Here is a 223396-nt window from a genome sequence, read left to right as displayed (position 1 = left end):
CGTGGTCGGGCCGGCCGGGCGTGGGCTGGAGGGGGATGGTCAGCGCCAGGACCACGCCGGCCAGCGTGGCATGGACGCCCGAGCGCAGGATCAGCAGCCAGAGCAGCAGGCCGAGCAGCAGGTAGGGCGTCAGGCTGCGCACGCCGCCGCGGTTCATCGCGAACAGCACGCCCACCACCACGGCGGCGCCCGCGAGATCCGGCAGCGACAGGCCGGCGGTGTAGAACAGCGCGATGATGATGACGGCGCCGAGGTCGTCGATGATGGCGAGCGCCGTGAGGAAGACGCGCAGCGAGACCGGCACGCGGGGGCCGAGTAGCGAGAGGATGCCGAGCGCGAAGGCGATGTCGGTGGCGGCCGGGATGGCCCAGCCCTGTGGCGCCGGCTCCGCGGCGAAGGCGAGGTAGACCAGCGCCGGGACCGCCATGCCGCCGGCGGCGGCGATGCCCGGCAGGGCGCGGCGCGACCAGGTCGAGAGCTGGCCGTCCAGGGTCTCGCGCTTGATCTCGAGGCCGACGAGCAGGAAGAACACCGCCATCAGCCCGTCGTTGATCCAGTGCCCGACCGACAGCGGGCCCAGGTAGGTGCGCAGCAGCGCATCGTAGCCCGCCTGCAGCGGCGAATTGGCGATGACGAGGGCGAGCGCGGCCGCGCCCATCAGCATCAGGCCGGCGGAGGACTGGCCGTCGAGGAAGCGGCGGAGCGCGCTGGGGGCAGCATGATGGGCGTGGGCCATGGGTCGCCTTCGGGCGTGGATACGCTTCGCTGGCGGCCCGACCAGCGCTGAACCCTGACCGGACCCCATCGAGGACCGGCCACCCGAAAGCCCTATACGATGCAGCGCGGTGGATGACAGCCCCCTGCGCGCATGTGGCGCCCGGTGGCGGGGGGCAAACGCGGATCGCGCAGCGATCCCGGAGCGCACGGCGCGACCGCGCCCAGGGTGTCAGCCGTGCCGGGCGCGCCAATGCGTGGCGCGAAGGCAAGCCGGCGGACGCCGGCGCCCGCCGTCTGAGGGCCGGGAGAAGCGCATCGCTGCGCGATCCGGGAGCGCACGGCGCGACCGCGCGCGGACCGTCAGCGGCGTTCAGCGCACCCGTGCACGGCGCGAAGGCAAGGGCCGCGGATGCGGCCCGCCCGCCCTCTGAGGGCAAACAAACTACGCAATGATATCCGGCACCAGCCGGCCTTCGAGCCAGGCGATCTCGTCCTTCAGCTTCAGCTTGCGCTTCTTCAGGCGCTGCAGCTGCAACTGGTCCACCGCCGAGCCGTCCAGCCGGGCGATGACGGTGTCGAGGTCGCGGTGCTCGCTGCGCAATTCGTGCAGGCGGCGCAGCATGGCGTCACGGTCGGCGATCATGGCCGGCGGCCCCGGAGATGAGGTGAAGGGTTCGGCAAGGAAGATTGCGAAATCGTGGGGTGCATTCCTGTCCGCATGGCCCTTAACATGCCAGGGCCGGGGCGTGACAGCCATTCCGGTTGTCGCACCCGCGGTTGAACGGGGGCCGGGACACCGGCTCCGAACCACGGCCTCGGCCCCGCGGTGGCGGTGCCGGGCCCGAACCCGGAGATGCGCATCGAATGTCGCTTGACGCCCGGATCGCCTCCCTCGAGGACCGCCACGCTGCCCTCGAGCGCCGAATCCTGGACGAGGACCGCCGCCCGCTGCCCGATGGGCAAGCGTTGGCCCGGCTGAAGCGAGAGAAGTTGAAACTCAAGGAGGAGATGGAGCGCCTCAAGGCCGCCACGCGGCACTGAGGGAGGCTGCCGCCGGGGTGGTCGCGGCGCGCTGCGGCGGCGCCGGCCAGCCCCGGATGCCGCGCCTGCGTGGTCGGTCGAGCGATGCCTGACGGAAGGGCGGGTTCGCGGCGGGCCATGACGCTTAGCCATCTGACCTGGCCCGGTGGGACGGCTGTGGGGCGGCTGCGACGGGCCTGCCGTCGCGTGGCGCGGAGATACCTGCGAGGACGCCCGACCGAGCCGCCCTGGCGATGGGCGCGACCGCAGCCTCAGGCCGCGTCGTCGGCCGGCTGCACGTCGAGTGGCGCGGGCCCGCCGATGGACGCCACCGCCGCGTTCAGGTCCCCCTGGCTGCACAGGCCCAGGATGACAGGGTCGCGCGGCTTGATGTTGGCGCTGTTCCAGTGGGTCTTGTCGCGCACCTTGGCGATGGTGTCCTTGGTGGTGCCGAGCAGCTTGGCGATGGTCGCGTCCGGCAGCGTCGGGTAGTTGCGCAGCAGGAAGGCGATGCCGTCCGGGCGGTCGTTGCGCTTGGACACCGGCGTGTAGCGGCCGCCCTTGGCGCGCTGCTTGGGCAGCACGATGGTGCTTTCCTGCAGGACCAGGCGGGCGGCGGGGTCGGCCTCGCAGCGGGCGATTTCCTCGCGCGTGAGCTGGCCGGTTGCGATCGGGTCGTAGCCGACGATGCCCTGCGCCACCTCTCCATCGGCAATGGCCTGGATCTCGAGCGGATGCATGCCGACGAAATCGGCGATCTGGTCGAAGGACAGGGACGTCTTGTCGATCAGCCACACGGCGGTGGCCTTGGGCATTAGGGGCTGTGGCATGGGCGGACCTCGGGTGGCCGGGGGGCAGCAGCGAACCCCCGCGACAATGTGACGCCCCCTATACTGACGCGCCGGGGCAGGGTCAAAGCCCTGGTCGGAGACGGAGGAACACATATGGGTGGCCCAGACCAGGACGACATGCCGCGCCGGCGGCAGGTGCTCGAGAAGCCGCGCTTCGACGGCTGGGATGTCGGGCAGTTGCGCGAGTATATCGCGGAGCTGCAGGCCGAGATCGCGCGGGCGGAGGCCGGCATCGAGGCGCGCGAGGGGCATCGGGCGGCGGCGGAGGCGTTCTTCCGGAAGGGGTGAGGGAGTCGCGATCCGTTCCGTGCTGCTCCCGCGACGTTGGGGCAGCGGACGTCCAGCCCCCCGCGTGCGGGGATCGTCAGTTGCGGGCCGGCTGGATCTCGGTTGCGGCCCGTCGCCAGGCCTCGATCTGGGCCGAGACCCTGCCAAGGATGCTCCGGCATTCGTGACGTCGTCACTGCGGATCGCGACGGCGAAGGCCACGTCATCGGCGAAGCCGTGGAGCCTGCAAGTCGCACCCATCGGGCAAGGCTTGCGGGGCCGTTGGCGCCGATACGCACGAAATGAGCAGGGTGGAAGGCCTCCGGATGCCCGCGACGGCGCATGCCGATCGACAGGTGCAGCCACCGTCCCCGCTGGGACCGCCGTGCTGGAGATCATTGGCCGGTAATGCAGCAGCATGTCGAGGTTAGGGTCGGACGTGAGGGAGCATGCTGGTTGGCTCATGCCGCCAAGATGCCTGAGCGTTTGGTCCGGTAGCGTCTCCGACGAGGGGCGATACTGCAGGACGATTTCCATGCCGCATTCGCCATTGGCCCTGCGCCGTTCGTTCTCGCGTCGCCCGCCTTGCGCCACGCACGCGCTTCCCGGCGCCTGATCCGTGCAGTCCGGGACGTGAGATCCGCCCAATCGTTCGGGATCCACGGATCGGTTCCGGAGACTGGCCAAGACACGCGTGCTGCCGGAGGCCGATCCGATGAGGCTCTCCACGGCAATAGCCGGGATGTGCAGATGGAACGGCGGATCGCTGCGCGCCTCGGGTGCCGCATCCGGGTCGATCACGGGGATGGTGACGAGTCTCGGGCTTGCCTGCTCGAGGAGGTCTCGCGTCTCGGCATCCATCCCCTGCGACTGGACCGCCCCGATCGTCACGACGAGGACGGCGGCCTCCGCGAGACCGACCAGGAGGTGCATCGGCGCACCTTCAGCAAACGAGGGCATTGTTTGTTGCCTCGAGCGGCATCGGAAGCGAAAACCGTCGGGGTGGCGCCGAGACGAGGGCCGGTCGTTTCAGGGCCTTGTCCCGCGCCTTCGCCCGCGCGATGTGCCATCCATGCCCGACACGCCGATCCCCGCCGCCCTGCCCGAGACCAGCACGCGCCCGGTCTTCGACAATTCCTACGCACGCCTGCCGGAGGCGCTGTTCAAGCGGCTGCCGCCGACGCCCGTTTCCGCGCCGCGGCTGCTGAAGCTGAATAGCGGACTGGCGCGGGACCTCGGGCTCGATCCCGCCTGGCTGGCCTCGCTCGCGGGTGTCGCGATGCTGGCGGGCAACCATGTCCCGCCCGGCGCGGAGCCGATCGCGCAGGCCTATTCGGGGCATCAGTTCGGGCATTTCTCGCCGAGCCTCGGCGATGGTCGCGCCATCCTGCTGGGGGAGGTGGTCACACCGGCGGGGCTGCGGCGCGACATCCAGCTGAAGGGGTCGGGGCCGACGCCGTTCTCGCGGCGCGGCGACGGTCGGGCCGCACTCGGGCCGGTGCTGCGCGAATACATCGTGGCGGAGGCGATGGCGGCGCTGGGCATTCCCACCACGCGCGCGCTGGCGGCGGTGGCGACGGGCGAGCACGTGTTCCGCGAGGACGCGCTGCCCGGCGCGGTGCTGACGCGCATCGCGGCCAGCCATATCCGTGTGGGCACCTTCCAGTATTTCGCCGCACGCAGGGACATGGACAGCCTGCGCGCGCTGCTGGACCACGCCATCGCGCGGCATGATCCGGATGCGGCGCGCGCCGAGAACCCGGCGCTGGCGTTCTTCGAGGGCGTGGTGGCGCGGCAGGCGTCGCTCATCGCGCGCTGGATGCTGGTCGGCTTCATCCATGGCGTGATGAACACCGACAATTGCGCCGTCAGCGGCGAGACGATCGACTACGGCCCCTGCGCGTTCCTGGACCACTACCATCCGGAGACGGTGTTTTCATCCATCGACCACCAGGGCCGCTACGCCTTCGCCAACCAGCCGGCGATCGCGCATTGGAATCTGGCGCGCCTGGCCGAGGCGCTGCTGCCGCTGATCGGCGAGGACGAGGCCGCGTCCGTGGACCAGGCAAAGGGCGTGCTGGCGGGGTTTTCGCCCGCCTTCGGCGCGGCCTGGCGGATGGGGCTGCTGGCCAAGATCGGGCTGCGCGAGGAAGCGCCGGGCGACGAGGCACTGATCCAGGACCTGCTGGCGCGCATGGCGGAAAACGAGGCCGACTTCACGCTGGCGTTCCGCCGCCTGGCGGATGCGGCGGAGGGAAAGGGCGAGGCTTTCTGCTCACTGTTTGCCGACCCGGCGGCGGGTCGCGAGTGGCTCGCGCGCTGGCGCGAGCGCGTGGCGGGGGAGGGCGTCACGCCGGAGGCGCGCGCGGCAGCGATGCGCGCGGTGAACCCGGCCTTCATCCCGCGCAATCACCTGGTCGAGGAAGCGATCGCGGCTGCCGTGGAACGCGATGACCTGGCGCCGTTCGAGGCGCTGGTCGAGGTGCTGGCGCGGCCGTTCGAGAACCAGCCGGTACACGAGCGCTACGCGCTGCCGCCGCGGCCCGATCAGCGCGTGCAGGCGACCTTCTGCGGGACGTAGCGTGCGGGGCGACGTTCGGCTTCGCCGCGGCAGCCGCGTGGCGGCGCGCCGCCGCTGTGCCCGGGGCAACGACCGGTCGCGGCGCCCTGCGGCAGGTGGGCCGTAGCGGCGGAGTTCGGCGCGGGAAGGGCGTGGCGGGACCCGCCTGACCGCGCCCCGCGGACGGGCGCTCATGACCAGGGTGGCGGGCGCCTGGCTGCTCCTGGCAAGGCGCCGGTTCGCCATGCGAAAGGGCCCGCGGGCGGTTGCCCACGGGCCCCTGTCGGTTCATGGATGCCCCGGCGCGCGGCCGGGGGGCGGTCAGGCCGCCTGTGCGGTGGCCTGGGCCTCGCCGGCGATCGCCGGACGGGATCCCTGCACCGGGATGCGGCGCGGCTTCAGCGCCTCGGGCACCACGCGCTTCAGCGCCACGTGCAGCAGGCCGTTGGCCAGGTCCGCGCCCTCGACCACGATGTGGTCGGCGAGGACGAAGCGGCGCTCGAAGGCGCGCCCGGCGATGCCGCGGTGCAGGAAGCGGCGGCCATCCTCGGGCTGCGGCTGGGGCCGGCCGGTAATGGTCAGGGTGTTGTCCTGCGCGGTGATGTCGATGTCGGCTTCAGAGAAGCCGGCCACGGCCATGGTCAGGACGTAGCTTTCTTCACCGGTCTTTTCGATGTTGTAGGGGGGGTAGCCGTTCGCCTCGGGCACCGCGCGGGCGTTGTCCATGAGGCGCGCCAGGCGATCGAAGCCGATGGCGGTACGGAACAGGGGGGAGAAGTCGATGGCGTTCACGATGAACCTCCTGCGATAGCAAGGTCCGATGTTGCGGATCCGGTCTCGCGGGCCCCCGATCGGGCGACCCTGCCGTTCCGCGCCGGCGGCCCCGAGGGCACCGCTGGCACCCTTGAGGTGGGTGACGGCGACGGGTGGTTCAAGAGGGGCTGGAATGCGCCTGCTGCGCGGTCGTCAGGCGCGGCGATGTCGAGCGTCTGCACGGGGGGCGGAAGCGGCGTTTGCCGCGGTCGTGGCTGTCGCGGCAGGGTGCCGCGCAGGAGGCCTGCGGGCGCGACCAACGCTAGCCCGCCCGGCGCTGCCGGAGCGGATCCCGATGCGGCGGGAATCGCCGGGTTGGGGGAAGGTGATCGTGAGAACCGAAGGCCAGGGGCGTCGCAGCGCCCCAACGCGGCTTTAGAACACCAGCGGGCGGCTCGTCGCGAAGGGTCTGCGCACCGCCCGGGCGGGCCGGAAGGCGAACGCGAGGGCCTTCACATAGGCGTCCTCGTCCTGCGCCGCGGCCATCAGGAGTTTGGCGCCGCCGCGCCCGATTCGGCCATCGCGGTCGAACAGCGCGACCGCGCGGAAGTCGGAATGCTCCCTCAGGAAGTCGATCGCCGCCGTGGTCACGTCCGGGCACACGACGCTCAGGATGTCGTCGACCAGGATCGCGCCGCCGGGCGCAAGATGGCTCGCTGCCAACTTCAGGTCGTGCAGGGCCGGCGCATATTGGTGGCTGCCATCTACGTGCACCAGGCGTGCCGGCGGGCCGAGCAATTCCCGCCATTCCGGAATACCGAGGTCGGTCGAGGGGCCGCGATGCAGGCGGAACCGGTCCGGATCGACGCCAAAGGTGGCGCAGTTCCGACGCAGGATGGGTTCGAAATCCGTGCCCAGGTGAACAAAGAGATCGACGCCGACCAGCGTCTCCTGCGGGCGCACCGCGAGACCGAGCCCGACGAAGGTCTTGCCGTGGAACGTGCCGATCTCGGCGATCGTACCGGTGACCCCGCGCCGCTCCTGGAACGTCAGCACCGCCTTGAGGCCGGCGGCGCCGCGGCTGGCGAGCCATCCCCTGACCTTGGTGTACCCGCCCGCGAAATATTCGGCATAGCCGCCGTCGGGCTGGACCTCGGGCGGCGTCGCGTCGCTGGGCAAGGTCGCCATCCTTCGCAGTGGGGCACGCGCCGGGACCACGATACGGGACCAGACCGGCGCCGCGTCAGGGAGCCATCGACGACGTGATCCCTGGGCCGGAACCCGAGCACGCCGTCAGCGGTGCCGCGCGCGTGCTGCGGTGCGAACGCATCACCGGCGCACGGCCCTGGCCGATCGGTCGCGCCGCCGGGGCCGGCGCCCGTGGGTCAGGCCTTCTTCTGGCGCGCCCCGATGCCGGCGAACTTCTTGTTGAACTTCGCGATCTGGCCGCCGGTGTCCATCACGCGCTGCTGGCCGGTCCAGGCCGGGTGCGACTTGGGGTCGATGTCCAGGCGGATGGTGTCGCCCGGCTTGCCGTAGCAGGACCGCGTGGTGAACTCGGTCCCGTCGGTCATGATGACCTTGATCTCGTGATAGTCGGGATGGATGTCGGACTTCATGGGGCGGTGCTCATGCGGATGCGCCCGACGATACCGACCGGCGGGCAGGAAGCGGGCCGTATAGGGGACCGGGACGGGCGGTGCAACCGGCGCGGGGCCTGAGCGCGGGGACCAGGCCCATCGCGAGCCGGACCCGCCTGGAATCGCTGGCCTTGACGATCATGGGGGGCGTCACGCGGGCGCGATCTCGCCACGCTCGATCACGTAGGTCTGTTCGACCAGCGGGCGGAGCAGTTCCGGGTTGGATTCGGTGATCAGGATGGCGACGTCGGGCAGGGCGGCGCGCAGGCGCTTCAGCGCCTCGGCGTAGCGTAGCGCCAGGGCTGGGGCGAGGCCCTGGAAGGGTTCGTCGAGCAGCACGGCGCGCGTGCCCACCATCAGCGCGCGGCCGAGTGCCACCATCTTGCCCTGGCCGCCCGACAGGCCGGCGGCCTTGCGCGGGGCGAGGTCGCGCAGTTCCGGCAGCAGGGAATAGACTCTGGCGAGGCGGGCGCGCATCTCGTCGGCCGGCAGCTTCAGGACCTGCGCGGGCAGCAGCATGTTGTCCTCGACCGTGAAGGACCCGAACAGGCGGCGGTCTTCCGGCGCATAGCCGATGCCGTGGCGGGGGCGGTGGTGCGGGGGCAGGGCGGTCTCGTCTTCGCCATCGATCATCACGCGGCCGCTGGACGCCGGCACCAGGCCCATCAGGGCGCGCAGCGTGGTGGTCTTGCCCGCACCGTTGCGGCCAATCAGGGCCACGCGTGCGCCGGCGGGGACGTTGAGCGAGACCTGGCGCAGCACCGGCACGCCGGCGATCGAGACCGAGACGGAAGCGAGTTCAAGCATGGGGCGCGCCCCCGGGCGTCACGGTGGGCGGTGTCGCATGGCGCTCGATGCCGATGACCTCGCGCTGCACGGCGGGGTCGGACAGGACCTCGTCGGGGGGGCCGAGGGCGACAATGCGCCCCTGCGACCAGACGGCGACGCGGTCGGCGAAGCGTTCCACCACGTCCATGTCGTGCTCGACGAACACGGCGGTGACGCGGGCGTCGCGCAGCACGGCGACCAGCGTCTCGACGATGTGCATCTTCTCCGAAGCCGCGACGCCGGAGGTCGGTTCGTCCATCAGCAGCAGGCGCGGCTTGAGCGCGACCGCCATGGCGATGTCGGCCAGCTTGCGCGCCCCCTCGTTCAGCGCATCGGCGCGCGCATCGGCGATGGCGGACAGGCCGAAGCGGTCGAGCAGGTCGCGCGCCTCGTCGCGGTAGCCCGGCCGCAGCAGCGGTGCGAGCGGCGACCAGATGCCGTGGCGGGAGGCGACGGCCAGCGCGATGTTCTGTTCGACCGTGTGTTCGAGGAACAGCTGCGGCAGCTGGAAGGACCGCGCGATGCCGAGCTTGACGATGGCGCGCGGCGACATGCCGGTGATGGTGCGGCCGTCATAGCTGATGGTGCCGGCATTGGGCTTCAGGTAGCCCGTGGTCATGTTGATGAAGGTGGTCTTGCCCGCCCCGTTCGGGCCGATGATGGCGAGGAATTCGCCAGCCATGACATCGAGGTCGATGCCGTCCGCCGCCTTCACGCCGCCGAAGGCGAGGCGCAGGCCCGAGGCGCGCAGCAGCGCGGTCATCGCCGGCGCTCCCCGACCAGGCGCGACGCGAGGCCCCACAGCCCGCCCGGCGCGAACAGGATCACCAGCAGCAGCACCAGGCCCAGGATCATCTGCCAGGCATCGGCGAAGGAGGCCGCGGCGTAGACGCGCACCAGTTCGTAGGTGGCCGCGCCCAGGAACGGCCCGAGCACGCCGCCCGGCCCGCCGAGGATCGCGATGAAGACCAGCTCGCCCGAGGCGGTCCAATAGGACAGCAGCGGTGTGACATGGCGCGACGTCATGGCGATCAGCGCGCCGCCGATGCCCCCCAGCATCGCCGAAGCAACATAGGCCGCGAGCAGGATGCCGCGCGCCGGTACGCCCATGAATTCGAGCCGCGTCTCCCGCGTCTTGATGCCGGCCAGCGCCTCGCCCATCGGGGAGGCGAGATACAGGCGGATGATGAAGCCGACCACGAAGGCGAGGCCCATGGCGATGCCGAAGACCGTCCATTCGTAGCTGACGCGGTCGAGCACCTGGCCGGCGATGGGCATGATCTCGACGCGGATGCCGTCGGTGCCGTGGGTGATGTGATAGAGCTTTTCGAGCAGCGAGTAGAACACCATGCACATGGCCAGGTTCAGCATGCCGAAGAAGATCTGCCGGTAGCGCGTGACGAACAGCCCGACCACCAGGCCGAGCAGCCCCGCACCGGCCGCCGAGGCGGCGATGATGAGCACGCCATCGCCCGCCACGGGTGCGAAGAAGGCGACCACATAGGCGCCGAAGCCGATATACAGCGCGTGTCCGAAGGAGACCTGGCCGGCGCGCAGGAGTAGCAGGATGCCCATCACCGCGATGCCCTTGGCGAGCGCGATGGTGAGCACGAAGCGCAGCCAGGGCGCGGCGATGGCGGCGGCGATCAGGCCGCCGGCGAGCACCAGCGCCAGGAAGGGTTCGTAGCGCTTCATGGCGTGGCGCAGCCGGCTCGGCCGAGCACGCGCATCGTTGCGGTGATCAGCGCGCTGCTCATACCCGCCTCGTCTCGATCACGCCGAACAGGCCCTGCGGGCGTACCAGCAGCACCGCCACCATGATGATGTAGGGCACGACCACTTCGAACTCCGGGGCGAAATACACGGCGATGGACCGGCCGAGGCCCATCATCAGCGAGGTCAGCGCCGCCCCTTCGATCTGCCCAAGGCCGGCGGTGGCAACGACCGCGAAGGACAGCACGATGGTCTGCGCGCCGATGCCCGGGACCAGCGCGGCGGTGGGCGACAGCAGAGCGCCACCGAGCGCCGCCAGCATCGCGCCGAAGGTGAAGGTGAGGAGGAAGATGCGCGCCGCGTCGATGCCCATGGCGGTCGCGGCCTCGCGGTCCGTGGTGACGGCCACGATGACGCGTCCGGTCAACGTGCGGCGCAGGAACAGCGCGAGGCCGACCAGCGTGACGATCGCGAATGTCGGCAGGACAAACAGCTGATAGTTGGTGAAGGGGATGAAGTCGGTCCCGAAGGGCACGTCGATGGTGCCGAGCGCGCGCAGCGCCACGTCGTGATGGATGGGCTGCACGCCCCAGATCAGCTTCTGCACATCCTCCAGGATCATGAAGAGGGCGAAGGTGACCAGCAGCTGGACCACCTCCTCCCCGCCATAGATGCGCCGCAGGATGAAGCGTTCGATCAGCGGGCCGAGGATGGCGCCGACCAGCGCGGCCGAGAGCACCAGAGTCGGGATCGAGGCCCAGGCCGGCAGCCCGAGCCCCGCGAGGAAGATGCCGATCGACGCCGCGCTGTAGGCGCCGATCGCATACAGGGAGCCATGCGCGACATTGACGATGCGCAGCACCCCGAAGACCAGGTTGAGCCCTACCGCCACCAGGAAGATCAGCCCGGCGGAGGACAGCCCATCCAGCAACGCGAGGCCGAGCAGAAGGCCATTGTCCTGGAACCACTCGGCCATGATGCGTGCTGCCTCAGCCGATCGGCCGGCCGGCCTGCTCGATCAGGGCGGGCGTCAGCGTCTTGAGCCAGTCGGTCGACTTCTGCCCGACCGGGGCCGAGACCTGCGCGCCGGGGAACAGCATCATGTCCTTGGGCACCGCGAAGGGGAACCGGTCGTTGAAGGAGGACAGGCCGACGATCTGGTCCTCGAGCCCCTGGCCGTCCTCGCGCAGCGTGATGGTCGAAGTCGGCGTGGGGAAGGTCAGGCCGCGGAAGGCCGCCGCCAGTTCGGCGTCCGACGGCCAGGCGCCGTTCTTCGCGGCCACCGCCTTCTCGACCGCCGCCTTCAGCGCCCAGACCGCCTGCGCCATGTGGTGGCACGGGTAGATCGGGTATTCGTTGAACTTCTGGCGGTAGGCGTTGACGAAGCCGTTGAACAGCGCGGGGTTGGCCGGCGAGGGGTGGTTGTTCCAGTGGTCGCCGCGGGTGCCGATGATGTGGCCCTCGGGCATCGAGCGACCGAGGATCTGCATCGAGGCTTCCGCCACCGGCAGCACGAAGGTGGAGCGTTCATGCAGGCGGCGTTCGGTCGCCTGGCGGATGAAGGTCACCAGCTCGCCGCCCCAGGAGGTCGAGTAGATCACGTCCGGGCGCAGCGCGAGCAGGCGGGTGATCTCGGTGGAGAAGTCGGTCGAGCCGAAGCGGGGGAACATCTCGGCCACCACGCGCACGCCGGGCTTCAGCGCGTCCATCGCGGTCTTCCACAGCTCCCAGGAATCGCGGCCCCAGGCGTAGTCCTGGTTCACCACGGCCAGCGTGCGGATGTTGGGCTTGGTCTTGAGCAGGTACAGCAGCGGGGCCAGCACTTCCGAGGTGCCGTAGCCCTGGGTGCGGAAGGCGTAGTCGTAGCGGGCTTCCTCGAAGATGCGCTGCGTGCCGCAATCCCACAGCAGCATGACCTTGTTGAGCTCGCGCGACAGCGGCGTGCAGGCGAGGCACGACCCCGACGAGATCGACTGGAAGATGGTGTGCACGCCCTCGCTCTGCACGAGGCGGCGGATCTCGCCGACCAGGTGGTCGGTGCCGGGGCCTTCGTCGACGAAGATCGGGCGGATCGGCACGCCGGCGATCCCACCGGCGGCGTTGATCTGTTCGGCCAGCATTTCGCAGGCGCGGCGCGAGGGCACGCCGAAGACCGAGGCCGGGCCCGACAGGAAGGTGGTGACGCCGATCTTGAACTCTGCGGGCTTGGCGACCGGCTGGGCCGAGAGCGTGGCGGGCAGCAGCACCGTGCCGAAGCCGGCGGCAAGCGTTTCGCGGCGCGTGAGCGTGGTCATGGCGGTCTCTCCCTCGGGGTCTGGCGCTGCTTGTGGCGCTATTGGGCGGGAGGATGGACGCAGCATCGCGCCGGGCGCAAGGGCGCGTGCGGCGATTTCGTTGCGCCATGCACGACGCGCCGAGGCGCCGCCATGCGCGCGGCGCGGCGGGTGCGCGCGGGGGATGAATTCCGTCGGCGCGGCGCAGGCGCTAGCCTCGGGTTGTCCTGCCAGCGCGAGTCGCGATGCCCGCCATCCTGTCCATCCAGTCCTGGGTCGCCTACGGCCATGTCGGCAATGCGAGCGCGATCTTTCCGCTCCAGCGGCTTGGCGCCGAGGTCTGGGGCATCCATACCGTGCAGTTCAGCAACCACACGGGCTATGGCGCCTGGCGCGGGCAGGTGTTCGGGGCGGAGCTGATCGCCGACCTGGTGCAGGGCATCGAGGACCGCGGCGTGATGGCGCGCTGCGATGCGGTGTTGTCGGGCTACATGGGATCGGCCGAGATTGGCGCTGCGATCCGCGATGCCGCGCGTCGCGTGAAGGCCGCGAACCCCGCCGCGCTGTGGTGCTGCGACCCGGTGATCGGCGATGTGGGGCGCGGGGTGTTCGTGCGCGAAGGCATCCCGGAATTCCTGCGCGACCAGGCGCTGCCGGCGGCCGATATCCTCACGCCCAACCAGTTCGAGCTGGAATGGCTGACCGGGCGCGAGGTCCGCACGCTGGCGGATGCGCGTGCGGCGGTGGCGGCGCTGCAGGCGCGCGGGCCGCGCTGCGTGCTGGTGACATCTCTGCGCCTCGATGACACGCCCGAGGGCGAGATCGGGATGCTGGCCGGCGAGGGCGGCGCGTTCTGGCGGCTGTCCACGCCGATGCTGCCGGTGTCTGTGAACGGGGCGGGGGACGCGATTGCCGCGCTGTTCCTGTTCCATCGCCTGCGCAGCGGGTCGGCGCGGGTGGCGCTGGAGGCGGCGGCGTCATCGGTGTTCGGGCTGTTGCGGCGCACGGCCGAGGCGGGGTCGCGCGAGATCCTGACGGTGGCGGCGCAGGAGGAGTTCGTGGCGCCGTCGCGCCGCTTCGCCGCGCTGGCGTGCTGAGCGCGCGGGTCAGCCCGGTGGCGCAATGGCTTCGGGAAAAACCTCGCCGACGAGGATCTCGAGCGCCCGGTCCACATTGGCTGGCGTGATGGACCAGCGCGACCAGTCTTTGAATTCGAACAGCAGCTTCATCTCGCCGTCGTGGCGCAGCACGGCCAGGCACTTGATCCAATGCGCGTCGCCGGGGACGTGCGTCGCCTCGCGCAGGGCCATGAAGCTGTCGAGGATCACGTCCATGTCGTCGAAGGCGAATTCCAGCGACAGCTGGCGGCGGCCGGCGAACTGGAAGTCGGTGCCGCTGCTGCTGCGCCCGTCGCGCGTCTCGAACATCCAGCCGGCGTAGTCCCAGGGCTCGCCTGTGGCGCGGGCGGCGCGCATCAGCGCCTCGCCGATGGCGATGATCAGGTCCTCCGGCGGCGTCATGGCGATGCTTTCCGGGCGTTGCGCGGAACGTCCGCGCCGGTGCGGGCCGCGACCGGCGCGCCGGCGCGACGCGGTCGCGCCGTGCCGGGGCTCAGTGCATGTAGGTGCGCGTGACGTAGGCCTTGAGGCTCTCGACGTCGTGCTGCTGCGTGCTGATGCGGTGCTTCACCAGGTCGCGCACGCTCACGATGCCGAGCAGCGCGCCATTGCCGTCGACAACCGGCAGGTGGCGGAAATAGCCCTGGTCCATGATCTCGAGCGCGGTGTCGACCGGCGTGTCGGGGCTGACCATCACCACCTCGCGCGTCATGATGTCGCGCACGAAGACGCCGTGGGTGGCGTTGGTGCGCTCGGCCACCGCCTTGACGATGTCGCGCTCGCTGAGGATGCCGAGCACCTCGCCGGCGGGCGAGCGCACCAGCACCGCGCCGATGCGCCGGGAGGTGATGAGGCGCGCGACCTCGACGGCGAGTGTCTCGGGCGAGACCGAGATCACGTCATTGCCCTTCTTGCGCAGCACGGAGGCGATGGTCATGGGGTTTTCTCCTTCACGCGGTGGTGGTGGCGGGGCTCGCGCCGCCGAGTGCGAGCCGCAGCAGGTCGACCAGGCCGACCAGGCCGAGCAGCCGGCCCTGGCCGTCGCAGACGGGCATGTGGCGGAAGCGGGCGCGTTCCATCACGTTGAGCGCGGCTTCAAGCGGCGCCTCGGCCGGCACGGTGACGACGTCGCGGGTCATCACGTCCTCGACCGCCAGGCCGCGGATGCCGGAGCGGCGTTCGGCGGCCAGGCGCAGGATGTCGGCTTCCGCCACCAGGCCGACGAGGCGGCCATGGCGGTCGATGACGGGCAGGGTGCCGATGCCGGTGCTGGCCATGACGCGCGCGGCCTCGGCCACCGGGGCTTCGGGGCTGGCACAAGGCGGGCGCGCTGCCTGTTCCGCAAGTACGGACCCTACGTGCAGGACGGAACCGATGACCATTGCGGGGACCTCGCCGTGTGGGGATGGTGCCAGCCGCCTCAACCATCGCGGCGTCTACGCCCGAGTGTCATGGGGCTGCAACGCAATATTGCCTGACGCCCCGGGGCGTTGCCCGCGCGTGACAACCCTGCCCATACTGCGCCGCAGAAGGCAGAGGAGGCCCGCATGTCCCTTTTCATCGGCCGTCGCGCGCTGGCGCGCGGCACGCTCGGCGCCGCATTGGCGGTGCCCGCCATTCGCCAGGGCCATGCCCAGGCGACGCTCGAATGGGTGGCGGGGTCGCTGGGCGGCGGCTGGTACACGATGGCGGCGGGGCTGTCGTCCCTCATCCGAGAGGAGAACCCCGAGATCCAGGTGCGCGTTGTGCCCGGCGGGGGCTTGGCCAACCCGACGCGCATCAACAACAACCAGTCGCAGATCGGCTGGGGCATCGATGCCTTCTCGGCCTCTGCCGTGCAGGGGATCGAACCCTATTCCGCGAAGCACGAGCGCATCCGCTCGCTGGGCACCGGCTATTCGCCGACCGAACACCACTTCCTGCGCCACACGGGCGCCGGGCCGGAAGACATGCGCGCGATCCTGACGCAGCGCGGTCTCAAGATCGCGGCACCGCAGCGCAGCAGCACCGATGAGATGACGCTGCAGCGCATCCTGCGCTTCCTCGGGACCAGCCCGGACAAGATCCGTGCGGAAGGCGGGCGGTATCTGAACGGGTCCTACGCGGACATCGCCGCGGCCTACAATGACGGGCAGGTGGACTACCTGTACGTGGCGCTGGCGCGCCCGGCGGCGATCATGACCGAGATCGGCCAGGGCCGGCGCGGCGGACGCATCGTGTCCTTCCCGACCGACGTCATGAACCACCTGACGCAGCAATACGCCTATGCGCAGGGCGTGCTGCCGGCCGCGACCTATCCGCCGCTGATGTCGGCCGATGCGCCGGTGACGATGATGGACAGCGTCATCCTGGTGCATGAGAGCATCCCGGCCGAGGTGGTGCAGAAGATCACCGCCACGCTGATCAAGAACCAGGGCCAGCGGCTGTCGACCATCCACGCCAGCATGGCGGGATGGACGCCGGCCAAGGCGGTGGAATACCGCGGCGTGGCGTTCCATCCCGGGGCGGCGACGGCGTTCCGCGCCGTCGGCGCCAATCCGCCCGCCGCCTGAGCGCGGCGCTTGCGTGAGCTGACGGGACCACTGCGCGGCGCGATCGTGCTGTGGCTGGCGTTCTGGGCCGCCGTGCATCTGTACTTCGCCGGCGGCCCGTTCTTCGAATGGGCCGCCAGCCTGGTGCATCCGGGCATCGAGCGCGCCATGCCCTTCGGCGGCTTCGGCTTTCCCGAACCGGTCGAGATGCGCTCGCTGCACCTGCTGGTGTTCACGCCGCCGCTGTTCCTGCTGTACCCGGCCTTCGCGAAGCGGTCCCCGCAGACGCGCCCTTCGGTGTTCGACTGGGTCTGGGCGGTGGTGTCCGCAGCGCCGCACCTGTGGGTCTTCGTGAATGCGGCCGCGGTGTCGGACCGCATGGAGTATGTCGACCCCTTCACGCCGACCATGATGGCGATGGGCATCACCTGCATGGTGACGATGCTGGAAGCCATCCGACGCGCGGTGGAACCGGGCCTGGCGTGGATGGTGGCGGGTTGCCTGCTCTACATGGCGACGGGGCATCACTGGCCGGGCGTGCTCAACACGCGCGTCTTCACCGCGCCCGAGATCATCGAGGCGGCCTGGCTGGTGCCGACGGCGGGCGGTGTCTATGGGCCGCTGACAGGCATCGTGGCCACCACCATCGCCGTGTTCATCCTGTTCGGCGCCTTCATGCAGGGCAGCGGGACGGGGCGGCTGTTCAGCAACCTCGGGGCCGCGGTGGCGGGGCGCTACACGGGCGGGCCGGCGAAGGTGTCGGTGGTGACGTCCGGCCTGTTCGGGACCATGAGCGGTAGCTCGGTGTCGAACGTCATCACGACCGGGGCCATGACCATCCCGCTGATGGTGAAGGTGGGCTACCGCCCCGCGGTGGCGGGCGGGATCGAGAGCGCGGCCAGCGTGGGCGGCGCGCTGATGCCCCCCGTCATGGGTGCGGCCGCCTTCGTGATGGCCGAGATCACCAACATCCCGTACGGCGACATCATCGTCGCCGCCGCGATCGGCGCGGTGCTGTACTACTTCGCGATCCTCGCTGCGGTGCATTTCGAAGCGAAGCGCGCGGGCATGGAACCCATGCCGCTCAAGGACATTCCCGCCTGGCGCGAGGTGCTGGCCGATGCGCACCTGGTCATCCCGATCGGGCTGCTGGTCTGGCTGATGACCGAACGCTGGTCAGGCAACTACGCGGCCTTCTGGGCGACGATCGCGATGGTGGGCGTCTCGCTGCTGCGGGCGCGCACGCGCATGGGGTGGCGGGCGATCCTGGACAGCTTCTATAGCGCGGGGCTGACCATGGCGCCGCTGGCGGTGTCGATCGCGGGGGCGGGGGTGGTGGTCTCGGCGCTCACGGCCACCGGCATGGTCGTGGCCTTCGGGGGCATCATCAAGGAGACCGCGGGCGGGTCGCTCGGGCTGCTGCTGGTGCTGGTGGCGCTCACGGTGCTGGTGCTGGGGCTCGGGATACCGACGACGCCGTCCTACATCATCGCCGCCGCGATCGGCGTGCCGACCATCCTGGAACTCGGCCGGCCGCTGGGCGTCGACCTGTTGCAGGCGCACATGTTCACCTTCTACTTCGCGGTGATCGCGGATGCGACGCCACCGGTGGCGGCGGCCGCCTTCGCCGCCGCGGCCATCGCCAAGGCCGGGCCGACCATCACCTCAGTGCACGCGACGCGTTTCGGGATCGCGGGGTTCACTGTCGGCTTCGCCTTCATCTATGACCCGGGGATCATGCTGCGCGGCGGCGTGGTCGCGATCGCGATGGCCACGCTGATCCAGGTGGTGGCACTCACGCTCATCACCTCGGCCTATGCGGGGTTCCTGATGCGGCCGATGGGGGTGGCGCTGCGGGCCGCTCTCGGCGCGGCGGGGCTGTTCGCGGCCTTCGGCCATGTGGCGCCAGACGAGGTGCGCCTGCTGGTCGGCATGGTGGCGCTGGGGGCCACGGCGCTGGTGCAGGGCATGGCGGGGCGCGCGCGCGTGGCGTGAGCCCCGGCTTGGTGCGACCGGCCGGTGCTGTAGGATGCCCGGGCGCGGCGCCAGACGCCGCGCCAATCCCGGAAGGAACGCCATGCGCCTGCCCCTGCTTGCCACCCTCGCCGCCTGCATTGCGGGCACCGCCGTCGCGCAGACCGCGTCCCCGGGACCGACGCTGTCCACCGTGCGATCGCGCGATGCGCTGATCTGCGGCGGGCATCCCGGCGCGCCGGGGTTCAATGTGCTCGACAGCCAGGGCGTTGCGCGCGGGCTCGATGCCGATACCTGCCGCGCGATCGCCGCCGCCGTGCTGGGCGATGCGGCGAAGGCGCGCTTCACCGTGCTGTCGTCCCAGGCGCGGCTGCCCGCGCTGCAATCGGGCCAGGTCGATGTGTTGCCGCGCACCACAACCTGGACGCAGACGCGCGACACCGCGAACGGGTTGAACTTCACCGCGGTGAATTTCTACGACGGGCAGGGCTTCATGGTGCGCCGGTCGGCGGGCGTGCAGCGTGCGGCGCAGCTCGCGGGGGCCACCATCTGCGTGACCTCGGGCACCACCAACGAGCTCAACCTGGCGGACTGGGCACGCGCCAACAACGTGCGCGTGCAGCCGCTGGTGTTCGACCAGAATGAGGAAACCCGCAACGCCTACAATTCGGGTCGCTGCGATGCCTTCACGACCGATGCGTCGCAGCTTGCGGGCATTCGCACCGCGCTGCGCGACCCGAATGAGCACGTCATCCTGCCCGACATCATCAGCAAGGAACCGCTGGCGGTGGCCGTGCGGCACGGCGACGACCAGTGGTTCGACATCGTGCGCTGGACGATCTTCGCGCTGATCGAGGCGGAGGAACTGGGTGTCACGCAGGCCAACGTGGACGAGATGCTGGCCAGCCCGAACCCGTCGATCCGCCGGCTGCTCGGCAATTCGGGCGACCATGGGCCGCTGATGGGGCTGGACCGGCGCTGGGCCTACAACGCCATCAAGGCGGTCGGGAACTACGGCGAGATCTTCGAGCGCAACCTCGGCAGCGGGTCGCCGATCGGGCTGCAGCGCGGCGTCAACGACCTGTGGACGCGCGGCGGGCTGATGTACGCGATGCCCATTCGCTGAAGGCCGCTTGAACGGCGAGGGGGCCGGACCATCTTGGGCGCAACGGTCCGGGCCCCTCTGGCGATGCACGACGCATCGCGATGTCGGACCTCCATCCGGTGCGCTTGGCGCATCGTGGCAGAGGAGGCGTTGCGCCATGACGGAACCACTATCCCTGCGCGTGCCGATGGTGCTGCGCGGCTTCGGCGCCGTGCTGCTGGTGGTGGGTGCGGCGGGCTACCTGCTGCCGGCGCCGCCGGTGCACTGGACGGCGCTGATCCCGGCCGGGCTCGGCGTGGTCGCGCTGCTGGTCTCGCTGGCGGGGCGCTGGCCTGTTGCGGCGGCGATCGGCGGTGCGCTGGTCGCGGTCATCGCGCTGGCGGGTGGCGGGTCGGCGCTGCCGCAACTGCCCGCGCTGCTGGCGGGCGAGGCCAGCGCGGCGGTCGCGTCGCGTTCGGCCACCGCGGTCGCGGCGATCCTGGCGCTGGGCGGCCTGGTCTGGGCGCTGCGCGGCCGGAGCGTGCCGGCATGATCGGCGACATCATCGCCTTCCTGGTCGCGACCTTCCTGGTCGGGCCGCTGCAATCGACGCTGGTGGGGCAGCTCGCCGACGGGCGTGCGCCGGCGGCCGTGGTCCAGCAAGTGGAAGCCTGTGCCAGCGCCGCACTTCCGGCGCTGGTCGAACGCGCCAGCAGCGAGCCCTGGTGGGCGATGCGCACCGCCTTCGGCGCTTGGATCGGCACGACATCGCCGGCCGCGGTGCTGACCGGCGCGGCGCCCTCCTGCGGGCCGGCGATGGCCGCCGCGCGTCCGTTCATCGCCGGGTCTTGAAACCGGCGCGGGGGGCGACAACCTCCCGCGCACCCGGATCCGGGCCCCTCTGGCGGCAGGGAGACATCCTGCCGCGATGTCGGATCCTTCACCTGCCGCATGTGCGCGGCATCTGGAGGAGCTGACGCATGGACGCGCTGCTGTTCGCCGAATGGCTCGGCAAGCCCGCCTGGATGTGGCTCGCCTTCATCGGCATCGTGGTGGTGCTGCTGGTCTTCGACCTCGGCGTGCTGAACCGCCAGGCGCGCGAGATCCCGGTCTCGCAGAGCCTGTGGATGTCGGCCTTCTACATCGCCATCGCCTGCGCTTTCGGCGGCTGGGTGTGGTGGGCGCTGGGCGCCGAGCGCGGGATGGAATACTTCACCGGCTTCGCGGTGGAGAAGACGCTGGCCCTCGACAACGTCTTCGTCATCTCATTGATCTTCACCTATTTCGCGATCCCTGCGCTGTACCAGCACCGCGTGCTGTTCTGGGGGATCCTGGGCGTCATCGTGCTGCGCGCGATCATGATCGGGCTCGGGGCCGCGCTGGTGTCGGATTTCGCCTGGGTCATGTGGATCTTCGGCGCCTTCCTGCTGGCGACCGGCATCAAGATGCTGGTGGTCGCGGACAACATGCCGAAGATCGAGGACAACCCGGTGCTGCGCTTCATGAAGCGCCGCTTCCGCGTGACCAACGAACTGCACGGGCAGAAGTTCCTGGTGCGCCTGCCGGATCCGGCGACCGGCAAGACCGCGCTGTGGCTCACGCCGCTGATGCTCGCCCTGGTGCTGGTCGAGATCGCGGACCTGGTCTTCGCAGTGGATTCCGTGCCGGCGATCTTCGCCATCACGCAGGACCCGTTCATCGTCTACACGAGCAACATCTTCGCGATCCTGGGCCTGCGCGCGCTGTACTTCGCACTCGCCGCCATGGTTCATCGCTTCGCCTACCTGAAGTATGCGCTGGCGCTGGTGCTGATCTTCATCGCGCTGAAGATCTTCTGGAACCAGGTGTTCGGAAAGCTCGACCCGGCGATCGGGCTGGCGGTGACGACGACGCTGATCGCCGGCGGGGTGGTGGTGTCGCTGTTCAAGACGCGGCGGGGGGCGGCGGCGTGACCGCCCCACGCAGGCTTCAGCGACGTTCGTAGACCAGCCGCGCGCGGATGGTGCCCTCGATGGCGCGCAGGTCGGCGAGCAGTTCCTCGGCCTGCACGCGGGCATTGTCGCTGTCGATCACCACGTAGCCGACCTGGCCGAAGGTCTGCAGGAACTGCGCGGAGATGTTCAGCCCCCGCCGCGCGAAGGCCTCGTCGACCTGGCGCAGCACGCCGGGCACGTTGCGATGCACATGCAGGTAGCGCGCGCCCGAGGGCCGCGCGGGCAGTTCCACCTGCGGGAAGTTCACCGCGCCGAAGGTTGCCCCCGTATCGGAGTATTCGATCAGCTTGCGGGAGACTTCCTCGCCGATGCGCCACTGCGCCTCGCCGGTGGAACCGCCGATATGCGGGGTCAGGATCACGTTGGGCAGGCCCTGCAGCGGGGAGACGAACGGCTCGCCGTTGCGTGCGGGTTCGACCGGAAACACATCCACGGCCGCACCCAGCACGTGGCCGCTGCGCAGCGCATCGGCCAGCGCATCGAGGTCCAGGATCGTGCCACGCGCATTGTTGACCAGCACCGCGCCGGGCTTCATCGCGGCGATCTCGGCGCGGCCAAACATGTTCATCGTGTCGGGGGTTTCCGGCACGTGCAGCGTGACGGCATCGGACGCCGCCAGCAGCGCGTGCAGCGACGTCATGGGCTGCGCATTGCCGTGCGGCAGCTTGCCCGTGCGGTCCCAGTAGATCACGCGCATGCCGAAGGCTTCCGCCAGGACGGACAACTGGCTGCCGATATTGCCGTAGCCCACGATGCCGAGCGTCTTGCCGCGCAGCTCCCAGGAGTTCGCTGCCGACTTATCCCATTCGCCTTTGTGCGCGGCGTTCGACTTGGGGAAGATGCCGCGCATCAGCATCACGATCTCGCCCAGCGTAAGTTCCGCCACGGACCGCGTGTTCGAGAAGGGCGCATTGAACACCGGGATGCCGCGCATGGCGGCGTCCTCGAGCGCGACCTGGTTGGTGCCGATGCAGAAGCAGCCGATCGCGAAGAGGCGGTCGGCGGCCTCGAGCACCTCGGCCGTCACTTGCGTGCGGGACCGGATGCCGAGGATATGCACACCCTTCACCGCCTTGATCAGCGCCGCGCCGTCCAGCGCCTTGCTCTCGCGCTTGATGGTCGCGTAGCCGGCATCGGCCAGGCGCTCGACCGCGCTGTCGGAGACACCCTCCAGCAGCAGGATGCGGATCTTGTCCTTGGGCAACGAGAGACGGGCAGGGGACATGGGCAGGGCACTCGACAAACGGGGCGCGCTTCGTGCCCCGGCGCGCAGGCTGGGGCAAGTGGCGAGGGGGCGCTGCCCCCTGGACCCCCGCCGTGAATGGGGAGGGATCAGGGAGGGGCTCACGCGCGCGCCCTCGATGACGGGCACACGCTGCCCCTCCCTCCTCCCACCCCATCAGATCCGCGGGTCTGGGAGGCCGTAGCCTCCCAGCGGGGGGCCGGGGGGCTGGCCCCCCGCCTTCCCCTTGCCTCGCCCCGCGCCCGCGCCCCATGCTGCACTGCAGCGGCGCGGGGGTGCTTTGATGGACGTTGCCTATCTTTCGGAGTGGGCCAACCTGTTGCTGCGGTGGCTGCATGTCATCACCGGCATCGCCTGGATCGGCACGTCGTTCTACTTCATCGGGCTGGACAACCAGCTGGATAAGCCGGCCCCAGGCAATCCGCGCGTCGCCGGCGAGCAATGGTCGATCCACGGCGGCGGCTTCTACCACAAGCAGAAGTACCTGGTGGCCCCCGAGCAACTTCCGGAAAAACTGCATTGGTTCAAGTGGGAGGCCTACTGGACCTGGATCAGCGGCTTTTCGCTGTTCGTGCTGATCTATTGGGTGCAGGCGGGCACCTACCTGGTGGATCCGGCCGTGCTCGCGATGCCGGCGTGGCTGGCGGTGCTGATCAGCGCGGTCATGCTGGTGGGCGGGTGGGTCGGCTACGACCTGCTGTGCAAGTCGAAGCATGGGGAGAACGAGGTGCTGCTGGGCGCGATCGGTGCCGGCGCGCTCGCGGTGGTCGCCTTCGTCGCCTGCCACATCTTCGGCGGCCGAGGCGCCTTCCTCCAGGTGGGCGCGATGACCGGCACCATCATGGTCGCGAACGTTGCGATGGTGATCATCCCGGGGCAGCGGAAGATGGTCGCCGCCATGCAGGCGGGCCAGGCGCCGGACCCGAAATACGGGCGCTGGGGCAAGCAGCGCAGCGTGCACAACACGTATCTGACGCTGCCGGTCATCTTCATCATGATCTCGCCGCACTACCCGATGACCTACCAGTCGCAGTGGAACTGGCTGGTGCTGCTGGCGGTGGGGCTCTCGGGCGCGCTGGTGCGGCAGTATTTCGTGCTGCGGCAGAAGGGGGCGAACCCGGTCTGGCTGCCGGCGGGTGCGGCGGCGGTGGTGGCGCTACTGGTGGTGCTCGGTGCGCCGCAACGCGCGACGGGCGGCGCGGAGGCGCCGGCCTTCGCCGAGGTGCAGAGCATCGTCGCTGCGCGCTGCGTGTCGTGCCATGCGGCGCGGCCGACGCAGGAGGGGATCGCCTCCCCACCCAAGGGCGTGGTCATGGAAACGCCGCAGCAGATCCGCCGCTGGGCGGCCGCGATGCGCCAGCAGGTGCAGACCGAGGCGATGCCGCCGGGCAACCTCACCGAGATCACGGCCGAGGAGCGTGGCAAGCTTCTCGCCTGGGTCGCCGCCGGCGCGCCCGCCGACTGACCCTGGCATGCGCCCCTGCGGGGCGGTAAGGCACCACAGCTTCACGCCGCGACCGCGCGGCCCGGGAGACTGCCCCTGAGACGCCACCTGGCCGCCCTTGCGGCGATGCTGCCACTGCTGGCCGCCTGCGCGTTGCCGCCGAACACGGCGTTGCAGGACTGGGCGCGCACCGCCAGCGTGGCGGTGGACCAGCCGGCGCTGCTGGCCGGCCCCGCGCAGGATGGGCTGCTGGCGCAGCAGCAGGCGCTGGCCGCCTGGCTGTATGCGCTGGGCGTGCTGGCGGGGGAGGAGCAGCCGCTGACCTTCCGCGCTGCCCGCTTCGCGCCCCTGGCCGCGCGCGCCGCGGCCGATCCCACCGCGGCGGAGGCCGTGGCCGCGCTGGGCGCGGTGCTGGAGCGCGCGCAGGCGGGCAACATCCCGCCGGCCGCGCGGGCCTATAGCGCCGGCCAGGCGCAGGTGGTCGAGGATCTGCGCCTGCGGCCGGCCATCCGCGCCGCGAACGGGCCGGTGCAGGTGCTGGCCGCGTCGCTCGGCGCGGCAATGGCGGCGGGCGAAGCGCCCGCGCAGGACCGCACCACCTATCGCCGCGTGCTGGATCGCGTTGCCGAGGGCCATGCCATGATCGACGCCCGCACCCGCCACATCACGCAGGTGGCGGTGGCGCGCGAGATCCGCGACGCCGAGGACACGTTGCTGCGCCTGCAGCGCCTGTTGCCGCCCGACCCGGTGGTGGCAGCGCGCCCGCCCGGCGGCGGTGCGGTGGCCGCGCTGGTGCAGCCATGACGCGCGCGCCGTCCGCGCTGGTGCTGCTGCTGGCAGCCGCGTGCAGCGCGCCCGACTACACGCCGGCGCGCGACTGGGCGCGCACCGCGAGCCTGGTCGTGGCGTATCCCGCCCCGGCCGCGACATCGGAGGATCGGCGCGACGGCATCGCGGCGATGCAGCAGGCGCTGGCGATGTACCTCGCAGCCCTGTCGCTCATGGCCGATGACGGCATTCCGGCCTATCGGGAGGACCCCTTCGCGGAACTCGCGCCACGTGCCGCGCGCGCCGACCCGGCGGGCGGCGCCGCGGTGGCGAGCCTGGGGGCGATGCTGCGCCGCGCGACGCTGGAGAACTGGCAGGCGCCGGACCTGCGCAACACCATCGCGGTGGCGGACCCGGCGCTGCAGGCGCTGGTCACGGCACTGGCGGGCAGCCTGCGCGCGGCCGCGCCCGCGCCGGAGCCGCCGGCGCCTCGTGCCGCGCCGCCGGTGACCGACCCCGCGGCGGCGCGCGCGGACTACATCGCCGTGGTGACGCGCATCGGCACCGGGCATGCGCTGCTGGTGGCGAGCGCGCCGCGGCTGACCGACCCGGAGGTGATGCAGCGCATCCGCGCCGCCGAGGATGATCTGCGCCGCGCCGGTTTCGCGCTGCCGCGCCCGGTCGTGCTGGTGGCCCCGTCGTGATCGGCCGGGTGGGCCTGCTCGCGGCCCTGCTGGCCTGGTCCGCGCCGCAGGCCGCCCGCGCGCAGCTGGTCGATCCCGCCACGCGCGACACGGTGGCGGGGGAGATCGCCGACCGGCTGACGCAATTGCGTTCGACCCTGCAGGCGCGCCCCGGCGGCATCCTCGGGCTGATGGGCTACACCATCGTGCCGGACGGGTCGGCCAATTCGGTCACGCTGAGCCGCGGCACCACCAATTTCGGCACGGCCAATACGACGCTGACGCTGAGCCAGTTCGGCTTCGGCTTCACGCTGTCGGAGTCCTTCCCCCTGTGGCTCGAGGCCTATGCCGGCTATGCGCGCTACGACCCGCGCGCGGTCTTCTCGGGCGGGCAGGACCAGCGGAGCACGCCGGCGCGGTGGAACAACTTCACCACGACGCTGGGCGTGGGCTACGACATCGCGCTGGCGCAATACCTGTGGCTGCGGCCGATCCTGAACGTGGCGGGCGGCTTCGCGGCGGCGGATTCCACGCTGTTCGGCGCCTTCATCGAACGGCGCACCGGGGCGGACCTGTCGGGGCTGACCGACCGGCACGTGAACGTCTGGGGCATCGGCGGGGCGATGATGCTGGCCTACTACGACTACCGGCCCGAGCGGGATATCGATGTCGAGCTGCGCTACACCAACATCCTGCTGCAGACCTTCGGCGACACGCCGCGCGGGGCGCGCCAGCGGTCGGATGCGCAGACGCTGGGGCTGTGGGCCAGGCTGCGCTGGCCGACCGGCTGGGAGGCCTTCGGCCGGCCGGTGCGCTGGGTGCTGGACGGCAATGCCTCGACCTATTTCGGCGACCAGGAACGCGCGCTGGGCTTCGCCTGGGCGGTCAAGATCGGCGGCGGGATCGAGATCGATGTCGGGCGCTACGAGATCGGCGCGGTGGGCATCAGCCTCTCGCGCCTCAGGCTGGTGGGGCGCTACTTCATCGGCGACAACAACGTGACCGGCACGTCCATCGGGATCGGCATGAGTTTCTGACGCGCGCGCGCCGCAAGGGGGCATCGGATGACAGGCAACGGACCAGGCACGCTCTCGACGCATGTGCTGAACACCGCGCAGGGCATCCCGGCGGAGGGCGTGCGCGTGGAATTGTGGCGGATGGAGCCCACGGCCGTGCTGGTGAGCGATACGGTGACCAACGCCGATGGTCGCACCGCCGCGCCGCTGCTGCCCGACGGCGCCTTCCGCGCCGGGCGGCACGAGCTGCGCTTCCACGTCGGCGCGTATTTCACGGCGCGCGGCATCGCGCCGGATCCGCTGTTCCTCGATGTGGTGGCGGTGAATTTCGGGCTGCGCGACGGCGCAGGGCACTACCACGTGCCGCTGCTGTGCACGCCGTGGTCGTACACGACCTATCGCGGGTCGTAGTGGAGGCCTGCGGCGCCAGCGAAGGGGCGAGGATGCGGGGCCCGTCGATGCCTGACCGCCGCTGGCCCGGCTGAACGACACGCCGACCGGGTCAGGCCCGAAGCAACCCGCCCAGGGGTGCGGCGGCGTCGCTGCCGGGGAAGGCGCGCGCCACGGCCTGCGGGGAGAGCTTCAGGTGGTCCCGCAGCAGGCCCTTGGCGATGGTGCGCAGGTCGGTGGTGGGCGCCAGGTCGCGGTCCTGGAACAGGTTGCCCGCCAGGCCCGGCCAGTTGCCCCCCACCTTGCCGCCGGCCACCGCGCCGCCGAGCAGGAAGGCGACGCCGCCGGTGCCGTGGTCGGAGCCCATGGTGCCGTTCACGCGCACGGTGCGGCCGAACTCGGTGACCACCAGCACGGCGGTTCGGCGCCAGTGGTCGCCCAGCGCCTCCTTCAGCGCGCCGAAGCCTTCGTCGAGCTGGAACAGCGGCCCGTTCAGCCGGTTGACCTGCTGCGCATGGGTGTCCCAGCCGCCCAGTTCGAAGGCGGCGACGCGCGGCCCGTCGGGCTGCGACATCAGCCGCCCGGCCGAGAGTGCCAGGGCGCGGAAGGCGCCGCCGGGCTGCGGGCGCATCGCCGCGGCGTCGCCCAGCGTGCTGACGGCATAGCCGCGGATGCGCAGGCCCTCGGCGATGGCGGGGCCGGTCACGGGGTCGGCGGCATTGAGCTCGGCGACGCGCGCCAGGAGGTCGGGCGGGGGCGTGGCGCTGCCGCGCGGGGCGTAATTGGCCACCGCGGTCGGCCCGCGCATCAGCAGCGGCATGTCGGTGCCGACCGCCAGGCCATTGTGCTGCGCGCCGGGCCGTGCCGGCACGGCCGAGAGCGCGCGGTTCAGCCAGCCGCTGGCGAGGCGCTGGTCGGCGCCCGATTCCAGCATGTCCTGCGCGTCGAAATGGCTACGGCTGCGCCAGTTGCCGGCCACCGCATGCACGACCAGCGCCTCGTTCGCGGTGTACATCGCGTGCAGGTTGGTCATGCGCGGATGCAGGCCGAAGCGGCCACCGAGGTCGAGCAACCCGCCCTCCTGCCCTGGCTCGGGCAGCGCCAGCGGGCCGCGCAGGTCGCGCAGCGCCGGGTCGGCGTAGGGCTGCACGGCGAACAGGCCATCGAGGCCGCCGCGCAGCAGCACCACGACGAAGCGCGCCTCGCCGGGCGCATCGGCGAAGGCCACGCGCGCGCGCGGCAGCGTCATCGCGGCAGCAAGCCCGAGCAGCGCGGCGCGGCGGCCGAAGGCGGGCAGGTGGCTCATCGGCGGTGGAACTCCGGGCTGGTGAGCACGATGGTCAGGGCCTCGCGGGCCGACCCGGCCCGCGCCGCCGCACGGAGCGTCTCGGGGCGGACCAGCGGGCCGAGCGTGGCCTCCGCGACGTCGGCCGCGTCGCGCCCGGCGCCGCGGGCGGAGACACCGTTCGCCCATTCGACCCGGCGCAGCATGGTCTCGGGCGCCGCCCAGTCGGCGGCGACATCGGGCCAGCCGATCGGCGCCCGCGCGCCCCAGAGCGGCTGGCCGAGGTAGTTCATGGTGCCGACCGCCATGCGGTCGGCCTGGTCGCCCGGCGCCTCGACCGCGCGCAGCACGGCCACCACGTAGTCGCTGGGCGTGCGCAGCTTGGTCAGCGGGGGCGACCAGGCGGCGGGCAGGCGAATGAGGGCGCGGGTGGCGGCGGCGAGGTCGCCACGTGTGTCGCGCAGCGCGGCAAAGACGGTGCGCACCGCCTCGGGCGGCGGGTCGTCGGCGACGAAGTGGCGCACCAGCTTGGTCGCGAGGTGGCGATGCGTGGCCTCGTGCCGGGCGAGCCAGGTGAGCGCCTGCACGCCGCCCTGTTCGCCTTCCGGCCAGGTGCGGCCGAGCACGGTCTTGTCCCCCGGTTCGTGGGCGCGGGCGCGGAATTCGAAGCCGTGCGGTTCGCGCGCGGCGATGAAGCTCCAGCCGGTCAGCACCTTGGCGAAGTTGGTGACGTCGGCCTGGGTGTAGCGCGCGGCGGGGGTGACGGTGTGCAGTTCGAGGATCTCGCGCGCCAAGTTCTCGTTGAGGCCGCGCCGCGCGCGCTGGCCGGAGGGACTCTCCGGGCCGATCGAGTTCTGGTTGTCGAGGTAGGACAGCATGGCCGGGTGGCGGACCACGGCCAGCAGCATGTCCTCGAACCGGCCGGTGACGTGGGGGCGGATGGCGTCGCGCACATAGACGCCGACCAGCGGGCCCACCTTGGCGCGGGCCACGGTGAAATGGTTGGTCCAGAAGGCGACCAGGCGTTCGCGCAGGCCGTTGGGCGATTCGATCGCGAGGGCGACCGCGGCGGCGGCTTCCTCGGTGGCGATGCGCCGGCCGTTGGGCCGGCCCATGCCGGCGCGGGCGCTGGCGGCATCCTCGACCTGCGCCAGGAAGACGGCGCGCAGCGTGGTGGGCAGGTCGGCGGGCAGGGCTGGGCCGGGCAGGCCGGGGGCGAGTTGCGCCTCGAGCCAGGCGGCAGGGTCGGGGGGCACGGGGTCCGACGGGCGGCGGCCGTGGCCGAAGCGGATCGCGGCGATGACGGCGGGGGCATCCATGGCGGCCCCTGCATAGCCGATAGCGGGCTTCGCCGCACGCAACGAAGCGTGTCCGGCGCGCCGCGCGGGGCGGCCCGGCGCCACGTTGCGCTTGCAAAGCCGGGCGGGACGTCGCAGATAGCCGCCACCGACTGATCGGCGAACCCCTGATCGGCGTATCATCCTGCGGGCGGCGCTGGGCCAAAACCCATGCGTATGCGCCCCTTTTGGCTTATGGAGGCCCATCGTGGCGCGCACACCGCTGGAGCGAATCCGGAACATCGGCATCACGGCGCATATCGACGCCGGCAAGACCACCACCACCGAGCGGATTCTGTATTACACGGGCAAGTCGCACAAGATCGGCGAGGTCCACGAGGGCAACACCACCACCGACTACATGGAGCAGGAGCGCGAGCGGGGGATCACCATCACCTCGGCCGCCGTGACCGCCGTGTGGAACGACCACCGCATCAACGTCATCGACACCCCCGGCCACATCGATTTCAACATCGAGGTGAACCGCTCGCTGCGCGTGCTGGACGGCGCCATCTTCATCATCGAGGGCGTGGCCGGCGTGCAGCCGCAGTCCGAGACCAACTGGCGACTGGCCGACCGCTACAACGTCCCGCGCATCATCTTCATCAACAAGCTGGATCGCACCGGTGCGGACTTCTATCGCGCGGCGGCGACGCTGACCGAGAAGCTCGGCATCAACTGGGTGACGCTGCAGCTGCCGATCGGCATCGAGGACACCTTCCTGGGCGTGGTCGACCTGGTCGAGATGAAGGCGATCATCTGGGAAGGCGACGAGCTGGGCGCGGCGTACCATGACGCGCCGATCCCCGATGATTTGGCCGAGAAGGCCAAGGAATACCGCCAGATCCTGATCGACACCTGCGTCGGTGTGGATGAGACGGCGATGGAAGAGTACTTCGAGAAGGGCGATGTCAGCGTCGAGACGCTGAAGCGCTGCATCAAGAAGGGCACCATCAGCGGCGAATTCCGCCCGGTGCTGTGCGGCACGGCCTTCAAGAACAAGGGCGTGCAGCCGCTGCTGGACGCGGTGATCGACTACCTGCCGTCCCCGGTCGACGTGCCCGGCATCAAGGTCGCGCCGGACGAGGGCTTCGACGAGACGCAGGAGCGCCGCCACATCCCGGCCGACCCGGATGCGCCGTTTGCCGGCCTGGCCTTCAAGATCATCAACGACAAGTACGGCAACCTGACCTTCGTGCGCGTCTATCGCGGCACGCTGCGCCAGGGCGACATGATCCAGAACACCACCAAGGACTCGCGCGAGCGGATCGGGCGGATGTTCCAGATGCACGCCGACAAGCGCGAGGAGATCAAGGAAGTCTCCGCCGGCGACATCGCCGCCTTCGTGGGGCTGAAGGACACCGGCACGGGTGATACGCTGGCGTCGAACGACGACCCCGTGATCCTCGAGCGCATGGCCTTCCCGGTGCCGGTCATCGACATCTCGGTCGAACCGAAGACCAAGGAAGGCGTCGAGAAGATGACGCTCGGCCTGCAGAAGCTGGCTGGCGAGGACCCCTCGCTGCGCCTGCGCACCGACCAGGAGACCGGCCAGACCATCCTGTCCGGCATGGGCGAGCTGCACCTCGAGATCATTATCGACCGGCTGAAGCGCGAATATAACGTCGATGCCAACATCGGCGCGCCGCAGGTGGCGTATCGCGAGACCATCAGCAAGCCGCACACCGAGACCTACACGCACAAGAAGCAGACCGGCGGTTCGGGCCAGTTCGCCGAAGTGAAGATCGTGTTCGAGCCCAAGGAGCGCAACGAGGGCATCGAGTTCGTCAACGGCGTGGTCGGCGGCGCGGTGCCGCGCGAATACATCCCGGCGGTCGAGAAGGGCATCAAGATGCAGGCCGACACCGGCGTGCTGGCCGGCTTCCCGACCGTGGACTTCAAGTACACGCTGGTGGACGGCAAGTACCACGATGTCGACTCGTCGGCCCTGGCCTTCGAAATCGCCGCCAAGGCCTGCTTCCGCGAAGGCATGAAGAAGGCCGGCCCGGTCATCCTCGAACCCATCATGGACGTGGAAGTGACCACGCCGCAGGACCACGTGGGCGACGTGGTGGGCGACTTGAACCGCCGCCGCGGCGTGATCCAGTCGCAGGACATGGCGGGCACGTCGGTGATCGTGCGCGCGCATGTGCCGCTCAAGGAGATGTTCGGCTACATCTCGAACCTGCGCGGCATGACCAAGGGCCGTGCGTCCTTCTCGATGCAGTTCCACCACTACGATCCCGTGCCGCGGAACATCGCGGACGAGATCATGGCGAAGTCTGCCTGAATGGGTCGGCCGCCCCTGGCGGCCGATACCGATCCTGGTGGTCCTCGGGCGCGCCGCGCTCCCGAGGACCCCGGTCTGATGGCTGGGTCGGCGCCGTCCGTCAGCACGCGCGTGCGATGATCTCCACTGGCCCGACGAGGCCCCGTTCCAGTGCCGCCGCCTGGTTGGCGATCTTCCCGGGGTAGTGCTCCTCGCCCATCAACAGCTGCGTCCCGAGCCGTGGCAGCGCCGAGCGCGCCAGCAGGTCGAGCGTCGCGCGCAACCCCTTCAGCCCGAATTCCCGGCGCTCGCGCTCGGCCTCGATCGTGAAGCCCGCCGCCAGGAGTGCCTGCCGGTAGGCCGCCGGCTCCTCGACAAAACTTGCCTCCGCCATCGAGGCCCAGGGCAGCGGGAAGTCGAGTTCGCCCGGCCCGAGGCGCATCACGTCGTAGACGCCGAATACCGCGCCAGGGCGCAGTACGCGGCGCACGCCCTCGAACAGCGCGGCCTTGTCGGAGATGTTCATCCCGACATGCAGCATGTATGCGCCTTCGAATTCGCCATCGGCGAAGGGCAGCGTGAGCGCGGAGCCCTGGCGGAACGACACCGCGGCCTCAAGGCCGACACGTCGGGTCAGCGCCTTGGCGACGGCGACGTATTCCGCGGTCAGGTCGATGCCGGTCACCCGGCAGCCGTGTTCGCGGGCGAGAAAGCGCGCTGCCCCGCCGATTCCGCAGCCGATGTCGAGTAGAGTCAGCCCCGGGCACAGACCCATGCGCGCCGCGAGATCGATCGTGGCTTGCCGTCCGCCGGTGTGGAATTCCTCGAGCGGCGCGAGGTCCTCGGGCGCGAGTCTTTCGGGATCCTTCCCCGCATCCGCCAACGCCTGGAGGATCGCCGCCTCCAGGCCCCCGCCGCGGGCATAGTGGCCTGCCACGCGTGCCTCGGTGTCCATGGCTGCCTCCTCGGTCGTCTCCGACGAGGACGCTACAGCAGCTCTCGGCGTCCCGCTTCACCAACGCATTCCAACGACCCGCAGCGCGTTGAGGAACATCGCGGTCGCGGATCGAAGCCGCAGGGCGGTCCATCGGATGGCGCTGGGCATTCGCGGGCGACCAGGCGGGCCTCGCGCCGGAACGCCTTTCGCGCGTCCATTTCGCAAGGTGGATCACTTGCCGCAGCACGACGCGTCGCCGCATCCTTCCGGGCGGGAAACCTCCCGGAGGAACGCCGCCATGAAAAAGCTGCTCGCCGCCCTCGCCATCGCCGCGGTGCTCTCACCAGCCGCCGCCCATGCCGACTACTACGTCTATTGCGCCAACAACCGGATCGAGGTGGACAGCCGCGACCCCAACCAGATGCGCATCGCGCGCGGGTCGGGCGTGTGCCAGATGGGGCCGAAATTCGGCTTCCTGTCCTCGGCGCAGGATTTCGCGAGGAACAATTTCGGCGGCGCGGGCCGTCCCTGTTCGTGCCGCTGACGGGGGCCGCCATGCGCCGGATTCCCGCCATCCTCCTGGGCCTCGCGCTGCTCGCGCCGACCGCCGCGCTGGCGGACTACTACGCGTATTGCGTGCGCGGGCGCATCCAGGTGGACCAGCGTAGCCCGGACGAGATGCGCAGCCAGCTCGGCGCCTGTGCCATGAGCCAGGGCTTCAATCTGCGCTCGGAGGCCGAAAACTTCGCGCGGCGCAATTTCGGCGGCGTCGGCGGGTCGTGTTCCTGCCGCTGAGCCACCGGCGGTGACCTGGCCGCCGGGGCCGGGCGACGCGTCCGCCCAGCCGGCGCCGGGCCATTCCCGTCGGCGCTCGCTGATGACGGCCGGCATCTATGTCGGGCTGCTGACGACCGCGCTGGTCGGCGGGGCGATGTATGCGGCCTTCGAAGGCACGCCGCCGCAGCGCCTGGGGCCGCGCCGGCTGCTGCCGCCGCCGCTGCGCACCAGCCTGGATGGGCAGGACACGCTGTTCCTCCTGACCCGGCGCAGCGAGCAGGACGCCACCGACGCGCCCGGCCAGCCGGCCCCGCGCGAGCAGGTGGAACTGCACGCCCTGGCGCTGCCCGACCTCGTGACGCGCTTCGTCGCGCACCTCGTGACGGTGGATCGCGGGCGCATCGACAGCCGGGGCAGCCACGACATGCGCGACGGGCTGATCGGCGAACAGGCTGCGACGATCTGGCTGTGGCTGGATGGGCTTGGCGCGGTCTCGGCGCTGGATGGCAAGCTCCTGGCCGACCAGGCCGGCATCGCCGGGCGCAATGCCGCGGTGCCCGGGCTCGCGTCGCCGGTGCGCGGGCAATTGCGGCTGGCGGACGCGCTGGTGTTCGATCCCCGCGGCGGGCCGCCCTGGCGGATCGACCCGCGCGACTTCGTGGCCTCGCCGGCGGCGGCGCCTTCGTCGCGGTCGCTGCCGGCGCTCACTGCGCCGGCCGCCTTCGGGCCCGGCGGGCCGACCGCCTTCCGGGTGCTGGAGGCGCGGTTCGGCGAGGGTTGGCTCGGCCTGCCGTCGTCGGGGCTGAGCCTGGAAGCGCCCGTGCCGGCGCGTGGGCCGGGCACGCGCTTCCTGTCGCCTACCGCGCCCGGTGTGGGCGTGACGCAGCAATTGTGGCGCGGCGCGGTGCGGATGGGGTCGGCCGCGCCGCCGGGCTGGCCGGCGCATTTCCCCGACCGCTTCGGCCAGGCCGAACGGCTGGTCGATGTGGCGCGCCTGCCCGCCGTGGCGGGCCTGACCCTGGCGGGTTTCCTGACCGCGGGGACCGAGGCGCCGATCCTGCTCACCGACCCGCCGGGGGTCCTGGTGCTGGAAGGCATGCCGGGGCGGGGGCTGACGCTGCTGCGCCTCGACGCGGCGGGCGCGCTGCTGTGGCGCGCCGGGCTGCCGGTCGCGCGGGTGACCAGCGTGATGCCGGGGGCGCGGCATCTGGTGCTGGCCGGGCTCGGGCCGCCACCGCATGAGGCCGAGACACTGGTCGTGGTAACGCTGGCCGATGGCGGGGTGACGCTGGCCGGGCTCAACACGCCCGGATGACGGCCGTGGGCGTCAACACGTCCGGGTGACGCCTGTGGGCCTCAACACGTCCTGGTGACGCCTGTCGGCGTCAACACGTCCTGGTGACGCCTGTGGGCGTCAACGCCTCAGGAAATGCGTGCCCACCGCCTCGATCACCACGACGCCGTCGCTGACGCGCGTGCCGGTGTGCCTGAGCTTCGCGATGCCGAGCGGACGGCCGGAGCGCGACGGGCGCAGTTCCAGCACCTCGGTGCGGATTGCGATCTCCTCGTTCGGACGCAGGGGGGCGGGCCATTTCGTGTCGATCTGGTTGCCGCCGAGCGAGACCTGCGCGAGCAGCCCGCTGCCCATGACGCGCCCGAAGACGGCCGAGAGGGTGTGCAGGCCGCTGGCGACCAATTCGCCGAAGATGCTCTGCTTCGCCGCCTCGGCGTCGAGGTGGAAGTATTGCGGGTCGTATTTCGTGGCGAAGTCCACGACCTCATCCTGCGAGAGCGTGAGCGTGCCGAGGTCCCAGGCCATGCCGGGCGCGAGGTCGTCGAGGGAGCGGATCGGATCGGTCATCGGTGCGGACCCTACAGCAAGTTCCAGGCAGCCTGCATCGGCGTGCCCTGACATGGCGGGGACGTGCCGCGCCGCGGTGGGCGGCTTCCCGGCGAAGCGGCCGGTCATGGCGGCGAATTTCCCTGTGACCGTGGCGGGCGAAGGTGTGACACCATCGACCATCGACGACCGGAGGCACGCCATGAGCGACGGTCCGACCCGCACCCCGCGGCCACCCCTGGCGGGCATCGGCAAGCGCAACATCGCCTACCTGCTGTTCGTGGCGGTGCTGGCCGTGCCGAGGGACCGCAGCGGCCTCGACCCGGCCGGGCGCGGCATGGCCGAGGGCTTCATGGTGATCCTGTGGGGCCTGGTGTCGCTGCCCTTCGGCCTGTGGAACCTGTGGGACCTGTTCGGCGCGGGGGGCGAACAGCGGTCGATGCGCAAGCCGGGCGTGGCGTTGCTGCTGGTCGTGACCTGCCTGCTGCTGGGGGTGGTGCTGAACATCTTCTGACCCGATGCGCCGGCCCGCGGTCCGGGCGCAGCCAGCGCGAGGCCCGGATGCGGACGACCGGAGGTTCACCCCAGCCGCTGCTGGTCCCCGTCCACCGACAGCGCCTGGCCGGAGATGGTCGCGCCGAAGGGCGAGCACAGATACAGCGCCATGTTGGAGATGTCGTGCTGCGTGACGTAGCAGCGCAGCGAGACGTCGCGCAGGAGTTCCGCTTCCTTCTCCCGGAAGGGAACGCCCTGGGCCTGGGCCTTGGCTTCGATCACGCGGCGGATGCGGTCGCCCGCCACCAGGCCGGGCAGGATGGCATTGACGCGGATGCGGTCGGGGCCGAGTTCGATCGACAGCGACTTGGTGAAGCCGACCACGCCCCATTTCGCCGCGGCGTAGGGGCTGCGCAGCGGGAAGCCGAAGCGCCCGGCGGCGGAGGACAGGTTGACGATCGCCCCCCCGCCCGCCGCGCGCAGGTGTGGCACGGCGGCGCGGGCGCAGTGGAACATCGCGGCCAGGTCGATGCGCAGGGTGGCTTCCAGCGCCTCGGGCGTCACGTCCTCGACCCGCGCGGTGGGCCCCGCGATGCCGGCGTTGTTGACCAGCACATCGAGGCCGCCGAGGTGTTTCGCGGCGGACTCGACGAAGGCTTCGCACTCCGCCACCTCGCCCATGTCGGCGCGCATCGCGGGGTGCGGGCAGGTGGCCAGTGCCTCGGGATCGAGGTCACAGACGAAGACCTTCGCGCCGCGGGCGGCGAAGCAGTCGGCCATGACGCGCCCGATGCCGCCCGCACCGGCGCTGATCGCCACGCGCAGGCCGGTCAGGTCCACGCTCAGGGGCTGGTTGCTGCCGGACATGGTGTTTCCTTCCCGATCGATGCCGGTGTGCATGGTCCGGCCGCGCGTGCTCGGGGGCAAGGGGCGGCGTGAAGCGCTTCGGGGCAGGCGGGCCACGGCGATACCGCCGGCAGGCGCAACGGGCTATGCTGTCGTGCCATGAACATCATCGATTTCGTCTCCCCCACCACCATCGTGCTGATCGTCGCGCTGCTGCTGGCGGTGCTGGTCGCGACGCGGGGCATCCGCACCGTCCCGCAGGGCGAGGTCTGGACGGTGGAGCGCTTCGGCGCCTTCACCGGCATGCTGAACCCCGGGTTGAATTTTATCGTGCCGTTCATCGACACGATCGGACGGCGGATGAACGTGCAGGAGGTCGTGCTCGACATCCCCGAGCAGTCGGTCATCACGCGCGACAACGCCACCGTCGCGGTGGACGGCATCGTCTACTACCGCGTGATGGACCCGGCGAAGGCGGCCTATGCCGTGCAGTTCCTGGAACAGGCGCTGACCGCGTTGTCCATGACCAACATCCGCGCGGTGATCGGCGAGATGGACCTCGACCAGACGCTGTCCTCGCGCGACCGGATCAATTCGCAGCTGCTGAGCATCCTGGACGGCGCGACCGACCCCTGGGGCGTGAAGATCGCGCGCGTCGAAATCAGGAAGATCGAACCGCCCGAGAACCTGATCCGCGCCATGAACCTGCAGATGACCGCCGAGCGCGAGCGCCGCGCCACGGTCGCCAAGGCCGAGGGCGAGCGCGAGGCCGAGATCAAGCGCGCCGAGGGTGCCAAGCAGGCGCAGATCCTGGAAGCCGAGGGCCGGCTCGAGGCCGCCAAGCGCGACGCCGAGGCGCGCGAGCGCCTGGCCCAGGCCGAGAGCAACGCGACGCGCATGGTGGGTGAGGCCGCCTCCGGCGCCGGCACCGACGCGCTGCGCTACTTCATCGCCGACAAGTACGTGAAGGCGTTCGAGGTACTGGCCGGCAACACCGCGCAGAAGCTGGTGATCGTGCCGATGGAGAGCAGCGCGCTGGCCGGCGGCATCACCCAGGCGATGGAGTTGCTGCGCGGGCCCGACGGGCAGGCGCCGCCGCGTACGCCGCGCCCGCCCGCTTCCCCCGCGCCGGAGGTGCCCTCGCCATGGACCCCGCGCTGATCTGGATCCTCGCCGGGCTGGTGCTGCTCGGCGCGGAGACCATCCTGCCTGGTGTCTTCCTGCTGTGGATCGGGATCGCGGCGGTGGGCACGGGGCTCGTGCTGCTGGTCGGAAGCCCGCCCTTCTGGGTGACCACCAGCGTCTTCGTGGCGCTGCTGGCGGGCGGGATCGCGGTGGCGCTGCGGCTGCGCGCGGGGCGCCACCCGCGGCCGCGGGTGAACACGCCCGACGCCGGGCTGATCGGGCGATTCGGCGTGCTGACCGACCCGGGCAGCGCCGGGCCGCGCGTGCGGGTGGGGGATTCCGACTGGGCGGCGCGGCTGCCGCGCGACGTCGCGGACAGCCCGGCGGGCACGCGCGTGCGGGTGGAAGGCGTGGACGGCACGACGCTGGTGGTGCGGCCGGAATAGACCCGGCGCACCACGGCCCGTGGGTCACAGAATGTGACAGGCCTTGACCCGCACCCCCCGCCTGGCCACGTCATGGCCACCATGGACACGCAACGACGCCCGCCCGTCATCGACATGACCCCGGATGGGGAGTTCCGCGAACCGGCCGCGCCACGCGCCGCCGGGCCGCTCGACCGTGCGCTCGCGCGGATCGGCGCGGCCGGGATGCTGGTCGCGCTGGTCGCGGGCGGGTTGCTGCTCGCGGGGCTGGCGGTGCTCGCCATCAGCATCCTGCTGCCGGTGGCGCTGGTGGCGGGTGCGATCGGCGCCGGGTCGCTGTGGTGGCGGATGCGTCGCGCGCGGCGCGACGGCACGGCGCCGCAGCCCTTCGTCATCATCCGCCGCTGAGGCGGCGCGCGACGGCGGGTCGCCTGCCGCGCGGCCTGGCGCTATAGCCCCCCGGGTTGCGGGAGGTTGGCGCATGACGCTCTGGGTTCGCTTCGCACGGCCGGGTGGCGGTACGGGCTTCGGCACGCTGGACGCGACGGCCGGGACAATCGCCGTGCATGACGGCAAGATGTTCGGCGCCGCGGCGCCGAGCGGCGAGGCGTTGCCGCGCGATGCCGTGCAACTGCTGGCGCCCGTGGTGCCGGGCAAGTTCATTGGGCTGTGGAACAATTTTCGCGAATTGGCGACCAAGACGGGCGCGGCGATTCCCGAGACGCCGTTGTGGTTCCTCAAGGCCAACAGCAGCCTGAACCACCCCGACGGCGTCATTGCGCCGCCCGCCAGCTATACCGGCAAGGTCCTGTACGAGGGCGAACTCGGACTGGTGATCGGGCGCCGCTGCAAGGATGCCGACGAGGCCGAGGCGGCCGACGCGATCTTCGGACTGACGGCGGTGAACGACGTCACCGCGCTCGATCTGCTGCAGGCCGACCCGTCCTTTCCGCAATGGGCGCGGGCCAAGTCCTGCGATGGGTTCGGGCCAGTGGGGCCGACGATCGCGACGGGGCTCGACTGGGCGGCGCTGCGCGTGCAGGTGGCGCTGAACGGGCGGGTGCGGCAGGACTACCCGTGCAGCGACATGATCATCCCGCCCGGGCGGATCGTGAGCCTGCTGTCGCGCGAGATGACGCTGGAGGCAGGCGACGTGATCGCCTGCGGCACCTCGGTGGGCGCGCTGCCGATGCGCCCGGGGATGGTGGTCGAGGTGACGATCGCGGGGATCGGGACGCTGCGCAACGTGATGGCCGGCGGCGGCTGAGTGGCTGCCTGAACAGCGCGGCAGAGGTCCGCACCGACGGGCCGGCTGCCGATGTCAGGCTGGTGACGTCGCGCGAGGAGCGCGCCGGTGGGCGTCGCGCGAACAGCGCGCCGCTGGACGTCGCGCGAACAGCGCGCCGCTGGACGTCGCGCGAACAGCGCGCGGTGGACGTCGCGCGAACAGCGCGCCGGTGGACGTCGCGCGAACAGCGCGCCGGTGGACGTCGCGCGAACAGCGCGCCGGTGGACAATGCGCGAAAGGCTTGGCGCCGTGGCCGCAGCCGTGGCGCGGATCACTCCGCCGCGAGCGGGACGTTGCCGGCCGACAGGCCGAACACCTCAGCCAGCAGCGTGTAGGACCGCCGGCGCGCCTGGGCGTCGTGGCAATGCGTGATGACGGCGAATTCCGAGATGCCGCCATGCGCCGCGGACAGCGCCTCGAGCCGTGCCTTCACCTGTTCGGGGGTGCCGACCATGGCGGCGTCCCGCATCCGCTCCAGCCGGGCGAGTTCGAGGTCGTTGTATATGTGCGCCTCGGCTTCCTCGACGCTGGGCAGCGGCAAATAGAGGCCGCGGTCGCGCTTGAGGCGCCACAATTCGCGGGATCGGAACAGGCGTTTCGCCTCGGCTTCCGTGTCGGCCACCAGGCAATAGACGCCGAGCGCCGGGTAGGGGGCGGCGACGCGGCCGGGCATGCCGGGCTTCGCTTCGAAGGATTCACGGTACACGGCGATGGCCTGTTCGGACCCGCCACCATCGCTGAAGAAATGGGCGAAGCAGTAGGGCAGCGAAAAGTAGCCGGCGACCTGCGCGCCGTAGTCGGAAGACCCCAGGATCCACATCTGCGGCCGCGTCTCGACGGCGGGCTGGGCGATGATGGACCGGAAGGGGTGGTTCTCGGGCAGGCCATCGCCGTGCCAGCCCAGCACTTCCATCACCTGGGAGGGGAAGCGGTCGGCGGCCTGGTTGGCCTGCGGGTTCAGCGCGAAGGCGGTGCGCCCGTCCGACCCGGGCGCGCGGCCCACGCCAAGGTCGATGCGCCCCGGAGCGATGGCCTCCAGCACGCGGAACTGCTCGGCGACCTTCAGGGAGGCGTAGTGCGGCAGCATGATGCCGGCGGAGCCGACGCGGATGCGCTGCGTGGTGGCGGCGATGGCGGCCATCAGCACCTCGGGCGCGGTGCCGGCATGCGAGGCGCTGTTGTGGTGTTCGGCGCACCAGTAGCGGTTGAAGCCGAGTGCGTCGCAATGCCGGGCGAGGGCGAGGGTCTCGCGGATGGCCTCGCCGGGCGTGCGGCCGGCGGCGACGGAGGATTGGTCGAGGACGGAAAGCGCGAAGCCGGTCATGGCCCTGAGTTAAGCACAACGACCCCGCGCGGGGAGGGGGCGGATGGCGGATAGGGGTCTGCGCGGCCTGGTTGCTGGGGCAGGTCGCCGCCGCCGGGCGCGGGCACCGCAGGCGGGCGCGCGGCTTAACTTCTTTCTCTTTGTAAAGAAGACACCGTAATTATCTGGTATATTGTAGGAAATAATGCGCCGGCCGGCGATGATCCCGCTCGGCGCCGATGCCGCGAGCGGTCCCGTCAGGCGATGGCGCGTTCGCCGTGCAGGGCGATGACCTGCGGCCGATGGGCAGGCGGCGGCGCGCGGCGGCGGTCGTGCTCGCCCAGCATGGCGTCGAGGATGGCGCCGATCGGCGGTTCCTCGGAGGTCCGGATGGTGGGTTGTTCCCGGTAGAGGCCCAGCAACTGCCGGATCTCCTCCAGGCGGCGGAAGTGTATCGAACCGCGAAGCTCCGCCACGATCGTGCGTTCCTCGCTGCGGAGTGCGGCAATCAGGGATTCGTCCATTTTGTCCCCCTCGAACTGGCCCTGTGTTCATAAATTAGCGACTCTATTCACATAAAATCAACCCTTTGCCCCGTGATCCGAATTCGGGACGCATCTCACGATATTGTGGTGTAGAGGCGTGTGACTCACCAGATTTAGGTCGCGCAACAGTTGTGTCAAAAGCTCGGCCTGTCGCCAGGGGTGTCCTTCCCGCGATCCATGCTTCTTGCTTGCGACACTGTTGCCGATCGGCCACGGTTGCGTGATCGCCCCGGATCCACCGCTCGGGCGACGGGACACAGGGGGCGGCATGGACGAAACCCACTTCATGCGGCGCGCCATCGCGCTGTCGTGCGAGGGCGTGGCCGCCGGTGGCGGGCCCTTCGGCGCCGTGGTGGTGCGCGACGGGCGCATCCTGGGCGAGGGGCGCAACGCCGTGGTGCCCGCGCGTGACCCCACGGCCCATGCGGAGGTGGTCGCGATCCGCGCCGCCTGTGCCGCGGCCGGCACGCACGACCTGTCGGGCGCGGTGATCTACACGAGTTGCGAACCCTGCCCGATGTGCCTGGGTGCGATCTGGTGGGCGCGCATCGGTGCCATCGTGCATGGCAACGACCGTGCCGATGCCGCGGCGATCGGCTTCGACGATGCCGCGATCTATGACGAAGTGGCGCGCCCCGCGGCCGAGCGCGTGTTGCCCATGCGCCGGCTGCTGGCGGAGGAGGCGATCTCGGCCTTTCGCCTGTGGCAGGCGACGGCGAACAAGGTCCGCTACTGAACCCGGGGGGGTGATCCGCCGGTGCGCGGGGCGGTGATCGCGGCCGGGCGCCGCCGTCGCTCGCCCGGGCTGGCGGCAGCGCCTCAAGGCGCGTGGTGTCGCGAGGACCTTTACCCGATCGGATGATTCCCCCCTGATCGGCATCGGCGGTAACGGGCGGGAGGCGGCGATGGATGCGGCGGGCAGGAATGGCGGGCCGCCTCCCGACATGACCGGCGGGCCGCCGCCCGACATGACCGGCGGGCCGCCGCCCGACATGACCGGCGGGCCGCCGCCCGACGCACGGGTGCTGGAGGTCGCGGGCCTGGACGCGCCGGGGCGCGTGGCGGCGGTGACCGCGGCGGTGCGCCGGCAGGACCTCGCGGCAGGGCTGTGGTTCGACCCGGCACGGGGCCTGGTGGCGGTGACCTCGGCCGCGCCCGAGTCGGTGCTGCACGCCGCCCTGGCCGAGGCCGGCTGTCCGGTTCATCGGCGCCGCGGCGGGCTGGGCGGGGCGCTGCTGTTCGGTGTGTTGTTCGGCATCGCGGGCCTGGTGGGCGGCATCGTGCTGGGCTGGGTGGTCGGGCTTGGCCTCTATGCCGTGAACCCCGAATGCGCACGGCCGGGGTCCTGCACCCTGCTGGCGCCGGTCTTCGCGTTGCTGGGCGGCGTGGTGGGCGGGCCGGCGGGGCTGGTGGCGGGGTTGATGTTCGGGGGGATGCGGCGGCGGGGGTGAGAGGCGGGTGAACGGTTTGGTGGCGTGTTGAAACCGCTTGTCGGAATGCCCGAATTCATCTCAAATATAAAAATTGATGAACGAATGGATACACCGATGACGTCTCTCGCCCGCCGCCTTGGCCTCGCGGCCGTGCTGTCCGTGCTGACCGCAAGCCTGGCGCCTACGCCCGCGGCGGCGCAGGGCTGCAACACCACCGTCCGGTTCCTCAACCAGACCAACAGGACCGTGCAGCAGCTGTTCTACAACCCGTCGAGCACCAGCAACTGGGGCCCGGACCGGCTGGGTGCCAACGTGATGCGACCCGGGCAGGTCTACAGCGTGCGGTTGTCCCAGGCCGCGCCCTACGACTTCCGGTTCGTGCTGGACAATGGCTACGCGGCCGAGGCGCGGCGGGTGAATGTGTGCGCGGTCAGCGAACTGATCGCGACGCCGCAGGGGCTGCGCTACCGCTGAGGCGGCGGCGGCGGGCGCTCAATGCGCCACGCCGCCGAACACCGCGGTCAGCAGCGCGAACAGCGCCCCGCCGGCCAGGAAGCCGACCAGCGTGCCGTTGATGCGCACGTATTGCAGGTCGCGGCCCACGCGAAGTTCGATCTTGTCGGCGACGGTGCGGGCATCCCAGTTGCCGACCACGCCGGCAATGAAATCCGACAGCTGCGTCTGGGCCGAGGGCAGCAGGCGGATCAGCACGCCCTCGACCGCGGCATTCAGGCGCGCGCGGGCGGCGGCGTCCTCGGCCAGCAGGGTGCCGGCGTTGGCGAACAGGCCGGACAGCAGGGCGACGGTGCGGCCATCCTCGCGCGCGGCATCGACCGTCATGGCGGTGCGCAGGCGCGCCCAGACATCGCCCAGCCAGATCGCGACCGAGGGGTGGGAGAGTGCGTCGCGCAGTACGCGGCCGATCGCCTCGGCGCGCTCGGGGTCGGTCTCCAGGCGGTCGATTTCCTGGCGCAGCCATTCGCCGAAGGCGGCGCGCAGGTCGGAATCCTCGGGCTGGACCTTCTCCAGTTCGGCGTTGATGGCGTGCAGGATGCGGTTGGCCATGGTCGCACCCGCCAGCCAGCCGATCAGCGCGCCACCCTCGGCGCGGATGCGGCTGGCGATGGCGGTGCGCAACGCGTCCTCGCGTTCGGTCAGCATGGTCTTGATGCGCCCGACCGCCAGGGAGAAGACCTCCTGGTGGCGGCCCGACGCCACGAAGGCGCGCAGGACGCGGGCCACCAGGCGCGCACCGGCGGGGCCCGAGACGATGCGCGGCAGCAGGCGGACCATGAGGCGCTTGGCGCGCCCGTCCTCGAGGCTGGCCAGGATGCGCGGCAGGCTGCCGGCCATGGCGACGGCGGCGGGCTTCGACGCCGCCGGGTCGGCCAGGAAGCCCTGCAGGATGCGCGCGAGATCGAGCCGCCCGATCACGCGCCGCACCTCGGCTTCCGTGATGACATGCCCGGCCACGAAGCGCCCCAGCGCCCGGCCCAGCCGTTCCTTCTGGTTCGGCACGATGGCGGTATGCGGGATGGGCAGGCCGAGTGGGCGCCGGAACAGCGCCGTCACCGCGAACCAGTCAGCGAGCCCACCGACCACGCCGGCCTTCGCACTGGCCTGGAGCATGTCGGTCCAGTAGCCCGGCGGCATGGAATAGGTGCCGACCAGCAGCCCGCCCATGCCCACCAGCATGCCGGTGGCCAGCGCGCGGTGGCGGGACAGCGCGCGCCGGAGGTCGGCATCGGGGTCGGTCGCGGGGCTGCCCTGCATGGTCCGCGCAGATAGGGCCCCGCGGCGCCCTTGCCCAGTCCGGTGGGGATGTTACATCATATCGTATCATGCCCCACTTCCCCGATCCGCGCTTCAGCGATCCTTTGGCGCTGTCCTCCGGCGCCTCCGCGCGCCTGGCCCTGGCAGCGGGCGTGGGCGCGCTGCTGTGGGCAGCCGTGGCCTGGGCGATGGCGGCATGAGCGCGCGTCGCGCACCGGCCAGCCTGGTGCTGGACAACCTGACCCTGGTGCATGGGCGCCGGGCCGCGGTGCACCACGTGTCGGGTCGTTTCGCGCCGGGCAGCCTGACCGCGGTGGTCGGGCCGAACGGGGCGGGCAAGACCACGCTGCTGCGCGCCCTGGCCGGGCTGCACAAGCCCGAGAGCGGGCGGATCGCGCAGGAGGGCACGGCCCGCATCGCGCTGCTGCCGCAGCTGGCGGCGCTGGACCGGGCGTTTCCGATCGGCTGCCTGGATGTGGTGATGCAGGGGCTGTGGCCGCGCATCGGCGCTTTCCGCGGCGTGCCGGCGGGCGAACGCGACCGCGCGGCGCAGGCGCTGGCCGCTGTGGGGCTTTCGGGCTTCGAGACGCGGCCGGTGGGCTCTCTCTCGGCCGGGCAGACGCAGCGGCTGCTGTTCGCGCGGCTGCTGGTGCAGGATGCCGACATCCTGCTGCTGGACGAACCCTTCAACGCGGTGGATGCGCGCACCTCGGCCGACCTGCTGCGGCTGGTGCGGGACTGGCATGGCGAGGGGCGCACGGTGGTGGCGGTACTGCATGACCTCGACCTGGTCGCGCGGGAATTTCCGGAGACGCTGCTGATCGCGCGGGATGCGATCGCCTGGGGCGAGACGGCGCAGGCGCTGTCCGCGGCCAACCGGCTGCGCGCGCGGATGATGTCCGAGGCCTGGGCGGAAGAGGCGGAACACTGCCACCGCGCTGCGTAAGGCGCACCGGGACGCTGGCGATGAACCCGCCGACCAGAACCACGCTGCGCATCGCGCCACGCGCGATCCGGGAGCGCGCAACGCGACCGCGCCCAGACCAACCGCTGCGCCCGGCGCGACAGTGCATGGCGCGAAAGGCAAGCCGGCGGATGCCGGCGCCCGGCGCCTGAGGGCGAGATAGTGTACGACGTCGTCATTTCGCCCTTCGTCGAATTCGGCTTCCTCCGCCGCGCGCTGGTGGGGTGCCTGGCGCTGTCCGTGAGCGCGCCGGTGCTCGGCGTGTTCCTTGTGCTGCGGCGGATGTCGCTGACGGCCGATGTGCTGGCGCATGGCGCGCTGCCCGGCGTGGCGCTGGGCTTCCTGCTGGCGGGGCTGTCGGCGCCGGCGCTGTGGTTCGGCGGGCTGGTCGCGGGGCTGCTGGTGGCCGTCGGCGCCGGGGCGTTGTCGCGCGCGACGGGCGGGCGGGAGGATGCGACGCTGACGGCGCTCTACCTCGTCGCACTCGGGCTCGGTGTGGCGCTGGTGTCGATGGGGGGCAGCGCGGCCGACCTGTCGCATATCCTGTTCGGCAGCGTGCTGGGCGTGGATGACCCCGCGCTGCTGCTGATGGCGGGGGTGGCGTCGGTCACGCTGGTGGTGCTGGCCTTCGCCTGGCGTCCGCTGGTGCTGGAATGCTTCGACCCGGCCTTCGCGCAGGCGGCGGGCGCGCGCGGCGGGTTGTGGCACCTGGTGTTCCAGGGGCTGGTGGTGGTGAACGTGCTGTCCGCCTTCCAGGCCTTGGGGACGCTGATGGCGGTGGGGCTGATGATGCTGCCGGCGATCGCGTCACGGCACTGGGCGCGCGAAGTCGGCGGCATGGCCTATGCCGCGGTGGGGATCGCGCTGGCGTCGTCGGTCGCAGGCATCCTGGTGTCGTATCACCTGGATGTGCCGACCGGGCCGGCGATCGTGCTGGTGGCGGGGGCCGCCTGGGTGGTCTCGGTGCTGGCGGGGCCGGTGGATGGGCTGTTGGCGCGGGTGATGCGGCGGGGGCATCTGGCGGGGTAGGGGCGGGCCGTATCACTCCACGGCGCGCATCGCCTTGATCACGGCGATCGCCGCGATCACGACTGCGCCGAGCGCGGCCGGCACGGCGGCGATGGCATAGAGCACACGCATCGGGCCGAAGGCTGTCGCGGAGCCTGTTGCGCCATGGGCCAGGACGATCGTTATCGCGAGGCTCGCGGCCAACATCCGAAGGACCGCCCACCAGCCGACGACCACGGTCGCGAGCAGGACCAGGCGCTAGCGCAACGTGGTGCTCTGGCGTTCCGCGATCGGCGCGAGCCAGGTCCGAAGGCGCGGCAACTGCCACCAGGCGGCGATCGCGACAACAGCAACACCGAGAGCCGCTTCGAGCGCAACGGACCACATGCCAAGGTGCGTAGACAAACCGCATCGCCGCGCGCAACCACGACAAGCGCGCGGATGGTTGTCGACGGCTGGTGCGCGCCCCATCCTGCGCGCCGGAAACGCCGAAGGATGCCCCGCATGGGATCGCTGCTGTTCTCGCCGCTGACGCTGCGCGGCCTGACCATCCCCAACCGCGCCGTGGTGCCGCCGCTGTGCCAGTACTCGGCGGTCGAAGGCATGGCGAATGACTGGCACATGGTGCAGCTCGGCCGCTTCGCGGTGGGCGGCTTCGGGTTGGTGTTCTCCGAGGTCGTCTCCGTGCTGCGCGAGGGGCGGATCACCCATGGCGACCTCGGCCTGTGGAACGACGACCAGATCGCGCCGCTCAAGCGCATCACGGATTTCATCAAGGCGCAGGGCAGCGTGCCCGCCGTGCAGCTCGGCCATGCCGGGCGGAAGGGGTCGATGCAGCGGCCATGGGAGGGCAATGGCCCGCTCGGCCCCGACCAGTTCGCGAAGGGCGAGACCACCTGGGACATCGTCTCGGCCGTTGGCGCGCCGATCGGCGAGGGGTTTCTCACGCCATCCGCGCTCGATGCCGGGGGCATGGCGCGGATCCGCGACGCTTTCGCGGCCGCCGCGACGCGCGCCCACGCCGCGGGGTTCGAGGCGGTGGAGGTGCATTGCGCGCATGGCTACCTGCTGCACCAGTTCCTCTCGCCGATTTCCAACACGCGCAATGACGGCTTTGGCGGGGACCTGGCGGGGCGTATGCGCTTCCCGCTCGAGGTGATCCGCGCGGTACGCGAGGCCTGGCCGGAGGATCGCCCGGTCTTCGTGCGGATTTCGGCCGTGGACGGCACCGATGGCGGCTGGACCATCGAGGACAGCGTCGCCTTCGCGCAGGCCATGCGTCCGCTCGGCGTCGATGTGGTGGATTGCAGTTCGGGCGGCATCGGCGGGTCCGCCACGGGCAGCAAGCGCATCCCGCGCGGCTACGGCTTCCAGATCCCGTATGCGGCGCAGATCCGGCGCGGGGCGGGGTTGCAGACCATGGCGGTGGGCCTCATCATCGGCCCGTACCAGGCGGAAGCGGTGCTGGCCGATGGCGAGGCCGACCTGGTCGCGATCGGGCGGGAGGCGATGGCCAACCCGAACTGGGCGCTGATGGCGCGCGGCGTGCTGGAACCGGGTTCGACCGAGGATGTCTTCGCGCCCTGGCCGCCGCAGCATGGCTGGTGGCTCGAGAAGCGCGCGGCGGTGATGGAGGCGCTGGGCGCGCCGCCGGCATGATTCGCGTCGAGGCGCATCCGCCGCGTTGCCCCCAGCCTGACCGTAGGGTCAGGGGATGCGGCGGCATGGCGCCGTGGTGGTGGACGTCGGGGACGGCACTCGGCGGCGGATCGGCCTCGGGCACCTGGCGGCTGCACCTTCGCGGAGCGGCTGTCTCGGATTATGCTCCCGTTCAGCCTGATTGCAGGGAAGCTTGAATGAAATGCCTGACAAGAAATGGTATCCTGACTCGCTGAAGGTCGGAGCTCAGGGAACTTCTTCGACATACCGTTTTCTTGAATCAATATACAAGAAACATGACGAATTCAGCTATGCTGAATTTGGAGTATATCGCGGCGATACTGCGAGGAATGTCGCTGAGCGATTTCCGAATGCAACGTTACACCTATTTGACTATCAAGAGACCATAGATGAAGCAATCATTAAACTGAGTAAGTATCAAAATAAGATTTTTTATTATGGAAATTCGCAAAAATATCACGACTCGTATAACTGGCATCTGGGTAAAATACTAAAGAATAACCCTCATACCACAATATTTGATTACTGCTTCCTCGATGGAGCACATACTTTTTCGATCGATGCGTTGACCTATTTTCTATGTGATATGTTGCTCAAGCGGGGCGGGCACATCGATTTCGATGACTACGCATGGAGGTTGCGCGGATCCTCGCTCGACCCAAGGAAGGTGCCATCCATAGCCGAACAATACACGGACGAGCAGATCGATGCTTATCAGGTCAAGATGATTGTCGACAACATCGTTCGTCCAAGTGGAAAATACAGAGAAGTGGTCAAGAACAAAATATTCCAGAAACTATGACATAAATAAAGGCCGTGATATTCCAAATATTTTGCGACAGTCAGTCACTTATATCTTGCGCGTGCCTTGCGGATTGTCGCGACGACCGCGGATCAGATCCAATTCAACGGATCCAACGTCGTCACGGATGAGCCAGTCCATTCAATACTCCCACTCAAACGAAAGCCCGATGCGGTCGCCGCCGGCGCTGTTGCCGCCGGTCTCGGCCTCGAGCCGCACGCGCGGTGCGATATCCACCTGCACGCCCACGCGTGGCGGCCCGCCCTCGGTGCCCTGGCGCACGCCGAGATAAACGCCGTCCGCGACGTAGCGCCCGGTCTCGAGCGTGGCACCGGTGCTGCGCGTGTTCTCGCGGTTGCGGTCCTCGCCCACGCTGAGCCGGTCGAGCGCGAGGGTGCGACGGATGCGTTCCAGGATGCCGCCCGCGCTCGGCGTGTCGAGGCCGGCCGCGCCAGCCAGGACCTGTGCCAGCTGCGCGAGCTGGAACGGGCTCAGTTCATTGGCGCGGCGGTCGAACAGCAGGCGGGACAGCACCTCGTCCTGCGGCAGTTCGGGCGTCGAGGAGAATTCCAGCTTCGGGTCGTTCGCCGGGCCGGTGACGGTCACGTTGATGGTAGCTTCCCGCGCACGTGACGTGGCCAGGAAGTCGAGCGTGGGGATCAGCGTGCCGGCGTCGAACGACACTTCCCCGCGGCGGAAATCGAGCCTGCGGTCGAAGAAGGACAGCGAGCCGCGCCGCAGGTTCAGCGCGCCACTCACCGCCGGCGCGGCGATGGTACCGGCCACCGCCAGGCTGCCGCCGAATTCCGCATCGATGCCGCGGCCGCGCACGAAGACCGCGCGCGGGGCCTCGACCGTGACCTCGAGCGCGATGGGCGGCAACGTGCTGCTGCCTGGCGGGGCCGGCGGGGCGAGCGGCGGCGTGCCGGTCGGGCGGCGGCCGCGCTCGGTCACGCCGGGGAGGGTCTGCACGCCGGCGGGCAGGCGCTCGGGCACGGTGATGTCCATGCGGGTGACCTGCACGCGCCCGGACAGGCGCGCATCGGCCAGCAGCGCGCCGGCCAGGCGCAGGTCCGCGTCGAACACCGTGCTCACCAGGTCGGATCGCAGCGGGCGGGCGCGGCGCGCGGTGAGGGTGATGTCGGCGGGCAGGCCCGCCGCCGCGGGCGAGACGGTGCCGCCGATGGCGATGGTGCCGCCGCCGGCGGTGCGCGCATCGAAGCGTTCGATCACCACGCGGTCGCCCTCGCCGCGCAGCGTCGCGGTGATGTCGGTGAGGGTGACGCCCTGCGCGAGGTCCCGGAAGGAACCGTTGGCCAGCGTGGCTCGCCCGGACAGCCGCGGCGCGCCGAGCGTGCCGGTGGCTTCCGCGTTCAGCGTGGCGCGCCCGGTCACGCGCTGCGCGCCGGCGGCGAGCAGCGGGCCGGCGATCGCGGCGAGTTCGGCATTCGCGTCAAGGCGCGCGGCCAGAGCGGCATCGGCGCCGAAGCCGCCGCTGACGCGCGCGGTGCCGTTGGCGCGCAGCGCCGCACCCGCGCTGGCATCGAGCCGGATGTCGGCGCTGCGTGCGCCGGCGGTGCCTTCCACCAGCACGCGTGCGGTGGGCAGGCCGCGGAAGGCGGGGTCGGCATTGCGCAGGCCGGTCGCTTCGATCCGCAGCCGGGCGGCGGGGTCGGCGACGGAGCCGGTGATGCGCGCCTCGCCGGCGATGGAGCCCTCGACCGTCGCACCCGGCGCGGCGAGCGCGGCGAGGCCCGCAACGGGAAGGGCGGTAAGCGTGGCGCGGATGTCGGCGGTCTCGGGCCCCCATCGGCCTTCGGCGCGCAGCGTGCCGCCGCGGCTGGTGGTGATGGTCAGCGCCTCGATGGCGACGCTGCCATCCTCGGCGAGCAGGATGCGCGCGGGGGCGGCGAGGCGCAGGCTGTCGGCGCCGCGACGCAGCAGCAACTCCGGCACGGTGATGCGGCGCGCGGTGCCGCCGGGGGCAGGCCCTTCGCGTGCCTCCGGCGTGGTGCCTCCGCGCCCTTCCGGCGCGTTGCTCCCGCGCGCCTCCGGCGTGACGCTCACCCGCGTCGTCAGGCGCGCGTCGTCGGCGCGGGCTTCCAGCGTGGCATCGAACGCCTCCGGCGTGCCCTGCGCAGCCAGGCGCCCGTCCAGCGCCGTGCCGGCGATGCGCGCATCGGCCAGTTCCGCGGTGGCGTCGAAGCCCTGCGCGCCATCCCGAACATCCAGCCGCGCGCGCAGGCTGGCGCGCCCCGCCATCGGCGTGCCGGCCAGCGCGGCGAAGGGCCGCAGGTCTGGCACGTCGAGCGTCACATCGCCCGCGAAGGTCGCCGCGCGTGGGTTGACCACGCCGGTCGCATCGACCCGCGCCGGGCCGAAGGCGAAGGCCAGCCGGTCGAGGCGCAGGTTTTCGCCCTCCGGCACGCCGTGCAGGTCGAGCGTCGCGGGCAGGCCGGCATAGGTGGCGCGCAGCGTGCCCTCGGCGCGCGGGGCGCTGAACGGCGTGGCCAGGCTCAGCGACAACTCGGGTGCCTCCAGCACCTGGCCGTCGCGTTCCAGGCGTTCGCCGCGCGCGGTCAGCGCGACGGAGGGATCGGCCCGCGGGCCGGTCAGGCGCGCCTCGGCCTCCAGCCCTCCGGCCAGGCCCGGGACCAGCGGCGCGAGGTCGGCGGCGACGACGCGCAGCGTCGCGTCGAGGGTTTCGCCGACACTCCCCTCGGCCGTGACGCGCAGGGCAGCGCCGTCGATGGCCAGCGATTCGATGCGGTCGGGCAGCGCGGTGCGCAGCGCGATGCGCGGGGTCTCGCCCAGTGCCGCGGCCAGCGCGGGTGTGTCGCTGCCGAAGCCCTGCACGGCGGCGTCGAGTGCGATGCGCGGCGTGCGCATGGCGCCGCTGGCATGGACCTCGGCGGACAGCGACGCCCAGCGCGCGACAGGCGGCACCAGCGCGCCCAGCACCGCGCTGCCGCCAACGCTGGCGCGAGCAGTGATGTCGAGCGTCTCTGCGGCGAAGTCGGCGCTGCCCGCGGCGGTGACCTCGCCGGCCGGGACGCGCAGCACCAGGCGGCGCAGGGCGACGCGGCGCGCGGCGTCGATGGCGGCGTCCAGCGTGACCGTCGCCGGCATGGCGGCGGGTCGCACCTCCTCGGGCAGCAGCTGCGCGGCGGCGAGGCGAAGTTCGACCTGCGCGGCGGCGGCGCCATCGGGTGCGGCGCTGACCCGGCCCTGCGCGGTGAGCGTGATGTCCTCGCCGAGCGCGACGTCGAGGTCGAGCCGCGCGCCGGTGGCGGGGCCATCGAGCGACAGCCGCGCCCGCGCCGCGCGGTCCGGCAAGCCGAGTGCGGTGGCCAGCAGCCCGCCGGCCGGTTCGCTGGCATCGAGGCGCGCCACCAGGCGGTCGGCGCCCGGCGCGAGGTCGAGCACCAGGCGGGCTTCCGCCGGCACGTCGATGCGCCGCGCGTCGATCCGCGCGGCCAGCGCGCCGGCGTCGAGCGAGGCCGAGCCGTCCAGCGTGAGCACCGCCGCGACACCCATCACCGGCGCGCCGAGTTCGATGCGCTCGATCGCCAGCCGGTCGAGATGCACGGCCACCGGCAGCGAGGGCAGGGCGGGGATCAGCGGCGCATCGGGGTCGGGCGGTGGCGGCGGGTCGGTGGCGGGCGGCAGGCGGTGCAGCGCGACGCGGCGCGCCTGCGCGGAGGTGATGCGCAGGTCCCGGCGTAGCAGCGCCATGAGGTCGAACGCGATCGCGGCATCCTCGACCTCGAGCCAGGCGCCGGAATCGTCGGCCATGGCCAGGCGCGCGACGCCGATGCGCCCGGGCAGCGGGCCGGTCAGGCCCTCGATCGACAGGCCTTGCACGAGCACGCCGGCCTGCCGCGCGACGAAGCCGCGCCCGCCCTCGGTATTGGCCCACAGCAGCGCGCCGCCCAGCAGCAGCAGGACCAGCACGGGCAGACCGACCAGCAGTGCGACCGCAACGCGCAGGATGCGACGCGTCCAGGGCATGGCCAGCCGCCACGACCGCCGCAGCGCCGCGAGCACGGCTTGCAGCGCGCGGCGCATCAGAAGGCCTGCCCGATGCCGACATACAGCCCATAGGCCGGGTCGCCGCGCTGCGGGTTCAGCGGCACGCCGATATCGACGCGGATCGGCCCGATGGCCGTGAGGTAGCGCAGCCCCGCGCCGGCGCCGACGCGAAAGCCGCCGGTGCCGGGCACCGCATCCTCGCCCACCGCGCCGGCATCCACGAACACCACCGCACCCCAGGGCCCGCTGATGCGCTGGCGCCATTCGATCGAGGCCTCCAGCAGGCTCGCCCCGCCCAGCGGCTTGTTGCCGGCGTCGCGCGGCCCGATCGACTGGAACACGTAGCCGCGCACCGAACCGCCACCGCCGGCATAGAAGCGCTTGTCGAGCGTGATCTCGTCGCGCGTCGCGCCCACCGCCGCGCCGACCACGCCGCGCAGCGCCAGCACGCCGCGCTGGTTCCCGGTCACGTCCCAATAGGTGCTGCCGACCGCGAGCAGCCGCGTGTAGGTCACGCGGTTGTCGAAGGACCACCAGGGCGTCGCCGTCACGCTGAGCCGCGCGCCGGAGGTGGGGTCGAGCAGGCTGGTCGTGCCGTCCCAGCGCGCGCCCATCACGAACCCGAACAGGGTGAAGGGCACGAGATCCCCGTAGCGGCCGATCCGCCCCGTTTCGAATTGCGGGCCGGCCTGCAGGGCGGTGCGTTCGGACAGCCGGCGTTCCGCGAGCGCCGAGGCGACGATGGCGTCCCGGTCATAGGCGTCGAGCAATTCGCGCACCGCGCCGGCGCGGGCCGTCAGGCGGATGTCGCGGCGGAACATCTCGGGCAGCGTAAGGGTGGCGAAGGCGCGGTAGGTGGCGTTGGAGAAGTCGCCCTCGGCCAGGCGCGCGACCTCGCCATCCAGGCGCAGGCGTTCGGCGCCGCCGAACAGGTTGCGGTGTTCCCAGAACAGGCTGACGCCGGCGCCGTAGTTGGTCTCGTAGGACAAGGTGCCGCCAAAGGCGCGCAACGGGCGTTCGACGACGCGGAAGGTGACCGGCAGGCGGTCGCCCGGTGAGAGGGACATCGCGGCTTCGATCCGCACGCTTTCGAACACGCCGAGGCCGACCAGGGCGCGCCGCGCGCGTTCCAGCGCGGCGGGGGAATAGGCCTGCCCTTCGATCTGCCGCGCGGCGGTGCGCTCCAGCAGGCCGGTGTTGGTGCGCACCTGGCCGGTCACCTCGGGTGCGGCGAAGGTGGCGCGCGGGCCGGCGGCGACCTGCCAGGTCACGTCCATGGTGCGGCGGTCGTGGTCGACGATGGTCTCGCGCCCCGCCACCGCGGCCAGCGGATGGCCGGCACGGCGCAGCGCGTCGCGCATCGTCGATTCGGCCGACAACACCGCCTCGGGCCGCGCCGGGTCGCCGGCGGACAGGCCCGATTCGGCCGCCGCCGCGCGCACCGGGGCAGGGTCGGCGCCGGCGGCGGGCTGCACGGTGACGGTGCCGATCCGGTAGGGCTCGCGCGGGACCAGGCGGAACACGACCACGGCGGGGGAATCGGGTGTGGCCGCCTGCAGGCGGGCAGGCAGGCCGGGGTCGTCGAGCGGCAGTCCGTCGATGGTGGCCAGTACCTCCCCGCCCCAATAGGCCTGGGCGCGCAGCACGTCCTGCAGCCGCGGGATGTCGGCGCGCACGCGCCCGATCAGGCCAAAGGCGTCGGTGGGGGCGCGTTCGCGCAGCGTGAGGGTCTGCGCGACCCCCGCGGCCAGCGCCTGCAGCCCTGCTTCGTCCGGGGCCACGACCTCGGCGCGGTAGGGGATGCCGGCGGGTTCGGGCGGGTCCTGCGCCGCGGCCGGCCGGGCCAGGGCCAACAGCACGGCCAGCAACACCGTCGCGCCAAGGGCGATGGTGCGGCGCGGCGGGGCGGGATAGGCTTGGCTGGTCATGCACACAGATCTCGCCGCGACCCTTACATCCTGGCGCCGCCATCTGCACGCCAACCCGGGCCTGACCCTTCACGAAGGCGAGACGGCGGCCTTCGTGGCCGCCCGCCTGCGGGAGATGGGCATCACCGACATCGCCGAGAACGTCGGTGGCCACGGGGTGGTTGCCACGATCAGTCGCGGCGGGGGGAATCGCGCCGTCGGGCTGCGCGGGGACATGGATGCGCTGCCCATCCAGGAGCAGACCGACGACCTGCCCTGGAAATCCACCGTGCCCGGCGTGATGCATGCCTGCGGGCATGACGGGCACACCACCGCGCTGCTGGGCGCGGCGAAGCTGCTGCTGGATGATCCGAACTGGACCGGCACGGTGCGGCTGGTGTTCCAGCCGGCGGAGGAAGGCGGCGGCGGCGCGCGCAGCATGATCGCCGACGGGCTGTTCAGCCGATTCCCGATGGAGCGCATCTTCGGCTGGCACAATTGGCCAGGGCTGCCGGTCGGCACCATCGCGGTGCATGACCGTGCCGTGATGGCAGCCGGCGCGCGGTTCGAGATCGTGTTCGACGGCCATGCGGGCCACGCCGCGCTGCCGCACCTCACGCGCGACCCGATGGTGGCGGCCGGGCACGCCATCGTCGCGGTGCAGTCGATCGTGGCGCGCAACCTGGATCCGCTGAATGGCGGGGTGGTGAGCGTGACCGTGGTCGAGGGCGGCGAGGCGCAGAACCAGATCACCGCGCGCGTCACGCTGAAGGGCACCGCGCGCTGGCTGCGCGACGAGGACCAGGTGGTGATCGAATCCGGCCTGCGGCGCATTGCCGACGGCATCGCGGCGACCTTCGATGTCGCGGCGTCCTTTTCCTTCCGCGCGGGCGTGGGCGTCACGGCGAATACGTCGGCGGAACGCGACCTGGCGGCGGCGGCGGCGGCGGCGGTGAGCGAGTGCCGCCGCGACATGCCGCCCGCCATGACCGGCGAGGACTACGCCTGGTTCCTGCGCGAGGTCCCCGGGGCCTTCGTCTGGATCGGCAACGGGCCCGCCGAGGGCGGGCGCGAACTGCACAACCCGCGCTATGACTTCAATGACGATGTGCTGCCGGTGGCCTCGGGCTTCCTGGCGGAAGTGGCGAAGCGGGCGCTGGCGGGGTCGTAGCGCGCGGCGGGCCGGGCGGCCCGCCGCGCGCCGCCGCGCTACAGGATGAGGTGCGCGAAGCCGCCATCCATGCGCAGCTCGATCAGGCCGTTGAGCTGCACCTCCAGGTCCGCGACCGCGTCCCCGTTGAGGTCGGCCTGCACGAAGGTGTTGGTGTCGTCCTGGAAGAAGCGCAGTTCGCCGCCCCGGCCGTTGCCGCTGAACTCGGCGCGGCCGATGAAGCCGAAGGCCTGGTCATCCTGCTGGGCGGCGTTCGCGTCGATCGCCGAAAAGTCCAGCCGGTCCCCGACATAGCCGGTGACGGGCACCACCTGGCCGATCTCGAAGTCGGTCACCACGTCGCGCGTCGCCGCACGTGGGAAGCTGTCGGCCACCGCGGGATCGGCGCTGACGACCGACCAGCGGAAGATGTCGTTGCCGGCGCCGCCGGTCAGCACGTCGCGCCCGCCACCGCCGTCGATCACGTCGTTGTCGTTTCCGCCGGCCAGGCTGTCGCGGCCCAGGCCGCCGCGCAGCGTGTCGGCGCCGTCGCCGCCCAGCAGCGTGTCGTCGCCCGCACCGCCGACCAGCGTGTCGGCGTCGCGGCCGCCATCCAGGCTGTCGTTCCCGTCGCCGCCGTCGAGCGTGTCCCTGCCGACGCCGCCCAGCATCGTGTCGTTGCCGCCGCGGCCGAACATGCGGTCGGCGCCGCCCAACCGGTCGGTCGCCTCGTCGCCCACCATGAGGTTGGCGCCGTCGCTGCCGGTGAGCCTGTCGTTGCCCGTCCCCCCGCGCAGCGTGTCGGCGGTGGTGCCTTCGCCGCCATGCAGCGTGTCGTCGCCGAAGCCGCCGCGCAGGATGTCGGTGCCGCCGCCGCCCGAGATGGAATCATGGCCGTCGCCGCCCAGCAGCCCGTCGTTGAAGGCGGAGCCGGTGATATTCAGCCGCTCGATGTCCATGGCGATCGCCATGTCGTTGGTGCCGCGCAGCATGTCGATGCCATCGAAGGTGGCGCGCAGGAAGGTCGTGCCGCTGGTGGCGTTGGCCAGACTGATCTCGGCGTAGTCGGCATCGGCGCCGCCGAACAGGCTGTCGCCCGCGGCGGTGTCGCCGTGCAGGCCGCTGAACAGGCTGTCGATGCCGGCCCCGCCATCGAGGATGTCGATGCCGCCGTCGGAGGTGTCCTGCGCGGAGCTTCCGCCCGCGTAGAGCCTGTCGTTGCCGACGCCGCCGAACAGGTCGTCGTCGCCGCTGCCGCCGACCAGCGTGTCCCGCCCGTCATCGCCGGACAGGCGGTCGTTGCCGCCGCCGCCGATCAGCCTGTCGTCGTCGTTGCCGCCGCTCAGCGTGTCGTCCTCGGTGCCGCCGTCGAGCCGGTCGACCCCGTCGCCGCCCAGCAGGCTGTCGCGGCCGGTGGCGCCGATGATGGTGTCGTTGCCGCCGAAGCCGTGGATGGTGTCGTGGCCGGGGCCGGCGAGGATTTCCTCGGCGTCCTGCTGGGTCGGCAGGAAGAACGACGTCCGCGCGAGGTCGTAGTCCTCCGTCGTCCATCGGTCGCTGCCACTGCCGAGCACATGCGTGACCGCCATGTCCGTGTCTCCCTTGCTGCTGCCGCAGCCTGTCCGCGGCAGGGAGAACGCTAGGCGCGCGCGCGCTGCGGGCTTGTTCCCTGGGGAACAGGGCGCGGGGGGCGGTGCGTCGCGCGGCGCCGGGTCGCGGCCGCTGCCTCCCGAGCGGGCGATGCGCGGTGTAGTCTTGCTGCATGCCGTTCGATCCGCCCGCTGGACTTCTTGCGCTCGAGGCGCGGCTTGCCGCTGCGCTGGAACGCCTGCAGGAACCCTCGACGCCCTGGGTGCCGCAGACGCGCGCGCCGGATGGGTCGGCGGTGATCGATGTCGCGGTGCTGGGCGCCGGCATGGCGGGGCTGGCGGCGGGCTTCGCGCTGCGGCGCGAGGGGGTGGTGCGCGTCGTGCTGTTCGACCCCGCGGCCGAGGGCGCGGAGGGGCCGTGGGCGACCTATGCGCGGATGCGCACGCTGCGCAGCCCGAAGCAGTTGGCCGGGCCGGCGCTGGGACTGGATGAGCTGACCTTCCGCGCCTGGTTCGAGGCGCAGCACGGCGCCGCCGCGTGGGCGGCGCTGGGGAAGATCCCGACGGGCATGTGGATGGACTACCTGCGCTGGTACCGGCGCGTGGCGGGGCTGGATGTGCGCAACGGCGTGGGCGTGGCGCGGATCGACCCGGAGGGCGCGCTGTTCCGGCTGGCGTTGACCGATGGCGCGGTGGTGTTCGCGCGGCATGTGGTGCTGGCGACGGGGCGCGACGGGCTGGGCGGGCCGCGGCTGCTGCCGGGCTTCCTGCCGGACTGGCGCGGGCGGCTGTGGGCGCATAGCGCGGATGCGATCGACTTCGGCGCGCTGGCCGGGCGCGACGTGGTGGTGGTGGGCGCTGGGGCCTCGGCCTTCGACAATGCGGCCGCGGCGCTGGAGGCGGGCTGCGGGCGGCTGACCATGCTGCTGCGGCGCGCTGCGCTGCCGCGGGTGAATTCGGGCAAGTCCATGGAGGGGCGCGGCTTCTGGCATGGCTGGCACGACCTGCCGGCGGCTTGGCGCTGGCGGCTGGCGCTGTCGGTCGAACGGCGGCAGACGCCGCCGCCGCATGAGAGCGTGCGGCGCGTGGCGGCGCATGCGAATGCCACGCTGCTGACCGGTGCGGGGGTCGAGCGCGTTGCGCGCGATGGCGACGCGCTGGTGCTGGCGACGCCGCGCGGCGATGTGCGGGCGGAGTTCGTGGTGCTCGGCACCGGCTTCCTGCAGGACGCGGCGTTGCGGCCGGAACTGGCGGCGGTGGCGGGCGATATCCGGCTGTGGCGCGATGCCTACACGCCGCCGGAGGAGGAGCGCGATGCGTCGCTGGGGCTGAACCCGTGGCTGGATGAGGGCTTCGCCTTCACTGAGCGGGTGCCGGGGACGGCGCCGCATCTTTCGCGGCTGCACTGCTTCAACTTCGCGGCCACGCTGAGCCACGGGAAGGTGACGGGCGACGTGCCGGCGATCAGCGCGGGGGCGCAGCGGCTTTCGCGGGCGATCTGCGCGCGGCTGCTGGCCGCCGACATCGCGCAGCACGCCGCACGCCACGCGGCGTTCGACGAACCGGAGATCACCGGCGAGGAATGGCCGGGCGTGGCGCTGTAGCGCGCGTTACCGCGCGAAGCCCGGCTGGCGGTCCACGAACTTGTTGGGCTTGAGGAACACCGAGATGAACAGCGCGCCCTCGGGTGCGCGCGCGACATGCGTGTTGCCGGCCGGACGCCAGACGAATTCGCCGGGGCCGCAGCGGCCTTCCTCATCCTCGAGCGCGCCTTCCAGGACGTAGGTCTGCTCGATGTCGGTGTGTTCGTGCAGCGGGACCTCGGCGCCCGGGGCCATGCGGAACAGGATGGTGGACATGCCGCGGGCCTCGTCGCGGCAGAGCAGCTTCATCTCGATGCCCGGGAACTCGGTGGGCTGCCAGGGCATGGTGGCGGGGGTGAGGTAGTGCGAGGCGAGGCGCGGGTCGCCGCGCTGGGCTTCGATGCGGGCACGGGTGGCGGCGTCGGCCATGGTCGGTGTCCTCCGTGTTGTGGTGAAGCGGCACTTCAGGCGAGGCGGCGCGAAAGCCAGGTGCCGGCCTCCGCCACCGCGCGGTCGGCCTGCTTCACATGCCCGATCGACCGCAGGAAGCCGTGCAGCACGCCGGGGAAGGTGGTGGCTTCCACCGCGACACCGGCCGCGCGCAGGCGGGCTTCCATGGCGGCGTTCTCGCCGGACAGCACGTCCAGTTCCGCCACGTGCAGCAGGCAGGGCGGCAGGCCCGTGAGGTCGGCGCGCAAGGGCGCGGCGAGGGGGTGCAGGCGGTCGGCCTCGCGCGGCGCGTAGGCGCGCCAGTAGAAGTCCATCTTCTCGCGCGTCAGCGTGTGGCCGGTGGCGAATTCCAGGTAGGACGGCGTGTCGGTGCGGCTGTCGAAGACGCCGTAGTTGAGCAACAACCCGCGCAGGGTCAGCGACGGATCTGTCTCGCGCAGCAGCAGCGCGGTCGCCATGGCTAGGTTGCCGCCGGCGGAATCGCCGCCGACCACGATGCGCGTGCCGTCCAGGCCCCATTGCGCGCCGTGCTGCGCCACCCAGCGGACCACCGCGGCGCATTCCTCCAAGGCCTGCGGGAAGGGGGCCTCGGGGCTCAGCGCATAGTCCGGGCCGACCACGGCGCAGCCGGCGGCGGCGGCATAGGCGCGCATGATGTGGTCGTGGGTGTCGATGCTGCCCCAGACCCAGCCGCCGCCATGGATGTAGACCATGACGGGAAGGGGCGTGTCGGTGGACGGGCGATGCACCCGGCAGGCGAGGCGCCGGCCGCGGATGGACAGCCAGTCGGTGCGACTTTCGGCCATCGGCGGCCCGCCGGCTTCAGCCAGGGCCAGGCCCGGCCCGTCATTGGACGCGCGCGCCGCATCCATCGGCATGCCCAGCACCACCGGGGGGAAGGCGCGGCCGCGTTCCTCCATCATGGCGGTGAAGGCGCGCATCTCGGGGTCCCAGCGGTCCTGGCTCATGGGGTGGTCTGTCCATGTGTGTGACGGGGCAGTGGAACCGGGGCGGGCCGCGGCGGCAAGGGGGTGGCGTTGCGCGGCGGCGGCAGGATCAAGTCCGACCGCCCCGCCTTGCGGCGCCCGGCGGTATCGGCGAGCCGGCCGTGTCGCCATGGATATCACGCGCCCGGGGCGGGCTGGCCGGCACGCCGCCTGTACGCACGCTGCCGCGGACGCTGCGTCCCCGGCGTTGCCGCGAGGGAGGTCCAGGTCCATGTTGCAACGCACAATGCCCGACGCCTTCTCCTGGCCGCCCCGCAGCGGCGGCTTCCGCGACCGCGCCCTGCTGCGCCCGGACAGCCTGGTGCTGGTGGCGCATCCGGCGAGCCGCGAGGCGCCCGTGCTGGCGCGCAACCTGGCGGCGGGCGGCTTCCGCGGGCGGCTTTTTGCGGTCGGGACGGCCACGGATGGGTTCGAGGCCGCCGCGAGCATCGCCGACCTGCCGGTTGCGCCCGACCTTGCGGTGCTCTGCCTGCCGCCGGAGGCGCTGGGCACTGCCATGGCCGACCTGGCGGCGCGGGGCTGCTTCGCCGCCATCGTGCCCGGCGCGGCGCCGGACCTGGCGGCGATGAGTGCCGCGACCGGCGTGCAGGCGTTGGGGCAGGGGTCGTTCGGCGTGGCGGTGCCGGCGATCGGGCTGAACGCGACGCTGAGCCACATCGCGCCCGCCCGGGGCCGGCTGGCGCTGGTGACGCAATCCTCGGCGATTGCGCGCGCGGTGCTCGACTGGGCGGCGGCCGAGAGTGTCGGCTTCAGCCATGTGGTGGGGATCGGCGGCAACCAGGGCTTCGGCTTCGCCGGCGTGCTGGACTGGCTGGCGCGCGATGCGGCGACCGGGGCGATCTTGCTGGACATCCGGCGGATCAAGAACCGCCGCATGTTCGTCTCGGCCGCGCGGGCGGCGGCGCGCACGCGCCCGGTGGTGGCGATCCGCGCGGGCGGGCGGCTGGTGGATGCGTCGGGCCTGGCGGACGAGGTGATGGCGGCCGCGCTGCGCCGCGCCGGTGTGCTGCGGGTGGCCGGGCTGGAGGATTTCCTGTCGGCCGCCGAGACGCTCGCGCGGGTGCGGCTGTCCCCGCGCGCGAGCGGCCCCGGCGACCGTATCGCGCTGGTCACGAACGGGATCGGCCTTGGCGCGCTGGGGGCGGATGCGGTGCTGGCCGGTGGCGGGCGGCTCGCGGACCCGGGCGAGGCTGGGCTGGAGGCGGTGGCGATGGGCCTGGCGGAGGGCTGGTCGGGGCGCAACCCGCTGGCGTTGGGCCCCGAAGGCGGCGGTCGGCTGGGCGAGGCGGCGGCGATGCTGGCCGGCCTGCCGGACGTGGATGCCGTGGTGGCGCTGCATGCCCCGACCCCCGAGGAGGATGCGGAGGTGGTGCGCGAATCCCTGGCGGCCGCGGTGAAGGCGAGCCGCGGCGCGCCGATCCTGGTCGGCTGGGCTGGCCAGGCGAGTGCGGGTGCGCAGAGGGCACGGCTGGCCGAGGCGGGTGTCGCGGTCTTTGCCACGCCCGAGGCGGCGGTGCGCGGCGCGCTGCACCTGGCACAGGACCGGCGCAACCGGGCCATGGCGGCGGAACTGCCGGCGCGGGACGTGCTCGACCTTGCCCCCGACCGCGCGGCGGTGCGGCGCATCCTGGGCCAGGCGCGGGCCGCGGGGCGGCTTGACTTGACCGAGGCGGAGGCGCTCGCGGTGCTGGCCGCCTATGGCGTGCCGACCGTGCCGGGGCGCGCCGTGGAGGGGCCGGAGGAAGCGGCGGCGGCCGCTGCCATGCTCGGCTTTCCTGTCGTGCTCAAGGTGTTGAGCCCCGACCTTCCACGCAAGACGGAGGTCGGCGGGGTGGTGCTGGGGCTGGCCTCGGCCGCTGCGGTGCGCGATGCGGCGGTGGCCGTGGCGGCGCGGGTGGCGCATGCCCGGCCCGAGGCGCGTATCGGTGGCTTCCTGGTGCAGCGCCAGGCCGGACGCGGGCAGGAACTGCGCCTGCGCCTGGGCGACGATGCCATGTTCGGGCCCTGGATGTCCTTCGGGCGTGGCGGCACGGCGGCGGATATCGACCCGGATGAGGGCTTCGACCTGCCGCCGCTGAACCTGGCCCTGGCGCACGGGCTGGTCCGGCGGACGCGAACGGCGCGGCTGCTCGAGGGCTGGCGCGACCATCCGCCGGCGAACATCGCGGCGGTGGCGGATGCTCTGGTGCGGCTGTCGCAGGTTGCGGTGGATTTTCCAGATATCGAATCCTGTAGAATCAACCCTTTGCTGGCTGATGCTGAGGGCGTGATGGCGTTGGATGCGGCGCTGCGCCTGCGCCCGGCCGGGCAGGTCTCCTTGCTGGCGATCCCGCCCTATCCGGCCGAACTGGCGGTGGCGTGGCGCGGAAAGGACGGCCGGGCGGTGCTGCTGCGCCCGATTCGCCCGGAGGATGCCGCCGCCCATGCCGAGGCCTTCCGGCGGCTATCGGCCGAGGATGTGCGCTACCGGTTCTTCTCGGCGCTGGGCGAACTGAGCGCTGCGCAGATCGCGCGCATGACGCAGATCGACTACGACCGGGAGATGGCCTTCGTGGCGGTGGAGCGCGTGGCGGACGGGCCGGACCGCACGGTCGGCGTCTCCCGCTTGATCCGTGACCCCGGTGGGGCCGAGGCGGAATTCGCGGTGGTGGTGGATCCTGCGTGGAAGGGTCAGGGGCTGGCGCGGGCGCTGATGGAGCGCCTGTTCGACTGGGGCCGGGCCGTGGGCGTGCGGGAGGTGGTCGGCCAGGTGCTGGCGGAGAACGCGGCGATGCTGGCCTTCGTGCGGGCGCTGGGGTTCCGGGTGAAGGGGAGTGCGGAGGACCCGGAGGTGATGGAGGCGCGACGGGCGTTGTGAATACGGGTTCCGATCCGGTGGCTTTGGCTGATGGGGCGAAAGTGACTGGGCGGCCGTTCGGCCCCGGACTATGCGGTACGGCGCTGCTGCTGGCAGACTCGACGATGGACGATTCGCGGTCGGGTCGCGGCCCTGGCCTTCGCAAGCGCGGCAAGACACGCCAGCCCCTGTTGGGCTATCGTTGCGATGTGCAGATGAGTCGCGCTTTGTTCGCTAGGTTCCATTGGAGATGACTGCATGAGTGTGGTGAGTGTATCGCTCGGGGACGTCAACCCGACACCGCAGCCCGGCCAGAACGGGGCGCCGTCTCCGGCGGTCTCGTCGCTGTCGGGCGTGTCGATCAACTATTCGGTGTCCGGGCCGACGCCGGTGACCGGAAGCGCGTCGGTCTACGCGCTGCGCACGGACGGCAGCATCGTGAAACTCGAGCCCAGCGTGCCGCTGCGCTCGGACCTCACCAGTTCGACGCTGAATTTCCCGTCCATTGATCTTGGTCCGGTGGGTGACGCCTCGGGGGTGCGGTTCTTCGCCCGCGTCGAGGAGGGCGGGGGCTTCAAGGATACCGGCCTGTCCGCTGCCTACAACGTCGATGGTGACGACGAGGTCTGCTTCCTCGCCGGCACCCGCATCCGTACGCCCGCGGGCGAGGTCGCGGTCGAGGAGTTGCGCATCGGGGATCGGGTGTTGACCGCCGATGGCCGCGCCGAGCCGATCCTGTTCATCGGGCGCCAGACCTACAGCACCCGTTTCGCCGGGCGCGAGGAGTCCTGGCCGGTGCGCATCCGCGCCGGCGCGTTGGCGCAGGGCGTGCCCTCGGCCGATCTGCATGTCTCGCCGATGCATGCGCTGCACATCGACGGCGTGCTGGTCCTGTCGAAGGCGCTGCAGAACGGGTCCAGCATCGTGCAGGTCGCCCCGTCGGCGGAGACCTTCACCTATTTCAGCCTGGAACTGACGCGGCACGAGGTGATCCTGGCCGAGGGCGCCGAGGTCGAATCCTTCGCCGACCACGTGCCGCGCAGCCGCTTCCACAACTACGCCGAGTTCGTCGCGCTCTACCCGGAGGGCCGGGTGGTGGGCGAGATGGACGCGCCGCATGCGAAGTCGGCGCGGCAGGTGCCGGCGCCGATCCGCGCGCGCATCGCCGAGCGTGCGGCGCTGCTGGACGAGGCGCCCGGGAACCCCCGCGCCGCCTGAGCGTCGCGGCGAGGTCGCGCGGCCTGTACCCGCGGCCATGCTGCGGCGCGCGCTTGCCGCGGCAATCCGCACGGGCGGTGCGGCTTCGCAACGGCGTCGGTGCATGCTGACGCGACGCCGGCGTTGGCGATGGGGGAGGCGGGATCGGGTTCGCCAGCCTGCGCGGGGCGTGGTCCGGGCCGGCGCCGGCGGAACGGCGCTCCTGCGGTCAGGCCGGGAATGCGTCCTTCACCATGGCGCGCACGCGGGCCGCGGCCTCGTGGCCCTTCAGCGCGTCGCGCCAGGCGCCTTCGGCCACGCGCTGGTGGGTGCCGATTGCCTCGTCGGCGCCGGTGATGAAGGCCACGCCGCTGGCGGTGGTGGGGTGGGCGTCCGGGGCGAAGGCGCTGCCGACCACATGGGCCCGTTCGCGCCCGCGCATGACCATGAAGGGACCGGAGGGCTCGGCGCCCGCGATCAGGCCGAGCTGCAGGCCGATGGGCACGGAGTCCAGCGCATCCGCGATGGCTTCTGCCTCGGCCCGGGCGGCCAGGCGGGCGCGCATGCGGGCGCGCTCGGACAGCGCCAGGCCCGGGGCGACGCCGTCGGTCAGCATCCGGCGCATCGACCCCTCGCCGAGGATGGCGGTGATGTTGGGCTTGCGGGACTGGTGCAGTTTCTTGCGGGCGGCGAGCAGGCCCAGCATCTGCTCGACCTGGCTGCGCGCGAGCAGGCGGTCGGGGGAATTGTCGGCGTGTTCGGTCCAGGCTTCCGCCAGGGCGCCGTCGAAGGCCTCGGTCGCGACGGGATACACGACCGCGCCACCGACCTGCAGGACCTGGTCGGATTGTTCCTCGATCTGGCGCAGACGTTCCTGGAAGGCGGCCGGGCGGCCGAAATATTCGACGCCGATGCCCAGCAGCGACAGCGGGGAAATCTTCAGCAGTTCGGCCAGGCGGCGGATGGTGTCGAGCTTGATCACCTCGCCCTTTTCGTAGCGATACAGGGCGGCGCGGGAGACGCCGAGGCGCGCGGCGATCTCTTCCGCACGCAGGCCGGATTCCAGACGATAGGCGCGCAACTGCTGACCGATTTCGGCAAACCGCATTCGACCCTCCCGAGGGCGTGAGTGAAGCAGATTAGCCGGAATTGCCTCGGATTTCGAGACGAAATCTCACGGCGGGCATCCCGGCGCGGTTTCCCGCGCCGGGTGCGGGGTCACGCGTCCTCGGCAACCTTGTGGGCGGCGAGCGTCTCGAGCGCCTTGACCAGGCCGGAATGATCGAGCTCGGCACCGCCGGCCGCGGCCACCGCGGCGAACAGCTGCTGGGTGGAGGCGGTGTTCGGGAGTGCGACGCCGAGGTCCCGCCCGGCCGACAGGGCGAGGTTGAGGTCCTTCTGGTGCAGCCGGATGCGGAAGCCGGGCGCGAAGGTGCGCTTGATCATGCGCTCCCCGTGGAGTTCCAGGATCCGCGAGGTCGCGAGACCGCCCATCAGCGCCTGGCGGACCTTGGCGGGGTCCGCGCCGGCCTTCGAGGCGAAGGTCAGCGCCTCGGCCACCGCCTCGATGGTCAGCGCGACGATGATCTGGTTGGCGACCTTGCAGGTCTGTCCCGCACCGACCGGGCCGACCAGGGTGATGTTCTTGCCCATGGCTTCGAACAGCGGCTTGGCGCGTTCGAAGGCGGCATCCGAGCCACCGCACATGATGGTCAGGCTGGCCTGCTTGGCGCCGACCTCGCCGCCGGAGACCGGCGCATCGACATAGTCGCCGCCCTTGGCCGCGATCTTCTCGGCGAATTTCTTGGTCTCGGTCGGGCTGATCGAGGACATGTCGATCACCAGCGTGCCGGGCTTCAGCCCCTCCGCCACGCCGCCGGCGCCGAACAGCACGGCCTCCACGTCGGGGGTGTCGGGGACCATCAGGATGACCGCCTCGGCGGCCGCGACGGCGGCGGCGATGGTCGGGGCGACGGCATGCGCGGCGCGGTCCTCGGCGGTCAGGCTGGCGCGCTCGACCACGGTGATGTCGTGCCCGGCGGCCTTGAGATGGCCGGCCATGGGGCGGCCCATGATGCCAAGGCCGATGAAGGCGATCTTCATGCGTTTCTCTCCGGGGTGGGGTGATGAGGGCGGCGGTCGCGCCTGCCGGTCACATAGCGCAGGCGCGGCGCAGGGAACATGCGGGAGTAGCGACTCGCCTGCGAAGCGACGGTTAGGACATTTGCAAGGAATTTCTTGATGACGAGTCTCTATCGCAATGGTAGATTAGCTTATTGGTCTGGTCCAAAAAATGATCCAGCATGCCATGCGCCCTCTGTTCTGCCTTCTCGCCGCCCTTGCCGCAGCGCCCGCCGCGCATGCGCAGGACAGTTTCGTGCGCGAGGCCGACTTCCTGACCGGGCGGCCGCTGCTGTCGGTACTGGGGTCCGGGCTCGGGCAGCAGCCGGCGGCGCTGACGCTCGAATTCTCCTGCCCCGGCACGGGCGTCTGGAGCCTCGATCTGCATGGCGCCGACTTCCCCGTGGGGGCGCCGATCACCTTCGACCTCGGCGATGCCGAGCGCGGTTGGCAGGAGGTGCGGCTGCTGGCGGTGCAGCGCCCGGATGCGGACCGGCTGCGGATCGTGGTGGACGAGGCGTCGTTCCGCGCCGCCCTTGCGGGCGTCGCCGGCGTGCCTGAGACGGCGACGACCGCCGCGGTGCTGCAGGTGGGCAGCGAGTTCGGCGTCGCGGTCGGGCTCGAGGCGCTGGCGCGCGAGATCGGCCACCTGGCGCAGGATTGCCAGGCGCCGCGGGCCGCGCGGGTGCGCGACGCCGCGCCGTTGGCGCGCTACGCCCGGTAGGGCGCGAACCAGCCGAGCCCCGCCACCGTCTCGTTCGCCGGGCGGTATTCGCAGCCGATCCAGCCGCGGAAGCCCAGCGCGTCGATGCGCTGGAACACGAAGGGCCAGTTGACCTCGCCGGTACCGGGTTCGTTGCGGCCGGGATTGTCGGCCACCTGCATGTGGGCGATCAGCGGCAGGTGCTTTTCCACGCGCTTGACGATGTCGCCTTCGGTGATCTGGCAGTGATAGAGGTCGAATTGCATGCCGACCTTGTCCGGCCCGACGGCGTTGATGATGGCGGCGGCCTGGTCGGTGGTGTTGAGGAAGAAGCCCGGGATGTCGCGGTGGTTGATCGGTTCGATCACCGGCTTCACGCCGGCCTTGCCGCAGTGTTCCGCCGCCCATGCCAGGTTCGCGCCATAGGTTGCGGTCAGCGTGTCGTGCGGCACGCCCGCCGGCGCCAGGCCTGCCATGACGTGCAGGCGCGGGCAGGACAGCGCGGCGCAGTAGTCGAGTGCCTTGAGAATGGCGTCGCGGAATTCCTGCTGGCGGCCGGGCAGGGCGGCCATGCCGCGTTCGCCATTGGTCCAGTCGCCGGGGGGCGCGTTGAACAGCACCTGCTGCAGCCCGTTGTCCGTGAGGCGGGTGGCGATCTCGGCCGGCGCGAAGTCATAGGGGAACAGGAATTCGACGGCCTTGAAGCCGGCCTTGGCGGCCGCTTCGAAGCGCTCGAGGAAGGGCACCTCGGTGAACATCATCGACAGGTTGGCGGCAAAGCGCGGCATGGTCGGTTCCCCCGGGCGTGTGGGGGGCGAGGGTAGGGCGCCACGCGGCGCGGCGAAAGCGGGGCGCCTCGCGTCGCGGCGGGGCTTGCGGCAGGATGGGACGATGGCGATGCATGCGGCGCGGACGGCGAGGCTGGTCGGAATCGCGGCGCTGGCCGCGCTTGGGATCGCGTGCCTGCTGGTGCTGCGGCCCTTCATCTCGGCGCTGTTCTGGGCGGTGATCATCGTCTTCGCGACCTGGCCGGTCTTCGCCTTCCTGCGCGAGAACGACCGTTTCTCGCCCAGCGGCGCCGCGGCGGTGATGGTGGGGGCGATGTTCCTGCTGGTCGGGCTGCCGATCGCGCTGGCCGCACCCACCAGCCGGGGCGAGGTGGAGGCGCTGTCGGCCTCGATCGAGGCGTTGCTGGTCGGCGGCTTGCCGGGGCTCGGCGCCTGGCTGGGTGGGTTGCCGGTGGTGGGCGGCTGGGTTCGCGGCTGGATGGGCGATGCGGAATTCGACCTGCTGGGCCTGGCGGGCCTGCTGCGGCCCTATGCCGGAACCATCACGCAGCAGAGCGTGACGGTGCTGCTGGCGATCCTGTCGGGGCTGGCGGAACTGCTGCTCGCGATCCTGCTGGCGTTCTTTTTCTACCGCGACGGGCCAGCCATGGCGCGGCGTGCCAGCGCGCTGATGGACCGCCTGGCCGGGGCGACCGGCGTGCGGATGCTGCGCCTGGCCGCCGATGTCACGCGCGGGGTGGTATGGGGGCTGGTCGGCACGGCGGTGGCGCAGGGCGTGCTGACGGCGATCGGCCTGGCGGTGGCCGGCGTGCCGCAGCCGGTGCTGCTGGCGGTGGTGGCGGGGGTGATCTCGATCTTTCCGGTCGGCGCGCCGCTGATCTGGATCCCGGCCAGCCTGTGGCTGTTCACGCAGGGGCAGAACGGCTGGGGCATCTTCATGGCGCTCTACGGCGCGCTGGTGATCAGTTCCGTGGACAATTTCATCCGGCCCTGGGCGATCGCGCGCGGGGCGAACCTGCCGCTGCTGCTGACGCTGCTGGGCGCGCTGGGGGGCGTGTTTGCCTTCGGCTTCCTGGGGCTGTTCCTGGGGCCGGTGGTGCTCGCGGTGGGCTACACGCTGCTGCTGGAATTCGCCGGCGGGGCGGAAACCCCTTCCACGCCGCCGACGGGCGACGTATAGGCGCCGGCTTGCCGGGTCGTCCCTGGCCGCGAAAAAAGGGAGTGCAAAGGGATGCGTAAGCTGCTGATGGCGGCCGCACTGGCCGTGGGCCTGGGCGCGGCGGGACTGGGCGAGGCGCGCACGGTGCGCTGGGCCGCGTCGGGCGATCCGAACACCATGGACCCGCACAGCCAGAACCTCGGCACCGTGACCATGGTGCTGCAGCAGATCTATGACCCGCTGATCCAGCGCACGCAGGAACTCGGCCTGGCGCCGGGCCTGGCGACGCGGTGGGAGCAGGTGGAACCCAACCGCTGGCGCTTCTGGCTGCGCGAGGGCGTGAAGTTCCACGAAGGCCAGGCCTTTACGGCCGATGACGCGGTGTTCTCGATCACCCGCGCGCAGCAGCCGACCTCCAACTACGGCATCTTCGTCGACACCATCGACCGCGCCGTGCAGGTCGAACCCTTCATCGTCGACATCATCACCCGCGTGCCCGACCCGATCCTGCCCAACAAGATCGCGTCACTGATGATCATGTCGCGGTCGTGGTCCGAGCAGCACAATTCCACCCGCCCGCAGAACACGCGCAACCGGGAGGAGATGCACACCACCCGCAACACCAACGGCACCGGCGCCTTCCGCCTGTCCGTGCGCGAGCCCGACGTGCGCACCGTGCTGGTGCGCAACACCGACTGGTGGGGCTGGGCCGAGCCCGGCAGCCGCGAGGGCAACATCACCGAGATCATCTACCGGCCGATCGCGTCCGATGCGACGCGCATCGCGGCCCTGCTGTCGAACGAAGTCGACTTCGTGCTCGACCCGCCGCTGCAGGACCTCAACCGGCTGCGCGCGGCGCCGGGCATCCGCGTGACCGAGGGGCCGGAGGTGCGCACCATCTTCCTGGCCATGGACACGCATCGTGACCGGCTGCTGTACAGCGACGTGACCGACCGCAATCCGCTGAAGGACCTGCGGGTGCGCCAGGCGCTGTACCAGGCGATCGACATCCAGGCGATCCATCGCACCACCATGCGCGGGCAGTCGGTGGTGACAGGCACCTTCTTCCCGCCGCAGGTGAACGGGTACTCGCGCGAGGAAGACGTGCGCCTGCCCTATGACCAGGCGCGCGCGCGCGCCCTGCTGGCCGAGGCGGGGTATCCGAACGGCTTCGGCATCACGCTCGATTGCCCGAACAACCGCTACATCAACGACGAGCAGATCTGCCAGGCGATCGTGGCGATGTGGGCGCGCATCGGCGTGCGCGCGCAGCTGAATGCCATGCCGCTGGGTCCGTTCTTCCAGAAGATCCAGCGCGAGGACACCTCCATCTACCTGCTCGGCTGGGGCGTCCCCACGCTCGATGCGCTGTATTCGTTCCAGTCGCTGCTGCGTTCGCGCGATGGTGGCCAGGGCAACGGGATCTGGAACTACGGGCGGTATTCCAACCCGCGGATGGATGCGCTGATCGACATCATGGTGAACCAGTCGGGCGATGCGCGGAACAACGCGATCCGCGAGGCGCTGCGCATCTACCGCGAGGACGTCCCGCACATCCCGCTGCACCACCAGATGATCCCCTGGGCGATGCGGTCCAACTTCACCATCCCGCACATGGCGAACAACCAGCCCTATTTCCGCTGGGCGCGGATGAACTGACCTGAACCGCGGGCGCGGCGGTGGTTGCCGCCGCGCCCGCGCCGGAGTGACAGAATGTTCGCCTTCATCATCAGCCGCATCCTGCAGGCGCTACCCGTGTTGTTGGCGGTGGCGCTGATTTCGTTCGCGATGTTCGCCTATGTGGGCGACCCGGTCGCGATCATGCTGGGTCAGGACTACACGCAGGCGCAGCGCGATGCGCTGGTGGCCGACCTTGGGCTCGACAAGCCGTTCTGGGTGCAGTTCGGCACCTTCATCGGCAATGCGGTGCAGGGCGAGTTCGGGCTGTCCTACCGGTTGTCGCGCCCTGTCGCGGACCTGATCGCGGAGCGCGCGCCGGCCACGCTGGAACTGGCGTTTACCGCGGCGATCCTGGCGCTGGCCGTGGGCGTGCCGATGGGGGTCTATACCGGCCTGTACCGGCATTCCTGGCTGAGCCGCTTCTTCCTGACCTTCAGCCTGATCGGCGTGTCGCTGCCGACCTTCCTGATCGGCATCCTGCTGATCCTGGTGTTTGCCGTCTCGCTCGGCTGGCTGCCGTCCTTCGGGCGCGGGGATACGGTGAAGCTCGGGTGGTGGACGACCGGCTTCCTGACCTGGACGGGGGTGAAGGCGCTGGTGCTGCCGGCGATCACGCTCGGGCTGTTCCAGTTGACACTGATCATGCGCCTGGTGCGGGCCGAGATGATGGAGGTGCTGCGCACCGACTACATCAAGTTCGCCCGCGCGCGCGGCCTGCCCAACCGCGCGGTGCATTTCGGCCATGCGCTGAAGAACACCATGGTGCCGGTGATCACCATCGTGGGCCTGCAGCTCGGTGCCATCATCGCCTTCGCCATCGTGACCGAGACCGTGTTCCAGTGGCCGGGGATGGGGCTGCTGTTCATCCAGTCGGTCGGTGCGGCGGATATCCCGGTGATGAGCGCGTATCTGCTGCTGATCGCGCTGGTCTTCGTGACCATCAACCTGATCGTGGACCTGCTCTACTACGCCGTCGATCCGCGGCTGCGGATCGGGCGCGGCAAGGGGGGGCACTGAGCGATGGCCGCGGCGGTGAAGCGCTTCCTCGATTCCGACCTGTGGTTTTCCTTCACGCGGTCGCCGGTCACGGTGGTGTCGGCCATCGTGGCGGCGGTGTGCATCCTGGGGGCGGTGTTCGCGCCGTGGATCGCGCCGCACAACCCCTTCGACCTGGCGTCGCTGAACCTGAGTGACGCCTTCAAGCCGCCGGCCTGGACCGAGGAGGGCGCGCGCGACTACGTGCTCGGCACCGACGACCAGGGGCGCGACGTGCTCTCGGCCATCATGTACGGGGCGCGGGTATCGCTGCTGGTGGGCTTGTCCGCGACGATCTTCGCGACGCTGCTGGGGGTCACGCTCGGGCTGCTGGCGGGGTATATCGGCGGGGCGCTGGACAGCCTGTTGATGCGCATCTGCGACATCCAGCTGACCTTCCCGTCGATCCTGGTGGCGCTGCTGGTGGATGGCGTGGTGCGCGCCGCACTACCGCGGGAAGTCCATGCCGAGATCGCGCTGTTCGTGGTGATCTTCGCCATCGGCATCAGCGAATGGCCGAAATTCGCGCGCACCGTGCGCGGGTCGACGCTGGTCGAGCGCAACAAGGAATACGTGCAGGCGGCGCGCGTGATCGGTGTCACGCGCGTGCGGATCATGGTCAGCCACGTGCTGCCCAATGTGCTGGGGCCGGTGCTGGTGGTGGCGACGTTGAACCTGGGCCTCGCGATCCTGTCGGAGGCCACGCTGTCCTTCCTGGGGGTGGGTGTGCCGCCGACGCAGCCATCGCTCGGCACGCTGATCAGGATCGGCAACGATTTCCTGTTCAGTGGCGAGTGGTGGATCACGATCTTCCCGGGGGTCGCGCTGATCGCGATGGTGCTGTCCGTCAACCTGCTGGGCGATTGGTTGCGCGACGCCCTGAACCCGAAGCTGCGCTGATGTCGAACGCTGCTCCCCTGCTGGAAGTGCGCAACCTGCGCGTGGAGTTTCCCACGCGGCGGGGAACGCTGGTCGCGCTCGACGACGTGTCGTTTTCCATCAGCCCCGGCGAGGTGCTGGGCGTGGTTGGTGAATCCGGCGCGGGCAAGTCGATGACGGGCGCGGCCATCATCGGCCTGCTGGAGCCGCCCGGGCGGATCGCGAAGGGGCAGATCCTCCTGAACGGCAAGCGCATCGACAATCTGCGCTACGAGCAGATGCGCCGCATTCGCGGGCGCGAGATCGGCGCGATCTTCCAGGATCCGCTGACCACGCTGAACCCGCTCTATACCGTGGGCCGGCAATTGGCCGAGACGATGACGACGCACCTGCCGATTGGCCCGGCGGAGGCGAAGAAGCGCGCCATCGAATGGCTGGAACTGGTCGGCATCCCGGCCGCCGCGCAGCGGATCGACAGCTACCCGCACGAGTTCTCGGGCGGGATGCGCCAGCGCGTGGTGATCGCCCTGGCACTTTGCGCCGAACCAAAGCTGATCGTGGCGGACGAACCGACCACGGCGCTGGACGTGTCGATCCAGGCGCAGGTGATTGCGCTGCTGAAGACGCTGGCGCGGGAGAAGGGTACGGCGATGATGCTGGTCACGCACGACATGGGCGTGATCGCCGAGACCGCCGACCGCGTCGCCGTCATGTATGCCGGGCGCATCGCCGAGATCGGCCCGGTGCGCGAGGTGGTGAAGCACGCCAACCACCCGTATTCGGCCGGGCTGATGGGCTCGATCCCGCCGCTCGACCGGCGGGTCGAGCGCCTCGCGCAGATCGATGGCGCGATGCCGCGGCTGTCTGCCATTCCGCAGGGCTGTGCGTACAACCCGCGCTGCCCGCAGGTCTTTGGCAAGTGCCGCGAATTGCGGCCCGACCTGCTCGATGCCGGCACAACGCGCGCTGCCTGCTGGCTGTACGATACGGAGGCCGCCCGTGGCTGACGCGCCGCCCATGCTGGAAGTGCGCGACCTCGCGCGGCATTTCGATGTCAGTCGCCCGCTGCTGCAACGCGCCCTCGCGCGCGAGGGGCGGCGCACGCTGCGCGCGGTGGATGGCATCTCCTTCGCCATCCCCAAGGGCACGACGCTGTCGCTGGTGGGGGAATCCGGCTGCGGGAAGTCGACCGTGGCGCGGTTGTGCGTGGGGTTGTACGCGCCCACGCGCGGCGCGGTGGTGTTCGACGGACGGGATCTGGCGCAGGCGCGCGCCCTGGCCGACCAGCGGCGCCGGATGCAGATGATCTTCCAGGACCCCTACGCGTCGTTGAACCCGCGCTGGCGGGTCGGGGATATCATCGCCGAACCCATCCGCGCCTTCGGCCTGGTGGGCACGCGCGCCGAGCAGGACAACCGCGTGGCGGAGCTGCTGACGCAGGTGGGGCTGTCGCCGCTCGATCGCGTGAAGTTCCCCCATGAATTCTCGGGCGGGCAGCGCCAGCGCATCTCCATCGCGCGCGCGCTGTCGTCCAACCCGGAATTCCTGGTCTGCGACGAACCGACCAGCGCGCTGGACGTCAGCGTGCAGGCGCAGATCCTGAACCTGATGAAGGAGCTGCAGCAGCGGCTCAACCTCACCTTCCTGTTCATCAGCCACAACCTGGCCGTGGTGCGGCAGGTGAGCGACCGGATCGGGGTGATGTATCTCGGGCGGCTGGCTGAACTCTCGCCGGCGGAGACGCTGTTCCGCCGCCCGCGCCACCCCTATACACGCGCGCTGATGGAGGCGATCCCGGACCTCGAGATGACGGGGCGGGAACGCATCCCGGTGGGTGGCGAGGTGCCGTCGCCGATCACGCCGCCGTCCGGCTGCGCCTTCCATCCGCGCTGCCCGCTGGCGAATGACCGCTGCAAGCGGGAACGGCCGGACCTCAAGCCGGCCGGCGACGCGATGGTGGCCTGCCACGCGGTCGAGGAAGGGCGCGACGACGCCATGCCGATGCCCGCCATCGCGCGCAGCGCGGCCTGACGCGATCCGCCCGTGGCGGGCCGGGGTTACGCGCCGTTGCACGCCGACACCCCTGCGCAACGGCCACGTCGTTACAATCGGATCCGACGCGGGCCGGCATGGGGCCGGGCCGCGATGGAGGATCTTTGCCCGATGGCCTCGCGCCGTCCTGTCATGGCTTCGCTTGCGCTCGCCGGCCTTCTACTGGCGGGCTGCGACGACGCGATGCTGCCCCCGCCGGTCGACCGCGCCGCAATCGCGGCCGCGACGCGCGACATCGCCGCTGCGCCTGTGCCGCGCGCGACACTGCGCACGCCCGAGCAGGACGCCGCCATGCTGCGCCGCGTGGCCGACCGGACCATCCGCGCCGCGCAGCCCTTCTGCCGGGCGGAACTCGGGCGCGACTGCGACTTCCGCGTCGCGCTGATGCCCGCATCCGTGCCCAACGCCTTCGCGCATGACGCGAACGGCGTGACGGTCACCACCGGGCTGATGCGGCTGGTGTCGAACGACGACGAGCTGGCGGGCGTGGTGGCGCACGAGATCGCGCACCATGTCGCGGGGCACCTGGTCGAGGGCACGCGGCGCATGCGCATCGCGGCGACGGTGGGGGCCGCGGTGGGGCAGGCGGCGCAGGATGTGGTCGGGCTGGATATCGGCCTGGCGCAGCTGGGGGCCGAGACCGGCGCGAAGGCGGCGAGCCTGACCTTCTCGAAGGCGCAGGAGCGCGAGGCGGATTACCTTGGCGCGCATATCGCCGCGCGGGCGGGTTATGACCTCGAGCGGGCGGGCGGGCTGTTCGCCAAGCTGGCGAAGCTGTCGGGCGACAAGGTCACTTCGTGGCTGGATACGCATCCGGCGGGGCCGGAGCGGCTCGCGGCCTGGCGGCGCACCGCGGCAGAGATCGCGCGCGACCCTGGTGCCTCGCCGCGGCGCGGCGGCTGGTTCAGTTGATCGCGGCGCGGCGGCTGGTTCAGTTGATCGCGGCGCGGCGGCTGGTTCAGTTGATCGCGGCACGGCGGCTGGGTCGGTTGATCGCGGCACGGCGGCTAGGTCGGTTGATGCCGGCGAGGGCCGCCGTCGTTGGCCCTGGCGCGCGCGGCCAGGTCGCCGGGCGCTTTTGTCGCGAGCGTGGTCACGCGACCGGATGATGCCATCCGGTCGGTGCCTGCGTCACCGCGTGTAGGGCACGACGGCGACCGCGTTGTAGGGCGACCCGTCGACCAGGCGCGTCGACCAGGCGAGGTAGACGACGGTGCCCGCCGCCTCGTCGATGAAGCGGTGGACGCGGGTTTCCTTGAAGAACAGGGAGGTGTCGCTCTCGTAGACCTGCTCGCCGCGTTCGCCGCGGCGCGCACCGTCCGCCACGCGCACCGGCGCGGTCGCGACGCAGGTGAGGGAGAAGCGGCCGGGGTCCTCCGCCAGGCCCACCATGCCGGTGACGCCGCCGGTACGGGCCTGGCTGATGTAGCAGGATACGCCCGCCACCTCGGGGTCGGAGAAGCGTTCCACGACCACACGATGGCTGCGCGTCAGGCCGAGGTTGGTGATGGCGGTGTTGACGTAGCCGATGCGCGTCGTCTCCTCCTGCGCCACGGCGGGAAAGGCGAGCAGCAGGGCGAGGCAGGCGGCGATGGCGCGGGTCATGGCGTGGCTCCGGTCGTGGGTGCGGCGAGTCAACGCGGCAGGCCGCATCTGGTCACAGGGCGCCGCGCAAAAAAGCCTCCGTCTCCGGCCAGGGGCGCGCGACGAGGTCGCCATCGCCCGGCGAGCCGAGGAAGGCACAGAGATCCATGCCGTCCGTGGTGGTGATCTCGTGGCGCGGCAATGCGTCGCCCTCGGCGGTGAAGCCGAGCAGGACGGCGCCGTCCGTGGTGGTGAACCAGATCCAGGAGGTGCGGTCGATCAGGCCCTTCGCGTACCAGTGGTCGTGGCGCGGGTCGTCGCTGATGCTCGACAGGTCGAGGTAGAGGGTCTGTGCATCGTCCGCGGGGCAGACATGGATCACGCCGTGCTCGTGCGGGACGAAGGCGTGGCGCGCGTCGCGGTGCAGGGTGTGGCGCAGCACGCGGCCGGTGGCGAGGTCCGCGCGCAGGCGTTGGGCGAAGGCAGCCTGGGCGGGCGCGGCGAGGCGCGCGTCGCGAAGGCTGATCAGCAGCAGGGGCAGCACCAGGATGGCCGTGCCGAGCACGAGCACCAGCCAGTGCGCGGCCTCGATGATGCCGAAGGCCAGGTCGAGCAGGCCGATGATGCCGTAGACCACCGCGATCACGAGGCCCATGCCGAGCAGGCCGCCGAGCACGCTGCGGCTGGGTGCCTGCCCGTGCAGGGCCGCAAGGCGTTCGAGTTCGGCGGCCACGGCCGGTGGCGCGGCCAGGGTCTCGTTGCGGTAGGGCGCCTCAGTCACCGAGCGCCACGCCTTCGCGCCGTGGATCGGCGCCGCCGAGCAGGCCGTGCGGCGTGACGCGGATGAGGTTCAGGCCGGAATTCATGTCGCGGATCTGCACGTCGTGGCCGCGCCCGCGCAGGGCAGGGGCGAGGGCTGCTGCCGGCGTATCGGCCTCGAGTTCTACCGCGCCGCCGATGGTGCCGATATGGGGCAGCGCCGCGGCCTCCTGCGGGGCCATGCCCCAGTCGAGCAGCGCGACCAGCGCCTGCGCGACATAGCCGATGATGCGCGCACCGCCGGGCGAACCGGCCACCGCATGCAGGCGCCCGTCGCCATCCAGTACGATGGAGGGCGACATCGACGACCGCGGCCGCTTGCCGGAGTCCGGTCGGTTCGCAACAAGGCGGCCATTCTGCTCGGGCATGAAGGAGAAGTCGGTCAATTCGTTGTTGAGCAGGAAGCCGCGGACCATGATGCGGGCACCGAACAGCGCCTCGATGGTCGTGGTCATCGCCACGGCGTTGCCGGCGCCGTCCACGATCGAGAGGTGGCTGGTGCCGGCTTCGAAATCCTGGGTCTGCGGGGCGAAGCGCGTCTCGCGCCAGGGCGGGTTTCCGGCGCGCGGGGTCGCGATGGCGCGGTCGCGGTCGATCAGCTGCGCGCGGGTGGTGAGGTAGGCGGCATCGACCAGGCCGCGCGTCGGGACCGGGATGAAATCCGGATCGGCCACATAGGCGTTGCGGTCGGCGAAAGCGAGGCGCCCGGCCTCGGCCAGCAGATGCGCCGCGTCGGCGCCGCGCGGGTCGAGCCGCCCGATGTCGAAATGGCCGAGCAGGCCGAGGATCTGCGCCACCGCGATGCCGCCCGACGATGGCGGCGGGAAGCCGCACACGCGATAGCGGCGATAGGCCGTGCAGACGGCGTCGCGCCGGCGCGGGGCGTAGGTGGCGAGGTCGGTCGTGGACATGGCGCCGGGCAGCGCATGGCGCGTGACGGCGGCGACGATGTCCTCGGCGATCGGCCCACGCGCCAGGGCCGCCGCACCGTGTTCGGCGATGGCGCGCAGGGTCGCTGCCAGCGCGGGGTTGCGCAGCCGGTGGCCGGCGGGCAGCGGCAGGCCCTGCGCGTCGAAGAAATACGCCGCGGCACCGGCGTCGCGGCGCAGCAGCAGCATGTCGCCGGCGATGTCGCGCGCCAGGCGGTCGCTGATCGGGAAGCCCTGTTCGGCGAGCGCGATGGCGGGCGCGATCAGGCGCGGCCAGGGCAGGCGGCCGTGGTCGCGATGGGCCGCTTCGAGCATGGCGACGGTGCCGGGCACGCCGACGGCGCGGCCGCTCGCCATGGCGGTCAGGAACGGGATGGGGCGGCCGTCACGCAGCAGCAGGTCGGGGGTGGCGGCAGCGGGGGCGGTCTCCCGCCCGTCCCAGGCGGCGATGCGGCCTGTGGCGCCGTCGAAGTTCAGCAGGAAGGCGCCGCCGCCGATGCCCGAGGATTGCGGTTCGACCAATGTCAGCACCATCTGCACGGCCACGGCGGCATCGACGGCGGACCCGCCTTCGCGCAGCACCTCCAGCCCGGCCTGCGCGGCCAGCGGATGGCCGGCGACGACCATGTGGCGGCGGGCGGGTTCGGCCTGCGCGGGCGCGATCGTGAGCAGCAGAAGAAGGATGGCGCGGCGGAGGATCATCGCGCGAGGATAGCGCAATGCAGGATTTCGGGCAGCGCACGCGCAGGCTGATCCGCGGGCGGCGCGCCGAGGCGTCGGGCCGCGACGCGGAGGGCATCGCCGCCGTCGCCCTGGAACGCGAGGGCTGGGCCGTGCTGGCGCGGCGCGCACGGACGCCGGCGGGCGAGATCGACCTGGTGGCGGAACGCGACGGCTTGCTTGCCTTCATCGAGGTGAAGGCGCGACCGTCCCTGAGCGAGGCGGCTTTCGCGCTGGGTCCGCGCCAGCGCGCGCGGCTGGTCGCGGCGGCGGAATGCTGGGTCGCGGCGAACCCCGGGCGCGGCGCCGCGGGGATGCGCTTCGATGTGGTGATCGTGGCGGCGGACGGGACGGCGCGGCGGATTGCCGATGCGTTCAGGCTGGGGGATTGAGCGGCATCAGAGCAGTTCGATGACGTGGCAGATTCCATCGTACTTGCTTGTCAGGTTGGCGGGCAGGCCGCCGCTGACATCCACGCGGGCGCCCCAGTTCAGGACGATGCCGCCCCGATCCACATAGACCCAGTGGCGCAGGATGCCGCATTCCGGATCGGCGGAGCGCGGGCGCCGCGTATCCGACAGGCCGACCACGCAATTCGTCTGCCCGCTCAGCGTGGCGCCGTTCAGGGCCAGCGGCGTCGCCCGGAGGCTGTGCTTGACCTTGTGCCATTCGAGGTAGGCGCACATGCCGCTGACCGGCATGGCGACCACCGTGTCGCCCCAGGTGTGCGCCCAACTGCCGGCGCTGCCGCTCCCGATCGCGACGCTGGCGGTGATCACCTGGCCCTCGATCTCGCTGACGAGGCCGTTCAGCGTCGTGGCGGTGCCGCCGAGTTCGCGGCTGAAGGCGACGATGCGGTCCGCGAGGCCGGCACGCGAGCCGATGACGCGCGTATCGCCATCGGCGATCGCCTCGTGCGCCGCGACGAACTTCAGGAAGGTGACGACCTCGACGGCGAGGCGCTCGTGGATCTGGTCGATCGACAGGGCGTGGCCGAAGCGCACGAGCGGCCCGGCCTCGTGCAACGCGTTGAGCACGCTGACGAAGCCGCAGATGCCCCATTCGTCCTGGTCGATGACGGGGGCGGGGGTGCTGCCGCTCATGCGCGCCTGCCTTGTTCGGGAGGCGGAATGCTAGCCACGGCGAGGCGGCGGCCGCGATGACAATGCCGTGACGTCGCGGGGGGGTCAGGCCGCGGCGCGACCGGGCATGCGATGGCGGAAGGCCAGGGCTTCCGCCACATGTGCGCGGCGGATGGTGACGCTGCCCGCCAGGTCGGCGATGGAGCGCGCGACACGCAGCGTCCGCACATGTCCGCGGGAGGAGAGGCGCAGTCGCGTGGCGGCCGTCTCCAGCAGCGCCTCGGCCTCGGCGTCGAGCAGCGGCTGCAGGTGGCGCAACTCGGCCTCGGCATTGTTGGGCGGGCCGTCCGCGCCGTAGCGGGCACGCTGGGCGTCGCGCGCGGCCTGCACGCGGGCGGCGACGGTGGCGGAGGTCTCGCCGGCGGGCGCGCGGGTGAGTTCGGCGGCGGGGATGGGCATGACCTCGATGGTGAGGTCCATGCGGTCGATCAGCGGGCCGGAAAGGCGGCCCTGGTAGTCCTCGCCGCAACGTGGGGCGCGGCCGCATTCTCGGCCTGCGTCGCCCAGGTAGCCGCAGCGACAGGGGTTCATCGCCGCGATGCACTGGAAGCGCGCGGGGTAGGTGACGTGCGCATGGACGCGGCTGATGGTGGTGCGGCCGGTTTCCATGGGCTGGCGCAGCGCCTCCAGCGCAGGGCGCGGGAATTCCGGCCATTCGTCGAGGAACAGCACGCCGCGATGGGCCAGGCTGATCTCGCCGGGCTTGGCACGCGCGCCGCCGCCGATCAGCGCGGGCATCGACGCCGAGTGGTGCGGGTCGCGGAAGGGCGGTCGCATCACCAGCCGGCCGCCTTCCAGCATGCCGGCGATGGAGTGGACAAGCGAGACTTCGAGTGCCTCGGCCGGCGAGAGGTCCGGCAGCAGGCCGGGCATGCGCGCGGCGAGCATCGACTTGCCCGCGCCTGGCGGGCCGATCATCAGGAGGTTGTGGCCGCCGGCGGCGGCGATCTCGATGGCGCGCTTGGCGGATTCCTGGCCCTTCACTTCCGACAGGCATGCCGTGCTGCGGGGCTTTGTGTCGGGTGCGGGCGGGGCCGGCGGCGAGAGGTGCTGGACGCCCTTGAAGTGGTTCAGCAGCGAATGGATGTCGGGCGCGGCCAGCACCTCGATCCGCCCGGCCCAGGCGGCCTCGCCGCCTTGTGCTGCGGGGCAGATCAGGCCGAGGTCGCGCGCGCTGGCCCCGAGCGCCGCGGGCAGCACGCCGGCGACCGGAACGATCGAACCGTCCAGCGAGAGTTCACCGAGTGCGGCGTATCCTGCCGCATCTTCCTTCGGGATGATGTCCATGGCGGCGAGCAGCGCCAGCGCGATGGGCAGGTCGAAATGCGAACCTTCCTTGGCGATGTCCGCGGGCGCCAGGTTCACCAGCACACGCTTCGGCGGCAGCGACAGGCCAAGACCGGTGAGTGCGGCGCGCACGCGTTCGCGGCTTTCCGTCACCGCCTTGTCGGGCAGCCCGACCAGCAGGAAGGCCGGCAGGCCAGGGGCGATCTGCACCTGCACCTCGACCGGCACGGGATCGATGCCGGCAAAGGCGAAGGTGGCGATGCGGGCGATGGTCATGGCGTCGCGCCAGGGTGGCGCGGCGCTGGCCAGAAATCAACTTATGCGATGGTCAGCGCCGGACGATTTCCACCCGGCGGTTCTGCGCGCGGCCCTGGTCGTTGTCATTGGCGGCGACCGGTGCGGCCATGCCGGCACCGAAGGCCGTCAGGCGGGCGGCGGGGATGGCGAAGTCGCGCGTGAGCGCCGCCACCACCGCCGCGGCGCGGCGGCGTGACAGGTCCACATTGTGGTCGAAGGCGCCCTGGCTGTCGGTATGGCCGGTGACGACGACGCTGATCCCAGGATTGGCGCGCAGGTATTTCGCGATCTCCTCGATGGTTGGGCGGGAGTCCGGGCGCGGGTCGGCGCGGTCGGTGTCGAAGGAAATGCCATACAGCGCGACGCGGCCGGTGGCGGCGATGGCGCGGTCCATGGCGGCGGCGTCGATGAAGACGATGCGGCCGGTCTCCATCGGCCGCGTCTCGGCGACGTCGATCAGCGTCTGCGGGCGGTCGCGCGGGCCGGTGACCGAGAGCAGCGAGACCCAGACATCGCCCGCCGGGCGTTCAAGGCGCAACACAGCGTAGACAACGCTGCCGTGGTTCGAGGCGATGCCCGCATTGCCCGGCCGCGCCTCCGTCACTGCGGCCCAGAGGTCGACGGCATTGCCGCCGCAGCTTCTTGCCTCGCAGGAAAAGACCGTGCGGAAGCCGCCCTGTTCCATGCGCTGCTGCCAGTTGCGGACCACTTCCAGCGGAGAGCGCCCGTCGGGACCTTCGTAGCGCAAGCGCGTCAGGCGCCCGGCGACGGCGGTGCTGTTCGCCTCGGTCGCGCGGGGCGATCCGGGCGGGCGGCCGCCCGGCGGGATGGGGGCGGTGACGATGCGCATCTCGCCGAAGGCGACCTGTTCGCGCAGGCGCTGCACGGCACCGTCGTAGCGGCCCACCAGCGGATGGTCGGCCGCGCCGGCGATGTCGGCGGGCGGTGGTGCAGGGCGCTGCTGCGCCTGCGCGGGCGGCACGATCAGCAGGAGCGCGGCCGCAAGAACCAGGCGGTGAATTGGCATCACGCGCTCGCGGTGCGTTCGACGCGACGCATCAGGCGGCGAAAATTGCCGGACCACAGCAGGTCGATCTCGCGCGGGCCATAGCCGCGGGCGGCGAGTTCGGCGGTGAGGTTGGCGGTCTCGGAGGCATCCTTCCAGCCGGGGATGCCGCCGCCGCCGTCGAAGTCGGAGGACAGGCCGACATGGTCGATGCCGATGCGGTTCACGGCATAGTCCACGTGGTCGACCATGTCCTTCACCGTGGCGGGCGACTTTCCGCCCGGCGGGGCAGGGCGCAGGAAGGCATCGAGCGCGGTGATCTGCACCAGTCCGCCGGTGGCGCGCAGCATGTCGAGCTGTTCGTCATCCAGGTTGCGCGGATGGTCGCAGAGCGCGCGGCAGCAGGAATGCGTGGCCGCGATCGGCGCGCGCGAGAGTTCGGCGGACTGCATCATGGTGGACTTCGCGCTGTGCGAGACATCGACCAGCAGGCCGATGCGGTTCATCTCGGCAATGGCGTCGCGGCCGAGCGGCGACAGGCCGCCATGTTCCTCCGGCGCGTCGCCGAGGTCGGGCTTCGGGCGGGCGGCATCGGCCAGGTCGTTGTGACCGTCATGCGTGAGGGTCAGGTAGATCGCGCCGAGGTCGCGCCACAGCTTCAGGCGCGAAAGGTCGCGGGCCAGCGCATTGCCGTTCTCGACCGCGGACAGCACGCACAGCGCGCCGGCCGCGTGCGCGGCTTCGAGTTCCGTGGCGGTGGCGCAAAAGCGACGCGTCGTGCCATCGGCGCGGGTGCGGATGTGGCGCAGCATGGCCTCGGCGCGGGCGGCGGCGGCGGTGAGGTTCGCCTCGTCGCGCTTCGTCTGCGGGGTATAGGCGATGAAGACCGCGGCGTTCAGCCCGCCGCGCGCCATCTTGGGGAAGTCGACGCGGCGGTCGGTCTCGGTCGTGGCGTCGGGCGGGTCGGGCCAGCGGATGTCGATATGGGTGTCGAGGGTCAGCAGGGTCATGCCGCGGTCCACCCGTTCAGGAAGCGTTCGAGCAGCGTGCCGATGAGGTCCACGTTGTAGCCGCCTTCCTGCGTGATCGCGGTGGGGAGGTTCAGCGCGCCGATCATCTGCCCGGCGCGGGCGAAGCCGTCCTCGGTGACCGCGAGCGCGCCGAGCGGTTCGTCCTTCGATGCATCGAAGCCGAGTGCGACCACCAGCGCATCCGCCTTGAAGTCGCGGATCGGCGCCAGCGCATAGCGCAGCGCATCGAGCCAGCCTTCGTCGGGCGTGCCGAAGGGCAGGGGCATGTTCATGTTGCGCCCGTCGCCCGCACCGGTGCCGCGTTCATGCGTGCGGCCGACGAACCAGGGGTAGTAGTTGTCCGGGTCGCCGTGGATCGAGATGGTCAGCACGTCGCCGCGATCCCAGAAGATGCCCTGGGTGCCGTTGCCGTGGTGGCTGTCGATGTCCAGCACGGCGACGCGCGCCGCACCCGCATCGCGCAGGTGCTGCGCGGCGAGTGCGGCGTTGTTCACGTAGCAATGGCCGCCGGCGCGCGCGGCATAGGCGTGGTGGCCAGGTGGGCGGCAGAGCGCGTAGGCGGTGTCGCCCTTCGCGGCTTCCGCCGCCGCGGCCAGGGCGCAGGCGGCAGCCCCCTGGATGGCGTCCCAGGATCCGGGGCCGATCGGACAGCCGGCATCGGCGGTGTACCAGCCGGCGCGCGAGAGGATATTGGCGCTGTTGCGCCCGCCTTGCGCGACCATCTCGGGCGCTGGATGGATGTTGGCGACGACCTCCGGCCCTGGTTCAGGCAGCTTCGCCCAGTCCGCCGCGGCGGTGGCGAGGAAGTCGAGGTAGTCTGCGCGATGCACGGCCTCCAGCGCGCCAGGTGCGAGCGGCCCGGGCGTGGCGGGGGCAAGGCCCATGCGGTGCAGTGCGGCTTCGAGGGCCGCGGCGCGTTCCGGGATTTCGAAGTTGCGGCGCACGCGGCCGCGCTGGAGGAAAAACGAGGGCGTGTGCCCTGCCTGATCGGGATGCGCGAAGGTCTTCATCGTGGCGCGAGGCTAGGCAGCAGTGGCGCGCCTGTCCATGTGCGACGCCGGCCTGCACCTTGTATGCGGTGGGCGCGGACGGCTAGCCTCCTGCCACAAAGAAGGGAGACTTCACCGATGGCCGTCTCGCGCCGTGGCTTCGTGGCCGCCGCCGCTTCCGCCCCTGTCCTGATGCGCGCCTCGGACGCGCTGGCGCAGGGCGTGGCGCCGCGCCGTGGCGGGACGCTGCAATCCATCCTGTCGCCCGAACCGCCGGTGCTGCAGATCGGCGTGAACAACCAGGGGCCGACGCTGGTTGCGGCACCCAAGATGTTCCAAGGGCTGATGACCTTCTCGCCGACGCTGGAACCGATCCCGGTGCTGGCGAAGTCCTGGACCATCAGCCCCGATGGCAAGGAATACGTGTTCCGCCTGCAGGAAAACGTGAAGTTCCACGACGGACGGCCGATGACGGCGGATGACGTTGTGTTCTCGATCACCAAGTTCCATATGGAACTCGCGCCGCGCGCGCGGGCGATTTTCTCGCTGATCGACACCTGCGAGGCGACCGACCCGCATACCGTTCGCATCACGCTGAAGCAGGCCTTCCAGCCCTTCCTGCTGATGTTCGACGTCTCGGCCTGCGCGATCGTGCCGAAGCACCTGTTCGACGGGCAGGACTACCGCACGGCGCCGGCGGTGCAGCGGCCAGTCGGGACGGGGCCGTTCAAGTTCACGGAATGGCAGCGCGGCAACTTCATCCGGCTGGATCGCTTCGAGGAGTACTGGAAGCCCGGGCAGCCGTACCTGGACAGCGTGATCTACCGCATCATCCCCGACAGCCAGAGCCGGCGCCTCGCCCTCGAGACCGGCCAGGTGCTGGTCACGCAGGGCAGCGACATCGAGCCCTTCGACATCCCGGCGCTGCGCCAGCGGGCGAACCTGGAAGTGAACACCAATGGCTGGGAATACTTCTCGCCGCTGTCGTGGATCGAACTGAACCATCGCGTGAAGCCGCTCGACGATGCGCGGGTCCGGCGGGCGATGTCGATGGCGATCGACCGCAACTTCATCGTCAACCGGCTGTGGTTCGGCGTCGGCAAGGCCGCGACCAACCCAATCGCGAGCACCACGCGCTTCCACGACGCGAATGCCAAGATCGCCGCCTTCAACGTGGCGGAGGCGAACCGCATCCTCGACCAGGCGGGCTTCCCCCGCAATGCGCAGGGCGTGCGCTTCACGCTGAAGCACATCGTGCTGCCCTATGGCGAGATCTGGTCGCGGCTGTCGGAATACCTGCGCCAGGCGATGCGCAACATCGGCGTGGCGCTGGAACTCGAATCCACCGATGCCGGGTCCTGGGCGCGGCGCGTGGGCAATTGGGAATACGAGACGACGATCAACTTCGTCTACCAGTTCGGCGACCCGACGCTGGGGGTCGAGCGCACCTATGTCAGCACCAACATCCAGCGCGTGACCTTCACCAATACCGGCGGCTACGCCAACCCGCAGGTGGATGCGCTGTTCCAGACGGCGCGCACCGCCGCGGCGGCCGCGGACCGGCAGCGTGCCTTCAGCGAGGTGCAGCGCATCCTGGTCGAGGACGTGCCGCAGATCTGGCTGATGGAACTGGCCTTCCCGACCATCAACGACCGGCGCGTGCGCAACCTGATCACAACGGGGTTGGGTGTGCATACGTCCTTCGACGACGTGTTCATCGCCGGCTGATGGAAGCCTCCAAGCTGCCTGGCTTCCTGCTGCGGCGGGGGGCCAAGGCGCTGGTCGTCATCCTGGCGATCGTGGTGTGCAACTTCCTGCTGATCCACGCCGCGCCCGGCGACCCGGCGAGTGTGATCGCCGGGCAGTCGGGCGCGGCGGATGAACGCTTCCTGCAGCAGCTGCGCGAGCAGTTCGGGCTCGACAAGCCGTTCCATGTGCAGCTGTGGATCTACCTCAAGGGCGTGCTGACGCTGGACCTGGGGTTCAGTCACCGGCAGCAGCAGCCGGTGTGGCTGCTGATCAGCGAACGCCTGCCGGCCACGCTGCTGCTGACCGGGGTGGCCTTCGCCTTCGCCGTGACGGCGGGCGTCACGCTGGGCACGCTGGCGGCGCGGCGCGTCGGCACCTGGGCGGATTCCGTCATCACCGTGATCGCGCTGACCTTCTATGCCACGCCGCTGTTCTGGGTCGGGCTGATGCTGGTGCTGTTCTTCTCGGTCTGGCTGGAATGGCTGCCGTCCTTCGGCATGGCGAGCGTGGGAGCGGATCTGACCGGCATCGCCGCGGTGCTGGATGTGGGCAAGCATTTGATCCTGCCGGCGGCGACACTCGGGCTGTTCTACCTCGCGGTCTATGCGCGGCTGACGCGGGCCACGATGCTGGAAGTGGCCGACCAGGATTTCGTCAAGACCGCGCGCGCGAAGGGCGTGCCGGAAGGCCAGGTGGTGCGGCGCCACGTGCTGCGCAACGCGCTGCTGCCGGTGATCACCTTCGCGGGCATCCAGGCGGGGCAGCTGGTGGGCGGGTCGATCCTGGTCGAGACGGTCTTCGCCTGGCCGGGGATCGGGCGGCTCGCCTTCGATGCGCTGCTGGCGCGCGACTATGCGGTGCTGCTGGGGGTGTTCTTCTGCACGTCGGTGATGGTGGTGCTGTTCAACCTGGTGACGGATTTGCTCTACGCCGTGGTCGATCCGCGGGTGGAGGTCGAGGGATGAGTGCCTGCCATCGGAGCGCGGGCTGCGCGCATGTCTGACTTCTGGCGACGCTTCCGGCGCAATCGCGGCGCGGTGGTGGGGCTGCTGATCCTGCTGCTGGTCTTCCTGATGGCCGCGCTGGCACCGGTGATCTACCCGGGTTCGCCCTGGGACATGGCGACAGCGCCTTTCGTGCCGCCGGGCGAGGAAGGCATGCTGCTGGGGTCCGACAGCCTCGGCCGCGACGTCGCAGCGGGCATCGCGCACGGGGCGCGGATTTCGCTGATGGTGGGGGCGGTGTCGACGCTGGCGGCGCTGCTGATCGGTGTCACGCTCGGCGCTGTCGCCGGGTATCTCGGTGGTTTCGCGGATGACGCGGTGATGCGCTTCACGGAGTTCTTCCAGACCATCCCGTCCTTCGTGTTCGCCATCCTGCTGGTGGCGATCTTCACGCCCACCATCTCCTCGGTGGTGTTTGCCATCGCGGTGGTGTCGTGGCCGCCGGTGGCGCGGGTGGTGCGGGCCGAGTTCCTGTCGCTGCGCTCGCGCGAATTCGTCCAAGCCGCGGAGGTGCTGGGCAAGTCGCGCATCGCCATCGTGCTGACGGACATCTTGCCGAATGCGCTCTCGCCGATCGTGGTGCTGGCGTCGCTGATGGTGGCCTCGGCGATCCTCCTGGAATCCGCGTTGTCCTTCCTGGGGCTGGGCGATCCGAACCTGATGACCTGGGGGTTCCTGATCGGGTCGGGGCGCAGCGTCATCCGCCTGGCCTGGTGGATGAGCGTGTTTCCGGGCCTGGCGATCTTCTTCACCGTGCTGGCGCTGAACCTGGTCGGGGAGGGGCTGTCCGATGCGCTGAACCCGCGCCTCGCGCGCCAGCGCGGAGGGCCGGCATGACCCTGCTGTCGGTCGAGGGGCTCACCGTTGCGCTGCCGCCCGGCGGCGACCGGGCGCATGCGGTCGAGGACATCACGCTCCGCGTCGATCCCGGTGAGATCGTCTGCGTCGTGGGTGAATCCGGGTCAGGCAAGTCGATCACCGCCAATGCCGTGATGGGGCTGCTGCCCAAGCAGTTGCCGGTGAAGGCAGGGCGCATCCTGTTCGAGGGGCAGGACCTGCTGGCGCTGGGTGCCGAACCCATGCGCCGGCTTCGCGGGGCGCGGCTCGCGATGATCTTCCAGGAACCCATGACCGCGCTGAATCCAGTGATGCGGGTGGGGGACCAGATCGCAGAAGCCATGCGCGTGCATGGCGCGGGCCGCGATGCGGCACGACGCGTGCCGGAACTGCTGGCGGCGGTGAACCTGCCCGACCCGGCGGCGACGGCGCGGTCCTATCCGTTCAGGCTCTCCGGCGGGCAGCGGCAGCGCGTGATGATCGCGATGGCGCTGGCGCTGGAACCTTCCCTGCTGATCGCGGACGAGCCGACCACGGCGCTGGACGTGACGACGCAGATGCAGATCCTTCGGCTGATCCGCGAGATCCAGTCGCGCCGCGGCACCGGCGTGTTGTTCATCACCCACGACTTCGGCGTTGTGGCCGAGATCGCCGACCGTGTGGCCGTCATGCAGCATGGCCGCATCGTGGAGCAGGGCACGGCGAAGGACGTGCTGAACCGCCCGCAGCATCCCTATACCCGCGCACTGATCGCCGCCGTGCCGCATGGTGCGCCAGGTGCCGCGCGCGCGCCGGATACCGGGCCGCCGGTGCTGGTGACGAAGGGCGTAGAGAAGACCTATCGACGCGCCGGCGGCTGGTTCGGACCCAAGCCGGTGGTGCGCGCGGTGCACGATGCGGACTTCACGCTGACGCGCGGGGAGACGCTGGGCCTCGTCGGCGAATCCGGATCGGGCAAGTCCACCCTGGCGCGCTGCGTGGTGAAACTGGTGGAACCCGAGCGCGGCGAGATCATCTTCGAGGGGGCCGACCTGCGGCCGCTCTCGCGGGGCGCCTGGAAGCCGTATCGCCGCAAGATCCAGATGATCTTCCAGGATCCGTTTGCATCTTTGAACCCGCGCCGGCGCGTCGGGGAGATCATCGCCGAAGGCCCGATCACGCACGGCACGCCGCGCAGCATGGCCGAGGCGCGCGCACGGGAACTGCTTGCGCTCGTGCAACTCGACCCGGGCGCGATGGACCGCTACCCGCATGAATTCAGCGGCGGGCAGCGCCAGCGCATCGGCATCGCGCGGGCGCTGGCGATGGAGCCGGAACTGCTGATCGCGGATGAACCGGTCAGCGCGCTGGATGTGAGCGTGCAGGCGCAGGTGCTGGCCTTGCTGGCGGATATCCGCGACCGGCTGGGCCTGACCATGCTGTTCATCACGCATGATCTGCGCGTGGCGGCGCAGGTCTGCGACCGGATCGCTGTGATGCAGCGCGGCGCGATCGTGGAACAGGGCCTGACCGCCGAGGTGTTCGGCAATCCGCAGCACGCCTATACCCGGCAATTGCTGGACAGCATCCCGGGGCGGTCCTGGACGCCACCGGTGATCGCCGCCTGAGGAGTACGCCGATGACCGAACCGCTCGACCGCGGCGCGCGCCGCGCGATCCTGGAGGCGGTGGACGCCCTGCGTGATGACGCAGTCCGCATGCTGGAGCGCCTGGTGCGCTGCCCCTCCACGCTGGGTAACGAGCAGTCCGCGCTGAACGAGATGGCGCGGATCTACGAGGGGATCGGCCTCGTGCCGCGGCGCGTGCCGACCGACCCGGCGGTCCTGGCCGCGCATCCGGGCTTTTCGCCGCCGCTCGTGGGGTATGAAGGGCGCGACAATGTCGTGGCGGTGTTCACGCCGCGCGAGCGCCGCGGGCGTTCGCTTGCACTGCAAGGGCATGTCGATGTGGTGCCCGAGGGCGCGGCCGACATGTGGCTGACCCCGCCCTACGAGCCCGCCATCCGCGACGGGCGCATGTATGGCCGCGGCGCCGGCGACATGAAGGCGGGCATCGTGAGTTACGTCGCGGCCTTCAAGGCGCTGCGCCTGGCCGGCCTGCAACCCGCCGCCGAGGTGCAGATGCAATCGGTGATCGAGGAGGAATGCACCGGCAATGGCGCGCTCGCCGCCATGCTGGCGCTGCCGCGCACCGATGCGGTCATCATCCCCGAACCCGGACCCGGTTTGCCCGCCATGTATTCGGCGGAGGTCGGCGTGGTCTGGGCCTGGGTGACCGTGAGCGGCCGCCCGGCCCATGTGCGCGACATGCAGGCGGGGCTGAATGCGATCAAGGCGGCGAATGCCATCGCGGCGCGCTTCGAGGATTACCAGGCCGAGATGAACCGCGCCGAGCGCATCCACCCATCCTTCCGCGGCGTGAACCATCCGGTGAACGTGAATTTTGGAACGATTCAAGGAGGCGAGTGGAACAGCAGCGTCCCCACGCGCGCGCGCATCGGCATGCGGGTCGGCGTGATGATGGGCTACACCGCTGCGCAGACGAAGGCCGACATCGAACGCATCGTCGCCGAGGCCGCGCAGGATCCCGCGCTGAAGGGCGCGACGGTCGCGCTGGAATTCAAGGGCTTCATGGCCGACCCCTGCGTCTTCGACATGAACGCGCCGATCGTGACCATGGCGAAGCGGCATTTTGCCGACGTCTCCGGTGGCTTCCTGCGTGACTACCCCGCGACGGGGCTGACCGATGGGCGCTTCTTCGCGCTGTACCAGGACACGCCGGTGGCCTGCTTCGGCCCCGATGCGCAGGAGATCCATGGCATCGACGAGAGCGTCGGGTTGGACTCCATGCACGACATCACCCGCACCATCGCGTTGACAATGGCCGAGTGGTGCGGCGTGGAGGCGGCGGCATGAGCATCGCCTTCGATCCCGACCGCCTCTGGAACAGCCTCGAGGAGATGGCACGCATCGGCGCCACGCCGCAGGGCGGGGTGAAGCGTCTCGCGCTCTCGCCCGAGGATGGGCAGGCCCGCGCGCTGCTGCGCGACTGGGCGCAGGCGGCGGGCTGCACCGTGACGGTGGATCGGCTGGGCAGCATGTACTGCACCTACGCCGGCACCGATGCGAAGGCGGCCCCGGTCGCGGTGGGCAGTCACCTCGACAGCGTGCCGACCGGCGGGAAGTACGATGGTCCGTATGGTGTGCTGCTCGGCCTTGAGATCCTTCGCGCGCTGCACCAGGCCGGCCGGCGCACGCGCGCGCCGATCACCGTGGTGAACTGGACCAACGAGGAAGGCTCGCGCTTCAGCCCGGCCATGTCGGCGAGCGGCGGTGCGATGGGCGTGCTGGACGAAGCGAAGGTCCTCGCCGCGCCGGACAATTTCGATGCGTCGATCACCTACGCCGACGCGCTCGCCGCGATCGGCTGGGCGGGCGATGCCGACCCCGCCAGGGCGCGTGACTTCGCTGCGTATTTCGAGGCACATATCGAACAGGGGCCGATCCTGGAGCGCGAGGGCATTCCGATCGGCATCGTCACCCACTGCATCGGCGTCGAGCAGTGGGACGTCGTCGTCACCGGCACCGACGGTCATGTCGGCTACCCGATGGCCGGGCGGCGCGATGCGCTGGCGGCGGCCTCGGAGCTGGTGCTGGCGCTGGAACGCATCGCCATCGAGACCGGCGGCATGGCGACGGCTACGCGCATCACGCTCGCACCGGATGCGCGCGGGAACATCCCCGCGATGGTGCGGCTTGCGGCGAATATCCGCCACCCGGACGCCGATGGGAATGCCCGCATGGAGGCTGCGTTCCGTGCTGCCATGGCCGACCTCGCGACCCGGCGTGGCGTGGAGGTGCAGATCATCCGTGTCGGCGGCTATCCCCGCGTGCCCTTCGCGGCCCCGCTGCTCGACGCGCTGCGGCGCGGCGCGCAGGGCGCGCAGTTGAAGCATCGCGACATGCCCGGCCCGATCCCGCAGGATGCGCTGCATGTCGGCATCGTCGTGCCCTCGGCGCTGATGTTCATTCCCTGCCATGGCGGGGTCAGTCACCACCCGTCCGAGAGCATCTCCCGCGCATGGTGCGCAGCCGGCCTGGCGGCGATGGGCGCGGCGGTGATCGAAGCGGCCGGAGGCCTTGCATGACGACCAATGTTCCGCTCTCGGGCAAGCGGCTGTGGGACAGCCTGATGGAGATGGCGCGGATCGGCGGCACCGCGAAGGGCGGGAGCAACCGGCAGACGCTGACAGACCTCGATTCCGAAGGGCGGCATCTGCTGCAACGCTGGGCCGAAGCGACGGGCGCGACGCTGTGCGTGGACCGCGTGGGCAACATGGCGCTGACGCGGCCCGGGCGCGATCCGTCCCGCAAGCCGGTGGCCTTCGGCAGCCACCTCGACACCCAGCCTACGGGTGGGAAGTTCGACGGGGTGCTCGGCGTTCTGGCGGGGCTGGAGATCCTGCGGGCGGTGCACGAGGCCGGCATTGAGACCGAGGCGCCGCTCATGCTCATCAACTGGACCAACGAGGAAGGTGCCCGCTTCTCGCCCCCCATGATGGGCAGTGGCGCGGCGATGGGCATCTTCACCGAGGCCGAGGTGCTGGCGAAGCAGGACAGCGAGGGCGCGGTCTTCGGGGCCGAACTCGCGCGCATCGGCTGGCAGGGAGCGACCGATCCCGCCGCGCTGCGCGATGTCGGCGCGTATGTCGAACTGCATATCGAACAGGGGAAGCTCCTCGAGGATGCCGGGTGTGAGATCGGCGTCGTCACCCATGCGCTGGCGCAGAACTGGCTGGAGGTGACCATCGAGGGCGAGGAGGCGCATGGCGGTTCCCCCATGGCCGGGCGGCGCGATGCGCTGATGGCGGCGGCCCCGCTGATCGCGGCGATCGAGGAGATTGCGCTGGCCTCCATCACGCCCGCCGGCGATCCGGGGCGGGCGACGGTCGGGCGGCTGACGGTCTATCCCGACAGCCGCAACATCGCGCCGTCGCGCGTGTGGTTCAGCATCGACACGCGCCACCACGACCCGGCGCTGCTGGCGCAGATGGCCGAGGAGATCCGTGCACGCGCCACCGGCATTGCCGCGGCGCGCGGCGTGCGGATCGAGGTCGCCGATTTCTGGTATTCGCCCATGACGCCCTTCGACCCGGCGCTGGTTGGCCGCGTGCGCGATGCTGCTGCGCGCCTGGGCTATCGGCACATGGACATGCCGACCGGCATCGGCCACGACGCGGTCTATGTCGCGCGCCAGGTGCCGACCACCATGATCTTCTGCCCCTGCCACGGCGGCTTGAGCCACAACGAGGCCGAGAGCATCACGCCGGAATGGGCCGAGGCGGGAATGCGCGTGCTGGCGGATGCCGTGCTCGCGACCGCCGGCGTCGCGAAAGGCTGACGGCGCGTGCGCATCGCGCACCCATGACGGCGACGGCGGATCGCGCGACGATGGGGATCGAACCCCGCGCCTGTGATCTCTCCGCCTTGCGCGCCAAGGTCCCATCCGAAGGAGCATCCATGACCCGCATCGCCATCGGCGGCTTCCTGCACGAGAGCCATTCCTTCGCGCCCCTGCCCACCGGATGGGGAGATTTCATCAAGCCCGGCGGCTTCCCGCCGCTGCAGAAGCGCGACACGCTGCTGGACGCGCTGCGCCCGACCTCCTGCCCCGCCGCCGGCGCCATCATGGTGGCCGAGCAGGACGGCGTGGACATCGCCCCGCTCGCCTGGTGCTTCGCCAACCCCGCGGGCCCGGTCACTGCCGAGGCCTTCGAACGCATCGCAGCGCTTCTCGTCGCCGCGTTGTCGGATGCGCTGGAGGACGGGCCGCTCGATGGCGTCTACCTCGACCTGCATGGCGCCATGGTCGCGGTCGGCTTCGACGATGCCGAGGGTGAGGTGCTGCGGCGCGTGCGCGCTGTGGTCGGCCCCGACGTGCCGATCGCCGCCAGCCTCGACCCGCATGCCAACAAGACGGCGGCGATGGTTCAGCACGCGGATGTGCTGGTGCCGTTTCGCACCTATCCGCATGTCGACATGAAGCCGGCCGGTGCGCAGGCCGCGCGGCTGCTGCTGCGGATGATCCGCGAGGGGGTTCGCCCGGCGAAGGTCTTCCGCGAGATCGACTATTGGACCCCGCTGCCGGGCCAATGCACCATGGTCTCGCCGATGGCGGATGTGATGGCGGAACGCGCGCGGCTCGGCGCGGCGCCAGGTGTGTGGGAACTGGGCTTCTGCTTCGGCTTTCCCTACGCGGATTTCCCCGGCTGCGGCATGGCCATCGCCTCCTTCGCCGATACGGCCGACCAGGCGGCACAGGCGGCCGATGCGCTGGCGGCCTTCGTCGCGTCGAAGGAGACTGAATTCGCCCTCGGCGTGCTGCCTGCGGCCGAGGGCGTGGCGCGCGCCATGGCCGGCACCGGCAAGGGACCGGTGATCCTGGCGGACACGCAGGACAACCCCGGTGGCGGCGGGCATGGCGACACCACGGGCCTGCTGGCGGAGCTGATCCGCCAGGACGCGCAGGGCGCGGTGCTGGCGCCGATGAACGACGCCGAGGCCGCCGCGGCCTGCCATGCGGCGGGGGAGGGCGCGACCATCACGCTCGACCTCGGCGGCAAGAGCGACGGCGTGCCGCTGCGCGTGACCGCGGTGGTGGAACGCCTGAGCGATGGACGCTTCACGCTGACCGGGCCGATGGGCGCGGGGAACCCGGCGAATCTCGGCCCCTGCGCGCTGGTGCGGGTGGCGCCGGGCGTGCGGGCCATCATCGTCACGCGCAAGATGCAGGCGCATGACCAGGCGCTGTTCCGGCACATCGGCGTGGAACCCAAGGACCAACGCATCGTGGCGGTGAAGTCCTCGGTGCATTTCCGTGCGGATTTCCAGCCGATCGCGTCGGAGGTGATCGTGGTGACGGCGCCGGGGCCGGTCGTGGCGGATCCGGCGGGGCTGCCCTTCACCAATCTGCGGCCCGGGCTGCGGTTGCGGCCGGGTGATAACCGGCGGACCGGGTGACCCTGGTCGCGCGCATCCGCGCCCTGCCGGCCGATCTCGACGATCTCGCGGGTGCTGCGGCGGCCGAGGGGTTCGGCATGCTCGGCGTGCTGGCGCGCGAATGGGTGGCGGGGACGCAGCGCTTCGCGATGCCGGAGGAAGCGCTGTTCGCCGCGCGCGATGGAGCGGGCGTGCTGCTGGGCATCGGCGGCGTCACGCGTGATCCCTGGGCGCCGGCGCTGCGGATGCGGCGATTCTACGTGCGGCCGCCGGCGCGGGGCCGGGGGATCGGGCGCGCGCTGGTGGCTGCCGCGCTGGACCATGCGCGCGGCGCCGGCGCAGCCATGGTGCGGCTGCGCGCGCCGGCCGCGGCGGCGCGGTTCTGGGAGGGCTGCGGTTTCAGGCCGATCGATGACCCGACGGCGACCCACGGGCTGGAATGGCCGGGCCGCGGCTGACGGCCCTGCCGCGTCCGACGCCGTGCCCTGAACTGCATCAGCGCGTCGACGCGCCGTCCGCGGCAATGGGTGCCGACCAACTCGCGGACAAGGAACGCGCATCATGAAGACCATCGAATGGGTCACCGTGCCGGGCATCGACGGGCGTGCGATCGGCGCCATCGGCTTCATCGGCGATGACGCCGCCATCGTCACCGCCTTCTTCGACGACCGCGACGGCAACAAGGATGGCGAGGTGAGCTGGGGCGAATGGGCGGTCTCCAAGATCTCGCCCATCAGCGTCGAGGGCAAGGCGGTGACCGAGGTCGCGATGGCCGCGCGCTACATGCCCGAGATCGTGATGCGTGACGCCAGCTTCGCGCAGGAAGCGGCGCAGATGTACGTGGAGTTCGCCAAGGGCCTGGTCGTGGACGGCATCTATGCGGCGTATTTCTCCCGTGGTGTGAGCGCCGCGGCGGGGGCGACGGCGCGCGCGGTCGGCGGCGGGATGGTGCGCGAATTCTTCATCCGCGAGGGGATGAAGAAGGCGGTGCGGGAAATCTACGACGCCAGCGTCGGGCGGTAGCATCGGTCCCGGCCGTGTGACGATGCCCGCTGGCATGGCGGGCCGGGGACGCTACCCTGCGCCCGGGCGACCGGAAGCGGCCGCAGGCTTCAGCGCCCGGCGGCCTCGATCTCGGCCAGCGCCGGGCGCAGCGCCGCCGGCGCCTGGCCGATGCCCCACATCACCTGGTGCGACGCGCCGTGACGGCGCCAGGCGATGGAGCAGGTCATGTTCGATGGGGCACCGCGCGGCAGGCCCGCGAAGCCCGCGGCCTCCAGCATCGCCGCGATGCGTGCGTAGGGCGCGCTGCGGCCGTCGAGCAGCGTTTCCTCGACCGGCGCACCCGCGCGCGGGCGGCGCAAGCGCGTGACGCTGCCATCGGGCGTGAGCTGCAGCCCGCCGCCGCCGCCCGTGGCGCCGCCGCCGCAATAGGTGACGATGGCTTCGCCCGGCGCCGGACCGGCGGCGCCGGCGAGCAGGGCGGCGACGGCCAGCGCGGCGATCCTCATGCCGCCAGCAGCGCGCGCACCGCGGCCTCGCGCGGGATCGGCGCGACCGCGCCATAGCCGGTGGTGGACAGGGCGGCGGCGGCATTGGCGTAGCGCGCGGCATCGAGCGGGTCGTCGCCGGCCAGCAACCGCGCCAGAAGCGCGCCGGCGAAGGTGTCCCCGGCGCCGGTCGCGTCGACCGCGGGCACACGGTGGGCAGGGATGCGGGTGCGGGCCTCGCGCGTCGCGACCAGGCAGCCTGCGACACCGCATTTCAGCAGCACGGTCGGGCACAGCCGCAGGTAGAAGTCGGCCACGGCGTCGGGGTCGGTCAGCCCGGTGAGCGCCGTCGCATCGTCCAGCGAGGGCAGGGCGATGTCGGCCATGCCGATCGCCGCGTGGATGACCGCTGCGGCACGCGCCGCGGGCCACAGGCGCAGCCGCAGGTTGGTGTCGTAGGAGACCGCCACGCGCGCCGCGCGCGCGAGTTCGATGGCGCGGAAGGCGGCGTCGCAGGCAGTGTCGGAGATCGCCTGGCTGATGCCCGACAGGTGGAGGATGCGGGCGCTGCGGATCGCGTCCTCGGGCAGGTCGGCGGGGCGGTAGCGCGCGGCGGCACTGCCCGTGCGGTAGAAGGTGAAGTGATGGCTCTGGTCGTCATGGGTGACGACATAGAGGCCGGTCGGCGCATCGGGGGCACGGCGCACGGTGGTGGTGTCGACGCCTTCCGCGGCCCACAGCGCCATGAAGCTGTCGCCCGGCGCGTCGGTGCCGATGGCGGTGATGTATCCGACGGTAGCCCCCGACCGCGCCGCGGCAATGGCGGCGTTCGAGGTGTCCCCGCCATGGCCTTCCAGATACAGCACGCGGCCATCCGGCCCGGCTGGCTGGCGGTTGAATTCCAGCATCGGTTCGCCGAGGCAGAGCAGGTCGGGCATCGGCGTCAGGCGCGCATGATGCCGAGCGCGTCCTCGGCCGCCTGCAGGATGGCCTGGCGGTTGCCGGCGGCGATCAGCGATTCATCGACCAGCTTGCCACCGATGCCCACGAAGGCCGCGCCCGCGACCAGATAGTCGGGCGCGTTGCGGGCATCGACGCCGCCAGTCGGGCAGAAGGCCACATCCGGGAAGACGGCGCGCAGCGCCTTGATGTGGGCGGGACCGCCGGCCGACCCGGCGGGGAAGATCTTCACCACGTCGGCGCCCGCATGCAGCGCCGCGCGCACCTCGGTGGGGGTCAGGGCGCCCAGCATCAGGCAGGCGCCGGCATCGCGGCAGGGCGCGGCCAACGCCGGATCGACCCAGGGGGCGACGATGAAGCGCGCACCGGCATCGAGGCAGGCCTGCGCCGTTGTGGCATCGGGCACCGTGCCGGCGCCGACCAGCAGCGCCGGGTCCGCGGCCAGGGCGCGGATGAGCGCTGGGGCCTCGGGTACCGTCATGGTGATCTCGAAGATCGTGATGCCGGCCTCCTGGAGCCAGGCGACGGCGGTGGCGGCGCGCGCAGCGGTGCTGGCGCGTACCACCGGGATGATGCGGGCCTGGCGCAGGCGTGGGATCAGCGGGTGCATGGCGGGGAGGGCCTCCGTGGCCGCCCATGCTTGGCCGATGAAGTGGCGCGGGGGCAAGGCCCCGCGCCGGGTCAGACCGCCATGCGCCCGGCGGTCGCCTGCAGCGTGCGGGAGGCGGCGAGGGCACGCTCGATCTCGGCGGCGGTGGTGTCGAGCGCGGATCGGTAGCCGGTGACGCTGGTGCCCAGCCGCGCCATGGTCCGCGACAGGTCGCCGATCGCGGCCTTGAGGCCGGCGGTGGCGTCCGACTGCTCGGCGACGGCTTCATCGAGGCGGCGCAGCGCGAGGCGGAGGCGATCTTCCGGGCGCTGCGGAAAGAGAGCGACCGCGGCCTGCGTTGCTGACAGGGCCGTACCCTCGGTCGGGGCGGGCGACAGTGTCGGCGGGAGCGGAGCGGACATGGGGCCTCGGCGGAGCGTGTTAACGCCTTATTAGGGAATCTTCGCGCTGGAGGCGAGCGGAAAATGTCTCGCTTTTACGGAATCGTCGCGAAATTAGGTGAATTGCATCCCATTGATCGCGCCATGGAACGAAACGGAGAGGTCTCGTAGCGTCCGAGGCTTATCGGCGCTTCCTGACGTTGTATCGCAGGATACGGCACCGGATATCGCGTCTCGCCCCGGCAACATCACGCAATCTTTAGATGCATCAGTCCCGTGAGTCACCGATGGCGCGCTCAACAGCCGAGGCATTCATCGGTTACGGCAGGGGCGCGATGGTTTATCCAGCGTGGCATGGGTACCCTGCTTGAAGTCGGCGTCATTCTCCTGCTGGTCCTGGTCAATGGCGGCTTCGCGATGAGCGAACTCGCCATTGTCTCCTCCCGCCGGTCACGGCTGATGGCGATGCAGCGCCAGGGCAGCCTGGGGGCCGAGGCGGCGCTGGCGCTCGCCGACGACCCACAGCGCTTCCTGCCGACGGTACAGGTGGGCATCACGCTGGTGGGCATCTTCGCCGGCGCCTTCGGCGGCGCGCGGCTGTCGGGCACGCTGGGCGAGGCGCTGAACGCCATCCCGGGCGTCGCGCCCTATGGCCTCGAGATCGCCTTCGCGCTGGTGGTCATCGCCATCACCTATCTGAGCCTGATCCTGGGCGAACTGGTGCCGAAGCAGGTTGCGCTGCGCAATCCGGAACGCGTCGCCGTGATCGTCTCGCGACCGCTGGCGATGCTCGCACGGGTTTCGGGGCCGGTGGTCTGGGTGCTGGGGAAGTCGTCGGCCTTCGTGCTGCGATTCTTCGGCCCGGCACGCCCCGGCGAGCAGTCCGTCACGGAAGAGGAAGTGAAGGCGGTGGTGGCCGAGGGCGTGCAGGCTGGCGCACTGGAATCCGAGGAACGCCACATGATCGAGCGCGTGCTGCGCCTGGCCGACAAGCCGGTGCGCGCGCTGATGACGCCGCGCAACGACCTGGCCTGGCTCGACCGGTCCGACCCGGCGGCAGACATCGCCGCGCGGCTGCGCGCCAGCGACGTGACGCGCTTCGTGGTGGCGGACGGGCGGGTCGACAACGTGGTCGGCGTGGTGGTGGCGAAGGACCTGCTCGACCAGATGCTGGAAGGTGCGCCGATGGCGCTCGATGCGGTGCTGCGGCAGCCGCTGGCGCTGCCCGATACGCTCTCCGCGCTCGATGCGCTGGAGCGGCTGCGCGGGGATGCGCTGGGCATGGCGCTGGTGCTGGACGAATACGGGTCCTTCGAGGGGGTGGTCACGGCGTCGGACCTGCTCGAGGCGATCGTGGGCGAATTGGGCGCGGCGGAGGTGGCGACCGGCGGCGATGCGGTGGAGCGGCACGACGGGTCGCTGCTGCTGGACGGGTCGATGCCCTCCGACGAGCTGCGCGCGCGGCTGGATTTGCCGGAACTGCCGGGGTCGGGGACCTACCACACTGTAGCGGGGTTGATGCTGGCGCTGCTGAAGCGCGTGCCGAAGGAAGGCGACCGGATCGTCTGGGCCGGCTGGCGCTTCGAGATCGTCGACATGGACGGGCGCCGCGTCGACAAGGTGCTGGCGAGCCGCGAGGAGGTCGTGGCCTGATTCCGCCGTCGGCGTCGCCGGACCTGTCGGCGCGCAGGGGTGGTGTCGCGGCTGCGTGGCGTGCCCGTGGCAAGGCCGGGGGCGGCGCCGCCCGGCCACGCGCGACGCCATGCCATCGGCGGGATGGCTACTGCCCGGCCGCCGTCTTCGCGATGGGCGCGATGAACTGCGGCTCGGTATCCCAGGGGAACAGGATCCAGGTGTCCTGCGACACTTCCGTGATGAAGGTGTCGACCGTCGGCTTGCCGGCGGGCTTCGCGTAGACGGTCGCGAAATGCGCCTTGGGCAGCAGGGCGCGGATCACGCGCGCGGTCGTGCCGGTATCCACCAGGTCGTCGAGGATCAGCCAGCCCTCACCGTCGCCGGCGGCGAGTGGTGGCTTGGCCACCCGCGGTTCGCCGCGCTTTTCCTCGTCGTAGGTAACGATCGACACGCTCTCGATCAGCCGGCAGTCGAGTTCCCGCGCGATGATCGCGGCCGGGATCAGCCCGCCGCGGGTGATGGCGACGATCCCGCGGTATGGCCCGCGTTCCAGCAGCCGCCAGGCCAGCGCCTTGCTGTCGCGGTGCAGCTGGTCCCAGGTGACCGTGTAGTACTTCTGCGCCATCAGAACATCTTTCCCCCGTCCGGCACCCGCAGGTCCGGCTTCAGCAACACCACCGCGCCGTTCTCGTCCGGCACGCCGAGCACCAGAACCTCGCTCTCGAACCCCGCGATGCGGCGCGGGGCGAAGTTCACCACCGCCATCACCTGGCGGCCGATCAGCCGGTCCGGCGCGTAGTGCACCGTGACCTGCGCGGAGGACCGCTTCACGCCCAGGCTGCCGCCGAAATCCACCCAGAGGCGGATCGACGGCTTGCGCGCCTCGGGGAAGGGCTGGGCGTCGACCACGGTGCCGACGCGGATGTCGAGGGCCTCGAAGGCTTCGAAGGGGGCGGGCGGCTGGGTCATCGGCGCCATGCAAGCCGATTTCGCAGCAGCGGCAAAGCCCGCGGCCATCGCCCGGCGGTCGCGGCGATCGCGCCACGCAGCACGCGCAGCGGCGCGGTGACGCGCCAGGACAGGCTGGCGCGCAGCGCCGTGAGGTCCGCCTGCTGCGCCGCATCCGCGACCCGCAGCGCCGCCATCGCGGCATCCTGCTGCGCGCGGGCGGCCTGCGCCGCGGCGAGAGCGGCGTCGCGCGCGGCCATCATGCCCTGCAGGGTGTCGACCTGCGCCTCGAGGCGCGACCGCGCGCCGCGCAGCGCCGCCACTTCGTCGAGCAGCGCGGCCTGGAAGGGGGAAGTGGCCTCGGCGGTAGGGGCGGCGGCCGGGTCGAACAGCAGGCCCTGGGCGCGGTAGCGTTGCTCCATGCCGCGGAAATCCGACAGGTGGACGATGCGTGGCGCGCGCCCGGACCGTTCGACCACCACGCGCGACCCGCGCCGTTCCATCGTGGCGCCGTGGCAGTGGAAGTTATCCTCGGAGCGCAGCAGCGCGAAGCCGCCGGCTTCGTGCAGCACCCGGTTGAAGGCGCATTGCTCGGCCATGTGGCCGAGGTCGCCGGCCGGGCGCAGCACGTCGTAGACGTGCCGCACATGGGCGTCCCAGGCGGCCCAGAAGGGGGCGTCGGCGCGCGCGCAGAAGACGCCGGAGGACAACACGGCGCGGCCGTACATGAAGGCCGCGACCTGCTCACCGAACAGCTCGCGGTACAGGCCGCGATACCAGTCCTGGTCGCCCACCAGGTTGGCGATGCAGGCATCGTAGTCGGGGTCGATCATGGCGCAGGCGGCGACGCCCGCGGGGGCGGCCAGCGCGGCGCGGCGGAATTCGTCGATCGCCGCGCCGTCCTGCACCCAGCAATCGGCATCGATCCACAGCACCATGCCCGCGCCCAGCATGCGTGGCAGGCGCGGGCGCAGATACATGGCGGCGAAATAGGCGCGGTCATGCGCCCGCGGCGCCACCGCCGGGGCCGGCGGGACGATCACGCGCACGCCCTGGCCGGCGAACCAGTGCCGGGCCGCCGGTGTCATGCCGATGTCGATGACGGTGAGCTCGCGCGCGGCCGGGCCGAGGGATTGGCACAGCCCGATCGCGAGTTCCTCCATCGCGGCATCGGTGGCGGTGGCGATGGCGAAGGGCGTGGACTCGGCCGAGGCGGTTGGCTTCATGCGGGCCGACGACGGAGCGCACCATGCGTGCGGGCGTGTTCGGCGCCGCGCGGTGCGGCCCGGCGGCCTGGTTCGGTGATGCCTGCGGGTTGCTGCATCGCGCGGCCTTAGACCAGAAGTCACGATCGCGCGAGGGGGGTCAGGTGCCGAGGTAGCGGGCCAGGAAGTCGCCGATTTCGTTGAAGGCCTCGCGCGCCTCGGGCACCGTCGGGTCGAGGAACTGGGCGTGGCTCTGGCCTTCAAGGACCTGGAGGTCGGCGACCACGCCAGCGCGGCGCAGGCGGCGATGCGCGCGCACCGTGTCCGACAGCAGCAGGTCACGCGTGCCGGAGGTGAGGATGGCGGGCGGGAAGCCCGACAGGTCGCCGTTGACGGGCGAGAGCAGCGGGTCGCGCAGGTCGCGCCCGGCGGCATAGAGCGCGGCCGCGGCGCCGAGCCAGCCGGTGCGGCTGACCAGCACGTTGTCGACATAAGCGTTGGCGTTCACCGAATCGCCCTCGCCGGCCAGGTCGCACCACGGGGTGCCGGGGGCGATGGCGGCGGGGGGCGGCAGGCCCTCGGCGCGCGCGCGCAGCAGGGTGGCCAGCAGCAGGCCGCCGCCGGCGGAACTGCCGAACAGGCCGAGCCGGCGCGGGTCGTGCTGCGCGGTCACCGCGCGCCACGCGGCGATGGCGTCGTCCAGCGCCGCCGGGAAGGGGTGGTCGGGCGGCATGCGGTAGTCGACCGACAGGCAGCGGAAGCCTGCAAAACCGGCCATGAGCATGGCCTCCCCCGCGCCGGCGCGGCCCGGATAGAGCACGTAGCCGCCACCATGCAGGTGGACCAGCAGGCGGCCCTGGCGGTCCGGGCGCATGTCGCGCGGGGCGATGTCGAAGGCCGGCACGCCGGCGATGGTGGTGGGGGTGACGGTGATGCGGAGCGCTTCGATCAGGCCCGGGAGCAGCGGGTCGACCTCGGCGGCGGAAGCGGCCTGCAGGGCGCGCCAGCCGGCGGTATCGGGCGGGATGTGGTCCCAGTTGGCGGGATAGGGCGCGGCGATGCGGTGTTGCAGCTCCGCGCTGACGCTGCGCGGGACAGGGAGCAGGCGAGCGGGCAGCGTCCGGGGGGCCTCGGTGGGCGCTGGGGCCTGCGCCAGGGTTGGCGCGGCCAGGGGCGGCGCAGCCAGGGCGGCGGAGAGGACGACGCGGCGGTGGAGGATCATGGCGGGGCCCGGCAGTGGCGGCTGCATTCCAGCATTGCGCGCGCCGCCCGTCGCCCCGGGCTTTCCAAGCGGGCCGTCCCGTTGCATGGAGGCGCCAACCCCAGTTTGGAAACGGATCCCGGAATGCGTGATTTCCATTTGCCTGGCCGCAGCCCCGCCTATGGCGCGAACGGCATGGCCGCGACCTCGATGCCGCAGGCGACGCTGGCCGCGCTCGATATCCTGCGCGCCGGGGGCAATGCGCTCGATGCCGCGATTGCCGCCTGCGCTGTGCAATGCGTGATCGAACCGGCCTCGACCGGGATCGGCGGCGACTGCTTCTGCCTGTACGTGCCGGCGGGGTCGTCGAAGGTGGTGGCGCTGAACGGGTCGGGGCGCGCGCCGGCGGGTGCGACGCCCGAGGCGCTGCGCGCGGCGGGGATGACCGCGATGGTCAATACGTCGGCCCATTCTGTGACGGTGCCCGGGGCGATCAGCGCCTGGGAACTGCTGAACCGGACGCATGGGCGGCTTGGCCTCGATGCCATCCTGCAGCCGGCGATCCGGTATGCCGAGGAAGGCTTCGCGATCTCCCCGCGCGTGGCGTGGGACTGGGTCGGCAGCGTGGGCAAGCTGATGAAGCACGAGGCCTCGGCCCGGCGCTTCCTGCGCGATGGCGAGGCACCGAAGCTGGGGACGCGCTTCGTACAGCCGGAACTGGCGCGCACGCTGAAGGCCATCGCCGCGCGCGGCAAGAAAGCGTTCTACGAGGGCGAGGTCGCGGCCGACATCGTGGCGACGCTGCGCGCCGCGGGCGGGCTGCATACGGAGGAAGACTTCCACCGCGGCGCCGATGTCGCCGAGTTCGTCGAGCCGATCTCGATCGATTGGCGCGGCATGCAGGTGTTCCAGTGCCCGCCCAATGGCGTGGGCATGCATGTACTGCAGATCCTGGGCATCCTGGGCAACCTCGAAACCCCGGAGCAGGGGCCGTGGAGTGCCGAGCGCTTCCACCGCCACATCGAGGCGGCGCGGCTGGTCTATCGCGACCGCGACGCCTTCCTGGCGGACCCGTCGCAGGTGGATGTGCCGGTCGAGCGGCTGCTGGGTGCGGACTACCTGAAGCGCCTGGCGGGCCTCATTCGCGATGACGCGGCGATGCCGGAACTGCCGCCGGCGGGCGAGAGCGACTTCGCCAAGCACAAGGACACCGTCTACCTCTGCGTGGTGGACAAGGACGGCAACGCCTGTTCGTTCATCAACTCGCTGTTCGAGGGCTTCGGCACCGGCATCCTGGCCGAGACGTCCGGCGTCATGCTGCAGAACCGCGGCTTCGGCTTCCGGCTTCAGGAAGGCCACCCGAACTGCATCGCGCCGAACAAGCGGCCGCTGCACACCATCATCCCCGGCATGGTGATGAAGGATGGCCAGGCGATCATGCCGTACGGCGTGATGGGCGGGCGCTTCCAGCCGACCGGGCAGACGCTGTTCCTGAGCAATCACTTCGAATTCGGGCTGGATGTACAGGAAGCGATCGACCATCCGCGGCTGATGCCGCAGGACGGAAAGGTGCAGGTGGAGACCGGCATCCCTGGCCAGGTGGTGGACCGTCTGAACCGGCTGGGGCACGAGTGCGTGCTGGTGGACAAGCCGCATGGCGGTGGCCAGGCGATCTTCATCGACCGCGAGAAGGGCTGCCTGGTGGGTGGTTCGGACCCGCGCAAGGATGGCTGCGCGCTGGGCTACTGACGGCGCGTTGCCGCTGCGGCAGACTGGCGGGGCATCGAGGGATGGCCTGCCATGACCGCCGCCGTCATCGCCTTCGGACTCGCCATTGCGTTGCTGCTGCATGCGAGCGTCACGCGCGTGAAGGAGCGCCGCCTACGAAATCGGCTGCGGCCAATCGAGGCGCGGGTGATCGATCCCGGGCGCTCGGGGCAGGTCGAACTGGGCGGCGCCGCCACGGTGACCACGTCGGATGACCACCTGCCCACGAGTTCCACCTATTACACCGCGCGCTGGCGCTACAGCGTGGATGGGCGGGAGCATCACGGCCACACCACGCACAGCGCGCCTGTCTTCGCCGAGGGCGACGTGAAGTTCGGCCGCGTGCAGGTGTTCTACGACCCCGAGAACCCGTCCTTCAGCACGGCGCTGCCCGGGCATAACGATCAGGCGCGCGCCTGGTTCATCGCGGCGGGGATCGTGGCGGTGGCGGGCGTGATCTTCCTGCTGATCGGCCATGTCACGAACCGCCCGCCACCGGCGCCGCGCGGGCGGTGAGGCTGCGCGCCATCCGCGCCGACATCACCACGCTGGAGGTGGATGCGGTGGTGAACGCCGCGAACGAGGCGCTGCTTGTAGGCGGGGGTGTCTGTGGCGCGATCTTCCGCACGGCGGGCGCAGCGCCGCTGGCCGCGGCTTGCGCGGTGGTGGCGCCATGCCCGACCGGACAGGCGCGCATCACGCCGGGCTTCGCGCTGCCGGCGCGCTTCGTCATCCATGCGGTGGGGCCGGTGTGGCGCGGCGGCGGTGCGGGCGAGCCCGCGCTGCTGGCGGGCTGCTATCGCGAATGCTTGCGCCTGCTGCGGGACGCCGGCGGACGGTCCATCGCCTTCCCGGCGATCTCGACCGGCATCTTCGGCTACCCCGCCGACCAGGCAACCCGGATTGCGGTCGCGACGGTGCGGGAGGAAAGTCGCGCCGACATCGACGTCACCTTCGCCTGCTTCGACCAGCACACGCTCCATCTGTACGAAAAGGAACTCGGCGCATGACCGAACCCTGCGATCTGTCGGCCCTGGAAGCCCGCGCGCTGATCGGGCGCCGCGCGCTCTCGCCTGTCGAACTGCTGGAGTCCTGCCTGAAGCGCGTGGGGGAGGTGAACCACGCGGTCAACGCGATGGTCGCCATTGACGAGCCAGCGGCGCGCGCCGCGGCGAAGGCGGCGGAAGCGCAGGTGATGGCGGGCGGTCCGCTCGGCCCGCTGCACGGGCTGCCGGTCGGCATCAAGGACCTGGAGGAAACCAAGGGCCTGCGCACCACCTATGGCAGCCCGATCTTCGCCGATTTCGTGCCCGAGGCGGATTGCGGGATGGTGGCGAACCTGCGCCGCGCGGGCGCGGTCGTGATGGGCAAGACCAACACGCCTGAATTCGGCGCGGGCGCGAATACGCGCAACGCCGTCTATGGCGTGACGGGCAATCCGTTCGACCCGATGAAGTCGGCGGCGGGGTCGTCCGGCGGGTCGGGTGTGGCGCTGGCCTGCGGGATGGCGCCGATCTGCTCCGGTTCGGATACCGGTGGTTCCTTGCGCAATCCGGCGGCGTTCAACGGGATCGTGGGGTATCGGCCCTCGCCGGGACTGGTGCCGAGCGAGAAGCGCGGGCATGGCTGGTCGGGGCTGCCGGTGCTCGGGCCGATGGCGCGCAATGTGCCGGACACGGCGCTGCTGCTGTCGGCCATGGCGTCGGACGATGCGATGGACCCGTTGGCGTACACGCTGCCGGGCGAGGCGGTGCGCGGGGTGCCCGCGCGATACCATCCGCTGGCGCCGGTCGACCTGGCGTCGCTGCGGCTCGCGATCAGCGTCGATTTCGGCCAGGCGCCGGTCGAGAAGCTCATCCGCGAGGCCTTCGCCATCCGTTCCCGCGCCATCGCGCCGCTGTTCGGCGCGGCCGAGGAAGCAGACCCCGATTGCCGCGGTGGCGACGAGGCCTTCGAGGTGCTGCGCGCCATCGCCTTCCTGTCGGCGCATGCGCAGAAGGTGCGCGAACGCCCGCAGGATGTCGGCCCGAACGTGCGCGCCAATGTCGAGGAAGGGCTGCGCTACACGGTCGAGGACGCGGCCAATGCCGCGCAGGCGCAGACGCGGATGTATCGCGCCTGGCAGCACTTCTTCGCGCGGCACGACGTGTTGATCACCCCGGCCATCACGCTGTCGCCGCGCCCCTGGAAGGAACTGTTTCCGGCAGAGATCGACGGGGTGAAGACGCGCAGCTACTTCCATTGGCTCGCCTGCGCCTACTACCCGACGCTGTGCGGGCATCCGGCGATATCGCTGCCGATGGGCGTGGACGCGCTGGGGATGCCGTTCGGCCTTCAGATCGTCGGGCCGCGTGGGGGCGATGCGCTGGTGCTGCGCGTAGCCGCGGCGATCGAGGCGGCCTTCGTCGGGGACGCCGCGCTGCGCCGCCCGGTGCCGGACCTGGCCGCGCTGCGCGCCGCGACGCCAATCCGCGAAGTGCCCGGCGCCCTGGGTTGGGACTAAGTTTCGCCGTCAGTCTCCAGCCGCCAGAAGAAGGAGGGGGCCCGGGGGAGTTCGCTCCCCCGGCCTTGCCTTTCTACCAGCGCCGATACCCGCGATCCCCGCGATAGGCGTAGCGGTGGTCCTGCCGGTAGCCGCCATGCCGGCGGTAGTCGCGCCGATAGTAGCCATCATTATGATTGTTGTTGTTGCTGCTGGCGGCGAGGGCGGCGACGCCGACCAGCGCCGCCGCGCCGATGCCCAGCGCCGCCGTGCTGCCGTAGTCCGGCGAGCCATCCGGGTAGGTGCAGGCGCCGAGCGCGAGGCTGGCGGAGAGGGCGATGGCGGGGAGCAGGCGCATGGTGCAGGTCCTCCTGGTCGTGAGAAGGTTGCACGCCCTCCATGTTTTCGTTGCGGCGCCATCGTGGCGCCGCGCCTTAATCAGGCCTGGGCGCCGGAGAAGGCGTTGAAGGTTTGCAGCGTGTAGGTGTCCTTCACGCCGGCGACGGTCTGGATGCGCTCGACGACGAACAGGCCGATGTCGCGGTCGGCCGCGAGGTAGAACTTCCCCAGCAGGTCGTATTGGCCGGAGACCGAGTGCATCTCGGACAGTTCCTCGATGCCATCGGCCATTTCGCGGGCCACGCGGTAGGCTTGGCCCATCTCGCACTTGATCATCACGAATATGGCGCGCATGGCCGGTTCCGTCGCTGCGGCGCCGCGCGGAGGTGCGTGGCTACGTCGCCGGCTTGTACATCAGGGAGCCGGCAACGTCCCACCAAACATGGTCGTTGAACCAGGTGATGGTCTCGGTGGCGCGGCGACCGTCATCGCCGCCCTGCTGGTCGTCCGGGTCGTTGATGTGGACCGTGTCGCCCTCGATGCCGGTGACGACGATGACATGGCCGAAGCCATACCAGTCACCCGCGGCCCAGAGCGGCCCGTAGTTGATCAGCAGCTGGAACAGGTCGTAGTTGCCGAGGGCATGCGTGCCACTCGGCATCGGGACGGGCACCAGCCCCTCGACCTGGGCAAGCTGCGGGAAGGCGGTCGAGCTGAGGCCCTTGTCGGCCTGCCAGACAGTGGGCAGGCCCAGCCGCGGCCCGGCCTCCTGGTAGTAGGCGACCATGCAGGCCGCGGCGTACCAGCAGTCCATGCCCTGCACCTGGCCGACCAGCGGCACGTCGAGCAGCAGCGAGGGGCCGGCGGAGGAGACGGCGTTCGACCGGCTGCGGCCGGGGATCCGATGGTTACCGATGCTGATCGACATGGGGGCCTCCGGCCATGGTGGATTGCGGCACGACTGTGGCAGCATGAGCCGGCACGGGGGATGAAGCTTTTCGTGCCCCCTTGGGATGCGCCGGCGGGTTGCATCGCCCAAGGCTTGGGCAGGCCCGCCCTGCAGGGCGGAGTCGCGGCACCGGGGGAGGCGGCATGAGTGTTGCTAGCCAGGACCACATGACCGAATTCACCCAGGCGCCCGACCGGGGCGGCCCCGCCCAGCCGCTGCTCGAGGTCTCGGGCCTCGTGAAGCATTTCCCGATCCGCGGCGGGCTGCTGGGCCGCAAGGTGGCCGAGGTCCGCGCGGTGGACGGCGTGAGCCTCTCGATCCGCAAGGGCGAGACGCTGGGCATCGTCGGTGAGTCGGGCTGCGGGAAATCCACCACCGCCCGGCTGCTGATGCGTCTGCTCGACCCCGATGCGGGGGAGATGGTGTTCGACGGCGAGAAGGTCGGCGCCAACGACCAGACCGGCGGGCTGCCGATCCGCGAATATCGCCGCCAGGTGCAGATGGTGTTCCAGGATTCCTACGCGTCGTTGAACCCGCGCCTGACCATCGAGGAGACCATCGCCTTCGCGCCCAAGGTGCATGGCGTGTCCGCGTATGAGGCGCGGGAGCGGTCGCATGAATTGTTGGCGGCGGTGGGCTTGGCGCCGGGGCAGTTCGCGCGGCGCTATCCGCATGAACTCTCGGGCGGGCAGCGGCAGCGCATCAACATCGCGCGCGCGCTCGCGTTGCAGCCGCGCCTGGTGATCCTGGACGAACCCGTCAGCGCGCTCGACAAGTCGGTCGAGGCGCAGGTGCTGAACCTGCTGGTCGACCTCAAGGACAAGTTCGGCCTGACCTACGCCTTCATCAGCCACGACCTGAACGTGGTGCAGTACATCAGTGACCGCGTGCTGGTGATGTATCTGGGCAAGGTGGCGGAGCAGGGGCCGGTCGAGGAAATCTACGACCGCCCGGCGCATCCCTATACCCGCGCGCTGCTGGCCTCGCGGCCGTCGATGGACCCGGCGCGGCGGCGCACCGAACCGCCACTGACGGGCGATCCGCCCAACCCGGTCAATCCGCCCTCAGGCTGCCGCTTCCGCACGCGCTGCGTGATGGCCGAAGGCATCTGTGCGGAGCGCGAGCCGCCGGTCTCCGGCCTGACCGTGGGGCACGAGGCCGCCTGCCACGCCGTCATTCCCGGCAGCGGGCACAGCGCGGCGCCGAAGGTGGCGGCATGAGCGCGGCCGTGAAGATGGACGCCGCGCCGCCGCTGGTGCGCGCGCGGAACCTGTCCGTGCTGTTCAAGAACCGCGATCGTACCGTGCATGCGGTGAACGGCGTGGACCTCGATCTCGCGCAGGGGGAGGTGCTGTGCCTGCTGGGCGAGTCCGGGTCGGGCAAGTCGGTCACGCTGCGCGCGCTGATGAAGCTGCTGCCGAAATTCGCCAAGGTCGAAGGATCGATCGAGGTGGCCGGCCGCGACGTGCAGGCCATGAGCGAGGGCCAGCTGTCGGATTTCCGCGGCGGCGACGTGGCGATGATCTTCCAGGAGCCGATGACCGCGCTCGACCCGGTCTTCACCATCGGCCGGCAGATTGCCGAAGCCGTGCAGCGGCACGAGGGTGTGTCGCGGTCGGCGGCCGATGCGCGCGCGCTGGAATTGCTGGAACTGGTGCAGATCCCATCGGCCAAGCGGCGCCTCGCGGCCTACCCGCATGAGTTGTCGGGCGGGCTGCGGCAGCGCGCCATGATTGCGGTGGCGCTGGCTTGCAAGCCCAAGCTGTTGCTGGCCGACGAACCGACCACGGCGCTCGATGCCACGGTGCAGATCCAGGTGTTGCTGCTGCTGCGCGAATTGCAGGAACGCCTCGGCATGGGCGTGATCTTCGTGACGCACGATTTGGGCGTGGCCGGCGAGATCGCCGATCGTGTGGCCGTCATGTACGCCGGCCGCGTGGTGGAAGAAGGCGGCGTGGGCCCGTTCATGGCCGGGCCGCTGCATCCCTATGCACAGGGATTGCTGGGCGCGACGGTGCATCCGGGCATGCGGGGGAAGCGGCTGACGACGATTCCCGGCGCGCCGCCGGGGCTCGAGACGGCGCCGACCACCTGCGCCTTCTCCCCGCGCTGCGCACTGGCCGAACCCGCCTGCCTGGCCGGTGTGCCGCCCGCGGTGCCGGCCGGGCCGGGGCGGATGACGCGTTGTATCAAAGTGAATGCTGCGTAACGCACCGGCCTTCGGCGCTTGCTGTTTACGGCAGGCATGGTCACATAGGTGTGACGCCGAAGCGGGTACCTCATGCGGACGATGACGCAGCTGGCTGTCCTGGCCCTGGTCGGTGCTGCCGGGGCGGGGTGGCATTTCTACGGTGACAAGGTCGGGCTGAAGCCGCCGCTGGAGATGCTTGGCCTGCAGGCGCCGCCCGCGCAGGGTGGCGGTCGCGGCGGCGGGCCGGGCGGCCCGGTCGGCGTGATCGTGCAGCCGGTGCGCGTGGCCCAGGTGGTGGACAAGGTCGAGAGCGTCGGCACGGTGCGCGCGCGCGAGGCGGTGACCATCACCTCCAAGGTCGCGGGCATCGTCGAGACAATCAACTTCAGCGAAGGCCAGCTGGTCGAGGCGGGGTCGACGCTCGTGCAGCTCGATGCCGCCGCACTGCGTGCCGAGCTCGACCAGGCGCGGGCGCTGATGGACGATGCGCGGAACCAGCTGGTGCGTGCGCGACAGTTGCAGGCCGGGCAGACCATCGCGGCGCAGCGGCTCGAGACGCTGGAAGCGCTGGCGCGCCAGGCGGAGGGGCGGGTGCGCCAGGCGGATGCGCGGCTCGAGGAATTGCGCGTCAATGCACCCTTCGCCGGGCGCGTCGGCCTGCGCCAGGTGAGCCCGGGCGCGCTGATCCAGCCGGGCACGGTGATCACCACGCTGGATGACACGGCGCGGGTGCGGGTGGAATTCTCGGTGCCGGAGGTGCATCTCGCGCGCATCCGCGTGGGCAGCGCCGTGACGGCGCGCAGCATCGCCTATGGGGACCGGCGCTTCCGCGGCACGGTCGCGGTGATCGACACGCGAATCGACCCCGCGACGCGATCGGTGCGCGTGATCAGCGAATTCGACAATTCGGACGAGGCGCTGCGACCTGGCCTGTTCCTGACGGTGGAACTGGTGCTCGAGGAACGCGACCGCGCGTTGCTGGTGGCCGAGGAGGCGATCGACCCGGTGGGCGACCGCGCCTTCGTCTTCGTGGTGCGCGACGGGCGCGCGCGGCGCCAGGAAGTGAAGCTGGGCCTGCGGCTGCCCGGAGAGGTCGAGATCCGCGAAGGGCTGAATGCCGGCGAGCCGGTGGTGGTGCGCGGCATCCAGCGCCTGCGCAACGACCTGCCCGTGCGGGTGGTCGAAACCCTGACACGACCGACGAGCTGAACGGCGATGGTGCTCTCCGACGTCTCGATCAAGCGGCCGGTCTTCGCGACCGTGATTTCGCTGTTGCTGACCGTGCTCGGCATCTTTGCGCTGATGCGCATGCCGATCCGTGAATACCCGGCGATCGACCCGCCCATCATCCAGATTACCACGACCTATCGCGGCGCGTCGGCCCCGGTGGTGGACAGCCAGATCACCGAGATCCTGGAAGGCGCGGTCGCCGGGATCGAGGGCATCAAGGTGATGTCGTCGCAGTCGCGTGACGAGCGCAGCCAGATCACCATGGAGTTCCTGCTTTCGCGCAACGTGGACAGCGCGGCGAACGACGTGCGTGACCGTGTTGCGCGCGCCTTGGCGCGGCTGCCGGAACAGGCGGATACGCCCGTGGTGGCGAAGGTGGATGGCGACAGCCGGCCGATCCTGTGGATCGCGCTGGCGTCGGACCGCCTCACGCCGCTCGACCTGACGGATATCGCGCGACGTCGAATCGTGGACCGGCTCGCGATCGTCGAGGGGGTCGCGCAGGTGCTGATCCAGGGCGAGCGGCGCTTCGCCATGCGCGTGTGGATCGACCGCCAGGCGCTGGCGGCGCGCAACCTCACGGTGCAGGACATCGAGGACGCGATCCGTCGCGAGAATGTGGAACTGCCCGGCGGGCGGATCGAGAGCACGGCGCGCGAACTGACCGTGCGCACGGATTCCCGCATGAGCCGGCCCGAACAGTTCCGCGAGATCGTGGTGACGCGCGCAGCGACCGGTGCGCAGGTGCTGCTGGGCGAGGTGGCGCGCGTCGAGGTCGCCGCCGAGGATACGCGCGGCGCCTATCGCATCAACGGTCGGCCCGCCATCGGCCTGGGCATCCTGCGGCAATCCACCGCCAATACGCTGTCGGTGGCGAATGGCGTGAAGGCCGAGATGGAGCGCATCCGGCCGTCATTGCCCGAGGGGATCGACGTCATCGTCGGTTATGACGAGAGCCTGTTCATCAGCCAGTCGATCTACGAGGTCGAGCACGCGCTGATGATCGCGCTCGCCCTCGTTGTCGGCGTGATCTTCCTGTTCCTGCGGTCGGTGCGCGCGACCATCATTCCAGCCGTGGCGATCCCGGTGTCGATCATCGCGTCCTTCATCGCGACGGCCGCGCTGGGATTCTCGGTGAACGTGCTGACGCTGCTGGGCCTGGTGCTGGCGATCGGCCTGGTGGTCGATGACGCGATCGTGGTGCTGGAGAACATCCATCGACGCATCGAGGAAGGCGAGGACCCGCTGCTGGCATCGTTGCTGGGGGCGCGCGAGATCGCGTTCGCGGTCATCGCGACCACGCTGGTGCTGGTCGCGGTCTTCGTGCCGCTATCCTTCATGGGCGGCAATACCGGGCGGCTGTTCACGGAATTCGGGCTCGCGCTGGCGGCCTCGGTGGTGTTCTCGGGGCTGATCGCGCTGACGCTCACGCCCATGATGTGTTCGAAGCTGCTGAAGCCGCACGAGGGCGAATCCTGGCTGATCCGCGTGACCGAGCCGTTCTTCCTGGCGCTGAACGGGTCGCTGCGCTGGACGTTGGACCGCGCGTTGCGCGCGCCCGTGCTGGTGCTGGGGGCGTCGGCCCTGCTGTCGGCCTTCGCGGTCGTGCTCTATGCGGCGCTGCCCAAGGAATTCGCGCCGACCGAGGATCGCGGCGTGGTCATCATTCCGACCACGGGGCCGGAGGGCGCGTCTTTCGGCTACACGATGGAACACGTGCTGCAGATCGAACGCCTGCTGCAGCGCTATGTCGAAAACGGGGAGGCGGTGGCGGTCTTCGCGACCGTCGGCGGGTTCTCGCGCCCCGCGGTGGGCAATGTGGCGAACATCTTCATCCGCCTGGCCCCCTGGGCGGAGCGCAGCCGCAAGCAGCAGCAGATCGCCGCCGAGGTATTTCCGCAGATCGCGCAGATCCCGGGCGTGCGCGGCTTCGCGCTGAACCCGCCCTCGCTCGGCGCGCGCGGTTTCCAGCCGCCGGTGCAGTTCGTGATCGGCGGGCCGGACTACGACACGCTGATCGGCTGGCGCGACCAGTTCCTCGCGCGCGCGCGGGAGAACCCGAGGCTGCTCAACCTCGACCACAACTTCAAGGAGACCAAGCCGGAGGTACGGGTCGAGATCGACCGGCGCAAGGCTGCCGACCTTGGCGTGTCGATTGCCGCGGTGGGACGCACCATCGAGACGATGATGGGCTCGCGCGAGGTCACGACCTATGTCGTGGGCGGGCAGGAATACAAGGTGCTGCTGCAGGCGCCCGAGGAGGCACGGCTGTCGCCCTATGACCTGCAGAACGTATTCGTGCGCACGGCCTCGGGCGGGCTGGTGCCGCTGTCGAACATCGTGACCATGTCCGAGCGCGCGCGCGCGCAGACGCTGTCGCGCGAGGACCGTGTGCGCGCCATCACCATCACAGCGTCGCTCGCGCCGGGCTACTCGCTGGGCGATGCGTTGGCCTACATGGATGGCGTGGCGCGCGAGGTCCTGCCGGGCGATGCGCGCATTTCGTATCGCGGGCAGTCGCTGGAATTCCGGGAATCCTCGGGCGCACTCTATCTGACCTTCGCGATGGCACTGCTGGTGGTGTTCCTGGTGCTTGCGGCGCAGTTCGAGAGCTTCATCCACCCCTTCGTGATCCTGCTGTCGACGCCTCTCGCGATCACCGGCGGGCTGCTGGCGCTGTGGTGGACGGGGCAGTCGCTCAACGTGTTCAGCCAGATCGGCATGATCCTGCTGATCGGGCTGATGGCGAAGAACGGCATCCTTGTCGTGGAATTCGCCAACCAGCTGCGCGACCGGGGCATGAGCGTGCGTGACGCGGTGCTGGAGGCGTCCGTCGTGCGGCTGCGGCCGATCCTGATGACATCGATCGCGACCGTGCTGGGCGCGGTGCCGCTGGCGATGGCGACGGGCGCGGGGGCCGAGAGCCGTTCGGCGCTGGGCGTCGTGATCGTGGGCGGCATCACGCTGTCGACCTTCGTGACGCTCTATGCGGTGCCGGCGCTGTACCTGCTGCTCGCCCCCTACACCAAGCCGATCGGGGCCATCGCCGCGAAGCTGGCCGCGCTCGAGACGAACCGCGGCAAGGGGCACGGGCCGCAGCCGGCGGAGTGACGCGCGGCGCGGGACGGGGTAGCCTCCGGCGCCATGCCGACGGGGGAATAGCCGGATGACTGAAGGACGTCGCGCCATCGCGGGGCGCACGGGGGGCAAGCTGCTGGCCGATGCGCTGGTGGCGCAGGGTGTCACGCATGCCTTCTGCGTGCCGGGCGAATCCTACCTCGACCTGCTCGATGGGTTGTACGCGGTGCGCAACCGGCTGCAGCTGGTGACCTGCCGCTTCGAAGCCGGCGCGGTCCATATGGCGGAAGCCTACGGCAAGCTGACCGGCAAGCCAGGGGTGGCGATCGTCACGCGCGGGCCTGGCGCCTGCCACGCCGCGATCGGCGTGCATGTCGCCTTCCAGGATTCCACGCCGCTGGTGCTGCTGGTGGGGCAGATCCCGGTCGAGGAGACCGACCGCGAATCCTTCCAGGAAGTGGACTACCGCAAGATGTTCGGCCCGCTCGCGAAGTGGGTCACGCAGATTGACGACGAGAAGCGCATCCCCGAACTGATGGCGCATGCCTTCGATGTCGCGACGTCGGGCCGGCCTGGCCCGGTGGTTGTCGCGATCAGCGAGGAGATGCAGAAGCGCATGGCCTCGGTGCCGGATATCGGGCCCGCCGATGTGCTGCCGCCGAACCCCGCCCCCGATGCACTGCCGCGCCTGATGAAGATGCTGTCGGCCGCTGAACGCCCGCTGGTGGTGCTGGGCGGGTCGCGTTGGTCCGACCAGGGCAAGGCGGACATCCGCGACTGGCTGCTGGCCAATGACCTGCCTGTGAGCGTCGCGTTCCGTCGCATGGGGCTGTTCGATGGCACCTCGCCCAACTACGTGGGCGACCTGGGCGTGGGTGCGGATGCCGGGTTGGTCGCGAAGGCGAAGGAGAGCGACCTGATCCTCGCGATCGGCACGCGCGTCGGCGAGCCGGTCAGCCAAGGCTACACGCTGTTCGACATGGCGGGCGCGACGCCCATCGTGCATGTCTATCCCGACCAGGCTGAGATCGGGCGGGTGTACCGGCCCGCGCTCGGCATCGTGAGCGAGGTCAATGCCTTCGCCGCGGCGGCCAAGGCGGCGGGGGCGGTGAAGAAGCCGGCCTGGTCCGCATGGACAAGGGAATTGCGTGCGCTGCGCGTCGCGCAGGCGACGCCGCCCGACTACGAAGGCCCGCTGAACCTGGCGGTGGCGCTGCAGGCGCTCGAGAAGGAACTGCCCAAGGACACCATCTTCACGACGGACGCGGGCAATTTCGCGACCTGGCCCAACCGCTTCATGCATTTCGGCGAGAAGCAGGATTTCCTCGGGCCGACCAACGGTGCGATGGGCTATGCGGTGCCGGCGGCGATCGGCGCGAAGATCACCTATCCCGATCGCGCAGTGATCGGCTTCGTGGGCGATGGCGGCTTCCTGATGACGGGGCAGGAAATCGCGACCGCGTTCCATCACGCGGTGAACCCGGTGATCCTGGTGTTCAACAACCAGATGTACGGCACCATCCGCATGTACCAGGAACGCACCTATCCGGCGCGGGTCTCGGGCACGGCGCTGACCAACCCGGACTTCGCCAAGTTCATCGAGGCCTTCGGCGGCCATGGCGAGATCGTCGAGACGACCGAGCAGCTGGTGCCCGCCGTGAAGCGCGCGCTGGCGTCCGGCAAGCCCGCGGTGGTCGAGGTGCGCACCAACCCCGAGCAGGTGACCAACCGCGCCACCATCGCCGACCTGCGCGCGCAGGCGGCGAAGGCGGCGGGTGCGGCGGCGCCGGTGCCCGCGCAGGCGGTGCGCACGCCCGCCCCACGCCGGACCGGGCCGCGGCCGCGCTGATACGGCGCGCCCTTCGCCGGGCGTACCGGTCCGCGGGGTTGGCGTGTCGGCTGCGCGCGAAACCCGGCTGTTCAGGTGCTGCGGATGTCGCGCAGCACCTCCTCGGCGGTGCGCATCGCGGCGATCGCGGCGGGGAAGCCGGCATAGGCGCAGGCATGGGTGATGACCTCCGCGATCTCCTCTTCGGTGCAGCCATTGTTGATGGCGCCGACCAGATGGCCGCGGAGTTCGTGGTGCTGGCTGAGCGCCACCAGCATGCCGATCGTCACCATGCTGCGTTCGCGCCGCGTCAGCGTGTCGCGCGTCCACAACGACGCGTAGGGGAATTCCTCCGACAGGTGCCGCAGCGCCTGGTTGAGCGGCGTGGTGGAGGCATCGCGCTTCGCCATGTAGGCGTCGCCCAGCACCTCGCGCATCGCGGTGCGGCCGGTGGTGCGCAGGGCGTCGTGGGCGGCTTCGTCGGTCATGATGGGTCCTCCTGCGGCCATCCTAGGCGCGGTCGCCGCGCATGACGAAGACGCTGCTGGTGGTCTGGCATTCCAACACCGGCGGTACGCGCGCCATGGCGCAGGCTGCCGCGGATGCGGCCGCCGAACACGGCGTGCGCGTGCGGCTGCTGCACGCGGGCGCGGCGACGCCGGACGATGTGCTCGGCGCCGATGGCTATGTCTTCGCAACACCTGAGACACTCGCCGCCATTGCCGGGCCGATGAAGGATTTCTTCGACCGCGCCTACTACCCGGTGCTCGGGCGCATCGAGGGGCGGCCCTATGCGCTGATGGTCTGCGCGGGCAGCGACGGTTCGAATGTCGTGCGCCAGGTGGCGCGCATCGCGACGGGCTGGCGCCTGCGCGCGGTGGCGGAGCCGATCATCGTGTGCACGCGCGCGCAGACGCCCGAGGCGATCCTGGCGCCGAAGACAATTGCGGCGGAGGATCTCGCCCGCTGCGTGGAACTCGGCGCGACGCTCGCGGCGGGCATGGAAATCGGCGCCTTCTGACGTTGTCGCGCGGGCGCGAAGGCGGCACAGTCGCTTCAACCCCGAGACGGAGACCGATCGCATGACGCAGTGGCGCTGGATGCTGGGTGGCGCAGTCGCCGCCATGTTGGGGGCGCAGGCCGCGGTGGCGCAGGCGCCGCAGCCACGGGTCTTCCGAATGGCGACCAGCGTGGATGCCGCCACGCTTGACCCGCATGCGACCAATGCGCTGTTCACCTTCCTGGTGGTGCATCAGGTCTATGAGGGCCTGACCTGGCGCGGCGACGACCTGAAGGTCCATGCCGGGCTGGCGACACGCTGGGAACAGGTGGAGCCGACGCGCTGGCGCTTCCATCTGCGCGACGGCGTGCGCTTCGCCGGCGGCGAGGCCTTCGAGGCCGATGACGTGGTGTTCTCGATCCAGCGCGCGCTGGCGCTGACCTCCAACTACGGCATCTTCGTCGATACCGTGGTCTCGGCGGAAGCGCGCGACCGCCTGACCGTGGACATCGTCACCCGCGTGCCCGACCCCGTCGTGCCCGACAAGATGACGCGCATCATGATCATGGATCGCGGCTGGTCGGAGGCCAACCGCGCCACCGTGCCGCAGAACTTCGCGCAGCGGGAGGAGACGTACACCGTCCGCAACGCCAACGGGACCGGCCCCTTCGTGATCCGCTCGCGCGAGGTCGACCAGCGCACCGTCATGGTGCGCAATCCGGCCTGGTGGGGTGCCAGCACCGCGACCGGCAACGTCACGGAATACCATCACGTCACGCTGACCTCCGACGCCACGCGGATCGCCGCACTGCTGTCGGGCGAGGTGGACATGGTGCATGTCGTGCCGGTGCAGGATGTCGCGCGCATCCAGCGCAACCCGCGCCTGCGCGTGCTCGAGGGGCAGGAGAACCGCACCGTCTGGCTCGGCATGCGGCAGGACGTGGATGAACTCGCGGGCAGCGACGTGCGCGGGCGCAACCCGTTCCGCGACCTGCGCGTGCGCCAGGCGGTGGCGCATGCGCTCGACCTCGATGCGCTGCGCCGGACCACGCTGCGCGGGCAGGGCGTGCCCACCGGCAGCATGTGGACGCAATACGTGAATGGCTGGTCGCAGGATGCCGATCGCCGCACGCCCTACGATCCCGATCGGGCGCGCGCGCTGCTGACGGAAGCGGGCTATCCGAACGGGTTCAGCGTGCCCTTCGATTGCCCGGTGGGTACCTATGACGAAGCCTGCCAGGCGGTGGCGGGGATGCTCGCGCGCGTTGGCATCCGCGCGACGCTGACCATCCATCCGAATGCGGTGTTCTCGCAGCGCGTGCGGCGGCAGGAGCCGATGTTCTACGGCCTGTCCTGGGGTGTGCCGACCTTCGACGCCAGCTACACCCTGCGCGCCATCATGGCGTCGCGCAGCGTGGGTGGTGCCGCTACCTGGAATGCCGGCGGCTGGAGCAATGCGGAGTTCGATGCGCTGCTGCCGCGCATCGACGCGGAGCAGGACCCCGAGGCGCGGCGCGGCCTGATCCGCCAGGCGCATGCGCTGCACAACGCGCAACTCGGCCACATCCCGATGTACCACATGATGATCCCCTGGGCGCATCGCACGGGTGTCACGGTGGCGCACCGCGCCGACAACCAGGTGCAGGTGCGCGAGATCAGGGTGGACTGACGCGGCCGCGTCAGCACGCAGTGTTGGCGTGGCGGCTGCGCGCGGCGTCAGGCGGCGCGCCAGCCGATCCAGTCGGCGATGCCCTGGCCCATCACGCGCTCCATCTGCGGCCCCTGCAGCCAGGGCAGTTCCTCGGTGAACAGCGTGATGCACTGGCGCCAGGAACACGGCATGCGCGTGATGTCGGTGCCCCAGAAGAAGCGGTCCGGGCCGAAGGCGTCGTACAGGCGGTGCAGCCCGTCATGGATGTCGCGGAAGGGATAGGGCAGCAGCGAATGGCATGGCGCGCCCGTCGCCTTGAGCGCCACATTCGGGAAGCGCGCCAGCGCGCAGGCGGCGTCCACCTCCGCAAAGGCATCCGCACCCTTGCCGCCGCGTTTCACGCCGCAATGGTCGATGATGAGCCGCAGGTTTGGATGGCGTTCGGCGATGCGCGTGAGCTCGGGCAGGAAGCGCCAGGCCAGCGTCGCGACGGGCAGGCCGGCGTCTTCCGCCGCGGGCCAGAGCCAGTCCATCGTGCCGTCGAAGGGCCAGGTCTGCTGGTCGGCGCGCACCAGCGGGTAGCGCAGGCCGCATTGTCCGGGGCGTTCGCGCCAGGTCGCGAGCAAGGGGCGGCTGGTCGCGGGCTGGTCGAGCGGCACCTGGCCCAGGATGCACAGGCGCTGCGGGTGCAGCGCGGCCGCCGCCTCGCATAGCGCATTGGCATCGAGGTCCCAGGAGACCGGCGGGTGGAGGACGGCGGCATCCACGCCGGCCTCGTCCATCTCGGCCAGCAATTCGTCGACGGTGAAGGCGGAGACCTGCCGGTGGTCGCCGCTGGGCGTGCCGCTGCCCCAGATATGCACCTGCGCGTCGATGATCCGCATGGTCAGGCTCCGGGCAGCTTCATGTTCGAAAAGCGGGTGTCGAGGTGCTCGATCTCGAAGAACCCCGCATCCGGGCCGAAGGCCTTGTAGATCGGGAAGGTCTTCATCACGCCGAGCGTGACCGAGCTTTCGAGCGGCGAGATGAAGCCGCAATCCATATCGAGGTAGTGCGCCTGCCGCGACCAATGCGCGAGTTGCTGCGCGGTGACGGCGCAGAAGCCGCTATGCGGGTTGGCGGCGCGGCGGAAGGTGATGGCGCCGCGGCCGGGCGTTCGCAGGCCGAGCAGCGGTTCGTCGGGCAGCGCGTCGGTCCAGCGCGAGATGGCGCCGGGGCGCAGGTCGCCGTCGATCCAGGTCTTCAGCGTGGGGCCGGCGGGGTTCCATTCGTAGCGGTTGGGCATCAGCAGCCGCTTCCAGCCAAAGGCGTCCTGGAAGGCCATGATGCGATCGAAGAAGCCGGCGTCGGCGACGCGCAGGTCGTCCTCGGACTGGCAGAACAGGTCGTAGGCGTTGCGGGTCTCGGCGAAGATGCGCCGCGCGGCGAAGCCCAGCATGCGCGGGTTGTCGACCTGCACCTTGATGTGGCGCACGCCGCGCGCCTTGGCGTGTGCGTCGTCCAGCAAATGGTCGGTGCCGTTGGTGACGACGCAGATATCCAGGCCATCGACGCTGCCGCGGATGCGCTCGAAGCGCTTGTGCTCGATGTCGAGCGTGGTGGTGGGGCCGAAGGTGCCGCGCCAGGAATCGATCACGCCGCGGAGCACCGTCGCGCGCTGGTCGCGCCGATGCGCGTCGGTCGAGGAATGCGTCGAGCCTTCCTCGGCCTTGAAGTAGTGGATGATGGCGAGCAGGACGCGCATCAGCGCCCTACCGCGTAGCCTTGCATGCCACGCGGATTGGCGCCGGCGCGGATGGTGCCGTCGGGTTCACGCCGCGCACCGGTCAGGCGGCCTTCGGACCATTCGCCGCCCATCTCCGCCGCATGGCCGCGGGCGGCCAGGTCGGCCAGCACGGCCATGTCGTAGCGGCCTTCGATCACGACCTTGCCGGGCTTCGCCCCGCGCGGCCAGAAGCTGCTGATCCAGTGTTCGGAATGGAAGGCAGGCAGGTCGATCGCCTGCTGGATGTTGAAGCCGTGGTTGACCATGCGCAGCAGCATGATGGCCTGCCACTGGTCCTGCTGTTCGCCGCCCGGCGTGCCGAAGGACATCCAGGGCTTGCCATCGCGCAGCACCATCGAGGGCGAGAGCGTGGTGCGCGGACGCTTGCCGGGCTTGAGGCCGTTGGGCAGGGATTCGTCCAGCCAGAACATCTGGCAGCGCGAGCCCAGGCAGAAGCCGAGTTCCGGAATGGTGGGCGAGGATTGCAGCCAGCCGGCGGACGGCGTGGCGCTGACCATGTTGCCGTGGCGGTCGATGACATCGACATGGCAGGTATCGCCGCCCGAGGCGCCGAGGCGCGAGACGGTGGGTTCGCCCGAGCCCATCGCGGCGGCGAGTTCCTGCGACCGGCGCAGCGCGGCCGCGTAGTCGGTGCGTGGCGCGCGGCCATCAGGGCTGCCAGGACGGAAGTCGTTGTTCGCGGTGGGGCCGATCAGCGCGCGGCGCGCGTCGGTGTAGGCCTTGGACAGCAGTGTCGGCATCGGCACGTCGGTGAAGTCCGGGTCGCCGTAGAAGGCCTCGCGATCGGCGAAGGCGAGCTTCATGGCTTCGATGACGTGATGGATGAAGTCGGCGCCGACCGGGTCCATCGCGGCGACATCGAAGCCCGACATCAAGGCCATGGTCTGCAGCATGGCGGGGCCCTGGCTCCAGGGCCCGCATTTCAGGATGGTGTGGCCGTGGTAGTCGAGCGTGAGCGGCGTTTCGATGGTAGCGGACCAGCGGGCCATGTCGTCGGCGGTGATGACGCCGCGGTGGCGTTGGCCGGAGGTGTCCATCGCCTCGGTGCTCGCGGCAAAGCGCCCCACCGCCTCGGCGACGAAGCCGCGGTACCATGCGGCGCGGGCGGCATCGACCTGGTGTTCACGGCTGCCGCCGGCGTCCTCGGCCTCGCGCACGACGCGGGCGTAGGTGTCGGCCAGCGTCGGGTTGGCGTAGAGCGCGTTAGGCTCCGGTCCGCCATTGCGCAGCCACAGCGCGGCCGAGGTCGGCCATTCGGATTCGAACAGCGGGCGCACGCTGTCGATCGTGGCGCGCACGCGCGGCACCATGGGTGCGCCGTGGCGCGCATAGCCGATCGCGCAGGACAGCACGTCCCGCACTGACCAGGTGCCGTGGTCGCGCAGCATGAGCATCCAGGCGTCGAAGGCGCCGGGCACCGGCGTCGCGAGCAGGCCGGTGCCCGGCATGATCTCGGCACCGAGGCTGTTCATGTGCGCCACCGTCAGCCCCGCGGGCGCCGGACCCTGGCCGCAGATGACCTGCTGCGCGCCGGTGCGCGCGCTATGCAGGATGATGGGGCAATCGCCGCCTGGGCCGTTCAGGTGGGGTTCGACGATCTGCAGCGCGAATCCGGCCGCAGCCGCGGCATCGAAGGCATTGCCGCCGCGTTCCAGCACGGACATGCCGACTTGGCTGGCGAGCCAATGGGTGGAGGCGACGGCGCCGAAGGTGCCGATGATCTCGGGGCGGGTGGTGAACATGCTGGGCGGCTCCTTGGCCGGGAAGCCGATGGTTGCCATGCGGTCGACGGGCATCGGCGCGTATCCCCCGGGGCTTGCTTCGGACGTCGTCGCGCAGCACAGGGGGCGCGTCAATCCTGCGGGAGCGAAGGCGATGCTGCTGGCCGTGGTCGGCCCGTCCGGGGCGGGCAAGGATACGCTGATGGGTGCGGCACGGGCGCGGCTGGCGGGCGATGCGCGCTTCGTCTTCGTGCGGCGCGCCATCACGCGCCCGGCCGGGGCGGGGGGTGAGGATCATCGTGCATTGTCCGCGCCGGAATTCGCGGCGGAGCGCGCGGCCGGCGGCTTCGCGCTGTGGTGGGAGGCGCACGGGCTGTCCTACGGCATTCCGCGCAGCATCGAGGACCAGATGGCAGCCGGGCGCGTGGTGGTGGCGAACCTGTCGCGTGGCGTCCTGGCGGAGGCGGCGGCGCGCTATCCGCTGCGCGTGCTGGTGATCACCGCGCCGATTGCGGTGCTCGCGGCGCGACTGGCGGCGCGGGGGCGCGAGGACGCGGCAGACATCGCCGCGCGGTTGGCGCGCGAGTCCGCGTTGCCGCCGGGTCTCGACGTGGTGACGGTGATGAACGACGCGACGCCTGAGGAGGGGGCGGCGCGGGTCGTGGCGCAACTCACCCGCGCAGCGGAAGACGCTCGGCGATGGTGAAGGGCGCGCCCGGCGCGGGCTGGACGAACAGGCTGATGGCGTCGACGCGGCGCGGGCGCGACGGAGCATCGCCCAGGAATGCGGTGACGGCGGGCATCAGTACCGCCTTCTCGTCGGTCGTCAGGCGCCGCGTCAGCGTGACGTGGAAGCGCCATTCCTCGAAGACATAGGGGTAGCCCCAGCGGTCGAGGTGCGCGCGCTGCGCCGGCGACATGCGTTCGGGGCGGCGGCGCGCGACCTCCGCGGCGTCGGGTGGGGTGCGATGGTCGTCGAGCGCCGTCACACAGGCATCGGCGAAGGCGTGCAGGGCAGGGCAGGGCGCGGTCTCGCGCAGCGCGAGGAAGCCATCGAGGTCGTGGACGGCCAGCGGCGGCAGGTCGAAGGGCGCGGTGCGCGCGGCGAGTGCCACGACGTCGGCGCGCGCGGCGGCATAGCCGTGGCGCAGGCGAAAGGGCGGCTTCAGCGTGGCGTGCAAGCCGTAGCCGCGCGGGTCGGACGTGACCTGCGCGAGGTCGATGCCTTCCAGCACCGGCTGCGGCAGCGCATCCCCCGTCGCGGCATCGCGGCCGAGCCAGGCGGAGCCGTGCGCATGCAGCGGGTCGTCCTCGGCGGGCGCCCAGTACAGCGCCAGGCGATGCGGCGTCATGCGACGCGGCTGCCCTCGCGCCACACGCGGCGGACGACGGGGTGGCCCTGGAAGGGGCGGACCTGCACGAGGTCGGCGCGCATCCCGGCTTCGAGCCGCCCGCGATCGGCCAGCCGCGCCATGCGCGCGGGGCGGTCGGTGATCATGGCGATGGCGGCGGGGAGCGTGATGCCGGTCTCCTCCGCCGTGCGCCACGCCGCTTCGACCATCGAGGCCGGCACGTAGTCCGACGCGAAGGCATCCGCGGCACCCGCGCGCACCAGGTCGGCGGCGGCGACATTCCCGGAATGGCTGCCGCCGCGGACGATGTTGGGCGCGCCGGCGATCACCTCGACCCCTGCATCACGCGCGGCCTGCGCGGCTTCCATCGTGACCGGGAATTCGCTGATGGTGATGCCGTCGGCCAGGTTCGTGCGCACGTCGTCGGGCGTGTCGTCGTCATGCGAGGCGAGCGGCAGGTCGCGATGGCGGATGCGATCGAGCAGCCAGGCGCGCTGCGGGCCGCGCAGGCGTTCGCGCTGCGCCAGCAGGAAGGCGATGCGGTCGTTGACCTGCTCCTCGGTCATCTGCGTCTGGCGGATGCGCATCGCGACATAGCGCGGAATGTTGCGGTACTGGCCGACGCCCGGCGAGTGGTCCATCAGGCTGACCATGCGCACCAGCGGGTGGTCCGCCACGGGGTCGAGCGCGGGCACCATGTCAGGCGCGGGCAATTCGCAGCGCAGGTGGAGGAAGTGTTCCGACCGCAGCGCGCCGGTATGCGCCAGCGCATCGAGGTCGGCCACGCCGTCCAGGAAGGTCTGCCCGCGCCCCTGGTCGAAGCCGAGGTCGCCGAGGCACAGCGCATCGAGCACCGTGGTGACTCCAGCGGCGGCACATTGCGCGTCATGCGCGATCATGGCGGACCGCGAGGGCCAGCGCGCATTCTGCCGCGGCTGCACCTGGCGTTCGAGGTTGTCGGTGTGCACGTCGACCACGCCGGGGATCAGGTGGTCGCCCTCGAGGTCGCGCGCGGAGGGCGCGTGGCTGCGGCCTGGGTCGATGGCGGCGATGACGCCGTCACGGATCACCAGGGTTCCCTGAAGCGTCGCGTCCGGCAGCACCAGGATGGCGTTGGTGAGGATGGTCTCGATGGTCATGCAGCGTCCTGGTGGGGGAGTACGTCGTACAGGCGGTCGGCCACGGCCTCGCGCACCTCGGCATCGTGAAAGATTCCGATGATGGCGCTGCCTTGTGCCTTCGCTTCGCGGATCAGTCCAATGACGACGGCGCGGTTGGCGGCGTCGAGGCTCGCGGTGGGTTCGTCGAGCAGCAGTACCGGATATCCAGGCGCGAAGCCGCGCGCCAGGTTCACCCGCTGCTGTTCGCCGCCGGAGAAGGTGGCGGGCGGCAGGCTGTGCAGGCGTTCGGGCAGGTTGAGGCGGTGCAGAAGGGTGGTGGCGCGCGCGGCGGCCTCCTGGCGCGGCATGCCGCGGGCGACCAGCGGTTCCGCCACGATGTCGCGCGTGGCGACGCGCGGGATGACGCGCAGGAATTGCGAGACGTAGCCCAGCGTCTCGCGCCGGGCCGTGATCACCTGCTGCGGGGTGGCGGTGGCGAGATCGAGCTCGTCGCCGCGATGGCGCAGGATGATGCGCCCAGAACCTGCGCCGTAGTTGCCGTAGAGGCAGCGCATCAGGGTGGATTTCCCCGCACCCGATGGCCCCCACAAGGCAACGCATTCGCCCGGATGCACGGTGAGGTCGACGCCACCCAGCACAGGAATCCGCACGCCGCCCTGCAGGTGCAGCGTGAAGGCCTTGCCCAGGCCTTCGGTGCGCAATGCGGGGGTCATGCCGCAAGCACCGAGGAGACGAGCAGCTGCGTATAGGGATGCTGCGGGTCGTCCAGCACGCGGTCGGTCAGGCCCTGTTCCACCACTTCGCCGCGCCGCATCACCAGCATCCGGTCGGCGAGCAGCCGCGCCGCGGCGATGTCGTGCGTGACGATCAGTACCGCGAGCCCCAGTTCGCGCGACAGCCCGCGGATCAGGTCGAGCAGCCGCGCCTGGACCGACACATCCAGCCCACCGGTCGGTTCGTCCATGAACACCAGGCGCGGGCGCGTGACCAGCGTGCGCGCGATCTGCAGGCGCTGCTGCATGCCGCCCGAAAAGGTGCGCGGCAGGTCGTCGATGCGCGACGCATCCACTTCCACGCGCCGCAGCCATTCGATCGCCTGTTCGCGGATATTGCCGTAGTGGCGCGCGCCGACCGCCATCAGGCGTTCGCCGACATTGCCGCCGGCCGAGACGTTCAGCCGCAGCCCGTCGCGCGGGTTCTGGTGCACGAACCCCCAGTCGGTGCGCATCAGGCGGCGGCGCGCGGCCTCGCCCATGGCGTGCAGGTCGTCGCCCAGCCAGCGCACCGTGCCGGCGTCGGGCGCCATCATGCCCGACAGCACGCGCAGCAGCGTGGTCTTGCCGGAGCCGGATTCGCCGACGATGGCGACGACCTCGCCGGCCGAGATGTCGATGGACACATCGACCAGCGCGGGGATGGCGCCGAAGCGCAGGTTCAGGCCGTGGGCGGTGAGCAGCGCGGTCATTCGGCGGCGGCCTTGGCGGCGGCGGCTTGGCGTTCGCCGCAGTAGTCGGTGTCGGAACAGACAAAGATCCGCCCACCGGCATCGTCGGTCAGCACCTCGTCCAGGTAGCTCTCGGTGCTGCCGCACAGCGCGCAGGCGTGTGGTGCGCGGATCGGGCGGAAGGGATGGTCCTCGAAATCCAGGCTGCGCACCTCGGTATACGGCGGGATGGCGTAGATGCGCTTCTCGCGCCCCGCGCCGAACAATTGCAGCGCGGGCATGCGGTGCATCTTGGGATTGTCGAAGGCCGGGATGGGCGAGGGCGACATCAGATAGCGCCCGTTCACCATCACCGGATAGTCGTAGGCCTTCGCGATATGGCCGAGCCGCGCGATGTCCTCGTATAGGCGCACATGCATCAGGCCGTAGTCGGCCAGCGCATGCAGGCGTTCGGTCTCGGCACGGCGGGGTTCCAGCCTGGACAGGGGTTCGGGCTGCGGCACCTGGTAGACGATCACCTGGTCCTCGCGCAGCGCGCGTTCGGGGATGCGGTGGCGGGTCTGGACGATCGTCGCCTCCGCCGTGCTCTCTGTGGTGGCGACGCCGGCGACGCGCGTGAAGAAGCGGCGGATGGAAATGGCGTTGGTGGTGTCGTCGGCCCCCTGGTCGATCACTTTCAGCACGTCGTCGGGCCCGAGGATCGAGGCCGTCACCTGGATGCCGCCCGTGCCCCAGCCATAGGGCAGCGGCATCTCGCGCGCGCCGAACGGGATCTGGTGGCCAGGAATCGCAACGGCCTTGAGGATGGCGCGGCGGATCATCCGCTTCGTCGCCTCGTCCAGGTAGGCGAAGTTGTAGCCGTCGGTTACGCCGGTGGCGCGCGGGGCGTCCGGCGGCGTCATTCCGCAGCCTCCGCGCTGGCGGTCTGCGCGGCGCCCTCCGTGACGGCCCCCGGCGCGGCGCCGGCCGCGACGGCACTGCGGCGGATGGTGCGCAGGTTCTCGAGCTCGCTCTGGAAATCGACGTAGTGCGGCAGCTTCAGGTGCTCGACGAAGCCGGTCGCCTCGATGTTGTCGGAGTGATAGAGCACGAACTCCGCATCCTGCGCCGGGGCGGTGATGTCCTCGCCGAGTTCCTGCGCGCGCAAAGCGCGATCGACCAGCGCCATGCCCATTGCGCGGCGCTCGCCATGGCCGAACACCAGTCCGTAGCCGCGGGTGAACTGCGCTGGTTCGGTGCGGCTCCCCTTGAACTGGTTGACCATCTGGCATTCGGTGATGGCGACCTCGCCGATATCGATCGCGAAGCCGAGCTCGGGCGGGGTGAATTCCACGCCGACATGGCCGACGCGGATTTCGCCGACGAAGGGGTGGTTCGACCCGTAGCCGCGCTGCGTGGAATACCCCAGCGCCAGCAGGAAGCCCTCGTCGCCGCGCGCCAGGTTCTGCAGGCGCACCGGCCGCGCGGCGGGGAAGGCGAGGGGCTGGCGCGTCAGGTCGCCCGGTTCCGTATCATCCAGCGGTTCGCGCTGCATCAAGCCTTCGCGGGCCAGCATCTCGGTCACACGCGGCACGGCGGCGACCGGCGTGCCGGCCTGCGGCGCCGCGTCGCGTTCCACGCCCTCGGCCGCCAGCGCGAAGTCGAGCAGGCGATGCGTGTAGTCGAAGGTCGGCCCCAGCACCTGGCCGCCCGGCAGGTCCTTGTAGGTCGCGCTGATGCGCCGGCGCAGGCGCATCGCGGATGTCTCCACAGGTTCTGACGCGCCGAAGCGCACCAGCGTGGTGCGATAGGCGCGCAGCAGGAAGGCGGCCTCGATCAGGTCCCCCTTCGCCTGCTTGATCGCGAGCGCCGCCAGGAAGCGATCATGGCAGGACCCTTCCGCCATCACGCGATCGACCGCGAGGCCCATCTGCTGTTCGATCTGCGCGACGGTCAATTCCGGCAGCGACGGGTCGCCGCGCCGCGTCTCGTCGAGCCAGGCATGCGCCGCGCTGATCGCGCGCCCGCCACCCTTGACTGCGACATACATCGCTCAGCCCTCCTGGATCGTGACGCTGCGCGGCAGCGCCGCAAGCCGATCCCCGGCACACAGCACGACATCCACCCCGCGCGGGAAGCGCGCGCGGTTGGCGGCCCAGGCCGCGACGAAGCCCGCCGGCGCGCCGGTCACCGCCAGGCGGTGTTCGTGCGCGATGCCCGGACCGGTCAGGCGCCAGCCGCTGCCCGCGTCCAGCGCCGCCACCTGCAGCACGAGCGTCGCGCCGTGTTGCGGCTTCTCCTCGCTGCCGGCGGCGAGCACATCCAGCGCCGGCAGCGTGCCTGTCGCCAGCACGAAGGCGGCCTCGCCTTCGGTCACGAAGGGCGCGCCGCAATGGAAGCGCAACCAGGCTTCGGCATCGCCGCCGGCATCCGACCACAGTGGCGTATCGGCATCAGCCAGCGTCAGCAGCACCGCGGCCGCCGCGCGGCACAGCGGCGCGGGCGGGCGCAGCGCGCTGCCGGCCACCGCGATGCGGCCGGGGCGGCTCATGGCATCCAGCACGGCACGGAAGCAGGCCTGACCGTCCAGCACGGGATCGGCGAAGCCAGGGGAAAGCAGGGTCATCGCATTGTCGCCATGGTGAAGAATTCCACGCGCGTCGCGGCCGCCTTGCGCGCTTCGGCATCTCGCGCCGCCTGCTGGCGCGCAGCGAGTGGGGCGATCACGTCGCGCAGCAGGGCAGCGTGGCGCGCGGGGTCCTGCAACGCGGCATCCACCACCGCGGCGAGTTCCGCCTGGCGTTTGTCGCGCCCGGCGACATAGGCATGGCCGACCGCATCGCCGAGCCGCACGGCGCAGCGTGTCACGGTCATCTCGCCGAGGTTGAAGGCCGTGCCGTCGCCGCCGGCGCGGCCGCGCACCATGACCAGGCCGGTCTCGGGCGCGCGCAGGCGGTCATGCGCGGGCAGCGCGGGCAGCAGCGCGGCGATCTCGTCGGCGGGGGCGCGTGCCAGGACAGCCATCCAGGCGCGGCGTTCGCCAAGGGGATCAAGGTCGGGGTGGGGCGCGTGTTGGGTCATCGGAATTTGTCTAGACACATAGACGTCTACGCGCGAAAAAGTCCACACGGATATCCCACGGACCTGACCGCTCATGGTTGAAGTTTCGATGACAGGCACGGCGATCGCCCGCGGGCAGGGTGTCGCGCTGTGGCGCCAGATCGCCGCCACGATCGAGGCCGAGATCAATCGCGGCGGCGCCTGCGCCGGCGACCGCCTGCCGACTGAGGCGGTCCTCACGGCCCGCTTCGGCGTGAACCGCCATACGGTGCGCCGCGCGCTCGAGGACCTGGAGGCACGCGGGCTGATCCGTGTCGAGCAGGGACGCGGCGCCTTCGTGGCGGAGGATGTGGTCGACTACCGGCTGGGCCCGCGCACGCGGTTCTCCGAAGTCATCCGACGCGACAACCGCGAACCGGCAGGGCGGATCCTGCACGTTGCGGAGATGCCGGCGGAGACGCAACTCGCCGAGGCACTCGGCATCCGGCGCGGGCGCATGGTGCTGCGGGCGGAACGGCTGGGCCTGGTGAACGGGCGGCCGATCGTGCTGGGCGTGCACCACTTCCCGCTGCCGCGCTGCGCCGCGGCCGCGGAGGCACTGGAGCGCGACCCGTCGGTGACCGCGGCGCTCGCCGCCTGCGGCATCGCCGATTACCGGCGCCGATCGTCACGCATCACGGCGCGGCTGCCAACCCCCGAGGAGGCGACGCTGCTGCAGCAGTCGCGATCGCGCCCGGTGCTGGTTTCGGAGAACATCAACGTCGACATGGCGGGCGAGCCGATCGACTGGACCCAGGCGGTCTATGCTGCCGGGCGCGCGCAGCTGGTGGTGGAGCCCTGAGGCCATGGACTGGATCGTGAGTGATGGCGCCGTCCTCAGGGATGGCGCGATGGCGCAGGGCGCGCTGGCGCTGGCCGATGGCGTGGTGGCGGATCGTGCGCCGGCCGACGCGGCGCGCTTCGATGCCGCGGGCCTGCTGGTGCTGCCCGGCCTGGTCGACATCCATGGCGATGCGCATGAACGCCAGCTGCAGCCACGCCCGGGGGTCGATCTGCCGGTCCGGCTCGCGCTCCGCGATTCGGCGGCGCAGCTCGTTGCCGCGGGAATCACCACCGCCTATCTGGGCGTGACGCTGTCCTGGGAGCCGGGGCTGCGGTCGCTGCCGGCCTGGCGGGCGTTGAAGGCGGCGCTGCCGGCAGCGCGCGCGCAGGCGGCGACCGACCTGCGGGTGCACCTGCGCTTCGAGGCCGACAACCTCGATGCGCTGGAGGACGCGCTGGCGGGCATCGCGGATGGATCGGTGCATCTGCTGGGCTTCAACGACCACACGCCGGGCATCTTGAAGAAGCTGAGTGACCCGGTGCAGGTCGCGAAGTATGCCGGGCGCGCGGGGCTGCCGGCCGAGGACTTCGTCGCGCTGGCGCGATCGGTCGCGGCACGGCGGCACGAGGTTCCGGCGGCGCGCGAACGCCTGGCCACGGCGGCGCGCAGGGCCGGCATCCCGGTGCTGAGCCACGACGATGCGACGCTCGAGGACCGTGCGCACTACCGCGCGCATGGCGCGACCATCTGCGAATTCCCGATGGCCGAGGCGGTGGGTGTCGCGGCGCGCGCGGCGGGCGAGCATGTCGTGATGGGCGCGCCCAACGTGGTGCGCGGCGGGTCGCATCTGGGCTGGGCGAGTGCGGCGCCGCTGGCCGAGCGCGGGATCGTGACGGTGCTGGCCTCGGATTACGTCTGGCCGGCGATGCTGGAGGCGGCATTCGCCATGGTGAAGCGCGGTGTGCTCGGCCTGCCGGCGGCCTGGGCGCTGGTCTCGGCCAATCCGGCCGAGGCCTGTGGGCTGGCGGACCGCGGGCGGCTGGCGCCGGGGCTGCGCGGGGATGTGGTGGTGGTGGACCCGGCGGTGCCGGCGCCGGTCGCGGTCTTTGCCGCCGGGCGGCTCGGCTGGCTGGCGCCGGGGGCGGCGGTGCGGATCAGGGCCTGAGCGCGCCATAGGCGCGGAAGATGCCGAGCTGCACGTCGCAGCCGACATCGGCGAAGCCGGCCTCGGCGAGTGCGGCGGTGATGGTCTCGGGCGGCACGCAGGCGTCGATCGTGTCCCAGAAGTAGCGCATCATGCGGCTGTCGCGTTCGCCGCGGCCAATGATGCGCGACAGGCCCGGCACCACGCGGCCGAGGTAGAAGCGCACCGCTGCCAGCGCCACCGGGCTTGCCGGCTGGTCGATCTCGAGCAGCAGCACCCGCCCGCCGGGGCGCAGCACGCGGTGGTATTCGCGGAAGGTCCCGACCAGGTCGGGCACGTGGCGCAGCGCGTAGCCCATGCTGACCAGGTCGACGGAGGCATCGGCCAGCGGCAAGGCCTCGGCGCGCGCCTGCACCAGCGGGTTGGGCAGGCTGGCGCGCGCTTCGCGCAGCATGCCGGCGCTGAGGTCGAGGCCCACGACATCCTCGGGCCGGCCGAGGATGCGCACGGCCTCCCGCGCGACCAGGCCGGTGCCGGTCGCGACATCGAGCAGCCGCTTGCCGGGTGCCAGGCCGGCGCGCTTCAGTGCATCGCGCCGGTAGCGCGCGCCGGTGCCCAGCGAGAAGATCGCGTTGATGCGGTCGTAGGACGCGGCGCCGCCGTCGAACAGCGCCTGGACGTAACGGTCGCGCTCGCCGTCATCGGCATAGTGGCGCGGCAGTGTCGCATGCGGCGCGATGGGTGGTGGCGCTGTGTCCATGCTGCTGATTCCCGGGGCGCGGCATGGGAACCGGCGGCAGGGCGCCGCGTCAAGTCGCGCGTCGGCTCACGCGTGCGGCACGACCGGCAGGCGCAGGTCGAAGGTGGCGCCGGGCGTGTCCGGCACGAGATCCAGCGCACCCCCGGCGGCCTCCGCGAGGCTGCGCGCGATCGCCAGGCCAAGGCCGGTGCCGCCAGCCTCCCGCGCCGTGGTGAAGAACCGGTCGAAGATGCGGCGCCTGTTGGCGCCCGAGATGCCGCGCCCGGTATCGCTGACCCGCAGGCGCAGCGTGCCGCCGTCCTCCGCCCAGACGACGCGGCATTGCGCCCCGGGCCCGGCATGCTGACGGACGTTGTCGAACAGGATCGTGAGGATGCCCCGCAGCGCCTCGGGCGCGATCGCGACCTCGGTGCCGGGCGCGCCGTCGAAGGCGATATCGAGGCCCGCGGCGATGCTCGGCGCGGCGGCGTCGTGCATGGCCTGCCCGATGATGGCGCCGCCGGCGTCGTGCGGGTGCGGTGTCTCGGCGCGCGCGAGGTCGAGCAGCCGCGTCACCAGCCGATCCAGCCGCTGTACGTCCTCCATGCACTGGGCCAGGAAATTCGCGCGCTCCTGTGCCGTCATGCCGGCGCCGTGGTCCTGCAGCAGTTCCAGCGCGCCGCGCAGGGCGGCCAGCGGCGTCTTGAACTCGTGGCTGACCGCGGCGGCGAAGTCGCTGATGTAGGCGGCGCGGTGTTCCAGCGTGTCGGCCATGGCACCGATCGCGGCAGCGAGCTCGTCGGCCTCGCGGACCGCGCTGCGGCGGACGCGGCGCACCTCCACCCGCGCGCCGGAGGCGACCGCGCGCGCCTGGTCCGCCACGGCGCGGATCGGCCGGCTGACGGTATAGGCGATGAAGCCCGCGAGCCCGCCGGCGACGATGAGCATCGCCAGGGTCAGCGCCGCCAATTCCCATCGCTTGCCATGCAGAGCCTGGCGCAGACTGGACGGCGTGCGGGAGAGCAGCACCGCGCCGATCACGCGATCGCCGGCCTGCACGGGCAGGGCCACGAAGACTCGGAAGGGCGCGGCACGGCTGATCGAATCCGCGCCGGCGGGCACCGCTTCGCGGCGGGCACGCACGCGGGCGGCGGGTTGGCCGGCGAGGGCGGCGGCGACTTCCTCCAGCCCGCGCAGCGACAGGCCTGTCTCGCTGCCAGTGCTCGCCACCACCACGCCGGCCTGGTCCGTCACGCGCATCGCGGCGAGGGTGACGCGCTGCGCCTCGGCCAGCACCGGCGCAAGTGTGGCGCCGGCGGCGCGCGCAACGGGGTCGGCGGGCTGTTCGGGTGGTACGGCATCGGGCGGCGGCGGCAGGATCGGATCGTGCGCGAGGTCGAGGCTGGCGAAGCGCGGCGCCCAGTCGGTCGCCTGCGGGGCGGCGTCCTGCCCGGCCGCGCGCAGCCAGGCGGCGCGCTGGGCGGCGGCGATGATGGCAGCTTGCGAAATCAGCTCGGTCTCGGTCTGGCGCACCAGCGCGCTTTCGTACAGCCGCAGCATCCACAGCCCGCCGAGCGGCAGCACGAGCAAGGCGAGGTTTGCCAGCAGCAGCACCACCAGGATGCGCGGCTTGCGGCGCGGCACGGTCAGCAATCGTCCCGGTAGCGATAACCGAGGCCGTGCACCGTCTCGATCGGCGCGGCACCGAGGGCGGACAGCTTCGCGCGCAGATGCCGCACATGGCTGTCGATGGTGCGGTCGCTGACGATGCGCGGTTCCGCATGCGCCGAACCCATCAGCGTGTCGCGGGTGAAGACGCGTCCGGGATGCGCGGCCATGGCCTGGAGCAGGCGGAACTCGGTGACGGTCAGCGGGATCGGCGCCGCGTTCCAGCGTGCCTCGAAGCGGTCGGCATCGAGGGTGAGGGGGCCTCGGCGCAGCGGACCGTGGGGGCCCGGCGCGTCGGTCACGCGGCCTTCGCGCCGGCGCAGATGGGCGCGCACGCGGGCGATCAGCTCTCGTGGGCTGAAGGGCTTGGTCATGTAGTCGTCGCCGCCGAGCTCGAGGCCGAGTACACGGTCGATCTCCTCGCCGCGCGAGGAGAGGAAGATCACCGGCACGTCGCTGTCGCGCCGCAGGCGGCGGCACAGCTCGGTGCCGTCCATCTCCGGCATCATCACGTCGAGGATCACCAGGTCCGGCTGCTCGCGCGCGATCAGCGCCAGCGCCGTCGCTCCGTCCGCGGCCTCGACGGTGGCGAGCCCGCCGCGCGCCAGGGCGAACCGAATGACGTTGCGGATATGCGGATCGTCGTCGGCGATGAGGATCTTCGGCATGGTCTGCACGGCATTTGCACCAAACATCCTGGGGGGCTGCAAGGGCGCCACACGGCCATTGCACGCGGGGCCGTCAGCCTGGGGGGACCGACATTGCAGGAGGTCCATCCATGTCCGACACCCCGGCCGACCCCGAATCCGCGCCGCCCGCCGACAATCCGCTCGCCGCGGGCGCGCGCCTGATCGGCGCTGCGGGGCTGAAGCTGGGCCTGGTCGGTGCGCTGGTCGTGGCGCTGCTGATCCCGCAATACATGGTGTCGGGGCTGATCTCGGAGCGCGAGGCGCGCCAGCGCGAGGTCCGCGCCGAGATAGGCCGCGCCTGGGGCGCGCCGCAGACGGTGCTCGGCCCGTTGCTGGTGGTGCCGGTGGTAACCCCGGCAGGACGCGGGACGGAATCGGGTGCCATCGCCATTCCCGCGGCGGAGCTGACCATGGCCGCGACCCTGGCGCCGGAGACCCGACGGCGCGGGCTGTTCGAGGCGATCGTCTACGCGGCACGCATCGATATCGCCGGGCGGCTCGGCGATGCCGCCGCGGCGCTGCCGGCGGATGCCGAGCCTGACTGGCGCGGCGCCTATCTTCTCACCGGCGCCACCGACCTGCGCCCGACCGCCGATCCGCCCACGCTGAGCCTGGGCGGCCGTGCGCTGCCCGTCGAACGCGAGGGCAGCGCGCGTTGCGGGGCGGTCGAGGCGCTGCGCTGGCCGCTCGGGCTCGACGGCCCGCCGGAGCCGGGCATGGCCTTTGCCGGCACGATGGAACTGCGCGGCACCGAGGCGCTGTCGATGCTGCCGGTCGCGCGGCGCCTTCGATTCTCGGCCGAGGCAGCGTGGGAGACGCCGAGCTATTTCGGCACCAGCCTGCCGCACCGGACCTCCGGGGATGGCAGCGCCTTCCGTGCCGAATGGGTGGGCGGGATGGCGGAGCGGTCTCTGCGGCTGCCGGCGGATGGCTGCGGCGCGGTGCTGGGGCGCGGCGTCGGCATGGGTGTTGCGCTGCTGGAGGCGGTGCCGACCTACCGCATGGTGAACCGTACGGCGAAATACGCAGCGTTGTTCGTGCTGCTGGCGGTGATGACCTATTGGCTGTTCGAACTGGTGTCGCGCGTGCGCATCCACCTGGTGCAGTACGGGCTGCTCGGGCTGTCGATGGTGCTGTTCCCGATGCTGTTGCTCGCGATCTCGGAGACCCTCGGCTTCGGCCTGGCTTATGTGGTCAGCGCGGTGATGGTGATGGGGCAGGCGAGCCTGTTTACCGCTGGGGTCACCGGGCGGGTCCGCCTGGCGGCGGTCTTCGCGGCGGTTCTCGCGGCGCTGTTCGGCTTTCTGTATGTGGTGCTGCGGATGGAGAGCATGGCGCTGCTGGCCGGTGCGATCGGGCTGTTCGCGCTGCTGTCCGCGGTGATGATGGCGACGCGGGGGATCGCGGGGCGGGAGCGCTGAACGCGCAGCGGCGGCCCGGTTCCGAGGCGGACCGGCCGGCGTGTCGCGGAGTTTGGGTGTCTGGCTCCCCGAGTTGGACTCGAACCAACGACCTAGGGATTAACAGTCCCGCGCTCTACCAGCTGAGCTATCGGGGATCAGGAGCCGGGCGCCGCGTATAGTGGGGCGCGGCACCCCTGTAAAGCCGCCCCGCGCGATCAGGTCCGGGCGGGAATCGAACCCACGTAGCAGGTTTTGCAGACCTGTGCCTGACCACTCGGCCACCGGACCGCGCGGGCCGCCCATATCGGCTGCGCGCGCCCCGCGGTCAAGCGCCCGCTTGGCGTGCAGGGCGCGGCCGACCTATAACCGGGCCGGATTTCGCAGGGTCGAGCACGATGGATTTCGCCGAGGCGCGCCGGTTCATGGTCGATGGACAGCTGCGCCCCAACCGCGTCGAGGATCCGCGTATCGTTGCCGCCATGCGCGACCTGCCGCGCGAGCGCTTCGTCCCGCCCGCGCTGGCCGCGCGCGCGTATGCCGATGCCGACCTGCCGCTGCCGGGCGGGCGGGCCATGATGCAGCCCATGGTGCTGGCGCGCCTGGTGCAACTCGCCGGGCTGCGGCGCGGCGAACGCGCCCTGGTGCTGGGCGCGGGCACCGGCTTCGGCGCGGCGCTGGTGGCGGCGATCGGCGGGTCGGTCACTGCGGTGGAATCCGACCCCGCGCTGCTCGCGATCGCGCGCGCGGCGCTGCCGGCGGCGGTGCCCCCCGGCACCGTGACGCTGGTCGAGGCCGACCCCTCGCACGGCCACGCCGCCGGCGAGACCTACGACGTCATCATCATCGAGGGCGGCGTGGCGGCGGTGCCGCGCGTGGTCGAGGACCAACTCGCCGAAGGCGGGCGCCTGGTCGCCATCAGCCTGCAGGGCGGCCCGCCGGGGCGCGCGATGCTGCTGCGCCGCGCCGGCGGGGCGGTGAGTGCGACACGCGAATTCGATGCGCACGCGGCGCCGTTGCCGGGTTTCGCTGGCGCGCCCGCCTTCGCATTCTAGCGCGGTTTGCGGACCGGCGGCACCGGTCTCCTCGTGCACCCATCACCGATGCCGTCGCTGGCTGGCCGGGCGGGGTGGGTGCCCGACGCCAACCTGGCCGGAAAGCGGGCTGGCCGGGCCGTGGCGCCCAGGGATCGAGCCGGTGACACACTTCTTTGCCGTGCCGGGGGTGGCGCCGCCCTGTTGCGGTGCGTTAAGACTTTTGCGCGAGACTTCCGGAGTGCCCCGGGCTTCGGCCTGGCCGCATGGCCGGCCCGCCAAACCGGGGACGGCATAGGGTGACCATGAGCCTGCGCAGCAAAATGCTTCTTTCCGCCGCCCTCGCGATCCTGCCGGCCACCGAGGGGTGGTCGCAGACCCTCCAGGAGGCGCTGGCGTCGGCCTATTCGGGAAATCCGCGCCTGCTCGCGGCGCGCGCCGCCGCGCGCGCGGTGGACGAGAACGTGCCCCAGGCGCTGGCTGGGTGGCGGCCCACGGTCGTGATCGCCGGCGCGGCGGGCTACACCGAGACGACCACGCGCACGCAGGCCACCGCCGGCGGCGCGATCTTCCCGGTCACCGACCCGACGACGGGCTTCGTGACCGGGCTGGGGCGCACGCCGCAGACCCCGTTCTCGAACTACAGCGATTCCGCGCGCGGGACGGGCACGCTGCAGGCGACGGTCAGCCAGCCGATCTACCGCGGCGGGCGCACCACCGCGCAGACGCGGCGCGCCGAGAACCAGGTCTATGCCCAACGCGCCCGACTGCTGATCGCCGAGCAGGAAGTCCTGTTCGAATCGGTGCGCGCCTATGTGTTCTTCATCCGCGACCAGGAGGAAGTGCGCCTCAACACCAACAACGTGCAGGTGCTGGAACGCCAGCTGCAGGCGACGAACGAGCGCTTCCGCGTCGGCGAGATCACGCGCACCGACGTGGCGCAGGCCGAATCGCGCCTGGCGCTGGCGCGCTTCCAGCTCGACCAGGCGCAGGGCGTGGCGCAGTCCTCGCGCGCCAATTTCCTGCGCTGGACCGGCCTTGAGCCGCTGCGGGTCACGGCGCCGCCGCCCCTCGCGCCCCCGGTCCGCTCCCAGCAGGAGGCCGTGCGCTTCGCCACCGAGAACAACCCCACCGTGGTCGCGACCGTGTTCGACGAAGCCGCCGCGCGCGACCAGATCGACGTGCAGTTCGCCAACCTCCTGCCGCAGGTGACCGCGAACGGGTCGGCCTTCCGGCTCGACAACAACGCGCAGCGCGGGTCGCGCCAGACCGGCGCGCAGGTCACGCTGAACCTGAACGTGCCGCTGTACCAGGGCGGCGCCGAGCACGCGCTGGTGCGCCAGGCACGCCAGCAGGCGCAGCAGGCGCGCCAGCAGGTGGCCGATGCGCGCCGCGTTGCCGCGCAGCAGGCGACCGAGGCCTGGGAGACGTTGGGCAGTTCCCGCGCGCAGGTCGAATCCGTGCGGGCGCAGATCCGCGCGCAGGAAATCGCCCTCGATGGCGTGCAGCGCGAGGCGATCGTGGGCAGCCGCACCACGCTCGATGTGCTGAACGCCGAGCAGGAATTGCTGCAGGCGCGCGTGAACCTGGTGCGCTCGCTCGCGACCCTGATCAACGCCTCCTATGCGGTGGCCACGACCATGGGGCGGCTGACCGCACAGGATCTCGGCCTGCCGGTGCAGATCTACGACCCGCGCAACTACTACAATGCGGTGCGCGACCGCTGGTTCGGCACCGGGGATTTCTCCGAGGGCGCCGGCGGTTCCCCGCCGCCGCCGCAGGGCGTGGTGCAGGTGCAGACCCTGCCCCCCACAGCATCGGGACGAACGGCACCATGAGCGGACAGGCAGCGCCCCCCGCGGGCGCGGCGGCAACGGGCGTCGCCTCCGACCAGTCGATGGAGGATATCCTCGCCTCCATCCGCCGCATCCTGAACGAGGACGAGGCGCCGCCCGCGCCCGATGCGACCGCTGCCGCGCCACCCGAGGCCGAGGCGGCGCAGCCCGCGCCGCTGCCGATCGGCATTCCGCTGCCCGAACCTGCCGCGGCGCCGCCCGCCGCGCCCAGCGCCGACGAACCGCTGTTGTTGACCGAGGACATGATGGTGAACGCGGCGGCCGCGGCCCCGCCAGCCGCGGTTGCACCGCCCGCCGCGCCGCCGCCGATGGTGCTGTCGGCCGATTCGCTGCTGGCCCCGGCTGTCGCCGCGGCCGCCACGGCCTCGGTCGGACAGTTGCTGCGCACCGTGGCCGCCGAGCGCGGGTCGTCGGTGTATCGCGGTGGCCCGTCGATCGAGGACGTGGTGCGCGAGGAACTCCGCCCGCTGCTCAAGGCCTGGCTGGACCAGCACCTGCCGGGCATCGTCGAGCGCCTGGTGCGCGCCGAGATCGAGCGCGTGGTCGGTCGCGCCCTGACCTGACGCGCCGGCGCCCGGGGGTCAGTCCGGGCGAATGTTGTGGTCGCGCACCACGCGCGTCCAGGTGTCCATCTGGGCATCGAGGAAGGTGCCGAAGGCTTCGGGCGAGGATCCCACCACGTCGACGCCCAGCGGGCCGGACAGTCGCGCACGCACCTCCGGCACCGCGAGTGCCTTCGTCAGCGCGGCGTGGAAGCGGGCGACCACCGGCGCTGGCACGCCGGCACGGCCGATCACCGCCCACCAGGCCAGGGCATCGATGCCCGGGACGCCTGATTCCGCCACCGTCGGCAGGTCGGGGAACAGCGCCGACCGCCGGGCGCCGGTCTGCGCCAGCGGCCGCAGCGTGACGTTCACCTGGCCGCCGAGGCCGGCATTGGTCGCCATGGGCATGTCGAGTTCGCCGGCCGCCGCCGCCGCACTCATGGGCCCGCCGCCGCGATACGGCACGTGCACCACCCGGAAGTCGCCGGCGGTCTGCATCAGTGACATCGTCAGATGCGCGAGGCTGCCATTGCCGATCGACCCATAGGTCAGCGTATCGGGGCGCGCCTTCGCCGCGGCGATCACCTCGGACAGGGTCCGCCAGGGTCGGGAATTGTGCGTCGTGATCAGCATGGGCGCGGTGCCGACCAGCATGACGGGCACCAGGTCGCGCTTCGTGTCGAAGCCGAGCGTGCTGATCAGCGCCGGGTTCACGGCGTGGGTGTCGAAGACCATCGCCCAGGTATTGCCATCGGCGGGGGCACGGGCGAGGGCGGCGGTGCCGATCGCGCCCGAGGCGCCGGGGCGGTTCTCGATCACCACCGGCACGCCGAGATCGGCCGACAGATGCGGCTGCAGCAGTCGCGAGATGGTGTCGACCGACCCGCCGGGCGGGAAGGGGGCAATGATCCGCACCGGTCCCTGCGGCCAGGGCGACTGGGCGAGCGCCGGGCGGGCCAACGCGGCGGCGGGCAGGGCGAACAGCAGGCGGCGGCTGGCGGTCATGGGCGATTCCTGTCGCGGGGCGGCGTGGGCCTTCGGACTCGTGCCGGGCGGCATCCGTACCGCCGCGGCGGCGGGCGGGGTGCCGCGATAGTGCTTAGCCCGGATCGGGCGAGGGTGGAATCGCGCAGGGGCGCGACGGGCACCGGCGCGTGCGCTGCCTGCGCCCTTGACGCAGGGCGCGCCGGCGGGGAAGGGATGCCGCCATGCTCGACAAGTCCTTCGACCCCGCCGCGATCGAACAGCGCCTTTATAAGGGCTGGGAATCTTCCGGCGCCTTCTCGGCGAACCCTGCTTCGCCGGCGAAGCCCTTCACCATCATGATTCCGCCGCCCAACGTGACGGGGTCGCTGCATATCGGGCATGCGCTCGACAACACGCTGCAGGACGTACTGATCCGCTGGCGGCGGATGCAGGGGCGCGATGCGCTGTGGCAGCCGGGGACCGACCATGCCGGCATCGCGACGCAGATGGTGGTGGAACGCCTGCTGGCGCAGCAGGGCAATGCCGACCGCCGGACCATGGGGCGCGAGGCCTTCATCCAGCGCGTGTGGGACTGGAAGGCTGAGTCGGGTGGGACCATCACGCGGCAGCTGCGCCGGCTGGGCGCCTCGCTGGACTGGCCGCGCGAACGCTTCACCATGGACGAGGGCCTGTCCGAGGCGGTGCGCGAGGTGTTCGTGCGTCTGTATCGGGAAGGCCTGCTGTACCGCGACAAGCGGCTGGTGAACTGGGATCCGAAGTTCCTTACCGCGATCTCGGACCTCGAGGTCGAGAGCAAGGAGGTGAAGGGCCACCTGTGGCACCTGCGCTATCCGGTCGAGGGCGAGCCGGGTCGCTTCCTGGTGGTGGCGACCACGCGGCCCGAGACCATGCTCGGCGACACCGCGGTGGCGGTGCATCCGGAGGATGCGCGCTTCCGCGACCTGGTGGGCAAGCGCGTGATCCTGCCTCTGACGGGGCGGTCCATTCCCGTGGTGGCGGATGAGTACTCCGACCCGGAGAAGGGGTCGGGCGCGGTGAAGATCACCCCGGCGCACGACTTCAACGATTTCGACCTGGGCAAGCGGCATGACCTGCCGATGCCCTCCGTACTGGACGCGGAAGGTCGCGTGATGCTGGAGGAGATCGCGACAGGGTTCGTCGCGGTCGAGGGCGTGGCGGACCTCGACTTCGTGCGGAGCCTGGCGGGTCAGGATCGCTTCGCGGCGCGCAAGGCAATCGTCGCCCGGCTGGAAGAACTGGAACTGGTCGAGAAGATCGAACCGCACACTCACGCGGTACCACATGGCGACCGCTCCGGCGTGCCGATCGAACCGCGGCTGACCATGCAGTGGTACGTCGACGCCAAGACGCTGGCCGCCCCCGCGATCAAGGCGGTCGAGACCGGGCAGACGGTGTTCACGCCCAAGCAGTGGGAGAACACCTTCTTCGCCTGGATGCGCGACATCCAGCCCTGGTGCGTGTCGCGGCAATTGTGGTGGGGCCACCAGATCCCGGCCTGGTATGCGCCGGATGGCGAAGTGTTCGTCGCCCATACGGAAGCCGAGGCGCGCGACCTGGCGCGCACGAAATTCGGTCGCGACGTGGACCTGGTGCGCGACGAGGACGTGCTGGACACCTGGTTCAGTTCCGCGCTGTGGCCGTTCAGCACGATCGGCTGGCCGCAGAAGACGCCTGAACTGGCGAAGTACTATCCCGGCGATGTGCTGGTGACGGGCTTCGACATCATCTTCTTCTGGGTCGCCCGCATGATGATGATGGGTATCCACTTCATGGGCGAAGTGCCCTTCAAGACGGTCTGCATCCACGGCCTGGTGCGCGACGAGAAGGGCCAGAAGATGTCGAAGTCGAAGGGGAATGTGCTCGATCCCCTGGAACTGGTCGACGCGCATGGCGCGGATGCGGTGCGCTTCACGCTGTGTGCACTGGCCGGGCCGGGGCGCGACATCAAGCTGGCGAAGCAGCGCATCGAGGGCTACCGCGCCTTCGCCACGAAAATCTGGAACGCGGCGCGCTTCTGCGAGATGAACGGCATCGCGCCGCGGCCGGATTTCGACCTGGCCACCGCCACGCTGCCGCTGTCGCGCTGGATCCTCGATGCCGCGAACACTGCGGTGGCGGAGGCCAATGCCGCGCTCGAGGCCTTCCGCTTCGATGACTACGCCATGGCCTGCTACCGCTTCACCTGGGGCGGCTTCTGCGACTGGTTCCTGGAATTCGCGAAGCCCGTGCTGCTCGGTCCCGACGGACCGGAGAAGGAGGAGGTGAAGGGCGCCGCGCAGCATGTGCTGGGCGTGATCCTACGCCTGCTGCACCCGGTGATGCCCTACATCACCGAGGAGCTGTGGCACCGCATGGGCTATGGCGCGGAGTGCAGCCTGATCCGGGAAACCTGGCCCGAGGCCGCGAGCGTGCGTGACGCCGCCGAGGCGCGTGCCGAACTGGACTGGGTGGTGCGCCTGATCAGCGAGGTCCGCACCGTGCGCTCCGAGATGAACGTCGCACCGTCGATCACCGTGCCGCTGCTGCTGGCCGGGGCGTCGGGCGAATCGCTGGCGCGCGCGACGCGCTGGGAGGACGCGATCAAGCGCCTCGGCCGTGCGACTGAGGTCCGCGCGCTGGAGGGCGACCCGCCGCGCGGCGCCGTGCAGGCCGTGGTGGGCGAGGCGACCATCATGCTGCCCCTGGCCGAGGTGATCGACCTCGGCGCCGAGCGCGCGCGCCTGTCCAAGGAACGCGCGCGGATTGCGGCCGAGGCCGACAAGACCATCGCGAAACTGTCGAGCGATGTCTTCGTCTCGCGCGCGCCGGAGGAGATCGTGCAGGAGATGCGCGACCGGCTGGAGGCCCAGCGGGCCGAGGTGGCGCGGCTCGATGCCGCGATGGCGCGGATCGCGGGCTGAACGCGGCGGGCTGGCCTCGCCGCGGCGCTTGACGCGCCCCCCCTTCTGCCCTGCATAGACCAAGCACCGGAGGGGCGGCCCGAGACCGTCCCCCGGCAAGCCCGAGGAGCCGTCCGTGTCCGCCAAAGCCTGGGACAAGTCCCGCCTGCCGAGCCGCCACACCACCATGGGCCCGGAGCGCGCGCCGCACCGGTCCTACTACTACGCCATGGGCCTGACGAAGGAGGAGATTGAGCAGCCGCTGGTCGGCGTCGCCTCCTGCTGGAACGAGGCCGCGCCCTGCAACATCGCGCTGTCGCGCCAGGCGCAGGCGGCGAAGGCGGGCGTGAAGGCCGCGGGCGCGACGCCGCGCGAATTCACCACCATCACGGTGACCGACGGTATCGCCATGGGGCACCAGTCGATGAAGTCCTCGCTCGCCTCGCGCGAGGCGATCGCGGATTCGATCGAGCTGACAATGCGCGGGCATTGCTATGATGCGCTGGTCGGCATCGCGGGCTGCGACAAGTCGCTGCCGGGCGTCATGATGTCGATGATCCGGCTGAACGTGCCGTCGGTGTTCATGTATGGCGGGTCGATCATGCCGGGCCGCCACCATGGGCGCGACGTGACGGTGCTCGATGTGTTCGAGGCCGTCGGCCAGCACGCCGCGGGCAACATGTCGGACGAGGAACTGGACGAGCTGGAACGCCACGCCTGCCCCGGCGCGGGGGCCTGCGGCGGGCAGTTCACCGCCAACACCATGGCCTGCGTGTCGGAAATGATTGGCCTCGCACTGCCGTTCTCGGCCGGTGCGCCGGCACCCGACGAGACACGCGACGACCACGCGGTGGCCTCGGGCAAGGCGGTGGTGGAATTGATCCGCCGCAACCTGCGCCCGCGCGACATCGTCACGCTCGACAGCCTGCACAACGCGGCGGCCATCGTGGGCGCGACGGGCGGGTCCACCAATGCCGCGCTGCACCTGCCCGCCATGGCGCATGAAGCGGGCATCCGCTTCACGCTGCAGGACGTGGCGGAGATCATGCGCAAGACCCCGCACATCGCCGACCTCAAGCCCGGCGGGAAGTACGTGGCCGCCGACGTGTTCCGCATCGGCGGCGTGCCGGTCATCATCAAGGCGCTGCTCGATGGCGGCTACGTGAAGGGAGATTGCCTCACGGTCACCGGCAGGACCGTGGCCGAGAACCACCGCGAGGTGATCGTGCCCCGCGACCAGGACGTGGTGCGCCCGACCTCCGACCCGATCAGCCCGATCGGTGGCGTGGTGGCGCTCAAGGGCAACCTCGCCCCCGAGGGCGGCATCGTGAAGATCGCCGGGATGACCAACCTGCGCTTTGAAGGCACCGCGCTGTGCTTCGACTGTGAGGAGGACGCTTTCGCCGCCGTCGAGGCCCGCGCCTACAAGGCAGGCGACGTCATCATCGTGCGCTACGAAGGCCCCAAGGGCGGGCCTGGCATGCGCGAGATGCTGTCCACCACATCGGCGATCTATGGCCAGGGTATGGGCGACAAGGTGGCGCTGATCACCGACGGGCGGTTCAGCGGGGCGACGCGCGGCTTCTGCATCGGCCATGTCGGGCCTGAGGCCGCGGTCGGCGGCCCGATCGCGCTGCTGGAGAACGGCGACCGGATCGTTATCGACGCGCAGGCCGGCACCATCGACATGATCGTGCCGGAGGAGGAGATCGCGCGCCGCCGCGCCGCCTGGAAGCCGCGCGGACACGACTACAATGCGGGCGCCCTGTGGAAGTATGCGCAGCTGGTCGGGCCGGCCTACTTGGGCGCCGTCACCAATCCGGGCGGTGCCGCCGAGACGCACTGCTACGCCGACCAGTAGCGTTACGTTTCGTTTGCCATCGCATCGCCATCCGGGCGGCGCAGAAACCCCCCATGCGGTGCCGCGTTGCCGCCGCATGGGAGAATGCCGATGCTGATTCGTCGTCTGCTCGTGCCCGTGGCTGCCGGGATCGGCCTGGCCGGGTGCGTGGCCTACCAGGAACCAGTCGTCTATGCGCCGCAGCCGCGGCCGATCTACGCGCCGGCGCCCGCACCGGCGTATTACGCACCGCCACCGGAGCGGGTCTATGTCCAGCCGCGGCCGCGCCGATACTGGGTGCCGCGGCGCTGCGACGCCTGGGGACGTTGCCGGGGCGGGTATTGGCGCTGAACGCCCACCCGGCGCTTGCCGGCGACCAGCGATGACCCTCGGCCTTGCCGGCGCCGCGCGATGACCCCAGGCTGAGGGGAATGCCGCCAGCCAAGGGACACCCGATGCACGCTGTCCTCCTCGCCGCCGCCGCGTCGCTGCTGCTGGGCGGCTGCGTCGTGATGCCCGATGGCAGCCTGGTACCATTACCGCCGCCGGGGGCGACCATCCCGCCGCCGGCGCCGCCTGTGGTCTATGCGCCGCCGGCCTATGGCTATCCGGCCTATGGCTATGACGCGCCGTTCCAGCCTGGCGTGCCGATCCAGGTGGTGCCCGCGCCGCCACCGCCGCCGGTGGTGGTGGCGCCGTCGGTCGGGATTGGCGTGGGACTCGGCTATGGGTGGGGGCGTGGTTACTGGGGGCCGCGGCCGGGCTATTGGGGGCGGCCCTACTACCGGCGCTGGTAGCGCGCCCTCAGCGCAGCGTCGCGATCACCGGGGTATGGTCCGAGGGCTGCGCCTCGCTGCGCGGGGCTGTGTCCACCTCGCACGTGTCCAGGCGCTCGGCCAGGTCCGGGCTCAGCAGAACGTGGTCGATGCGCAGGCCGCGGTTGGTCTCGAAGGCGGCGCCATAATCCCAGTAGGTGAACAGGGTTTCGGCCGGATGCAGCGCACGCAGGGCATCGGTCAGGCCCAGGTGCAGCAGGGCGCGGAAGTGCGCGCGCGTTTCGGGGCGCACCAGGGCGTCGGTTGGCGGCAGGGCGCCGGGGGCGAGGTCGGCGTCGGTCGGGCAGACGTTGAAGTCGCCCAGCACCGCGAAGGGCGTGAAGGTGTCGAGCCGTTCGGCGGCCACCGCGCGCAGCCGGTCCATCCAGGCGAGCTTGTAGGCGTAGCCCGGATCGCCACCCGAATTGCCGTTGGGCAGGTAGATGCCCGCGGCGTTCAGGCCCTTTGCCTGGACTTCGATGTAGCGGGCCTGGGTGTCCTCGGTGTCGCCGGGCAGGTGTTCGGCGACGATGTCGAAGGGGATCCTGGCGATGACGGCGACGCCGTTGCGCCCGCCGCCCTGGCCGACGGCGTGGGTGTGGTAGCCCAGGGCTTCGAATTCGGTGGTGGGCACCTGTTCTGCCGTGCAGCGGGTTTCCTGCAGGAACAGCAGGTCCGGCTGTGCGCGCGCGAGGAATCGCGCCACATGCCCGGCGCGCTGGCGGATCGAGTTGACGTTGAAGGTGGCGAGTTTCATGCGCTCCGGAGGGAAGCGCTCCCCGCCCCATTTGGCAATCGCGCTTTCTGCCAAAAAACGGTGGGGGATTCGGGGGAGGTGTCCTCCCCCGACCTTCTTCTAGCCGACCGAGAACGACGTGCCACAGCCGCAGGCCGAGACTGCCTGCGGGTTGCGGATTGCGAAATGCGCGCCGATGAGCTCCTCCGCCCAATCCAGTTCAGCGCCCGCCAACAGGTCGAGCGAGACGGGATCGACGAAGACGCGGCCCGCGCCGTCGCCCACCACCAGGTCGTCCTCGGCCGGCGCATCCTCAAGCCCGAACTTGTACTGGAAGCCGGAGCAGCCGCCGGCTTCGACCGCCAGGCGCAGGCCGGCGCCGGGGCGGCCCTCGCGCGCGGCGATGTCGGCCACCTGGGCGGCGGCGCGGTCGGTGACGCGGAAGGCGGGCAGGGTGGCGGTGCCGTCGGGCATGGCGCGGGGACTCCTCGTGTCCCGAACATAGGGGCTTTGGGGCGCGGTTCCAACGCGGGGCTGCGGTTGCCGGGGGGCGCACGCGGGTGCTACGGCCCGCGGGCATGAGCCTCGCGCCCCACGCCGTCCGGCCCGAGACCTCCCGCGGCCGGCTGTATCCGGAAGCGGGGGGCGATGCGCGATCGCCCTTCCAGCGCGACCGCGACCGGATCATCCACGCCACGGCGTTCCGGCGGCTGCAGTACAAGACGCAGGTCTTCATCTACCACGAGGGCGACCATTTCCGCACGCGCCTGACCCACAGCATCGAGGTCGCTCAGATCGCGCGGTCGATCGCGCGGCTGCTGGCGCTGGACGAGGATCTGGCGGAGGCGCTGGCGCTGGCGCATGACCTCGGCCACCCGCCCTTCGGCCATGCGGGCGAGGATGCGCTGAATTCCGCGATGAAGCCCTATGGCGGCTTCGACCACAATGCGCAGTCGCTCAAGGCGGTGACGGCGCTGGAGGCGCGCTACGCCGGCTTCGACGGGCTGAACCTGACCTGGGAGACGCTCGAGGGCCTGGCCAAGCACAACGGCCCGCTGCGCCGGCCCGCGCCCTATATCGCGGAGTATGACGCGAGGCATCCGCTCGACCTGCACACGCATGCGAGTGCGGAGGCGCAGGTGGCGGCGCTGGCGGACGACATCGCCTACAACAACCACGACCTGGATGACGGGCTGCGCGCGCGGCTGTTCACGCTTGAGGAAGTGGGCGCGCTGCCGCTGGTGCGGGACGCGCTGGCGGCCGCGCGTGCCGCCGCGCCGGATGCGCCGGCCGAACGCCTGGCGCCCGAGATGATCCGCCGCGTCATCAACGCCATGGTGGGCGACGTGGTGGCGGAATCGCGCCGGCGCATCGCCGCCCTGGCCCCGGCGAGCGTGGACGACATCCGCCGCGCGAGCCATCCGGTGATCGGTTTCTCGGCCGCGATGGCGGAAGCCAACCTGCCGCTGCGGGACTTCCTGTTCACCCGCATGTATCGCCACTGGCGCGTCAACCGCACCATGGCGAAGTCCAAGCGCGTGGTGCAGATGCTGTTCAGCCACCTGCATGGCGGGCCGCAAATGCTGCCCCCGCTGTGGCGTGCCCGCGCGGGCGACGCGGGCACGCCGCACTGCGCGCTGGTGGTGTGCGACTACATCGCCGGCATGACCGACCGCTATGCGCTGGAAGAATACCGGCGCCTGAACGACCCAGACATTCCAGGCTGAACATCGCATGACCGAGAACATCTTCACCCTGCTCACGCAGGAGGTGCGCGGCGCGCTGGCCGCGCTGGTGCCCGACCTGCCGCCCGAGGCGCTGGCCCGCGTGCAGGTGGAACCGCCGCGCGACCTGGCGCATGGCGACATGGCGACGAACGCCGCGCTGGTCGCGGCCAAGCCCGCGCGCATGGCGCCGCAGAAGCTGGCCGCCGCGCTGGCCGAGAAGCTCGTGGCACTTCCCATGGTGGTGGAGGCAACACCCGCCGGGCCGGGTTTCGTGAACCTGCGGCTCGATGAAGGCTTCCTGCGTGGCCAGGTGCCGGCCGTGCTGCGCGCGGGCGAGGGGTATGGCGACAGCACGCTCGGCGCGGGCATCCGGGCGAATGTGGAATATGTCTCGGCCAACCCGACCGGGCCGATGCATGTGGGGCATTGCCGAGGCGCGGTGGTGGGCGATGCGCTGGCCAACCTGATGATCAAGGCGGGCTACGACGTCACCAAGGAATACTACGTCAACGACGCGGGCAACCAGGTCATCGCACTGGGGTGGGCGGCCTATTGGCGGTATCTGCGCGCGGTCAGCCTAGGTGCGGATGAGTGGAACGCGGAGGCGACCGAACAGCGCTTTGGCACCACGCTGCAGTATCGCGGCGACTACCTGGTGGCGGTGGGCGATGCGCTGGCCGAGCGCTTCGGCGACCAGATGATGGCGCGCCGCATCGAACCCGGCATGTTGCCGGCGGAGGAAACCGTCTCGGCCTTCGCTCCGGCGCTCGAGCGCGGCTGGCTGGTGCGCACCGCTTGGCTGGATACCGCGCGCGAGACGGCGGTCGCGATGATGATGGCGGAGATCCGCGAGGACCTCGCGAAGCTCGGCGTCACGCACGACGTGTTCGTGAGCGAGCGCGCGCTGGTGGAAGCCGGCGGCGTCGATGCAGCGATCACGCTGCTGACCGGCAAGGGCCTTGTCTACCAGGGCGTGCTGGAGCCGCCCAAGGGCAAGACGCCGGACGATTGGGAACCGCGGGAGCAGCTGCTGTTCCGCGCGACATCCTTCGGCGACGAGGTCGATCGTCCGCTGCGCAAATCCGACGGCACCGGCACCTACTTCGCGAACGACATCGCCAACCACCAGCACAAGATCGACCGCGGCTTCGCGGAACTCGTGCATGTGTGGGGTGCCGACCACGGCGGCTACGTGAAGCGCATGGCGGCGGTGGTGGCGGCGCTGTCCGACCGGCGCGTCAGTCTCGATGTCGTGCTGACGCAGATCGTGCAGGTGGTGAAGGGCGGTGAGCCGGTGCGCATGTCCAAGCGCGCGGGCACCTACGTGACGCTCAGCGACCTGATCGACGAAGTGGGCCGCGACGCGGTGCGCTTCACGATGCTCACGCGCAAGGCCGATGCGCAGATGGAATTCGACCTCGACAAGGTGGTCGAGCAATCGCGCGACAATCCCGTGTTCTACGTGCAGTACGCCCATGCGCGCTGCCGGTCCGTGCTGCGCCAGGCGGAGGCGACCGACGCCGCGCTGGTGGCGGGACTCGAGGGCACGGCGCTCGATGCGCTGTCCGATCCGGCCGAGATGGCGCTGATCCGGCGCATCGCCGCATGGCCGCGCAGCGTGGAAGCAGCCGCAACAGCGCGTGAACCGCACCGGATCGCGTTCTTTCTCCAAGACTTGGCCTCGGACTTTCACGTATTGTGGAACCGTGGTCGCGACGATTCGACGCTCCGGTTCATCCGGGCGGAGGACCCCGGAGCGACCCGGGCCCGGCTGGCCCTCGTTGCCGCGACGGCGACGGTGATCCGTTCGGGCCTGCGCGTCATGGGGGTGACGCCGGTCGAGGAGATGCGCTGAGGGGCTGGCCCAGGCCCCCCGGCAGTCAGGGGGTGGGGCGTGACCGATGTTCCTGTGCCGTCCTATCGGGTGCGGCCTTCCGATGATGGCGGGCCGCCCTGGCGTTTGATCGCGATCGGCGGCGGCCTGGCTGCGGCGCTGCTGGTGGGCGGGGCGATCGCCTGGGGGATCGGGCGCATCGGCGCCGCCCCACGGTCGGTGCCGCTGATCGAACCGGACCCGCGCCCCTTCAAGGTGCGCCCGGATGATCCGGGCGGGCTGCGCGTGCCGAACCAGGACGAACTGATCTTCGAACGCAATCGCGGCCCTGCGAACAATGGCGCGGCGCGGCTGGCGCCGGAGCCGGAAGCGCCGCGCATCGATGCCTTGCGCGCGCAGGTGGCGCAGCCGCCGCCGCAACCGGTGGCGCCTGCCGCGCCGAACGCGCAGGCGCCGACGGGTGGCGCGGCGCCGGCGGCCCGGACGGCGCCGGGTGCCACGCCGCCTGCCGCTACCGCCCAGCCTGCCGCCCCAGCCCCGACTGCGGCAGCGCGGCCCGCCCCGGCGCCGGGTGGCGCCATCCGCGTGCAGCTCGGTGCCCTGACCAGCGAGGAGGCGGCGCGCGGCGAATGGGACCGGCTGGCGCGGCGCCATGCTGACCTGCTAGGCGCCTTTCGCCCGCAGGTCGTGCGCTTCGAGCGCGAGGGCCAGGCCACGCTGTTCCGCCTGCGGACCGGGGGCTTCGCCGATGTTGCGGCCGCCAACGGTTTCTGCGAACAGGCGCGCGCCCGCAGCATTCCCTGCACCATCATCCGCTGACGCGCGTCGATCACCGCCTGGTCCGGGCGTCCTGGTCGGGGCGCCCGAGACACGAGGCCGAAGCCCCATCGTGACCCCGCGTGCCGCGATCATCGGCCTGTCCGGCCATGTCCTGACGCCCGAGGAGGCCGCGCTGCTGCGCGATAGCCGGCCGGTCGGCGTCATCCTGTTCGCGCGCAATGTGGCGGCGCCGGCGCAACTTCGCGCGCTGGCGGCGTCGGTGCGCGACATCCTGGGCGCGGAGGCGCCGATCCTGGTGGACCAGGAGGGCGGGCGCGTCGCGCGGCTCAGGCCGCCGGCCTGGGAGGACTTCCCGGCCGCCGCCGCCTTCGAGGGCGCGCCCGAAACCGCCGCCTTCGCCAATGCGGCGCTGCTGGGGGCAGCCTGCGTGGCGGAAGGGCTCGACGTGGTCTGCGCCCCGGTGCTGGACCTGCGCGTGCCCGGCGCGCATGGCGTGATCGGCGACCGCGCCTTCTCGGACGATCCGCATGAGATCATCCGCCTGGGCCGGGCCTGGGTGGCGGGGCTGCAGGCGGGCGGCGCCATCCCGGTCGTCAAGCACATCCCCGGGCACGGGCGGGCCACGGCCGACAGCCACCATGAATTGCCGCGCGTGCGGGCCTGCCCGGCGCACCTGGCGCTGGACCTGGCGCCGTTCCGCGCGCTGGCGGCCTCGGGCGCCTGGGCGATGACAGCGCATGTGCTCTACGAGGCCTGGGACGCGGCGCTGCCGGCCACGATCTCGCCCCGCGTGATCCGCGACATCATCCGCGGCGAGGCCGGCTTCGACGGCGTGCTGGTCACCGACGACCTGGCGATGGGGGCGTTGCGCGGGGCGTCGAACGACCTGGCGGGGGCGGCGCTGGAGGCCGGCTGCGACGTGGTGCTGCACTGCACGGGGCGGATCGGCGACAGCGCCGCTCTGCTGGCCGGCTGCCCGGCGCTGTCCGACAGGGCGGCGGCGCGGCTGGCGACGGCGCGGGCGGTGCGCGACGCGATGCAGGGGCGCGAACCCGGCGCCCTGCGCGCCCTGCGCGACCGCGCGCTTCGTGCCGCTGCGGCACATCCGGCAGGCGCCGATCCCACCGAACGCGACGGGTGAGGGGCCAACCGGGGTCCTCGCCGCGCGGCCTGCGCGCCCGTTGTGGCGGCGCCGGGCGGTCGGGTCGGGACCTGTGCGCATGATTTGCTATAAGCCCGCGCCGGCGGCCATCGCCGGCCCCATCCCGCGCGAGGCCTGATGCCCGACTGGTTCCCCGAAGCCGCCGCCGCCGTGCTCGCGGCCGTGTTCGCCATCACTTTCCACGAGGCCGCGCATGGCTATGCCGCGCTGGCGCTGGGCGACGACACCGCCAAGCGGGCCGGGCGCATCAGCCTGAACCCGATCCGCCATGTCGATCCGGTCGGCACGCTGCTGGTGCCGGGCATCATGGTGGTGGGCCAGTTGCTGACGATCGGGCGGGTCGAGGCGATGTTCGGGTGGGCGAAGCCCGTGCCGGTGGACATCCTGCGGCTGCGCAACCCGCGCTGGGGCATGGTGCTGGTGGCCGCGGCGGGGCCGGCGATCAATGCCGCGCTGGCCTTCTCGGCCGCGCTGCTGGTCCACGCGGTGCTGGCGGGCGAGGGGCTGATGGGGCCGGACCTGGCCGAATTCCTGCTGCGTTTCGCCGCGCTGTCGATCCTGGCGAACCTGGTGCTCGGGTTGTTCAACCTGCTGCCGCTGCCGCCCCTGGACGGGGGGCGGATCATGGTGGGGCTGCTGCCGCGCGCACCGGCCATTGCGCTGGCGCGCGTCGAGCCCTACGGGCTGATCATCGTGATCGGCGTGCTGTTCCTCCTGCCCATGGCCATCCCGGCCTGGGACCCGATGACCTGGTTCGTGCGCAACACTGTCGCGCCGGCCTATGGGCTGGTGCTGTCCGCGGCCGGGCTGGGCGGGCTGCGGTGAGCGAGAGCCTGCATCTGCGCCTGGACGGGTTCGAGGGGCCGCTCGACCTGCTGCTGGAACTGGCGCGGGCGCAGAAGGTGGACGTGGCGCGCCTGTCCATCCTGGATCTGGTGGACCAGTACCTCGCGGTGATCGAGGGCGCCCGTCGGGTGCGGCTGGAACTGGCGGCGGACTGGCTGGTCATGGCGGCCTGGCTCGCCTGGCTGAAATCCCGCCTGCTGGTGCCGCCCGACCAGGCCGAGGGCGAGGACGCCGAAGCGCTGGCCGAACAGCTGGCCGACCGGCTGGCCGAACTGCAACGGATGCGCGCGGCGGCGCTGTGGCTCAACCGGCGGCCCTGGCTCGGGCATGACGTGTTTGCCCGTGGCGCGCCTGAAAGCCTGCGCGTCGAGGACCGGTCCGGCCTGCATGCCGACCTGCCGTCGCTGCTGCAATCCTATGTCGCGGCACGGCGCCGCGCCTTGGCGCGCCGGCCCTACCGCCCGAAGCCGCGGAAACTGTTCACGGTGCAGGAGGCGCTGGAGCGGCTGACCCGGCTCGTCGGCGCGCTGCCGTCCTGGTCGGTGCTGCAGGGGTTCCTGCCGGACACCATCCTCGACCCGCTGGAGCGCAAGGCGGCGCTTGCCAGCACGCTCGTGGCGGGGCTGGAGATGGCGCGCGGCGGCGGAATCGAGATCCGGCAGGAGGAGGCCTTCGGGCCGATCCATGTCCGTCGCCGGCCGGAGGAGGGGGCCACCGATGAACGGGCAGGCTGAAGCGCCGGGCGGCGGAGCGGAGCGGCGGGCGGAGAACGCGGCCAAGGCCGGCCGGGCAGAACCGACGTCGTTGGCCGGGGACGAGGCCGGCGGCGCGACGACCGCGGATGGCGGGCACGCGGCCGACGCCGCGACTACGCCAGGCGGCGATGCGCCGGCCGCCGATGCGCGGAGCGATGACGACGACGCAGCGCCGCAGGCCGCGCCGGTCGCTGCGGACGATGCCGCCGGGGTGGTGCTGTCCGCCGACGCCGCCACGCTCCCCAGTCTCGATGGTTCCGAGCCGGGCGGGGCAAACAACGGACCGCCCGCCGGGCCGGACTCCGATTCCGATCCGGCGTCCGATGCCGCGCCGTCCGCCGACGCCGTTGCGGCCGATACAGCCATCGATGTCCCCGACCCCGCGCTTCTCGCCGAGGGGGCCCGTATCGCCGAGGCGCTGATCTTTGCCTCCGACCGGCCCGTGACCCCCGCCATGCTGGGGGCGGTGCTGCCGCCGGGGCTCGTGCCCGGCACCGTGGTGGCGGCACTGACCGAGGCCTGCGAGGGCCGCGGGGTGATGATCGCAGAGGTCGCCGGCGGCTGGGCCTTCCGCACCGCGCCGGACCTGGCGCAACGGTTGACCAAGGTGGTCCAGGCGCCGCGCCGCCTGCCGCGCGCGGCGATGGAGGCGCTGTCCATCATCGCCTACCACCAGCCCTGCACGCGCGGCGAGATCGAGGAGATCCGCGGTGCCGCCCTGGCCCAGACGACGCTGGAGGCGCTGCTGGAACTCGGCCTGGTCGCCCCGCGCGGGCGGCGCGAAGTGCCCGGCCGCCCGACCCTGTGGGGCACCACGCCGAAATTCCTGGAACAGTTCGGCCTGAAGGCGCTGTCCGACTTGCCGCGCAAGGAGGAACTGGTGACGGCCGAGACCGGTCCGGCCTTGCCCCTGGGCGGTCCGGGCGGGACCGAGGCGGAGCCGGTCACCGACGCTGCGGCGGACCAGGATCCGGCGCCGCAGGATGAGGGCGCGGCGGAGGCGGACCTGTCCGGTAGCGACAGCCCGCGCGGCGCCGCGCCGTGACGTGCCTGTTCAGGCGCGGGGGCGGATCGCTGCCCCGACGGGAGCCGGGCGTGCACGGCGCGACCGCGTCCAGACCATTCTCCGCGCCCGGCGTACCAGGGCACGGCGCGCAAGCCAAGCCGGCGGATGCCGGCACGTCACGCCGAAGGCGCGCCTCCGGCGCAACGCGCCTGAGGGCAAAAGAGGCGTGACCCTCCGGTTTCAGGACATCCGCCACGCCTATGGCGCCACCACCGTGCTGCGCGGAATCGACCTGTCCGTCGCGGCGGGGGAGATCGTCTGCCTGCTGGGCGCCTCGGGCTGCGGCAAGACCACGCTGCTGCGCCTGGCGGCCGGGCTCGAACCGTTGCAGCACGGCATGATCGAACTCGGCGGACAGGTCATTGCGGAGCCGGGACGGGACGTGCCGCCGGAACGCCGTGGCGTGGGCTTCGTGTTCCAGGACTACGCCCTGTTCCCGCACCTGACGGTGGCCGAGAACGTGGCCTTCGGCCTGCGCTTCGCACCGAAGGGGGAGCGCGGCTGGCGGGTGATGGATGCGCTGGCGCGGGTCGGGCTCGAAGCCTTTCAGGGCGCGTTTCCGCATATGCTCTCGGGCGGCCAGCAGCAGCGGGTCGCGTTGGCGCGCGCGCTGGCGCCGCGGCCAGCGGTGCTGCTGCTGGACGAGGCGTTCGCCAGCCTCGATGCCCGGCTGCGCGAACAGGTGCGCGACGACACGCTGCATGTGCTCCAGACCTCCGGAATCGCCACCCTGCTGGTCACGCACGACGCCGAGGAAGCGATGTTCATGGGCGACCGCATCGCGCTGATGCGGGAGGGGCGGATTGTCCAGCTCGGTCCGCCGGAGGCGCTGTATTTCGGGCCGGTCGACCGCTATGTCGCGACCTTCCTGGGCGAGGTGAACCGGCTGCCGGGCCGGGTGCGCGACGGCCTGGCCGAGACCGCGATCGGCGCCCTGCCGGCGGGCGCGGCCGCCGAAGGCGCGCCGGTCGATGTGCTGGTCCGCCCCGAGGGCCTGCGCCTGGGCGCCGAGGAAGGCCACCCGGCCGAGGTCGAGGCGTGCCGGCTGCTGGGTGCGACGACCCTGGTGCACCTGGCCCTGCCGGATGGGGCAGGGGGGCTGCTGCACCTGCATGCCCGCCTGCCGCCCGGGCGGCGCCTGGCCCGGGGGGAAAGGGTGATGGTCGCACTTGATGCCGAACGGGCCTTCGTCTTTCCGCCCGAGGCTCCCTAGATAAGGGGGAGCCGCAGTGCCCAGTGCCCCTGGCAGGCCGCAGCCGCCCCGGTTGACCGTGGCGGCGAAGGTCGGTCCGGGACACGACGCTGCATTGGCGGCGTGCCGGCTTCCTGCTAACGGGGCGTCCCCCGCGGGCAGCGAAGCCGGGGGATAAGGGACGCATGCTGGATCTTGCCTGGTCAGAGATCGCGCTGATTGCCGTGGTGGCGCTCGTCGTCATCGGGCCCAAGGACCTGCCCGAGGCGATCAAGGGCATTGCCAAGGGCATCCAGGGCCTCAAGCGCAAGGTCGCGGAATTCCAGCAGCAGGCCGACGAGCTGGTGCGCGAGGCCAAGCTCGACGACGTGCGCAACCAGATCGCCGATGTGCGCAACACCATCAGCGACATCCGCAACTTCGACATCAAGGGCACGATCGAGAAGCACGTCGACGCCGACGGGTCGGTGCGCAAGGCCTTCGACGACCCGATGAAGGACAGCTACACCCCGCCGGCCTATACGCCGCCGCCGGTGCCCGAGAACGCGCCGGCCTTCGTGCCGCCCGACGTGGCGCGCTGGGCGCCCGCGCCGCTGCCGCCCCCGGCACCGGTGCCGGACGCGCCGGCCTTCGTGCCGCCGTCGACCCCGGCGCCGATCGCGATGCCGGCGCCTGCCGCGCCACCGCCTGCCGCACCGGAGCCGCCGCAGCAGGCCGCGGCGGCCGAGCCCGTGCCGAAGCCGGCCACCACCACCAGCCCGAGCGTTTAGGGAACCGGCGCCTTGTCCAACACCACCGACGAAGACGTCATCGACGACAAGCCGATGCCGTTGATGGACCACCTGAAGGAGCTGCGCCTGCGGGTGCTGTGGTCGGTCGGCGCGTTCATCCTGGCGTTCGCGGTCTGCTACTATTTCTCGGCCAAGATCTACGCGTTCCTGGCGCAGCCGCTGGCCGACATCCTGGCGCAGCAGTCGGGCGGCGAGCGGCGGATGATCTTCACCGCGCTCTACGAGGCGTTCTTCACCTACCTGAAGGTGGCCTTCTTCGGCGCGGTGTTCTTCAGCTTCCCCATGTGGGCGACGCAGCTGTGGATGTTCATTGCGCCGGGGCTGTACCGGTCCGAGAAGCGGGCGATCTATCCGTTCCTGCTGGCATCGCCGGTGCTGTTCGTTATGGGTGCGGCGCTGGCGTACTACTTCATCTTCCCGCTGGCCTGGCAGTTCTTCATCAGTTTCGAGACGCCGCCGGGGTCGGGCGGCATTCCGATCCAGCTCGAGGCGAAGGTCGGCGAGTATCTGTCGCTGGTCATGCATATGATCCTGGCCTTCGGGATCGCGTTCCAGATGCCGGTGCTGCTGACGCTGCTGGTGAAGGTGGGCATCCTGAACGTCGATTCGCTGCGCAAGGGTCGCCGCTACGCGATCGTGGGGATGTTCGTGCTGGCGGCGATCATCACGCCGCCGGACATCATCAGCCAGATCGGCTTGGCGATCCCGCTGATCCTGCTCTACGAGATCTCGATCCTGGCGGCGCGGTGGATGGCGCCGAAGCGGGATAACGACTGATGAGCGGCGCGGGGTTCGGGGAAGCGCAGGCGCGGCTCGGTGCGTCGCAGGACGCCGATGACCTGGTCGAGACGGTCAATCTTCCCACCAGGTCTACCGGGCTTGCCGGAACGATCTTCATTTCGACGGCAATGGGATCCCGTGGGCCCCGGGTGAAGTGGTTTCCTGGCAGGACGGGGCGCGACCTGCCGTGCCTGTTCATGACGCTGGATACGCCGTCGCGCGCGCCGAACGAGGGCCTGTCCCTGCCTGTTGCGCGCGAGGGCGAGAGGCTGGTCGGCCCCTGGGTCGAGAGCAATCGCGAGGCGCTGCCGCGGTTCTGGCGCGAGGGCACGCAGTGGGACGTGGACGAGGTTCGGGCCTTCGTCCTCGGCCTGAGCTGAATGAGCTGAGGCCTGACCGCGCGGTACGGGACTGGAAGTAGGACCATGCACGATATCAAGGCGATCCGCGACAATGCGGCGGCGTTTGATGCCGCGTTGGCGCGGCGGGGAGTGGAAGGCAAGGCGGAGGCGATCCTCTCCCTAGACCAGGCCCGGCGTTCGAGCATCCAGCAAGTCGAAGCTCTCCAGCAGCAGCGGAATGCTCTGGCGAAATCAATCGGCGACTTCAAGCGCCGCGGCATGCCCACCGAGGACGTGGAAGCGCAAGCTACTCGCCTTCGCGACTCAATTGCTGCGCACGAGCATGAGGCAAAGACACACGACGCCTCCTTGCGAGCGCTGCTCGAAATCCTCCCCAACACCCTCGACCCCGAAGTCCCCGACGGCCGCGACGAATCCGCCAATGTCGTTCTGCACCAGCACGGCGATATCCCCGCCTTCGCCTTCACCCCGAAACAGCATTTCGAACTCGGCGAGGCGCTCGGGCTGATGGATTTCGCGACTGCCGCCAAGATCGCCGGCAGTCGCTTCACCGTGCTGAAGGGCGCGCTGGCGCGGATGGAACGCGCGCTCGGCCACTGGATGCTGGCGCTGCACACGGAACAGCACGGGTATACCGAGGCCTCGGTCCCGCTGCTGGTCAACGACGCCGTCGCCTATGGCACGGACAAGCTTCCGAAATTCGCCGACGACCTGTTCCGCACCACCGATGGCCGCTGGCTGATCCCGACCGCCGAGGTGCCGCTGACTGGCTTCGCGATGGAGGAGATCTTCGCCGAGGCCGACCTGCCGCTGCGCCTGACCGCGCTCACGCCCTGCTTCCGCAGTGAGGCCGGCAGCGCGGGCCGCGACACCCGCGGCATGCTGCGCCAGCACCAGTTCGCGAAGGTGGAACTCGTCTCCATCACCACGCCCGATGCCTCCGCCGCCGAGCACGAACGCATGACGCGCTGCGCGGAGCGCGTGCTGACCGAACTCGGCCTGACCTGGCGCCGCGTGTTCCTCTGTGCCGGCGATACCGGCTTCGGCGCGGCGCGCACCTACGACCTGGAAGTGTGGCTGCCGGGCCAGGGGGCGTGGCGGGAGATTTCGTCCTGCTCCAACACCCGCGACTTCCAGGCGCGGCGCATGAACGGGCGCTTCAAGCCGAAGGAAGGCAAGGGCAACCAGTTCCTGCACACGCTGAACGGGTCGGGTGTTGCGGTCGGCCGCGCGCTGATCGCGGTGATGGAGACCTTCCAGCAGGAGGACGGCAGCATCGTCGTCCCCGAGGTGCTGCGGCCCTGGATGGGCGGGCTGGAGCGCATCGGCCGCTGAGCCGCGCTGCTGCCGCCGCGCAGCACGCCACGGGCGGCAGCCCTACAGCGCGCGGCCGAAGACCCGGATCACCGGTGCGGTCGCGAGGCGCGCCTGCCAGAAGGGCAGGTCGCGCAGGTAAAGGGTGTTCGGCCGGGCCGGGCCGGACAGGGGCGTGAGGCGGCGCGGGCAGGGATCATACGCGAAGGGCGCGAAGCCGGCGGCGCGCAGCCTGGCCTCGATCGCCGTATCGGTGGCGCCCGCCGTCTCGAGGATCGCGGCTTTCAGCACCTCGCCCGCCAGCAAGGTGGCGGCGCCCGCCAGCACGTCGGGCTCGGCCCCTTCCACATCGACCTTGAGCAGCAGCGGCGGCGTATCGGCGCACAGCCTGTCGAGCGTATCCACCGGCACCTCGGCCGCGCCGTCCGGCGCCGCCTGGTTGGTGGTGCCGCGCCCGGTGGTGAAGCGCAGCACGCCGGGCGCGGCACTTGCGGCGACCGGACGGATCTCGACGCGGTCCAGGACGCCGTTCAGCGCGACCATCGCGCGCAGGTCGGGCAGGGTCTCGGCTGCCGGCTCCAGCGCCAGTACCTGCGCGCCCGCGGCACCGGCGGCGAGCACGGCATAGACGCCCACATTGGCGCCCACATCGACCATGCGGTCACCCGCGCGCAGCGCCTGCAGCACGAAGCCCATCTCGGCGGGGTCGGTCAGGCCGGCGTACCAACAGGCCGTGGCCGACGACAGGCCACGCTTCAGGCGCAGGCGCACCAGGCCGGCCGGGCCTTCGACCCAGGGCGGTTCCAGCACCTGGCCGCGCCGCGCCGCGGCCTGCCAGCGCAGCAGCCGTGCCGCCGCGCCCAGCGGGTCCCGGCGCACCAGCGGGTGCCGCCACAGGAAGCCGGCCAGCCGCGGCAGCGCGGCGAGGCGCATCTCAGGCGGCGATCTTCACGCCGAGCCGCCCGGCCAGGTCCAGGATGAACTGCCAGGCCACGCGCCCCGATCGCCCGCCGCGCGTGACCGACCATTCGATGGCCTGGGCGTGCAGGTCCTCGGTGCCGATGGGCAGCCCGAAATGCGCGGCATAGCCGTCGAGCATCGCGAAGAAAGTGTCCTGGTCGGCGTTGTGGAAGCCGATCCACAGGCCGAAACGGTCGGACAGCGAGACCTTCTCCTCCACCGCCTCGTTGCCGTGGATGGCGCCGGCGCGCTCGTTCTCGATCATGTCGCGCGACATCAGGTGGCGGCGGTTGGACGTGGCGTAGAACAGCACGTTGGCGGGCCGGCCCTCGATGCCGCCGTCCAGCACCGACTTCAGCGCCTTGTAGTCGGCGTCCTCGCGTTCGAAGGACAGGTCGTCGCAGAACACCAGGCAGCGGCGGTCCTGCGCGCGCAGCAGGCCGAGCAGGTCGGGCAGGGTGCGGATGTCCTCGCGCTGGATTTCTATGAGTGCCAGGCTGCCCGGGAGTTCCTCGTTCGCCGCGGCGTGCGCGGCCTTGACCAGCGAGGACTTGCCGGTGCCGCGCGCGCCCCAGAGCATCGCGTTGTTGGCGGTGAAGCCGCGGGCGAAGCGCATGGTGTTCTCGAGCAGCAGGCCCTTCTGGCGTTCGACCCCGCGCAGCAGGTCGATCGGCACGGCTGCCACGCGCGGCACGGGAGAAAGTCGCGGATGCGGTTCAGGATGCCAGACGAAGGCATCGGCGCCCGTGAGCGAGGGCGCGGCCGCGGGGGGCGGGGCCAGGCGCTCCAGCGCCTCGGCGATGCGGGTCAGGGCGGGCAGCAGGTCGGGATCGTGCATGACGTCGGCGGAATAGGCCGCATTCCTATTGACGGGAAGGGGCGGGTGGGTAGGTTCCGCGCCTTCACGCCGGAAGACGGAAACAGAACACATGTGGACCCCCTTCGGGATCTCGACCGCTCATGCCCAGGACGCCGGTGCCGGCGGTGCCGCGGGCATCGTCATGCAGCTGCTGCCGCTGATCCTGATCTTCGTCGTCTTCTATTTCCTGCTGATCCGCCCCCAGCAGAAGAAGATGAAGGAGCACCGCGAGATGCTCACGCAGCTCAAGCGCAACGACCGCGTGGTGACCGCGGGCGGCATCGTCGCGACCATCACCAAGGTCAAGGAAGGGTCGGACGAGATCGAGGCCGAGATCGCGCCGAATGTGCGGGTGTCCCTGGTGCGCGGGACGATCACCAGCGTGATCCGCCCGCAGGCGGCGAACGACGAGAAGCCGGCCTGAGGCTACCGCGTGACGGCGCCGCGGTCCCAGGCCTCGGTGCCGGCCAGCGGGGCGGCGCGTAGCAGGCGCGCGCCGCGATAGGCGCCGCCCGCATCGAAGTCGAGCGCGACCTGCGCGACGCCGATCACCGCGCAGGCGCGACAGGCATCGGTGATGGGCAGGGCGAAGCGTAGCGTCACCTGCCCGTCGGCCGTGATGCGCGTGCCGAGGAAGGCCTGCGTCGCCGGCCACATCGCCGCATCAGCGTGACGGGGCGCGAGCGCCGCCTCGGCGTCGCGCCGGAAGGCCTCTGCCACCTCGGCGACCATGCGCAGCGCACCGGAGCGATCGCGCACCAGATATTGCTCGTTGCTGTTGGCGCGGGTCGTGAATTCCGCGCGGATCAGCGCGATGGCGCCGAAGCGCCGGACGGTCTCGACCGTGGCTGGTTCATCGAAGCGCGCGGCGATCTGGTCCGCCAGGCGCCGATGGTCCTCGGCGCGCGTTCCCTGTGCATGCGCCTGGCCACAAAGGGTCACCGCAAGCAAAGCCGCCAGCAGCCAGGTCGAAGGCGTCATGTCGCAGCCTCCCGGTCCTGGTGGGAGGGCCGCCGCGGGCCGGGCCGCGCGAGGGGCTTCCCCCGCCTCGGCCGGCCAGCGGCGGTGCCGGATCAGGCCGACTGGCCGGCGGTGAACCCGCCCTTGCCCATCAGCTCCGCGACCACGTCCCAGTTCACCAGCTTGTCCAGGAAGTTCGCCAGGTAGTTCGGGCGCACGTTGCGGAAATCCAGGTAGTAGGCGTGTTCCCACACGTCGCAGCCCAGGATCGGCTGGCCTTCGCCGGTGCTGATCGGGTTCGCGCCGTTGGGGGTCTTGGTGACCTTCAGCTTGCCGTCGCCGCCGATCACGAGCCAGGCCCAGCCGGAGCCGAACTGCGTGGCCCCCGCTGCCTTGAAGGCGTCCTTGAACGCCGCCAGGCCGCCAAGGTCGCTGTCGATCTTGGCGGCCAGCGCGGCCGGCACGCTTTCGCCATGCGCGCCGCCCGGGGCCATGACGTTCCAGAACAGGCAGTGGTTGTAGTGCTGGCCGGCCTGGTTCAGCACGGGCAGGCCATCGGTGCCCTGCTTGCCGGCTTCGGCGCAGATCGCCTCGAGCGACTTGCCGGCGAGGCCCTTGCTCTCGACCAGGCCGTTCAGCGCGGTGACGTAGGCGTTGTGGTGCTTGCCGTGATGGAGTTCGAGCGTCTCCTGGCACATGCCGTTGGCGGCGAGCGCGCCGGTGGCGTAGGGCAGCGGGGGCAGGCTGAAGGCCATGGGGTGTCTCCCGTAGGTCGGACGAAGCGCGGGGCGCGCTCCGGGTCGAGGTAGGCGGGGGTGCAACGGGCGTCAACCGCATCGGGTTGCGCCGTGCCGGCGTTGTGCCCGCTTTGCGCGCGCTTCGCGCGTGCGGCATATGCGCGGGCGTGAGCCTTTCGCCGATCGGCGCCTTTGCGCGCAGCCACGACCCGGACCGCTTCCTCTGCGCCCTGTTCGCCGCGCCGGAGCGGCGCGAGGCGCTGTTCGCGCTGATCGCGCTCAACCACGAACTGGCCCGCGCGCGGGAAGCCACGACCAACCCGATGGCCGCGCTGATCCGCCTGCAATGGTGGCGCGACGCGATCGAGGAAGCGCGCCTGGGCCACCCGCCGCGCCGCCACGAGGTGGCCGCGCCGCTGGCGCAGGCGATCGCCGCGGGCGCGCTGGAGCCGGGCGCGCTGCTGGCGCTGGTCGATGCGCGCGAGGCCGAGGCGGAGGAGGCGATCGCAACGGAACAGGATTTCGTCGCGTGGCTGCGGGGCACGGCCGGCGGCTGGTCGGCCGCGGCCGGCTTGGCGCTCGGGGTGGATGCTGCGCAGGGCGAGGTGCTGCGCGGCCTGGGCGCCGCCTATGGCCTGGCCGGCGCGCTGCGCAGCATTACCGCCCATGCGGCGCAGGGGCGTTGCCTGCTGCCGGCCGACCGGCTCGCGCAGGTGGGGCTGTCGGCCGAGGCGGTGATCGCCGATCCCGGCGTCCCGGCGGTCGTTTCCCTGGTGCGCGAGATGGCAGCCGAGGGGCTGGTGGCGCTCGGCGCCGCGCGGCGGGACGTGCCGGCGGGCGCGATCGCGGCGGCGCTGCCGGCGGTGCTGGCGCAGCGCGACCTGGCACGGCTGGCGCGCGGCCGCACAGTGCCCGCGGGGCGCGGCGTACTGGACCGGCTGGCGGTGATGCGCCGCGGCGCCGCCGGGCGGCTGTAAGGCGGCGGCGCGATTGACAGGCGCGGCGCCGCATTGCCAAGGTCCGGCCCGGCGGAGCGGGAGGCATCGTGGCGGTAGCGAGCGTCGGCGAGGGGCAGACCAGCGTTCCCATCGTCATCTACGCCTTCGACCGCCCCGACTACCTCGACACGGTGTGCGCGGGCCTGCTGGCGCAGCGCCAGGTCAGGCCCGATCCACGGCGCGTGTTTCTGCTGCAGGACGGGGTGGTATCGGCGCTGACCGGCCACCGGCAGACCCGCCCGCCGCTGGTGCAGCGGAGCATCGAGGTGTTCCGCCGGCACTTCCCGCAGGGCGAGGTGCTGGCCGCGCCGCACAACCTCGGCATCGCGGAGAACATCATGCGCGGGCAGCGCCTGGTGTTCGACACGCTGGACAGCGACATCGGCTACTTCTTCGAGGACGACCTGGAGCCCGGCCCATACTACCTGGCGGCGCTCGAGGCGATGCGCGTGGCGACCGAGACCTTCGCCGACCAGGTCGCCCATTTCGCGGCCTATGGTCCGGTGCCCGGCGCGGTGCCGGGGCCGCGCGTGGGCTGGTGCCAACTCGACAGCCACTGGGGCTTCGGGCTGCGGCGCGAGCCCTGGCGGCGCATCCATGCCGGGCTGCAGGATTGGTGGGAGGAGATCCGCCGCAACGACTACCGCGCGCGCAACCGGCGCCGCCTGTTGTACCTGTGGCGGCGCCGGCGCGCGGCGGGCCCGGTGGTGGCGCAGGACATGGCGGCGGCGACGTCGTGCCTCGAACTCGGGCTGGCGCGGTTGAACACCACGGTCTGCTTCGGGCGCTACATCGGCGAGAGGGGCGAGCATTTCTCGCCAGCCATGTTCAGCGAGCGCGGCTTCACGGGCATGCGCTGGGACGATGGCCCCGACTTCGCGTTCGACCCGCTGGAGGAGGGAGCAATCCGCGCGATTGCCGACGAGGCCTTCCGGATCGGCGCGGAGTTCCGGGAGAACCGGCTGGAGGCCACCATCGCCGAGACCGAGGCGGCGATGACCGATGCCGACCGCCTGGTCACGGCGGAGGATGTCCACATGCTCTGGAACCTGCTGCTCGACCGGCCGAAGGCGCCGCGCGCGCAGGTCGAACGGCATGCCGGGCGCACCACGCTGCGCGCGCTGCGGCGCAGCATCGTCCGCCTGCACGAATTCCAGCACCAGACCGGGCCGTGAGCCGCCGCAGGCGCGGTGCGCGCACATGATCGAGGGCGTCGCGGCCGGGGTGACCGACATTCCGGTCATCATCTTCGCCTTCGACCGGCCGGACTATTTGGCGACGCTGTGCCGCGGGCTGCTGGCGCAGACGCAGGTGAGGGTGGATCCGTCACGCGTGCACCTGGTGCAGGATGGCGCGGTCTCGGTGCGGACCGGGCGGCGACATGCCGTACCAGGTCGCATCAAGCGGTCCATCGCGGTGTTCCGGGAATACTTCCCGCAGGGCCATGTGCATGCCTCGCCGCACAACCTCGGCATCGCGGAGAACATCCTGCGCGGACAGGTGCTGGCCTTCGAGACGTTGGACGCGCCGGTGGCGTATTTCCTCGAGGACGACCTGCAGCCCGGCCCGCTGTACCTCGCGGCATTGGAAGCGATGCGCGAGGCGAGCGAACCCTTCGCGGCGCGCGTCGCGCATTTCGCCGCCTATGGCGACCATCGCGCGCAGCTGCCCGGACCCGATGTGGGCTGGCGTCCGCTTGGACATCACTGGGGCTTCGGGCTGCGGCGCGACGCGTGGCGGCGCATCCAGGCCTGGCTACAGCCCTGGTGGGCGGAGATCCGGCGCAACGACTATCCGGCGCGCAACGCGCGCCGCATCCTCGAGGTGTGGCGCGGCTGCCGCGTGGCGAACCGCGTGAGCGCGCAGGATGCGGCGAACGAACTCGCCTGCGCCGATCTCGGCCTGGCGCGCATCGCGACCGATGTCTGCTTCGGGCGCTACATCGGGCAGACCGGCGACCACTTCACCCCGGCGGTGTTCCGCAAGCTGGGCTTCGAGGGCATGCGCTGGGCCGAGGCGGAGCGCTTCGTGCTGGCGCCGCTGGAGCCCGCGCTGCTGGATGCCCTCACGACCGGCGCCTTCGCGCGCTACGCGGCGTGGCGGCAGGACCGGCTGGACCAGGTGGTCGCCGAGATGGACGCGGCGCAGGACGACCCGGACAGGCTCGCGAGCGAGGCGGAGATCCGCCGGCTGTGGCACCTGCTGCTGGACCGGCGGGACGTGCCGGCCGTCTATCTCGCGCGCCATGCGGGGCGCAGCACGATCCGGGCTGTGCGGCGGGACCTGGTGCGGCGCGACGAATTCCAGCGGATCACCGGGCCATGACCCGCACCCGGACGGTTGCCTGCATCCGGCCGCGCGCCGCATGAGTCCGCACCAGGAGGACGGGATGCGCATCGCGGGTGTCGAGCAGGGGGTGACCGAGGTCCCGATCGTCATCTTCGCCTTCGACCGGCCGGATTACCTGGCGACGCTGTGCAGCGGGCTGCTGGCGCAGACACAGGTGCGGGCGGATCCGTCGCGGGTGCACCTGCTGCAGGATGGCGCGGTTTCGGCACGCACCGGGCGGCGGCATGCGCGCCCGGCCGACATAATGCGGTCGATCGCGGTGTTCCGGGAGCATTTCCCGCAGGGTCAGGTGCATGCCTCGCCGCACAACCTGGGCATCGCGGAGAACATCCTGCGCGGACAGGTGCTGGCCTTCGAGACGTTGGACGCGCCGGTGGCGTATTTCTTCGAGGACGATCTGGAACCCGGCCCGCTGTACCTCGCGGCGCTGGAGGCGATGCGGCACGCCAGCGAGCCCTTCGCGGACAGCGTCGCTTATTTCGCCGCCTACGGCGACCGGCACGGCGCGCGCCCGGGCCCGACGGTGCAGTGGCGGCCGCTGGCAAATCTCTGGGGCTTCGGGCTGCGGCGCGACGCGTGGCGGCGCATCCAGGACTGGCTGCAGCCTTGGTGGGAGGAAATCCGGCGCAACGACTACCGTGCGCGCAACCAGTTGCGCATCCTGGAGTTCTGGCGGACCAAGCGCATCGCACGCAACGCGACCTCGCAGGATGGCGCGATGGAAGCGGCCTGTGCCGACCTCGGGCTGGCACGCGTGGCCACCGATGTCTGCTTCGCGCGCTATATCGGGGCGACCGGGCAGCATTTCTCGCCCGAGAAGTTCCGCTCGAGGGGCTTCGAGACGATGCGCTGGGCGGAGCAGGAGGTGTTCACCTTCGCGCCGTTCGACGCGACCATCCCGGCCCGCTTCGTCGCCGGCGCCTTCCGGGCCTTCGAGACCTTTCGCCAGGAGAAGCTGGACGCGCACATCGCGGAGCTGCGGTCGCGGGTGGACGACCCGGACCGCCTGGCGAGCGAGGCGGAAATCCGCGACCTGTGGCACCTGCTGCTGGACCGCCGCGACGTGCCCGCGCCGTACCTCGCGCGCCACGCGGGGCGCAGCACGATCCGCGCCGTGCGGCGCGACCTGGTCCGCCACCAGGACTTCCAGCGCATCACCGGGCCCTGAGGCGTCAGGCGCGCTTGCGCTTGCGCGCGGGTGCCTCGGTGCGCGCGAGCAGCGGCGCGAGGAAGCGGCCGGTGTGGCTTTCCGGCGTGGCGGCGATGTCCTCGGGCGTGCCTTCGGCGACCATGCGCCCGCCGCCCTCGCCGCCCTCGGGGCCGAGGTCGAGCACCCAGTCGGCGGTCTTGATGACCTCCAGGTTGTGTTCGATCACCACGACGGTGTTGCCCTGGTCCACCAACGCGTGCAGCACTTCGAGCAACTTGCGCACATCCTCGAAATGCAGGCCGGTGGTCGGTTCGTCGAGGATGTACAGCGTGCGGCCGGTGGCGCGGCGGGAGAGTTCCTTCGACAGCTTGATGCGCTGCGCCTCGCCGCCCGACAGCGTGGTCGCCTGCTGGCCCAGGTGGATGTAGCCGAGGCCGACTTCCTTCAGCACCTTCAGCTTGTCGCGGATGGCCGGCACCGCGGAGAAGAACTCCACGCCTTCGTCCACCGTCATGTCGAGCACGTCGGCGATCGACTTGCCGCGGAACTTCACCTCCAGCGTCTCGCGGTTGTAGCGCTTGCCCTTGCAGGTGTCGCAGGTGACGTAGACGTCGGGCAGGAAGTGCATCTCGATCTTGATGAGGCCGTCGCCCTGGCAGGCCTCGCAACGGCCGCCCTTCACGTTGAAGGAGAAGCGGCCGGGCTTGTAGCCGCGCGCGCGGCTGTCGGGCATTTCGGCGAACCAGTCGCGGATGGGCGCGAACAGGCCGGTGTAGGTCGCGGGGTTGGAGCGTGGGGTGCGGCCGATCGGCGACTGGTCGATGTCGATGATCTTGTCGAGGTGCTCGAGCCCTTCGATGCGGTCGTGCGGGGCAGGCACTTCGGCGGCGCCCATCAGGCGGCGCGAGGCGGCCTTGTAGAGCGTCTCCACCACCAGCGTGGACTTGCCGCCGCCGGAGACGCCGGTGATGCAGGCGAAGGTGCCGAGCGGGATCGACGCCGTCAGGTTCTTGAGGTTGTTGCCGGTGGCGCCGACGACGCGCAGCTGCTTCTTCTTGTCGATCTTGCGGCGCGTGGCGGGGACTTCGATGCGCCGCGCGCCGGAGAGGTACTGACCGGTGAGGCTCGCGGGGTTGGCCATGACCTCGGCCGGCGTGCCTTGCGCGATGACGCGCCCGCCGCCCGCGCCGGCGGCGGGGCCGATATCCACGAGGTAGTCGGCCTGGCGGATCGCATCCTCGTCGTGTTCGACCACCAGCACGGTGTTGCCGAGGTCGCGCAGGCGCCGCAGCGTGGTCAGCAGGCGTTCGTTGTCGCGCTGGTGCAGGCCGATGCTGGGTTCGTCGAGCACATACAGCACGCCGGTCAGGCCGGAGCCGATCTGCGAGGCGAGGCGGATGCGCTGCGATTCGCCACCCGACAGCGTGGCCGAGGACCGGCTGAGGCTGAGGTAGTCCAGCCCGACATCCACCAGGAACTGCAGGCGGTCCTCGATCTCGCGCAGGATGCGGCGCGCGATCTCCTGGCGCTGCGGCGTGAGGGTCGCCATCACCGTGCCGAACCAGTCGCGCGCGCGGCGGATCGACAGGTCGCTGACCTCGGCGATGTGCTTGCCGGCGATCTTCACCGACAGTGCCTGCGGCTTCAGGCGGAAGCCGGTGCAGGTCGCGCAGGGCTTGTCGGCCTGGTAGCGCGACAGGTCCTCGCGCACCCAGGGATTGTCGGTCTCCTTGAAGCGGCGCTGCAGGTTCGGGATGACGCCTTCGAAGGGCTTCTTCACCTCATAGGCGCGCAGACCGTCCTTGTAGCGGAGCGTGACGACGTCATCGCCGGTGCCGTGCAGGATCTGCTGGCGGACCTGCGCCGGGATGTCCTGCCACGGCGTGGTCATGGCGAACTTGAAGTGGCGCGCGAGGCTCTCGAGCGTTTGCGTGTAGTAGGGCGATTGCGCGCCGGTCCAGGGCATGATGGCGCCGTCCTTCAGCGAGACATCGTCCTGCGGAACCACCAGCTGCGGGTCGAAGAAGGTCTCGGTGCCGAGGCCGTCGCAAGCCGGGCAGGCGCCATGGGGCGAGTTGAAGGAGAACAGGCGCGGCTCGATTTCCTCGATGCTGAAGCCGCTGACCGGACAGGCGAATTTTGCGCTGAACACCGTGCGTTCGGCGGTGTCGGCGTTCTCGGCGTAGGCGATGCCTTCGGCGAGACCGAGCGCGGTCTCGAAGGAATCGGCCAGGCGTTGCGCCACACCCTCGCGGACCACGATGCGGTCGACCACGATCTCGATATCGTGCTTCAGCTTCTTGTCGAGCTTCGGCGCCTCGCTGATCTGGTGCAGCGTGCCGTTGATCTTCACGCGTTCGAAGCCGCGGCGCTGCCAATCAGCGAGTTCCTTGCGGTATTCGCCCTTCTTGCCACGCACGACGGGCGCGAGCAGCAGCAGGCGCGTGCCCTCGGGCATGCCCATGACGCGGTCGACCATCTGGCTAACCGTCTGCGCTTCGATCGGCAGGCCGGTGGCGGGCGAATAGGGAACGCCGACGCGCGCCCAGAGCAGGCGCATGTAGTCGTGGATTTCCGTCACTGTACCCACGGTGGAGCGTGGGTTGTGGCTGGTGGTCTTCTGTTCGATCGAGATGGCGGGCGACAGGCCCTCGATCGAATCGACGTCGGGCTTCTGCATGAGTTGCAGGAACTGCCGCGCATAGGCCGACAGCGACTCGACGTAGCGGCGCTGGCCTTCGGCGTAGATCGTGTCGAAGGCGAGGGACGACTTGCCCGAGCCCGACAGGCCGGTGACGACGGTGAGCGTGTCGCGCGGGATGTCGAGGTCTACATCCTTCAGGTTGTGCTGGCGCGCGCCGCGGATTCGGATCTGGCCGGTCATGATCTTGGGGGACTCCGGGGCGGGGCGCCGCTGGTGTTCTGGTGATGTTCTCACCATATATGCGGCTGGTTCGGCAAGCTGGAAAGGGGCGCCGTGCGGGCACGCCGGCGGGTGGGCCAAGGGTGGCCCCGCGGCCGGCGCCGGGCTAGTGTGACAGCGTCAAACCAAGGGACTGCGCGGCATGGCGGGCATCAACAAGGTGATTATCCTGGGGCGGCTCGGCCGCGACCCCGAGGTGCGGAATTTCCAGAATGGCGGCAAGGTCGTGAACCTGCGCATTGCAACCAGCGAGCGATACAAAGACCGCGAAGGCAACCAGCAGGAACGTACCGAGTGGCATTCGGTCGCGATCTTCAACGATCGCCTCGGCGAAGTGGCCGAGAAATACCTGCGCAAGGGCAGCGAGGTCTACATCGAGGGCCAGATCGAGACCCGCAAATGGGCCGACAAGGATGGGCAGGATCGCTACACGACCGAAGTCGTGCTGCGCCAATACCGCGGTGAGTTGCAGCTGGTCGGCGGGCGCGGCGGCGGGGCCGGCGACGATGGCGGCGGCGGATATGCCGAACGCTCCGGCGGCGGTGGTGGTGGGTATGGCGACCGGCCATCCGGCGGAGCACCGCGCGGCGAGGGCGGCGGCGGCGGGTCGTCGCGCGCGCCGTCGCGCGGAGGCGGCTGGGATTCCAAGAAGACCGACCTCGACGACGAGATTCCGTTCTGACCCCATCGTGGTTGACGGGCGCGCGGGCGCGGGGCCTATGGCGCCGCAGCCCCGCGCGCCGCGCCGCGTGACCCACGACATCGGATCGAGTTTGCCCGCGTGAGCGACCCCAGCACCCCCGAGCAGCCCCCCTTCGACACGCAGCCCGTGGCTCTCGAGGAGGAGATGCGCCGCTCCTACCTCGACTACGCCATGAGCGTGATCGTCGCGCGCGCCTTGCCCGACGCGCGCGACGGGCTGAAGCCGGTGCACCGGCGCATCCTGTTCGCCATGCAGGAGGCCGGCTACACGGCCGACAAGCCGTATCGCAAGTCGGCCCGCGTGGTTGGCGACGTGATGGGCAAGTATCACCCGCATGGCGATGCCTCGATCTACGACGCCATGGTGCGCATGGCGCAGCCGTTTTCGATGCGCGTGCCGCTGATCGACGGGCAGGGGAATTTCGGGTCCGTCGATGGCGATCCGCCGGCGGCGATGCGCTACACGGAAGCGCGGCTGGCACCATCCGCCATGGCGCTGCTGGAAGGAATCGACGAGGACACGGTCGATTTCCAGGCCAACTACGACGAGAGCGCGGAAGAACCGCGCGTGCTGCCCGCCGCCTTCCCGAACCTGCTGGTGAACGGCGCGAACGGCATCGCGGTCGGCATGGCGACCAATATCCCGACGCATAACCCGACCGAGATCATCGACGCCACGCTCGCGCTGGTGGCGGACAATTCGCTGACGCTCGACGACCTGATGAGGATCGTGCCCGGGCCGGACTTCCCGACCGGCGGGTTGATCCTGGGGCGCGCGGGCATCCGCTCGGCCTTCGAGACCGGCAGGGGGTCGATCCCGCTGCGCGCGCGCGCCGAGATCGAGGAGATGAAGGGCAACCGCCAGTGCATCGCGGTCAGTGAGATCCCGTACCAGGTCAACAAGTCCACGCTGCTCGAGAAGATCGCGGAGCTGGTGCGCGCCAAGGCGATCGAGGGAATCTCGGACCTGCGCGACGAATCCGACCGCTCCGGGATGCGGATCGTGATCGAGCTGAAGCGCGATGCGACGGCCGAGGTGGTTCTGAACCAGCTCTATCGCATGACGCAGCTGCAGACCTCCTTCGCGGTGAACTTCCTGGCGTTGAACAACGGCCGGCCGCAGCAGATGGGGCTGAAGGACGCCCTGATGGCGTTCATCGCCTTCCGCGAGGAGGTCATCCTGCGCCGGTCGCGCCATCGTCTGGCCAAGGCGCGCGAGCGGGGGCATCTGCTGATCGGCCTGGCGATCGCCGTGGCGAACATCGACGAGGTGATCCGCGTGATCCGCGCCAGCGCGGATGCCGCGACGGCCCGCGCCGCGCTGATGGACCGTGCCTGGCCGGCCGGCGATGTCGGCGTGTTGCTGGCGCTGGTGGACGACTATCGCAACGTCATCACGCCGGAGGGCACGGTGCGCCTGACGGAAGAACAGGCGCGCGGCATCCTGGAACTGCGGCTGCAGCGGCTGACGGGCCTCGAGCGCGACAAGATCACCGGCGAACTGGGCGAAGTGGGCGATCGCATCCGCGACCTGCTCGACATCCTGGGCAGCCGCGCGCGCCGCATGGAGGTGATGACCGCGGAACTGCTGAAGGTGCGCGCGGAGATCGCCTCCCCGCGCATGACGCAGATCGTCGACCACGTCGCCGACGTCGATGACGAGAGCCTGATCGAGCCTGGTACCATGGTGGTGACGCTGACGCGCGACGGCTACGTCAAGCGCACGCCGCTCGATACCTTCCGCGCGCAGGGGCGCGGCGGGAAGGGACGCACCGGGGCCGGCACGCGCGAGGACGATGTCGTCATCCGGTCCTTCGTCGCGCATACTCACCAGTTCGTGCTGTTCTTCACCAGCCGCGGCATGGCCTTCCGCGAGAAGGTCTGGCAGTTGCCGGAGGCGAGCCCGACGGCGCGGGGGCGTTCGCTGCGCCAGGTGCTGAACCTGCAGGATGGCGAGAGCGTCACCGCCGTGCTGCCGCTGCCACTCGACGAAACCCTGTGGGAAGGCCTGCACCTGGTCTTCGCGACCCTGCACGGCAATGTGCGGCGCAATCGGCTGTCGGATTTCCGCAATGTGCGGTCGTCGGGCCTGATCGCGATGAAGCTCGGGGAACGCGACAGCCTGATCGGCGTCTCGACCTGCCGCGAGGGCGATGACGTGATGCTCGCGACCAGGCTGGGCCGCTGCATCCGCTTCCAGGCGGAACCCGATACGCTGCGCCTGTTCGCCGGGCGCGATTCGGATGGCGTGCGCGGGATCCGCCTGCAGGAGGGCGACAGCGTCATCGCGCTGTCCGTGCTGCGCCACATCGAGGCCAGCCCGGCCGAGCGCGCGGCCTATCTCAAGGCCGCCGCGGCCAAGCGCCGTGCCGGCGACGAGGAAGCCGAAGCCCCGACCGCCGCCGACGACGCCGAGGAGCCGGTCGTCGAGATCGCGCTGACCCCCGAGCGCTTCGACGAACTCGAAGCCGCCGAGGAGATCATCCTCGCCGTCACCGATGGCGGGTTCGGCAAGCGCACCTCGGCGCATGAATACCGTGTCACCGGTCGTGGCGGGCAGGGCATCACCGGCATCACGCTGTCCAAGCGGACCGGGCGCGAGGTCGTCGCCACCTTCCCCGTGCGCCCCGGCGACCACCTGATGCTGGTGACCGATGGCGGCCAGCTGATCCGCATTGAGTCCGATGACGTGCGCATCACCGGCCGGCAGGGCATGGGCGTGACGTTGATGCGGCTGTCGGACGGGGAGCGCGTGATCTCCTGCTTCCCGATCGCCGACGAAGGCGAGGACGACGAGGCGGCAGCCGACCATGATTGAACGCGTTGCGCTCTATCCGGGTACCTTCGACCCGGTCACGAACGGGCATCTCGACGTCATCGGCCGCGCGGCGCGGCTGGTCGACAGGCTGGTGGTCGGTGTTGCCATCAATATCGGCAAGGGCCCGTTGTTCGAGCTCGAGGAACGGGTCGAGCTGGTGAAGGCCGAGACCGCCGCGATCGCCGAGCGCAGCGGCACGATCATCGAGGTGAAGCCCTTCGAAGGGCTGCTGGTGCATTACGCGCGCGAGGTGGGCGCACGGATGATCGTGCGCGGCCTGCGCGCGGTGTCGGATTTCGACTACGAGTTCCAGATGGTCGGCATGAATCGTCGCCTGGACCAGGAGATCGAGACGGTCTTCCTGATGGCGTCCGAGACCAATCAGTTCATCGCCTCCCGTCTGGTGAAGGAGATCGCGAAGCTGGGCGGAGACATCTCCGGCTTCGTGCCGAGGACGACGCTGGAGCGCACGCTGGCGAAGCTGCGCGCAACATGAAGGGAGACGCACATATGGACCGCAGGACGCTTCTGGGCGGCGCTGCCGCCGCATTCGGCCTCGCCGCCTGCGCGCAGGAGGCGCCGGCCCAGCCCGCGACGCCGCCCGATCCGGAGAACATCCTGGTGCTGCAGCTGCCCGCGGGCGAGGTGCGCATCCAGCTGCTGCCCGATCTCGCGCCCAACCATGTCGAGCGTATCAAGACGCTGACGCGCCGCGGCTTCTACGACAACACGCCGTTCCATCGCGTGATCGAGGGCTTCATGGCGCAGGGCGGCGACCCGACCGGCACCGGCACCGGCGGGTCGAACCTGCCCGACCTGGCGGCCGAATTCAGCCCGCCGTCGCGCGCGCGCTTTCTGCGCGGCACGGTCGGCGCGGCGCGGTCGCAGAACCCCAACAGCGCGAACAGCCAGTTCTTCATCATGTTCGCGCCGAATGCCGGGCTCGATGGGCAGTACACCATCTGGGGCCGCGTCATCTCCGGCATGGACGCGGTCGACCGCATCAAGCGCGGCGTCGGCCAGTCCGGCATGGTGCCGCAGCCGCCCGACCGCATCCGCACCGCGCGCATCGCCGCCGATATCCGCTGAGGAAACTTCGATGACCGAGACCACCGCCGCCGATCCCGAGAACACGCTGATCCTCGAGATCGAGCACGGCACCATCACCATCGCGCTGCGTCCCGACCTCGCGCCCAAGCATGTCGAGCAGATCAAGGCGCTCGTGCGCCGCGGGTTCTACAACGACGTGCCGTTCCACCGCGTGATCGAAGGCTTCATGGCGCAGGGCGGCGATCCGACCGGCACCGGTACCGGTGGGTCGGACCTGCCGGATATTCCCGCCGAGTTCTCGGCCCCAGGCGTGGCGCGTTTCCAGCGCGGCACCTGCGGCATGGCGCGCACCAGCGACCCGAACAGTGCGAACAGCCAGTTCTTCATCATGTTCGCCCCCGCCTCGAGCCTCGATGGGCAGTACACCATCTGGGGGCAGGTGACGTCCGGCATGGACGTGGTCGACAAGATCAAGCGCGGTGCCGGCATGTCGGGCATGGTGCAGGGCCCGGACAAGATCCGCACGATGCGGGTGGCCGCCGACGCGGCGTGAGGCTATCACCCCGGCGCCAGAGACGACCCGGCGCCGGGTCCGGCGTGCCCGTAGCTCAGCCGGTAGAGCACGTGACTTTTAATCATGGGGTCCCGGGTTCGAGTCCCGGCGGGCACACCATTTTCTGCCACGGCGTCCAGCAACGCGCAGGCCGGAAGGGCCTCAGTGCTGGTCCTGCTTCGGCGCGGCCGACAGGAGCGCCAGCACGGCGTGCAGGATGCGCACCGACCCTGCATCGCCACGCTCATGCGCGTCGGCCAGCGCCGCGGCCACCGCCGAGGTCGCCGCTTCGATCGGATGCGACGGCTTTACTGAATGTTGTGACGATGCGCGTGTGACGCGATGAACTCTCAACATGTCTCTGACCCCAAACACTGCCTGACCCAACAATCACGAGAGAATGCGCTTCCCGTGACTGTCGCCAACGAAGATTTCACCCGTTACTGCAAGCCTGACGACCTATTCACGGGCCCATCACGCGTGTTCGCGTCTAGGATCAGCAAGCGCTTTCCCTACAAAATCAGGGCGCGCGTGAGTATCGGCCAATGCGACCATGGGTTGCGGCCGGAGCAGGATACTTCTCCATTTCGACTGCCCTCGCGGTCCGTCATTGCGTGGCGCTACCCTTCGACTCCGCAAGCAGCCAGGATCCCGCCGGCGCGATGACAGGCCGCCCCTCCCGCCAGGCCTGGATGATCGTCGGCGGGGGGTTCATCGCCTTCACCGTCTCCGCCAGCCTGATGCACGCCTACACCGTGTTCCTGCTGGCCTTCATCGACGATTTCGGCTGGTCGCGCGCGGATGCGAGCCTGGCCTATTCGGTCGGGCAGATCATCGGCGGCGTATCCTCGCCATTCGTCGGCTCGCTTGTGGACCGGCTGGGCGCGCGGCGGATGGTGCTGCTGGGCGGCTGCCTGCTGACGGCAGGGCTGCTGGGCAGTTCGCAGGCGACGACGCTGTGGCAGGTGGTGATGCTGTACGGCGTCGTGATGACTTTGGGGGCGAACTGCATCGGCCTCGTGGTCTTCGTGCCGCTGGTGTCGCGGTTGTTCGTGGCGCAGCGGGGGCTCGCGATATCGCTGCTGCAATCGGCCAACGGGTTCGGCCGTGCCATCAGCGCGCCGATCGCACAGTGGGTGGTGGACGAGGCTGGCTGGCGCAACGCCTACCTTCTGCAGGCAGGCATGATGGGACTGCTGGTGATCCCGCTGGCGGCGATGTTCCGCCGCGCGGAATCCGCCATCCCCGCAGGGGCGGCAGGGGCGGCGCAAGCGGTGGACGGGCGCGCCTGGACACTGGCGGAGGCCGCGCGCACGCGGCATTTCTGGCTGCTGTTCCTGGTCTATATGCTGACCAGCATCGGCAGTTTTCTGGTCTCACTGCACCAACTGGCCTTCGCGGTGGGGCAGGGGTTCGAACCGCTCTACGCCGCCTTCGTGCTGGGGATGGGGTCGCTGCTCGCGCTGCCGGGGGTGATCCTGACCGGCACGATCTCGGACTACATCGGGCGGGAACGGGCGGCGATCCTGGCCTATGCGATTTCCATCGTGGGGGTGGCGGCGGCGCTGCTGATCGAGGGCGCGGACCAGCACCTGATGCTGTGGCTGCACGCCTGCTTCTTCGGCATCACCTGGGGCGCGCGCGGGCCGGCGATCACGGCGAAGACCGCTGACCTGTTCGGTGGGCCGCGGCTGGGCACCATCCTGGGCGTGATCACGGTGGGGTCTGGGCTGGGAGCGGGCATCGGCGCCTGGGGCGCAGGGCTGCTGTTCGACCTGACGGGGACGTATCGGCCGGCCTTCTGGTTGTCGATCCTGGCGTATGCGACGGGGGCGGTGGCGTTCTGGGCGCTGCGACGGCCTGTCGCGCGGTGACGCGCGCGGGAGTGGGTGCGCTGTGACGCGCGCGGGAGAGCGGGCGCGGTGACGCGCGCGGGAGTGGGTGCGCTGTGGCGGACGCCTGCGGGGCGTGCGTTGACCGCCCGTACCGCGCGCGACAGGCTGCCCGGGTGAAACGCCCCAGCCGGCCATGACCATCGAAACGCGCCAGGATGCGCTGCGCAGGCTCTGGCTCGGAATCTTCTTCATGTGCGTGGCGACTACCGCCTTCCCGATCATGAACGGGATGGTGCAGATGCTCAGTCGCACCTACCCATCCGAGCAGATCATCTGGGCGCGCACCGCGGGGCATCTGGCGGTGGTGCTGCTGCTGGTGGTGCCACGCTACGGGTTCGAGGTGCTGGCCACGCGCCGGCCGGCGGCGCAGATCTCGCGGTCGCTGCTGCTGCTCGGTTCGACCACGCTGTTCTTCTTCGCGGTGAAGAACGTGCCGCTGGCCAAGGCGGCGTCGATATCGTTCATGACGCCGTTCTTCGTGACGTTGCTCGCGGTGCCCATGCTTGGCGAACGGATCGATGCGAAGCGCCTGGCCGCGGTGCTGGTGGGCTTCTGCGGCGTGCTGGTGGTGATCCGCCCGGGCAGCGAGGTTTTTCAGCCGGCCTCGGTGCTCATCGTGGGTTCGGCCTTCTGCTATGCGGTCTATCAGGTGTTCACGCGCAAGGTGGCGGGCATCGACCGGCCCGAGACATCGGTGATGTATTCGGCGCTGGTCGGCACGGTGGTGATGAGTTGCGTCGTGCCCTTCGTCTGGACCACGCCGCACAACCTGACCGATGTCGCGCTGTTCCTCGCACTCGGGCTGCTGGGTGCAGGCGGGCATTGGTGCGTGGCAAAGGCGATGACCTATGGACAGGCGAGCGTGATTTCGCCTTTCCAGTACTGGCAGATGATCGGCTCGGTCGCGGTGGGCTACGTGGTCTCGGGCATGTTCCCCGATGCCTTCACCTGGGTTGGTGCCGGCATCATCGTGGCCTGCGGGATGACCCTCGCGGTGGCGGAGAGCCGGCGCCGCTGACCCCTGGACAGGCTGCGCGCGCCGCCGCAACGATGCTGCCAGGGACGGAGACGCGGGCATGGCACGAAGCAGCAAGATCGTTGCGGATTTCGACGCGGCGGTTGCCGGGATCCCCGATGGCGCGACCATCGCGTTCGGCGGTTTTGCGCTGCCGGGGTCGCCCTTCAACCTGATCGCGGCGCTACTGCGGCAGGGGGCGAAGCGGCTCACCTGCATCGGCAACACCACCGGCGGCGCGCACAAGCCGCGCAACCCGGATATCGGCATGCTGGTGGAGAACGGGCAGGTCGCGAAGGTGATCTGTTCCTTCACCGCCGCGCCGCGCGCATCGGACCAACTGCCCTTCACGCCGTTCTACGAACGCGGCGAGGTGGACGCCGAGATCGTCCCGCAGGGCACGCTGGCCGAGCGGCTGCGCGCCGCCGGGGCGGGCATCCCGGCTTTCTACACGCCGACCGCGGTGGGCACCGAACTGGCGCAGGGGCGCGAGACGCGCGTCATCAACGGCCGCGAGGTGCTGCTGGAATACGCGCTGCCGGCCGATGTCGCGCTGCTGCGCGCGCATCAGGCGGATGAGGCCGGCAACCTTCGCTTCCGCCGCGCGCAGCGCAACTTCGGCCCGCTCATGGCAACCGCCTCGACGCTGGTCATCGTGGAGGTCGAGGAACCCATCCTGCCCGCCGGCGCAATCGACCCCGACGACGTGCACACGCCGGGCATCTACGTGCATCGCCTGGTGCACATCCCGCCCGATGGCATCGGTCCCGGCCGTAAGGGAGACGCGTCATGAGCTGGACCCGTCCGCAGATGGCCGAGCGCCTCGCGCGCGAATTGCAGGATGGCTGGATCGTGAACCTCGGCGTGGGGATGCCCACGCTGGTCTGCGACGTGGACCTTGGCGACCGCGAGGTGATCTTCCATGCCGAGAACGGCGTGATCGGCTTCGGCCCCGTCGCCGCGCCCGGCCACGAAGACGTCAACCTGGTCGATGCCAGCCGCCGCCACATCACGCTGAACCCCGGTGCGGCCATCGTTCACCATGCCGACAGCTTTGCGCTGATCCGCGGCGGACGGATCGACGTGACCATCCTGGGGTCCTACGAGGCCGCGGCGAATGGCGACTTCGCCAACTGGAAGGTGAAGGGTGCCAAGGGTGGCGTGATCGGCGGCGCGATGGATCTCGCGGCCTGTGCGAAGCGCGTTTTCCTGATGCTCGAGCACCGGATGCGGGACGGCACGCCGCGGCTGCTCGCGCGCTGCACGCTGCCGATCACCGCGCGCGGCGTGGTGACGCTGGTGGTGACCGAGCTCGGCCTGTTCTCACCGGCCGGCGAGGCCTTCAAGGTGCACGACCTGGCACCGGGCGTGAACCTTGACGATGTGCGCGCCGCCACCGCCTGTCCCGTCACGGAGTGATTCCCATGCATATCGACTACTACGCGTCGTTGAATTCGCCCTGGACGCATCTGGGGGCGGCGCGGATCGAGGCGCTTGCAGCGCAGCACGGGGCCACGCTGCGCATCTATCCTGTGGATTTCGGCACCATCTTCGCAAATTCCGGCGGGCTGCCACTGCCCAAGCGGTCGGTGCAACGCCAGGCGTATCGGCTGCAGGAACTGGCGCGCTGGCGCGAGGCGCTCGGCATTCCCATCACGATCAAGCCCCAGCATTTTCCGCACAACGAACTGCCGGGCTGCGGCTGCGTCATCGCCCTGCGCGAGACCATGGGTGATGCACCGGCGATCCGCCTCGCGCACCGTATCCTCAAGGCGCTGTGGGAGGAGGAGAAGAACCCCGCCGACCCCGACACGCTGGCCGCGCTGATCGGGGAATGCGGGCTGGATGCGCCGGCGGTGATGGCGCTCGGCGCCGAGCCGCGCTGGCAGGAACGCCGCCTGGCGGACACGCAGGCGGCGCTCGATCGCGGCGTGTTCGGCGCGCCCTGCTACGTGATCGGGGAGGACATCTTCTGGGGCCAGGACCGGCTCGACTTCGTGGCGCGGCGCCTGGCGCGCGGCTGAGGCGCGACATCTGGCGCGCGCGCCACGCGCGACGCATCATCGCGGGGTGCCACGAGGGGACCCCGCGATGACCGACCTTGCTGCCCTGCGCCGGATGACGCTCGACTGGATCGGCGCCAACAGCGCGCGGATGTCCGCCTTCAACGAGCGCATCTGGGAATTCGCCGAACCTGCCTGGCGCGAATACAGGTCAGCCCGCGCCTACGTAGACTTCCTGCGGGCCGAAGGGTTCGAGGTCGAGGAAGGCTCGGGCGGCATGCCGACCGCCTTCGTGGCGCGCTGGGGTTCGGGCGGGCCGTTGCTCGCGTCCTTCTCGGAATACGATGCGGTGCCGGGGAACTGCCAAGCGGTGGTGCCGCGGCGCGAACCCCGCGCCGGGATGCACCCCTATGCGGCAGGGCATACCGACCCGCATTCCTCGCTCGGCACAGCGGCACTCACGGCGGTGCTGGCGGCGAAGGCCGCACTTTCGGCCTCGGGCACGCCAGGCCGACTGGTGCTGTTCGGCGAACCGGCCGAAAAGGTCTGCGGGTCGAAGCCCGTGCATGCGGCGAAGGGCTACTACGACGGTCTCGACGCGGCCGTGGTGTACCATCCGCATCTGCAGAACACCGTGACGGCCGAGACGCAGTTCGGCGCCTATTGGTCCGCTGTCATCACCTTCACCTGCGACAGCCCCGAGACCTGGATCGACAAGTCGCTGCTGCCGATCCGCGACGTGGGCCACGCCGCCGCGCGCGCGCCCGGTGCGACCGACGCGCTGTGCCTGATGTACACGACAACCAAGTACACCAAGGAGGCGATGTTCCCCCATGCCGGCGCCTGGACGCTGAACGAATGCATCCTGCATGGCGGCGATGCGACGTCCGACAACCTCGCGCCGCGCTTCACGCAGATCCAGTATTCCTGGCGCACGCCGTCGCTGCCTATGGCGCAGCAGATCGCGAACGTGCTGATGGCGAATGCGCGCTCCGCCGCGATGGCGACATCCTGCACCGCGCATCTGCGCTGGGTGACCAAGACGCGCGTGGGCCTCGCGAACACCGTGCTGACGGATGCGACCTGGGCGAACCTGCAGGAGGTCGGCCCGCCGACCTACGACGACGCGGCGAAGGGCTTCGCGCGGGAGATCCAGGCGAACCTGGGCCTGGCGCCGATGGAGGATCCGTTCTCGCCGGCCAATACGAAGCTGACGGACCCCGCGGAATTCGAGGCGGGGATGCGCCACTTCCTGCCGCCGTGGCAGTGGCACCTTTCGGCCGATGACTATGTAGAATTCTGCTGGCACTGCCCGACGGTGCGCCTGCTGACCGCACGCCCGCGCCTGCGCGCGCCGGATGCGAACTACGACTACCCGATATGGTCGTACAATGCGCTGGGCGGCCTGCCGGCGGCGATCGACCCGGGCATGTTCGTGGCGGCCAAGACCATGGCGCTCACGCTGGTCGATCTCGCGGCCAAGCCCGGCTTGCTCGATGCCGCGCAGGCAGAATGGCGCGAGCGCACCGGTGGCGGCATGGGGGGATCGAAGTGGGTGCCACCACTGCTGCCACAGGATTTCGCCGCGCCGGTTGACCTGAAATGGCCGGAATACGTGACGACACCGCGCGGCGATGAGTGGTGCGTGCCGACGCCGATGGACGGTCTGGGCGCCGGCGAGCGGCTGTGATCTAGGACGCGGCCGCGCGCCCCGCCGCGCGGCCGGTGGCGAAGCATGCCTGGAGCAGGTAGCCGCCGGTCGGCGCTTCCCAGTCCAGCATTTCGCCGCAGGCGTAGATCCCGGGATGACGCCGCAGCATCAGCGTGTCGTCCAGTTCGGACCAGGCGATGCCGCCGGCGGAGGAGATCGCGCGTGCAATCGGGAAGGGCGCGGTCAGTCGTAGCGGCAATGCCTTGACCAGCGCGGCGAGGTCGTCGCGGGATGCGCCATCATGCAGGGCTTCCTGCACCAGCGCGATTGCAACCGGCGGCAGGCCCGCCGCGCGCCGCAGGTGGTTGGACAGCGTGACCGCAGCTGGGCGTGCATTGACGCGTCGTGCCAGCGTAGCGTGGTCCAGGTCCGGGCGGAGATCGAGCAGCAGCGTGGCGTTCCCCTCCGCCGCGATGGCCTCGCGCAACGGGGCGGAGAGCGCATAGACCGCGCCGCCCTCAATGCCGTGCGCGGTCAGCATCGCCTCGCCGCGCTGCGTGGTGCCGGCGAAGGTGAGGGCGATGCGCTTGAGCGGCATACCGGCGAAGCGCGTGCGGAGGTGGTCCGACCAGGCGACGCAGAAGCCCATGTTGGCGGGGCGCAGCGGTGCGATCGCGACATCGGGCAGAAGCGCGGTCCAGCCGCCATCCGACCCGAGCCGCGGCCAGGATGCGCCGCCGAGCGCCAGCACCGTGGCGTCGGCGCGCTCAACCGCTTCGCCGGCGGGCGATGCGAAACGCAGCGCACCATCCGCCGTGAGGCCCACCCAGCGATGGCGCGTACGCAGCGCGATGCCCTGCGCCGCGAGCCGCGCCAGCCATGCGCGCAACAGCGGCGAGGCCTTCATCGCGTGCGGAAACACGCGGCCCGAACTGCCCACGAAGGTCGGCTGGCCGAGCGCATGGCACCAGGCGCGCAGCGCCTCGGGCGGGAAGGCGCGGATGATCGGCGCCAGCGCGTCGCGCGCCGCGCCGTACCGGTCGAGGAAGCGGTCGATCGGTTCCGAATGCGTCAGGTTCAGCCCGCCGCGCCCCGCGATCAGCAGCTTGCGCGCGACCGACGGCATCTGGTCGACCACCGTCACGGCCGCACCGGCTTCCGCCGCGGCCTCCGCCGCCATCAGCCCCGCGGGGCCGGCGCCGACGACGAAGACGCGCCGCTGCGCGGTCAGGCGGCGGTCCGTTCGAGCAGTTCGATCGACACGTTCTCCGGCCCGCGCAGGAAGGCGATGCGCACGCCCGGGCGTATGGTGTTCGGTTCCATGGTGAAGTGCACGCCCTTGGCCTTCAACTCCGCGACCACCGCATCGATGCCGGTGACGGCAAGGCCGATGTGCTCCAGACCGCGATAGGGCGCGGCGGGCGCATCGCCGGTCATCGCCTCGTTGACCGGCGAGACGAAGATCAACTGGCCGCCCAGGGTGAAGTCGATGCGCTGCGGGCTGCGCGTGAGCGTCACGCCGAAGACGCGTTCGTAGAAGGCGGCGGTCGCCTCGGGGTCCGGGCTGCGCAGGTGGATGTGGTCGAAGGTGAAGCTGGCCATGGGCGGTGGTCCTGTCAGATGGCGCCGGCGCTGCGTAGCGCGGTGCGGGCCGCGTCGTCGTAGCCGAGTTCGGCGAGGATGGCATCGGTGTCGGCGCCGAGCGGATGCGGTGGCGTATCCACGCGCGGCCCACCATGGGCGAAGCCGAAGGCGGCGACCGGCACGCTGAACGGGCCCGCCACGCCATCGGCGTCCTCGAAGCGATGCACCAGGCCGCGCGTGGCGAGGTGCGGGTCCGCCAGTGCCTCGTCCATGCGGCGCACGCGCGCGGCGGGCACGTGGCGCGATTGCAGGAAGGCTTCCCATTCATCGGCGGTACGGGTCGCGAGGATCTCGGTCAGCGCGGCGGCCTCGGCATCGCGCTGCGCCACGCGGTCCTCGTTGCGCGCCTTGGCCATCTCCGGTCGGCCGAGCGCCGACCACAACCGCTTCTGCTGGCGCAGGTTGGACGCGCCGAGCATCACCATGCCATCCCGGGTCGGATAGGCGGAGTTGGTCGCGTATTCATGCGCATTGCCGCGCGGGCGCGCCGGCTTGCCGGTGCGCGAATGGGCGGTGACGTGGGACGCCATCATCATCATCGCGACATCCAGCATCGCGAGGTCGATGCGCTGCCCGAGGCCGGTGCGCTCGCGCTGGAACAGTGCGGCCGAAAGCGCGAAGGCGCCCATTGTGCCGGTCGCATAGTCGATCGCCGGCGCGCCGAGCTTGAGCGGGTTGACCTGTTCGGTCCCGGTGCAGGCCATGATGCCCGAGGTCGCCTGGATCACGTGGTCATAGGCGGTCTGCCCGCCACGCGGCCCGCCCTGGCCGAAGGCGGAGATCGAGCAGTAGATCAGCCGCGGGTTGAGCGCGGACAGTGCCTCGTAGCCCAGGCCCAGGGCCTCGAAGGCGCCGGGGCGGTAGTTCTCGACCAGCACGTCGGCCTGCGCAACCAGGCGCTTGAACACGTCGCGCGCGGCATCCTGCTTCAGGTCGAGCGTCATCGATCGCTTGTTCGATCCCTGCGTCAGGAAATACGTGCCCATGCCGGCGCGATTGAGGTCCCAGTCCGCGCCGGACCCGCGGCTCTGGTCCGGGTCGTCGGGGTGCTCGACCTTGATCACGTCCGCGCCGAGCAGCGCCAGCTGGTAGGCCGCGAACGGCCCGGCCAGGACATGCGTGGCGTCGATGATGCGGATGCCGTCGAAGGGGCGCGACATCAGCCCAGCCCCACATTGTTCCGGCGGATCAGCGCGCCCCAGCGTTCGCGCTCGCGCGCGATGTAGTCGCCGAATTGCGCGGGCGTCATGGGCTGCGCGGTCGCGCCTTCGGTCTCCAGCCGCGCACGGAAGGGGGCTTCACCCAGGACGCGGTTGCAGGCCTCGTTCAATCGCGTGACCAGGGCCGCCGGCGTGCCGGGCGGGGCAACGATGCCGTACCATTGCAGCACGTCGAAGCCGGGCACGCCCTGTTCGGCGATGGTCGGGATGTCGCTGGCCGACGGGAGGCGTTCGAGCGAGGAGATGCCGAGCGCGCGCAACTGCCCCGCGCGCACCGGCGGCAACGCCGGCGGTCCGCCGGTCATCGTGAGGTTGATGGTGCCGGCGATGAGGTCGTTCATCATAGGCCCGGTGCCGCGATAGGGCACATGCGTCATCTCCGTGCCGGTTTCCTCCATGAAGGCGACCATCGAGATATGCGCGGCACTGCCGTTGCCGCCGCTACCATAGGTGAGGCGCCCCGGATCGCGCTTCGCCAGCGCGACCAGCGAGCGCACGTCGGTCGCTTCCAACCGGTTCGTCACCACCAGGAAGTTCGCGACATTCGCCACCAGTGCGACTGGGACGAAGGCGCCGATGTCCCAGGTGAGGGTGCGATACAGCGCGGGGTTCGCGGCGAGCGTGCCGATATGCCCCATCATCAGCGTGTACCCGTCGGGCGCGCTGCGGAAGACCTGCTCGGAGCCGAGCGTGCCACCGGCGCCGGGACGGTTCTCGATGACGAAGGGCTGGCCGAAGATCTCCGACAGGCGCTGCCCCATGCCGCGCGCGAGGATGTCGGTGGACCCGCCCGGCGTGAAGGGCACAATGAGGCGTACCGGTCGGTCCGGCCAGGGCGCCTGTGCGCGCGGTGCCGCCAGTGGCAGCAGCGTGGCGCCGGCAAGGGCAGTGCGGCGGGTGATGGTGGTCATGGCATTCCCTCGATCAGCACGCCGTCGTGGCGCAGCGCGTCGATTTCGTCGGTGGAGAGTCCGGCCTGCGCCAGTATCGCGGCGCCGTCGGCGCCCAGGCGCGGTGCCGGCGGGCGCGGCGGCGTGTTGCCGCCGGAGAAGCGGTTCGGCGCACCGATGGCGATGGTGGCGCCCTCGGTCGGGTGGTCTTCCTCGCGCACCATGCCGACCGCGCGCAGATGTGGGTCGTCGATCAGCGAGGAGAGCGTGTTGTAGGGCGAGGCCGGCACGTCCATGCGGTCGAAGATCTCGAGCCATTCCGCCGTTGTGCGGCCGCCGAGCGAGGTCGCGCGGATGTGGAAGTATTCCTTGGTGTGCTGCACGCGCTGCGCGACCTTGGCGAAGCGCGGATCGGTCTTGAGCTCCGGCCGGCCGATCGCATCGAAGAAGGCATGTGCCTGCGCGTCGGTGTTCGCGCTGATGCAGACGAAGCCATCCTTGGTGGGCAGCGGCTTGCCGTCGGGGCTGAGCACACGGTGGTCGCCGGGCGGGCCGAGGGGCGGGCGGAAGGATGCCGCGCCGAGGTGTTCCTGCATGATGTAGGCGGCCATGTTCTCGAACATCGGCACCTCGATCGCCTCGCCGATGCCGGTCTTCTCGCGACGGTACAGCGCGAAGCCGATCAGCTGCGCGGCGACCAGCCCGACCGTGTGGTCGGCCACCAGGAACGGCACGTAGCGCGGTTCGCCGGTGGAGGCGGCGAAGGTGCCGGCCACGCCCGAGGCGCCCTGGATCACGGTGTCGTAGGCGGCGCGCCCGGCATAGGGACCACCGCTGCCGAAGCCGGTGATGGAGCAATGGATCAGCCGCGGGGCCGCGGCGCGCAGTGCGTCGGCATCGACACCGAGACGCTGCTGTGCGTCAGGACGGATGTTGGTGACGAAGACATCGACGGTGGCCGCGACACGCCGCAGCGCCTCGATGCCGGCGGGCTGCTTCAGGTCGATGGCGATGGATTTCTTGCCGCGGTTGAAGTTGAGGAATTTGCCGTTCATCCCGGCACTGCGGCCGCGGCCGGCCAGGTGGCGCAGCAGATCGCCGGTCGGGGCCTCGACCTTGATGACCTCGGCGCCCTGTTCGCACAGCACATGCGTGCAGATCGGCCCGACCACGACGGCCGAGAGATCGAGTACGCGCACGCCGTCGAGCGGTCCCGCCATCAGCCGATCCTCGCCTCGATGCGCAGCGCGGTCGCGCCGGTGTCGTCCTCGGCCCAGAGGATGCAGCGGCCCTGCGCATCCGGCGCGGTGCCCGACAGCGTCGCCGCACGTCCGCAGAACAGCGGGTTCATGGTGCGCGACGCGGTCTGCAGGACCTGTGCGCCGGGCTGCCGGCGCAGCGCCGCTTCCAGCAGGAACAGCGTGGTCACGCCGCCATTCACCACCAGCGCGGGATAGCCTTCGCCATCGCGCGCATAGTCGGCATCGTAGTGGATGCGGTGGCCGTTGAACTGCAGCGCCGAATAGCGAAACAGCATGACAGGGTCGGGCGTGAAGGCGTCGCGCCAGGCGGCCATGGGCATGGGCGCCGGGTTCTCGGCCTTCGGTTCCGGCGCGTTACGCTTGGGCTCGAGGTAGGCAATGTCCTGTTCCTCGACGGCGATCACATCGCCCGCGCGCGTGATGCTGTGGCGCAGGGTCACGAAGATCAGCGCGCCGCTGCGCCCGACCTTCGGCGTGATGGCAGCGATCATCGTCTCGCGGTCCAGCGCATCGCCCACGCGCGGCGCGGCGGTGTAGGTCAGGCGCCGCCCCCCCAGCATGCGTCGGGGCAGCGGCACGGGCGGCAGGAAGTCGCCCGTCGCGGCGTGGCCATCGGCGCCGAGCGCGGCCTGCGGCGCAGCATCGTCGAACAGCATGCAGAGCCAGTGATTGGGCACCGGCGCACCGTGCTGCAGCGGCACGTCGGTGCGGTCGGTCAGGGCGGCCATGCGGCGCACCAACGGCGCGGCCATCTCGTCCGCGACGGTGCGCGTGCGCCCGACCCAGGATTGCAGGTCGCCCGTCATGGGAAGCCGTAGAGCCGCGCGGGGTTGTCCACCAGCACGCGCTGCAGCGCGGCGGCGTCGGCGAATTCCGGCAGCAGGTCGACCAGTTCGGCCTCGTCGGGTTCCCAGCGAACGTTCGGATGCGGCCAGTCGGTGCCCCACAGCGTGCGGTCGGGCGCGGCCTCGATCAGCTTGCGGGCGAAGGGCACGGCGTCGCGGAAGGGTGGGCCGGCGGCGGATATGCGCTCGGCGCCGGAGACCTTCACCCACCAGTTCGGATCGCGCAGGAGGTCCAGCAGGATCCGGAAGGCGGGATGGTCCGTGCCCTCAGGCACCGGCACGCGGCCCATGTGGTCCACCACCACGGTCAAACGCAGGGAGCGCAGCATCTCCTCGAAGGCGAGGATGCTGTTGAAGTCTACATGCAGCACCAGGTGCCAGCCCATCGCCGCGATGCGGTCCGCGGTGCGACGCAGGAACGCGATGTCGGGCACGCCGCCCAGATGCGGCAGGAAGCCGAAGCGCACGCCGCGCACGCCGCCATCGTGCAGCGCCTGGTATTCGCGGTCGCCAAAGCTCTCATCCACCAACGCCACGCCGCGCCAGGCACCGTTGCTGGCCGCGATGCCATCCAGCATGGCGCGGTTGTCGGACTTGTAGACGGTGGTCTGCACGATGACGGCGCGCTGTACGCCAAGCCGCGCATGCAGCGCGACCAGGTCGTCGCGTGTGCGCTCGGGCGGCGTGTAGGGCGCGCCCTTGGCGACCGGGTAGCGGTCGAAGGGCCCCCAGATGTGCACATGCGTGTCGCAGCTGCCGGACGGCAGGACGAAATTCGGGCGGCGGTCGGAGGCCATGATCGGTCAGCCTTGCGGGAAGTCATACAGGCGCGCGGGCGTGTCGGTCAGGATCTTCCGCCGCAGCACGGGATCGGTCGTCCAGTCGAGGAAAACGCGCAGCAGCCGCGCGGCATCCGGGCGCCCGCCATCGGGGCGCGGATGCGGCCAGTCGGTGCCCCAGACCAGCGCATCCGGATTGGCAGCGACCAGCGCGTCGTGGAACGGCTTCGCCTCGATATAATCGGGCTTCAGCGCGCCCAGGCGATAGGTGCCCGACAGCTTCGCCATGTAGCGCCCGTCGCCCACCCCGCGGACCAGCGCCTGGAAGCCGGGGTCGTTCGTGCCGTGGCTGTGGTGCAGCCGGCCCATGTGGTCGACCACGATCGGTACGGGAACCGTAGCGAGGCGCGGTTCGAGTTCCGGCAGATGCCGCGCGTCGATCCATAGCTGCAGGTGCCAGCCGAGCTCGGCCATGACGGGGAAGAATGGCTCGATTTCCGCCAGGCGCACGCCGCCATGGTAGGCGGCCTGGCCGTCGCGGAGGTATTCGTTCGCACGCAGGCCGCGAATGCCGTCGCGGTGCATGGCACGCAGCGTATCCGGCGTGGCCTCGGCACCCACCACCGCCACGCCGCGCAGCCGGTCCGGTGCGCGGCGCAGCGCATCGAGCGTGCAGGCATTGTCGCGGTCATAGGCGGAGGGCTGCACGATCACGCCGCGGTCGAGCTGCAGGCGGTCGAGCAGCGCGAGGTAGTCCTCGAGCGTCTCGTCCTCCGGCGTGTAGGACCGCGGCTCAGCGTAGGGGAAGCGCGCGGCGGGGCCGAAGATGTGGCAGTGGCAGTCCGTGGCGCCAGGCGGCGTCTCGCGCGGGGTCATTGGGCAGTGATGCCGGCGGAGCGCACGACCTCACGCGAGCGGTTCAGGTCGTCGCGGATGAAGGCGCTGAAGCCCGCGGGAGTGGCGAGCGCGCCGGAGGCGGTCTCCCCGCCCATGGCTTCCATGCGGCGCTGGAAGTCGGCCTCCGCGACGATGGCCGCCATGGCCTCGCCCAGCCTGCGCAGCACCTCGGGCGGCGTACCGGCGGGAGCGAGCAGCCCGACATAGGAGGCCGCGGTGAAGCCGGGGACGCCCTGTTCGATCATGGTCGGCACGTCCGGCAACGCGTTCAGCCGCGTCAGCGAGGCCACCGCCAGGATGCGTCCCTTGCTGTCGCGATGCAGCGGCAGCGCGGTGGAGAATTCGGTGAACAGCATCGGGATGTTGCCGGCCACGAAATCGGGCAGCGCGGCGCCGCCGCCGCGATAGGGCACGTGCAGGATGCGCGCGCCGGAGACGAGCTTGAAGGCTTCGAGTGAGAGATGCGTGGCGCTCGCGACACCGGCGGTGCCGGCGCCCAGCGCATCGGGCTGTGCGCGCGACGCGGCGATGACATCCGCCAGGCTGCGCTGCGGCGCGCCCTGCTGCACCATCAGGCAATGCGGCACCTGCATGGCCATCGCGATGGCGGCGAAGTCGCGCTCGGCATCATAGGGCAGGCGGGCCTGCACGGCGGGGTTCACGCTGAGCGGGCCATTCGATCCGATCAGCAGGGTATAGCCATCGGGGCGCGCGCGCGCGACCTCGGCCGCACCCACCGCGCCGCCGGCGCCGGGGCGGTTCTCGACCACCACCGGCTGGCCGAGCTTCTCCGACAGGCGGGGCTGCAGGATGCGCGCGATGACATCGGCATTGCCGCCGGCGGCGAAGGGCACCACGACGCGGATCGGACGGTCGGGCCAGGTGGCCTGCGCGCGCGCAGCGGGCGCGGCAAGGAGGGCTGCGGCGGCGAGCGCCTGGCGGCGGCTGACCATCGGATGGTTCTCCGTGTGCTTCCTGGACGGACCACCTATCGCACGTCGCGCCGCACCCTCAAAGCAGGCGCATCGGTACGGCGACGGCCCCCTGCATGAGACGCCGCGCGGTGCGAAACACCACGGCGCTGTCGGCGAACCATCCGGTTTCGCGGTGCGAAACCTCGGCACCGACCGACAGGATGCCCGAGGGGTTGGCGACGCGCACCTCGTCCGCGATGGCGCGCGTGGCAAGCGCATGGGGCAGCGAGCCCGCGATGCCGCAGGCAACGCCGAGCGCCATCCCGCCGGTGAGCGGTACGGCGCGATGGGCGCGTTCCATCGAGATCATGCGAACGGCGATGTCGTGCGAGGCGGCGTCCTGCGTCGCGCCGTCCAGCGCGCGATAGGGGGCGGGCGGGGCAACCACCGCGACCTTGGGGATGGCGAGCGGCGCGGCCTCGGGCGTCGCGCACAACCCCATGCGCACCGCGGCGCGGCGGCGCAGCGCATCGAGGCGCGCCATCAGCGCGGGTTCGGCCTCGATCGCGTCGGGGCTTTCGGTGCCGGTCAGGCCGAGTTCGCGTGCTTCGAGGAAGACGCAGGCATTGGCGGCATCGACCAGGGTCGCGGCATAGTCGCGCCCGTCATGGTGCAGCGTGTCCAGCGCGTTGCCGGTCGGCAGCAGGGCGCCGGTCGCGCCACCGCCGGGGGCGAGGAAATCGAGCCGGATGCGCGCACCGGTGCCCGACACGCCGGCCATCGCGAAGTCGCCCGCCACGGCCGCGCGCCCGCCGCGCACCGGAAAGCGCGCATGGATGATGCGGCGCGTGTTGACCTGGTGGATGCGCACCAGCGCCTCGCCGTCGCTCGCGCGCACCAGGCCTTCGTCGATCGCGAAGGGGCCAATGGCGGAGGACAGGTTGCCGCAGTTGGACGACCAGTCCACCAGCGGCCGATCCACCGCGACCTGCGCGAAGGTGTAGTCCACATCCGCGTCCGCGTGCGTCGGCGGGCCAACGATCACGGCCTTGGACAAGGAGGAGATACCACCGCCCATGCCGTCGAGCTGCCGGCCGTAGGGATCGGGGCTGCCCAGCACCGACAGGAAGATCGGGTCCTGCCGCGCGCGATCGGCCGGCAGGTGCTTCGCGTGGAAGAACACTCCCTTGGAGGACCCCCCGCGCATGAAGACGGCGGGGATGAAGGCCTGGTCCATCTGGCGGTTCCTGTCGCGGGCGCTATGTTGGGCGCGGTTTCAGCCGGAAGGGATGCCCATGCTCGATCGATCCGCCAAGGGCGTTTTCGTCATCGCCCCCACGCCGTTCCTGCCGGACGGGTCGCTCGACCTCGACAGCACCGACCGCATGACGGATGCCTTCATGGCGGCCGGTGCGGCCGGCATGACCATCCTGGGCGTCATGGGCGAGGCGCCGAAGCTGACGGAAGCCGAGAGCCTGACCTTCGTCGATCGCGTGCTGAAGCGCGTGGCGGGGCGCATCCCGGTGGTGGTCGGTGCCTCGGCGCCGGGCTTCGCGCAGATGAGGGCGATCGCGCGCGGGTCGATGGACCTTGGCGCCGCGGGCATCATGGTCTCGCCGACGCCGGGTCTGAAGGGCGACGAGGCCGTGGTGTCCTACATCGCGCAGGCGGTGGACGTGGTGAACGCACCCTTCGTGCTGCAGGACTATCCTCAGCTGACGGGCATCACAATGACCGCGCCGATGATCGCGCGCATGGCGGCCGACCAGCGCGTGGTGATGCTGAAGGCGGAGGACTGGCCGGGCCTCGACAAGCTGACCGCGGTGCGGAAGCTGGAAGCCGAGGGCAAGATGCCGCGCGTGTCGATCCTGGGCGGCGTGGGCGGGCAGTTCCTGCCCGAGGAACTCGCGCGCGGGGCCGATGGCATCATGACCGGCTATGCCTTTCCGGAGATGCTGGTGAATGTGTGCCGCATGATGTGGGCGGGAAGCCGCGATGCGGCGCAGGACCTGTTCGACCTGCACCTGCCGCTGATCCGCACCGAGGTGCAGCCGGGGCTGGGCCTCGCGATCCGGAAGTACGTGCTGAAGCGCCGCGGCATCATCGCGCATGACACGCTGCGCGCCCCGGGCCCGAAGCTGAGCGCCGAGACGGTGGGCGAGGTGGACTACCTGCTGGCGCGGCTGGCGCGGACGGAGAAGCTGGCCGCGGCGGCGTGAACCCTGGCCAGGCAGCGCTCTGGGGTCCTCTCGTCAAAGCCAGTCCGTTAAGATTTCGCTGACGGTGATCCGGCGGACCAGGCCGAGGTCATTCTCGATCCGGACGCTGGTTCTCGCGTTACCCACCAAGAGTCGTCGGTCGTTGATGGTGCAAACATCAACCGTCTGATTGTTCATCCACGGGATGGATCCGCAGTGGAACCCGTGCGTGCGCAGGATCTCCACGAGTGCTGCCGGATCGCGGCACATGAAGCCTTCACGCAGCGCTGTCTCCAGCCTGCCCGCTCGTGTGTTGCGGCTTCCGCGCCAGATTGCGGCAATGTCAGGGGGATGCGCGGTGCGCGGCCGTTCACCCTCGCAGACGGCGGTGGGCTGCGGCGAGGACTGAGCCCTCGCGCCGTTTGCCCCATGCGTCGATGGGAGCGAGCTGGCGAGAAGCATTGCCGCGACTGCCATTGCGACTCGGTTTTGCATCGATTTACTGCCTGCTCCCGATCACCCGCCGGATGGCGAAGGACGACTGGATCCGTGCCACACCCGGCAGGCGCGAGAGCTGTTCCTTGTGGATGCGTTCGTAATCCGCGGCGTCGCGGACTTCCACGCGTAGCAGGTAGTCCGACATGCCCGTCATCAGGAAGCAGTCGCGCACTTCCGGCAGGCGGCGCACCGCGCCTTCGAAGCGCGACAGGTGTTCCTCGGTCTGCCGGTCGAGCGTGATCTGCACGATCACCGTGACGGTGGCGCGGTCCTGGGGTTCCTCGATGATCGCGGTGTAGCCGCGGATCACGCCGCGCGTTTCCAGCAGGCGCAACCGCCGCAGGCAGGCGGATTGCGACAGGCCCACCGCCTCGGCCAGTGCCGCATTGGTCATGCGGCCATCCTGGCGGAGCGCCTTCAGGATCCGATGGTCGGCATCGTCGAGCATTGGCAGAATCTGCGAAGGACCTGTGGTTCCTGCGAACCGGAACGGCGCATATAGCAGAATCCTCGCCTGTTCCGCAGCAAATGCGATGTCTTCCGCGCCATCATTGCCGCATCGGAGCGAAGGGGTTCACCACCATGCGCGTCATTGTCCTTGGCAGCGGCGTCGTCGGCGTCACCAGCGCATGGTACCTGGCGCGCGCGGGCCATGAGGTGACGGTGCTGGACCGCCAGCCCGCCGCGGGGATGGAGACGTCCTTCGCCAATGCGGGTCAGCTCTCCTACGGCTATTCCGCGCCCTGGGCCGGGCCGGGCATTCCCGTGAAGGCGCTGAAGTGGCTGATGATGCGCCACCGTCCTCTGGTGCTGTGGCCGCGCGCGGACCAGCGCCTGTACACTTGGCTCGCAAAGATGCTGGCCAACTGCACCGAGGCCGCCTACCGGCTGAACAAGACGCGCATGGTGCGGCTCGCGGAATTCTCGCGCGACTGCCTGGGCGACCTGCGGCGCGAGACGGGCATCGCCTATGACGGGCGATCGATGGGCACGCTGCAGCTGTTCCGCACGCAGAAGCAGCTGGATGCGGTGGGCGGCGATACCGCGGTGCTGGATACCTTCAAGGTGCCCTACGAGGTGCTCGATCCAGCCGGGTGCATCGCCGCCGAGCCTGCGCTGCAGCACGTGCGGGGCAAGTTCGTGGGCGGGCTGCGCCTGGCAGATGACGAGACCGGCGACGCGCACATCTTCACGCAGCGCCTGGCCGCGATGGCCGAGGCGATCGGCGTGCGATTCCGCTACGGCGTGACCATCAAGGGCCTGACCACCGAAGGCGACCGCGTGACCGGCGTGGTGACCGGCACCGGCACCGAGACGGCGGATGCCTATGTCGCCGCGCTGGGGTCCTACACGCCCGCGCTGCTCGCGCCGCTGGGCGTGCGCGTGCCGGTCTATCCGGTGAAGGGCTATTCGCTGACGCTGCCGGTGAAGGACGATGGCGGCGCGCCGGTCTCGACCGTGATGGACGAGACCTACAAGGTCGCGATCACGCGCCTGGGCGATCGCATCCGCGTGGGCGGCACGGCCGAACTGGCAGGCTTCTCGATGGCGCTGCGCAAGCCCAGGCGCGAGACGCTGGAACACTCCGTGACTGACCTGTTCCCGCGCGGCGGCAACGTGGCGGAGGCGTCGTTCTGGACCGGCCTGCGGCCGATGACGCCCGATGGCACGCCGGTGGTCGGCCCGACGCGGCTGCGCAACCTGCACCTGAACACGGGGCATGGCACGCTGGGCTGGACCATGGCCTGCGGGTCGGGCCGCGTGCTGGCGGACCTTGTGACCGGCCGCAAGCCGGAGATCGACACGGCGGACCTGGCGGTGGATCGCTACGCCACGGCCTGACCTTCACGGCGCGGCGGTTCCTTGCCACCCTGCGATGCACATGCAGGAGGAACCGCCATGCCCAAGGTCGCCATCCACGTCGAGTTCAAGCCGAAGCCCGGCAGCCACGCCGCCTTCGATGCACTGATCCGCGAGCACGCGCGCCTGACGCTGTCCGAGGAACCGGGCTGCGAGCGCTTCGACGTGCTGCAGCCGATGAACGCCGACGGCACGCGCGACGAAAGCCGGATCATGCTGGTCGAGGTCTATACGGATAAGGATGCCGTCAAGGCGCATGTGGCGAACCCGCGCATGCCCAAGGTGCGCGAGGCCTATACCCCGCTGATCGACGGCCGCGTGCTGACCATGTGCGAACTGTGACGCCGCCCGCCATCCCGCCACCCGGCGTCTTCGGTCACAACCGCAGCCTCGTCACGCCGCACTACGCGATGATGCCGCCGGCGGGCATTCTGCCCTCGCGGCTGCCGGGCTTCGCGGAGACGGTGGTGCGCTTCCAGGCGGCGCCGGCACTCGGCGCCCGCTTCGCGCAGGCCTTGCTGGAGATCGGCGCGGGCGGCGGCACCACGGCGCCACGCGATGATGGGCTCGAGCATTTCTTCTACGTGCTCGACGGTGCCGTGGACGTCACGGTCGGTGGGCAGGCGCAGCGGCTTGGCCCGGGCGGCTACGCCTTCGTGCCGCCCGGCATCGCCTGGGGGCTGCGAGCCGAAGCACCGGCGCAGGTGGCCTGGGTGAAGCGCCCCTACGAACCGCTGCCCGGCGTGGCGCCGCCCGTGCCGCGCTTCGGCAACCGGGCCGATGTGCCGCGCGACACCACCAACCGGCCGGGCCGCTACATCCAGTTCCTGCTCGGTACCGGCGACCTGGCCTTCGACTTCGAGATGAACCTGATGGGCTTCGAGCCGGGGTCGCATTTCCCCTGCATCGAGACGCACATCATGGAGCACGGGCTGCTGATGGTCGAAGGCCAGGGCAATTACCTGCTCGGCCGCGACTGGCACGAGGTCTGGACCGGCGACTTCATCTGGATGGGCCCCTTCGTGCCGCAGCAATTCTACTGCACCGGATGGGGCCCCGCCGCCTATCTGCTTTACAAGAACGTCAATCGCGACGTGACGTTCTGACGCCCTTCAGCGCGCGCGGGCCAGCAGGCGGCGCGCGCGTTCGACCACAGGCAGGTCGATCATCTGGCCTTCGAAGGCCACCGCACCGAGGCCTTGCGCGATCGCGGCGTCGAAGGCAGAGATCAGGCGGCGGGCGCGGTCGACCTCGGCGGGCGAGGGGCCGTATTCCTCGTTGATGATGGCGACCTGCGCGGGGTGGATACAAGCCTGGCAGGCGAAGCCCAGCGCGCGCGAACGCTTGAGCGAGGCGCGATAGCCCTCGAGGTCCGAGAAATCCGCGAAGGGGCCGACCGAACCCATCGGCTGGATGCGCGCTGCCCGCGCCGCGGCCACCACCATCATGCCGAAGTGGTAGAGCAGGTCGCCGCCCGGCACGGCTTCCAGTTCCGTCGACAGGTCTTCCGCGCCGACGCCGAGCGTGACCACGCGCGGATCGGCGGCGGCGATGGCACCCAGCAGCGGTAGCGCATCGGGTGTCTCGACCACCGCGACGAAGCGGGTGTGGCCGGGCGCCATGCCGAGCTTGGCCTCCCGCATCGCGACCACTTCCGACAGCAGGCGGATGTGTTCGGGGCCCATCACCTTGGGCAGGATCAACGTTCCGACCGCAGGCATGATCGCGGCGGCGATGTCGGGCACCGCGAGGTCGAGCGGGCGGTTGATGCGCACCGCCACCTCCGCACCGGCCTGGCCGACCGTCGCGGCTGCCGCGGGCAGCGCATCGCGCGCGTCCTGCTTGTCGCCGGGCGGGATGGAATCCTCGAGGTCGAGAATGATGACGTCCGCGCCCCGCGTGTGCGCCTTGGAGACGAATTTCTCGCCGGTGGCGGGCACGAACAACATCGAACGCCAGGTCGTGGGGGAGGCTCGGGTCATGCGAATATCAGGTCCATCGTGGCGCAGAGATTGCCGTCCTTGTCCGCTGCCCAGCACGCCATCTTGCCATCCGCCGGCGCGGCGCCGCACAGCGTGACGGTGTCGTTCACCCAGAGCGGCCGCGCCAGCCGTGCCGTGAAGCCCGCAAGACGCCCCGGCGCACGCTTCAGCGCCGCATCCAGCAAAAGCTGCATGGTCAGCCCGCCATTCTGCACGGTGGCGGGATAGCCTTCCTCGGTGCGCGCGTAGTCGGCGTCGTAGTGGATGCGGTGCGCGTTCCACGTCACCGACGAATAGCGGAACACCAGCGCGGAGGAGAGCAGCACCGGGTCGGCGTAGATGCCGTTGGTGGGCGCGGGGTTGGGCGGCGTCTGCGGGCTCGGCTGGCCGGGCGGCGGAGCCTCGCGGTACATCGCGTCGAATTCGTCCACCGCGATGGTGCGGCCTTCGCATTCGATGACGTGGCGCATGGTCAGGATCGCCATGCGCCCGGTGCGGCCGATCTTGGGCAGCACCTGTGCGACGATAGCGCGCTTGATGGCGGGCGTGCCGATGCGCAGCGATTCATGGATCGTCACGCGCCGTCCCGCGCCCATGCGCCGTGGCAGCGGGATGGGCGGCAGGAACACGCCCTTGTTGGGGTGGCCGTCGGGGCCGATGTCGCCCTGCTTCGCGATGTCCGGGAAGAACATGGTGAACCAGTGCGGTGGCAGCGCATCGCCATGCTTCAGGCTGGCCGGGTCGATGTCGAGCATGGCCCCGATGCGGCGCGCGGAGGACAGGCCGATCTCGTCCTCCACCACGCGCTCGCGCCCTACCCAGTCCTGCAGCGCGGCGATCGCCGCCTCGAATTCCGCATCGGTCATGTCAGTTCATCGTGTCCCAGCACAGGCGCGTCAGCCGCCCGGCGGTGGCATAGGCGGCGGTGAAGCCCGGCAGTCCGTCCGGCAGCGTGTCGGGCACGCGGTCGCAATAGACCGCGATGATGAAGCGCGGCGCGTCGCCACGATAGACCACGCCCGCATCCATCCGCCCGCGTGGCCCGCGCCCGGTCTTGTTCGCCACCTTGGTCTTGGCCGGCAACAGCGACGGGATCAGGTTGCGCAGCCGCTGCCAGGACAGGATGTCGAGGCCGAGCCGGCAGAGTTCCGGCGTGGCACCCAGCGCGGCGGCGGCAGCCGGGTCCTTGGCGCCGGCGACCATGCGATCGAGCAGCAGGACCTGGTCCTGCGCCGTGGTGCTCGCCACTGCGTCGATCGGGTGGTCCCAGGCCAGGCCTGGCGGTGGGAAGTTCACGCGATGCGTCGTACCGGTCATGCCGATGCCGCGGCACCACGCGTTGAGTTCGTCGCGATCGAGCCGCTCCAGCACGATCTGCGTGGAGACATTGTCCGACGTGATGATCATGTTCACGAAGGCGTCGCGCAGCGGGATCACGCAGCCGGGCGTCATGTACTGGTAGGTGCCGCTCTCGACACCTTCCTGCAGGCGCGCCTCGATGGTGCAGGGCTCGTCCAGGCGCAGCTTGCCCTCATGCACCTTGGACAGCGCGTGCATCAGGATCGAGGTCTTGCGCGTGCTGGCCGAGGGCGTGACCACGTCGCCGCCACGATCGGCGTGCCATCCGGTCGCGAGGTCCTTCACGAACCAGGTGGTGTCGAAGGGTTGCGCATCGCAGACGGCGTTCATCCGCGAAACCAGGTCCTGCATGTCGGTTCCTCCTGCGCGGCGGAGGCTAGCCCCGCGGCGTGCGGCTGGCCAGGGCGGACGCCGCTTCGCATTCCGCCCGCGCGCATCAGGCGCTAGTCTGCACGGCAAGCACAGGAGGAAGCCCCATGCGGCAGGACATCAGGCGCGTCGCGGTGATCGGCGCGGGCACCATCGGCGCGTCCTGGGCGGCGTATTTCCTCAGCCGTGGCATTCCCGTGAGCGCCAGCGACCCGTCGCCCGGCGCGCCCGACCTGATGCGGCGGATGATCGGGACTGCCTGGCCGGTGCTGATGCGGCTCGGCGGCAAGGCCGATGCGGATCCGACGGCCTGGACATTCGACGCCGACCCCGCCGCGGCCTGCGTCGGCTGCGATTTCGTGCAGGAGAGCGCGCCGGAGCGGCTGGACATCAAGCAGGACCTTCTCGCGCGCATCGACGCGGCGCTGCCGCCCGACGTTGTGATCGCGTCATCGACCTCGGGCCTTCTCGCCAGTCGCCTGTCGGAACGCTGCGCGCATCCCGGGCGCGTCGTGATCGGCCATCCTTTCAACCCGCCGCACCTGATCCCGCTGGTGGAGGTGGTGGGTGGCGCCAAGGGCAGCCCGGAGGCGGTCGCCGCGGCGATGACCTTCTACCGCGCCATCGGCAAGCACCCGATCGAGATCCGCAAGGAAGTGCCCGGCCACCTCGCGAATCGCCTGCAGGCGGCGCTGTGGCGCGAGGCGGTTCACCTGGTGGCCGAGGGGGTCGCGACCGTCGCCGATGTCGATGCCGCGATCAGCGAGGGACCCGGCCTGCGCTGGGCGTTGATGGGCCCGCACACCACCTTCCACCTGGCCGGCGGGGAGGGCGGCATCGGTCATTTCATGCATCACCTGCTACCGGCGGTGACGTCGTGGTGGGATGACCTCGGCGAACCGGATGTGGATGCGGCGCTTCAGCAGGTTCTCGTGCAGGGCGTCGCCGAGGCGACGGCCGGCGCCGGCACGGCCGATCTCGCGGCGCGGCGCGATGCCGCGCTGGTGCGATTGCTCGAGGCGCGCCGGGCGGGCTGAAGTCAACCGTCGACGTCTCGACTGTTGGTATTGGCTTCTGGCCGCCCGCAGCCGCGCCTGCGGGGTGGCGCGCCGTCAGGCGACGGCCAAGGGTCAGAACCTCGTGCCGAGGCCCGCGCCCCTCAGCAGGCGCGCACGAAGTAGCCGTCATCGGTGCGGAACGTCACCGGGTTGGCGCCGCGGTCACGCGCCGCCTGCGCGGCCTCGATGGCGCGGACCAGCGATGCGAAGGGGCCGGCGACCTGGCAGCGTTCCTGCGTCGGCAGCACCAGGGACGCATGGGCGCTGCCGGCCGCCAGGACGCAGCACATGACCACGACACGCCAGGGACCAGACATCGGTGCCTCCCGCACGCCACGCGATCTGGCGGCGACGGCGGCAGGCTGCGCCCCTGGCCCGCGCAGCGTCGGTGGCGTGGATCACACCGTCGCGTTGCGCCCCGCACGCACCAGGCGTCCAGGCAGAGCGCCGGTGGCGCTGCCGTCGCGATAGGTGACGGCGCCATGGACCACCGTTGCGGTATAGCCGCGCGCGCGCTGCAACAAACGCCGTCCGCCCGCCGGCAGGTCCGCCACCATGCGGGGCGCATCCAAGGTCAGCGCCGCCAGGTCGATGACGTTCACATCGGCGCGCAGCCCCGCGCGCAGCACGCCGCGGTCGTGCAGCCCGGCCGCGCGCGCCGTGTCGGAGGTCAGGCGACGGATGATGTCCTGCACCGGAAACACCGCCTCCTTGCCGTCGCGTGCCCAATAGGTGAGCAGGAAGGTCGGGAAGGACCCGTCCGAGATGAAGCCGACATGCGCCCCGCCATCCGACAGGCCGGCGATGGCATTCGGGTGGCGCAGGCATTCCGCGCTGGCCGAGAGCGTGTAGTCCGCGAAGTTGGTCAGCGGCGCGAAGATGAAGCCCGCACCGTCATCAGCGGTCAGCAGGTCGTAGGCGACTTCCTCGGCGCTGCGACCTTCGCGCGCGGCGATGGCGGCGATCGAGGCCTCCTGCGGCGGCGCGTAGTCCGGCGGGTCGCCGAAGGGGAACATGCGTTCGAAGCCCAGGCGCGTGATCAGCGGGAAGGTCGATCCGCTGATGCGGTCCTCGGACAGGATGCGCGCGCGCAGCGCGGGGTCGCGCATGGCGGCGGCGCGGGCGGGTGCTGGCAGGTGCGCGATGTCGCGATACGACGCGCAGCCGGCGAAGGGGTTCTGGCTGCCGTTCAGGCCGAGCAGGATGCCGATCGGCCGCGGCGGGAAGACCGGGCGGATCGGCAGGCCGTCGGCCGCCGCCCTGTCGGACAGCGCCAGCAGTTCCTTCCAGGCCTCGGTGCGGTCGTGCCGCGCGGTCAGCGAGAAGACCACCGGCTGTCCGGTCGCTTCCACCACGCGGCGGACGATGGCGAATTCGGTGGCGGGGTCGGGCGTGTTCCAGTCGCTGACCAGTTCCAGCAGCCCGCCGCCGCCATCGCGCAGGCCGAGTGCGAGGCCGTGCAGTTCTTCCTCCTGCGCGCGCAGGGTGGGCGTGGGGTCGCCCTTCAGCGTCTTGTGGCTGATGGTGCGCGAGGTGCTCACGCCGAAGGCGCCGGCGCGCACCGCCTCGGCGGTGATCTCCCGCATCTTCGCGATGTCGGCCTGGTTGGCGTTCTCCAGCGCCAGGCCGCGTTCGCCCATGACGTGCACGCGCAGCGCGCCGTGCGGCAGCAGGGCGCAGATGTCGATGTCGCGCGGCTTCGCCTCCAGCGCGTCGAGGTATTCGGGGAAGGTCTCCCACCGCCAGTCGAGGCCCTCGTGCAGGATCGGGCCGGGGATGTCCTCGACGCCTTCCATGAGTTCGATCAGCTTGTCGCGGTCGGCCGCGCGGCAGGGCGCGAAGCCGACGCCGCAATTGCCCATCACCGCGGTGGTCACGCCGTGCCAGGCGGACGGGGCCAGGTGGGAGTCCCACACGGCCTGGCCGTCGTAATGGGTATGGATGTCGACGAAGCCGGGGGTGACGATGTGGCCGCGCGCGTCGATCTCCTCGCGCCCGCGTTCGGTCACGCGGCCGACCTGCGTGATGCGGCCGCCCTCGATCGCGACATCGGCCTCGATGGGTTCGGCGCCGGTGCCGTCCACCACTGTACCGCCGCGGATCACCAGATCGGCCATGGCCTGCGTTTCCTTTCCCGTCGGGGCGTAGCCTAGGCCCGGCGGGGCGGAGGCTCAATCGTAGACGAAGCGTTCCTCTAGGATGCGGGCCGCCGGCACGCCGAGCGAAGCGAGGCCGGTGCGGACCTCGCGCATCATCGGCGGCGGGCCGCACAGGACGAACAGCCATCCGTCCCGCGCCGCGCCGGAGCAGCGGCGCCGCACAAGGTCGCGCGTCACCATCCCGGTCTCGCCGGTCCAGCCCGGTGGGGGCTCCTGCAGCACCTGCACGACCTCGGCCCTGGCGGCGGCGAGTTCATCCTGCGCCACGATCTGCCCGGCATGGCGGTTGCCGTAGACCAGCAGCACCGGGCAGGCCGGCTTGGCGCGCAGGATCGACAGCAGCGGCGCGATGCCGACGCCTCCGGCAATGAGGCACAGGCCGGGGGCATCGCGGTCGTCCACCACCAGGTGGCCGTGCGGTCCCTCGACGAAGGCGCGCGCGCCCGGGCGCAGCGTGCCGATCGTGGCGGTGAAGTCGCCGGCCTCCTTCACCAGGAAGGTCAGCCGCCCATCCGGCGCGGGGGCTGAGGCGATGGAGAAGGGGTGTTCGCGCATCGACCAGGCCGGACGGTCGAGCCGCAGCCAGGCAAACTGGCCGGGGCGGAAGCGCAGGCCGCTGTGGCCGGCCGGTTCCAGCGTGACCTCCCAGGTCCGCTCGGCCGCCGGGATGACCGACGCAACCCGCCAGGGGCGGCGCGCCAGGCGGATCGGGCGAACCAGGTAGACCGCGACCAGGCTCAGCATGGCAGCGGCGAACAGCACGGCCCAATAGGCGGTCAGTACGGGATGCAGGCTGTAGCGGCCGGCCCAGAGCGTGTGCCGCATGCCAAGCAAGGCCACCAGAGCGGCGCCGAGGCCGTGCATCAGGCGCCAGGTCTCGTAGCGCCAGGGCAGGGCATCGCGCCCGATGGCCGTCACGGTCAGCACGCCCAGCAGCAGCCAGGCGATGGCCCCGGTCGCGAGGCTGTGCGAGTCGAGCCCCAGGACACCGGCGTGGGTCGCGTCCTCGGGGCGCAGGAACTGCGCACCGGTCGGCGTTGTGTACAGGAAGGGGTGGACCAGCAGGGCGAGTGTCAGCACCCGGGCGAACATCTGGTGCCAGCGCATGGTGCGGTCGATGCCAATGCCTCCGCTGACCGCGCGGAACCGCCCGGAGAGCAGGAATTCCAGCAGCAGCGCGGCAAAGCCGGCGAGGGCGAGCGCGGAGGAGAGTTCGTCCGGCCAGGCCCGGGCAGGCCCGACCAGCGCCCAGCCGAGTGCCACCGGCAGGCCCACCAGGATGGCATAGGCGGTGATCAGCAGGCTGGCGGGCACGGTGCGACGGGCTCCCGGACGTTGTCCCCTGGGTATCGGCCTCCGGGGCTGGCCGCCTTGACGTGGCGCAAGACGCGCCGCGGGTACGTGCCGTTGGACCGGCGATTGCATCGGCCTTCGCATCCGTGGGAAACCGCCCCAACCATCCAGGCCAAGTCATGTCCATTCATGTCGCGCTGACGCACCGCACCACTTACCGCTATGCCCGGCCTGCCAGCCTGGGGCCGCAGACCATTCGGCTGCGACCGGCGCCGCACAGCCGCACGCCGGTGCTGGCCTATGCTCTCAAGGTCGAACCGCAGCCGCATTTCCTGAACTGGCAGCAGGACCCGCAGGGGAATTTCCTGGCCCGCGTGGTGTTCCCCGAGCGCGTGACGCATTTCGACGTGACCGTGGACCTCGTTGCCGACATGGCGACGATCAACCCCTTCGACTTCTTCCTGGAGCCCGAGGCCGAGACCTGGCCCTTCGCCTATGATCCCGGTTTGGAACAGGAACTGGCGCCATTCCGCCGGATCGACCCCTCGGGCCCGCTGCTCGAGGCGCTGCTGGCCGAGGTGCCGCGCGAGGAACAGCGCACCGTCGACAAGCTGGTGGCGCTCAACCAGCTGGTGCAGTCGCGAATCGCCTATGTCGTGCGCATGGAGCCTGGCGTCTGGTCACCCGACACCACGCTGCGGCAGGGCAAAGGGTCGTGCCGCGACAGCGCCTGGCTGCTGGTGCAGTTGCTGCGCCGGCTGGGATTCGCCGCGCGCTTCGTGTCGGGCTACCTGATCCAGCTGGTGGCGGACCAGAAGCCGATCGAAGGCCCGGAAGGCCCGACCGCCGACTTCACCGACCTGCATGCCTGGGCCGAGGTCTATCTGCCCGGCGCCGGGTGGATCGGCCTCGATGCGACCTCCGGCCTGATGACCGGGGAGGGGCATATCCCGCTGGCGGCGACGCCGGAGCCGCAATCGGCCGCGCCGATCTCGGGCGGGCTCGAGAAGGTCGAGACCGAATTCGGCTTCGAGATGAGCGTCCGGCGCATTCGCGAGACGCCGCGCGTCACCAAGCCCTACACGCCCGACCAGTGGGAGGCGATCCGCACCGCCGGCGAGTGTGTCGACCGCAAGCTGAGGTCGCTCGGCCTGCGCATGACGATGGGCGGCGAGCCAACCTTCGTGGCGGCGTCCGACCGCGACGCCGCGGAATGGAACACCGACGCGCTGGGGCCGACCAAGCGCGCCTATGCCGGGCGGCTGCTGCGCAGGCTGGTCGCGCTGTGGTCCCCCGGTGCGGCGCTGACCACCAACATGGGCAAGCATTATCCCGGCGAGCAATTGCCGCGCTGGGCGCTGTATTCGCACTGGCGCGCCGACGGGGAGCCGGTCTGGAGCGACCCCGCGCTGCTCGCCTCCGATGACGACCGCGACGACGCGACGGCGACCGATGCCGGGCGCTTCGCGCGCCTGCTGGCCGAGCGCCTGCAGGTCGATCCGGACCTGGTGCAGGGCGCACACGAGGACATTCACTACTACCTGTGGCGCGAACAGCGCCTGCCGGCGAATGTCGTGGTCGAGGACTCGAAGCTGGGCGACGAGCTCGAGCGTGAGCGGCTTGCGCGCATCTATACGCAGGGGCTCTCGGCGGAGGTCGGGTCGGTGCTGCCGATCCGTCGCGTGATGCAGGACGGCGTGCGGCGCTGGCAGTCCGGCCGCTGGTTCCTGCGCGGGGAGCACCTGTTCCTGGTGCCGGGCGACAGCCCGATCGGGCTGCGCCTGCCGCTCGCGTCGCTGCCCTGGATCTCGCCGGAGGATGCCGCGCGCACCCGCGACTTCGAGGCCGATCCTTTCGCCTGGCGCGACGACCTGCCGCCGCATGCTGCCCTCGCCGCGCAGCGCGCCCTGCGCGCCCAGCAGTTGCCCGAGAGCCTGGCGCAGCGTGCCCTGCGCGCGCCGCTGGCCGGGGAGGGCACCTCCGCGGGGATCGAGGATTTCCGCCCGCAGCCGCAGCCGATCCCGGTGGTCGGGGAATCCGACCCGAACGTGGTGCGCACCGCGCTTGCGGTCGAAGCGCGCGAGGGAAAGCTGCATGTCTTCTTCCCGCCGCTGTTCGCCGCCGAGGACTGGCTCGACATGGTCACGGCGGTGGAGAGCACGGCGGCCGAGATGGGCCGCAAGGTGGTGCTGGAAGGCTACCTTCCGCCATCCGACCCGCGGCTGCTGCATTTCTCGGTAACGCCCGACCCCGGCGTGATCGAGGTGAACATCCATCCGGCGAACAGCTGGGAGGAGGTGGTCGGTCGCACCACCGCGCTGTACGAGGAAGCGCGCCAGGTCGGGCTTGCCGCCGAGAAATTCATGACCGACGGGCGGCATGTCGGCACCGGCGGCGGCAACCACGTGGTGATGGGCGGCGCCTCCGTCGCTGAAAGCCCGTTCCTACGCCGGCCCGACCTGCTGAAGTCGCTGGTCGGCTTCTGGCACAACCATCCCTCGCTGTCCTACCTGTTCAGCGGGCTGTTCATCGGCCCGACCAGCCAGCACCCGCGCATCGACGAGGCGCGGATGGATGCGATCCATGAACTGGAGATCGCGTTTTCCAAGGTGCATGCCTGGCAGGAAGTGCCGCCCTGGATGACCGACCGGCTGTTCCGCAACCTGCTCGCGGATATGACCGGCAACACGCACCGCACGGAATTCTGCATCGACAAGATGTACGATCCGGCGACGTCGTCGGGCCGGCGCGGGCTGGTGGAGTTCCGCGGCTTCGAGATGCCGCCGCATGCTGAGATGTCGGCAGTGCAGATGCTGTTGATGCGCGCCGCCGTCGCCGCCTTCTGGGAACGCCCCTATGAACGCCGCCTGGTGCGCTGGGGCACGCGGCTGAACGACCAGTTCATGCTGCCGCACTACTGCGGCGCGGATTTCCAGGACGCGATCGATGAACTGCGCAACATGGGCGCGCCGATCGACCCGGACTGGTTCGCCCCGCACATGTCCTTCCGCTTCCCGGTGATCGGCGAGACGACGGTGCGCGATGTCGGCCTCGAACTTCGCCACGCGCTGGAGCCCTGGCATGTGCTGGCCGAGGAGCAGGTGACCGGCGGCACCGCGCGCTATGTCGACAGCAGCGCCGAGCGCGTGCAGGCGCGCGTGACGAACTGGGTGCCCGACCGCCAGGCCCTCGCGGTGAACGGCGTGGCCGTGCCGCTGCGCGCGACGGAGCGTGCGGGCGAATACGTGGCCGGCATCCGCTTCAAGGCGTGGAACCCGCCATCGTCGCTGCACCCGACCATCCGGCCGCAGACACCACTTGTGCTGGATGTCTTCGACCGCTGGAACGGGCGCAGCCTGGGGGGTATGACCTATCACGTCGCGCATCCGGGTGGGCGCAGCTACGACCGCTACCCGGTCAATGCCAACGAGGCCGAGGCGCGTCGTCGTGCCCGCGTGCAGGCCTTCGGCCACACCGCCGGACGCATGGCGCCGCCCGAGCCGCCCGCCGGACTCGAACTGCCCTTCACGCTCGACCTGAGGCGTCATGGCTGACCACCCCGCCCCGCTGCCGCTCGACGAGATGGTCGATGGCAGGGGGGGCGTGCGCCCGCATTGGCGTATGCTGCTCGGTATCCTGGGTGGCATGGGCGAGGGCGTGCTGGGCGAGCGCGCACGCCGGCTCGACCGCGCCTTCGAGGATGAGGGCATGGCCGGCGTGCTGCCTGGCGCGAAGCGCGAAGTGGCCTGGCGCTGCGACCCGCTGCCGCTCGTGCTGCCGGCCGAGGAATTCGCGACGCTCGAGGCTGGCATCGCGCAGCGCGCCCGGCTGCTGGAAGCCGTGCTCGCCGACCTCTATGGCCCGCAGCGCCTTGTCGCCGAAGGGGCGATTCCGCCCGAGGTGGTCTTCGCCAACCCGGCCTTCCTGCGGCCCTGCCGGCAGGAGGGCGCGGCGCCGACGCAGCCCATGCTGCATGTCTATGCGGTGGACCTGCTGCGCGGGCTGGACGGCGCCTGGCGCGTGCTGGCCGACCGCACCACCGCGCCGGCGGGGCCGGGCCTCGCGCGGGAGAACCGGCGGCTGCTCGCGCGCGTGATGCCGGAGGCCTTCCGCGGCGCACAGGTGCGATCGATGCGCCCCTTCTTCGATGTCTGGCAGGATGCGCTGCAGCGGCTCGCGCCGCCGGAGCGCGGCGACCCGGCGGTGGCGCTGCTGACGCGCGGCACGCATCACCCGCGCTGGTTCGAGGACATGCTGCTCTCGCGCGAATTGTCCTGCGCGCTGGTCGAAAGCGGCGACCTCACGGTGCGCGGCGGCGTGCTGTACCTCAAGACGCTGCAGGGGCTGCAGCGGGTGGACGTGCTGCTCTCGCGCGTCGAGGGCACCAGCCTCGATCCGCTGGAATGCGCCGAGGCCGGGACGTTCGGCGTGCCCGGGCTGCTGGATGCAGCGCGGCACGGCGCAGTGCGCGTCCTGAACGTGCCAGGCGCGGGGCTGGCGGAAGCGCCCGCACTGGCGGCCTTCCTGGATGCGTTGGCGCCGCGGCTGCTCGGCGAGGCGTTGCTGCTGCCATCGGTCGAGACGCTGTGGCTCGGTGATCCCGCGGCGCGTTCGCGCATCGCGCAGGAAAGCGGCTGGCTGGTACGCGGCGCGACCGATGGCGCCGCGCCCACACCGGTGCCGCTCGATGCCTGGGCGCATGCGATCGGTGCCGAGGCGCGACCGGCCGCCTATGCGGCGACGCGCCTGCCGGTCGCGTCCGTCGTGCCCTGCGTGGTGGGCGATGGGCTGGAGCCGCGGCCGCTGATGCTGCGCATGTTCGCGGTGTTCGACGGCACGGCGTGGCATGTGATGCCGGGCGGGCTCGCGCGCATCGGGGAGGCGTTGTCGATCGGCGGCGCGCTGCCGACGCAGGGCCTGTCCAAGGATGTCTGGGTGCTGGCCGACGAGGGTGCCGACATCATCGGCCCGGCCGCGCTGCAACTGCCGCCGCTGCCGATCCGCCGGCAGCCGGGCGCGCTGCCCTCGCGCGTGGCGGACAATCTGTTCTGGCTCGGGCGCTACACGGAACGGCTGGAACGTGCGGCGCGGCTAGTACGCGCGACGCAGGCACGCATCTCGCGCGGGGTGGTGCTCCCGCGCGAGGCGGCCGAGGTTGCCGCACTCGCGCGCTGCCTCGGTCAGGCGGGGTTCACGGGCGCCGAGGAAGTGGCAGGGTCATCCGCTGCACAGGCGCTGCCCGGGATCATCGCGGCGGCGATGCGCGAGGGCGGCGCACTGCCGGCGCTGGCCGACCGCATCGCGACGCTGACCGCCATGGTGCGCGACCGCCTGACCGCCGACATGCATGCGACCTTCACGCTGACGTTGCGCACCGCGCGCGCCGAGATGCTGGCCGCTGGCAGCGGGCTGGATGCGATCGGGCGCGCCATGATCTCGGTGCTGCGCTTCGCCACCGCGGTCGCTGGTGTCGCGGCGGAGAGCATGGTGCGTGGCGGTGCGTGGCTGTTCCTCGACCTCGGGCGGCGGATGGAGCGCGCGCAGGCGATCGCGTCGGAGGTGCAGTTCGCGCTCGACCAGCCGCCGGCGCGCATCGAGGGCGGACTGCGGCTGACTTTGGAACTGTGCGACAGCGTGATCACCTATCGCAGCCGCTACCTGACCATCCTGCAGCCGGCGCCGGCGCTTGACCTGGTGCTGGCGGACCCGTCCAACCCGCGCGCGCTGGCCTTCCAGTTGGAAGCCATCAGCCGGTCCCTGTCCGAGGTCGCGACCGGCGACGACCGTGCACTGCCCGACGAGGCGGCGAGCCTGCTGGCGGAGGCCGAGGCCATCGTCGCCGACGTGATCCGCGCGCCGGACCAGGCCTTCGCCGCCGCCGGCCTGCCGCCGCGCCTCGAGGCCATGGCGAACCGCATCGCGGCGCTGTCGGACGGCGTGACGCGGCAGTATTTCGCGCTGCTGCCGGTAGCGCAGACGCTCGGCCTCGAAGGTGCGGAGCCGGCACTCAAGGGGGCGGCGTGATTTATCGACTGCGGCACGTCACCACCTATGCCTACGCGCATCCGGTGGACCTCGCGGCGCATCTTCTGCTGCTGACGCCGCGCGCGCTGGTGCACCAGAAGGTGGCGCGGTCGACCATCGACATCACGCCCGCGCCCTCGCACGTGACCGAGGCGGCGGACCATTTCGGCAACCGGGCGAGCCGCGTCTTCATCGACGTGCCGCATGCGCGCTTCGAGGTGGTCGCGGAGGCGCTGGTCGAGGTGCGCTTCCCCAGCCCGCCCGAGGCGCCTTCGACGCTGCCGTGGGAGGTTGTGCGCGATGCCGCGCGCACTTCGGAGGCGGTGGAATTCGTCTTCCCCAGCCCGTTGGTGCCGCTGGTGCCGGCGGCGCGCGGCTATGCGGCGGCATCGTTCCCCACCCGGCGTCCGGTGCTGCAGGGGCTGCTCGAACTCATGGCGCGCATCCGGCGCGACTTCACCTACAAGCCGGGTGTCACGGGACCCAACACGCAGGTCGTCGAGGTGCTGGAGAGCCGGGTCGGTGTCTGCCAGGACTATGCGCATGTGATGATCAGCGGGCTGCGCGGCCTCGGCCTGCCGGCGCGCTACGTGTCGGGGTACGTCCGCACGCGCCCGCCGCCCGGCGGCGCCGCGCGGCGCGGGGCGGACCAGTCGCATGCCTGGGTCGAGGCCTGGCTCGGGCCCGGGCAGGGCTGGGTCGGTCTCGACCCGACCAACGACATCGTGGTGCGCGACGAGCACGTGGTGCTCGCCTGGGGGCGCGACTTCGCCGATGTCAGCCCACTGCGCGGCGTGATCCTGGGCGGGGGCGAGCACGGGCTGCGGGTGGGCGTGGACCTCGACGCCGTGGAAGGCGCGGTCCCGGCCTGACCGCGCTGCCCGCGCGCGCGGCAGGGGTGCACGGGCGGCGCGCAGAGTGGGGGCGTGGCAGCGTTTCGCCGACGTTGCGGCGGTTGACGCGGCGGGCGCGCGAGATGACAGTTTGGCAAGCTCCTGCGGAGACCATCCCATGAACGTTGTCAGCCCGCCGGCCGCGTTGCGCGGCATCACCGAGGAGGAATGGCGCATCCGCTGCGACCTGGCCGCGCTGTATCGGCTGGTCGCGCATTTCCGCATGACGGACTTCATCTACACGCACATCAGCGCGCGCGTGCCCGGCCCCGAGCATCACTTCCTGATCAACAAGTACGGCGTGCTGTTCCACGAGATGCGCGCCTCCGACCTGGTCAAGATCGACCTGGACGGCAACGTGGTCGAGGAGGGCGCGGAATCGAAGCCGGTGAACACCGCGGGCTTCGTGATCCATTCCGCCATCCATGCCGCGCGCGAGGATGCGGCGGTGGTGATCCACACGCACACCGAGGCCGGCATCGCGGTCTCGGCGCAGCGGCAGGGGCTGCTGCCGATCAGCCAGCATGCGCTGAAGTACTACGGGCATCTCGCGTATCACGACTACGAGGGGATCGCGCTGGAGCTCGAGGAGCGCGAGCGGCTGGTGCGCGACCTCGGCACTCACAACGCCATGATCCTGCGCAACCATGGGCTGCTGGTGTGCGGGCGGCATGCCTGCGAGGCGTTCCTGAACATCTACTACCTGGAACGCGCGTGCCAGGCGCAGATCTCGGCGCTGGCGGGTGGCGCAGAACTGGTGCTGCCGCCGGAAGCGGTACGCCGCCACACGGCCGCGCAGTTCAACCGTCCCAGCGACGGGACGCATTTCGCGATGGCATGGGGCTCCGCGCTGCGGCTGATCGAGGACGGAAAGCCGGACTACCGTTCGTGACGGCTGACACGCTGATCGAGGGCGGGCGCGTCTTTCGCGGGCTCGCGGGCGGGTTTTCCGATGCGCTGGCGCTGAAGGACGGGCGCGTGCTGGCGCTGGGCGATGGTGCGCGCGCAGCGGCGGGGGCGAGCACGCGGCGGATCGACCTTGGCGGGCGTGTGGTGATACCGGCGTTCAACGAAGCGCATATGCACCTGCTGCCGTACGGGCTCGGCCTGTCGCAGGTGAATCTGCGCGCGGAGGAAGTGCGCACGCTCGATGAGGTGCTGAAGCGCATCGGCACTGCGGCGAAGGCGGCACCGAAGGGCACCTGGGTTCTCGGGCGCGGGTATGACCACGCGGAACTGGACGTCGGCCGCCATCCGCTGGCGAGCGAGCTGGACCGCGTCTCGCCGGACAATCCGGTCGCGATCGTGCGCACCTGCGGGCACATGTCGGTCGCGAATTCCATGGCGATGAAGCTCGCCGGCGTGGGGCACAACACGCCCGACCCGGAAGGCGGCGTGATCGAACGGAAGAACGGCGCGCTGACCGGGCTGTTCCAGGAACGCGCGATGCGCCTGGTGCGCGACGTGATCCCGCCACCGGACGAGGCGCGGATGGTGGGCGCAATCGGGGCGGCCTGCGACCACCTGGCCTCGCTCGGCTTCGCCAGCGCCACCGACATGAATGTCGGCATGACGGCGGGCATGGCGGAGGTTGCGGCCTATGACGCGGCGAAGGCCGCGGGGCGCCTGACGCAGCGCATGTGGCAGGTGCTGGCGGGCAACCCCGAGGGCATCGCGCAGCAGGCCTGGGCTGCCGGGATACGGCCGATGGATGGCGACGACAGCCTGCGCTGGGGCGCGGTGAAGGTGTTCGCCGATGGTTCGGCCGGCGGGCTGACCGCGGCCTTCTTCGAGCCCTACATCCAGGGCGGCACGGGGGTCTTCACCTTTCCCGACGAGAAGATCCACGACCTGCTGCGCCTGTATCACGAGCAGGGTTGGCAGCTGGATATCCACGCCATCGGTGATGCTGCGATCGAGCAGGTGCTGCTGGGCATGGAGGCGGCCGACAGCGAAGCGCATCCCTTCGCCGGGCGGCGGCACCGTATCGAGCATTGCGGCTTTGTCACGCGTGACCAGCGGCGGCGAATGAAGGCGCGCGGCATCCTGCCGGTGCCGCAGCCTGTCTTCATGTACGAGTTCGGCGACCTGTACGTGAAGAACCTCGGCCCCGCGCGGTCGATGCAGGCCTATCCGATGAAGACCTGGCTCGATGACGGGGCGCATCCGGCGGCATCGTCGGACTGCCCGGTCTCGACCGTCGATCCCTTCGTGAACCTGTTCACGATGCTGACGCGCAAGACGAACCGCGGCACGGTGATGGGCCCCGAGGAACGCCTGACCGCCGCGGAAGCGGTGCATTGCTACACCTGGTGCGGCGCCTACACGCAATTCGCCGAGGACCGGCGCGGCACGCTCGAGCCCGGGATGCAGGCGGACATCGCCGTGCTGTCGCGCGATGTGTTCGCCATCGACCCCGAGGAATTGCGCGCGGTCCAGGCTGACCTGACGCTGCGCGATGGCGCGACCATCTTCGACCGCCATGGCGTCTTCGCCTGATGCTGCGCCATGCATTGCACCGGCTGCTGCTGGCCGTGCCCGTCATGTTCGGCGTGCTGCTGATCGGCTTCCTGCTGATGCAGGTGGTGCCGACCGACCCGGCCACGGTGCGCGCCGGGCCGACCGCCACGCCGGACGTGATCGCGGCGATCCGCAACGACCTTGGCCTCGATGAACCGCTCTACGTGCAGTTCGGGCTGTACTTGTGGCGGCTGCTGCATGGCGACCTCGGCGCGTCGATCATCAACAACGTGCCGGTCAGCCAGGAACTGGGCGCGACGATCGGGCCGACGCTGGAACTGATGTTCGCGAGCCTGTTCTGGTCGATCCCGCTCGGCATCCTGCTCGGCACGCTGGCGGGGTACTGGCGCGGGTCGGTGATCGACCGTGCGATCATGGCGCTGTCGGTGGCGGGCGTTTCGGTGCCGGTGTTCTTCCTTGGTCTGGTGCTGATCTGGTTCGTCGGCTTCCAGTGGCAGTTGCTGCCCTTCACCGGGCGCGGCGGGCCGATCTGGACGATGGACGGGATCCGGTCGCTGATCCTGCCGGCGGTCACGTTGGGGGGCGTCTTCGTGGGGCCGGTGGCGCGCATGACGCGCACCGCGGTGCTCGACGTGCTCTCGGCCGACCATGTACGCACGGCGCGTGCGAAGGGGCTGACGGAACGCCTGGTGGTGACGCGCCACGCGCTGCGCAATGCGCTGGTGCCGGTGGTGACTCTGATCGGGTTGCAGATCGGCTTCCTGCTGGGCGGCGCGGTGGTGACGGAGACGGTGTTCTCCTGGCCGGGCGTCGGGCGCCTTGCTGTGGGCGCCATCCTGTCGAGCGACTTTCCGATGGCGCAGGGAACCATCATCGTGCTGTCGATGGGCTTCATCGTGGTGAACCTGGTGGTGGACGTACTCTATGCGGCGCTCGACCCGCGGATCCGCGCGGCATGACCGCGAGCACCGATACCAGCGAGCCGATCGCCCCGCCGCGCCCGGGCGTGCTGTCCCGCCTGCTGCGGGAACCGGCGGCGGCCTTTTCGCTGATCCTGGTGGTGCTGATCATCGCTGCCGCGGCGCTGGCACCGGTGCTGGCGCCGACCGATCCGTATGACAACGACCTCGCGCTCTCGATGCAACCGGTCGGCAGCCCGGGGTTGCCGCTCGGCGCCGATGCGCAGGGGCGGGACATGGTGACGCGGCTGCTGTACGGGCTGCGCGTGTCGCTGCTGATGGGCTTCGCGGCGGTGGCGCTGGGCGGGTCGTTCGGCGCGCTGCTTGGCTTCCTCGCGGCCTTCTACCATCGCTGGCTGGATGGGCCGATCATGCGGCTGGTGGACATGCTGCTGTCCTTCCCGGCCATCCTGGTGGGGCTCGCGATCGCCGCCATCTTCGGACCGGGCATCTTTTCCGTGGTGCTGGCGCTGTCGGTCGCGACGGTGCCGCTGATGGCGCGCATCGTGCGCGGGTCGGCCATGGTGGTGATGCGTCTGGACTACATCGAGGCGGCGCGCGCCACCGGCATGACGGATGCGCGGCTGATCTGGCGGCACCTCGCGCCGAACTGCCTGTCGGCGATCTTCGTCTTCGCGACGCTGCGCTTCGGCCAGGTGATCCTGCTGGGGTCGGCGCTGTCGTTCCTGGGCCTCGGCGCGCAGCCGCCCACGCCGGAACTGGGTGCCATGGCGAGCGAAGGGCGCAACTTCCTGTTCTTCGCGCCGCATATCGCGGTGGTGCCCTGCATCCTGATCTTCATCGTCGTGCTCGCCTTCAACGTCCTCGGGGACGCCTTGCGGGACGCGCTCGACCCCAGGCTTCGCGTATGAACGGGAGAGGTGGAATGATGAGAAAGACGCTCGGCGCCGCAATGGTCGCGATGGCGGCCGCGCTGCCGGTGGGCGATGCCCTCGCGCAGGCGGCCAACCCGCGCAACACGCTCGTCGTGTTGCGGGAGATCGATGCCGACAACTACGACCCGCCGCGCTCGACCGCGCGCGGCGCCGGCGAAGTCATCTACATGATGAGCGACACGCTGGTCGGGCTCGACTTCGACATGCAGACGGTGCGCCCGCTGCTGGCCGAACGCTGGGAGATCAGCCCTGACGGAAAGACCTACACCTTCCATCTGCGCCGCGACGTGACTTTCTGCGACGGCCGGCCGATGACCGCGGATGACGTGGTCTATTCGCTCAACCGCTTCATCGACCCCGCGACGCGCAGCCCGGTGCGCTGGCGCGCCGGCCCGGTGAAGGAGATCCGCGCGCGCGACCAGTTCACCGTCGAATACGAGCTGAACGAGCCCTTCGGCGAGCTGCTGTTCCAGCTGACGCTGTTCTTCGCCTCGGTGGTGGATCGCAACGCGGTCGAGCGGCTGGGCCAGAATTTCGGCGTACAGGGCTTCAACGGCACCGGGCCCTATTGCTGGGTGTCCTGGACGCCGCGGCAGGAGCTGGTGCTGCAACGTCACCCGAACTACCGCTGGGGCCCGCAGGGCGTGTACCAGAACCCGTCCCCGCAGGTGGACCGCGTGGTGTGGCGCGTCGCGCCGGAATCGCAGACGCGCCTGGCCGCGCTGCAGACCGGGCAGGGCGATGTCACGCAATACATCCCGGCGATCGCGGTGCAACAGCTGCAGCGCGCGCCGAATGTGCGCATGTCCCAGCAGCAGAACTACTTCTGGGACCACTTCATGGGTTTCAAGGTCGACAAGCCCGTGGTGAGCGACCCCGCCGTGCGCCGCGCCATCAATATGGCGGTGAACCGCGACGCGCTGGTGCGCGCCACCTGGTTCGGCACCGCCACGCCGGCCGATGCGTACCTGAACCCGAACGTGACCGGTTTCGATGCCGAGGCGGCGCGCCTGGTGCCGCGCTTCGACCAGGCCGGCGCGCAGCGCGTGCTGGATGAAGCCGGCTGGCGCATGGGCCCCGACGGCGTGCGGGTGAAGGATGGCCAGCGCGCGACCTTCCTGGTCTATGCGCTGCAGACCCAGGCGGCGCAGCAATACCTCCAGGCGATGCAGGCCGACCTGCGGCGCGTGGGCCTCGAGATGCGGATCCAGATGTGGGATGCGACGGTGGGCTGGGGCCGGCTGGCGACGCAGGAATTCGATGCCTTCGTGATGTCCTACCCGTATGTGACGGCGACAGATGCCTTCTCGCTGTACTTCAACAGCCGCAACCGGCCGACCCCCAATCGGATGAACTGGAACAACGCCGAGACGGACGAGGCGCTGCGCCTGGCGCAGACTTCGGTCGACCCGGCGGTGCGCACGGAAGCGATCGCCCGCGCGCAGCGCATCATCGCCGAGAACAACGTGTGGTTCCCGGTCGCGCGCGAGCAGCTCTGGGTGGCGTCCTCGGCACGCACCGAGGGCGTGCGGGCGCATGGCATCTACGGGATCGGGCTCTACAAGGGCCTTGATATCCGGCTGACGCGATAACGGAGACGACCGGCATGGCCATCACGCTCATCAGGAACGCGGAACTCGTTGTGGGGTGGGACTCCTCGGCGAAGTCGCACAGCTACATGCCCGACACGGATGTCGCCTTCGATGGCGGCACCATCACCTTCATGGGCCGCGGCTATGAAGGCGCGGCCGAGACGGTGCTCGACGGGCGCGGGCTGATGGTCATGCCGGGGCTGGTAAACATCCATTCGCACCCGTCGAGCGAGCCCTTGAACAAGGGCTTCCTCGACGAGATCGGATCGCCCGGGCTGTATAATTCGTCGCTGTACGAATACATGCCGATCTTCCGTGCGGATGCGGAGGCCGTGCCGCATTGTGTGCGGGTCGCGCTGTCGGAGCTGCTGCTGTCCGGCGTGACCACGCTCGCCGACCTTTCGATGGCGCATCCGGGATGGCTCGACCTATTGGCCGAGGCCGGCATGCGGGTCTGCATCGCGCCGATGTTCCGCTCGGCGCGCTGGTTCACCAAGAACGGCCATGTCGTCGAATACGAATGGGACGAGAAGGCCGGCGAGAAGGCGATGGAGGAAGCCATCCGTCTGGTCGAGCGTGCCGAGCAGCACGAATGCGGCCGCCTGTTCGGCATGGTCGTGCCCGCGCAGATCGATACCTGTTCGGCCGGGCTGCTGAAGGACAGCCATGCGGAGGCGGCCAAGCGTGGCCTGTCCTGGCAGATCCATGCCGCGCAGTCGGTGGTGGAGTTCCACGAGATCACGCGCCGGCATGGCACCACGCCGATCGGCTGGCTGGATTCCATGGGGCTGCTGGGCGAGCGCAGCATCATCGGGCACGGCATCTTCCTCGATGACCATCCGTCGACGCGCTGGCACACCGAGACGGACCTTGATCGGTTGGCGGATACCGGCACGACCGTCGCGCATTGCCCGACCGTCTTCGCGCGGCGGGGCATAGCGATGCGGGACCTGGGGCGCTACATCCGTCGCGGCGTGAACATGGGGATCGGCACCGACACCTATCCGCACAACATGCTGGATGAGATGCGCCTCGCGGCGCATATCGCGCGCACCCAGGCTGGTAACCCGCGCACGCTGCAGACCACCGACCTGTTCAACGCCGCCACGATCGGCGGTGCGAAGGCGTTGGGGCGCGACGACATCGGACGCATCGCGGTGGGCTGCAAGGCGGATTTCTCGCTGATCGACATCACGCACCCGATGATCCGCCCGGCCTACGACCCGATCCGCAGCCTGATCTATTCGGCCGGCGACCGCGCGCTGAAGGCGCTGTACGTGGACGGCAACAAGGTGGTCGAGGATGGCGAGGTACTGACCATGGACTACCGCCAGGCGGCCGAACACCTGCACGAGGCGCAGAAGCGCGTTGCCGCTGGCGTGCAGCAGCGCGACTGGGCGCATCGCAGCCCGGAGAAGATCGCGCCGCCGACCTTCCATTGGTCGTGATGCGCGCTTCGTGACCGAGGACCTGCTGCGCATCGAAGGCCTGCGCACCGTCTTCCGCACCCATGGCGGGGAGATCGCCGCCGTCGATGGCGTCGATCTCTCGGTTCCGCGCGGGCGCACGCTCGGCATCGTGGGCGAATCCGGCTGCGGCAAGTCGGTGCTGTCGCTGTCGGTGATGCGGCTGGTGGGGCACCCCGGACGCGTCGCGGCCGGGCGCGTGCTGCTGGACGGGCGCGACCTGCTGGCGCTGTCCGGCGCGCAGATGCGCGACGTGCGCGGCAGCGAGGTCGCGATGATCTTCCAGGAACCGATGACCAGCCTGAACCCCGTGCATACGGTGGGCTTCCAGATCACCGAGGCGATGCGCGCACACGACCCGCGCGCCTCCAACGCCGAACTGCGCAACCGCGCAATCGAGGCGCTGACGCGCGTCCGAATCCCGGCCCCGGCGCGGCGCTTCGACGAATACCCGCACCAGCTCTCGGGTGGGATGCGCCAGCGCGTGATGATCGCAATGGCGCTGGCCTGCAGCCCGAAGCTACTGATCGCCGACGAACCCACCACGGCGCTGGATGTGACGGTGCAGGCGCAGATCCTGGACCTGCTGCGCGACCTGCAGCAGGACACCGGCATGTCGATCATCCTGATCACGCACGACCTCGGCGTGGTGGCTGAAATGGCGGACGAGGTCGCGGTGATGTACGCCGGGCGCGTGGTGGAACGCGGTGCGGCCGGGGCGATCTTCGGCGACCCGATGCACCCGTATACGCTTGGCCTGCTGGGCTCAGTCCCGCGGCTCGATGAGGAACGCGAGACGCTGCTCGCGATCGACGGATCCGTGCCGCCGCCCTTCGCGCTGCCCAAGGGTTGCCGCTTCCATCCGCGCTGCCCCTTCGCCGCCGAGGCCTGCAAGGTGGAACCGCCGCCGCTGCGCGAGGTCACGCCCGGCCACCAGGCCGCCTGTCTGCGCGCTCCGGTCGAGGTCTTCGCCGCATGAACGCGCCGTTGCTGGACGTGAACGGACTTGCCAAGCACTACCCGGTGCGCAAGGGCCTGCTGCTCGCGAGGCAGGTGGGCACGGTGCGCGCCGTTGATGGCGTGTCCTTCACGCTGGACCGTGGGGAGACGCTTGCACTGGTGGGGGAATCCGGCTGCGGGAAGTCGACGACCGCGCGGCTGGTGCTGCGCCTGATCGAACCATCGGCCGGCACGCTGCGCTTCGAAGGGCGCGACATCACCGGCATCTCGGGCGCTTCCCTGCGCGCGATGCGCCGGCGCATGCAGATCGTCTTCCAGGACCCGTATGCGAGCCTCAACCCACGCCTGACGGTGGCCGAGACCATCGCGGAACCCATGCAGGTGCACGGCATCGGCGACGCCGCGTCGCGCCGCGCGCGGGTGGCCGAGCTGCTTGGCCTGGTCGGCCTGCGCGGCTTCCACGCCGAGCGCTACCCGCATGAATTCAGCGGCGGGCAGCGCCAGCGCATCGGCATCGCGCGCGCGCTGTCGGTGCAGCCGGAACTGATCGTCTGCGACGAACCGGTCAGCGCGCTGGATGTGTCGATCCAGGCGCAGGTGGTGAACCTGCTGAAGGACCTGCAGCGGCGCTTCGGCCTTGCCTACCTGTTCATCGCGCATGACCTCGCGGTGGTGAAGCACGTGGCCGACCGCGTGGCGGTGATGTACCTCGGGCGCATCGTCGAGACGGCGCGCAAGCGCGACCTGTTCGCGGCGCCACGCCACCCCTATACGCGCGCGCTGCTGGCCGCGATCCCGCACCCCGATCCGAAGCGGCGCGGCCAGGTGAAGCCGCTCGGCGGCGATGTGCCGTCGCCCATGAACATACCGCCTGGCTGTCGCTTCCACACGCGCTGCCCCTTCGCGCAGGATCGCTGCCGCAGCGAGGAACCGGCGCTGCGCCCGCTCGCCGACGGGCATGCGGCGGCGTGCCATTTTGCCGAGACCTTGCCGCCGGCCGAGCTCGACTTCAGCGGCGGGCTGTCCGAGATCGCGGCACGACGGCTCGCACTCTATGCGCAGGCGCGGGCGGGCTGACGCGGGGCCGCGAAACGCATTACCCTGCGTCCCAAGGACCAGGAGGAACGCATGGCACGCATCGGTTTCGTCGGGCTCGGCCGCATGGGGGCGCATATGGCGCGCAACCTGGTCAAGGCGGGGCACGAGGTCGTCGCCTTCGACATCGTGCCCGAGGCGGTCGCGGTGGTGGTCGCGTCGGGTGCGACCGCGGCGTTTTCCTCCGCCGCCGCGGCGCGCGATGCAGATGTGGTCATCACCATGCTGCCGGCCGGCGAACAGGTGCGCGATGCCTGGCTGGGGCAGGGCGGCCTGATGAAAGCGGCGCGCGCGGATGCGCTGCTGATGGATTGCTCGACCATCGATGTCGCGACCGCGCGCGATGTCGCCGCTGCGGCGGGGCGGCCCTTCCTGGACGCGCCGGTTTCGGGCGGCGTGATGGGGGCTGAGGCGGGCACGCTCACCTTCATGGTCGGCGGCAGCGCGGAGGCGGTGGCGCGCGCGCGTCCCGTGCTCGAGGCCATGGGCCGTACCATCGTGCATTGCGGCGAGGCAGGTGCAGGCCAGGTCGCGAAGCTGTGCAACAACATGATGCTCGCCGCCACCATGGCGGTGACCAGCGAGGCCTTCGTGATGGCCGAGAAGCTCGGCCTGCCCGCGCAGGCGCTGTACGACGTATGTTCGAAATCCACCGCGATGTCATGGGCGCTGAACAACTACTGCCCGGTGCCGGGACCGGTGCCGGCGAGCCCCGCCAACCGCGACTTCGCACCCGGATTCACGGCGGCGCTGATGCGCAAGGACCTTGGGCTCGCGCAGCAGGCGGCGAAGGATGCGGGCGTCGCCACACCCGTCGGCGCCCTGGCGCTGTCGCTGTTCGATCGCCTGGTCGAGGGCGGCGCGGCGGACAAGGATTTCTCCGCCATCATCACCCTGGTGCGCGAAGGGGCAGCATCGTGACCATCAGCTTTGTCTCGCCGCGCCTGCTGATGATCGGCGGCGGTTCCGTTGCGAAACTCGCGGAGGTGCTGGCGCAGTTCGGCCTGTCGCGGCCGCTGGTGGTGACCGACCCGTGGATGGTCTCCTCCGGCACGGTCGAAAAGGCCCTGGCGCCGCTACGCGCGGCGGGGATCGCGGCCGGCGTGTTCAGCGACACCGTGCCCGACCCCACCGACACGGTGATCGAAGCGGGTGTCGCCGCGATGAAGGCGGGCGACTACGACTGCCTGGTGGGCTTCGGTGGTGGGTCGCCGATGGACACGGCCAAGGCCATGGCGATCCTGGGCGCGGCTGCGCCGGGTGTGAAGATGCGCGACTTCAAGGTGCCCGCACAGGCGAACCGTGGCGCGCTGCCGGTCGTGTGCATCCCGACCACGGCCGGCACCGGCAGCGAGGCCACGCGCTTCACCGTCATCACCGATACCGAACGCGACGAGAAGATGCTGATCGCCGGCCTCGGCGCGCTGCCGTTGGCCGCGGTGGTGGATTTCGAACTCACCTATTCGTTGCCGGCGCGCATCACGGCGGATACCGGCATCGACAGCCTCACGCATGCGCTGGAGGCCTTCGTGTCGAAGCGCGCGAATGACGAGGCGGACGAATACGCGCTGCGCGCCATGCGCCTGATCGCGCCCAACCTGCGCACGGTCTACGGCGAGCCGTCGAATGCCATCGCGCGCGCCGCGATGATGAAGGGCGCCACGCTTGCGGGGATCGCGTTCAGCAATTCCTCGGTCGCGCTGGTGCATGGCATGTCGCGGCCGATCGGGGCGCATTTCCATGTGCCGCACGGGCTGTCCAACGCCATGCTGCTGCCGGCGGTGACCGAGTACAGCCTGAACGCCGCGCTGCCGCGCTATGCCGAGGCCGCGCGGGCGATGGGTGTGGCGACGGCGGCGGAGGGCGACCAGTCGGCGGCGGCGAAGCTGCTGCAGGAGCTGCGCGACCTGAACCGCGACCTGGCGGTGCCGACGCCGGCCGCCTATGGCATCGCTCCCGCGACGTGGGACGGGTTGCTGCCGACCATGGCCGCGCAGGCGCTGGCCAGCGGATCGCCGGCAAATAATCCGGCGGTGCCGACGGCGGAGGAGATCGTCGCGTTGTACCGCCGCGCCTGGGCGGGGTGAACGCTACGGCGCCGGCTTTGCCCCGGCCGGCGCCTCGGCCTCGTTCCGCCGCAGCCGCGTCCGCCCGGTGAACAGCACGATGGGTGCTGCGATGAACACCGACGACCCGGCCGAGATCACGATCCCCACCACCATCACCCAGGCGAAGCCGGCCAGCGTATCGCCGCCGAACAGAGCCAGCGGCAGCGCCGAGAGCAGCAGCGTCATCGACGTGCCGAGCGAGCGGTTCATCGTCTCGTTGATCGACAGGTCGACCAGCTGGTCGAGCGGCATCTGCTTGAACTTCCGAAGGTTCTCCCGCATGCGGTCGAACACCACGACCTTGTCGTTCGCGCTGAAGCCG

General features: G+C 70.9%; 217 protein-coding genes and 3 tRNA genes (2 of these 220 only partly in view). 125 read left to right on the top strand and 95 right to left on the bottom strand.

Annotation, left to right across the window (positions count from 1 at the left end; all coding sequences use genetic code 11):
• Both nhaA and MWM08_RS14025 read right to left on the bottom strand, forming a co-directional pair.
• Positions 1-736: the 5' portion of a Na+/H+ antiporter NhaA gene (gene nhaA, locus MWM08_RS14030; RefSeq protein ID WP_244407057.1), read on the bottom strand. The gene continues 452 nt to the left of window position 1, outside the view; the window shows 736 of its 1188 coding nt (coding positions 1-736); the start codon lies at positions 734-736; the stop codon falls past the left edge of the window.
• 423 nt (positions 737-1159) lie between these two features.
• Positions 1160-1360: a YdcH family protein gene (locus MWM08_RS14025; protein ID WP_184484565.1), complete on the bottom strand. Its 201-nt coding sequence runs from the start codon at positions 1358-1360 to the stop codon at positions 1160-1162.
• A gap of 221 nt (positions 1361-1581) precedes the next feature.
• On the opposite strand from MWM08_RS14025, the gene MWM08_RS14020 reads away from it, so the two are divergent.
• Complete coding sequence (locus MWM08_RS14020) at positions 1582-1758, top strand: YdcH family protein (RefSeq protein ID WP_244407056.1); 177 nt, start codon at positions 1582-1584, stop codon at positions 1756-1758.
• A 251-nt stretch (positions 1759-2009) separates the two neighbouring features.
• Here the strand turns inward: MWM08_RS14020 and MWM08_RS14015 are convergent, their stop codons facing one another.
• Complete coding sequence (locus MWM08_RS14015; protein ID WP_244407055.1) at positions 2010-2567, bottom strand: DUF1013 domain-containing protein; 558 nt, start codon at positions 2565-2567, stop codon at positions 2010-2012.
• Positions 2568-2681: 114 nt separating this feature from the next.
• Here MWM08_RS14015 and MWM08_RS14010 point away from each other — a divergent pair, with 114 nt between their 5' ends.
• Positions 2682-2876 carry a DUF1192 domain-containing protein gene (locus MWM08_RS14010; protein ID WP_244407054.1) on the top strand — a complete coding sequence of 65 codons (195 nt, stop codon included), beginning with the start codon at positions 2682-2684 and terminating at the stop codon, positions 2874-2876.
• 1051 nt (positions 2877-3927) lie between these two features.
• Positions 3928-5436, top strand: a complete 1509-nt coding sequence (locus tag MWM08_RS14005) for a protein adenylyltransferase SelO (RefSeq protein ID WP_244407053.1) — start codon at positions 3928-3930, stop codon at positions 5434-5436.
• A gap of 300 nt (positions 5437-5736) precedes the next feature.
• Here MWM08_RS14005 and MWM08_RS14000 read toward each other — a convergent pair whose 3' ends face one another.
• From MWM08_RS14000 to MWM08_RS13965, 8 genes are all read right to left on the bottom strand, one after another.
• Complete coding sequence (locus tag MWM08_RS14000; protein ID WP_244407052.1) at positions 5737-6207, bottom strand: Hsp20 family protein; 471 nt, start codon at positions 6205-6207, stop codon at positions 5737-5739.
• Between the two features lie 396 nt (positions 6208-6603).
• Positions 6604-7347, bottom strand: a complete 744-nt coding sequence (locus tag MWM08_RS13995) for a class I SAM-dependent methyltransferase (protein ID WP_244407051.1) — start codon at positions 7345-7347, stop codon at positions 6604-6606.
• Positions 7348-7553: 206 nt separating this feature from the next.
• The gene (gene rpmE, locus MWM08_RS13990; RefSeq protein WP_244407050.1) at positions 7554-7787 is read right to left on the bottom strand and encodes a 50S ribosomal protein L31; all 234 of its coding nucleotides are present in this window, start codon (positions 7785-7787) and stop codon (positions 7554-7556) included.
• A gap of 171 nt (positions 7788-7958) precedes the next feature.
• On the bottom strand, positions 7959-8615 hold the full coding sequence (locus MWM08_RS13985; protein ID WP_244407049.1) for an ABC transporter ATP-binding protein: 657 nt from the start codon (positions 8613-8615) through the stop codon (positions 7959-7961).
• Positions 8608-9399, bottom strand: coding sequence for an ABC transporter ATP-binding protein (locus MWM08_RS13980; RefSeq protein ID WP_244407048.1), 792 nt, complete (start codon positions 9397-9399; stop codon positions 8608-8610). The genes MWM08_RS13985 and MWM08_RS13980 overlap by 8 nt, the downstream gene beginning before the upstream one ends.
• Positions 9396-10331, bottom strand: coding sequence for a branched-chain amino acid ABC transporter permease (locus tag MWM08_RS13975; RefSeq protein WP_244407047.1), 936 nt, complete (start codon positions 10329-10331; stop codon positions 9396-9398). The genes MWM08_RS13980 and MWM08_RS13975 overlap by 4 nt, the downstream gene beginning before the upstream one ends.
• Before the next feature lie 58 nt (positions 10332-10389).
• Entirely contained in the window at positions 10390-11325 is a 936-nt protein-coding gene (locus tag MWM08_RS13970) for a branched-chain amino acid ABC transporter permease (RefSeq protein ID WP_244407046.1), read from the bottom strand.
• A 13-nt stretch (positions 11326-11338) separates the two neighbouring features.
• On the bottom strand, positions 11339-12643 hold the full coding sequence (locus MWM08_RS13965) for an ABC transporter substrate-binding protein (protein WP_244407045.1): 1305 nt from the start codon (positions 12641-12643) through the stop codon (positions 11339-11341).
• Positions 12644-12867: 224 nt separating this feature from the next.
• On the opposite strand from MWM08_RS13965, the gene pdxY reads away from it, so the two are divergent.
• The gene (gene pdxY, locus MWM08_RS13960) at positions 12868-13719 is read left to right on the top strand and encodes a pyridoxal kinase PdxY (protein WP_244407044.1); all 852 of its coding nucleotides are present in this window, start codon (positions 12868-12870) and stop codon (positions 13717-13719) included.
• 9 nt (positions 13720-13728) lie between these two features.
• Here the strand turns inward: pdxY and MWM08_RS13955 are convergent, their stop codons facing one another.
• From MWM08_RS13955 to MWM08_RS13945, 3 genes are all read right to left on the bottom strand, one after another.
• Entirely contained in the window at positions 13729-14142 is a 414-nt protein-coding gene (locus MWM08_RS13955) for a hypothetical protein (protein ID WP_244407043.1), read from the bottom strand.
• A 91-nt stretch (positions 14143-14233) separates the two neighbouring features.
• Positions 14234-14677 (bottom strand): CBS domain-containing protein, encoded by a 444-nt coding sequence (locus tag MWM08_RS13950; protein ID WP_244407042.1) that lies wholly within the window; start codon positions 14675-14677, stop codon positions 14234-14236.
• Between the two features lie 13 nt (positions 14678-14690).
• Positions 14691-15122: a CBS domain-containing protein gene (locus MWM08_RS13945; protein ID WP_255751343.1), complete on the bottom strand. Its 432-nt coding sequence runs from the start codon at positions 15120-15122 to the stop codon at positions 14691-14693.
• A 165-nt stretch (positions 15123-15287) separates the two neighbouring features.
• Between MWM08_RS13945 and MWM08_RS13940 the strand changes: the two genes are divergently transcribed.
• The 6 genes from MWM08_RS13940 to MWM08_RS13915 all read left to right on the top strand — a co-directional run bounded on the left by MWM08_RS13940 (position 15288) and on the right by MWM08_RS13915 (position 21281).
• A complete protein-coding gene (locus MWM08_RS13940) occupies positions 15288-16292 on the top strand; it encodes a TAXI family TRAP transporter solute-binding subunit (RefSeq protein ID WP_244407040.1) in 1005 nt (334 codons plus the stop codon).
• A 9-nt stretch (positions 16293-16301) separates the two neighbouring features.
• Positions 16302-18266: a TRAP transporter permease gene (locus MWM08_RS13935; RefSeq protein WP_244407039.1), complete on the top strand. Its 1965-nt coding sequence runs from the start codon at positions 16302-16304 to the stop codon at positions 18264-18266.
• A gap of 82 nt (positions 18267-18348) precedes the next feature.
• Entirely contained in the window at positions 18349-19371 is a 1023-nt protein-coding gene (locus tag MWM08_RS13930) for an amino acid ABC transporter substrate-binding protein (protein ID WP_244407038.1), read from the top strand.
• Between the two features lie 136 nt (positions 19372-19507).
• Complete coding sequence (locus MWM08_RS13925; RefSeq protein WP_244407037.1) at positions 19508-19882, top strand: hypothetical protein; 375 nt, start codon at positions 19508-19510, stop codon at positions 19880-19882.
• On the top strand, positions 19879-20181 hold the full coding sequence (locus tag MWM08_RS13920) for a hypothetical protein (protein WP_244407036.1): 303 nt from the start codon (positions 19879-19881) through the stop codon (positions 20179-20181). The genes MWM08_RS13925 and MWM08_RS13920 overlap by 4 nt, the downstream gene beginning before the upstream one ends.
• Positions 20182-20309: 128 nt before the next feature.
• Entirely contained in the window at positions 20310-21281 is a 972-nt protein-coding gene (locus MWM08_RS13915; protein WP_244407035.1) for a TerC family protein, read from the top strand.
• A 16-nt stretch (positions 21282-21297) separates the two neighbouring features.
• On the opposite strand, the gene serA is transcribed toward MWM08_RS13915, so the two are convergent.
• Complete coding sequence (gene serA, locus MWM08_RS13910) at positions 21298-22548, bottom strand: phosphoglycerate dehydrogenase (RefSeq protein ID WP_244407034.1); 1251 nt, start codon at positions 22546-22548, stop codon at positions 21298-21300.
• 301 nt (positions 22549-22849) lie between these two features.
• Here serA and MWM08_RS13905 point away from each other — a divergent pair, with 301 nt between their 5' ends.
• The 5 genes from MWM08_RS13905 to uraH all read left to right on the top strand — a co-directional run bounded on the left by MWM08_RS13905 (position 22850) and on the right by uraH (position 26888).
• Positions 22850-24031 (top strand): urate hydroxylase PuuD, encoded by a 1182-nt coding sequence (locus MWM08_RS13905; RefSeq protein ID WP_244407033.1) that lies wholly within the window; start codon positions 22850-22852, stop codon positions 24029-24031.
• A 105-nt stretch (positions 24032-24136) separates the two neighbouring features.
• Positions 24137-24814: a hypothetical protein gene (locus tag MWM08_RS13900; RefSeq protein WP_244407032.1), complete on the top strand. Its 678-nt coding sequence runs from the start codon at positions 24137-24139 to the stop codon at positions 24812-24814.
• Positions 24811-25482 (top strand): hypothetical protein, encoded by a 672-nt coding sequence (locus MWM08_RS13895; protein WP_244407031.1) that lies wholly within the window; start codon positions 24811-24813, stop codon positions 25480-25482. Before MWM08_RS13900 ends, MWM08_RS13895 begins: the two co-directional genes overlap by 4 nt.
• Positions 25479-26498 (top strand): hypothetical protein, encoded by a 1020-nt coding sequence (locus MWM08_RS13890; RefSeq protein WP_244407030.1) that lies wholly within the window; start codon positions 25479-25481, stop codon positions 26496-26498. Before MWM08_RS13895 ends, MWM08_RS13890 begins: the two co-directional genes overlap by 4 nt.
• A gap of 27 nt (positions 26499-26525) precedes the next feature.
• The gene (gene uraH, locus MWM08_RS13885) at positions 26526-26888 is read left to right on the top strand and encodes a hydroxyisourate hydrolase (RefSeq protein WP_244407029.1); all 363 of its coding nucleotides are present in this window, start codon (positions 26526-26528) and stop codon (positions 26886-26888) included.
• A 91-nt stretch (positions 26889-26979) separates the two neighbouring features.
• Here the strand turns inward: uraH and MWM08_RS13880 are convergent, their stop codons facing one another.
• Both MWM08_RS13880 and MWM08_RS13875 read right to left on the bottom strand, forming a co-directional pair.
• A complete protein-coding gene (locus MWM08_RS13880; protein ID WP_244407028.1) occupies positions 26980-28173 on the bottom strand; it encodes a DUF1501 domain-containing protein in 1194 nt (397 codons plus the stop codon).
• Entirely contained in the window at positions 28170-29471 is a 1302-nt protein-coding gene (locus MWM08_RS13875) for a DUF1800 domain-containing protein (protein WP_244407027.1), read from the bottom strand. The genes MWM08_RS13880 and MWM08_RS13875 overlap by 4 nt, the downstream gene beginning before the upstream one ends.
• A 226-nt stretch (positions 29472-29697) precedes the next feature.
• Here MWM08_RS13875 and fusA point away from each other — a divergent pair, with 226 nt between their 5' ends.
• A complete protein-coding gene (fusA, locus tag MWM08_RS13870; RefSeq protein ID WP_244407026.1) occupies positions 29698-31779 on the top strand; it encodes an elongation factor G in 2082 nt (693 codons plus the stop codon).
• A 100-nt stretch (positions 31780-31879) separates the two neighbouring features.
• Here fusA and MWM08_RS13865 read toward each other — a convergent pair whose 3' ends face one another.
• Positions 31880-32713, bottom strand: coding sequence for a class I SAM-dependent methyltransferase (locus tag MWM08_RS13865; protein ID WP_244407025.1), 834 nt, complete (start codon positions 32711-32713; stop codon positions 31880-31882).
• Positions 32714-32993: 280 nt separating this feature from the next.
• Between MWM08_RS13865 and MWM08_RS13860 the strand changes: the two genes are divergently transcribed.
• From MWM08_RS13860 to MWM08_RS13850, 3 genes are all read left to right on the top strand, one after another.
• Complete coding sequence (locus MWM08_RS13860) at positions 32994-33239, top strand: hypothetical protein (RefSeq protein ID WP_244407024.1); 246 nt, start codon at positions 32994-32996, stop codon at positions 33237-33239.
• An 11-nt stretch (positions 33240-33250) separates the two neighbouring features.
• Positions 33251-33490: a hypothetical protein gene (locus MWM08_RS13855; protein ID WP_244407023.1), complete on the top strand. Its 240-nt coding sequence runs from the start codon at positions 33251-33253 to the stop codon at positions 33488-33490.
• Positions 33491-33572: 82 nt separating this feature from the next.
• Positions 33573-34787, top strand: a complete 1215-nt coding sequence (locus MWM08_RS13850) for a hypothetical protein (protein ID WP_244407022.1) — start codon at positions 33573-33575, stop codon at positions 34785-34787.
• Positions 34788-34886: 99 nt separating this feature from the next.
• On the opposite strand, the gene MWM08_RS13845 is transcribed toward MWM08_RS13850, so the two are convergent.
• Positions 34887-35333 (bottom strand): MaoC/PaaZ C-terminal domain-containing protein, encoded by a 447-nt coding sequence (locus MWM08_RS13845; protein WP_244407021.1) that lies wholly within the window; start codon positions 35331-35333, stop codon positions 34887-34889.
• Positions 35334-35514: 181 nt separating this feature from the next.
• On the opposite strand from MWM08_RS13845, the gene MWM08_RS13840 reads away from it, so the two are divergent.
• The gene (locus MWM08_RS13840; protein ID WP_244407020.1) at positions 35515-35826 is read left to right on the top strand and encodes a hypothetical protein; all 312 of its coding nucleotides are present in this window, start codon (positions 35515-35517) and stop codon (positions 35824-35826) included.
• Between the two features lie 65 nt (positions 35827-35891).
• Here the strand turns inward: MWM08_RS13840 and MWM08_RS13835 are convergent, their stop codons facing one another.
• Positions 35892-36674, bottom strand: a complete 783-nt coding sequence (locus MWM08_RS13835) for an SDR family oxidoreductase (RefSeq protein WP_244407019.1) — start codon at positions 36672-36674, stop codon at positions 35892-35894.
• A 138-nt stretch (positions 36675-36812) separates the two neighbouring features.
• Between MWM08_RS13835 and MWM08_RS13830 the strand changes: the two genes are divergently transcribed.
• From MWM08_RS13830 to MWM08_RS13815, 4 genes are all read left to right on the top strand, one after another.
• The gene (locus MWM08_RS13830) at positions 36813-37814 is read left to right on the top strand and encodes an SPFH domain-containing protein (protein WP_244407018.1); all 1002 of its coding nucleotides are present in this window, start codon (positions 36813-36815) and stop codon (positions 37812-37814) included.
• Entirely contained in the window at positions 37799-38224 is a 426-nt protein-coding gene (locus MWM08_RS13825) for an NfeD family protein (protein ID WP_244407017.1), read from the top strand. Before MWM08_RS13830 ends, MWM08_RS13825 begins: the two co-directional genes overlap by 16 nt.
• Positions 38225-38305: 81 nt before the next feature.
• A complete protein-coding gene (locus MWM08_RS13820) occupies positions 38306-38611 on the top strand; it encodes a hypothetical protein (RefSeq protein WP_244407016.1) in 306 nt (101 codons plus the stop codon).
• A gap of 73 nt (positions 38612-38684) precedes the next feature.
• Positions 38685-39470 carry a fumarylacetoacetate hydrolase family protein gene (locus MWM08_RS13815; RefSeq protein ID WP_244407015.1) on the top strand — a complete coding sequence of 262 codons (786 nt, stop codon included), beginning with the start codon at positions 38685-38687 and terminating at the stop codon, positions 39468-39470.
• A gap of 292 nt (positions 39471-39762) precedes the next feature.
• Here MWM08_RS13815 and MWM08_RS13810 read toward each other — a convergent pair whose 3' ends face one another.
• Both MWM08_RS13810 and MWM08_RS13805 read right to left on the bottom strand, forming a co-directional pair.
• Positions 39763-40815: an LLM class flavin-dependent oxidoreductase gene (locus MWM08_RS13810; RefSeq protein WP_244407014.1), complete on the bottom strand. Its 1053-nt coding sequence runs from the start codon at positions 40813-40815 to the stop codon at positions 39763-39765.
• A gap of 236 nt (positions 40816-41051) precedes the next feature.
• Complete coding sequence (locus MWM08_RS13805) at positions 41052-41318, bottom strand: hypothetical protein (RefSeq protein WP_244407013.1); 267 nt, start codon at positions 41316-41318, stop codon at positions 41052-41054.
• Positions 41319-41607: 289 nt separating this feature from the next.
• On the opposite strand from MWM08_RS13805, the gene MWM08_RS13800 reads away from it, so the two are divergent.
• The 3 genes from MWM08_RS13800 (at position 41608) to MWM08_RS13790 (ending at position 43246) form a co-directional block, all read left to right on the top strand.
• On the top strand, positions 41608-42075 hold the full coding sequence (locus MWM08_RS13800) for a nucleoside deaminase (RefSeq protein ID WP_244407012.1): 468 nt from the start codon (positions 41608-41610) through the stop codon (positions 42073-42075).
• A 169-nt stretch (positions 42076-42244) separates the two neighbouring features.
• On the top strand, positions 42245-42790 hold the full coding sequence (locus MWM08_RS13795; RefSeq protein WP_244407011.1) for a hypothetical protein: 546 nt from the start codon (positions 42245-42247) through the stop codon (positions 42788-42790).
• A 96-nt stretch (positions 42791-42886) separates the two neighbouring features.
• Complete coding sequence (locus MWM08_RS13790; RefSeq protein WP_244407010.1) at positions 42887-43246, top strand: hypothetical protein; 360 nt, start codon at positions 42887-42889, stop codon at positions 43244-43246.
• A gap of 18 nt (positions 43247-43264) precedes the next feature.
• Here the strand turns inward: MWM08_RS13790 and MWM08_RS13785 are convergent, their stop codons facing one another.
• A complete protein-coding gene (locus tag MWM08_RS13785) occupies positions 43265-44545 on the bottom strand; it encodes a DUF445 domain-containing protein (protein ID WP_244407009.1) in 1281 nt (426 codons plus the stop codon).
• Between the two features lie 68 nt (positions 44546-44613).
• On the opposite strand from MWM08_RS13785, the gene MWM08_RS26310 reads away from it, so the two are divergent.
• From MWM08_RS26310 to MWM08_RS13775, 3 genes are all read left to right on the top strand, one after another.
• A complete protein-coding gene (locus tag MWM08_RS26310; RefSeq protein WP_255751342.1) occupies positions 44614-44745 on the top strand; it encodes a hypothetical protein in 132 nt (43 codons plus the stop codon).
• Positions 44742-45491 (top strand): metal ABC transporter ATP-binding protein, encoded by a 750-nt coding sequence (locus tag MWM08_RS13780; protein ID WP_244407008.1) that lies wholly within the window; start codon positions 44742-44744, stop codon positions 45489-45491. Before MWM08_RS26310 ends, MWM08_RS13780 begins: the two co-directional genes overlap by 4 nt.
• A gap of 180 nt (positions 45492-45671) precedes the next feature.
• A complete protein-coding gene (locus MWM08_RS13775; RefSeq protein WP_423815974.1) occupies positions 45672-46538 on the top strand; it encodes a metal ABC transporter permease in 867 nt (288 codons plus the stop codon).
• 12 nt (positions 46539-46550) lie between these two features.
• Here MWM08_RS13775 and MWM08_RS13770 read toward each other — a convergent pair whose 3' ends face one another.
• Positions 46551-46754, bottom strand: a complete 204-nt coding sequence (locus MWM08_RS13770; RefSeq protein WP_244407007.1) for a hypothetical protein — start codon at positions 46752-46754, stop codon at positions 46551-46553.
• Positions 46755-47021: 267 nt separating this feature from the next.
• Between MWM08_RS13770 and MWM08_RS13765 the strand changes: the two genes are divergently transcribed.
• Positions 47022-48176 carry an NADH:flavin oxidoreductase/NADH oxidase gene (locus tag MWM08_RS13765; RefSeq protein WP_244407006.1) on the top strand — a complete coding sequence of 385 codons (1155 nt, stop codon included), beginning with the start codon at positions 47022-47024 and terminating at the stop codon, positions 48174-48176.
• 202 nt (positions 48177-48378) lie between these two features.
• Complete coding sequence (locus tag MWM08_RS13760; protein WP_244407005.1) at positions 48379-48999, top strand: class I SAM-dependent methyltransferase; 621 nt, start codon at positions 48379-48381, stop codon at positions 48997-48999.
• 141 nt (positions 49000-49140) lie between these two features.
• On the opposite strand, the gene MWM08_RS13755 is transcribed toward MWM08_RS13760, so the two are convergent.
• Both MWM08_RS13755 and MWM08_RS13750 read right to left on the bottom strand, forming a co-directional pair.
• Positions 49141-53067, bottom strand: a complete 3927-nt coding sequence (locus MWM08_RS13755) for a translocation/assembly module TamB domain-containing protein (protein WP_244407004.1) — start codon at positions 53065-53067, stop codon at positions 49141-49143.
• Complete coding sequence (locus tag MWM08_RS13750) at positions 53067-54959, bottom strand: autotransporter assembly complex protein TamA (RefSeq protein ID WP_244407003.1); 1893 nt, start codon at positions 54957-54959, stop codon at positions 53067-53069. The genes MWM08_RS13755 and MWM08_RS13750 overlap by 1 nt, the downstream gene beginning before the upstream one ends.
• On the opposite strand from MWM08_RS13750, the gene MWM08_RS13745 reads away from it, so the two are divergent.
• Complete coding sequence (locus MWM08_RS13745; RefSeq protein WP_244407002.1) at positions 54958-56109, top strand: amidohydrolase; 1152 nt, start codon at positions 54958-54960, stop codon at positions 56107-56109. The two genes, MWM08_RS13750 and MWM08_RS13745, sit on opposite strands and share 2 nt — an antisense overlap.
• A gap of 38 nt (positions 56110-56147) precedes the next feature.
• Here the strand turns inward: MWM08_RS13745 and MWM08_RS13740 are convergent, their stop codons facing one another.
• Positions 56148-57677 (bottom strand): calcium-binding protein, encoded by a 1530-nt coding sequence (locus MWM08_RS13740; protein WP_244407001.1) that lies wholly within the window; start codon positions 57675-57677, stop codon positions 56148-56150.
• A 173-nt stretch (positions 57678-57850) separates the two neighbouring features.
• Between MWM08_RS13740 and MWM08_RS13735 the strand changes: the two genes are divergently transcribed.
• Positions 57851-59281 carry an NAD(P)-binding domain-containing protein gene (locus tag MWM08_RS13735; protein WP_244407000.1) on the top strand — a complete coding sequence of 477 codons (1431 nt, stop codon included), beginning with the start codon at positions 57851-57853 and terminating at the stop codon, positions 59279-59281.
• Positions 59282-59287: 6 nt separating this feature from the next.
• Here MWM08_RS13735 and MWM08_RS13730 read toward each other — a convergent pair whose 3' ends face one another.
• The gene (locus tag MWM08_RS13730; RefSeq protein WP_244406999.1) at positions 59288-59689 is read right to left on the bottom strand and encodes a cupin domain-containing protein; all 402 of its coding nucleotides are present in this window, start codon (positions 59687-59689) and stop codon (positions 59288-59290) included.
• Between the two features lie 35 nt (positions 59690-59724).
• Positions 59725-60678 (bottom strand): alpha/beta hydrolase, encoded by a 954-nt coding sequence (locus tag MWM08_RS13725; protein ID WP_244406998.1) that lies wholly within the window; start codon positions 60676-60678, stop codon positions 59725-59727.
• A 250-nt stretch (positions 60679-60928) separates the two neighbouring features.
• Here MWM08_RS13725 and MWM08_RS13720 point away from each other — a divergent pair, with 250 nt between their 5' ends.
• Positions 60929-63574 carry a bifunctional acetate--CoA ligase family protein/GNAT family N-acetyltransferase gene (locus MWM08_RS13720; protein WP_244406997.1) on the top strand — a complete coding sequence of 882 codons (2646 nt, stop codon included), beginning with the start codon at positions 60929-60931 and terminating at the stop codon, positions 63572-63574.
• A 237-nt stretch (positions 63575-63811) separates the two neighbouring features.
• A complete protein-coding gene (locus tag MWM08_RS13715) occupies positions 63812-64771 on the top strand; it encodes a Hint domain-containing protein (protein ID WP_244406996.1) in 960 nt (319 codons plus the stop codon).
• A 208-nt stretch (positions 64772-64979) separates the two neighbouring features.
• Here MWM08_RS13715 and MWM08_RS13710 read toward each other — a convergent pair whose 3' ends face one another.
• Positions 64980-65858, bottom strand: a complete 879-nt coding sequence (locus MWM08_RS13710) for a helix-turn-helix domain-containing protein (RefSeq protein WP_244406995.1) — start codon at positions 65856-65858, stop codon at positions 64980-64982.
• A 110-nt stretch (positions 65859-65968) separates the two neighbouring features.
• Positions 65969-66853, bottom strand: coding sequence for a 2-hydroxy-3-oxopropionate reductase (locus MWM08_RS13705; RefSeq protein WP_244406994.1), 885 nt, complete (start codon positions 66851-66853; stop codon positions 65969-65971).
• A gap of 205 nt (positions 66854-67058) precedes the next feature.
• Between MWM08_RS13705 and MWM08_RS13700 the strand changes: the two genes are divergently transcribed.
• On the top strand, positions 67059-67595 hold the full coding sequence (locus MWM08_RS13700) for a hypothetical protein (protein WP_244406993.1): 537 nt from the start codon (positions 67059-67061) through the stop codon (positions 67593-67595).
• On the opposite strand, the gene otnI is transcribed toward MWM08_RS13700, so the two are convergent.
• On the bottom strand, positions 67583-68362 hold the full coding sequence (gene otnI / locus MWM08_RS13695; protein WP_244406992.1) for a 2-oxo-tetronate isomerase: 780 nt from the start codon (positions 68360-68362) through the stop codon (positions 67583-67585). The genes MWM08_RS13700 and otnI overlap by 13 nt on opposite strands.
• A gap of 103 nt (positions 68363-68465) precedes the next feature.
• Between otnI and MWM08_RS13690 the strand changes: the two genes are divergently transcribed.
• The 7 genes from MWM08_RS13690 (at position 68466) to MWM08_RS13660 (ending at position 76079) form a co-directional block, all read left to right on the top strand.
• Complete coding sequence (locus MWM08_RS13690; protein WP_244406991.1) at positions 68466-69542, top strand: AI-2E family transporter; 1077 nt, start codon at positions 68466-68468, stop codon at positions 69540-69542.
• A 51-nt stretch (positions 69543-69593) separates the two neighbouring features.
• The gene (locus MWM08_RS13685; protein WP_244406990.1) at positions 69594-71180 is read left to right on the top strand and encodes an ABC transporter substrate-binding protein; all 1587 of its coding nucleotides are present in this window, start codon (positions 69594-69596) and stop codon (positions 71178-71180) included.
• 54 nt (positions 71181-71234) lie between these two features.
• A complete protein-coding gene (locus MWM08_RS13680; RefSeq protein ID WP_244406989.1) occupies positions 71235-72218 on the top strand; it encodes an ABC transporter permease in 984 nt (327 codons plus the stop codon).
• Between the two features lie 3 nt (positions 72219-72221).
• Positions 72222-73136: an ABC transporter permease gene (locus tag MWM08_RS13675; protein WP_244406988.1), complete on the top strand. Its 915-nt coding sequence runs from the start codon at positions 72222-72224 to the stop codon at positions 73134-73136.
• Complete coding sequence (locus tag MWM08_RS13670; protein ID WP_244406987.1) at positions 73136-74122, top strand: ABC transporter ATP-binding protein; 987 nt, start codon at positions 73136-73138, stop codon at positions 74120-74122. The genes MWM08_RS13675 and MWM08_RS13670 overlap by 1 nt, the downstream gene beginning before the upstream one ends.
• Entirely contained in the window at positions 74115-75146 is a 1032-nt protein-coding gene (locus MWM08_RS13665; protein WP_244406986.1) for an ABC transporter ATP-binding protein, read from the top strand. The genes MWM08_RS13670 and MWM08_RS13665 overlap by 8 nt, the downstream gene beginning before the upstream one ends.
• A 132-nt stretch (positions 75147-75278) precedes the next feature.
• A complete protein-coding gene (locus MWM08_RS13660; RefSeq protein WP_244406985.1) occupies positions 75279-76079 on the top strand; it encodes a M48 family metalloprotease in 801 nt (266 codons plus the stop codon).
• Between the two features lie 219 nt (positions 76080-76298).
• Here MWM08_RS13660 and MWM08_RS13655 read toward each other — a convergent pair whose 3' ends face one another.
• From MWM08_RS13655 to ggt (MWM08_RS13645), 3 genes are read right to left on the bottom strand one after another with little or no spacing between them, the layout of a single operon-like run.
• Positions 76299-76772 carry a CreA family protein gene (locus tag MWM08_RS13655; RefSeq protein WP_244406984.1) on the bottom strand — a complete coding sequence of 158 codons (474 nt, stop codon included), beginning with the start codon at positions 76770-76772 and terminating at the stop codon, positions 76299-76301.
• Between the two features lie 52 nt (positions 76773-76824).
• Positions 76825-77532: a hypothetical protein gene (locus MWM08_RS13650; RefSeq protein WP_244406983.1), complete on the bottom strand. Its 708-nt coding sequence runs from the start codon at positions 77530-77532 to the stop codon at positions 76825-76827.
• Positions 77525-79201: a gamma-glutamyltransferase gene (gene ggt / locus MWM08_RS13645; protein WP_244406982.1), complete on the bottom strand. Its 1677-nt coding sequence runs from the start codon at positions 79199-79201 to the stop codon at positions 77525-77527. The genes MWM08_RS13650 and ggt (MWM08_RS13645) overlap by 8 nt, the downstream gene beginning before the upstream one ends.
• Before the next feature lie 17 nt (positions 79202-79218).
• Between ggt (MWM08_RS13645) and MWM08_RS13640 the strand changes: the two genes are divergently transcribed.
• On the top strand, positions 79219-79611 hold the full coding sequence (locus MWM08_RS13640) for a YraN family protein (protein WP_244406981.1): 393 nt from the start codon (positions 79219-79221) through the stop codon (positions 79609-79611).
• A 6-nt stretch (positions 79612-79617) separates the two neighbouring features.
• Here the strand turns inward: MWM08_RS13640 and MWM08_RS13635 are convergent, their stop codons facing one another.
• The 5 genes from MWM08_RS13635 to MWM08_RS13615 all read right to left on the bottom strand — a co-directional run bounded on the left by MWM08_RS13635 (position 79618) and on the right by MWM08_RS13615 (position 84992).
• The gene (locus MWM08_RS13635; RefSeq protein ID WP_244406980.1) at positions 79618-80322 is read right to left on the bottom strand and encodes a hypothetical protein; all 705 of its coding nucleotides are present in this window, start codon (positions 80320-80322) and stop codon (positions 79618-79620) included.
• 84 nt (positions 80323-80406) lie between these two features.
• Entirely contained in the window at positions 80407-81924 is a 1518-nt protein-coding gene (locus tag MWM08_RS13630; RefSeq protein WP_244406979.1) for a YifB family Mg chelatase-like AAA ATPase, read from the bottom strand.
• Positions 81925-81976: 52 nt separating this feature from the next.
• Positions 81977-82972 carry an OmpA family protein gene (locus tag MWM08_RS13625; RefSeq protein ID WP_244406978.1) on the bottom strand — a complete coding sequence of 332 codons (996 nt, stop codon included), beginning with the start codon at positions 82970-82972 and terminating at the stop codon, positions 81977-81979.
• The gene (locus MWM08_RS13620) at positions 82972-83961 is read right to left on the bottom strand and encodes a dipeptidase (protein ID WP_244406977.1); all 990 of its coding nucleotides are present in this window, start codon (positions 83959-83961) and stop codon (positions 82972-82974) included. The genes MWM08_RS13625 and MWM08_RS13620 overlap by 1 nt, the downstream gene beginning before the upstream one ends.
• Entirely contained in the window at positions 83958-84992 is a 1035-nt protein-coding gene (locus MWM08_RS13615; RefSeq protein WP_244406976.1) for a histone deacetylase family protein, read from the bottom strand. Before MWM08_RS13615 ends, MWM08_RS13620 begins: the two co-directional genes overlap by 4 nt.
• Before the next feature lie 117 nt (positions 84993-85109).
• Between MWM08_RS13615 and MWM08_RS13610 the strand changes: the two genes are divergently transcribed.
• The 10 genes from MWM08_RS13610 to MWM08_RS13565 all read left to right on the top strand — a co-directional run bounded on the left by MWM08_RS13610 (position 85110) and on the right by MWM08_RS13565 (position 96581).
• On the top strand, positions 85110-86699 hold the full coding sequence (locus tag MWM08_RS13610; RefSeq protein ID WP_244406975.1) for an ABC transporter substrate-binding protein: 1590 nt from the start codon (positions 85110-85112) through the stop codon (positions 86697-86699).
• Positions 86699-87685, top strand: a complete 987-nt coding sequence (locus tag MWM08_RS13605; protein WP_244406974.1) for an ABC transporter permease — start codon at positions 86699-86701, stop codon at positions 87683-87685. Before MWM08_RS13610 ends, MWM08_RS13605 begins: the two co-directional genes overlap by 1 nt.
• Before the next feature lie 30 nt (positions 87686-87715).
• A complete protein-coding gene (locus MWM08_RS13600) occupies positions 87716-88561 on the top strand; it encodes an ABC transporter permease (RefSeq protein ID WP_244406973.1) in 846 nt (281 codons plus the stop codon).
• On the top strand, positions 88558-90168 hold the full coding sequence (locus tag MWM08_RS13595) for an ABC transporter ATP-binding protein (RefSeq protein ID WP_244406972.1): 1611 nt from the start codon (positions 88558-88560) through the stop codon (positions 90166-90168). The genes MWM08_RS13600 and MWM08_RS13595 overlap by 4 nt, the downstream gene beginning before the upstream one ends.
• A gap of 11 nt (positions 90169-90179) precedes the next feature.
• Positions 90180-91475 (top strand): ArgE/DapE family deacylase, encoded by a 1296-nt coding sequence (locus tag MWM08_RS13590; protein WP_244406971.1) that lies wholly within the window; start codon positions 90180-90182, stop codon positions 91473-91475.
• A complete protein-coding gene (locus tag MWM08_RS13585; protein ID WP_244406970.1) occupies positions 91472-92707 on the top strand; it encodes a Zn-dependent hydrolase in 1236 nt (411 codons plus the stop codon). Before MWM08_RS13590 ends, MWM08_RS13585 begins: the two co-directional genes overlap by 4 nt.
• Positions 92704-93960 carry a Zn-dependent hydrolase gene (locus MWM08_RS13580; protein ID WP_244406969.1) on the top strand — a complete coding sequence of 419 codons (1257 nt, stop codon included), beginning with the start codon at positions 92704-92706 and terminating at the stop codon, positions 93958-93960. The genes MWM08_RS13585 and MWM08_RS13580 overlap by 4 nt, the downstream gene beginning before the upstream one ends.
• A gap of 119 nt (positions 93961-94079) precedes the next feature.
• Positions 94080-95579, top strand: a complete 1500-nt coding sequence (locus MWM08_RS13575; protein ID WP_244406968.1) for a M81 family metallopeptidase — start codon at positions 94080-94082, stop codon at positions 95577-95579.
• The gene (locus MWM08_RS13570; RefSeq protein WP_244406967.1) at positions 95576-96016 is read left to right on the top strand and encodes a GNAT family N-acetyltransferase; all 441 of its coding nucleotides are present in this window, start codon (positions 95576-95578) and stop codon (positions 96014-96016) included. The genes MWM08_RS13575 and MWM08_RS13570 overlap by 4 nt, the downstream gene beginning before the upstream one ends.
• A 103-nt stretch (positions 96017-96119) precedes the next feature.
• Entirely contained in the window at positions 96120-96581 is a 462-nt protein-coding gene (locus MWM08_RS13565; RefSeq protein ID WP_244406966.1) for a hypothetical protein, read from the top strand.
• Between the two features lie 89 nt (positions 96582-96670).
• Here MWM08_RS13565 and MWM08_RS13560 read toward each other — a convergent pair whose 3' ends face one another.
• The 4 genes from MWM08_RS13560 to MWM08_RS13545 all read right to left on the bottom strand — a co-directional run bounded on the left by MWM08_RS13560 (position 96671) and on the right by MWM08_RS13545 (position 99019).
• Complete coding sequence (locus MWM08_RS13560; RefSeq protein ID WP_244406965.1) at positions 96671-97069, bottom strand: hypothetical protein; 399 nt, start codon at positions 97067-97069, stop codon at positions 96671-96673.
• The gene (locus MWM08_RS13555) at positions 97066-97986 is read right to left on the bottom strand and encodes a sugar kinase (protein ID WP_244406964.1); all 921 of its coding nucleotides are present in this window, start codon (positions 97984-97986) and stop codon (positions 97066-97068) included. Before MWM08_RS13555 ends, MWM08_RS13560 begins: the two co-directional genes overlap by 4 nt.
• A gap of 5 nt (positions 97987-97991) precedes the next feature.
• Complete coding sequence (locus MWM08_RS13550; RefSeq protein WP_244406963.1) at positions 97992-98618, bottom strand: bifunctional 4-hydroxy-2-oxoglutarate aldolase/2-dehydro-3-deoxy-phosphogluconate aldolase; 627 nt, start codon at positions 98616-98618, stop codon at positions 97992-97994.
• 71 nt (positions 98619-98689) lie between these two features.
• A complete protein-coding gene (locus MWM08_RS13545; protein ID WP_244406962.1) occupies positions 98690-99019 on the bottom strand; it encodes a hypothetical protein in 330 nt (109 codons plus the stop codon).
• Between the two features lie 333 nt (positions 99020-99352).
• Here MWM08_RS13545 and MWM08_RS13540 point away from each other — a divergent pair, with 333 nt between their 5' ends.
• Complete coding sequence (locus tag MWM08_RS13540; RefSeq protein WP_244406961.1) at positions 99353-100651, top strand: hemolysin family protein; 1299 nt, start codon at positions 99353-99355, stop codon at positions 100649-100651.
• Between the two features lie 127 nt (positions 100652-100778).
• Here MWM08_RS13540 and gpt read toward each other — a convergent pair whose 3' ends face one another.
• The 4 genes from gpt to MWM08_RS13520 form a co-directional block, all read right to left on the bottom strand.
• Positions 100779-101258, bottom strand: coding sequence for a xanthine phosphoribosyltransferase (gpt, locus tag MWM08_RS13535; protein ID WP_244406960.1), 480 nt, complete (start codon positions 101256-101258; stop codon positions 100779-100781).
• Positions 101258-101602: a tRNA-binding protein gene (locus tag MWM08_RS13530; RefSeq protein ID WP_244406959.1), complete on the bottom strand. Its 345-nt coding sequence runs from the start codon at positions 101600-101602 to the stop codon at positions 101258-101260. The genes gpt and MWM08_RS13530 overlap by 1 nt, the downstream gene beginning before the upstream one ends.
• A complete protein-coding gene (locus tag MWM08_RS13525; RefSeq protein WP_244406958.1) occupies positions 101599-102807 on the bottom strand; it encodes a hypothetical protein in 1209 nt (402 codons plus the stop codon). Before MWM08_RS13525 ends, MWM08_RS13530 begins: the two co-directional genes overlap by 4 nt.
• A 139-nt stretch (positions 102808-102946) precedes the next feature.
• Complete coding sequence (locus MWM08_RS13520) at positions 102947-104035, bottom strand: alpha/beta hydrolase fold domain-containing protein (protein WP_244406957.1); 1089 nt, start codon at positions 104033-104035, stop codon at positions 102947-102949.
• A 96-nt stretch (positions 104036-104131) separates the two neighbouring features.
• Here MWM08_RS13520 and ggt (MWM08_RS13515) point away from each other — a divergent pair, with 96 nt between their 5' ends.
• From ggt (MWM08_RS13515) to MWM08_RS13500, 4 genes are read left to right on the top strand one after another with little or no spacing between them, the layout of a single operon-like run.
• A complete protein-coding gene (gene ggt, locus MWM08_RS13515) occupies positions 104132-105736 on the top strand; it encodes a gamma-glutamyltransferase (RefSeq protein ID WP_244406956.1) in 1605 nt (534 codons plus the stop codon).
• Between the two features lie 51 nt (positions 105737-105787).
• Positions 105788-106270: a DUF3592 domain-containing protein gene (locus tag MWM08_RS13510; RefSeq protein WP_244406955.1), complete on the top strand. Its 483-nt coding sequence runs from the start codon at positions 105788-105790 to the stop codon at positions 106268-106270.
• Positions 106267-106764, top strand: a complete 498-nt coding sequence (locus tag MWM08_RS13505) for a macro domain-containing protein (protein WP_341482817.1) — start codon at positions 106267-106269, stop codon at positions 106762-106764. Before MWM08_RS13510 ends, MWM08_RS13505 begins: the two co-directional genes overlap by 4 nt.
• Positions 106761-108257, top strand: coding sequence for an amidase (locus MWM08_RS13500; protein ID WP_244406954.1), 1497 nt, complete (start codon positions 106761-106763; stop codon positions 108255-108257). The genes MWM08_RS13505 and MWM08_RS13500 overlap by 4 nt, the downstream gene beginning before the upstream one ends.
• 73 nt (positions 108258-108330) lie before the next feature.
• On the opposite strand, the gene MWM08_RS13495 is transcribed toward MWM08_RS13500, so the two are convergent.
• The 3 genes from MWM08_RS13495 to MWM08_RS13485 form a co-directional block, all read right to left on the bottom strand.
• Positions 108331-108594 (bottom strand): hypothetical protein, encoded by a 264-nt coding sequence (locus MWM08_RS13495; protein WP_244406953.1) that lies wholly within the window; start codon positions 108592-108594, stop codon positions 108331-108333.
• Between the two features lie 80 nt (positions 108595-108674).
• Positions 108675-108929 (bottom strand): Lrp/AsnC ligand binding domain-containing protein, encoded by a 255-nt coding sequence (locus MWM08_RS13490; RefSeq protein WP_244406952.1) that lies wholly within the window; start codon positions 108927-108929, stop codon positions 108675-108677.
• Positions 108930-108969: 40 nt separating this feature from the next.
• Positions 108970-109503, bottom strand: a complete 534-nt coding sequence (locus MWM08_RS13485) for a papain-like cysteine protease family protein (RefSeq protein ID WP_244406951.1) — start codon at positions 109501-109503, stop codon at positions 108970-108972.
• A 164-nt stretch (positions 109504-109667) separates the two neighbouring features.
• Between MWM08_RS13485 and MWM08_RS13480 the strand changes: the two genes are divergently transcribed.
• The 5 genes from MWM08_RS13480 (at position 109668) to MWM08_RS13460 (ending at position 117872) form a co-directional block, all read left to right on the top strand.
• Positions 109668-110744: an ABC transporter ATP-binding protein gene (locus MWM08_RS13480; protein WP_255751341.1), complete on the top strand. Its 1077-nt coding sequence runs from the start codon at positions 109668-109670 to the stop codon at positions 110742-110744.
• Complete coding sequence (locus tag MWM08_RS13475; protein ID WP_244406950.1) at positions 110741-111733, top strand: ABC transporter ATP-binding protein; 993 nt, start codon at positions 110741-110743, stop codon at positions 111731-111733. The genes MWM08_RS13480 and MWM08_RS13475 overlap by 4 nt, the downstream gene beginning before the upstream one ends.
• Positions 111734-111814: 81 nt before the next feature.
• On the top strand, positions 111815-112924 hold the full coding sequence (locus tag MWM08_RS13470; RefSeq protein ID WP_244406949.1) for an efflux RND transporter periplasmic adaptor subunit: 1110 nt from the start codon (positions 111815-111817) through the stop codon (positions 112922-112924).
• Positions 112925-112930: 6 nt separating this feature from the next.
• Positions 112931-116056, top strand: a complete 3126-nt coding sequence (locus MWM08_RS13465) for an efflux RND transporter permease subunit (protein ID WP_244406948.1) — start codon at positions 112931-112933, stop codon at positions 116054-116056.
• 55 nt (positions 116057-116111) lie between these two features.
• Positions 116112-117872, top strand: a complete 1761-nt coding sequence (locus MWM08_RS13460; RefSeq protein WP_244406947.1) for a thiamine pyrophosphate-dependent enzyme — start codon at positions 116112-116114, stop codon at positions 117870-117872.
• Between the two features lie 71 nt (positions 117873-117943).
• On the opposite strand, the gene MWM08_RS13455 is transcribed toward MWM08_RS13460, so the two are convergent.
• Complete coding sequence (locus MWM08_RS13455) at positions 117944-118339, bottom strand: carboxymuconolactone decarboxylase family protein (RefSeq protein ID WP_244406946.1); 396 nt, start codon at positions 118337-118339, stop codon at positions 117944-117946.
• Positions 118340-118380: 41 nt separating this feature from the next.
• On the opposite strand from MWM08_RS13455, the gene MWM08_RS13450 reads away from it, so the two are divergent.
• Positions 118381-118872: a flavodoxin family protein gene (locus tag MWM08_RS13450; RefSeq protein ID WP_244406945.1), complete on the top strand. Its 492-nt coding sequence runs from the start codon at positions 118381-118383 to the stop codon at positions 118870-118872.
• Positions 118873-118933: 61 nt separating this feature from the next.
• Positions 118934-120520 carry an ABC transporter substrate-binding protein gene (locus MWM08_RS13445; RefSeq protein WP_244406944.1) on the top strand — a complete coding sequence of 529 codons (1587 nt, stop codon included), beginning with the start codon at positions 118934-118936 and terminating at the stop codon, positions 120518-120520.
• A gap of 47 nt (positions 120521-120567) precedes the next feature.
• Here the strand turns inward: MWM08_RS13445 and MWM08_RS13440 are convergent, their stop codons facing one another.
• Genes MWM08_RS13440 through MWM08_RS13430 form a run of 3 tightly spaced genes read right to left on the bottom strand, consistent with a single transcriptional unit; the run spans position 120568 to position 124084 of the window.
• Positions 120568-121386 (bottom strand): amidohydrolase family protein, encoded by an 819-nt coding sequence (locus MWM08_RS13440; RefSeq protein ID WP_244406943.1) that lies wholly within the window; start codon positions 121384-121386, stop codon positions 120568-120570.
• Between the two features lie 2 nt (positions 121387-121388).
• Entirely contained in the window at positions 121389-122246 is an 858-nt protein-coding gene (locus tag MWM08_RS13435; RefSeq protein WP_244406942.1) for a hypothetical protein, read from the bottom strand.
• Complete coding sequence (locus tag MWM08_RS13430) at positions 122246-124084, bottom strand: gamma-glutamyltransferase family protein (RefSeq protein ID WP_341482816.1); 1839 nt, start codon at positions 124082-124084, stop codon at positions 122246-122248. Before MWM08_RS13430 ends, MWM08_RS13435 begins: the two co-directional genes overlap by 1 nt.
• A gap of 79 nt (positions 124085-124163) precedes the next feature.
• Here MWM08_RS13430 and phnN point away from each other — a divergent pair, with 79 nt between their 5' ends.
• The gene (phnN, locus tag MWM08_RS13425; protein ID WP_244406941.1) at positions 124164-124715 is read left to right on the top strand and encodes a phosphonate metabolism protein/1,5-bisphosphokinase (PRPP-forming) PhnN; all 552 of its coding nucleotides are present in this window, start codon (positions 124164-124166) and stop codon (positions 124713-124715) included.
• On the opposite strand, the gene MWM08_RS13420 is transcribed toward phnN, so the two are convergent.
• Genes MWM08_RS13420 through phnG form a run of 8 tightly spaced genes read right to left on the bottom strand, consistent with a single transcriptional unit; the run spans position 124681 to position 130986 of the window.
• Positions 124681-125361, bottom strand: coding sequence for a DUF1045 domain-containing protein (locus tag MWM08_RS13420; RefSeq protein ID WP_244406940.1), 681 nt, complete (start codon positions 125359-125361; stop codon positions 124681-124683). The two genes, phnN and MWM08_RS13420, sit on opposite strands and share 35 nt — an antisense overlap.
• Positions 125358-126500: an alpha-D-ribose 1-methylphosphonate 5-triphosphate diphosphatase gene (locus MWM08_RS13415; protein ID WP_244406939.1), complete on the bottom strand. Its 1143-nt coding sequence runs from the start codon at positions 126498-126500 to the stop codon at positions 125358-125360. Before MWM08_RS13415 ends, MWM08_RS13420 begins: the two co-directional genes overlap by 4 nt.
• Entirely contained in the window at positions 126497-127195 is a 699-nt protein-coding gene (gene phnL, locus MWM08_RS13410; protein WP_244406938.1) for a phosphonate C-P lyase system protein PhnL, read from the bottom strand. The genes MWM08_RS13415 and phnL overlap by 4 nt, the downstream gene beginning before the upstream one ends.
• Entirely contained in the window at positions 127192-127947 is a 756-nt protein-coding gene (gene phnK / locus MWM08_RS13405) for a phosphonate C-P lyase system protein PhnK (protein WP_244406937.1), read from the bottom strand. The genes phnL and phnK overlap by 4 nt, the downstream gene beginning before the upstream one ends.
• The gene (locus tag MWM08_RS13400) at positions 127944-128828 is read right to left on the bottom strand and encodes an alpha-D-ribose 1-methylphosphonate 5-phosphate C-P-lyase PhnJ (protein ID WP_244406936.1); all 885 of its coding nucleotides are present in this window, start codon (positions 128826-128828) and stop codon (positions 127944-127946) included. Before MWM08_RS13400 ends, phnK begins: the two co-directional genes overlap by 4 nt.
• Positions 128825-129955 (bottom strand): carbon-phosphorus lyase complex subunit, encoded by a 1131-nt coding sequence (locus tag MWM08_RS13395; RefSeq protein ID WP_244406935.1) that lies wholly within the window; start codon positions 129953-129955, stop codon positions 128825-128827. Before MWM08_RS13395 ends, MWM08_RS13400 begins: the two co-directional genes overlap by 4 nt.
• A gap of 3 nt (positions 129956-129958) precedes the next feature.
• Positions 129959-130531: a phosphonate C-P lyase system protein PhnH gene (gene phnH / locus MWM08_RS13390; protein WP_244406934.1), complete on the bottom strand. Its 573-nt coding sequence runs from the start codon at positions 130529-130531 to the stop codon at positions 129959-129961.
• Entirely contained in the window at positions 130528-130986 is a 459-nt protein-coding gene (phnG, locus tag MWM08_RS13385; protein ID WP_244406933.1) for a phosphonate C-P lyase system protein PhnG, read from the bottom strand. The genes phnH and phnG overlap by 4 nt, the downstream gene beginning before the upstream one ends.
• A gap of 88 nt (positions 130987-131074) precedes the next feature.
• On the opposite strand from phnG, the gene phnF reads away from it, so the two are divergent.
• Both phnF and MWM08_RS13375 read left to right on the top strand, forming a co-directional pair.
• Positions 131075-131806, top strand: a complete 732-nt coding sequence (gene phnF, locus MWM08_RS13380) for a phosphonate metabolism transcriptional regulator PhnF (protein ID WP_244406932.1) — start codon at positions 131075-131077, stop codon at positions 131804-131806.
• Between the two features lie 4 nt (positions 131807-131810).
• Positions 131811-132953 carry an alpha-D-ribose 1-methylphosphonate 5-triphosphate diphosphatase gene (locus tag MWM08_RS13375; RefSeq protein WP_244406931.1) on the top strand — a complete coding sequence of 381 codons (1143 nt, stop codon included), beginning with the start codon at positions 131811-131813 and terminating at the stop codon, positions 132951-132953.
• On the opposite strand, the gene MWM08_RS13370 is transcribed toward MWM08_RS13375, so the two are convergent.
• The 3 genes from MWM08_RS13370 to MWM08_RS13360 all read right to left on the bottom strand — a co-directional run bounded on the left by MWM08_RS13370 (position 132943) and on the right by MWM08_RS13360 (position 136007).
• Complete coding sequence (locus tag MWM08_RS13370) at positions 132943-133692, bottom strand: class I SAM-dependent methyltransferase (RefSeq protein ID WP_244406930.1); 750 nt, start codon at positions 133690-133692, stop codon at positions 132943-132945. The genes MWM08_RS13375 and MWM08_RS13370 overlap by 11 nt on opposite strands.
• Before the next feature lie 66 nt (positions 133693-133758).
• Positions 133759-135315 (bottom strand): sensor histidine kinase, encoded by a 1557-nt coding sequence (locus MWM08_RS13365; RefSeq protein WP_244406929.1) that lies wholly within the window; start codon positions 135313-135315, stop codon positions 133759-133761.
• A 2-nt stretch (positions 135316-135317) separates the two neighbouring features.
• On the bottom strand, positions 135318-136007 hold the full coding sequence (locus tag MWM08_RS13360) for a response regulator transcription factor (protein ID WP_244406928.1): 690 nt from the start codon (positions 136005-136007) through the stop codon (positions 135318-135320).
• Positions 136008-136117: 110 nt separating this feature from the next.
• Between MWM08_RS13360 and creD the strand changes: the two genes are divergently transcribed.
• Positions 136118-137449, top strand: a complete 1332-nt coding sequence (gene creD, locus MWM08_RS13355) for a cell envelope integrity protein CreD (protein ID WP_244406927.1) — start codon at positions 136118-136120, stop codon at positions 137447-137449.
• 61 nt (positions 137450-137510) lie between these two features.
• On the opposite strand, the gene MWM08_RS13350 is transcribed toward creD, so the two are convergent.
• A tRNA-Asn gene (locus MWM08_RS13350) sits at positions 137511-137586 on the bottom strand.
• A 62-nt stretch (positions 137587-137648) separates the two neighbouring features.
• A tRNA-Cys gene (locus tag MWM08_RS13345) sits at positions 137649-137719 on the bottom strand.
• A gap of 107 nt (positions 137720-137826) precedes the next feature.
• Here MWM08_RS13345 and MWM08_RS13340 point away from each other — a divergent pair.
• From MWM08_RS13340 to MWM08_RS26425, 3 genes are all read left to right on the top strand, one after another.
• Positions 137827-138483: a protein-L-isoaspartate O-methyltransferase family protein gene (locus MWM08_RS13340; protein ID WP_244406926.1), complete on the top strand. Its 657-nt coding sequence runs from the start codon at positions 137827-137829 to the stop codon at positions 138481-138483.
• A gap of 284 nt (positions 138484-138767) precedes the next feature.
• Positions 138768-140300 carry a TolC family outer membrane protein gene (locus MWM08_RS13335; RefSeq protein WP_244406925.1) on the top strand — a complete coding sequence of 511 codons (1533 nt, stop codon included), beginning with the start codon at positions 138768-138770 and terminating at the stop codon, positions 140298-140300.
• Positions 140297-140881 carry a DUF2497 domain-containing protein gene (locus tag MWM08_RS26425; RefSeq protein ID WP_279323200.1) on the top strand — a complete coding sequence of 195 codons (585 nt, stop codon included), beginning with the start codon at positions 140297-140299 and terminating at the stop codon, positions 140879-140881. The genes MWM08_RS13335 and MWM08_RS26425 overlap by 4 nt, the downstream gene beginning before the upstream one ends.
• Before the next feature lie 18 nt (positions 140882-140899).
• Here the strand turns inward: MWM08_RS26425 and MWM08_RS13325 are convergent, their stop codons facing one another.
• Positions 140900-141868, bottom strand: coding sequence for a tripartite tricarboxylate transporter substrate binding protein (locus MWM08_RS13325; RefSeq protein ID WP_244406924.1), 969 nt, complete (start codon positions 141866-141868; stop codon positions 140900-140902).
• A gap of 203 nt (positions 141869-142071) precedes the next feature.
• Here MWM08_RS13325 and MWM08_RS13320 point away from each other — a divergent pair, with 203 nt between their 5' ends.
• The 4 genes from MWM08_RS13320 to MWM08_RS13305 all read left to right on the top strand — a co-directional run bounded on the left by MWM08_RS13320 (position 142072) and on the right by MWM08_RS13305 (position 147387).
• Complete coding sequence (locus MWM08_RS13320; protein ID WP_244406923.1) at positions 142072-144771, top strand: valine--tRNA ligase; 2700 nt, start codon at positions 142072-142074, stop codon at positions 144769-144771.
• 115 nt (positions 144772-144886) lie between these two features.
• Positions 144887-146611, top strand: a complete 1725-nt coding sequence (gene ilvD, locus MWM08_RS13315) for a dihydroxy-acid dehydratase (RefSeq protein ID WP_255751340.1) — start codon at positions 144887-144889, stop codon at positions 146609-146611.
• A gap of 90 nt (positions 146612-146701) precedes the next feature.
• Positions 146702-146941 carry a hypothetical protein gene (locus MWM08_RS13310; protein WP_244406922.1) on the top strand — a complete coding sequence of 80 codons (240 nt, stop codon included), beginning with the start codon at positions 146702-146704 and terminating at the stop codon, positions 146939-146941.
• Between the two features lie 104 nt (positions 146942-147045).
• Positions 147046-147387 (top strand): hypothetical protein, encoded by a 342-nt coding sequence (locus tag MWM08_RS13305; RefSeq protein WP_244406921.1) that lies wholly within the window; start codon positions 147046-147048, stop codon positions 147385-147387.
• Between the two features lie 7 nt (positions 147388-147394).
• Here the strand turns inward: MWM08_RS13305 and MWM08_RS13300 are convergent, their stop codons facing one another.
• Entirely contained in the window at positions 147395-148162 is a 768-nt protein-coding gene (locus tag MWM08_RS13300; RefSeq protein ID WP_244406920.1) for an exodeoxyribonuclease III, read from the bottom strand.
• A 99-nt stretch (positions 148163-148261) separates the two neighbouring features.
• Complete coding sequence (locus MWM08_RS13295) at positions 148262-148615, bottom strand: HesB/IscA family protein (RefSeq protein ID WP_244406919.1); 354 nt, start codon at positions 148613-148615, stop codon at positions 148262-148264.
• Positions 148616-148719: 104 nt separating this feature from the next.
• Here MWM08_RS13295 and MWM08_RS13290 point away from each other — a divergent pair, with 104 nt between their 5' ends.
• From MWM08_RS13290 to serS, 12 genes are all read left to right on the top strand, one after another.
• Positions 148720-149868: a deoxyguanosinetriphosphate triphosphohydrolase gene (locus MWM08_RS13290; RefSeq protein WP_244406918.1), complete on the top strand. Its 1149-nt coding sequence runs from the start codon at positions 148720-148722 to the stop codon at positions 149866-149868.
• A gap of 7 nt (positions 149869-149875) precedes the next feature.
• Complete coding sequence (locus MWM08_RS13285; RefSeq protein ID WP_244406917.1) at positions 149876-151723, top strand: arginine--tRNA ligase; 1848 nt, start codon at positions 149876-149878, stop codon at positions 151721-151723.
• A 39-nt stretch (positions 151724-151762) separates the two neighbouring features.
• Positions 151763-152521, top strand: coding sequence for an SPOR domain-containing protein (locus MWM08_RS13280; protein ID WP_244406916.1), 759 nt, complete (start codon positions 151763-151765; stop codon positions 152519-152521).
• Positions 152522-152591: 70 nt separating this feature from the next.
• Positions 152592-153623: a beta-N-acetylhexosaminidase gene (gene nagZ / locus MWM08_RS13275; RefSeq protein WP_244406915.1), complete on the top strand. Its 1032-nt coding sequence runs from the start codon at positions 152592-152594 to the stop codon at positions 153621-153623.
• Between the two features lie 138 nt (positions 153624-153761).
• On the top strand, positions 153762-154469 hold the full coding sequence (locus MWM08_RS13270) for a site-2 protease family protein (protein ID WP_244406914.1): 708 nt from the start codon (positions 153762-153764) through the stop codon (positions 154467-154469).
• Positions 154466-155224, top strand: a complete 759-nt coding sequence (locus tag MWM08_RS13265) for a segregation and condensation protein A (protein ID WP_244459907.1) — start codon at positions 154466-154468, stop codon at positions 155222-155224. The genes MWM08_RS13270 and MWM08_RS13265 overlap by 4 nt, the downstream gene beginning before the upstream one ends.
• Entirely contained in the window at positions 155208-156290 is a 1083-nt protein-coding gene (gene scpB / locus MWM08_RS13260; RefSeq protein WP_244459906.1) for an SMC-Scp complex subunit ScpB, read from the top strand. Before MWM08_RS13265 ends, scpB begins: the two co-directional genes overlap by 17 nt.
• Positions 156291-156477: 187 nt before the next feature.
• Entirely contained in the window at positions 156478-157524 is a 1047-nt protein-coding gene (locus tag MWM08_RS13255) for an ABC transporter ATP-binding protein (RefSeq protein ID WP_244459905.1), read from the top strand.
• A gap of 164 nt (positions 157525-157688) precedes the next feature.
• Positions 157689-158273, top strand: coding sequence for a Sec-independent protein translocase protein TatB (gene tatB, locus MWM08_RS13250; protein WP_244459904.1), 585 nt, complete (start codon positions 157689-157691; stop codon positions 158271-158273).
• A gap of 54 nt (positions 158274-158327) precedes the next feature.
• Positions 158328-159071 carry a twin-arginine translocase subunit TatC gene (tatC, locus tag MWM08_RS13245; RefSeq protein ID WP_244459958.1) on the top strand — a complete coding sequence of 248 codons (744 nt, stop codon included), beginning with the start codon at positions 158328-158330 and terminating at the stop codon, positions 159069-159071.
• Positions 159071-159454: a hypothetical protein gene (locus tag MWM08_RS13240; RefSeq protein ID WP_244459903.1), complete on the top strand. Its 384-nt coding sequence runs from the start codon at positions 159071-159073 to the stop codon at positions 159452-159454. The genes tatC and MWM08_RS13240 overlap by 1 nt, the downstream gene beginning before the upstream one ends.
• Before the next feature lie 45 nt (positions 159455-159499).
• Positions 159500-160771 (top strand): serine--tRNA ligase, encoded by a 1272-nt coding sequence (serS, locus tag MWM08_RS13235; RefSeq protein WP_244459902.1) that lies wholly within the window; start codon positions 159500-159502, stop codon positions 160769-160771.
• Between the two features lie 42 nt (positions 160772-160813).
• Here serS and MWM08_RS13230 read toward each other — a convergent pair whose 3' ends face one another.
• Both MWM08_RS13230 and MWM08_RS13225 read right to left on the bottom strand, forming a co-directional pair.
• Positions 160814-161683, bottom strand: coding sequence for an FkbM family methyltransferase (locus tag MWM08_RS13230; RefSeq protein ID WP_244459901.1), 870 nt, complete (start codon positions 161681-161683; stop codon positions 160814-160816).
• Between the two features lies 1 nt (position 161684).
• On the bottom strand, positions 161685-162548 hold the full coding sequence (locus tag MWM08_RS13225) for an ATP-binding protein (protein ID WP_244459900.1): 864 nt from the start codon (positions 162546-162548) through the stop codon (positions 161685-161687).
• Positions 162549-162639: 91 nt separating this feature from the next.
• On the opposite strand from MWM08_RS13225, the gene yajC reads away from it, so the two are divergent.
• Positions 162640-162993: a preprotein translocase subunit YajC gene (gene yajC / locus MWM08_RS13220; protein ID WP_244459899.1), complete on the top strand. Its 354-nt coding sequence runs from the start codon at positions 162640-162642 to the stop codon at positions 162991-162993.
• Between the two features lie 2 nt (positions 162994-162995).
• On the opposite strand, the gene MWM08_RS13215 is transcribed toward yajC, so the two are convergent.
• Positions 162996-163550 carry a hypothetical protein gene (locus tag MWM08_RS13215; protein WP_244459898.1) on the bottom strand — a complete coding sequence of 185 codons (555 nt, stop codon included), beginning with the start codon at positions 163548-163550 and terminating at the stop codon, positions 162996-162998.
• Between the two features lie 92 nt (positions 163551-163642).
• On the bottom strand, positions 163643-164284 hold the full coding sequence (locus MWM08_RS13210; protein WP_244459897.1) for a superoxide dismutase: 642 nt from the start codon (positions 164282-164284) through the stop codon (positions 163643-163645).
• 149 nt (positions 164285-164433) lie between these two features.
• Between MWM08_RS13210 and MWM08_RS13205 the strand changes: the two genes are divergently transcribed.
• From MWM08_RS13205 to MWM08_RS13190, 4 genes are all read left to right on the top strand, one after another.
• Positions 164434-165243 (top strand): squalene/phytoene synthase family protein, encoded by an 810-nt coding sequence (locus tag MWM08_RS13205; RefSeq protein ID WP_244459896.1) that lies wholly within the window; start codon positions 164434-164436, stop codon positions 165241-165243.
• 68 nt (positions 165244-165311) lie between these two features.
• Positions 165312-166439 carry a hypothetical protein gene (locus MWM08_RS13200; protein WP_244459895.1) on the top strand — a complete coding sequence of 376 codons (1128 nt, stop codon included), beginning with the start codon at positions 165312-165314 and terminating at the stop codon, positions 166437-166439.
• 25 nt (positions 166440-166464) lie between these two features.
• Positions 166465-167589, top strand: coding sequence for a glycosyltransferase family 2 protein (locus MWM08_RS13195; RefSeq protein ID WP_244459894.1), 1125 nt, complete (start codon positions 166465-166467; stop codon positions 167587-167589).
• Positions 167590-167629: 40 nt separating this feature from the next.
• Positions 167630-168781, top strand: a complete 1152-nt coding sequence (locus tag MWM08_RS13190; RefSeq protein ID WP_244459893.1) for a hypothetical protein — start codon at positions 167630-167632, stop codon at positions 168779-168781.
• Between the two features lie 4 nt (positions 168782-168785).
• Here MWM08_RS13190 and uvrA read toward each other — a convergent pair whose 3' ends face one another.
• On the bottom strand, positions 168786-171647 hold the full coding sequence (gene uvrA, locus MWM08_RS13185; protein ID WP_244459892.1) for an excinuclease ABC subunit UvrA: 2862 nt from the start codon (positions 171645-171647) through the stop codon (positions 168786-168788).
• A 181-nt stretch (positions 171648-171828) separates the two neighbouring features.
• Between uvrA and ssb the strand changes: the two genes are divergently transcribed.
• The 12 genes from ssb to MWM08_RS13125 all read left to right on the top strand — a co-directional run bounded on the left by ssb (position 171829) and on the right by MWM08_RS13125 (position 183412).
• On the top strand, positions 171829-172368 hold the full coding sequence (ssb, locus tag MWM08_RS13180) for a single-stranded DNA-binding protein (protein WP_244459891.1): 540 nt from the start codon (positions 171829-171831) through the stop codon (positions 172366-172368).
• Positions 172369-172467: 99 nt separating this feature from the next.
• A complete protein-coding gene (gene gyrA / locus MWM08_RS13175; RefSeq protein WP_255751403.1) occupies positions 172468-175206 on the top strand; it encodes a DNA gyrase subunit A in 2739 nt (912 codons plus the stop codon).
• Positions 175199-175702, top strand: a complete 504-nt coding sequence (gene coaD / locus MWM08_RS13170) for a pantetheine-phosphate adenylyltransferase (RefSeq protein ID WP_244459890.1) — start codon at positions 175199-175201, stop codon at positions 175700-175702. Before gyrA ends, coaD begins: the two co-directional genes overlap by 8 nt.
• A gap of 14 nt (positions 175703-175716) precedes the next feature.
• On the top strand, positions 175717-176295 hold the full coding sequence (locus MWM08_RS13165) for a peptidylprolyl isomerase (RefSeq protein ID WP_244459889.1): 579 nt from the start codon (positions 175717-175719) through the stop codon (positions 176293-176295).
• 10 nt (positions 176296-176305) lie between these two features.
• Positions 176306-176809, top strand: a complete 504-nt coding sequence (locus MWM08_RS13160) for a peptidylprolyl isomerase (protein ID WP_244459888.1) — start codon at positions 176306-176308, stop codon at positions 176807-176809.
• Positions 176810-176853: 44 nt separating this feature from the next.
• A tRNA-Lys gene (locus tag MWM08_RS13155) sits at positions 176854-176929 on the top strand.
• Between the two features lie 542 nt (positions 176930-177471).
• Positions 177472-178683 carry an MFS transporter gene (locus tag MWM08_RS13150; protein WP_244459887.1) on the top strand — a complete coding sequence of 404 codons (1212 nt, stop codon included), beginning with the start codon at positions 177472-177474 and terminating at the stop codon, positions 178681-178683.
• Between the two features lie 154 nt (positions 178684-178837).
• Positions 178838-179722 (top strand): DMT family transporter, encoded by an 885-nt coding sequence (locus tag MWM08_RS13145; RefSeq protein WP_244459886.1) that lies wholly within the window; start codon positions 178838-178840, stop codon positions 179720-179722.
• Between the two features lie 58 nt (positions 179723-179780).
• Positions 179781-180512 carry a CoA transferase subunit A gene (locus tag MWM08_RS13140; protein WP_244459885.1) on the top strand — a complete coding sequence of 244 codons (732 nt, stop codon included), beginning with the start codon at positions 179781-179783 and terminating at the stop codon, positions 180510-180512.
• Positions 180509-181138, top strand: coding sequence for a CoA-transferase (locus tag MWM08_RS13135; protein WP_244459884.1), 630 nt, complete (start codon positions 180509-180511; stop codon positions 181136-181138). The genes MWM08_RS13140 and MWM08_RS13135 overlap by 4 nt, the downstream gene beginning before the upstream one ends.
• A 5-nt stretch (positions 181139-181143) precedes the next feature.
• Positions 181144-181743: a 2-hydroxychromene-2-carboxylate isomerase gene (locus MWM08_RS13130; protein ID WP_244459883.1), complete on the top strand. Its 600-nt coding sequence runs from the start codon at positions 181144-181146 to the stop codon at positions 181741-181743.
• A gap of 67 nt (positions 181744-181810) precedes the next feature.
• Entirely contained in the window at positions 181811-183412 is a 1602-nt protein-coding gene (locus MWM08_RS13125) for a zinc-binding metallopeptidase family protein (RefSeq protein ID WP_244459882.1), read from the top strand.
• Position 183413: 1 nt separating this feature from the next.
• Here MWM08_RS13125 and MWM08_RS13120 read toward each other — a convergent pair whose 3' ends face one another.
• Genes MWM08_RS13120 through MWM08_RS13075 form a run of 10 tightly spaced genes read right to left on the bottom strand, consistent with a single transcriptional unit; the run spans position 183414 to position 193061 of the window.
• Positions 183414-184604 carry a TIGR03862 family flavoprotein gene (locus MWM08_RS13120; RefSeq protein ID WP_255751407.1) on the bottom strand — a complete coding sequence of 397 codons (1191 nt, stop codon included), beginning with the start codon at positions 184602-184604 and terminating at the stop codon, positions 183414-183416.
• Complete coding sequence (locus tag MWM08_RS13115) at positions 184601-184975, bottom strand: VOC family protein (protein ID WP_244459880.1); 375 nt, start codon at positions 184973-184975, stop codon at positions 184601-184603. The genes MWM08_RS13120 and MWM08_RS13115 overlap by 4 nt, the downstream gene beginning before the upstream one ends.
• 14 nt (positions 184976-184989) lie before the next feature.
• The gene (locus MWM08_RS13110) at positions 184990-186177 is read right to left on the bottom strand and encodes a CaiB/BaiF CoA transferase family protein (protein ID WP_244459879.1); all 1188 of its coding nucleotides are present in this window, start codon (positions 186175-186177) and stop codon (positions 184990-184992) included.
• Complete coding sequence (locus tag MWM08_RS13105) at positions 186177-187148, bottom strand: Bug family tripartite tricarboxylate transporter substrate binding protein (RefSeq protein ID WP_244459878.1); 972 nt, start codon at positions 187146-187148, stop codon at positions 186177-186179. The genes MWM08_RS13110 and MWM08_RS13105 overlap by 1 nt, the downstream gene beginning before the upstream one ends.
• A complete protein-coding gene (locus MWM08_RS13100) occupies positions 187145-188347 on the bottom strand; it encodes a CaiB/BaiF CoA transferase family protein (protein ID WP_244459877.1) in 1203 nt (400 codons plus the stop codon). Before MWM08_RS13100 ends, MWM08_RS13105 begins: the two co-directional genes overlap by 4 nt.
• Complete coding sequence (locus tag MWM08_RS13095; protein WP_244459876.1) at positions 188347-189195, bottom strand: HTD2 family dehydratase; 849 nt, start codon at positions 189193-189195, stop codon at positions 188347-188349. The genes MWM08_RS13100 and MWM08_RS13095 overlap by 1 nt, the downstream gene beginning before the upstream one ends.
• Positions 189192-190031 carry an amidohydrolase family protein gene (locus MWM08_RS13090; protein ID WP_244459875.1) on the bottom strand — a complete coding sequence of 280 codons (840 nt, stop codon included), beginning with the start codon at positions 190029-190031 and terminating at the stop codon, positions 189192-189194. The genes MWM08_RS13095 and MWM08_RS13090 overlap by 4 nt, the downstream gene beginning before the upstream one ends.
• A 6-nt stretch (positions 190032-190037) precedes the next feature.
• A complete protein-coding gene (locus MWM08_RS13085; protein WP_244459874.1) occupies positions 190038-190889 on the bottom strand; it encodes an amidohydrolase family protein in 852 nt (283 codons plus the stop codon).
• Complete coding sequence (locus MWM08_RS13080) at positions 190886-191863, bottom strand: Bug family tripartite tricarboxylate transporter substrate binding protein (RefSeq protein ID WP_244459873.1); 978 nt, start codon at positions 191861-191863, stop codon at positions 190886-190888. Before MWM08_RS13080 ends, MWM08_RS13085 begins: the two co-directional genes overlap by 4 nt.
• 58 nt (positions 191864-191921) lie before the next feature.
• The gene (locus MWM08_RS13075) at positions 191922-193061 is read right to left on the bottom strand and encodes a 2-methylaconitate cis-trans isomerase PrpF family protein (RefSeq protein ID WP_244459872.1); all 1140 of its coding nucleotides are present in this window, start codon (positions 193059-193061) and stop codon (positions 191922-191924) included.
• 58 nt (positions 193062-193119) lie between these two features.
• Here MWM08_RS13075 and MWM08_RS13070 point away from each other — a divergent pair, with 58 nt between their 5' ends.
• Positions 193120-194043, top strand: a complete 924-nt coding sequence (locus tag MWM08_RS13070) for a dihydrodipicolinate synthase family protein (RefSeq protein WP_244459871.1) — start codon at positions 193120-193122, stop codon at positions 194041-194043.
• A 33-nt stretch (positions 194044-194076) separates the two neighbouring features.
• On the opposite strand, the gene MWM08_RS13065 is transcribed toward MWM08_RS13070, so the two are convergent.
• Together MWM08_RS13065 and MWM08_RS13060 are read right to left on the bottom strand one after the other, a co-directional pair.
• Positions 194077-194484: a hypothetical protein gene (locus tag MWM08_RS13065; RefSeq protein WP_244459870.1), complete on the bottom strand. Its 408-nt coding sequence runs from the start codon at positions 194482-194484 to the stop codon at positions 194077-194079.
• A 37-nt stretch (positions 194485-194521) separates the two neighbouring features.
• Positions 194522-194968 carry an Lrp/AsnC family transcriptional regulator gene (locus MWM08_RS13060; protein ID WP_244459869.1) on the bottom strand — a complete coding sequence of 149 codons (447 nt, stop codon included), beginning with the start codon at positions 194966-194968 and terminating at the stop codon, positions 194522-194524.
• A 134-nt stretch (positions 194969-195102) separates the two neighbouring features.
• Between MWM08_RS13060 and MWM08_RS13055 the strand changes: the two genes are divergently transcribed.
• The 3 genes from MWM08_RS13055 to allE are packed head-to-tail and all read left to right on the top strand — an operon-like array spanning position 195103 to position 197486.
• Positions 195103-196362 (top strand): D-amino acid dehydrogenase, encoded by a 1260-nt coding sequence (locus tag MWM08_RS13055; protein WP_244459868.1) that lies wholly within the window; start codon positions 195103-195105, stop codon positions 196360-196362.
• Positions 196363-196419: 57 nt separating this feature from the next.
• Positions 196420-196722, top strand: coding sequence for a putative quinol monooxygenase (locus MWM08_RS13050; protein WP_244459867.1), 303 nt, complete (start codon positions 196420-196422; stop codon positions 196720-196722).
• Positions 196719-197486 carry a (S)-ureidoglycine aminohydrolase gene (gene allE / locus MWM08_RS13045; RefSeq protein WP_244459866.1) on the top strand — a complete coding sequence of 256 codons (768 nt, stop codon included), beginning with the start codon at positions 196719-196721 and terminating at the stop codon, positions 197484-197486. The genes MWM08_RS13050 and allE overlap by 4 nt, the downstream gene beginning before the upstream one ends.
• Before the next feature lie 6 nt (positions 197487-197492).
• Here the strand turns inward: allE and MWM08_RS13040 are convergent, their stop codons facing one another.
• From MWM08_RS13040 to MWM08_RS13030, 3 genes are read right to left on the bottom strand one after another with little or no spacing between them, the layout of a single operon-like run.
• On the bottom strand, positions 197493-198362 hold the full coding sequence (locus tag MWM08_RS13040; RefSeq protein ID WP_244459865.1) for an HpcH/HpaI aldolase/citrate lyase family protein: 870 nt from the start codon (positions 198360-198362) through the stop codon (positions 197493-197495).
• Complete coding sequence (locus MWM08_RS13035) at positions 198359-199228, bottom strand: HTD2 family dehydratase (RefSeq protein ID WP_244459864.1); 870 nt, start codon at positions 199226-199228, stop codon at positions 198359-198361. The genes MWM08_RS13040 and MWM08_RS13035 overlap by 4 nt, the downstream gene beginning before the upstream one ends.
• 1 nt (position 199229) lies before the next feature.
• On the bottom strand, positions 199230-200072 hold the full coding sequence (locus MWM08_RS13030) for a serine hydrolase (protein ID WP_244459863.1): 843 nt from the start codon (positions 200070-200072) through the stop codon (positions 199230-199232).
• A gap of 125 nt (positions 200073-200197) precedes the next feature.
• Between MWM08_RS13030 and MWM08_RS13025 the strand changes: the two genes are divergently transcribed.
• The gene (locus MWM08_RS13025; protein ID WP_244459862.1) at positions 200198-201127 is read left to right on the top strand and encodes a 3-hydroxyacyl-CoA dehydrogenase NAD-binding domain-containing protein; all 930 of its coding nucleotides are present in this window, start codon (positions 200198-200200) and stop codon (positions 201125-201127) included.
• Positions 201128-201249: 122 nt separating this feature from the next.
• On the opposite strand, the gene MWM08_RS13020 is transcribed toward MWM08_RS13025, so the two are convergent.
• The 3 genes from MWM08_RS13020 to MWM08_RS13010 form a co-directional block, all read right to left on the bottom strand.
• Entirely contained in the window at positions 201250-201465 is a 216-nt protein-coding gene (locus MWM08_RS13020) for a hypothetical protein (protein WP_244459861.1), read from the bottom strand.
• An 81-nt stretch (positions 201466-201546) separates the two neighbouring features.
• Positions 201547-203265 carry an N-acyl-D-amino-acid deacylase family protein gene (locus MWM08_RS13015; RefSeq protein ID WP_244459860.1) on the bottom strand — a complete coding sequence of 573 codons (1719 nt, stop codon included), beginning with the start codon at positions 203263-203265 and terminating at the stop codon, positions 201547-201549.
• Between the two features lie 54 nt (positions 203266-203319).
• Complete coding sequence (locus MWM08_RS13010) at positions 203320-204621, bottom strand: ferredoxin reductase family protein (protein ID WP_244459859.1); 1302 nt, start codon at positions 204619-204621, stop codon at positions 203320-203322.
• A gap of 158 nt (positions 204622-204779) precedes the next feature.
• Here MWM08_RS13010 and MWM08_RS13005 point away from each other — a divergent pair, with 158 nt between their 5' ends.
• The 13 genes from MWM08_RS13005 (at position 204780) to MWM08_RS12945 (ending at position 223053) form a co-directional block, all read left to right on the top strand.
• Positions 204780-208154: a transglutaminase family protein gene (locus tag MWM08_RS13005; protein WP_244459858.1), complete on the top strand. Its 3375-nt coding sequence runs from the start codon at positions 204780-204782 to the stop codon at positions 208152-208154.
• Entirely contained in the window at positions 208147-210624 is a 2478-nt protein-coding gene (locus MWM08_RS13000; RefSeq protein WP_244459857.1) for a circularly permuted type 2 ATP-grasp protein, read from the top strand. Before MWM08_RS13005 ends, MWM08_RS13000 begins: the two co-directional genes overlap by 8 nt.
• The gene (locus tag MWM08_RS12995) at positions 210621-211496 is read left to right on the top strand and encodes a transglutaminase family protein (protein WP_244459856.1); all 876 of its coding nucleotides are present in this window, start codon (positions 210621-210623) and stop codon (positions 211494-211496) included. Before MWM08_RS13000 ends, MWM08_RS12995 begins: the two co-directional genes overlap by 4 nt.
• Positions 211497-211635: 139 nt before the next feature.
• The gene (locus MWM08_RS12990; RefSeq protein WP_244459855.1) at positions 211636-212409 is read left to right on the top strand and encodes a class II aldolase/adducin family protein; all 774 of its coding nucleotides are present in this window, start codon (positions 211636-211638) and stop codon (positions 212407-212409) included.
• Entirely contained in the window at positions 212406-214016 is a 1611-nt protein-coding gene (locus tag MWM08_RS12985) for an amidohydrolase (RefSeq protein WP_244459854.1), read from the top strand. The genes MWM08_RS12990 and MWM08_RS12985 overlap by 4 nt, the downstream gene beginning before the upstream one ends.
• Positions 214016-214957: an ABC transporter permease gene (locus MWM08_RS12980; protein ID WP_244459853.1), complete on the top strand. Its 942-nt coding sequence runs from the start codon at positions 214016-214018 to the stop codon at positions 214955-214957. Before MWM08_RS12985 ends, MWM08_RS12980 begins: the two co-directional genes overlap by 1 nt.
• A complete protein-coding gene (locus tag MWM08_RS12975; RefSeq protein ID WP_244459852.1) occupies positions 214954-215829 on the top strand; it encodes an ABC transporter permease in 876 nt (291 codons plus the stop codon). Before MWM08_RS12980 ends, MWM08_RS12975 begins: the two co-directional genes overlap by 4 nt.
• 14 nt (positions 215830-215843) lie before the next feature.
• Positions 215844-217445, top strand: coding sequence for an ABC transporter substrate-binding protein (locus MWM08_RS12970; RefSeq protein ID WP_244459851.1), 1602 nt, complete (start codon positions 215844-215846; stop codon positions 217443-217445).
• A 14-nt stretch (positions 217446-217459) separates the two neighbouring features.
• Complete coding sequence (locus MWM08_RS12965; protein WP_244459850.1) at positions 217460-218893, top strand: amidohydrolase family protein; 1434 nt, start codon at positions 217460-217462, stop codon at positions 218891-218893.
• A gap of 10 nt (positions 218894-218903) precedes the next feature.
• The gene (locus MWM08_RS12960) at positions 218904-219890 is read left to right on the top strand and encodes an ABC transporter ATP-binding protein (RefSeq protein WP_244459849.1); all 987 of its coding nucleotides are present in this window, start codon (positions 218904-218906) and stop codon (positions 219888-219890) included.
• Positions 219887-220948, top strand: coding sequence for an ABC transporter ATP-binding protein (locus tag MWM08_RS12955; protein ID WP_244459848.1), 1062 nt, complete (start codon positions 219887-219889; stop codon positions 220946-220948). The genes MWM08_RS12960 and MWM08_RS12955 overlap by 4 nt, the downstream gene beginning before the upstream one ends.
• A gap of 51 nt (positions 220949-220999) precedes the next feature.
• The gene (gene mmsB, locus MWM08_RS12950; RefSeq protein WP_244459847.1) at positions 221000-221887 is read left to right on the top strand and encodes a 3-hydroxyisobutyrate dehydrogenase; all 888 of its coding nucleotides are present in this window, start codon (positions 221000-221002) and stop codon (positions 221885-221887) included.
• A gap of 29 nt (positions 221888-221916) precedes the next feature.
• Positions 221917-223053 carry an iron-containing alcohol dehydrogenase gene (locus tag MWM08_RS12945; RefSeq protein WP_423816049.1) on the top strand — a complete coding sequence of 379 codons (1137 nt, stop codon included), beginning with the start codon at positions 221917-221919 and terminating at the stop codon, positions 223051-223053.
• 3 nt (positions 223054-223056) lie between these two features.
• On the opposite strand, the gene secD is transcribed toward MWM08_RS12945, so the two are convergent.
• Positions 223057-223396: the end of a protein translocase subunit SecD gene (secD, locus tag MWM08_RS12940; protein ID WP_244459845.1), read on the bottom strand. It continues 2225 nt past the right edge of the window; 340 of the gene's 2565 nt are visible here — the last part of the coding sequence; the start codon falls outside the window, past its right edge; it ends in the stop codon at positions 223057-223059.

The sequence above is a fragment of the Roseomonas fluvialis genome (assembly GCF_022846615.1).
GTDB classification, from domain to species: Bacteria; Pseudomonadota; Alphaproteobacteria; order Acetobacterales; family Acetobacteraceae; genus Neoroseomonas; species Neoroseomonas fluvialis.
Note: the sequence above shows the minus strand (reverse complement) of the source record. Positions and strands in the feature narration are given on the sequence as shown.

Coding starts and splice junctions, on each gene's coding strand:
- MWM08_RS14025 (WP_184484565.1), bottom strand. CDS start 1,360: ATGATCGCCGACCGTGACGCCATGCTGCGCCGCCTGCACGAATTGCGC.
- MWM08_RS14020 (WP_244407056.1), top strand. CDS start 1,582: ATGTCGCTTGACGCCCGGATCGCCTCCCTCGAGGACCGCCACGCTGCC.
- MWM08_RS14015 (WP_244407055.1), bottom strand. CDS start 2,567: ATGCCACAGCCCCTAATGCCCAAGGCCACCGCCGTGTGGCTGATCGAC.
- MWM08_RS14010 (WP_244407054.1), top strand. CDS start 2,682: ATGGGTGGCCCAGACCAGGACGACATGCCGCGCCGGCGGCAGGTGCTC.
- MWM08_RS14005 (WP_244407053.1), top strand. CDS start 3,928: ATGCCCGACACGCCGATCCCCGCCGCCCTGCCCGAGACCAGCACGCGC.
- rpmE (WP_244407050.1), bottom strand. CDS start 7,787: ATGAAGTCCGACATCCATCCCGACTATCACGAGATCAAGGTCATCATG.
- MWM08_RS13985 (WP_244407049.1), bottom strand. CDS start 8,615: ATGCTTGAACTCGCTTCCGTCTCGGTCTCGATCGCCGGCGTGCCGGTG.
- MWM08_RS13980 (WP_244407048.1), bottom strand. CDS start 9,399: ATGACCGCGCTGCTGCGCGCCTCGGGCCTGCGCCTCGCCTTCGGCGGC.
- MWM08_RS13975 (WP_244407047.1), bottom strand. CDS start 10,331: ATGAAGCGCTACGAACCCTTCCTGGCGCTGGTGCTCGCCGGCGGCCTG.
- MWM08_RS13970 (WP_244407046.1), bottom strand. CDS start 11,325: ATGGCCGAGTGGTTCCAGGACAATGGCCTTCTGCTCGGCCTCGCGTTG.
- MWM08_RS13965 (WP_244407045.1), bottom strand. CDS start 12,643: ATGACCACGCTCACGCGCCGCGAAACGCTTGCCGCCGGCTTCGGCACG.
- pdxY (WP_244407044.1), top strand. CDS start 12,868: ATGCCCGCCATCCTGTCCATCCAGTCCTGGGTCGCCTACGGCCATGTC.
- MWM08_RS13955 (WP_244407043.1), bottom strand. CDS start 14,142: ATGACGCCGCCGGAGGACCTGATCATCGCCATCGGCGAGGCGCTGATG.
- MWM08_RS13950 (WP_244407042.1), bottom strand. CDS start 14,677: ATGACCATCGCCTCCGTGCTGCGCAAGAAGGGCAATGACGTGATCTCG.
- MWM08_RS13945 (WP_255751343.1), bottom strand. CDS start 15,122: ATGGTCATCGGTTCCGTCCTGCACGTAGGGTCCGTACTTGCGGAACAG.
- MWM08_RS13940 (WP_244407040.1), top strand. CDS start 15,288: ATGTCCCTTTTCATCGGCCGTCGCGCGCTGGCGCGCGGCACGCTCGGC.
- MWM08_RS13930 (WP_244407038.1), top strand. CDS start 18,349: ATGCGCCTGCCCCTGCTTGCCACCCTCGCCGCCTGCATTGCGGGCACC.
- MWM08_RS13925 (WP_244407037.1), top strand. CDS start 19,508: ATGACGGAACCACTATCCCTGCGCGTGCCGATGGTGCTGCGCGGCTTC.
- MWM08_RS13920 (WP_244407036.1), top strand. CDS start 19,879: ATGATCGGCGACATCATCGCCTTCCTGGTCGCGACCTTCCTGGTCGGG.
- MWM08_RS13915 (WP_244407035.1), top strand. CDS start 20,310: ATGGACGCGCTGCTGTTCGCCGAATGGCTCGGCAAGCCCGCCTGGATG.
- serA (WP_244407034.1), bottom strand. CDS start 22,548: ATGTCCCCTGCCCGTCTCTCGTTGCCCAAGGACAAGATCCGCATCCTG.
- MWM08_RS13905 (WP_244407033.1), top strand. CDS start 22,850: ATGGACGTTGCCTATCTTTCGGAGTGGGCCAACCTGTTGCTGCGGTGG.
- MWM08_RS13900 (WP_244407032.1), top strand. CDS start 24,137: ATGCTGCCACTGCTGGCCGCCTGCGCGTTGCCGCCGAACACGGCGTTG.
- MWM08_RS13895 (WP_244407031.1), top strand. CDS start 24,811: ATGACGCGCGCGCCGTCCGCGCTGGTGCTGCTGCTGGCAGCCGCGTGC.
- uraH (WP_244407029.1), top strand. CDS start 26,526: ATGACAGGCAACGGACCAGGCACGCTCTCGACGCATGTGCTGAACACC.
- MWM08_RS13880 (WP_244407028.1), bottom strand. CDS start 28,173: ATGAGCCACCTGCCCGCCTTCGGCCGCCGCGCCGCGCTGCTCGGGCTT.
- MWM08_RS13875 (WP_244407027.1), bottom strand. CDS start 29,471: ATGGATGCCCCCGCCGTCATCGCCGCGATCCGCTTCGGCCACGGCCGC.
- MWM08_RS13865 (WP_244407025.1), bottom strand. CDS start 32,713: ATGGACACCGAGGCACGCGTGGCAGGCCACTATGCCCGCGGCGGGGGC.
- MWM08_RS13860 (WP_244407024.1), top strand. CDS start 32,994: ATGAAAAAGCTGCTCGCCGCCCTCGCCATCGCCGCGGTGCTCTCACCA.
- MWM08_RS13855 (WP_244407023.1), top strand. CDS start 33,251: ATGCGCCGGATTCCCGCCATCCTCCTGGGCCTCGCGCTGCTCGCGCCG.
- MWM08_RS13850 (WP_244407022.1), top strand. CDS start 33,573: ATGACGGCCGGCATCTATGTCGGGCTGCTGACGACCGCGCTGGTCGGC.
- MWM08_RS13845 (WP_244407021.1), bottom strand. CDS start 35,333: ATGACCGATCCGATCCGCTCCCTCGACGACCTCGCGCCCGGCATGGCC.
- MWM08_RS13840 (WP_244407020.1), top strand. CDS start 35,515: ATGAGCGACGGTCCGACCCGCACCCCGCGGCCACCCCTGGCGGGCATC.
- MWM08_RS13835 (WP_244407019.1), bottom strand. CDS start 36,674: ATGTCCGGCAGCAACCAGCCCCTGAGCGTGGACCTGACCGGCCTGCGC.
- MWM08_RS13830 (WP_244407018.1), top strand. CDS start 36,813: ATGAACATCATCGATTTCGTCTCCCCCACCACCATCGTGCTGATCGTC.
- MWM08_RS13825 (WP_244407017.1), top strand. CDS start 37,799: ATGGACCCCGCGCTGATCTGGATCCTCGCCGGGCTGGTGCTGCTCGGC.
- MWM08_RS13820 (WP_244407016.1), top strand. CDS start 38,306: ATGGACACGCAACGACGCCCGCCCGTCATCGACATGACCCCGGATGGG.
- MWM08_RS13815 (WP_244407015.1), top strand. CDS start 38,685: ATGACGCTCTGGGTTCGCTTCGCACGGCCGGGTGGCGGTACGGGCTTC.
- MWM08_RS13810 (WP_244407014.1), bottom strand. CDS start 40,815: ATGACCGGCTTCGCGCTTTCCGTCCTCGACCAATCCTCCGTCGCCGCC.
- MWM08_RS13805 (WP_244407013.1), bottom strand. CDS start 41,318: ATGGACGAATCCCTGATTGCCGCACTCCGCAGCGAGGAACGCACGATC.
- MWM08_RS13800 (WP_244407012.1), top strand. CDS start 41,608: ATGGACGAAACCCACTTCATGCGGCGCGCCATCGCGCTGTCGTGCGAG.
- MWM08_RS13795 (WP_244407011.1), top strand. CDS start 42,245: ATGGATGCGGCGGGCAGGAATGGCGGGCCGCCTCCCGACATGACCGGC.
- MWM08_RS13790 (WP_244407010.1), top strand. CDS start 42,887: ATGACGTCTCTCGCCCGCCGCCTTGGCCTCGCGGCCGTGCTGTCCGTG.
- MWM08_RS13785 (WP_244407009.1), bottom strand. CDS start 44,545: ATGCAGGGCAGCCCCGCGACCGACCCCGATGCCGACCTCCGGCGCGCG.
- MWM08_RS26310 (WP_255751342.1), top strand. CDS start 44,614: ATGCCCCACTTCCCCGATCCGCGCTTCAGCGATCCTTTGGCGCTGTCC.
- MWM08_RS13780 (WP_244407008.1), top strand. CDS start 44,742: ATGAGCGCGCGTCGCGCACCGGCCAGCCTGGTGCTGGACAACCTGACC.
- MWM08_RS13765 (WP_244407006.1), top strand. CDS start 47,022: ATGGGATCGCTGCTGTTCTCGCCGCTGACGCTGCGCGGCCTGACCATC.
- MWM08_RS13760 (WP_244407005.1), top strand. CDS start 48,379: ATGCCTGACAAGAAATGGTATCCTGACTCGCTGAAGGTCGGAGCTCAG.
- MWM08_RS13755 (WP_244407004.1), bottom strand. CDS start 53,067: ATGCGCCGCGCGCTGCAAGCCGTGCTCGCGGCGCTGCGGCGGTCGTGG.
- MWM08_RS13745 (WP_244407002.1), top strand. CDS start 54,958: ATGCACACAGATCTCGCCGCGACCCTTACATCCTGGCGCCGCCATCTG.
- MWM08_RS13750 (WP_244407003.1), bottom strand. CDS start 54,959: ATGACCAGCCAAGCCTATCCCGCCCCGCCGCGCCGCACCATCGCCCTT.
- MWM08_RS13740 (WP_244407001.1), bottom strand. CDS start 57,677: ATGGCGGTCACGCATGTGCTCGGCAGTGGCAGCGACCGATGGACGACG.
- MWM08_RS13735 (WP_244407000.1), top strand. CDS start 57,851: ATGCCGTTCGATCCGCCCGCTGGACTTCTTGCGCTCGAGGCGCGGCTT.
- MWM08_RS13730 (WP_244406999.1), bottom strand. CDS start 59,689: ATGGCCGACGCCGCCACCCGTGCCCGCATCGAAGCCCAGCGCGGCGAC.
- MWM08_RS13725 (WP_244406998.1), bottom strand. CDS start 60,678: ATGAGCCAGGACCGCTGGGACCCCGAGATGCGCGCCTTCACCGCCATG.
- MWM08_RS13720 (WP_244406997.1), top strand. CDS start 60,929: ATGTTGCAACGCACAATGCCCGACGCCTTCTCCTGGCCGCCCCGCAGC.
- MWM08_RS13715 (WP_244406996.1), top strand. CDS start 63,812: ATGAGTGTGGTGAGTGTATCGCTCGGGGACGTCAACCCGACACCGCAG.
- MWM08_RS13710 (WP_244406995.1), bottom strand. CDS start 65,858: ATGCGGTTTGCCGAAATCGGTCAGCAGTTGCGCGCCTATCGTCTGGAA.
- MWM08_RS13705 (WP_244406994.1), bottom strand. CDS start 66,853: ATGAAGATCGCCTTCATCGGCCTTGGCATCATGGGCCGCCCCATGGCC.
- MWM08_RS13700 (WP_244406993.1), top strand. CDS start 67,059: ATGCGCCCTCTGTTCTGCCTTCTCGCCGCCCTTGCCGCAGCGCCCGCC.
- otnI (WP_244406992.1), bottom strand. CDS start 68,362: ATGCCGCGCTTTGCCGCCAACCTGTCGATGATGTTCACCGAGGTGCCC.
- MWM08_RS13690 (WP_244406991.1), top strand. CDS start 68,466: ATGGCGATGCATGCGGCGCGGACGGCGAGGCTGGTCGGAATCGCGGCG.
- MWM08_RS13685 (WP_244406990.1), top strand. CDS start 69,594: ATGCGTAAGCTGCTGATGGCGGCCGCACTGGCCGTGGGCCTGGGCGCG.
- MWM08_RS13680 (WP_244406989.1), top strand. CDS start 71,235: ATGTTCGCCTTCATCATCAGCCGCATCCTGCAGGCGCTACCCGTGTTG.
- MWM08_RS13675 (WP_244406988.1), top strand. CDS start 72,222: ATGGCCGCGGCGGTGAAGCGCTTCCTCGATTCCGACCTGTGGTTTTCC.
- MWM08_RS13670 (WP_244406987.1), top strand. CDS start 73,136: ATGTCGAACGCTGCTCCCCTGCTGGAAGTGCGCAACCTGCGCGTGGAG.
- MWM08_RS13660 (WP_244406985.1), top strand. CDS start 75,279: ATGGCCTCGCGCCGTCCTGTCATGGCTTCGCTTGCGCTCGCCGGCCTT.
- MWM08_RS13655 (WP_244406984.1), bottom strand. CDS start 76,772: ATGACCCGCGCCATCGCCGCCTGCCTCGCCCTGCTGCTCGCCTTTCCC.
- ggt (WP_244406982.1), bottom strand. CDS start 79,201: ATGATCCTCCGCCGCGCCATCCTTCTTCTGCTGCTCACGATCGCGCCC.
- MWM08_RS13640 (WP_244406981.1), top strand. CDS start 79,219: ATGCAGGATTTCGGGCAGCGCACGCGCAGGCTGATCCGCGGGCGGCGC.
- MWM08_RS13635 (WP_244406980.1), bottom strand. CDS start 80,322: ATGAGCGGCAGCACCCCCGCCCCCGTCATCGACCAGGACGAATGGGGC.
- MWM08_RS13630 (WP_244406979.1), bottom strand. CDS start 81,924: ATGACCATCGCCCGCATCGCCACCTTCGCCTTTGCCGGCATCGATCCC.
- MWM08_RS13625 (WP_244406978.1), bottom strand. CDS start 82,972: ATGCCAATTCACCGCCTGGTTCTTGCGGCCGCGCTCCTGCTGATCGTG.
- MWM08_RS13620 (WP_244406977.1), bottom strand. CDS start 83,961: ATGACCCTGCTGACCCTCGACACCCATATCGACATCCGCTGGCCCGAC.
- MWM08_RS13615 (WP_244406976.1), bottom strand. CDS start 84,992: ATGAAGACCTTCGCGCATCCCGATCAGGCAGGGCACACGCCCTCGTTT.
- MWM08_RS13610 (WP_244406975.1), top strand. CDS start 85,110: ATGGCCGTCTCGCGCCGTGGCTTCGTGGCCGCCGCCGCTTCCGCCCCT.
- MWM08_RS13605 (WP_244406974.1), top strand. CDS start 86,699: ATGGAAGCCTCCAAGCTGCCTGGCTTCCTGCTGCGGCGGGGGGCCAAG.
- MWM08_RS13600 (WP_244406973.1), top strand. CDS start 87,716: ATGTCTGACTTCTGGCGACGCTTCCGGCGCAATCGCGGCGCGGTGGTG.
- MWM08_RS13595 (WP_244406972.1), top strand. CDS start 88,558: ATGACCCTGCTGTCGGTCGAGGGGCTCACCGTTGCGCTGCCGCCCGGC.
- MWM08_RS13590 (WP_244406971.1), top strand. CDS start 90,180: ATGACCGAACCGCTCGACCGCGGCGCGCGCCGCGCGATCCTGGAGGCG.
- MWM08_RS13585 (WP_244406970.1), top strand. CDS start 91,472: ATGAGCATCGCCTTCGATCCCGACCGCCTCTGGAACAGCCTCGAGGAG.
- MWM08_RS13580 (WP_244406969.1), top strand. CDS start 92,704: ATGACGACCAATGTTCCGCTCTCGGGCAAGCGGCTGTGGGACAGCCTG.
- MWM08_RS13575 (WP_244406968.1), top strand. CDS start 94,080: ATGACCCGCATCGCCATCGGCGGCTTCCTGCACGAGAGCCATTCCTTC.
- MWM08_RS13565 (WP_244406966.1), top strand. CDS start 96,120: ATGAAGACCATCGAATGGGTCACCGTGCCGGGCATCGACGGGCGTGCG.
- MWM08_RS13560 (WP_244406965.1), bottom strand. CDS start 97,069: ATGAGGATCGCCGCGCTGGCCGTCGCCGCCCTGCTCGCCGGCGCCGCC.
- MWM08_RS13555 (WP_244406964.1), bottom strand. CDS start 97,986: ATGCCCGACCTGCTCTGCCTCGGCGAACCGATGCTGGAATTCAACCGC.
- MWM08_RS13550 (WP_244406963.1), bottom strand. CDS start 98,618: ATGCACCCGCTGATCCCACGCCTGCGCCAGGCCCGCATCATCCCGGTG.
- MWM08_RS13545 (WP_244406962.1), bottom strand. CDS start 99,019: ATGTCCGCTCCGCTCCCGCCGACACTGTCGCCCGCCCCGACCGAGGGT.
- MWM08_RS13540 (WP_244406961.1), top strand. CDS start 99,353: ATGGGTACCCTGCTTGAAGTCGGCGTCATTCTCCTGCTGGTCCTGGTC.
- gpt (WP_244406960.1), bottom strand. CDS start 101,258: ATGGCGCAGAAGTACTACACGGTCACCTGGGACCAGCTGCACCGCGAC.
- MWM08_RS13530 (WP_244406959.1), bottom strand. CDS start 101,602: ATGACCCAGCCGCCCGCCCCCTTCGAAGCCTTCGAGGCCCTCGACATC.
- MWM08_RS13525 (WP_244406958.1), bottom strand. CDS start 102,807: ATGAAGCCAACCGCCTCGGCCGAGTCCACGCCCTTCGCCATCGCCACC.
- MWM08_RS13520 (WP_244406957.1), bottom strand. CDS start 104,035: ATGCAGCCGCCACTGCCGGGCCCCGCCATGATCCTCCACCGCCGCGTC.
- ggt (WP_244406956.1), top strand. CDS start 104,132: ATGCGTGATTTCCATTTGCCTGGCCGCAGCCCCGCCTATGGCGCGAAC.
- MWM08_RS13510 (WP_244406955.1), top strand. CDS start 105,788: ATGACCGCCGCCGTCATCGCCTTCGGACTCGCCATTGCGTTGCTGCTG.
- MWM08_RS13500 (WP_244406954.1), top strand. CDS start 106,761: ATGACCGAACCCTGCGATCTGTCGGCCCTGGAAGCCCGCGCGCTGATC.
- MWM08_RS13495 (WP_244406953.1), bottom strand. CDS start 108,594: ATGCGCCTGCTCCCCGCCATCGCCCTCTCCGCCAGCCTCGCGCTCGGC.
- MWM08_RS13490 (WP_244406952.1), bottom strand. CDS start 108,929: ATGCGCGCCATATTCGTGATGATCAAGTGCGAGATGGGCCAAGCCTAC.
- MWM08_RS13485 (WP_244406951.1), bottom strand. CDS start 109,503: ATGTCGATCAGCATCGGTAACCATCGGATCCCCGGCCGCAGCCGGTCG.
- MWM08_RS13480 (WP_255751341.1), top strand. CDS start 109,668: ATGAGTGTTGCTAGCCAGGACCACATGACCGAATTCACCCAGGCGCCC.
- MWM08_RS13475 (WP_244406950.1), top strand. CDS start 110,741: ATGAGCGCGGCCGTGAAGATGGACGCCGCGCCGCCGCTGGTGCGCGCG.
- MWM08_RS13470 (WP_244406949.1), top strand. CDS start 111,815: ATGACGCAGCTGGCTGTCCTGGCCCTGGTCGGTGCTGCCGGGGCGGGG.
- MWM08_RS13465 (WP_244406948.1), top strand. CDS start 112,931: ATGGTGCTCTCCGACGTCTCGATCAAGCGGCCGGTCTTCGCGACCGTG.
- MWM08_RS13460 (WP_244406947.1), top strand. CDS start 116,112: ATGACTGAAGGACGTCGCGCCATCGCGGGGCGCACGGGGGGCAAGCTG.
- MWM08_RS13455 (WP_244406946.1), bottom strand. CDS start 118,339: ATGACCGACGAAGCCGCCCACGACGCCCTGCGCACCACCGGCCGCACC.
- MWM08_RS13450 (WP_244406945.1), top strand. CDS start 118,381: ATGACGAAGACGCTGCTGGTGGTCTGGCATTCCAACACCGGCGGTACG.
- MWM08_RS13445 (WP_244406944.1), top strand. CDS start 118,934: ATGACGCAGTGGCGCTGGATGCTGGGTGGCGCAGTCGCCGCCATGTTG.
- MWM08_RS13440 (WP_244406943.1), bottom strand. CDS start 121,386: ATGCGGATCATCGACGCGCAGGTGCATATCTGGGGCAGCGGCACGCCC.
- MWM08_RS13435 (WP_244406942.1), bottom strand. CDS start 122,246: ATGCGCGTCCTGCTCGCCATCATCCACTACTTCAAGGCCGAGGAAGGC.
- MWM08_RS13430 (WP_341482816.1), bottom strand. CDS start 124,084: ATGCCCGTCGACCGCATGGCAACCATCGGCTTCCCGGCCAAGGAGCCG.
- phnN (WP_244406941.1), top strand. CDS start 124,164: ATGCTGCTGGCCGTGGTCGGCCCGTCCGGGGCGGGCAAGGATACGCTG.
- MWM08_RS13420 (WP_244406940.1), bottom strand. CDS start 125,361: ATGACGCCGCATCGCCTGGCGCTGTACTGGGCGCCCGCCGAGGACGAC.
- MWM08_RS13415 (WP_244406939.1), bottom strand. CDS start 126,500: ATGACCATCGAGACCATCCTCACCAACGCCATCCTGGTGCTGCCGGAC.
- phnL (WP_244406938.1), bottom strand. CDS start 127,195: ATGACCCCCGCATTGCGCACCGAAGGCCTGGGCAAGGCCTTCACGCTG.
- phnK (WP_244406937.1), bottom strand. CDS start 127,947: ATGACCGCGCTGCTCACCGCCCACGGCCTGAACCTGCGCTTCGGCGCC.
- MWM08_RS13400 (WP_244406936.1), bottom strand. CDS start 128,828: ATGACGCCGCCGGACGCCCCGCGCGCCACCGGCGTAACCGACGGCTAC.
- MWM08_RS13395 (WP_244406935.1), bottom strand. CDS start 129,955: ATGTATGTCGCAGTCAAGGGTGGCGGGCGCGCGATCAGCGCGGCGCAT.
- phnH (WP_244406934.1), bottom strand. CDS start 130,531: ATGACCCTGCTTTCCCCTGGCTTCGCCGATCCCGTGCTGGACGGTCAG.
- phnG (WP_244406933.1), bottom strand. CDS start 130,986: ATGACCCAACACGCGCCCCACCCCGACCTTGATCCCCTTGGCGAACGC.
- phnF (WP_244406932.1), top strand. CDS start 131,075: ATGACAGGCACGGCGATCGCCCGCGGGCAGGGTGTCGCGCTGTGGCGC.
- MWM08_RS13375 (WP_244406931.1), top strand. CDS start 131,811: ATGGACTGGATCGTGAGTGATGGCGCCGTCCTCAGGGATGGCGCGATG.
- MWM08_RS13370 (WP_244406930.1), bottom strand. CDS start 133,692: ATGGACACAGCGCCACCACCCATCGCGCCGCATGCGACACTGCCGCGC.
- MWM08_RS13360 (WP_244406928.1), bottom strand. CDS start 136,007: ATGCCGAAGATCCTCATCGCCGACGACGATCCGCATATCCGCAACGTC.
- creD (WP_244406927.1), top strand. CDS start 136,118: ATGTCCGACACCCCGGCCGACCCCGAATCCGCGCCGCCCGCCGACAAT.
- MWM08_RS13340 (WP_244406926.1), top strand. CDS start 137,827: ATGGATTTCGCCGAGGCGCGCCGGTTCATGGTCGATGGACAGCTGCGC.
- MWM08_RS13335 (WP_244406925.1), top strand. CDS start 138,768: ATGAGCCTGCGCAGCAAAATGCTTCTTTCCGCCGCCCTCGCGATCCTG.
- MWM08_RS26425 (WP_279323200.1), top strand. CDS start 140,297: ATGAGCGGACAGGCAGCGCCCCCCGCGGGCGCGGCGGCAACGGGCGTC.
- MWM08_RS13325 (WP_244406924.1), bottom strand. CDS start 141,868: ATGACCGCCAGCCGCCGCCTGCTGTTCGCCCTGCCCGCCGCCGCGTTG.
- MWM08_RS13320 (WP_244406923.1), top strand. CDS start 142,072: ATGCTCGACAAGTCCTTCGACCCCGCCGCGATCGAACAGCGCCTTTAT.
- MWM08_RS13310 (WP_244406922.1), top strand. CDS start 146,702: ATGCTGATTCGTCGTCTGCTCGTGCCCGTGGCTGCCGGGATCGGCCTG.
- MWM08_RS13305 (WP_244406921.1), top strand. CDS start 147,046: ATGCACGCTGTCCTCCTCGCCGCCGCCGCGTCGCTGCTGCTGGGCGGC.
- MWM08_RS13300 (WP_244406920.1), bottom strand. CDS start 148,162: ATGAAACTCGCCACCTTCAACGTCAACTCGATCCGCCAGCGCGCCGGG.
- MWM08_RS13295 (WP_244406919.1), bottom strand. CDS start 148,615: ATGCCCGACGGCACCGCCACCCTGCCCGCCTTCCGCGTCACCGACCGC.
- MWM08_RS13290 (WP_244406918.1), top strand. CDS start 148,720: ATGAGCCTCGCGCCCCACGCCGTCCGGCCCGAGACCTCCCGCGGCCGG.
- MWM08_RS13285 (WP_244406917.1), top strand. CDS start 149,876: ATGACCGAGAACATCTTCACCCTGCTCACGCAGGAGGTGCGCGGCGCG.
- MWM08_RS13270 (WP_244406914.1), top strand. CDS start 153,762: ATGCCCGACTGGTTCCCCGAAGCCGCCGCCGCCGTGCTCGCGGCCGTG.
- scpB (WP_244459906.1), top strand. CDS start 155,208: ATGAACGGGCAGGCTGAAGCGCCGGGCGGCGGAGCGGAGCGGCGGGCG.
- tatB (WP_244459904.1), top strand. CDS start 157,689: ATGCTGGATCTTGCCTGGTCAGAGATCGCGCTGATTGCCGTGGTGGCG.
- tatC (WP_244459958.1), top strand. CDS start 158,328: ATGCCGTTGATGGACCACCTGAAGGAGCTGCGCCTGCGGGTGCTGTGG.
- MWM08_RS13240 (WP_244459903.1), top strand. CDS start 159,071: ATGAGCGGCGCGGGGTTCGGGGAAGCGCAGGCGCGGCTCGGTGCGTCG.
- serS (WP_244459902.1), top strand. CDS start 159,500: ATGCACGATATCAAGGCGATCCGCGACAATGCGGCGGCGTTTGATGCC.
- MWM08_RS13230 (WP_244459901.1), bottom strand. CDS start 161,683: ATGCGCCTCGCCGCGCTGCCGCGGCTGGCCGGCTTCCTGTGGCGGCAC.
- MWM08_RS13225 (WP_244459900.1), bottom strand. CDS start 162,548: ATGCACGATCCCGACCTGCTGCCCGCCCTGACCCGCATCGCCGAGGCG.
- yajC (WP_244459899.1), top strand. CDS start 162,640: ATGTGGACCCCCTTCGGGATCTCGACCGCTCATGCCCAGGACGCCGGT.
- MWM08_RS13215 (WP_244459898.1), bottom strand. CDS start 163,550: ATGACGCCTTCGACCTGGCTGCTGGCGGCTTTGCTTGCGGTGACCCTT.
- MWM08_RS13210 (WP_244459897.1), bottom strand. CDS start 164,284: ATGGCCTTCAGCCTGCCCCCGCTGCCCTACGCCACCGGCGCGCTCGCC.
- MWM08_RS13195 (WP_244459894.1), top strand. CDS start 166,465: ATGATCGAGGGCGTCGCGGCCGGGGTGACCGACATTCCGGTCATCATC.
- MWM08_RS13190 (WP_244459893.1), top strand. CDS start 167,630: ATGAGTCCGCACCAGGAGGACGGGATGCGCATCGCGGGTGTCGAGCAG.
- uvrA (WP_244459892.1), bottom strand. CDS start 171,647: ATGACCGGCCAGATCCGAATCCGCGGCGCGCGCCAGCACAACCTGAAG.
- ssb (WP_244459891.1), top strand. CDS start 171,829: ATGGCGGGCATCAACAAGGTGATTATCCTGGGGCGGCTCGGCCGCGAC.
- coaD (WP_244459890.1), top strand. CDS start 175,199: ATGATTGAACGCGTTGCGCTCTATCCGGGTACCTTCGACCCGGTCACG.
- MWM08_RS13165 (WP_244459889.1), top strand. CDS start 175,717: ATGGACCGCAGGACGCTTCTGGGCGGCGCTGCCGCCGCATTCGGCCTC.
- MWM08_RS13160 (WP_244459888.1), top strand. CDS start 176,306: ATGACCGAGACCACCGCCGCCGATCCCGAGAACACGCTGATCCTCGAG.
- MWM08_RS13150 (WP_244459887.1), top strand. CDS start 177,472: ATGACAGGCCGCCCCTCCCGCCAGGCCTGGATGATCGTCGGCGGGGGG.
- MWM08_RS13145 (WP_244459886.1), top strand. CDS start 178,838: ATGACCATCGAAACGCGCCAGGATGCGCTGCGCAGGCTCTGGCTCGGA.
- MWM08_RS13140 (WP_244459885.1), top strand. CDS start 179,781: ATGGCACGAAGCAGCAAGATCGTTGCGGATTTCGACGCGGCGGTTGCC.
- MWM08_RS13135 (WP_244459884.1), top strand. CDS start 180,509: ATGAGCTGGACCCGTCCGCAGATGGCCGAGCGCCTCGCGCGCGAATTG.
- MWM08_RS13130 (WP_244459883.1), top strand. CDS start 181,144: ATGCATATCGACTACTACGCGTCGTTGAATTCGCCCTGGACGCATCTG.
- MWM08_RS13125 (WP_244459882.1), top strand. CDS start 181,811: ATGACCGACCTTGCTGCCCTGCGCCGGATGACGCTCGACTGGATCGGC.
- MWM08_RS13115 (WP_244459880.1), bottom strand. CDS start 184,975: ATGGCCAGCTTCACCTTCGACCACATCCACCTGCGCAGCCCGGACCCC.
- MWM08_RS13110 (WP_244459879.1), bottom strand. CDS start 186,177: ATGTCGCGCCCCTTCGACGGCATCCGCATCATCGACGCCACGCATGTC.
- MWM08_RS13105 (WP_244459878.1), bottom strand. CDS start 187,148: ATGACCACCATCACCCGCCGCACTGCCCTTGCCGGCGCCACGCTGCTG.
- MWM08_RS13100 (WP_244459877.1), bottom strand. CDS start 188,347: ATGGCGGGACCGCTCGACGGCGTGCGCGTACTCGATCTCTCGGCCGTC.
- MWM08_RS13095 (WP_244459876.1), bottom strand. CDS start 189,195: ATGACGGGCGACCTGCAATCCTGGGTCGGGCGCACGCGCACCGTCGCG.
- MWM08_RS13090 (WP_244459875.1), bottom strand. CDS start 190,031: ATGGCCTCCGACCGCCGCCCGAATTTCGTCCTGCCGTCCGGCAGCTGC.
- MWM08_RS13085 (WP_244459874.1), bottom strand. CDS start 190,889: ATGACCCCGCGCGAGACGCCGCCTGGCGCCACGGACTGCCACTGCCAC.
- MWM08_RS13080 (WP_244459873.1), bottom strand. CDS start 191,863: ATGGTCAGCCGCCGCCAGGCGCTCGCCGCCGCAGCCCTCCTTGCCGCG.
- MWM08_RS13075 (WP_244459872.1), bottom strand. CDS start 193,061: ATGGACCAGGCCTTCATCCCCGCCGTCTTCATGCGCGGGGGGTCCTCC.
- MWM08_RS13070 (WP_244459871.1), top strand. CDS start 193,120: ATGCTCGATCGATCCGCCAAGGGCGTTTTCGTCATCGCCCCCACGCCG.
- MWM08_RS13065 (WP_244459870.1), bottom strand. CDS start 194,484: ATGCTTCTCGCCAGCTCGCTCCCATCGACGCATGGGGCAAACGGCGCG.
- MWM08_RS13060 (WP_244459869.1), bottom strand. CDS start 194,968: ATGCTCGACGATGCCGACCATCGGATCCTGAAGGCGCTCCGCCAGGAT.
- MWM08_RS13055 (WP_244459868.1), top strand. CDS start 195,103: ATGCGCGTCATTGTCCTTGGCAGCGGCGTCGTCGGCGTCACCAGCGCA.
- MWM08_RS13050 (WP_244459867.1), top strand. CDS start 196,420: ATGCCCAAGGTCGCCATCCACGTCGAGTTCAAGCCGAAGCCCGGCAGC.
- MWM08_RS13040 (WP_244459865.1), bottom strand. CDS start 198,362: ATGACCCGAGCCTCCCCCACGACCTGGCGTTCGATGTTGTTCGTGCCC.
- MWM08_RS13035 (WP_244459864.1), bottom strand. CDS start 199,228: ATGACCGATGCGGAATTCGAGGCGGCGATCGCCGCGCTGCAGGACTGG.
- MWM08_RS13030 (WP_244459863.1), bottom strand. CDS start 200,072: ATGCAGGACCTGGTTTCGCGGATGAACGCCGTCTGCGATGCGCAACCC.
- MWM08_RS13025 (WP_244459862.1), top strand. CDS start 200,198: ATGCGGCAGGACATCAGGCGCGTCGCGGTGATCGGCGCGGGCACCATC.
- MWM08_RS13020 (WP_244459861.1), bottom strand. CDS start 201,465: ATGTCTGGTCCCTGGCGTGTCGTGGTCATGTGCTGCGTCCTGGCGGCC.
- MWM08_RS13015 (WP_244459860.1), bottom strand. CDS start 203,265: ATGGCCGATCTGGTGATCCGCGGCGGTACAGTGGTGGACGGCACCGGC.
- MWM08_RS13005 (WP_244459858.1), top strand. CDS start 204,780: ATGTCCATTCATGTCGCGCTGACGCACCGCACCACTTACCGCTATGCC.
- MWM08_RS13000 (WP_244459857.1), top strand. CDS start 208,147: ATGGCTGACCACCCCGCCCCGCTGCCGCTCGACGAGATGGTCGATGGC.
- MWM08_RS12990 (WP_244459855.1), top strand. CDS start 211,636: ATGAACGTTGTCAGCCCGCCGGCCGCGTTGCGCGGCATCACCGAGGAG.
- MWM08_RS12980 (WP_244459853.1), top strand. CDS start 214,016: ATGCTGCGCCATGCATTGCACCGGCTGCTGCTGGCCGTGCCCGTCATG.
- MWM08_RS12975 (WP_244459852.1), top strand. CDS start 214,954: ATGACCGCGAGCACCGATACCAGCGAGCCGATCGCCCCGCCGCGCCCG.
- MWM08_RS12970 (WP_244459851.1), top strand. CDS start 215,844: ATGATGAGAAAGACGCTCGGCGCCGCAATGGTCGCGATGGCGGCCGCG.
- MWM08_RS12965 (WP_244459850.1), top strand. CDS start 217,460: ATGGCCATCACGCTCATCAGGAACGCGGAACTCGTTGTGGGGTGGGAC.
- MWM08_RS12955 (WP_244459848.1), top strand. CDS start 219,887: ATGAACGCGCCGTTGCTGGACGTGAACGGACTTGCCAAGCACTACCCG.
- mmsB (WP_244459847.1), top strand. CDS start 221,000: ATGGCACGCATCGGTTTCGTCGGGCTCGGCCGCATGGGGGCGCATATG.
- MWM08_RS12945 (WP_423816049.1), top strand. CDS start 221,917: ATGATCGGCGGCGGTTCCGTTGCGAAACTCGCGGAGGTGCTGGCGCAG.